This window comes from Paraburkholderia sp. RL17-337-BIB-A (genome assembly GCF_046025895.1).
Lineage (GTDB): Bacteria > Pseudomonadota > Gammaproteobacteria > Burkholderiales > Burkholderiaceae > Paraburkholderia > Paraburkholderia fungorum_C.
Window position 1 is genome coordinate 1,669,966 of the sequence record NZ_JARESY010000002.1, and the last position, 230,686, is coordinate 1,900,651.

The window sequence follows — 230,686 nt, forward strand, 5'->3', positions numbered from 1 at the left end:
AGAACCGGCCAGGCCAATGCGAGCGTTTTCTATGTCGCCTACACGGTCGCCACCAAGGCGCCCGCGACGCGCCCCGTCACGTTCCTCTTTAACGGCGGACCGGGGGCTGGCAGTGTGTTCCTGATGATCGGCTCGTTCGGGCCGAAGCGGGCGCGCACGGCGAGTCCCGCGATCACGCCGCCCGCGCCTTATGTGCTGGACGACAACCCCGACAGCCTGCTCGGTTCCACCGATCTGGTCTTTATCGATGCCGTCGGCACGGGCCTGTCGAAGGTCGTCGGGCATGGCACCGGCAAAGACTTCTGGGGCGTCGACAAGGATCTCGACGCGTTTTCGCAATTCATCGATCGCTATCTGACGGTGAACCAGCGCTGGAATTCGCCGAAGTATCTGCTCGGTGAATCGTACGGCACCGCGCGCGCCGCGATGCTCGCGTATCAGCTGGGGCAAAACAATATCGCGCTTAACGGCGTGATCCTGATGTCGTCCGTACTCGATTCCGCGGCGTTTTCATCGGGCTCCGATTTCAAAAGCGAAAGCTACTTGCCGAGCTTCGCGGCCATTGCCTGGTACCACGACAAGATCGTGCCGAAGCCCACCAGTCTGCCGGCCTTTCTCGACGAAGCCCGCGCGTTCGCACGAGGGCCCTATGCGCAAGCGCTCGCGCTGGGCGACGCATTACCTGACGCGCAGCGCGACGAGATCGCCGCGCGCATTGCGCGGTTCACCGGGCTCGACGTCGATTACGTGAAGCGAAGCCGGCTGCGTCTCTATCCATCGCGCTTTCGCAGTCAATTGCTGCGCGACCAGTCGCGCAGCATCGGCCGATACGATGCACGTTTTGAAGGGATCGACTATGACGGCGTGTCAGAGCGTCCGGATTTCGATGCGTCGGTGAGCAGCGTGTCGAGCGCTTTCGACGCCGCGCTCCATCAGCACTTCGCGCAAGACCTGCACTTCATCCCCACTGACCGCTATCGCGTCTTCAACGACGCAGCGTTGACGCAGTGGGACTGGAAGCATCGCGAGTGGTCGGGTGAACATCAGAGCGTGCCCTATGCGGCAGGCGACCTCGCCGAAGCGATGCGGCAGAATCCGCAACTGCGCGTGATGTCGTTGAACGGCTATTTCGACCTCGCCACGCCGTTCTATGCAACCGAGTACGCGCTCGCGCATCTGGGGCTTGACGCGCCGCTGCGCGCCAACGTGCGAATCGCGTACTACCCGACCGGTCACATGATCTATCTCGACGATGCCGCGTTGCATGCGCTCAGGCGGGATCTGGCGAGCTTTTATGCGGCGGGTGGGGGCTTATGAAGCCGACAGCGGGCGCCACGATTACATTCACATGCGAGATTGCTGGCGAACCGGTCGATGTAGCCACGGATTTTGATATCATCACTGTATAAACATACAGGTTTCGTGAAAGCTCCGTGGCGACAGACGCTTCGTCAGACATCCGCTCTGATGCCCCTTATTACCTGCTGAACTTCGAGCGTGCGCTGGCGTGGCTCGCCGAGCGTTACGACGATCTGCTGGACGCGCACGAACATGGCTTCCTGCGCGATTTCGCCGCTTTGCCGCAGCATTCGCGCGCGTTGCTGGTTCGCATGCTGATGCGCAAAGGCACGCTATTCCGCGCCAGCCGTCTTTCTTACGACGAGATCGGTTGCCCCTTGCAGGTGGCTGCGCCGCTGACTGCGCTCGGCTGGGTCGACGCCGAACCGGCTCTGACGCTCGACGAGCTGTTCGCACTCACCACGCGTCCCGAGCTGCTGCTGATCTTTGCGGACACCATCGCGTTGATCCCCGGTGCGAAGGGCTTGCGCAAGCCCGATCTGCTGGAAGCACTGCGACCGTTTTACGAAGACGAAAGCGAAGGTGAAAGCGAAAGCGAAGGCAAAAGCGTAGACAAAAGCGAAGACAAAAGCGTAGACGAAGGCAAAGAACGAGGCGCCGCCGCGTTTCCCCTGTCCACATGGCACAGCCAAACCACCGATCGCGTCTTCCACGTCGCGATCGCACCGCTTTGCGAGCGTCTGCGTCTGATGTTCTTCGGCAATCTGCAGCAAGACTGGTCGGAGTTCGTGCTTGCCGATCTCGGCGTGTTCCAGTACGAAAAGGTGGCTTTTGCTGCATCGTCGCGCGCATTCCAGCAACGGGCGGACGTCGACGTGTACCTTGCGTTGCATGCGTGCCGCGAAGCGCTCGAATGGCTGCCCACAGGCGAGCCGGAAGCCGAGGCGATCGACGAGCTCATCGCCGTGATCGCCGCGATCGAAATTTCGAACCCCTGGCTCGAAACGCGTCGCGCGAAACTGCTGTTTCGTATTGGCCAGCATTGCGAGCGTCGACAGAACTGGCCCGCCGCACTTGCCGTCTATGAGCGTTGTGCGTGGCCCGGCGCGCGCCATCGGCGTTTGCGGGTGCTGGAGCGCAGCGAGCGCTTCGACGAAGCCTTCGCCCTCGCTTCGCAAGCCGCCGCCACGCCGGAAAGCGAAGAGGAAGCGCAGCGCGTCGCCCGCATGCTGCCTCGTTTGCAGCGCAAGCGTGGAGTGCGGGTGGCGCGTGTGCCTGCCGCCCGGCCGGTCGAGCGCAGCACGCTGGTGCTGCCGAGGCCCCAGACGCCGCAATCGGTCGAATACGTCGCACGCGATCATTTGACGTGCGACTCGGCGCCGGTTCATTACGTCGAAAACGCGTTGATCAATTCGCTGTTCGGTTTGCTGTGCTGGGAGCCGGTGTTCGCGGCGCTGCCCGGCGCGTTTTTCCATCCGTTCCAGCGCGGGCCGGCCGATCTGCATGCAGCGGATTTTCATGCGCGTCGCGCCGGACAATTCGCGGCGTGTCTCGCGCAAATCGACAGCGGTGCCTATCGCGAGCCGATTCTGCGGCATCTGCAAAGCAAGGCGGGTCTGCAATCGCCGTTTGTATTCTGGGGCTTGCTGACGCCGGAACTGGTCGCATTGGCGCTCGATTGCCTGCCCGCCGCGCATCTGAAACTCTGGTTCGAGCGCTTGCTGCGCGATATCCGTGGCAACCGTTCAGGCCTGCCGGACCTGATTCGTTTCTGGCCGGCCGAGCGCCGTTATGAGTTGATCGAAGTAAAGGGCCCCGGCGACCGTTTGCAGGACAACCAGATCCGCTGGCTCGCTTACTGCGCGGAGCACGGTATGCCGGTGCGCGTGCTCGACGTGCGGTGGGCCGATGAGGACGTCGCGGTGTCCGACGTGATGGCGAAAGTCGAGATCGGCGAGGCGGCAGAGGTCGTGGAGGTGGGTGCGACAGCGGTTTCGAACGGCGCCGCTGCGGAAGCCGGGGCAGTGGCTCCGAACGGCGCCGCCGCCGAAGCCAGGGCAGCGGCTCCGAACGGCGCCGCCGCCGAACTCAGACCCATGGTTCCGAAAGAGGCCACCGCATGACCTACGTGGTCGCCGTGCGGGCGATGTGCGAATTCACCGCGAGGCGCGGCGATCTGGATCTGCGCTTCACGCCCGCGCCCACCTCGCTGGAAGGTATGGCCGGCCACGTCACAGTCGCCGGGCGGCGCGCGACTGGCTACGAAACCGAGATCACGCTGACCGGCACGCATCGTCGTTTGACCGTGCGTGGCCGCGCCGACGGTTACGACCCGGTGGCGAACCGGCTGGAAGAGGTCAAGACCCATCGTGGCGCGCTCGAACGAATGCCCGCCAATCACCGCGCGCTGCATTGGGCGCAGGCGCTGGTGTACGGTCATCTGCTGTGCCGTGCCCGTGGGCTCGCCGAATTGACGGTCGCGCTGGTGTACTTCGATGTCGGCAGTCAGAAGGAAACGCTGCTGAGCGAAACGCACACCGCCCGTGAACTGGAGATATTCTTCGTCGAGCAATGCGAACGCTTTCTCGATTGGGCCGTGCAGGAAGCGGCACATCGCGCCGCGCGTAACGCCGCGCTCGGCGCCTTGCAGTTTCCGCATGGCCAGTTCCGTAGCGGTCAGCGCGAACTGGCGGTGTCGGTGTATCGCGCGGCGCGTGACGGCAAGCCGTTGATGGCGCAGGCGCCGACCGGCATCGGCAAGACGCTGGCGACGATTTTTCCGCTGCTCAAGGCGTGCGCATCGGACCAGATCGACCGCGTGTTCTTCCTCACCGCCAAGACGCCGGGCCGCGCGCTCGCCCTCGACGCGATCGAAACGCTCCATCAAGGCGCCGACCAGTCCGCCGTGCGCTTGCCGTTGAGAACGCTGGAACTGGTCGCGCGAGATAAAGCCTGCGAGCATCCCGACAAGGCCTGCAACGGCGAGTCCTGTCCGCTCGCGCGCGGCTTCTATGACCGGCTCGACGCGGCCCGCAGCGCAGCGTTGGCGGGGCCGAGGCTCGACCGGGCGTCGGTGCGCGAAGCGGCCCTCGCGCACGACATCTGCCCGTACTATCTCGCGCAGGAACTGGCGCGCTGGTCCGACGTGGTGGTCGGCGATTACAACTACTACTACGACGGCAGCGCGATGCTGTACGCGCTGACGCAGATCAATCAGTGGCGCGTCGGCGTGCTGGTCGACGAGGCGCATAACCTGCTCGAGCGGGCACGGCGCATGTACAGCGCGTCGCTCGATCAGGCGGGGTTCCGGCTCGCACGCAAAAGCGCGCCCGCCACGTTGAAGAAGCCGCTTGAACGGCTTCAGCGCGAGTGGAACGCCGTCAAGCGCGCACAGGCCGGCACGTATCAGGTCTATGCCGACGTCCCGCACAAACTGCTTTCGGCTGCCCAGAATCTGATCGGCGAGGTGACCGAGCAACTCGCCGAAGCCCCGCTATCAATCGATGATGCGTCGCTGCGGTTTTTCTTCGACGCCATGCACTTCGTCGCGCTGGCGGAGCAATTCGGCGAGCATTCGATTTTCGACATCACCTTCACCGCGGACCGCTACACGCCGCGCGACAAAACCAGTGCCACGCTGTGCGTGCGAAATGTGATCCCGGCACCGTTTCTCGCGGGGCGCTACGCTGCCGCGCGCACCACGGTGATGTTTTCCGGCACGCTCAATCCGCATCATTTCTATCGCGACACGCTGGGTCTGCCCGAGCAGACCCGCTGGCTCGACGTCGAAGGGCCGTTTCGCGCCGAGCAGTTGCAGGTGCGTGTGGCCGGCCATGTCTCGACGCGCTGGCGTGACCGGGAACGTTCGCTCGTGCCGATCGTCGATCTGATCGCGAGGCAGTATGCAGCGCAGCCGGGCAATTATCTCGGCTTTCTGAGCAGCTTCGACTATCTGCAGCAGGTGGTGGAATTGATGCGCGAGCGTCATCCGGAATTGCCGGTGTGGGCGCAGGAGCCGGGCATGGACGAGGCGGCGCGCGACGCGTTCCTCGCGCGCTTTCGCATCATGAACCAGGGAGTGGGCTTCGCCGTGCTGGGCGGCGCGTTCTCGGAGGGCGTCGATCTGGTCGGCCAGCAGTTGATCGGCGCCTTTATCGCGACGCTCGGCCTGCCGCAAATGAACGACGTCAACGAGCAGATGCGACGCACCATGGAGGCGAAGTTCGGCAACGGCTACGACTACATGTATCTGTATCCGGGTTTGCAGAAAGTCGTGCAGGCCGCTGGCCGCGTTATCCGCACGGAGCAGGACCAGGGTGTGGTGCATCTGATTGACGACCGCTACCGGCGGCCGGAAGTGCGGCGGTTGTTGCCGCACTGGTGGCAGGTGCAGTAGACAGGTGCAATAGGCAGGTACAGCAGGCAGGCGCAACGGGCAAGTGCAATAGGCAGGTACAGCAGGCAGGTGCAACAGGCCGATGCGCCTCGCTAACCGTCTACGAAGGCGCCGCCCACGGCCTGTACTTCACTCATGCGGAGAGGTTGAGCCAGGATTTGTTGGCGTTCCAGGGCCACCGGCCGGCTTAGGGTCGACCGGCAGTTGATCTTCCACCGGCGCGTCGGCTTTGCCGACCGCCGCCTTCGCGGGGGCATCGGCGCTCGCCGTTGCGGGAGGTTCGTCTTTCGCCATCGCGGGAGGTTCGTCCTTCGCCGTTGCAGGCGGTGCGTCCTTCGCCAACGGCTTGCGGCTGTCATCCGGCGCGCCGTTCGAATCGACTTTGGCCGGTACGTTCTCTGGGTCCCACGTCAGCAATTGCCGCTGCGGGTTGGCGATTTCGATGCCGCGCGCGCTGAACTGGTCGACAACGCGCCGGTTGAATTCGCGCTGCACGCCCCAACGCGCGCTGTCGCGGCATTGGATCTGGCCGGCCAGCGTCACCGCGGAACCGTCCACTCCATCCACGCCCCAGAAGCTAAAGTCGGACAGAATGCCGTCCTTGTACTTCTCGTCCTCGCGCAGCGCGGCGCCAATTTCCTTCAGCGTGTCGATCGCCAGATCGACATCCGCGCCGAACACGATGTTCACCTTCACCGCCGCATTGCCGAGCCCGCGATTGGTGTTGTTGACCGTCGAGACCGAACTGAACGGCACGGTGTACAGCGAGCCGTCGCCGCCCCGCAGCCGCACCGTGCGGATCGACAGATATTCGACCGTGCCGGACACGCCCGCGAGTGTGACCCAGTCGCCGACCTGCATGGCGTTTTCCATCAACAGGAAAATGCCGGTGATGAAATCCTGCACCAGCTTTTGCGAGCCGAAGCCGAGCGCCACGCCGAAAATACTCGCGCCGGCCAGCAGCGGCCCGATGTTCACGCCGAGTTCGCTCAGGCCGGTGAGCACCACCACCAGAGCGATCACGCAGAAGAGCGCGCTACGCAACATCGGCAGCAGCGTGCGCAGGCGCGCGGCGCGCACCAGGTCGCCGCTGGTGGTCCAGCGGTCCAGCCGCTGTTCGACAGAGACGTTGACGCTTTCCCACACCACCAACGCGATCACGGCGGCGACGCCGATCGTGACGATCGCTGAAGCCAGCCGATGGCCGACCGAACCGCTCCGGAACAGGTCGACCACGTCGACACCCCATACCTGCAACAGCGCAAGCGCGGTGACGATGCCGATGATCCACGCGACGACGCGCCGCAGCAGTGGGTAATAGCGGTAGGCATGCTGATGCAGGAGCGACTTTGCCGCGTCGTCCTGGGCATGGAAGAGCCGCGCCATCGCACCCAATATCACGATCGAGGCGACCCGCGCGCCTACCAGGATCGCGAGCGTTATGCCGCCGAGATGCATGAGGGTGTGATAGCCGTTCTGCACGTCGAGCGCCCAGACGAACCACAGCGCCATCACGATGAACACCGCGAACCACGCCCACGCGTCGGCGAGCGCATTGCCGAGCATCTGCAGCGATTCGCGCGCGGCGAAACGCCTGCGGATCAATTCGCCGACCGGACTCGCGCATTGGAGGATCAGGATCGAGATCATGATGTGGCCGGCGAGTGCGACCACCTTCATCAGCGCGAGATGCGCGGCGTCGTTCAAACCGAGCGACTGCGCGATCTCCGCGATCGCGGAACCGACGCCGACCACGGTGACGATCCGCACCATCCAGCGCTGCACGAAAGTCGCCCATGCATCGCTCATGCGCAACAGACGCAGGCGCGGTGCGCTCGGCTGCAGGAAAAAGCCGCTGACGATCACGATCACGCGGCACAGCACATAGATGTCGATCAGCGAATCGAGTGCGCGGTCTTGCGGCGTGCCGTCGTCGGTGAAGATCGACATCAGCGCGCTCGCCGCGCCGACGAATACCGCTAGCGGCAACAGGCGCAGCACCAGCGTCAGCAGCGCGCGCGGCAGGCGCTGCAGGAGCGTCCAGTGATGCACGGCGCTTTGCTTGCCTTTGACTTCAGTGGCTTTGCCGGTGGTGGAAGTGGCTGCGGGCGAGGACGCGCCGGGCTTCGCCGTCTGGGCCGTTGCATCGGACGAAGCGGGTGAAGCCGACGAAGCAGGTGAAGTGGACGAAGCGGGCGAAGTGGCCGAAGCGGGTGAAGTGGCCGAAGCGGGTGAAGCGGACGAAGCGGGTGAAGTGGCCGAAGCGGGTGAAGCCGACGAAGCAGGTGAAGTGGACGAAGCGGGCGAAGTGGCCGAAGCGGGTGAAGTGGCCGAAGCGGGTGAAGCGGACGAAGCGGGTGAAGTGGCCGAAGCGGGTGAAGCCGACGAAGCAGGTGAAGCGGGTGAAGCAGGTGAAGCGGGCACGCCCGAAGAGACCGGCAGCGGCGGGGCGGCATTCGGCGCATCGGCCGGCTGCGGCAGGACGTCGACGGGCGGGTCGGCTTGCGCCGCGCTGTCTTCATCGCGCAGTTCGCGGCGCGCGGCAAGAGCCGCATAGGCGCGGCGCAACAAGCGACGCGCGAGCCATTCGAGCACGAGCGCGGGCAGCAGTGCCGCCAGCAGCGACAGCGCTACATGAGCGAGCACGCTACGCGCGTGTGGGTTGGTGAACTGCCAATTCCACCAGGCGCGCACCGAAGCGACGTCGAGCAACGCGGCGACCGAACCGCGCAACGACACACCCAGGTGTACGGCCCAACGCGCGCCCTGACGGGCCAGTTGCGAGGCGAGGCCATTGGACTGGAACGCGGCTGGAACGAGTGCGGCGGCGCTGCTGGCCGCGGCGGGTGCTGACGCAGCAGCCGCCGCCGAGGCGGGCGGCGCGCTGAGTGCGCCCGCGGCGGCGATCGCCTGGAGGGTGTCGCTGACTTGCGCGCGGCGTTTGGGGTCATTGAGGACGCTGAGGGCCTGGCGGGCCTGCTCGGGCGTCAGTGTGACCGCGGCGCGGGATGGCGCGGATGCGGCGGAGGGCTGCGCCGGGGCGGCAAAGACCGGCGAGGCGCCGAGAATAAGAAGAACGAGAAAGCAGGCGTGAAGTATTTTGCGCATAGGGTGTAAGGCGGGGTACCAGGTGCGGACAGCGGTGCCGGAACGCGCGGAGCGGTGCGCCGGTGTGACCCTTGACCGACACCGTTTTGGTCGTACAAGTTCCTTCCGCGATTTCCAGCGCTTACGCAAGCGGTTGATGAGCCGGTGCGAACTGTAACGTCAGGTAGCAGAAAGCTTGCCTGGCAGACCACGCGGACCGGCAACGCCAGCCGCTGCGCACGAGATTCCGCTCGCGCTGCTTACATCGCCCCCATTGCCGCCACCCCGAGCGTGCCGTCGACCACCTCGGTGAAGGTGCGCTCCTCGCGCAGAATGAAGCGCTTCGTCTGCGCGAACCTGAAATTCTCCCGCGCTTCGGGGTCGGCTCGCAGGGTCGCACGATAGGCTTCATAGGCAGCGAGGCTGTTGAATGCGATCAAGCCCCAGGCGATGTCGTTGGTCCCTTCATGGGGCATGAAAATAGCCGATCAGATGACCGCCGCAGCGCGGAATGTGCGTCCCCAGTTGCGCGCGTATTCGTCGAATGCATCGCGTTGAAATGGGTCGATCTGGTAGCGGATAAAGCAGGTAATCGTCATGTGCGGGCTCCCAGTTGGCTCGGAGACTCGAACCTCCGAGTACCAACCAGTATGGCGATCGTTCGCTCGGGACGTTTCATCCGTTTCTGAACTGTGGTTGTGCACGCGGCGCCGCATTCTCTGACCACGAAAACCGCGCACGGGGCGGTGGAGCAAGCGGCGTCGCGCCTTGAGGCACATCCTTTAGCGCGGCGGCACGGCTGTTTTACCGGTCGCTGCGCGGATCGTCAAGGCCGCCAGCGCCGCGCCGGCCAACGCGCATCCCGCCGATGCCAGCGCCACCGCTTGCAATGCCGCGCCGAGAGCCTCTGCTTGCGCGTGCGTCACTTCAGCCCGTGCCGCCGCGTCCGTTGCGCCTGGCGCGCCCGTTTTACCCGCCGCACCCGAAGCACCCGAAGCACCCGAAGAAACCGAAGAAACCGAAGCAACCGAAGCAACCGAAGCAACCGAAGCAACCGAAGCAACCGAAGCAACCGAAGCAACCGAAGCAACCGAAGCAACCGAAGCAACCGAAGCAACCGAAGCAACCGAAGCAACCGAAGCAACCGAAGCACCTGGCGCCGCCGGACTCGTATCCATCGAGTCTTGCGTCAGCTGTGCCGCCAGACGCGCCGCTTGCGGGACATGCAACGCATCGAGCCGCGCATCGAGCGCCGCGTCGTGCGACCACACGAACACGATGCCGAGCACCGCAATCGCCAGCAAACTCGCCACCCGGGCGACGGCATTATTGATCCCCGAAGCGACGCCCGTCCGCGCGGCGGATACGGAGGACATCACCGTCGTCGTCAACGGTGCGACGGTGATCGTCATCCCGAGTCCGAGCACGATAAGCGCCGGAAAAAAGCCGCGCCAATATTCGCCGCGTACCCAGGGCAGCGCGAGCATCGCGAAGCCGAGCGCCGCGATCACCGGGCCGATGCCTAGCAAGGCCCGCGCGCCGTAACGGCTCATCAGGCCGCCGGTAAAGCGCGACAACAGGCCGATTGTGACCGGCACCGGCAGCAATGCCGCGCCTGCCTCGGTCGCGCTATAGCCATACGCGCGGATCAGCGTGAACGGCAGGAAAAACAGCGCGCCGCCTAGCCCGAAGTAGAGCAATAGCGTAACGAGATTCGCGCCGACGAAGTCGCGCGAACGGAACACGTCGAGCGGCATCATCGGATTGCGGGTCTTTGCTTCGAGCGCCACGAAACCGGTCAGCACCAGCAGGCCGCCGAGGATCGACATCAGCACCCGGCGGTCGCCGAAGCCGCGCGCCGAGGCGATGGTCAGGCCGTAAGTCAACGCGGCCAGCCCCGCAGCCGCTGTGACGGCGCCCAACCAGTCGAGCTTCGGCTGCGGGCTCGCTTTGAGCGTGGGATCGAGGTTCGGCTGCGCGCTTGCCTTAATCGCGGGATCGAGCTTCGGCTGCGCGCTCCCCTTGAGCGTGGGATCGAGCTTCGGCTGCGCGCTCCCCTTGAGCGCGTGATCGAGCTTCGGCTGCGCGCTCCCCTTGAGCGCGTGATCGAGCTTCGGCCGCGCGCTCCCCTTGAGCACAGGATCGAGGTCCAGTGTGTCGTCTTCCTCCCGGCTATCCGGCACGGCGACGATCGCCAGCGCGATGGTCGCGCACGCAACCGGTACATTCAGAAAGAAAATCGCCCGCCACGAAAACGCATCGACGAGCCAGCCGCCCGCCACCGGCCCGAGCGCCGACGTGATCGCGCCGACGCCGGCCCAGGTGCCGATCGCCTGGCCACGCTCCTTGTCGTCGAACACCGCGCCGATGATGCTGAGACTGCTCGGCACCAGCAACGCCGCGCCGATGCCTTGCACGGCGCGCGCCGCGATCAGGGCGCCGGCGCCGGGCGCGAGGCCGCAGCCGATCGAGGCCAGCGTGAACAGGCCGATTCCCGCGATAAACACGGTGCGCCGGCCGAGCTTGTCGCCGAGCGAGCCGCCCACCAGCACCAGCGCGGCGAGAAACAGCAGATACGCGTTGACTACCCACTGGATCGCCGCGACGCTCGCGCCAAGCTCGGTCTGGATCGACGGCAGCGCGACGTTGACGACGGAACCGTCGATGAACGCCATGCTCGAGCCGAGAATGGTCGCGGCGAGCGCGAGCTTTTTGCGCCGGCACGGGTGAGCGAAGCTAAGGGGCTGAGCGCGGATGGCGAGCGCGTCGCATGGGCTCGCCTGGGCGGGGAGAACGGAGCCGGGGCGGCGCATAACCACCGGAGCGTGCTGATCGGCCAAGTCCACTCCCAGATGGATGAACGGCCTTCAGCATAGCAACGCCTGGGGCGATCCGATAGGCGCTCAGAACGTCCGGTGCGCCGGGCCGCGGCAAACGGCACGGAACCGTTGGATTTAAACGTTGTTCGGGAATGCGGCCATGCGAGACCCATCGCATCGGCACCGGATGCGCGGGATAAAAGCGCTACGGTTCGATGAGCAAAAAGGCTTGCCCCGCTTAGGCGGCCTACGAAGTCAGACCAGCGATGGCGCGTGCCGCTCCGCCTCGTCGTCGGAATCCGCGCCGCCGTTGGCGCTCGACGAGCGCCCGGCCGCCGGTTCCTGATGCAGCCGGTTCGCATGCATCAGGCGATACAGGGTTGCCCGCGAAATGCCGAGCTCAGCGGCGGCCTCGGACAATTTATAGCCATGTCGCTGCAACGCATGCTCGATAGCGTCCTTTTCGGCTTTGCTGCGAATTTCCGCCAGCGTCACGGCCGGGCCGTGGTCGGTTTCCGGCAAGCCGAGATCGCTTGCCGTGATAAAGCGCCCCTCGCTCATGACCACGGCACGGCGCACGCAGTTGATCAGCTCGCGCACGTTGCCCGGCCACGGATAGTTCGACATGGCGACGATTGCGTCGCTCGAGAGTCCGCGCAGTTTGCGCGCGCCGTCCTGCCGGTACATGCTGAGCGCATAGTTGGCGAGCAGCTTGATGTCGCCACCGCGCTCGCGCAACGGCGGCTCGACGAGCCGCAGCACGCACAGGCGGTGATACAGGTCGGAGCGGAAGCGGCCGTCTTCGACGGCTTTGTCCAGATCGACGTGTGTCGCCGAAATCACTCGTACATCGACGTTGATCGGCCCATTGCCGCCCAGCCGTTCAATGGTGCCTTCCTGCAGGAAGCGCAGCAGCACCGCCTGGCATTCATGCGGCATATCGCCGATTTCATCCAGAAACAGCGTGCCCTCGTTAGCGCTTTCGATCCGGCCGATCTTGCGTTGCAACGCACCGGTAAAGGCGCCGCGTTCGTGGCCAAACAATTCGGCTTGCAGCAGGCTCGGCGGAATGGCCGCGCAATTGATCGCGACGAACGCCCGGCCCGCGCGCGGCGAGCGCTCATGAATCGCACGGGCGGTCAGTTCCTTGCCGGTGCCCGATTCACCGGCGACGAACACTGGCGCATCGGTCACGCCGCATTTGTCGATACGCCGGTACAACTGCTGCATCGCCTCGCATTGTCCCACCATGCCGTGCCGGCCAAGCGACGGCTCCGGCACGACCGGCGCATGCCGCAGGCTCGATAGCCCGTGCGCGTGGCCGAGCGCGAACACGAGCCGATCGTTCAGCCACGGCCGGGTAACGAAATCGAAGCAGTAGTCGAGAATGAAGCGGCTGACGAGTTCGTTTTCCGCCTGGCCCGGCGCGATCTGTGCCACCCAATTGGTTTCGACGCGCCGCATGCACGAGGCCAGCGCGGACAAATGCTGCGACGTGCAGTCACCCGGCAATTCGACCAGGCCAACCTTGATGTTGCCGCGTTCGATCATGCGTTCGGCGACTGCCGTGCTTTTGGCGTGCACCGCTTGCCAGCCCGATGCGGCGAGGAAGCTGGCGAGATCCTGATCGGGCGAGTTCGACACATACAGAACGGTGCGTTCGACTTCGACAGGCGTGCAAGTCGTATTCATGTAACCCCCAGATCGTTGCTGCTCTCAGAACTGCGCTTGGACGTACTGGTCGGACCGGCAATGACAAATCACGGTAGCGGCAATGGCGGGGGTATGGATCGGCGGCACGGGCCGCGAGGCGCAGCGGCCAGATAATGGGAACAGCGATCGGCGCGGAACCCGTCTGACTATTTCATCCCCGAATCACAACAGCCGTTTTTTACCTCGGTGGACTGGCACAGGCGCTCTATGTGGCGCATGCCTTAACCATAAGCGAAAGTGCTTTCGAACGCCATACAAACAAATCGGGATTCAGAAACGTTTTTCCTGCTGCGAGGTGTTTGCTGGCTGTTTAAAAATGGTCAGTCAACCCCGGCTATGCGAGGTGTACCACAGAGCGTGGCAAATCGCATGACGATTATCGTGCAAACGGGTGCCGGGCCAGCGAGTCGCCGCGTCTCAAGCCTGCGACAGGTTGGGCAGCGGCCATAAATGCTGCTTCGTGCCCCGAAGTATCGGCACATTTGACCGGGTTGCGCCGCAAAGCGCGGCCTGACAGGGTGGGATGAGGGCCGTGCCCAATTATGCGGACAGGTAGATTGGCCCGCCCTGCGCTTGCGGCAATTCAAGCGCGTGTCGAATTCGAATCAACGCGCGACGGGAAGCCGCTCCGGACAGACTGCATTGCAGCAGAAATTGCCGTGCGGCAAGGGATTGAAGGTACTTGGCACAGCCATTGCAATAAGAGCTTCGCAAGCCAATGCATTGCCGCCGGGGTCCGGAAGCACGGGGAAATAGCAACTGGAGCCCGGCGGCAAACATAGACTTCGTAAGCGCGGCCGGGGATGCCAATGTGTCTTGCGAGGGTGCGGCGGGGCCACTGAAAAACGGATGTCAGAAAAACGGGGTGAATGATCGGAACGGAGTTTCGGTCATTCGTCACCCGACAACGTGAAGCGCTGACCTTGCCACTTTTTCCGTCAAGCTGGACGGATTCGAAGTGGATGACCGAAGTAGCCGGCCAATGTAGTTGGCCGAAATAAATAAGTGGAAAAAGCGACAGGTACCGTGTCAATGCAATTTACAGGCACGCGACGCACAGAACAGGGAAGGAGCAGCGCGGTCAGGACCGGCCGGCGCGACGAAGCGGGGAGGAACGGCCTGAGTCTCCATAGAGGGGCGCATGTTACGAGGTGAACCGGGCGCCGTGCCCGCGCATTAGCGCAGGCACGGCTTACCTGGATGCGGTCCGCAGAGGGTCCATCATTCGGGGGTGTCATGAAAACGAACAGCAAGCTGGCCGCATCGCGGTTGGACCACCACATCACGGCGCACGGCGCTGCTCTGTCCTATCGGCGTCTTTTGGCGCGGCAGCGCGCCTTGTTCGCCGCGCCGTCGGCCGATCTGCTCACCCTGGTCATCGCCGAGGCGGTGAAACGCAAGGCTCAGGCCGAGATTCAACGGGATGCGCTGCGCGACGCGATGTTCGAGATGCCGGTTGCGCCCGAACGAGGCCAGGATCGCGGCGTGGACATCTACCCAGCCGATCCCGACGACTACACCTGAACGTCGACTGTTATTGACGCGGCCTTGCCAACTGACAGGCCTCAGGCCGGCGGAGACCCTAGCATGATCGACATCTTCCTGATTTCGTCCAGCGCGGAGCGTGCGACGCATATCGTCGCGCGTCTCGACGAAAGCGGCGTGATGTATCGCTTGCGCATCGCGTACTGCACGCTGCGGCAGTTGCGCATGCACGCCCGCGCAATCAGGAGCGCCGATCTGCTGATCGTCGACGATGTCGATCTGAGCGCGCGCGATCTGGACGGGGTCGAGGAGACGCTGGCCTGCTCGCCCGCCTTGCATTGCATGCTCGTCACGCCGGCGCCATCCACTGCCTTGCGGACTGCCGCGATGCGCGTCGGCGTGCGAGACGTACTGTCATGGCCGCTGGATGCCTGCGAGATCGCCGCGGCGCTCACGCATAGCGCCGCGAAAAAGAACGCGGGCGGCCACCGCGCCGGGCGGATCGTCTCGCTTGTCTCGTGCAAGGGCGGCAGCGGTACGACGCTGATCGCCGTGAATCTCGCCTATTCCCTGGCCTCGCTGCGCAACAGCCGCGTGCTGCTGATCGACCTCAGCCAGCAATTCGGCGATGCCAGCCTGCTGATGGCCGACAAACCGCCGCCCGCGACGCTTGCCGATCTGTGCTCGCAGATCGACAGCCTGGATGCCGCCTTGCTGGACGCATGTGTCATGCGTGTACACGCGAATCTCGACGTGCTGGCGGGCGCCGGTGACCCGCTCAAGGCAGCCGAAGTGCAGCCCGCGCAACTGGAGCAAATTCTGATGCTGGTACGCGAGCGGTATGACGCAGTACTGATCGACATCGGTCAAAGCCTCAATCCGCTGACGATCCATGCACTCGATCATAGCGATGCCATCTGCATGGTGGTGCGGCAAAACCTGCTTTACCTGCACGGCGGGCGCCGCATGCTCGATATTTTCAGGGAACTGGGGTATCCGTCCAGCAAGGTGCGGGTGGTGGTGAATCAATACGACAAGAACGCAGCCATCAACCTGCCCACGCTCGAACAGACGCTCGGCGCGAAAGTCGCGCACCAGCTTCCGCGTGACGAAAAGCAGGTCAACGAGGCACTCAACCGCGGCGTGCCGCTCGTCACCTCTGCCGACGGCAGTGCATTGGCGCAAGGCATCTGTCTACTCGCCGACATGCTGTGGCCCGCTATCGCCGAACTCCGCAAAGGCATGCTCGGACGCCTGTTTGCGGCGCGGCCGAATGCGCCGCCGCAACTGAAGCCCGGGCACTGAACCCGGCCGCTTGCCGCGTCGCGCCGGAATGGCATGCGGCGCGCGTGGCATGACATGGACAGCCGGCTGCAGGTCGAGCGCATTGTGCGGGAGGAACACCTTCTGCCCGACGGCAGGCGGTATCGGGCGCAACGAGGTAAGGTGCGGTTCCGGGCGTGTTTTGGCGGTGTATGGTGTAGTTTCACCTACGACGTAAGCGCCACGTCCCCCAACCCACCTGATTACTCTTGAGAGAACCGCACGCGCGCTGCATCACCCATGCAAAACGATACAAGCCCACTCAACGCCATGGCGTCGATCCTGTCCAATCCGATCCTCAACACGGATTCGTACAAGGCGTCGCATTACCTGCAATATCCGCCTGAAGCGACGGCGATGTTTTCGTACATCGAGTCGCGCGGCGGACGCTATGACCGCACGCTGTTCTTCGGTCTGCAGATGCTGATCAAGGAGTATCTGTGCCGCCCCATTACCGCGGAGATGATCGGGCAGGCGAAGGCGTTTTTCACGGCGCACGGCGAGCCGTTCAACGAAGCCGGCTGGCGCTACATCGTCGAGCACCATGACGGCTATCTGCCCGTGCGAATCCGCGCGGTGCCGGAAGGCTCGGTGGTGCCCACGCACAATGTGCTGGTCACGGTGGAATGCGACGATCCCCAGGTTTTCTGGCTCGCCTCGTATCTGGAAACGATGCTGTTGCGCGTGTGGTATCCGATTACGGTGGCGACGCAAAGCTGGCATCTGCGCAAGACGATCCGCGCCTATCTGGAGAAGAGTAGCGACGATCTGACGCAACTGCCGTTCAAGTTGCACGATTTCGGCGCGCGCGGCGTGTCGAGCGCGGAGTCGGCGGCAATTGGCGGCTCGGCGCATCTCGTCAGTTTCATGGGCTCGGACACGGTGCTCGGTGTGGTCGCCGCGAACCACTACTACAACGAACCGATGGCGGCGTTTTCGGTGCCGGCCGCGGAGCACAGCACCATCACCTCATGGGGGCGCGAGCGCGAAACGGACGCGTTCCGCAACATGATCGCGAAGTTCGGCAAGCCGGGGGCGATCGTTTCGGTGGTGTCCGATTCCTACGACCTGTTCGCCGCACTCGAGGTATGGGGCACGGACCTCCAGCAGGCGGTGCTCGATTCCGGCGGCATGCTGGTGATCCGGCCTGATTCCGGCGATCCGCTAACGATCGTCCTGCAGACCATGCGGGCGCTCGAGGCATCGTTTGGTTCGACGGTGAATGGCAAGGGGCGGCGCGTGCTCAATAACGTCCGCGTGATTCAGGGCGACGGCGTGAATCCGGATTCGATCGAGGCGATCCTCGCGGCCATGGATGAGGCCGGCTTTGCAGCGGACAACATCGTGTTCGGCATGGGCGGCGCGTTGTTGCAGCAGATCAATCGCGATACGCAGCGCTTCGCCATGAAGTGCTCGGCCATCCGGCTCGGGGATGAATGGCACGACGTCCGCAAGGACCCGGTGACGGATGCCGGTAAGCGGTCGATGAAGGGCCGGCTTACGTTGCTGGTGAATCGCCGCACAGGCGAGTATCGGACGGCGACGCTGCCTTTGGCGTGGGACGCCCGTACCGTTGAAGCAGACTGGGACGAGGCGCTCGTCACCGTTTTCGATTCCGGGAAATTGCTCGTCGACGTTGCGTTTTCTGAAGTCAGGAAGCGAGCACACGCGGGCGAGGGTTAATCGGGCGTTTGGCGCTCGCAGCGCAGGGGCAGCAGCGGGGCAAAGGCGAGGCGGCCCAATCGCCATGCCGCTGCTAGCGCTGGAATAAACCCGTCAGCTCGCCTTCCAGACCGAAACGCCGGAGGCATCGACATCAATCCGGCAAGGGCTTCCTTCCCGCAGCCGGGCATCTTCGTTCGCGATATCGAAGCGCACCCCCGCGATATTCAACCGGACATATCGCTCGCCGCGCCGTAACTCGACAGCGTCGACCACGCCGGCATGCGCGCCGTCGGGTGAAATAGCCACGGCGTGCGAAGAGATGCGCCACATCACCCGTTGCCCGGCAGGCATGGCGGAACCGCTATCGCCCGTCGCGATCACCAGCCCGTTGCCGATCTCGATCTGCCGAGGCGCAGTCATCGATCCAATGCCCACGTTGTGCAAGCCGAGCAGTTCCGCAACGCGCATCGAAGCCGGCCGTTCGAACACCGCGTCGATGGAACCCGCCTGCAGCACGCGCCCCTGTTCGACGACCAGCACCTCGTCGGCAAGCAGCGCCGCTTCGTCGGGATCGTGCGTGACGATGATCGTCACCGCCGTAATCTCGCGCTGCAAGGCCCGCAGCGACTGCTGCAAACGCCGCCGCCGCGGCGTATCGAGGGCCGCGAACGGCTCGTCGAACAGCAACAATTCGCTATGACGCGTGAGGGCCCGCGCCAGCGCCACGCGTTGCCGCTGACCGAACGACAATTGATGCGGCAAGCGCGCAACCAGTTGCGTGAGGCCGAGATGATCGAGCCAGTAACGCGCGCTAGCGGCGTCGGCATCGATAGGAAACGCGAGTTGCTGCGCGACCGTCATGTGCGGGAACAAACCGTAGTCTTGCGGCATATAGCCGATCTGACGGCGCTCGGGCGGCAGTGTGCTCAAGTCGGTCGTGCCGAGCCGCACGTCGCTCGACGCGTTGGATTCGAGCCCCGCAATCAGACGCAACGCCAGCGATTTGCCCGAGCCCGATGGCCCGATGATCGCCAGCCGCCGCGTTGCAGGCGCCCACGCTATGTCGAGTCCGAACGCCCCGAGGCGGCGCTGCAAATGAAATGCGAGGCGCAGATCGGCGGTCTCGCCGCGGCTCGCCGTTAGATCCGTGCCGGGCTCCAGCGCGTCGTCGCCGTTTTCGGTTTGTTCGCGCGCGGCTTTTGCACGCAGGCTATAAATCGACAGCGCCGCGCAGACAATCGCAATCGCGAGCGTCGGCAGCAGCAAGGGCATCATCGCCGGCAAGCCCTGGCCGCCGAACACGACGTACGTGTACACCGGCAGCGAATACGGGTGATAGGCCACCATCACCGTCGCGCCGAATTCGCCGAACGCACGCAACCAGGCAAGCGCGAGTCCCGCGCGAATCGCCGGCCACGCAATCGGCAGGATCACACGGAAAAAGCGGCTGTTCGCATGATGGCCGAGCGTCGCGGCGACGTCGTCGAGCACGGGATCGACGGCGGCGAACGCCGATTTCGCGGCGATGATCAGGAAGGGCGCGGCCACGAAGGTTTCCGCGAGCACGATACCGGCGAACGAATCCGTCAGCGTGCCGCCCGTGAACCGGCCAACCCAGCTATACGGGCCCAGCAGAAACAGCAGCAGCACGCCGCTCGTGAGCGGCGGCAACGCAAGCGGCAACTGCACGACGAAGCCGAGCAGCGCCATCTTGCGCGAGTTCGAGCGCGCCAGAAAATAGCCGAGCGGCACGCCGCCCAGCAGAATCACGAGCGAGGCCACACTGGCGCTCGCCGCCGATATGCCAACCGCCGACCACACCGCGTGCCAGTCGACATTCGGCCAATCGGCCGCGCCGAGTTCCGGCACGCTGGCGATAAACGGCGCGCATAAATAGACGGCAAGCAGCGCCGCCAGCCACAATAGCGGTCGCGCGGCGGACCGTTTCACCGCCTGTTTCACCATCTGTTTCACCACACCTTACTGGGCGGCGTCGATCACGGCTTGCACCGAAGGCGGTACGCCTTGCACGTTGCCGGAAATGGTCGGTTTGACGACGTCCACGCCGTGTTGCTTGAGCAGCGCGCGGCCCTGTGCGCTCAGCAGGAAGTCGACGAAGCTGCTCGCGCCCGTGCGGTTCGGTGCATCGCTGAGAATCGTCAGCGTGTAGCTGGCCTTGGCCTGCAATTCGGGCGCCGGGCGGAGCGCCGGGATTTTCAGGTCGGAGGTTTCGGTCGAATAGAAGAAACCGGCATCGAGCTGACCGGATTGGAGGCGGCCCACCAGCGTTTCTTCAGGCAAAACCTGGGCGGGATTTTCCGCGTCGCCGAGTGTCTTCTCGACGAGGTCGGACTGTTGATAGAGCGCCGCGGCCTTCGTCATCATTTCGACGGTAAAGGCGCCCTTCGGATCGAGCTTCGGATCGGTACGGCCGATACGGATGCCCGGCTCCTGCAACACCTGATCCCAGCGCTTGGTCTTGAAGTCCGCCGCGAACTTGCTTTTCGGGTTGTAGCCGATCATCAACGGCGATTCGGCGAAGGTCACGTACCACGTGACGTGGTCGCCGTTCGCCTCGCCCATCAGGCTGCTGTTCACCGTCGGGCTTGCGCTGATGAACACGTCGCCGCGGCGCAGCTTGCCTTTGATCTCGTTGGCGATCTTGTTCGAACCCGCCGCATAGCCGCGGAATTGCTGACCGGTGGCCTTTTCGAAGGCGGGGCCGACACTGCGCTCCATCAGATTGACGAGCGAACCGGCATACAGCACGTTGACTGTGTTGTCCTGCGCGAAGGCGGGCACGGCCGCCATGATGCCAGTGACGACCACGAAAGAAGCAAGCAGCTTGCGAATCATGCGATTAACCCCGATGCGTTATTAAGACCGCTATATTACGACGTCATCGCGTGGTGTTGTAGGTCGCTGCGCGCTCAGTGGGGTCAAGTGAGGTTAGTTGAGCGGGAAAATCCGCACGTAGCTGGTGCCGCCCGTGCCGCCGGCGCGGTCGATCGCGTAGAGCAGATGGCGGGGGGCGTCCACGGCCATGCCGCGGGCGTCCTGAAAGTCGTTTGCAAGCAGGCTGATGGTGCCGTCCGGCGCGATCCGGCACAGGCCGGTGGTGTTGCACTTGGTGTAAAGGGTGCCGCTTGCGTCGACGGCCATGAGGTCGGGGCTGTTGATCTGCGCGAACTTCGCGCCCGGCGCCACCGCCTGCGATCCGCCGAGCAGCGCGCTCAGGCTCGATTTGACGATGTCGTTGTTCGCCTGATCCGAGACGTACACGGAGTCGCCCGATAGGGCAACGTCTACAGTGGCCGATATGCCTGGCGATATATTGCGTATCGACACGGTTTTGCACCGAGGCGCCCATCGCAGCGTAATATACACACGGACATAACGAATGAGCAAGCTGCTCAAGTATCGATGCTGGAGATAACCGTTTATGGATAGTGTGAATGTGATTGCCGCACCTGCCCTCGAAAGCGCGCTCGTCCTGAGCGGACGGTTTCAGCGCTCATTGTCTTTCGACCTGGAGCGGCTCAAGGCTTACGAGAGCGTGCAGGCCACGCCGTTCGATCTGCGCTGCTACACGACGAATCGTTTCATCCGCAGCGTCCAGCCGTATCGCGGCGTGCGTCTGACGACCCTGATTCTGGAAGCGGGCCTGCCGAACTCCGAGCCCGTTGAGTTCAAGCGCACGGTGTTCGTGGCGGTGGGGCACGACGGCTATGCTGTGACGTTCTCGTGGCATGAACTATTCAATACGCCGGTCGGCGAGAACGTCCTGATTGCGTACGAATGCGGTGGTCGCGCGCTCGATGTTGAAGACGGCGTGCCGATTCTGTTTTCCGGGTCGGACATTCTGCCCGCGCCACGCCACGTCAAACGTCTCGCGCGTATCGAGGCGCATGTTTTGAAGCCTTTGGCGTAGGGGATTCGAGCGACAGGCGTAACATGGTCCGCTCTTCATCATCGCGTTGCCGCCATGTCTGACGAACCGCTTTCGCCTGCCGCGGATGTTGCTCCGCCGGGCGCCGAACCCTTGCTTACGGCGCTCGATGCGCAGGTTGCCGAACGCACGGCGGAGTGGCTGGCAGCGGCCACGAACGCGGCGTCGCCCGATACGCAATTGTTCGCGAGGCTAATTGCCGCACGCGACGTGCGTCACGAACTTGCCTTGCTTGGCTTGCCGCCGCAAGCCTGGCGCGCATTACTGAAACGGCATTTCGCACACGCGCCCGCGTCCGTGCTTGCGCCTCGGTCGGCGTTACCGCCCGTCGACGCCCGCGAACACGTGCTATTCGTCGAAACGCTGCACGCGCTGCTGCTGACGCATTCCAGCACCGCCGTCGATGCGAACGACGCCCAGTGTCTCGCCTCGATCATCGCTCACGCGTGCCTGCGGCCGGACCACCTGTGGCGCGACCTCGGCCTCGCGAGCCGTGAAGAAGTCACATGGATGCTGACGCGTTATTTCCCGACGCTCGTCGTGCTGAACGTCGGCAATCTGCGCTGGAAGAAATTCCTTGCCCAGCAACGCGCGCTTTCTGTCGGCCTCGAGCCCGGCCCGGCGCCCGGTTGCCCGGGCTGCGAAGACTACGGGCATTGCTTCCCGAACGGCCACTAGAGCGCATGCCAGGATGGCAGCGCGAGGCGCTTCGTGTATGCTTTTGCGCATGGCTGATACCGCAAAAACCAAACCCAGACCGGCAACGAAATCCGCGAGGCCGCGCCCTGAAGTGCGCTTCAGAATGCGCATCCGCACCGGCGATTCGGTTGCGCTCGGACCCGGCAAAGTCGATCTGCTTGAAGCCGTGCGCGAATACGGCTCGATCTCGGCTGCGGCGCGCAGCCTCGACATGTCGTACCGGCGCGCATGGCTCCTGATCGACGAGCTGAACCGTTCGCTCAAGGCGCCCGCCACGCACTCGGAGCAGGGCGGTCAAAGCGGCGGTGGCTGTACGCTGACGCCGGTGGGCGAAAGCATCATCCGGCTCTACCGTGACGTGGAAGTCGAGGCGCAACGATGCTGCGCGAAACAGCTCGCCGAGCTGACAAGGCTGATTCGCTCCTGAGTGCTCAGCCGTGGCGCAGGCAAAACGCCGACGGCGGCGGATTGCCCAACTGGGCAAGATGCTCGGAGCGCAGGCGGCCCACCAACTCCACGAAGCTCGCCACGCTCGCCGTGCGCAATGGGTGATAGTCGATCTGATGGCGCTCGCACACCCGTTTGAGCGTACTCATCGAATCGTGATCGACGCAATCGACCGGAAACACGACGATATCCGCACCCGGCAACGCCGCGGCGAGCAGACCTTTGCGATCTTCCACGCCGCCGTCGTGCACCACGAAATCCCCTCCGGCCGCTTCCACCAGCCGCTTGAGCGCGGCGTTCGAGCCGGGCCGGCCGCCCACATACACAATCCGTTTGCCGCGTATGCCGTCGAGGCTGGCTTGGTGTACGCCCGCGCCATGGCCGGCCGCTGCATCCACGGTTGCGCGTTCCAGCGCATCGCATTCGCTTTGCACCCGCAAGAGCTGCGCCAATGCCTCATCGCGGCTCTTGCGTAATGCGAACGCCGCGCCTTGTTCCTGCTGCACGCGCTGTTCCGCCGCCTCGCGACGGCTCGTGTGCAGCGCCAGCCGCTGGTCGGTGTCGGCCAGCTTGTCGCGCAGCCTGGCTACCTCGGCTTCGAGATCGCCGGGATCCGTCGGCGTCTGGCGCGTGGCCAAGGCGGTGAGCTGCGCGATCTGCTCGTTGAGCGCGGCGATCGATGCGTCGCGCTGCGTGCTGATCTCCTGCAAGCGGTTTTGCTGCCGCTCGATTTTCTCTTTCAACCCGGCGTTTTCCGCTTCGAGCGCGACCAGCCTGCGGATGTCCGCGCGATTTGCCGCGCCGACCAGGTGCGACAGCATGTGCAATTCGCCGAACGCTTTCTGGCGCACCTGCAAGGTCGCGCACGGATGCGTCATCAAAGCCCAGTAGGCAGGCGGGATGTCGCCGCTTTTCAGCGCTTCGTCCCAGAGCTTGAGCAACTCGACCTCGTCGGCGGCTTTGTCGAAACGGCGGATCGCCGCGGCATAGTGCTCGTCGAGCAATTTGTGCAGCGCTTTGGCGCCTGCGTTGCCATTGATCGCGAGTTCCACGGCCGAGTGGTGAATCTCCAGGTCGCTCGCGTCGTGGCGATCGAGGCTGGTGAATTTAGGCACCAGCTTGCGCAGTTCGTGCGTGCTGAGACAGGTGCCGATGATCGAACAATGCAGTTGACCATCGAGTTCCGCGAGGCGCGCACGCCGTTTGGCGTTCGAAAACGACGCCTTGGCGGGGGTGCAGCACGGGTCGGCCGCCTGCAGGCCGGCGCGGGCAGGCTCGTCACCGGACAGTTTGAGGCGCGAGGGCTGGGCGAGACGAAACGGCGGCGTGTGCATGAGGACCTCGAATCCGGTTCTGGCGTCAGGCTGACTGAACGAGCGGGCTGGACGCGCTCGCCATCGGCATATTACTGGCGATATATTCGAAAGGATATAACGATGAGCGAAAGAAAACGTTCATGTGCGGCAATGACGCATTAATCGTTGGGGCGGACGAGCGTGGCCGCAACGCGCGACTGTGATTTGCGCCTGGTGGCAGGAGCGGTAGGAGCAGAAGCAGCGGTAGTGCGGCCTGCGGCGCGCCGGACGACGGCCGTCTGCGAGTCGGATGCTGCCCGCGCATGCTGCTCCAGAACATGCCCGACGCACAGGCCGATGAATGCCGCGTCGAGTCGTTCGAGTTCCGCCACCACCTTGCGTAACGCCGCCAGGTCGTTGCTGGACGCGTCCGAGAAAATCGCGTCGCGAAGCTGCTCGGCTGAACGCGCTTCTTCGATCGAGGTTTTCAGATCGCGCAAACGGACGAAAGCGGCCGCCTTGGCCTGTTCGGCGAGGATCGACAGCAACTGGTTCAATGAGTGCGAGCCTAAGGTGCCGACCGATGCGAAGTTCAGCTGGTCGTCCGTCAACATCAGCACGAAGCGCTGCACGCTGCCGTAAAGGCGCCGGTAAGCGTCGACCACATCGCGGATCAACTCGGCGCGGCCGCGTTCAGACGCCGACTTCACCGCGACGATGGTCGACGAAAGCCCATTCGGGAGGCGCCCCGCCGGGTCGGACAATGTGGATCGCGAGGTGGCTCGCGCTGTGGATCGCGAGGGGGATCGACTAGGCACTGCTGCTGGCTCCTGCTTGCTTGTTTTGCTTCGTCGTGCGCGATTGACGGGCGTGCCACCGAGCTCCACGAAGCATACCGTGATATTCGACAGGATATAACGAAAGACGCCGCGCGTGTAGCGCAGGCGGTTTTACCTGCTTCGCGCGAACTCGAGAAACGCCCGCACGGCGGGCGCCCGTTCGAACTTTCGATAGGCAAGGGCGATTTCCGAGGCGATGGATTTGCCGGCGATGTTTCGGTAGACGACGCCCGGCAAGGCGATGCAATCGGCCAGCGTATGGGGTACGACCGCCACATTGCCGCCTAGCGATACGCAGGCCAGCACCGCCGCGAGCGTGCCGGGACGAGATCCGAGCCGCGGCGAAAAGCGCCCGCGCCGTGCAACTTCGAAGGTGCCGGCTTCCTGTTCCGGCAGCACGAAACATTGATCGCGCAGTTGGGACGGCTTGATGTCCGGCGAGCCGGCCAGGGCGGAGCTTGCCGGCAGCGCGAGAACGAACGTATCGCGGTGCACGGTGATTGCCTGAATACCGTCGACGAGCGGCATTGGCGGGCGCACATAGGCGGCGTCGAGCAGGCCGTCACGCAGCATGTCGGCTGCGCTGTCCATTGGCACCTCGCGAATCGAAATGTCGACGCCCGGATACCTGGCGCGAAAGCCGCTGACCGCCGCTTGCAAGACGCCCGCATAGGCAGCCGAAGCAACGTAACCGACTTCGATCCTGCCCAACTCGCCGCGCTCGGCGAGAATCGCGCGTTCTTCGCCGCGCGCGAGGTGGTCGAGCGCGCTGAGCGCTTCAGCGAGGTAGGCGCTGCCTGCCGCGCTCAACACTACCGACCGCTTGGTGCGATGGAAGAGCCGTACGCCGAGCAGCCGTTCCGCTTCCTGAATCAGCTTGGTCAGCGTTGGGGCAGCGATGTCCAATTCATCCGCGGCGCGGGAGAAGTGCAGATGCTTTGCGACGCAAACGAACGCGTGGATATGGCGGAGTTCGAGTTTTCGCACGGTCATCAGTATTGCCACCAGAGCTAATTATTTTGTGATTCTATGCTAATGACAGGTAATAGACGCTTCGCTACCATCGAATCACTTCGATTCGACTCCACCTGCCCGTATGCCATCCCCGTCCGGCCGTCCGACACCGCCCGCGCAGCCCTCCGGCTCCAAAGACCCAAAGGGCTTAAAACCCGTCAACCCCGCATTCGTGCTGGCCACCGCATCGGCGACCTGTGCGCTGATCGTTCTCGATACCAACGTCGTGGCCGTCTCCCTGCCGTCGATTGCACGCTCGTTTCACGCGAGTTTCGCCGATGTCGAATGGGTGGTCAGCGCGTACATGGTCGCGTTCGCGTCGTGTCTGCTGCCCGCGGGCGGTCTCGCCGACCGCGTCGGCCGCAAGCGGATGCTGCTGCTCGGGCTCGCGGTGTTCTTCCTGGCGTCGCTGGGCTGCGGAGTGGCGCCATCGGCGGCCATGCTGAACGTGGCGCGCGCGGTCAAGGGCGTCGGCGCCGCGATGCTGCTCACCGCGGCGCTTGCCGTGATCGCCAATACGTTTCACGAAGGGCCCGCACGCGTACGCGCATGGGCCGTGTGGGGCACCTGCATGGGCCTTGCGACGACGGTGGCGCCGCTCGTCGGCGGTGTGATTACTCAATGGCTCGGCTGGCGCTGGATCTTCCTGCTCAATCTGCCCGTGTGCGCCGTGCTCGCGTGGTGCGCGTCACGCTCGATTCGCGAGTCGAGGAATCCTCACCCCGGCCCACTCGATGCCGCCGGCAGCATGCTGTTCGGCCTTGCGCTCGCGCTCGGCATCTGGGCGCTGATCGAGGTGCCGGCCGACGGGCTTGCGAGCTGGCCCACCGGTGCAAGACTCGCTGCATGCGTGCTGCTGCTTGCCGCCTTCGTTCAGGTGCAACGCTCGCGAGCCCATGCGATGGTCGACCTTGCGCTGTTCCGCCAGCCGCGCTTTGTCGCCGCCGTGCTCGCGATGTTCGGCTACGCCGCTTGCGCCCAGGTGATGATGACGTTTTTGCCGCTCTATCTGCAGAACGCGTTCGGCCTGTCGGCGGTGATGGCTGGCGTCGGCATGCTGCCGTTCGCGCTGGCGATGGTGCTCGGGCCGTACATCGGCGCGGCGCTGGCGAGGCGGATGTCAGGCATGGCGTTGCTGTCGAGCGGGCTGTTGCTGATCGCGGCCGGCAATCTGCTGACGGCGCTGGTCGCCGGCAACGCACGCTATGCGCTGGTGGCGCTCGGCATGGTCGTGACCGGACTGGGCGCGGGCATCATGAATGGCGATACGCAGAAGGCCATCATGGCGTGCGTGCCGCCTGATCGAACCGGCATGGCGTCCGGTATCAGCACGACGACGCGCTTCACGGCCATCGTTACCTCAGTGGGTGTGCTGGGCGCGGTGCTCGCGGCCCGCACCCACGCCGCGTTCGTCGCCGCCACGCAGATGACGCCTGATATCGGCAGCGCGCTCGACGCGGGTTTCATGTCGCGCGTGCTGGCTGGCGATACGGCGCAAGCCGCCGCGCAGCTGCCGCCGGCGCTGCGGGTTATATTGATGTCGGCCGCGCACGCGAGCTTTGCCAGTGGCTTTGCCGCGGCGCTTTATCTGGCTGGCGCAATGGCGGTGTCGATTGCGGCGGGCATCTGGCTGTTGGGTCGCAAGGGCGAAGCTGTACGGGTGAGTGGGGTTGCCTCGAACGGTTAGGGAGGCGATCGCGCCATGCAGCGCGCAATCCGGCTGCAGGCGAGAAAGGGCCTCGACCTCTATCGACGCCGCCAGCGTCGTGCGTAACCGGTCGGTTCGGCGCCCCAGGCCCAGCCTTGCCATGAGCCGGGCAGTTGAGGCAGTATTTCGTGACATGGAAAAGCGAGGAATGCTATGTCTGTAGTGGATGCTTCATGGGAAACATGGTTGAGCGGCAACGTAGCGCGCGGATGCAGCATCGACTCGATGATCGACGCGATGGTGCAAGCCGGGTTTGCAACCGATGCCGCGCGCGCGGCGGTGCACAAAGCGTTCGGCAGGGATCCGGCGGAAGCGGCGGCCCCCGCGCTCGCAGCGACCGAGGCCGCGCTGATAAAAGCCGCGCCGCAAACGTACCAGTACGACGAGTCGCCGGTTGCGCGCGGCAATGTGATCCGCGCGCACGATCGCGATGTCCACGTGTTGATGCGCTGCGAGCGGCCGCAAGTGATCGTGTTCGCGGATGTGTTGTCGCCGGACGAATGCAACGAGATGATCGAACGCTCGCGTCATCGGCTGAAACGCTCGACCACGGTCAACCCCGTCACCGGCAAGGAAGACGTGATCCGCAACCGCACCAGCGAGGGCATCTGGTACCAGCGCGGCGAAGACGCGTTCATCGAACAGATGGAGCGGCGCATATCGAGTCTGATGAACTGGCCGGTTGAAAACGGCGAGGGGCTGCAGATTCTGCACTACGGCACAAGCGGCGAATATCGCCCACACTTCGACTATTTCCCGCCCGATCAGGCCGGCAGCGCAGTGCATACCGCCCAAGGCGGCCAGCGGGTGGCGACCCTAGTGATCTATCTGAACGACGTGTCCGACGGTGGCGAAACGATTTTCCCGGAAGCGGGTCTGTCGGTCGCCGCGAAACAAGGGGGTGCCGTCTATTTCCGCTATATGAACGGCCAGCGTCAACTCGATCCGCTGACGTTGCACGGCGGCGAGCCGGTACTCGGCGGCGACAAATGGATCATGACGAAGTGGATGCGCGAGCGGGCCTACGGCTGACAGTCGCCTGGGCATGCCGCGGGCGGAAAGAACGCGTTCCTGCCCACCCGCGACACACGCTATTCTGCCGCGTGAGGCGCGGCGGTTTTTCCAGGCGCGCCGGCCGACAGTTGTTTGAATGCGCCGCGCGCGCTGACATACCCCATGCGCATGATCATCAGGCCGATCGCGGCATCTGCCACGTGATCGAGCATCGGCATACCGGCTATGCGGCCGGCCACCCCCAAGCCGTGGTGTTCTAATTCGGTATCAGCACATCGAACTGCCGCACGGCAGGAGCACCGCGGCCGGCGAACGGAGACATCTCGCCCGCTCAAGAACAGTTGAGCGAGAAGTTTCTCGGATGGTGATGCCTCAAATCTGACATTGAATCAGTTTTAGCGTCGGCCGGGCTAAAGCCGCGCTCCAGGTGATTGTTCAACCAGGTTTTCACGGCATCATTTACGACAGGCATACGTCTTCTTATCCCACATCCAGAGTTCGCTGGCTCAGCACATGCAGACCGGGCACGCGGTCAATCGAGCGAGGCAGACTAAAAGCAAAGGATGATAGGTGGCCATCCCGTCTCAATTCACATGCCAATTCGGAAACGGCTGTTTTGGTGGAAGCGATGGTGGGCGCCGGCTTCGAGCCGGAACTCGCGCGAGCCACGGTGAATGCTTCGTTCAATGCCGCCGAGGCAGTACACGCCGCCGTTGCTGACGCGCCATGCGGTATCGAGGCGGCAGCGAGCGAATACCGCTACGATCCGGTGCCGCTCGCCGCGGGCAATGTGATTCGTGCCTATGATCGCGACGTCAAGCTGTTGATGCGCTGCGAACGGCCGCAGATCGTCGCGTTTGCCGATGTGATGTCGGATGAGGAATGCGATGAGATGATCGAGCGGTCATGTCTCCACTTGTTCCGATCAAGCAATTGAAGGATGCGGCGCCGGTTGGGCGCCGCCGTTTCAACTCCGCTGCAAATTCTGTCATCCAGCTCGCTTCGCGTTCAGCTCTTCGCCGGGTCTTCGGTGCCGCGCGAACCGCCACCGACGCTTTGGCCGGCGTCGTGCGCGAGGCCCATGTAGCCGATCACCGAGATCAGCGTCAGCACGCCGGCAAACAGAAACGCCAGGCGGAAGTCGTCGAGTGTGAAAGCGCGGCCGGTCGTCTCGCCGTTGAAGAACGCAGCGGCGCGCAGCGACACGGCGCCGAAGGCGATCCCCAGGCCGAGCGTCATCTGTGCCGCCGCGCTCCACAGCGTGCTGGCCGCGCTCATCTGCGGCTGGGCAACGTCGGCGTAGGCGAGGGTGGCAAGCGTCGAGAATTGCATCGAACGCGCCACGCCGTAGACGAAGACGACCAACAGGACCAGCACGAGCGGTACGTGCGGCGTCAACAGCCCGCATGCAATGATGAAGATGCCGGCCAGCGTCACGTCGACAATCGACACCATCCGGAAACCGTAACGCTGCAAAATGCGCGTGGTCAACGCCTTCATGCCGAGGTTGCCCACCGCGCTCGCGAGCAGCAGCAAGCCCGATTTGAACGCGGACAAACCGAAGCCGATCTGGAACAGCAGCGGCATCAGATAGGGCACCGCGCCAATGCCGATACGCGTGAACGATCCTGTCACCACGGTCACGGAAAAGGTCGGAATCTTCAGCGTGGATACGTCGATCAGCGGGTGCGGATGCCGCTTTGCATGCTGGAACGCCACCACGCCGGCCAGCAAGCCGCCCACAATGAACGCCGCGGCAATCCACGGATTCTCGCCAGGCTGGCTCGCCAGTTCGGCGCCGTACAGGATCGCGGTCAACGTGACGCCGCTCAGCAGCAGGCCCACGAGGTCGAGCGGCTTGCGTTCACTCCCGCGCAGGTTCGGCACCATGACGAGTGCAATCGCCATTGCCGCCAGGCCGAACGGCACGTTCAGCAGAAAAATCCATCGCCATGACGCATAAGTCGTGATGAAACCGCCGATCGGCGGACCGACCACCGGCGCGGCGATCGCCGGCCAGGTAATGGTCGAGATGGCCTGCATCATGCGGCTCTTCTCGGTGCTGCGGACCACGACCAGACGGCCCACCGGCACCATCAATGCGCCGCCGATGCCTTGCAGGAGCCGTGCCGCGGTGAACTCGGTGACGTTCTGCGATAACCCGCACAACACCGAAGCCACCGTGAAAACGCCGATTGCGCTGAAGAACACGGTGCGTGAGCCGCAGCGGTCGGCGACCCAGCCGCTCGCCGGAATGAAAATCGCCAGCGCCAGCATGTAAGCCGTCATGCCGAGGCTCAGGCTGTTCGGGCCGACACCGAACGAATGCGCCATCTGCGGTAGTGCAGTGGCGATCACCGTGGTGTCGAGGTACTCCATGAAGAAGGTGGCCGCCACGATATACGGCAGCCAGCCGACGTGTGAATTGCGTGTGCCGCCAGCCGTCATTGCACTGCCCTCATTGCAGCGCGCGTGGATCCGTTGGGGCCTTTAACGTGCCGGGCTGTACCGCGATATTGTGTTGACTTCATATTCTTGCGACGACCTTTCGAAAACGTATTTCCGGCATCCGGATATACACGAGCGGGGAGATGGCGGCCCATACGGTAACGTACCGGTAGAACCGCTAGCCTTGAATCGTAACGCAACAAATTCGGTTGTACCCCCGGGAATCGCAGTGGAAAGCGCATACAGCAAGCCCGCGGCGAGGGCGCGGATGCGCGCCGGTCGCGCTGGTGCCCTATTCAGGTTGTTATGGATTTGCGCGCCGTCTCGTGCTGTCTATATGGCTCAATCCTTCGCCGCGTACTCGCGGTCGAGCTTGTCGTACAGCGGCTTGTTGACGAGCCGTTGCCGCTCGCTGAACGGCGCGACGAGCGTCGCGTCTTCATCGAGGCGGCCATTGCTCTTCAGCGTGCCGAGCGCGCGCTGCATGCCGAGCACCGCGCCTTGCAGCGCCGCGTTCGCGTACAGGACGATGCCGTAGCCGAGCTTGGCAAGCGCTTCACGCGATTGCACGGGCGTCTTGCCGCCGATCACGATGTTGATCAATTGCGGCGTATCGAACAGCGACGGCAAACGTTCGATATCGGCGAGCGATTCGGTCGCCTCGATAAACAGAATGTCGGCGCCGGCTTCGATGAAACGATGGCCGCGCTCGATCGCGTCTTCGATACCATGGACCGCGGCCGAATCGGTGCGCGCCATGATCTGCAGATTGCCGTCTTCGCGGGCATCCACAGCGGCGCGGATCTTGCCGACCATCTCGCTCGCGCTGACCACTTCCTTGCCGGAGAAGTGGCCGCATTTCTTCGGCATGATCTGATCTTCAAACTGGATCAAGTCGGCGCCGCTGCGCTCCAGCACGCGTACGGTCTGGCGTACATTCAGTGCGTTGCCAAAGCCGGTGTCAGCATCGACGATCAGCGGCAGCGCGACCGCGTCGCGAATCCGCGCGCAATGCTCGGCGACTTCGGCAAGACCGATGAAGCCGAGATCGGGCAGCCCGAGCGACATGTTAGTGACGCCCGCGCCCGTGATGTAGATCGCTTCGAAGCCGGCGTCTTCAATCACGCGCGCGCTCATTGCGTTGAAGGCGCCCGGCACGAGCAGGCCCTGGCGCTGGTTGACTTTGGCGCGGAAGGCGGCGCGGCGGTTGGCGGATGTGCTCATGAGGTTGTCTCCAGAGAGGAAAGTAGATATAGAACGCCGAGATGATTTGGCAGGAAGCATGCCATTTGCCGACTTCTTGGGTTTGTGTCGAGTAATCAACAGGTTCGGTTGAGACGGAGCGTTGCCGCGATTCATGGCAGAATGATGGCATGTTCCGTGAAACGTTTCATGGAACGTTTCAACTACGGACGGAGCGTCGCAGTGTCCACTTTCACGTCATCGCTTGCGAATTCTAATTCTGGCCGCCCCGGCGTCGCCCTGGTCAGTATCAGCCGATTGCAATCGCTTTGCGAGGCGGTCGCGCCGCGTTATACCGGACGGGCCAGGTTCTTTTCAGTCCGCGAGGGCTATGGCGCCGCTGTTACGGCCCTGCAGGCATATGTCGACGCCGGCTCGGTGGATGTCGTGCTGGCAGCCGGCTCGAACGGTGCCTACCTGCGCGACAATCTGAACGTGCCGGTGGTCATGGTCAAGGTGAACGGCTTCGACGTGCTGAGCGCGATCACCCGCACCACGACGGCCTGGCCTGGCGCGCAGATCGGCCTTGTCCTGCACGAAACCATCTCGCACGAACTCGCCGACCTGAGCGCATGGCTGAATGTCGGCCTGAAACAGCGCGCCTACCGCTCGATCGACGAAGTGCGGCTCGCCGTCGGCAACCTCGCGGCCGAAGGCTGCAGCGTGATCATCGGCCCCGGCATGGCCTGCGATTTCGCCCAGCAGGCCGGTCTGGAGAGTGTCTTTCTGTACTCGCTGGGCGCCGTCGAAGAAGCATTCGAGCGCTCGGTCGAGCTGGCGCGCGTGAGCCGCCAGAAGGAATCGAAGCGGGTTCGCCTGAATACGATCGTCGCCCATCTGCGCGATGGCGTGGCCGCCTTTGACGACGCCGGCCAGCTCGAGGCAGTCAATCCGGCGATGCTCGATCTGCTCGGCCTCGACCGCGAACAGGACGTCCCGGCGCAATTGACACGCGCCGTCGGCCCGTTGTTGCGCGAGACGCTCGAGCATGACATGCCGGTCGAAGAGCGTATCGAGCAGATTGGCGGCCGCGCGCTGATCGTCAACTGTGTGCCGATCGTCGAGCAGGGTCTGCGCTCGGGCTCGGTGGTCACGGTGCAGGACGCGCTGGTCGCGCAGCGGATCGACCGCTCGCTGCGTACCAGCCAGCGGCCGAAGCATCTGGTCGCGCGGCACCAGCTGGACGATCTGGTGGGCAATTCGGCGGCGCTCGAGCGGGTGCGGCGGCTCGCGCGTGCCGGCGCGGCGCACGATGCCACCGTGCTGTTGAGCGGCGAAAGCGGCACCGGCAAGGAACTGGTCGCGCAGGGCATCCACAATGCCAGCCGGCGCCGCGGTAATCCGTTTGTCGCCTTCAATTGCGCGGCGTTGCCCGAAGGCCTGATCGAAAGCGAATTGTTCGGCCATGAGGAAGGTGCGTTCACCGGCGCGCGCCGGGGCGGCAAGCCTGGCCTCTTCGAGATTGCCCACACCGGGACGATCTTTCTCGATGAAATCGGCGAGATGCCGGCGGCGCTGCAAAGCCGGCTGCTGCGGGTATTGCAGGAGCGCGAAGTCATGAAGCTCGGCTCCGGGCGGGCAACCCCCATCGACGTGCGGGTGATCGCCGCCACGCATCGCGATCTGCACGCGCTGGTCGAGCAGGGCGTGTTTCGCGCGGATCTGTATTTTCGTTTGAACCTGCTTCAGATAGAATTGCCGCCGCTACGCGAAAGACGTGACGATGTCGGGCCGCTTGCGCGGCACCTGTTGAACCGCAGCGCGCTCCAATACGGGCTGTCGGGTGCCACGCTAGAGCGGGTGCTGGCGTTCCTCGCGCCGTTGTTCGAGCAGTATGCGTGGCCGGGCAATGTGCGGGAGCTGGAAAATCTGCTGGCGCGTGCCGCGATTTATCTGGGCGATTCGGGCGGGGAAGACTGGCAGGATCTGCAGGCGGTCTTTCCGGAATTCGGCCGGATGCAGCAGGCACAGGCTTTGAAAGTGCCAGATGCAGTGGCCCATACCGCTGACCTGGCAGTTCGCACGCCACCCACCCGTGAGGACGCGCTACACGCGCTCGAACAGGCCGGCGGCAATCGCGCTGCAGCAAGCCGGGCGCTGGGAATCGGCCGCACGACCCTCTGGCGGCTCATGAAGGACTGACGCAGCGCAATAGTCACTGGTCAGACAATAAATAGCGCCAGACTATCAGCGTTATTGAAACACTCTGCTTTACCTATCAAGCGCTGTCTGACATACTGACTCCACTTTCCAACCACTTCGAAAGAGGACTCAGTAAATGCCGATCATCAATAGTCAAGTCAAACCGTTCAAGGCACAGGCTTATCACAATGGCGATTTCCAGACCGTCACTGAAGAAAGCCTGAAGGGCAAGTGGTCGGTTTTTGTTTTCTACCCGGCTGACTTCACGTTTGTTTGCCCGACCGAACTGGGTGACCTGGCCGATCGTTACGACGAATTCAAGAAGCTCGGCGTCGAAATCTACAGCGTGTCGACCGATACGCACTTCACGCACAAGGCATGGCACGACACGTCGGATACGATCCAGAAGATCAAGTACCCGATGATCGCTGACCCGACCCTGGCAATCTCGCGCAACTTTGACGTGCTGATCGAAGAAGAAGGTCTGGCACTGCGCGGCACGTTCGTGATCAATCCGGAAGGCGAGATCAAGCTGGCCGAAATTCACGACAACGGCATTGGCCGTGACGCTGGTGAATTGCTGCGCAAGGTGCAAGCTGCGCAATACATCGCGGCTCACCCGGGTGAAGTTTGCCCCGCCAAGTGGACGCCGGGCGCTGATACGCTGACCCCGTCGCTCGACCTGATCGGCAAGATCTAAGGTCCAAAAGCCTCTAGCAGTAAGCGCCTCACGGCGCACCGCCGTGCGGACCGCTTTTTACAGCGGTTCGCGCGTCCCCGGGCTGCGCGCCTCCTATCTGGTGCGTGCGGCGCCCGGGGCCCAATACCCTCGCCACGGAATCGAAAGCCATGCTGGACGCCAGTCTCAAGACTCAGTTGAAAACCTACCTCGAAAAGGTTAGCAGGCCTATCGAGATCGTCGCCTCGCTCGACGACAGCGCGAAATCCCGGGAACTGCTGGCATTGCTGAACGATATCGCAACGTTGTCGGAACGCGTCACCGTGATCGAACGCCGTGACGACGCGCAACGCAAACCGTCGTTCTCGATCGGCGAGCCGGGCAAGGAAACGGGCATCCGTTTCGCCGGCATTCCGATGGGGCATGAATTCACGTCGCTCGTCCTCGCGCTTTTGCAGGTCGGCGGCCATCCGGTCAAACTCGAAGATGCGGTGATCGAACAGATCCGCAGTCTCGACGGCGACTATCAGTTCGAAACGTATTTTTCGCTGTCATGCCAGAACTGCCCGGAAGTCGTCCAGGCACTGAACGTGATGGCGCTGATCAACCCGCGCATCCGCCACGTGGCGATCGACGGCGCGTTGTTCCAGAACGAAGTCGAAGCGCGCCAGATCATGGCGGTACCGACCATGTTCATGAACGGCGAAGTGTTCGGCCAGGGTCGCAGCGGCGTGAAGGAAATCCTCGCGAAGCTCGACACCAACGCCGGGGCCCGTGCGGCCAAGGAACTGGAAAAGAAGCCGGTGTTCGATACGCTGATCGTCGGCGGCGGACCTGCGGGCGCGGCTGCGGCGATTTACTCGGCGCGCAAGGGGATTGCCACGGGTGTCGTGGCGGAACGCTTCGGCGGCCAGGTCCTCGACACACTGGCGATCGAGAACTTTGTCTCCGTGACGGAAACCGAAGGACCGAAGTTCGCCATGGCGCTCGAACAGCACGTAAAGAGCTACGAAGTCGACATCATGGACGTGCAGCGCGCTGAAGCGCTGATCCCGGGCCGCATCAACGAAGTGCGTCTGGCAAACGGCGCTGTGCTCAAGGCCAAGACGATCATTCTGGCCACGGGCGCCCGCTGGCGCGAAATCAACGTGCCGGGCGAGCGCGAATACCGTAACCACGGCGTGGCGTACTGCCCGCATTGCGATGGTCCGCTGTTCAAGGGTAAGCGCGTTGCGGTGATCGGCGGCGGCAACTCGGGCGTGGAAGCGGCAATCGACCTCGCGGGTATCGTGCGTGAAGTGACGCTGTTCGAATTCGGCGCACAACTGCGTGCTGACGAAGTGCTGCAACGTAAGCTGCGCAGCCTCGCCAATGTGACGATCGTCACGCAGGCACAAACCACGGAAATCACCGGCGACGGCAAGAAGGTCAACGGTCTGGTCTACAAGGACCTGCGTTCGGGCGAAACGAAGAGCATCGAGCTTGAGGGCGTGTTCGTGCAGATCGGTCTCGTGCCGAACACCGAATGGTTGAAGGGCACGGTCGAGTTGTCGAAGCACGGCGAGATCGTTGTCGATGCACGCGGCGCAACCTCGGTGCCGGGCGTGTTCGCCGCCGGCGACGTGACCACCGTGCCGTTCAAGCAGATCGTGATTGCCGTGGGCGAGGGCGCGAAGGCATCGCTCTCCGCGTTTGATCACCTGATCCGCAATAGCGACGCGGACGAAGTGGTGAGCGAAGCAGAGGCTGAAGCGACAGTTTGATGATTTTGTTTGAGTAGTGGACGGCGGCCTTCGGGCCGCCTTTTTTTGTTCAGAGCGCTCCGTATTGATGCGGATCTTGCTGTTTCGGCCGGGCTCACGCTGGCGCCGGTCGCCTGCGGTCATTTCTTCGTCGAACACAATCGTGGACATCATGTGCGTGTGGCGACGCCGCCGGATCCGGCGAGTGCGCGCTACGGCGAATCGTTCTGGGGTTTTCTGCCACGCACGGTATTCGGCAGCATCGCCTCGGCGTGGCGCCTCGAAAAGCAGCGGCTCGAACGCCTCGGCAAATCGCCCTGGACATGGCGCAATGAAATCCTGCACGGGCGGGCCATGATCGTCGTGCTGTGGGGCGCGATGATCGCGCTGTTCGGCAAGACGGTGATTCCGTTTCTGCTGATTCAGGCGGCGTATGGCGCCTCGCTGCTCGAGGTGGTCGACTATCTGGAGCACTATGGGCTCGGTCGCAAGCAACTCGCGAGTGGCCGTTATGAGCGCTGCCAGCCGCAGCATTCGTGGAACAGCAATCGCATCGTGACCAATCTGTTTGTGTGTATCAGTTGCAACGTCACGCCGATCATCATGCGAATCCGACGCGCTCTTACCAGGCGCTGCGCCATTTCGACGGCGCGCCGCAATTGCCCTCTGGTTACGCGACGATGATCATCTCGCGTATGTGCCGCCACTCTGGTTTCGTGTGATGAACGCACGCGTGGTCGCGCACTATCAAGGCGATATGGCGCAGTCGAATATCCGGCCGGCAATTCGTGAACGCGTGTTGGCGCAGTTCGCCGGCTAGTACGGATTGCTTCATGCGCGGGCGACGAGAATGACTGCGTCTTTCTGGTTTTCAAATAGCGTATAGCGCACGATTTTTCTCTGTAGGTCAGCAAGGGTGCGGCTCGCCGCAAGACTTCGCGGCGAGCCGCACTTGAGCCGGCCAGATCGATCGACAGGATCAAGCCGCTTAAGCCCACAACTCCGACATTTCGATGTTACGCAAATCGAACACCAACACCTCCGCGTCGTGACCTTGCGTGAAGGTCAGAGCTTCCTCGCCGCGGACCCGTGCGCCGTCGCCTTCACCAAGTTCGACACCGTTCACCGTGACGCTGCCGCGCGCCACATGAATATAAGCATAGCGATTGCTGGCCAGCTCGAGGCGCGCAGTTTCGTCACCGTCGAAAAGACCGGCATAGACCCGCGCATCCTGTTGCAGCATCAGCGAGTCTTGCGCGCCGTCCGGTGACATCACGAGGCGCAATACGCCGCGCTTCTGATCCGCGCCAAAGTGGCGTTGCTGATAACGCGGCGCGGTGCCTTTCTGCGCCGGCGCAATCCAGATTTGCATGAAGTGCACCGGGTCGCTCTTCGAATGGTTGTATTCGCTGTGCGCGACGCCGGTTCCTGCGCTCATCAACTGGATGTCGCCAGGCACGATCACCGAGCCGGTGCCCATTGTGTCCTTATGCTCGAGCGCGCCTTCCAGCACGTACGAAAAAATCTCCATGTCACGGTGCGGGTGTTTGCCGAAACCTTGCGCCGGTGCGACACGGTCGTCGTTGATCACGAGCAGGTCGGAAAAGCCGTTCTGCTTCGGATCGTGATAGTTCGCGAAGGAAAACGTATGACGCGAACTGAGCCAGCCGTGCTCCGCGCGGCCGCGTTGATTGGCGTGTCTGATATCGAGCATCGTATTTCTCCTTGGGTTCCGTTGTGCGATCCGGCCAGAGGTTTGTCCGCGATCCATGAGTGACAGTTTAGGTCAATCTGAATGCGTATAATCTTTGGATAAATGGAAACACTGTCTCGTCGGAGTGGACAATACGATGCAAATCGATGATGTGCGGATCTTTGTCGCCACGGTCGACGCCCGTAACTTCACCGCCGCAGCGAAGCGGCTAGCGCTGTCGAAGCAATTCGTCAGCCGGCGCGTGATGGCGCTCGAAGAGGCGCTTGGCGTGCAACTGCTGATCCGCAATACGCGCAAGCTGGCCGTGACCGAACTCGGTCAGGAGTTTTACGAGCGTGCCAAACGAATCCTCAGCGAAGTGGAAGACGCCGAGCAGGCAATGTCGTTGCGTCGCGCCGGGCCGCGTGGGCTGTTGCGGGTCAGTGCGCCGATGTCGTTCGGGATGATGCATCTATCGCCGTTGGTGGCGAACTTTTTGCGTGAGCATGGCGATGTGCGCTTCGATATGGAGTTGAGCGATCGCACCGTCGACGTGGTGGGCGAGGGGTTCGATATGGCAATCCGGATCGGCACGTTGCCGGATTCCACGCTGATCGCGCAGAAACTTGTCGATGTCAGAATGGTGGCGTGTTGTAGTCCGGGGTATGTGCGGCGGCGTGGAGCGCCTCGTCATCCTGCTGAGCTGGCGCGGCATTCGTGTCTGTTGTATGGGCATGGTGGGGTGGTGAGTTGGGATTTTGTTGTTGATGGTGTTTCGAAAGGGTTTGAAGTGGAGGGGCCGCTGCGGGCTAATAATGGGGAGTTGATCCGCGATGCGGCAGTGGCGGGGTTGGGGATTGTTCGGCTTCCTGATTTTATTGTTTCTGATGCGCTGAGTGGCGGTCAGCTTGTGACTGTGTTGGAGGAGTTTTTGCCGATGCCGGTTACGGTTTATGCGGTTTATCCGCAGCATCGGCAGAGTTCTGTCGCGGTGCGGGTTTTTGTGGAGTTTTTGAGGGAGGGGTTGAGGGGGAGGTTGATGGTTTGATTTTTTTTTTGCCTGTGCGGCGCTTGTTGTCTGTTTGCCTATGGGGTTGGCCTTTCCTTGATTTGTTAGTGGTCTATTAGTGTTGCCCCTGTGCGGGGCGGCACTTACTTCTCTTTGCCGGCCGCAAAGAGAAGTAAGCAAGAGAAAGCGGCTCACACCGCCAGCTCAGAAGCGGGTCCCCCGCGCAGTCGCGGTAGTGGTGCATCTGGAATCTGTGCCCTCGCACATTCGGCGTGAGTGACAAGGCGCTCATACTTCCCGCTTCGCACTGCGTGCTCATCGGAACGGGACCTCGGGGAGATTCCTCGCTGCTGCTTAGCCGTTCCGGAAAATGAAGCTGTAGCCGTTCAGCGCCGGTACGCCGCCCAGGTGCGCGTATAACACGCGTGAGCCTTCCGGGAATTCGCCGTTTCTTACCATGTCGAGCATGCCGTGCATCGATTTGCCCTCGTATACCGGGTCGGTCAATATACCCTCCAACCGCGCGCATAGACGGATTGCCTCCAATGTCCCCGCGTTCGGCAAACCGTATTCCGGACCGCCATAGCGCTCGTCCAACACCACATCCTTGTCCGTGATGTCGCGGCCAAGGCCGACTTTTTCCGCTGTCTGTTTGGCGATTCGGGTGATCTGCTCGCGCGTTTGTCCCGGCTTCGCCGACGCGTCGATGCCAATCACGCGCTCGGCACGGCCGTCGGCGGCGAAGCCCACTATCATGCCGGCTTGCGTGCTGCCCGTGACAGAGCACACCACGATGTAGTCGAACTTGAAGCCCAAGTCGGCTTCCTGTTGACGCACCTCCTCGGCGAAACCCACGAAACCCAAGCCGCCCAGCGGATGGTCGGAACAGCCAGCCGGAATCGCATACGGCCTGCCGCCCGCAGCTCGCACGCTCTCCAATGCGTCCTCCCAACTCTTGCGAAAACCAATGTCAAAGCCGTCGGCGACCAGCCGGACATCAGCGCCCAGAATGCGCGACATCTGAATGTTGCCGACGCGGTCGTACACGGCATCCGAATAGTTCACCCAGTTCTCCTGAACCAGCACGCACTTCATCCCCAGATGCGCAGCAACAGCCGCCACCTGACGGGTCTGGTTCGACTGGATCCCGCCAATCGACACCAGCGTGTCACAACCCTGCGCCAACGCCTCGGGAATCAGATACTCAAGCTTGCGCGTCTTGTTGCCGCCGAACGCAAAGCCGCTGTTGCAGTCCTCGCGCTTCGCATACAGATGCACCTTACCGCCCAGATGGTCGCTCAGCCGCTTCAACGGCTGGATCGGCGTCGGCCCAAAAGTCAGCGGGTAGCGAGGGAATCGTTGCAGGTTCATGGCAGCTCCAAGTTGTAGATTCGACGCGAGCAGGAAGTCGTCGCTCTAAACAAATGGTAGGGAAAAGCGGTAGAAATGAGCTTGCAAAGAAAGTCCATTCGGCATAATTTTGAAACTTAATAATTACCCACGGCTTAATAAAAGGCCGAATGGACGCCAATGAACACAATAAAAGTTCGTGCTATCCCGGCGGCGCACGGAAAGACCGGAGGGACCGAGAGGACCGCAAGAGCCGCAAGAGCCGTAGCGACAGTAGCAACCGCAACTTCCGAAGCCGATCCGCTTCACGTGCTCGATCGCATCGACCGGGCGATCCTGCGTCAGCTGCAAACCGATGCGTCGATTTCGAATGTCGCGCTCGCGGCCAAAGTCAAACTGAGTGCGCCGGCTTGTTTGCGGCGCGTCGAGCGGCTGAAGGAGTCGGGGCTGATCCGCGGCGTCGTCGCGTTGATCGACCCGAAGGCGGCTGGGGCGGGCATGCTGGTCATCATCGGCGTGGTGCTGGATCGATCCACGCCGGAGTCGTTTGCCGAGTTCGAGAAAGCGGCGCAGAAAGTGGCGGGATGCATGGAGTGCCACGTCGTGACCGGCGAGTTCGACTATTTCATGACGATCCGCACACGCGATAGCGACAGCTTCAATCGTCTGCACGCAGAGCAGTTGCTGTATCTGCCGGGCGTCCGGCAAATCCGTTCATTCATGGTGCTCAAGGAAATCCTGTCGACCACGAAATTTCCGTTGTAATCGCCGCAGTCACATAAAAAGACGCGCATGCTGTCATAAGGCTCCCTGCTGGCCGACTAAATGGCGAGACCACCCGCGAGCGGCGCATCAGCGCCTGAACGGGTGAACGGTGCGGACTTTCCGGGACGATCATCATGACTTGCAGCAGACGGCTATTCTTCAGGTTAATCGGCGCGGCGTCGCTTGCCGGCAGTACCGCCGCCTGGCGCACGGCAAGCGCGGCGGATATGGGTGCGGCGGCGGCCTACGAGGTTGCGCACAGCGACGCCGAGTGGCACAAGCTGCTCACGGACGCGCAATACCGCGTGCTGCGCGAAGCCGGCACGGAGCGGCCGTTCAGCAGCCCGCTAAACGACGAGCACCGTGCCGGCACATTCGCGTGCGCGGGTTGTGCATTGCCGCTGTTTTCATCGAAGACAAAGTTCGATAGCCGCACCGGCTGGCCGAGTTTCTGGCAGCCGCTGGATCACGCGGTGATCACGCATACCGACAAGTCCTTCGGCATGACTCGCGACGAAGTGCTGTGCCGGCGTTGCGGCGGCCATCTGGGTCACGTATTCGACGACGGTCCCAAGCCGACCGGCCTGCGCTATTGCATGAACGGCCTCGCTTTAACTTTTACGCCCGCCGCGCCCGCCACGCCCGGCACGAGTTGATCGAATCAGGACGGACATCATGAACATCGAGAAACGCATCATCGGCAAACCGGCCCGCTCGCGTGTGGGCGCTGTCGCGCTTTCGGTGGGGCTCGGCGCGCTGGCGTTGCTGCTGGCGCAGCGCATCGCGTTTTCATCGGAGACCGGGGTTGTCATTGCGCCGCCCGCGCTCGATGAGCCGATCCCGGCCACGGCCGCGCACGAAGAAACCGCCGTGTTCGCGGGCGGCTGCTTCTGGGGCGTGCAGGGCGTGTTCCAGCACGTGCGGGGCGTCACGAAGGCGGTGTCGGGTTATTCGGGGGGCCAGCGCGGCACCGCGCAGTACGAGACCGTCAGTGGCGGCGACACCGGTCATGCTGAATCCGTGCAGGTCACGTTCGATCCGACCAAGGTCACTTACGGGCAGTTGTTGCAGATCTATTTCTCGGTGATTCAGGATCCAACCGAGTTGAACCGTCAAGGGCCGGATAGCGGCGCGCAATACCGTTCAGCGGTGTTCCCGCTGAATGACACGCAGCGCCACGTCGCGCAAAGCTATATCGCACAACTCGAAAAGGCACACGCTTTCCCCGCGCCGATCGTCACGAAGACGGAGCCGTTCAAAGGCTTCTACCCGGCTGAGTTCTACCATCAGAACTACCTGACGCTGCATCCAAACTCCGCGTATATCGCACTCTACGACATCCCGAAAGTCGCAAACCTGAAGCGGCTGTTTCCGAATCTCTATCGCGACAAGCCTGTGCTGGTCGAAGCAGCGCAGTAAGACGCGAGCGCCGCGTCAGCGGCAAACTGACGGGTCCGGCACCGCGCCTGCGCGGCAGCGGGCATCGCCCGACGATGTATCGCGGGACGCGTTCGCCCAGCGCGTCGAACAGGACCGGGCGGTTCTCGCCGTGCGACTGGATGATCGCTGCCGGCAATGCGTCGGCCGCCGCCCAATTTTTGTGCTTGTATTCTGCCAGTCATTGTCGCCACGGCGTGCTTGCGCTCGCCATCGATCCGTCCTTAGCTTTACTATCCAGGCCGATGCTCCAGCGACCAGGCCCGCATTTGGCACGGGACCCTGCGTCGGCAAATCTTTCGCACGTCGCTGTTCATACAAAAGCCCGATTTACGGGGTGGCATCAGCTTCGAACAGCGCGTTTTGCCGGGCAATGCGTGTCGTCTGCTGAAAAAATTACACGTCGTGCGTAGCAGTGTGGCGGTCGTACCGAAGTTTTTCAATCCATTTGGATTTTCGGGCGAGAACATAAACCCCTTCGCGATACGCGAGAACGGAGGCACTGTGTTGAACAGCCGTAGAAAGCGGATCGGCAAGGTTCGCAATAAACAAACAAGCATCGCGGCAACGTCTCTAGTCGCCGCGACCATCGGCGGTATTGCCGTTTTACCGGAATCGGCTCTGGCCCAGACACCGTCGCCCTTGGGCGAATGGCAGTACTCCGTCGGCATTCCGCTGCAGAAGATGTGGCAGCCGACTGTCCCGGACTGGCAGGTGCGCGTCGGCGCGGCGACGTCGTTCCAGCCGCGCTATGAGGGATCCGACCGGTATCACCTAATGGCCGGTCCGAGCATCGACGTGCGCTACAAGGACCTGTTCTTCTTTTCAAGCGGCGAGGGCCTCGGTGTCAACTTCGCGCAGGGGCAGAACTGGCGCGCGAGCCTCGCGGCGGTCTACGACCTCGGACGTCGCGCTCACGACGATGCGCAGGAACTGAACGGCCTCGGCAACATCAATCCGGCGCCGGGCCTCAAACTCTCCGGCGAATATGTCGTGTCGAAGGATTTCCCGCTTGTGTTGCGCGCCGACGTGCGCCGCTACTTCGGCGGATCGAACGGCTGGATCGGCGATCTGGGCGCTTATATGCCGATGCCGGGCAGCACAGAGAAATTCTTCTGGTTTGCCGGGCCAAATGTATCGCTCGCCGACTCCAACTACATGAATAGCTGGTACGGCGTGAATCAGAATCAGGCGGCGCACTCGCAATACTCGCAGTATCACGCGAGTGCCGGCTTCAAGTCGGTGGGCTTCGGCATTAGCGCAGTGTGGCTGTTCGACAAGCACTGGTTTGCCACTGCGGACGGCGCATTTGAACAACTGGTCGGCGGTGCGGGCAATAGTCCGCTTGCACACACACGCGCCACCGGTGTGGCCGATATCTCCATCAACTATCGCTTCTGACACAGCGTTTTCGCGTCTGAGCGTATGGGACAAAGGCGTGCCATTGCGGCACGCCTCGGTGAAGTGCGGTGGAGGATTCGCGGGGGACCCTACGCAAGTTAAGTCGCGGGTACATCGTTTGCTGCTTTCTTCTGATGCGTTAGACCGGATATTCCTCCCGGCGCGCCCGAATGCAAGGAGCAAATCCCCATGGCAGGTAAAGCGAATACGCAGAAGCCCGCAGCAAAGCCTGCGCAGGCCGACGATCCGAAATCGAAGGACCTCGAACAGTTTCGAGTCTCTCCGGAAGGCCAGGCGCTGAGAACCAACCAGGGCGTGAAAATCGCCGACAATCAGAACACCCTGCGCGCGGGTCCGCGCGGCCCCTCGCTGCTGGAAGATTTCATCATGCGTGAGAAGATCACGCATTTCGACCACGAGCGGATCCCTGAACGCATTGTGCATGCACGCGGCTCGGCGGCGCATGGCGTGTTTCAGGTGTACGAGTCGATGCGCGAGTACACCGAGGCCGCCTTCCTGCAGGACCCGAACGAGCAGACGCCGGTGTACGTACGTTTCTCGACGGTGCAGGGCCCGCGCGGCTCGGCCGATACCGTGCGCGACGTGCGCGGCTTTGCGGTGAAGTTCTACACGCAGGAAGGTAATTACGATCTGGTCGGCAACAACATGCCAGTGTTCTTCATTCAGGACGCCATCAAGTTTCCCGACTTCGTGCATGCGGTAAAACCGGAGGCGCCGAATGAAATGCCGACCGGCGGCTCCGCGCACGATACCTTCTGGGACTTCGTGTCGCTCGTGCCCGAGTCCACGCATATGGTGCTGTGGACCATGTCCGACCGCGCGATTCCACGCAGCCTGCGCACCATGGAAGGCTTCGGCATTCACACGTTCCGCTTCGTGAATGCAGAAGGCAAGGCGCGTTTCGTCAAATTTCACTGGCGCCCGGTGCTGGGCTCGTATTCGCTGCTGTGGGACGAGGCGCAGAAACTCGCCGGCAAAGACCCGGATTTCCATCGGCGTGACCTGTGGGAAGCGATCGAACGGGGCGACTTCCCCGAATTCGAGCTGGGCGTGCAGATCGTCGAGGAAGCCGACGAGCATAAGTTCGATTTCGACCTGCTCGATCCGACCAAACTGATTCCGGAAGAACGGGTGCCGGTGAAGATCATCGGCAAGATGACGCTCAATCGTAATCCGGACAACTTCTTCGCCGAGACCGAACAGGTTGCATTCCATCCGGGCCACATCGTACCGGGTCTGGATTTCTCGAACGATCCGCTATTGCAAGGGCGTTTGTTCTCGTACACCGACACGCAGATCAGCCGCCTTGGCGGACCGAACTTCCACGAGATTCCGATCAACCGCCCGGTATGCCCATTCAATAACAATCAGCGCGATGCGATGCATCGCCAGGCGATCAATGTTGGGCAAGCCTCGTATGAGCCGAATTCGGTGAGCGGCGGCTGGCCGAAGGAAACGGATCCGGCGCCTTCGGATGGGGGCTTCGAAAGCTATCAGGAACGCGTGGAGGGCACGAAGATTCGTGTGCGCAGCGAGTCGTTCGCCGATCATTTTTCGCAGGCCGCGCTGTTTTATAACAGCATGTCCCAGCCTGAGAAAGATCATATCGCGGCGGCGTATCAGTTCGAACTCGGCAAGGTCACCAAGCCGGAGATTCGCGCGCGCGTGGTGAACGAGATTCTCGCAAACTTCGATGCGGGGCTCGCAGCGAAGGTCGCCGAAGGACTCGGCTTGCCCGCCCCGAAGAAAGGAACGGCGAAGCTCACGGGGCCGAAGGAGTCGCCGGCGCTTAGTTTGCTCAATCGCGTGAAGCCCGGCATCAAGACCCGCAAGATCGCCTTGCTGGCCGCGCCTGGTTCCGACGGCGCGGCGATCAGGAAGCTGCAACAGGCGCTGAAAAGCGAGGGCGCGGCGCCGATGTTGATTGCACCGACGCTTGCCGCCATCGACGGCATGGCGCCGGACGCAACCATTGCCGGGTTGCCGTCGATCATGTTCGACGCGGTGGTCGTGGTAGGCGGCGAAGCGGGTGCGAAGACGCTGGCGCAATCGGGCGATGCACGGCACTTCGTGCTCGAAGCCTTCAAGCATCTGAAGGCGCTTGCGGCGATCGGCGCGGGGCGCGACGTGCTGGCTGCGGCCCACTTGCCGGACCATGCCGACGGCGTGATCAGCGGCGACGACAAGCAGGCGGCCGATGTGCTGAAGAACTTCATCAAGGTGGCTGAACAGCATCGCGTGTGGTCGCGAGCCGCGCAGGCGGAGACAGTGCCGGCGTAATGACGGTATGACTTGAACATCAGGTTTGTCTGAGCATTGCGGCGCTTCAAGCAGCCGCGTTGCTTAAGCGGACTGGCCGGTGTGAACCGGCCAGTTTTTTTGCGTGCTGAAATGATGAAACCGAAGGTTACGGATTGATTCGCATCTCATGCAGCCGATGCGTATTCTTCGGGGCCGCGGCAGCGGAAGCCGCGGCCGCCGACACTCCCGCGGGACCTTCAGGAATATCGCTGGGCCGCGAGGCCTGCACCGTTTGCGGGTAGAGCACGAGAAGGGCGCGCAACACCCCATTGGTCCAACCGAAGCCATCTTGCAGCGGATACTCGCCACCGCCAGCAGCGACACCTGGTGCGGCCGCATCGACGTCGTACTTCTCGACCAGTTTGCCGGTGTGCTGATAGTAGGAGACGTTGGTCCTGATCCAGCGCGTGGCGATGGTTTGCGCGAGGACCGGTTCGCTATAGCGGCGCAAGCCGATCACTGCCAGATACTGCAGGGGTGCCCAACCGTTTGGTGCATCCCATTGTTGACCGCTAATCACCTGCGTGGTGGCGAGCCCGCCGGGGCGCAGCAATTCGCGCTGCAGGGTGGCGGCGACGGTTTTCGCCTGCTGACGGCTCGCTACACCCGTGTACAACGGATAGACCGTGGCGGCGGTGAGACGGTGGGTGAGTGAGCGATGCACGAAGTCATAGTCCCCGAACGCTTGCAGTTGCGGGTCCCACAGCACGCGCCGGATCGCGTCCGCGCGCGTGGTGGCGCGCTGCTCCATATTTTCCGCATGCGTGACATCGCCGCGCAGACGGTACGCTTTCGCCAGTGTGCGTTCCAGATCGACCAGCAGGCAATTCAGGTCAACGGGCACGAGCGAGGTCACGTCGACGGTGGCGAGCGTCTTGCCGTCCGCAAACCATCGCGAGCTGAAATCCCAACCGGTTTCACCGCCTGCGCGCAGATTGCGCCACAGATCGGCGGAGTCGCGTTGAGGCGTTTGCTGCGCGGTGACAACGTCTTCGCGATACGACTCGTCACGGGGCGCTGCGCGCTCGTCCCAATAGCGGTTGAGCAGCGAGCCGTCGGCGAGGCGCACCACATGCCGGCTAGCCTGGCCTGCCGGAAGGCCATCGCTGCCATCCATCCAGTAGGCGTATTCGCGCTGCAATTCAGGCAGGTACTGCACATAGACGGCGTCGCCGTCCTTCTCGGCGACAAGGCGCACCATTTGCGCGAAGAACGGCGGCTGCGAACGGCTCAGATAGTAGGTGCGATTGCCGTTTGGAATATGCCCATACCGATCGATCAGGGTTGCGAAGTTTTTCAATTCGTCGACGACCAGCGCGTGTTGTCCGCTCTGTTCCAGACCGAGCATGATGAAGTACGAATCCCAGTAATAGATCTCATCGAAACGATCGCCCGGCACGATATACGCATAGGGCAGCGGCAACAGCGACGACCACGGGCTTGCCGTCGAATCCGGTTCCCGGCGCAGGACATTCCAGAGCGTATCGATATGACTGACCACATCCTGATTCGGATCGGAGACGTAGGCCTTTGTCGCACGAGTGGGGAGTACGAAATTGCGCTTCACAAAATCGCCGAGACTGAAATTAGCCTGCGACTTTGCCGCCTCATAAGCGGCCGTGATTCGCGCGGGCGACGAAAGCGGCACCATATCGGCGAAGGTTTTGCTGTCTGGAAAGAGATGAGCGAGTTCGACATCACGATACAACGCGGGGTACTGCTCGGACGGCGGCACGGCCACGACGGGCGACGCTTGCGTGGGAGGCGCCACGTGCATGGCGGCACTCGCGACGCTCCCGCCGACGGCTGGCGCAATCGGCTGAACAGCCCCGGCAAAAGACGCGTACCACAGGACCGCAGCGACAAGTGCGGAACGAAGACGAATGCGACAGAGAGTGGTGAGAATGGGATAGGTCATCGGCGACGGGCAAGAGTGGGGACGTAAACGATGAAGGACAGTTATTCTTCTCACGATTGACTCACGTTAGCAACGCAAAGTTGCACACAATTGCACGACACAGGAAAACCAAAGCAAATTAAGCGACCTGCATACCCAACACCGGCGCATCCCAGACAGCTTTACGAATCACCGCACCGACACGCGCAGCGCTACCGGAAGTATGAGGCTTTGCGAAGAGAGGCCGATGACTCACACGATTACCGAGCGAACCCGCCGATCTTCATGATGTTCCATTCCGACGAGCACGCAGTGCGAGGCGGGAAGTATGAGTCCTTTGTCACCAACGCGGAATGTGCGAGAACACAGATTCCAGATGCACCACAACCGTAGCTGTGCGGGGGCCCCGCTTATGAGCTGGCGGTGTGAGCCGCTTTCTTTGCTTATCTTTCTTTGCGGCGGCAAAGAAAGTAAGTGCCGCCCCGCACAGGGGCGACGCTAATAGACCAATACCAATGCAAGGAAAGGCCAAAAACCTAGACCAAGGAAAAGACCAAAAAACCCCAGATCCAGAGAAAACCCACCCCCTCATACAATGAGGAAAACAAACCAAAACCCCGCGCCCATCATGGCCGCCTCCCCAAAACCATCAAAAAAAACCAACCCCATCCTGTATGATTACGCCCGTCGCGCAGCGACCCAAGAACCACCATCGAGTACCCGAAAAAAATTCCGAACACCCAAGCCGAAGACAGAAAAAATGACCGCATCCCAAGCTGTCGATCAAAACCGTTTTCGCAGCATCATCCGCCGCAACATCGCATTGCCTTTAGGCGTCGGCCTCCTCACGATGGCTGTATTCGTCGGCCTGATCGCCTACCTCGTTTCAACCATGAACTGGGCGGAGCACTCCGAACGCGTCATCGGCCAGGCGAACGAAATGCTGCGTCTCGCGGTGGACCGCGAATCCTCGATGCGTGGCTTCCTGATCACGGGCAACGAAAGCTTCCTCGCGCCGTACGAATCCGGCGGCCCCAACTTCAAGGCGCAGATCGAAGCACTCCAGCAACTGGTCTCCGACAATCCCCCGCAAGTCGAAAAACTCAAGCAGATCGAAGCGATCCAGCAACGCTGGACCAATATCGCCGAGGGCCTGATCGATGCGCGCCGCCGGAATCAGGACTACGAAAGCGCCGTGGCGAGCAATCGCGGCAAGACTGAATTCGACGAAACGCGCCGCGAATTCGGTGAATTTCTCGATGTCGAATTGCGCCTGCGCCAGGAGCGTGCCGAGGCGACGCGCCGCGTCACCACCACCTTGGTCAGCGTGTTCCTGCTCTTCAGCCTGGGCGTGAGCGGCCTGCTCGCATGGGTGGGGCGCCGCGAACTGATGGGCCTGTCATCCACATACGACGGCGTGCTGCGCAAACAGGCCGAACAGACCGACATATTGCAGGAGCAAGTGTGGTTGCGCTCCGGCCAGCGCCTGCTTGCGGAAAAGGTCGTCGGCCAGGCGACTCCGCAACTGGTCGGCCGCGCGATGCTCGACTTCCTCGCGCAATATCTCGATGCCGCCGTCGGTGCGCTCTATGTGCGGGACAAACAGCACGGCACGTTGCAGCGCATCGCCACCTATGGCTTCAGCCGTGAAAGCGAGCAGGCTACCGCGCGCAACGTCGAGGAATCGGAAACATTGATCGGCCAGGCATCGGTCGCACGCCGCATGCTGGTGCTGCGCGATGTGCCGGATAACTACGTGCAAGTAGTTTCCGCCACGGGCAAAAGTGCGCCGAAGAATCTGCTGATCATGCCGATCGAAAACGACGGCCAGGTCAACGGTGTCGTCGAGCTCGGCTTTATCCGCCAGCTGACGGCGCGCGATCAGGAGTTCATGAATCTGATCAGCAATAGCATGGGCGATTTCGCCGAAGCGGCCCTGTATCGCGAACGTCTGCAAGATGCACTTGTCGAGACGCAACAGTTGAACGAAGAGCTTCAGGTTCAGCAGGAGGAACTGCGCGTCTCCAACGAGGGCCTGGAAGAACGCGGCCGCGCGCTGATGGAGTCGCAAACGCGGCTCGAGGCGCAGCAGGCCGAACTCGAGCAGACCAACGTACAGCTCGAAGAATATGCCCAGCGTCTCGAGCGGCAGAAGTCGGACCTGCTGCGCGCGCAAGACGATCTCGCCGCCAACGCAGCGCGCCTCGAACAGTCGAGCCGCTACAAGTCCGAGTTCCTCGCGAACATGTCGCATGAATTGCGTACTCCGCTGAACAGTTCGTTGATTCTCGCGAAGCTGTTGCAGCAGAACCGCACCGGCAATCTGAACGAAGAGCAGGTGCGCTACGCGGAAACCATTCACGCGTCGAACAGCGATTTGCTGGTGCTGATCAACGACATTCTCGATTTGTCGAAGGTCGAGGCGGGACAGGTGACGGTCGAACTCGAAACCGTATCGGTCGATGCAACCCTGCAGTCGTTACAGGAAATGTTCAGCCCGATGGCCGCCGCGAAGCACTTGAGCCTCGCCTTCGACCGTCTGCCCGGCACGCCCGACACGTTCATTACCGACGGTCAGCGGGTCTCGCAGATTCTGCGTAACCTGCTCTCGAACGCCGTGAAGTTCACTGAACACGGCGAAGTGGCTGTGTCGGCCGCGCCGGCTGAAGGCAATATGCTGCGTATCGACGTGCGCGATTCCGGCATTGGCATTCCGGCGGACAAGCTGGAAATGATCTTTGAAGCATTCCAGCAGGCCGACGGGTCCACTAGCCGCCAATACGGCGGCAGTGGTTTGGGGCTGTCCATTTCGCGCGAGTTTTCCCGTCTGCTCGGTGGCCGGATTACGGTGGCCAGCGAAGTGGGCAAGGGCAGTGTGTTCTCGCTCTGGTTGCCGCTCGACGCCGAGGCGGCGTTGGCGGGCAGCCGGAATGTGCCAATGCCGGCGCCGGCGTTTGCGCAGAATCACGCGCCCGCAGCCATGGCGAGCCCGGTCCAGGCGGCGCCGGAGCCGCTGCTGACGCGCACGCCCTCGAGCGGCGCCCAAGCGGCCGTCATCACGGCCGCCAACGGCTTGTCTGAGGGCAATGCACCCGAAGCCACCAGCGGCCCGATCGCCGACGACCGCGACAACCGCACGCGTGCCGGCCGTCTGATCGTTGCCATTGAAGACGATCTCGCCTTTGCCGAAATCCTGCGCGAGCTGACGCACGAGCTCGATTTCGATTTCGTCCACGCTAGCAGCGCCGCCACCGGCCTCGCGCTGGTACGCGACATGTGCCCGGCCGCGGTGCTGCTCGATGTCGGCTTGCCGGACCGCTCCGGCCTGACCGTGCTGGAGTGGCTGAAGAACGATCCGCTCACGCGCCACATCCCGATTCATATCGTTTCGGCCACCGACCACGCCGACAAGGCGCTGCACCTCGGCGCCATTGGCTATACGCTCAAGCCGACCGCGCGCAGCACGATGGAAGCCGCGATCCGCCGTCTCGAAGCCCGCCTGCAACAGCGCCTCAAGCGCGTGCTGGTGATCGAGGACGACGCGCCGATGCGCGAAAGCATCCGCGCGTTGCTGCAAAACGAAAACACCGAGATCGTTGCGGTTGCAACCTTGGCGGAGGCGCTCGAATATCTGGCGAAGTTCACATTCGATTGCGTGGTGACCGACCTCGCGCTGCCCGACGGCACCGGCTACGATCTGCTCGAACGGCTAGCTGCGAACACCGCGCACGCCGCGCTGCCGGTGATCGTCTACACGGGGCGCATGCTGTCCGACGAGGAAGAGCACCGCCTGCGCCGCTATTCGAAGTCGATCATCATCAAGGGGGCGAAGTCACCCGAGCGTCTGCTCGATGAAGTCACGCTGTTCCTGCACAGCGTGGAGTCGTCGCTGGCACCCGAGCAGCAGCGCATGCTGCGCACCGTGCGGCAGCGCGACAATGCCTTCGAGGGTCGCACCATCCTGCTGGCCGAAGACGACGTGCGCAATATTTTTGCGCTCTCACATGTATTGGAGCCGCTCGGTGCGAAACTGGAGATTGCGCGCAACGGACGCGAAGCGCTCGAGGCGCTGAAAAACGGTCCTGAGGTGCATCTGATCCTGATGGATATCATGATGCCGGAGATGGACGGTTTGACGGCAATGGGGGAGATCCGCCGCAATCCGCGCTTTGCGCATCTGCCGATCATTGCGCTGACCGCCAAGGCGATGGCGAACGACCGTACCCGCTGCCTCGAAGCCGGTGCCGACGACTACGTGTCCAAGCCGATCGACGTGGACAAGCTGGTTTCGCTGTGCCGCGTGTGGCTGCGGCAACGGTAGTTGGGAAACAGGAACACGATGAGCCAGTCCGAGTTTGACGTGCCGCAGCGCATCAGCGATTTCGACATCGAGTTGAAACTGCTGCTGGAGGCGATTTACCTCAAATACCAGCACGATTTCCGGCATTACGCGATGTCGTCGCTGCGCCGCCGGCTGTCACAGGCGCTCGAGGAGTTCGGGCTGAGGACGCTGTCGCAGTTGCAGGACCGCATCATGCGCAACGGCGACGAGTTTTCGCGGCTGTTCCAGTACCTGACGGTGCAGGTCAGCGACATGTTCCGCGATCCGTCGTATTTCCTCGCGCTGCGCGAACATGTGCTGCCGCGTCTGCGCACCTATCCGTCGATCAAAGTGTGGGTAGCGGGGTGCAGCACGGGCGAGGAATTATGGTCGCTGAAAATCCTCTTCGACGAAGAGGGGTTGACGGAACGCACGCTGTTTTACGCGACCGACATCAGCCCTGACGCATTGGGGCGCGCCGAGTCCGGCATCTATGCGCTCGATCGGGTTCAGGGCTTCACGCAGAATTACCTGGCGGCCGGCGGCAAGCGGTCGTTATCGGATTACTATCATGCGGCGTATGGCGGCGCGCGCTTCGCGGGTTCGCTGAAGGATCGCGTTGTGTTCGCCGACCATAGCCTGTCCACTGACGAAGTCTTTCTCGAGGCGCACCTGGTATCGTGCCGCAACGTGCTGATCTATTTCGATCGCGGCTTGCAGGATCGTGCGCTGGGTCTGTTTGAAAACGCGTTGGTGCGGCGCGGTTTTCTCGGCTTGGGCAGCAAGGAAAGTTTGCGTTTTTCGAACCATTCCGAAGCGTTCGACGAGTTCCGTCCGAGCGAACGCATTTATCAGAAGCGCTAGCACGGCCATCATGTCTCGCTCAAACGCCACACCAGCCGTCGAATCCCAGCCGGGTGCTGCCGAAGCACGCGGCTTCGAGCTCGTGGTGATCGGCGGCTCGGCCGGCGGCATTGAAGTGTTGAACGTGCTGCTTGGCGCGCTGCCCGCGAGCTTTGCGCCGGCGGTGATGATCGTCACCCACCTGCCGCCGGATTCGCCGAGCTACCTGGTGCACGCGTTCGCGCATCGCTGCGCGTTGCCCGTGCTCGAACCCGACGCGGGCGAGCGGATCATGCCGGGCCGCGTGCATGTCGCGCCGCCCGGCTATCACATGCTGGTGGAAGTGGACCGCACCGTCGCGCTTTCGACCGATGCCGCCGTACGTTTTTCGCGGCCGTCGATCGATGTGTTGTTCGATTCCGCTGCCTCGGTATATGGCGAGCGTTTACTGGCGATTCTGCTGTCTGGCGCCAACGACGACGGCGCGCGCGGCATGAAGCGCGTGCGGGCGTTAGGCGGCACGGCCTGGGTGCAGGCGCCCGACAGCGCCAGTTCGCCCGAAATGCCGCGCGCCGCGATTGAGCGCGGTGCGGTGGATCACATCTATTCTCCCGAAACCATGGCCCGGCTGCTTGCAGCATTGCCGGCCTCTCTCTGACCCGATGCCATGACGAACCCACCCGTGAACATCCTGATCGTCGACGACATCGTGCACAACATTACCGCGCTCGAAGCTTTGCTGGCGCGGCCGGACCTTGCCGTGCTGGTGGCGGACTCGGGCACCGCGGCGCTCGATCTGCTGCTCAAGCACGAGGTGGCGCTGGCGATTCTCGATGTCAACATGCCGGGCATGAACGGCTTCGAACTGGCTGCCTTGATGCGCGGCAGCCCGCGCACTTCGCATGTGCCGATCATCTTTCTGACCGCGACCGCGCAGGATTCATCGCGCACGTTTCGCGGCTACGAGGCCGGCGCGGTTGATTTCCTTTATAAGCCGTTCGATCCGCGGATTCTGCAATCGAAGGTCGATGTGTTCGTGCAACTGGAGCAGCAGAAGCGCCAGCTTGCGGCGCAGCTCGTCACGACGCGGCAGATGCTCGAAGCCAACGAGATGTTGATGGCGGTGCTGAGTCACGATTTGCGCACGCCGCTCGGCGCGGTGCTGGCGTCGGCGGAATATCTGATGCGCACCGCGGCCGACGATCAATCGATGACGGTGGCGACGCGCGTGAAGAACAGTTCGTTGCGCATGGCGCGGATGGTGGATCAGTTGCTCAATCTTGCGCGCCTGCAGGGTGGCCGCTTGCCGTTGCAGCCGCGCTCGATCGAATTAGCGACGTTGTGCAGATCGGTGATCGATGAGTTCGCTTCGCGGGAGAACGGCAAGCGGATCGTGTTTGCGAGCCGGGGGAACACTGCGGGTGCGTGGGATACGGATCTGGTTTGGCAGGCGGTGTCGAATCTGGTGAGTAATGCGTTGCATCATGGCACGCAGGGAGGGGATATCGGTGTCGAGGTGGACGGCGATTCCGTCGAGTCAGTGCGGTTGAAGGTTGCCAATCGCGGGACGATTCCGCCTGAAGTGTTTCCGCATCTTTTCAAGGCCTTCGGGCCGAATAGCAGTGGGGCGCGGTCGCGGGAGGGGTTGGGGCTTGGGTTGCATATCGTGCAGGAGATTGCCCGCATGCACGGCGGGAGTGTCAGTGTTAACTCTGATGAGGCTGCTGGTACTGTTTTTGTTATTGAATTGCCGAGGATGGTGACGTTGGTGAGGGGGTCTTTTACTGGGAGATAAGGGGTTGGTTTTGCCTGCGGCGTTGGGGGGCGTTGATTTGGTTGCCTGCGTGGCGCTTATTGTTTGTTTGACTGCGGTGTTGGTATTTCCCTGATTTGGTTGCCCGTGCGGGGCTTATTGTCTGTTTGCCTGTGGCGTTGGCCTTTTCTTGAATTTGTTGCCAGCGGCGCTTGGTTGTCTGTGCTTTTGTGGCGTTGGCCTTTCCTTGAATTGATATTGGTCTATTCGTGTTGCCCCTGTGCGGGGCGGCACTTACTTTCTTTGCCGCCGCAAAGAAAGATAAGCAAAGAAAGCGGCTCACACCGCTAATTCTTAAGCGGGTCCCTCGCGCAGTGGCGGTAGTGGTGCATCTGGAATCTGTGTTCTCGCACATTCCGCGTTGGTGACAAAGGGCTCATACTTCCCGCCTCGCACTGCGTGCTCGTCGGAACGGGACATCACGAAGATCGGCGGGGTCGCTTGGGAATCGTGTGAGTCATGCTCATCAACCGTAGCTGGACGCGGCCGCTAATTCCTTGCCGTAGGCTGGCGCCAGCGGATCGGGCTCGTAGTGCAGGCTTCTGCTTCTCTTCGCAAAGCCGTCCTCGCGCGCCGAGGGGCACTTCTTGAAGCCGTCCGCTGCGTTTTCACGCTCACGCTTCAGTGGGCGCGGTGACTGGGCGCGTATCGTGTGTATGCATTTTTGCCTCCGCCTCTCTCGATTGTTGCCATGGCATATCGTCGGACCTCGCGGCGGCCTGACTGCACCGACCGTTTGCGCCGAGGCGAAGCCGATGGCCCCCCACCGCGCCTAAGCGAAGCCCCTGGTTTCCCATGCAAGCCCGTCCTCGCCGAGGCGAAGCCGATGGCTCCCGCCACGCCGAAACGAGGCCCTTGATTTCCCATACATACCCATCCGCGACGCACGCAGTGCGGAGTGGGCGCTGATGAGCGCGTTGTCACTCACGCGAAATGTGCGATGGCACAGATTCCAGATGCGCCACTACCGCGACTGTGCGGGGGACCCGCTTATGAGCTGGCGGGTTGAGCCGCTTTCTTTGCTTATCTTTCTTTGCGGCGGCAAAGAAAGTAAGTGCCGCCCCGCACAGGGGCAACGCTAATAGACCACTAACAATTCAAGGAAAGGCCACCGCCATAAAAGCACAGACAAACAAGCGCCACTCAGGCAGACAGATCAAGGAAAGGCCACCGCCATAAAAGCACCAACGAACAAGCGCCGCACAGGCAACCACATCAAAAAAAAGCACTACCCCCGCAGCCCCCGGCAAAAAAAATCCATTGTGCTACGCTACCCAGACCCAAACCTCACACACCGGCGGCGACGCCGCCACCATCACACCATCATGCGTTCCTGGCGCATATCATCCACGCCGCCCCGCACGGGGCAAATCAACACTTCGCGTGTGACCGACCTCGTCATGTCGATCTCGCATGCCGACCCGGACGCGCTCGCTGCAAGCATTCTGAAAACCGTCGGCGACACACTCCCCATTTCGCAATGCACCATCTTCGCCTACGAATTCGACGCGAGACCGCGCACCGTCTCCGCCGCCGACCATCGCGGCGGCCGGTTTCTCCGTGATGTCGCCGAGCGCTACGCCACGCACTTCCATGCGCTCGACGGCAACCGCGCCATCATCGGTCGCCCGCAGGCGAAACAGCCGCACCAGCCATTGGTGTTGCACCAGCAGCACAGCGAAGAGATCGAGAACGAAGCCTACCGTGCCGCATGTTACGCACAGCCCAATGTGTCCGACCGGCTATCGTTGCTTCTGCAACCCGTGGAAAGCGTCTGGCTGTCGATCAATCTGTATCGTGATAGCGCCTATGGCATGTTTCAGCCAGGCGAACTCGAGCACGTGGAAAACCTGGCGCATCTGTTCGCGCACGCCGCGAAAAACCATTACGCCATCAACGGGCAGCATCAGCAAGGCACGGCAGCCGCGATGCTGGCACGCGTCAGACGCGCCTGTCCTGCGCTTACACCGCGCGAGATCGACGTGCTGCGCGGCACGCTCGAAGGCGCCAACGCCGCCGAGATCGCCGATCAGATGGGTATCAAGGCCACCAGCGTGATCACGTATCAGAAGCGCGCTTACGCCCGGTTAGGCATCTCCAGTCAGCGCCAGTTGTTTGCGCTATGTTTGCTGCCTGAGCGGTCTTGATCCGGCTCGCTTCGTCCGCCCGTCGGCTTGGGTCTCCCTATCCCAGCGCTTCAGCCACGGCATGATGAATTCCGCGAATCCGTCTGCGGGCGGCGACAGCGCACGTTCGGTGGAGCGATACACGCACACTTCGCGGATCGTTTCAGGGTCGACGATCCGCTTCATCACCAGCCCGAAGGTTCGCGCGAGCGGCGCGACATAGGCGGGCGCGAGCGTCACGGCAAGCCCCTGTGAAGCCACGCCGAACGCCGTGGTGACGTTGTCCACCACGTCCACCGGAATGATGCGCGCCTCCACCGGCAGATTAGCCAGCATCTGCTCCACGGCGCGCTCGTGATCGCGGCCAGTGGCAACAATCGGCACGTCGCGCACATGCTGCCACTGCACCCGGCGCCGCGCGCTCAACGGATGCGCCGGCGCGCACCACATCACCCACGGGCTCGCGAACGCCGGATCGCAGCGCACCCGCGTGCCGCTCTGACGATCCGGACCGATCGCGAGATCCACGTCGCCGCTTTCCACGCGCTCCACCAGCTGTTCGACCACGGTGTCGACTATGCGCACGACCACCTTCGGTTTGTCGCGCGCATATTCGGCAATAGCCGCCGGCAGCGCGGTCGCCGCGAGCACCAGCGGCGCGCCGACTCGCACGATGCCGGCTGCGCGATTGCGAATGTCGTCGGCGGATTGGGCGGCGGCGCGGACATAGCGCAGCACGGATTCGGCCGACGACAGAAAATCCTGTCCCGCACTCGACAGATTGACGCGCCGCGTCGTACGGTCGAAGAGGCGAAAGCCCAGTTCCGTTTCCAGTTCGGCCAGCAACTGGCTGACCGCCGACGAGCTCAGCCCGAGCCGTTCCGCCGCCGCGCCGATACTATGCAGATCGACGATGGCGAGAAAAGCCTCGAACTGACGAATGGTGACGCGAGTGAGTGGCATCCGGCGATTCTAAAGAAAAACTTACTAATCGTGAAAAATCGATTGATTGTAAGTGACGCGCCATTGGCCGACACTCGTCCTCATCGACGCGAAGGCGCTAACCCGCTTAGACTTCCGTCTCGCCCACACGGCTCATGCAAGCCGGAGAGTGCTGACCTGCAAGAGTCCGTATTCCGGGCGCACACCGGCCACTATCCAGCCCTATGCCGGGCTCCACGCAAGGAATCGCCATGTTCGACCACATTCCCGCCTACCCGGGCGACCCGATACTGAGCCTGAACGAGGATTTTCAACTCGATCCGCGGCCCAACAAGGTCAACTTGAGCATCGGCATCTATTTCGACGACGCCGGCACGTTGCCCGTGATGGACGCCGTACGGCGCGCCGAATCCGCGTTGCTCGATTCGATCGGCCCGCGCTCCTACCTGCCGATGGCGGGTCTGCCGCTCTATCGCGACGCGGCCCAGGCGCTGGTATTCGGCGCAGGCCATGAAGCGCGGGCGGCGGGCCGGATCGCGACGTTGCAGACCATCGGCGGCTCGGGCGCGCTGAAAGTCGGCGCGGATTTTCTGAAGCGCTATTTCCCGGGCTCGCAGATCTGGATCAGCGATCCGAGCTGGGAAAACCATCGCGTGGTGTTCGAAGGCGCGGGCCTCACGGTCAACACCTATCCGTATTACGACGAATACACCGGCGGCTTGCGTTTCGCCGATATGGTCGAAACGATCGACCGCTTGCCGGAACAAAGCATCGTGCTGTTGCACGCGTGCTGCCACAACCCCACCGGCGTCGATCTGAGCCCAGCGCAATGGGCAGAACTCGTGCCGGTATTGCAGCGCCGCAAACTGATCGCTTTTGTCGACATGGCCTATCAAGGTTTCGGCGCGGGTCTGGAAGAAGACGCCGCCTGCGTGCGCCTGCTCGCCGACGCGGGTGTGCCGTTGATCGCCGCCAATTCGTTTTCGAAGAATTTCTCGCTGTACGGCGAGCGCTGCGGTGCGTTGAGCGTGGTGTGCAAGAGCAAGGAAGAGGCGGCTCGCGTGCTCGGTCAATTGATGTCGACGGTGCGCTCCAATTACAGCAATCCGCCCACGCATGGCGCGCGCCTCGTGGCCAACGTGCTGTCGGACGCGTCGCTGCGTGCATCGTGGGAGGCGGAACTCGCCACCATGCGCGAACGGATTCTCGCCATGCGCGGCACGATTCACGCAGGCCTTGCCGGCCGCGTCGATGAAGTGATGCGCGCGCGTTACGTCGCGCAGCGCGGCATGTTCACGTACACAGGCTTGAGCGAAGCCCAGGTCGAGCGTTTGCGCAGCGAATACGCCGTGTATGTGCTGCGTTCGGGACGTATGTGCGTCGCCGGATTGAATGCACGCAACGCTGGTTATGTTGCATCGTCGATCGCGGCGGTGGTAGCGGGCGCATAAGGGCAGAGGTTCGCCAGCACCAGACGATAACGAATGTAGCCAACCTAACGAACGACAGCGAACTATAACGATGGAGACCCTGATGACGACACTTGAAAAGCAACCGGCAAGTCCGCCGAAATTCGCCGCGATGCATCCCGACGAATGGCAGGCGCGCGTGCAGCTCGCCGCGGCCTATCGCATCTTCGACATGCTGGGCTGGACCGAGATGATCTACAACCACATCACGTTGCGCGTGCCGGCGAGCGTGAGCGGCGGCGAGCGGCACTTCCTGATCAATCCATTCGGACTGCACTACAGTGAAGTGACGGCGAGCAATCTGGTGAAGATCGATGCACAAGGGCGCGTGCTCGACAACTCGCCGTATCCGGTGAATCCCGCGGGTTTCGTCGTGCATGCCGCGATTCACGAAGGCCTCGCCGACGCGCACTGCGTGATGCACACGCACACCACTGCCGGCGTCGCGGTAGCCTGCCTCGAAAACGGTCTGGAGCAAACCAACTTCTATAGCGCGCAGTTGCACGATCGCATCGCGTATCACGACTTCGAAGGCATCACGGTGCATGCGGAAGAAGGGCCGCGTCTGCTGGAACATATCGGCAACCGGCAGGCGGTGATCTTGCGCAACCACGGCCTGCTTGCATGGGGCCACACGTTGCCGCAGACTTTCGCTATCTTGTGGACGCTCAATCGCGCATGCGAAATCCAGATGGCCACGTTCTCAATGGGCCGCGCGCGCCCGGTGCCGGAAGAGGTGGCGATCCGTTGCTCGCGCGACTCGTTGCAGTTCGATCCGCGTCACGGTGCCGGACAGGATGTGTTCGATGCTTTAGTGCGGCGCGTGGATCGCATTGACGCGAGCTATAAGGATTAACGCGGCAAGGATTAACGCGAAAACTAACGCGAAGATTAATGCGAGGATCGACGCAAAGCTTGAGGCGAAGATTGCCCCGGGAACTAACGCAAGGATTGAAGTGATGAAAGTAGGAATCTACGGTGCAGGCGCGATCGGCGGCTGGATAGGCGTGAAGCTTGCGCAGGCCGGTCACGGCGTAAGCGTGGTGGCGCGCGGCGCCACGCTCGATGCGTTGCAGCAGCACGGCTTACGTTTGATCGAAGGCGGCGTGACGCACTCCGCAAAGGTGAACGCGAGCGAACAGCCGGCGGACCTCGGCGTGCAGGACCTCGTCGTGGTGGCGGTCAAGGGCCCGGCAATGGCGTCGGTGGCCGCGCATATCGCGCCGCTGCTGAACCCGCGGACGATCGTGCTGACCGCCATGAACGGCGTGCCATGGTGGTTCTGCGACGGCCTCGGCCGTGATTTCGCCGGCCAGCGCTTGAAGTCGATCGATCCTGACGGCGCGATCGCTAGCGCGATTCCGACCGCGCAGGCGGTGGGTTGCGTCGTGCATGCGAGCTGTCTGGTCGAAGCACCGGGTGTCATCAAGCATCATCAGGGCAATGGCTTGATCATCGGCGAGGCGTCAGGGCAGCCGAGCGAACGCGTCGAAGCGCTCACCGCCACGTTCGCCGCTGCGGGCTTCAATGCAACGGTGTCGGAGCAGATCCAGCGCGACGTCTGGTACAAGCTGTGGGGCAATATGACGATGAACCCGGTCAGCGCCATCACCGGCGCGACCACCGACCGGATTCTCAGCGACGAACTGGTGCGCAACTTCGTCACGAGCATCATGCTGGAGGCGAAGGAGATCGGCGCGCGCTTCGGTATTCCAATCGAACAGGCACCAGACGATCGCAATAAGGTCACGCTCAAACTCGGCGCGATGAAAACCTCGATGCTGCAGGACGTGCAAGCGGGCAAGCAGGTGGAACTCGACGCGCTGGTAGCCGCCGTACGTGAGTTGGGGCAGCTTACCGATGTGCCGACGCCCTATACGGACGCGTTGCTCGGCCTCGCACGTCTGCATGCGAGCACGTTGGGGTTATATCCGCGGCAGTGAAGGTTTCGCATTAAGCAGTCACAGCGGCAGAGGCCGGCAGCCTCGCCGCCTCGATCAGCGACAACGCCCGTTGCGGGTCGCCGATCTCCGTCATGGAAAGCAGCGCAAGGCGTGCCAGATACAAGGGCGCCTGCGCTTCGCCTTCAGCGGTCAGCGTCTTACAGAGCGTCGTGTAGACGAGGTCGAGTTCGCTATCGGTCATGGTTTGGGTTCCTCTTGCGTCAGTTCGTCAGACTGGCCGTCACGGCGCTTTGCACGTTCACCGCATTGCCGTTGCGCCAGCGGGCCAGCACATGCCCATCCGGCCTGATCAGATAGACGGTGCCCGGCTTCGCGTCGAGCATCTCGTGCAAGCGGCCCGCCGGATCGACCACATGCGCGCTAGCGGGGCGCGGCGCATCGCCGGTGATCAGCGTGACTGCTTTGAACGGAATGCTGTGTTCGCCAAGCGCGTGGTGCAATTGCTGCCATGCGTCGTCTTGTGCCGTGTCCGCACCGAAGCGTAGTGCGGTGAAGCACGGCCCAAGCAGATCGGTGAGATGGATATCGACTGCTGCTCCCTCGCAAAACCGTTGCAGGCGGCACTCCGGCAGTACCGTGCCGGGAGCCGGCCCTTTGGAGAACGTGCCCGACGCTACCGCCGCGATCCAGTTGAGCGGCGACTTCGCATACGCAATCGCATGCGTCTGCCGCGGATTGATCAGCGGCCGCACGGCGGGGTGACGCTCGGCAAGTCCCAACACTGCCCGGCGCATCAGCTCGAATGCGAACGAGGGCGGCGCCATGAATTCCGTGCTCTTCATCCCGTAGCTCAGGTTTTCACGCGCGGCGAACACGCGCTCGTCGCTGTAGCTGTCGAGCAGGCGCTCCGATGCAATGCCGTTGACCACGCAAGCGAGTTTCCAGCCGAGATTGTCGGCGTCGTCGATGCCGGAATTCGCGCCGCGCACGCCGAAAATCGGCACGAGATGCGCGGCATCGCCCGCGAATAGCACCGAGCCGTGACGATAGCGTTCGAGCGTCAAGGCATTGGCCTTGTAGACGGTAATCCAGATCGGCGACCATTCGCCTGTTTCACCCATCGAGTCGAGCACGCTCTGCACGCGCGGCATCACGTTTTCAGGCTGGATCGCGGCCTCCGGGTCTTCATCGTCGCGAAGCTGGTAGTCGATGCGCCAGACGTTGTCGGGCTGCTTGTGCACCAGCACCGTCGAGCCGGGATTGGAGGGCGGATCGAAATACGCGAGACGCTCGGTGGCGCGCCCGCTCTTCAGTTCGATATCGACGATAACGTAGCGGCCTTCGTACGTGGTACCGGTGAGTTTGAGGCCGAGCGCCTCACGAATCGTGCTGCGGCCGCCGTCGCATGCGACGACCCAGTCCGCGTGCATTTTCCAGGCGGTGTCGCCGGTGCGAAGGTCCAGCGTAGCGCCGGCGGCGCCATGGTCGGCATGTTGCTCGATGCCGGTCACGCGGGTTTGCCAACGGATGTCGATCAGATCGGTGTGCTGTTCCACTTCGTCGAGCAGCAACTGTTCGATCTGGTATTGCGCGATGTTGATCATCGGCGGCAGCGATTGCTCGTCGTCCTGATGCATCGTGAAGCGGAACACTTCGGCGTCGCGGTAGAAGCTGCGGCCGCCCGTCCACGGCAAGCCCTTTTGCAGGAAGCCGTGCACGGCGCCGAGGCGCTTGAAAATCTCCAGGCTGCGCCGGGAAATGCAGATCGCGCGGCTGCCGGTGCAGACGCCGTCGTCGGCCTCGATCAGTACCGAGCGCACGCCCTGGCGAGCCAGCGCGAGCGCCAGCGTCATGCCTACCGGCCCGCCGCCGACAATGACGACGGCGCGCTGTACTGGGTCGCGGCCGTCAATCAGCGGCGGCACCACGCCGGCGTACTGACGAGGCGTGAATGGATAGGGTTTGAAGCTGCGGCTCATGCGTGTCTCCCGGATCTTCGATGCCTATGGACTGCCCGCCGCGGCCTGAGTGCGCTCTGGAGGCGGTGCTAGTCGATAGGTGAAGTATGGAGGAGGGGCGGCGCGCGGCTGTCCTCATTTTGGGTACATGACCCAGCACGTTGGAGTTTGCGCCGCGGACTGTGGGCTCGGCTCTCGGATCTCGGATCTCGGCGCACGGCACACGGCACATGCCCACGCTACACCGCCTCGCGCGCTGCCGCAGACCAGCTCAGTCAGCCCCAGCCGCATGCGAAGGCTGCCGCGTGTGCTGCAGGCTGGCACCCGCCTGGCATTCCTCGATCATTGCGCGGAACGTCGGCGCCGTATGCGAAGCACCGGTCGCGCCCATCTCCGGCCCGCCTTCCGGTGCGCCGCCCACGCCCACCACCAGTGTCGCCCTGGGCCGCCATTCCCGCGTGCGCCGCAGCATATTGCGCAGATACGGCGGCGAGTCCGGGGCGTCGAGCGAGATGATGCAGATGATCGGCGCGTCCTTGAAGCTCGGTTCGTCGGCACGCGCGCTGCGATAACCCGAGTGCGTCGCCATCATCGGTGCGAGCCCCTGGCGCCCGAGCAATTGCACGGCGATCGCGGTGGTGACCTCGTCGAATGCGCCACGGCCGGGCACGCACAGCACCGAGGTCTTGTCGGCTTCATGGCGCGCGTGCTGGCGTGCCGAGGCGTCGCTGTCATGCCGCTCCGAAAGATCGGCTGAAGCCGAAGCCAGGAGCGCCTCGGCGGCGTCGGCCGAGTCGGTGCGCGACAGGCGGTCCGGGAGCCCGTCGGCGATTTCCAGGTTTTCGACGATATCGACCAGCGCGTCGTTGACCCTCGCCAACTGGTCGGGCATCAACACGCCGCGCATTGCGTCGTTGCGCGCGAGCTTGAGGCCTTCCAGCGCGACCTTGTCGTAGTAATCGATCAGCGACATCTCGCGCAGCAGGCGCTCGGCCTGCACGATGGCTTCATGCGGATCGTCCGCCAGAAGCCTTTGATAAAAGTTCTGCGCGGGCGTGAGCGCGGGCTGATCGCCCAGCAGCACCGTGAGAAAGTTAAGACGATCGGCATAGCGGCCCAGCGTGACGACGCACAGCGTGAGCGGCGTGGAGAGCACGAGCCCGATCGGCCCCCACAGCCAGCTCCAGAAAATCGCCGCCACCACTACCGCGAGCGGCGACAGACCCGAGCGATGGCCATACAGCAGCGGCTCGGCGATCTGCCCGGCCACCACATCGACGACGATAAACAGGATCAGCGTATAGACCGCCATGGTCCATTGAGGCTGGATGGCGGCGGCGAGAAACACCGCGAGAATCGCGGCGATCCAGATGCCGATGTATGGCACGAAGCGCAGCAACGCGGCGATCACGCCGAACAGCAGCGCCCCCGGCACGCCGATGATCGCCAGACCAATAGCGATGATGCCGCCCGCGCTGAGGTTCACGCCCAGTTGCGCGACGAAATAGCGGCTCAGCCGCACGGCGGCGTCGTTAATCGCGGTGGTAGTGCGGTGCAGATCGCGCGAACCGAAAAGGCTGATCAAACGGTCGCGCAGATCCTCGCGCTGCAGCAAGATGAAGATCGTCACGACCAGCACGATGAAGGTGGTCTCGATCGGCGCAATCGCCGGTGACAGCGCACGCTGCGCGAGTTGCATCGGCGTGGGCGAAGGCTCGTGGACTTCGACGGGCTGCGGCACGGCCGGGGCATTGCGCGCCGCGCGTCCGGTGGGACGCGGCGGGTTCGGCTTGCTCGGCGCGACCCGTTGCAGCGTGGCGGCGGCGCGGCTCATCAGCGAGTCGGCCCGGCCGACGGTTTTCTCCTGCACAGTCTCGATCTTTTGCTCGATCGCCACCTGATACTGCGGCAGATCGCCCGCCAGTTGCACAAGTTGCGCCCCGATCAACGCACCCACGGCCAGCAAGGTGGCGAGGGCGAACAGCACCGCGATAAAGATCGACGGCAATTGACCCATGTGCAAGCGCCGCAATGCCTGCACCAGCGGTGCGAGCAAAAAGCTGAGCATCACGGAGAGGGTGATCGGGATCAACACCGCGCGGCCGAAGTACAGCGCGCATACCACCACCACGCCGGTAATCACCGACGCCAAACCGTGCAGGTTGGGCGTGCCTGGCGGGTATACGCGGTTCGGCCGTCCATGCGGCGGTAACGATATTTTCATGAGCACACTTCTCGATCTTGACGCTGTCGCTTCCATGAGGGGCGCGCGGATGGAACGGCGGCAGTGAGACTAGCGCCTGAGCAATTCATATGCCTGAATTGTAGGCGCTTTGATGCGCGGCGAACCGGCCCCTTAGTCCATGTGCAAACGCAGCAGCTCGAACAGCTGCGAACTCGCATAGAGCAGCAAGCCGATAAAGCCGCCCACAATCGTGCCGTTGATGCGGATGTACTGCAAATCCTTGCCGATGTTCAACTCGATTTGCCGTGACATGTCGCGCGCGTCCCAGTTCTTCACTGTATCGCTGATGTGGCGCGTGAGGAACTGGGCGAAATCCGGCGCCATGGCGCGCGCCGCTTCTTCCAGGTGATCGTTCAGTGACTGACGCAGCGCGGGGTCGTGCGCCAGTTCGCGGCCCACCCATTGGCCCATCGCCATCACTCTGGCGTGCAGCGCCGATTCGCTGCTTTGCAGATCGCGCTTGAGCCATGCGCGCAATTCGCCCCACATGTCCTTCACATATGTGCTGAGCGCGTCGCCTTCCACCAGATAACGCTTCAGTTCCTCGCCTTTTTGCAGGAACGCCGGATCGCTTTTGAGTTTGTCGATCAGCTTCTGCGCCGCGTCGTCGAATTTCTGGCGCAGTTGATGAGTGGGATTCTCGCTGATCTGCTCGAGCATCCGGTTCACCGCATTGGCGATCGCCTCGGCGCCTTTTTCGCCGAGCCACGCCGACGGCAGGATTTTTTCCATCTTCGGATATTCGCTCTTCACCCACTCGACGATGCGCTCCGCGATAAACTCGCGCGCCTGCGGTTCGCGCAACAGCGCCACGACCTGTTCGATGCCGGCGTCGAGCAATTCCTGGTGACGGCCGTCTTTGGTGAGCGTATCGAGAATCGCGCCCATGGATTGCGACAGATCGACTTTGGCCAGTACGTCGCGCAGTGCGTCTTTAATGAAGACCTGGATGCGCACGTCATCGGTCAGTTCGAGAATGCCGCCCGTCAGTTTGACGACATAGTCGCCCAGACGCGCGGTGTTGGCCGGCGTGGTCAGCCACGCGGTGATGCTTTGGGCCGGATCGTGTTTCTGGATCAGGCCGACCAGCGACGGCACGTCGAGAAACTTGTCCTGCACGAAGACCGCGAGGTTGTCGGCGATCTTGTGCTTGTTCTTCGGAATGATCGCTGTGTGCGCGGAGACGATGGGGATCGGCACGCGGCGAAACAGTGCCACCACGGCGAACCAGTCGGCGAGCGCGCCGACCATGGCGGCCTCGGCCACCGCTTTGATGCCGTCCACCCAGATGCCGCGCGGCATGAAGGCAGTCACGACGAAAACGCAGGCGGCAGCCGCCAACAGCAGCAACGGGGTGCGCTTGGCTTGCTTCAGTTCGGTTTCTTTGTTCATCGGCAGCAGGGCGGCGGAGTTCAAGTCGATTGAAATGGTGCGGTGCGATGGGCATGCTCGTCCAGAAAACGCGAGTGTAGCGCCGCTGTTCCGGCAATGTGCCAGGCTTTGGACATTGCTTGATCCGCTGGCGCGGTAACATCTGCGGTTAGACTGCGTGGCGATGCCTGAACGAGCATTGCATGCCCGCTGAATGACGATGCAATTGAATGGAATGGAGGCACATTGATCAGGTTTCTGCACACTGCGGACTGGCAGATCGGCACGCAATTCGGCCAGTTCGAGCCGGACGAAGCCGCGCATCTCGCGGAAGCACGCTTCGAAACCGTGCGCCGGATCGCCGGGGAAGCGGCAGCGCGCCAGGTCGACGCCGTGCTGGTTGCCGGCGACGTATTCGACCTGCAGACCGTATCGGACACGGTGATCCGCCGTTTGTTCGGCGCGCTGCAAGCCTTCCCGGGCCCATGGATCATGCTGCCCGGCAACCACGACGCCGCGCTGGTCGAGAGCGTGTGGACTCGTGCGCAGCGATTGAACTGCATTGCGCCCAACGTGCGGGTAGTGCTCGAACCCGGCGTGGTGACGCTCGACGCGTGCAAGGCCGCATTGCTCTGCGCGCCCCTCACGCAACGTATCACCTACGACGACACAACCGGCTTCTTCGACACAACACCGACGCCGCCCGGCTATCACCGCATCGGGCTCGCGCACGGCAGCGTGAGCGGGATTCTGCAGGAGGGGATCGATTCGTCGAACCCGATCGCGCCGACGCGTGCCGCGAGCGCGCGTCTGGACTATCTCGCGCTTGGCGACTGGCACGGCCATTTGCGTGTCGATGAGCGCACCTGGTATGCCGGCACGCATGAGCAGGACCGGTTCCGCGCCAACGATCCCGGCTTCATGCTCGACGTCACGCTGACTGAGCCTGGCGCCGCGCCGGTGGTCGAAGCGGTGCGGGTCGGCAAATATCAATGGCATCGCTGGGAAGAGACGATCTCGGTGCCGACCGATGTGGATTCTCTCAAGCTGCGCCTCGGCGCGTTGGGCAGTCAGGACGTGCTGCGGGTCACTGTCAGCGGCACGACCGCATTGGCCGAGGCCGAAGCGATTCACGTCGCGGTGGAAGAAACCCGCGCGCGGGTGCGTGCGCTACGCGTCGACCTGAGCGGCCTGCAAGTGCTGCCCACCGCCGACGACCTCGCCGAACTCGGCGCGCAAAGCGGTTACCTGTCGAAGGTGGTCGCGCGCTTGCGCGGCCTGCAGGAGGACCCACAGTCCGACCCGCAACAAGTCAAACGCGCGGCGGAGGCGTTATTGCTGCTGGCGCGTTTTCAACGTGAACTTCCGCGCGAAGCGAGGTCCGCATGAAGCTGGAAAGTATCGCGATTCAGGAGTTCAAGCAGTTCACCGGCCGGCTCGTTATCGACGATCTGCAGCCCGGGCTCAATCTGTTCACCGGCCCGAACGAGGCCGGCAAGAGCACGATCGCCGAAGCCGTGCGGGCGGTGTTTCTCGAACGCTACAAGGCTTCGCATCTGAAAGACCTGTTGCCGTGGGGCAAGGCGAGCGGACAACCGTCGGTTGAAGTGACATTCGATATGGATGGCACGGCGTGCCGCCTGTCGAAGCAGTTCGTCACGCGCCAGCGCTGCGAGCTGAAGATCGGCCAGGCAGTGTTCGGCGAGGATGAAGCGGAAGACAAGCTCGCTGCGCTGCTCGGTTTCTCGCGTGCCGCGCGTGGGCCGTTGAAGGCGGAAAACGCGGGCGTTCCCGGTTTGTTGTGGGTGCAACAAGGTGGCACGCAGGAAGTGCGCGATTCCACCGGGCATGCGGCGCAGTATCTGCGCGATGCATTGTCGCAACTGTCGGGTGGCCATGAATCGGCGGGTGAGGATGCGCTGATCGCGGCGGTGCAGCGCGAGCTGCGGCAACTGCTCACGGCGCGTACGCAGAAGTCCACCGGACCGTTGGCTGAGGCCGAACAGACCTTGGCGGCGCTGATTGTCGAACGCGACGATCTGGAGCAGCAGCGTCAGCAGTTCGATGAGAATATCGCGCGCCTTGCCACGCAGCAGGAAGCTTTCGAGGACGCGCAACGCAAGCGCCCCTGGGAGCTTCACGAGCAGAAGGCCGTGCAGGCGCAACAACGCGCCGATGCCGCGGCGGAACTCGAGCGCAGTCTTCAGGGGCTGGCGCAGTCGCTGAAATTGAGCGATGCGGAACTGGCACTCTCGGTGCAGCAGGAACAGGCCGCAACGGAGCTGGAAGCGGCCGTCGCTCGCGAGCGGCAGCAACTCGATGCCGCGCGAGCCAATGTGTCGGCGGTTCAGAACGAACACGCGCAGGCGCAGGCGAGCGTGACGCAATTCGAACAGGTGTACGCCGATGCCAGCCGCGCGCAGGAACTGGCGAACGCTGCTGTTACCGCCGGCGATTTGCGGAGTCAGATTGCGCTTCATCGCACCGAGCGCGAGCGGCTGGAAGCGTCGATCGAGGCCGCCGGTAAGGCGAACGAGGCCGTGCTGGAAGCGACGCGCGCGGCGGCCGCTCTTGAAATCGACGGGGCGCAATTGAAGCGGCTCCAATCGCTCGATGCCGAGTTGACCGTGCTGCGCGCACGGACTGAAGCGGCGATGACGCGCATCGAGTACCGCTTGAATGGCGCGATTACTGTCGGCGATATCGAGGTGAGCGGCGAGGGCGTGCTGCGGCTCGACGACGAGAAACGGATTGGTCTTGGCGCGCTCGGTGAATTGCGGGTGATTCCGGGCGTGTCCGATCTGTCCGCGCAGCTGTCTGAACTGGCGTCGCTCGAAGCCCGGCATACGCAGTTGTTGCAGGCGCTGGGCGTTGCTTCACTGGGCGAGGCCGAGGCCAGGCAGGAGCAGTGGAAGGCGCTAGTCGCGCAGCAGAAAAGTCAGGCGAAGATACTTGAAGTGCATGCGCCCAAGGGTATCGACGCGCTGCGGGCGGCGTTGGCTTCGGCGGATGCACGATTGCAATCGGCTAATGGACGGCTTGCGGCCTTGCCCGATGTGTCCGCCGCAGCCCCGCTCGACGAGGCGCGCCGCAACGCCGACATCGCGCGTGATGCGCTGGACGCCGCCAGGGCAGTCCTGGCGCAAGCCGCCGAGAAGCGCTCGACCGCAACGGCCACGACGGAATCGCTCGCCGTCCAGTTGCAGCGCAAGGAAGTGTACTTAAGCGACGAAGCGTTCTGCCGCAACCGCGCACAGTGGCAGACGAAAATCGTCGAGCAGCGTGTGCAGGTCGAGGCTCTGAAAAAGCAGCTCGAGGGCCGCGAGCGTGAGTTGGAGGCCGCGCGTCTGGACGATCCGGCGGCGGAGGCGAAGCGCTATCGCGCGTCGGCGGAACTCGCGCGCAACGAGCAGCACGAACGGCAAGTGCGGATTGCGCAGTTGCGCAGTCAGCTCGAGACGGTGGGGGCGTCCGGCCTCGGCGAGCGTCTTGCGGCGGTCAAAGCGGCGGTCGAGCAGGCCACGCGCCGCAAGGACGAACTCAGCTTGCGCGCGAGTGCTTTGAGCTTACTGGACGAAGTGCTCGTCGACGAACGCGATGCAGCGGTGGCGCAACTCCGTGCGCCGCTGACCGAGCGGCTTGGGCACTACCTGAAGCGGATTTTCCCGCAGTCGACGATCGCGCTCGGCGACGATCTGAGCCCCGCGACGCTGGATCGTTATGGCCGTGCGGATACGCTCGATGCGTTGAGCTTTGGTACACGGGAACAGCTCGGTATTCTGACGCGGCTAGCCTATGCGGATCTTTTGAAAGCATCGGGTCGCCCCACCTTGCTAATGCTCGACGACGCCGCCGTGCACACCGATGCGGCGCGGCGCGATGCGATCAAGCGCGCGCTGATCGATGCGGCCACACGGCACCAGATCCTCGTGTTCACGTGCCATCCGGAGCTTTGGGACGATCTGGGAGTGAGGCAGCGGGCGATCGAGGATTTGAAGGTGGCGGCTTAGGAACCCCGGCTGGCGATTGACAACGGCATCAATAGTAGAAGCCGAAATCCGACGCGTAACCGTCGTCGTACACCGGGGCGCTAAAGTCCCAGTCGCCTGTTCCATCTCCGTAACCGTCATCCAGTGAGAAGTTGTACTGGCCGCCGCTTGACGATATTAACGAGCCGTCCCCGTTGTAATCTGACCAGCCGGTTTCGAACCCGGTCGGGCCGTAGGCGAGCGCGTCGTAGCCGCCGCCGACTGTGTAGGTGAAGTCGGTGAAGCCGGTCAACTGCCCCTGGCTATTGAATGCGTCGTACTGCGTCTCACGGCCCGATGCATCGTAGATGATGGCGTCCTGCGAGTTGTCGCTGTTGAACAGGTGTTCGACCATGCTGCCATCGCTGCCGTACGAGTCATACTGTGTTTCCCGACCGGTCGAACCGTTGAAAAAATAGTCATCGGTTTTGTGGCCGCTCGTGTCGAACCTGGCGAATTCGGTTTCCTGGCCTGCGCTGTTGTAGACGGTCGCCGTTTGCGTATTGTCCGCGTTGAACTGGTGGGTCGTGATTTGATTGGACGTGTACTCGTTGTATTGCGTGGCGCGGCCGTTGGCGTCGTAGAAGATATCGGTGGCGAGCTTGCCGTTCGTTCCGTACGTCGCGTACTCGGAGATGTGTCCCGATGGGTCGAAGACTGCGGCGTTTTGCGTGCCGTCTGGATTGAAGATGTGCGCGACTCCACTTCCGTTCGCGTTGTAGTCGGTCTCCTGGAGTTCAGCGCCCGTTTTCCCATCGAAGACGAGGTCTTTGCTTATCTTGCCGCTCGCGTCAAAGGTGGCTTGCTCGGTTTCATGACCGCCCGCATTGAATACCGTTGCGCTCTGCATACCGTTGGTGTTGTAGACGCGGTCGATCTGACTGCCATCGGCGTTGAAGTCGTCTTCTTGCGTGAGCTGTCCAGTTGTGGCGTTGTAGAACAGGTCTTGGGTTTTGGCGCCGTTGGCGTTGAAGGTGGCGTATTCGGTTTCGTGACCTGCGGCATCGAAGACGACCGAGTTTTGCGTGCCGTCGCTGTTGATGATGTGGTCGGTCTGGCTGCCGTCGGCGTTGAAGTCGTTTTCGCGCGTCAGGTTGCCGGTGGTGGCGTCGTAGAAGAGGTCCTGGGTTTTGGTGCCGTTGGTGTTGAAGGTGGCGTATTCGGTTTCGTGGCCGCTCGCGTTGTAGACGATGGCGTTCTGCGTGCCGTCGCTGTTGATGATGTGGTCGGTCTGGCTGCCATCGGCGTTGAAGTCGTTTTCCTGGGTCAGGTGGCCGGTGGTGGCGTCGTAGAAGAGGTCCTGGGTTTTGACGTCGTTGGTGCCGAAAGTGGCGTATTCAGTCTCGTGGCCGTTCGCGTCGAAGACCATGGCGGTCTGTGTGCCATCGGGATTGATCGCGTGATCGGTTTCACCACCTGCGCTCAGGATGTCGTTTTCCTGAATGAGATGACCGCTGGTGTCGTAGATGTCTTGGGTAGTGTTGCCGTTTGTAGCGTAAGTGTCGTGCTCGACCTGGCCGTTCGCCTGGTAGACGGTATTGTCTGTCAGACCGTTGCTGGCGTTGATATGCATCGTGTCTTGCAACACGCCGTTCTGGTCGTATTGGGACGCTGTGATGTTTCCCGAAGCATCGCGAGTGCTGATGAGCGTATGGGTGCCGTCAAACGAGACCTGTTTGCTTCCGTTGGTGATGGTCAACGTAGTCCCGTCATCCAATATGCTCAATGAACCCGGCTGAGTGCCGAAGTATTTGTCGATTGCATTTTCCAGGTTCGTTTGTTTTTGGGCCTGAGCGAGCGCTGCGGCCGTCGCATCCGGATCGTCGCCGGCCAGAGGCATCGATGGGTATGCATCCTGGGCAATGTCGTGCGCAGACTGATTCGAGTAGTTTTCGACGCCGTCAGTGCTGTTCAGCAGGAAGCCCTTCATTGAATTGAAGAACATGCCGGCCTCGCCTTCGATGACGTTGTCGGTCGTGATTTTGGAGAACCAGTTGCCGATTTGTGTTTTGACGGCGGGGTCGGTTGTGTGGAAGTAGGCGTCTTCCATATCACGGCCGAGTTCGAGGATCGAGCTTGTAGTGCCGATGAAGGTGCCGTTTTGGTCGTTCAGGAGGTCCTGCCATAATTTTTCGCGGGTGGACGGGTCGAGCACACTGAATGGCGTGTTCAGGGTCCAGACGTCGCGCGATAGATGATCTAGGTCAAACACGGCATTGTGCATATTCCATGCATTGCCCGAGTTAACGTCCGTACTAGCAAAGCCATTGTTATTGACCTGTGTTTGCAAGAAATCGATGTATTGCTTGGCAAGATCATTTTTATTTGTGCCAGTTGCGCGTCGGTTATCGTTACGCCGGACAGACTGGCCGAAGTTGTCAGAAACCCCAGCGCAGCAGCTCCGCTCACAGTATTGTCGAGTGCCACTCCCATTGCTAGCCCGGCATACTGGTAGCCGTTGGCCTGGAGATACTTGTAAGCACCGGCGATATCGCCGTTCGTAACCATATTCTCAACAGAGTTGAGTTGCGTTTGCGTTAATTTGTTCGGCATATTAATTTACCAATGAGAAATGGGTAATGCAATTTTTGGTTCAAAACTTTCAATTATTAAGTGTGTCTCGCGCTGAATTTACCTCCAATTTTTGATGTTATCGGGATGGTAAGTAACTTCAACTATAGAATTTAGTTCTGGCACGCCATATACTTGCGTGCAGGTTGATTCGGAGAATGGTTCCACCAACATTCGATCGCATTCAATTTTTGTACTCCACGCTGTCGCGTCGTAGTAGAGCTCTCGATGCAGATTTCTTTCGTAATAATTAGCGGGCGTCGTTGAGCCAACAAGAGTTTCGTGTCTCAGTCCATAAAAGTCTTCGTCGACGGTCTGGTAGCGCCAGTCGGATGAGACTCTGGTGGAGTTTCCATATTTAGCTTTTCCAATGTAACTCTCGAGCCAGCCCTTCTGGTTTATACGCTGATCGCCGCCGTTCCATCGGACACCGACGTTTATCCAGTCTCTATTGGTTCCATATTTGTTGTTCGGCTTAATCCAACTGAGCCGGTTTGCCTTGCTCAGAGGCATGAAATCTGGAAGATGTAGCAGCATCGAAAAAAAACGAATTTTCATGTCCGGCGTAGGAACACGTCCCAGATTCTTTCTCTGCCACTCAGCATTCCAGATATCATCTCCCTCATATTCCACCGGAAAAAACTGGTACTTCAAAGGAATCGCCATTTGCACGCCATTCAGATTCCCGAGCGTTGGCGTGTTTGGATCGATGCGCTTCCTGGTACTGGACGGCCGAATACAGGCCACAACCAGAACAGCGCAGATTGCAATAGAAAGAATCGTTTTTTTGTGTTTCATATAGCGTGCCATTTTCAATCCCGCATAGACCTCTGAATCCCATCCCAAACCGGCTCAAACAGATAGTCGAACGCGCTTCTCGACCGCGTCTTGATAAAAACCTCAGCCCGCAATCCCGGCCCGAGCACGATCGGCTCTTTCGCCAGCCGGTTCGCCTTCGCGATCGCCTCGGGTGAAACCTCGATATGCGCCAGATAAAACGGTTGCCGCGTGACCTTATCGTTCAGTGCGTCCGCGGACAGGTAAGTCACCGTGCCTTCGAGCACAGGAGAAGTCCGCGGGTTATAGGCAGTCAGCCGCACATCGGCCTTGCTGTTCGGCACGATCTCGCGCACGTTGTCCGGCTTGATCTTCGCTTCGACGATTAACGGCACCCCAGTGGGCACCAGATCGAGAATCGGCTCACGCGGCCCGATGCTCGCACCCATCGTATGCACCCTAAGGCCCACAACTTCACCCGCAACTGGCGCGACGATGCGCGTGCGCGTGCGCGTGTCGACGTCCCGTGCCGGTCGCAACTGTTCCGTGATCTGCAGAATCTTTGCTGTCGTGTCCTTTAACTGGCTATCAGCCGATTTCACATAGTCGTTACGCAGCGTGGCGATCTTCAGTTCGAGATCCGTTTGCTTCTGCCGCGAGCGGATCAGCTCCGCGGCATCCGATTGCTGACGCGACTGATAATCCGCAGCGGCACGCCTCAGCTCCATCATCTTTGTTTCGGTGACGTAGCCTTCGCTGCGAAGCTGCTCGTTGACCTGCAACTCCTGCTTCGAAATGCCGAGACTCTGTTCGCTCGTACTAACCAGCGCAGTCTCCATGGCGATTTCCTGGCGGGTCTGAGCCGCTTGCTCCTGCAGCAACGTCAACTGGTCGGTAAGCGTCTGGCGTTCAGAGTCGAAGAGCGTCTGTTCACGCTGCAACAACGCGGCAAGGTGTGGATCAGACGAGCGTTCGTTGAGATTGGCAGGGAATGCAATGGCGCGCTTCAAATCCCGCTCAGCCGCTAACCTTGCCCCCTTTGCGGTCTCATCATCGAGTTGCGACTGCAATGCCGTGACTTCCGCATCGGGCCGCACGTTATCGAGCGTAATCAGCACCTGGCCGGCGTTCACGTGATCACCGTCTTTCACATGAATGGCTTTGACTAAACCGCCTTCCTGGTTCTGCACAGTCTTGCGTTCGCCGTCGTCACGCACTACGCCTTCCGCGACGACCGCACCCGATAGCGGTGCCAGCGCGGCCCAGACGCCGAGCGCGCTTGCACCAAGCGCCAGCGCGGCGAAACCGGACGCGATGGTCCGGCGCGGCAAGCGCAAGCGCTCGCCATTGGTTTCACCCTCGGCCACAGCAGGCCACATGCGAATGACAGCACCGCGAAGGCGCCTCAAAACGTCGCGGAGTTTCATGGCGCCGCGGCCTCCTGACGTTGCTCTGCGCCCTGAGGTGCCGCAGCGGGCCTGGCGCGCGATTTCATCCACGCCTCAACCTGTTAAGGCGCCTCGCATGAGTGTCGATGCGGGCCGCCAGCGCGAGGCGGTCCAGGCGATCGGCTAACTGCCTGCCGAGATCGCTCAACAGACGGTGCCGGACGATATCGACGGCGAGCATCATCAGAAGCGCGATGCCCATGAAAATCATCAACATCGACAGCGTCTCGAGGCTGCGACTCGGCAGAACGCGGTCGTAGACCTGCAACAGGTAAAGGGTAGGGGCAAGCACGAGCACATTGCTGGCGATGCCGAAGAGTGCAATGAACCCTAGATGTCGTTTGATGGCGTCTAGCATGATTATTTTGAATTGTTGGCCTGCACGTCTTCTTGCTCGGGACGCGGTTCTGTGCCCGCGCTCAGCTGGTCAATCGCTGTCTCGTCGAGCTGAGCGACGCTGGCCTTCAGCCGCAGAAACTGCATCAAGGTGTCGTAGCACGCTTTGGCGAGATCGCGCTGTGTGCTGAACAATTTGTCTTCAGCGCTGAGCACATCCGCATTGATCCGTACGCCGACTTTGAATCCTTTGCGGTTGGAGTCGAGCGATGTCCGCGCGGAACGTTGCGCGGTGCGTGGCGCCGTGACCTGCGCCTGTCCGTCGCGCACACCGAGGAACGCCTGCTGGGCGTCGAGAGCGGCCGAGCGGCGTGCATCTTCCAGGTCGTCCTGGGCTTTGTCTTTGAGCGCGAGGGCCTCGCGTTTCCTGCTCATCGTCGATAGTCCGTCGAAGAGCGGAATGCTGATCTGGATGCCGATTTCGCCCGAGGTCGCACGGTTGGCGCCGGTGTAGAAGTTGGTTTGTCCGTTAATGAACGCGGCGTTGCCATGGCTCGCATTGCCGATGAGCGACACCGTCGGCATGTAGCCCGCATCGACCTTGCTGACATCGCGTCGCGCAATTTCGAGCGCGATCTGCTGCCGCCTGACGTCGAGACCCGATACTGCCGCGTCGCTTATCCACTGCTCGATCGAACCGGCGGCGATCCGGGTAATGTTCGCGTCGGCATCGAACGGGTCGATGGCATCCACGGGATGACCGACAATCTTTTGCAGCGCGGCGTAGCGCCTGTCGAGTGTGCTTTGCGCCTCAACGAGATCAGACAACGCTGAGTCCGCTCCCGCCCGCGCTTCATTCAGATCAACGACAGTCGCCGCGCCCAACGCGAAGCTTCGCTTTGCCAATGCAAGTTGCTCATTCACGGAGCGTTGATGCAGCTGGGCAAGCGAGAAATCGTCCTTCGCCGCGAGTGCGTCGAAATAGGCCTGCGCGACGCGCAGCAGCAAATCCTGTTTGGCACTTGAGAACGCGAGGCCGGCGTCTGCGACAGATAGCCTGCCTTGCTGCCAGGTCTGCCAGTCGTCCCACTTGAAGATCGACTGGTTTAGCGAGAGTGTCGCGCCGACAGTGGAATAGGGCGCGGCAGGTTGGCCCGGCACGTGAATCGCATTTTTAAAATCTGACTGATTGAGGCCGAGGTGCGGAAGGAACACGGCGCGTGCTTCGGGTTCCTTCTCCAAACCTGCGCGATAACTTGCTTCGGCGCTAGCGAGCCTGGCGTCGTGCGCGAAAGCGTCGGCGGCGAACTGGGACAGACTCTCTGCCTGAAGGGGCAGCACGCCGGATAGCAAAACGAAGATGCTCAGGACAATTGCCGCGGGACTCGTCAGTCGTCCATCGCGCAGAGCATGATTTTGGCCCATCGTTATGTTCGTCTCTCAGCGTAAGAAAACACGACGCGATCAGCGCCTTGTGAGAGAGGCGCCGAACGCTGCGTCGGAAGTAAGTAGTCGCTGAGTTTTGGTGAAGCAGAGCGGCGACGAAATCGGAGAAATCCGAAAACGGGTGAATGGCGAAATCTTTGGGATGCTTACTATTACAACTCAGAAAGCCAGGCTTTGAAAATTCTTACTTAGTCTAAAAAATGCGACGTCGAATTAAGATTTCAGCCCATTTTGAAGGGTTTTTATAATTTAACGAAGGCGATTTTAAAGGTTTCCGCCCTCGCAGGGACCGGTTGAGAAAAAAGGAGTCAAGCGAGCAGAGTGCTCACTCATACCGGCGCGGCGTATAAACCCACTCGCCACCGTCGATTCCATTAGCAAACCCCCGCGTCGTCGACGAGCCCACGATCACCATCGTCCGCATATCCACATCCGACGAACGCAGTTCGCCGAGCGTGGTCGTTCGCAGTGTGCTGCCCGGTCTGCCGATGTCGCGGCCGAGCACCACCTTCGTCGCTGCGGCGCGGTATTCCCGCACAATGTCCAGTGCCTTGTCCAGTTGCCACGGCCGTGCGCGAGAGATCGGGTTGTAGAAAGCCATCACCAGGTCTGCTTCGGCCGCATGCCTGAGACGCTTCTCGATGATGGTCCACGGTTTCAGATTGTCGGATAACGACAGCATGCAGAAGTCATGGCCCAACGGTGCACCGGCTTGGGCTGCGGTCGCCATGGCCGCGGATACCCCCGGCACGATGGCGAGTTGCACCGCGCGCCAGTCAGCGTGCGTCGAACTTCCTTCTTCGAGCGCCTCGAGCACCGCAGCCGCCATCGCAAACACGCCAGGATCGCCCGATGACACCATCACCACGGATCGTCCTGTGCTAGCGAGTTCGAACGCGTGACGCGCGCGCTGCATCTCCTCACGATTATCCGTGCCGTCTACGCGCTGATCCGCGCGAAACGGGCCGGCCATTTTCACGTAGGTTTCGTAGCCGAGGATATCGGTGGCTTCGTTCAGCGCTGTTCGAGCGGCGGGCACCATCAGATCGGCGCTGCCGGGACCGAGGCCGATCACCGTCAAGCGGCCGCGTGGTCGGCCGATCGTATCCGCGTCGATGGCCAAAGGCGCTAATGCCAGCGCAACGCCTGTATCTGTGCCGTTGTGCAGCGTTTCGTAGGGGATCCGCAGCGCGGCATGCAGCAGGTTGCCCGGCGGCTCGCCATCCTCCGGGCGTATTTGAGTAAAACGCAGCGGCACGTTCAGGCTCGCCGCCGCGTCAGCGAACGCTGGGTTTGCCATTTGCTCAGCAGATGCCAGTAATGCGGCGAGAGAAAGCGCGGCGAGACCGTGTGCGTCCAATGCCTGGCGCACGCGAGCTGCTATCTGTTCGCCTGAGTGCGATTGCGCTTCAGGACTGGAATTGGTTGCGTCGGCGGCAGTAGCCAAGATCGTCCCGCCCGCGGCCCTTGCATTAGCCCCAGCCCAAGCATCAGCACTAGCCCCGCGCACCGTCACCGCCGCCACCACACTTCGCGGATGAATCACCAACTCATCATCACGTCCACGCGAGGCGCGCGGCGTCACGCGAATCGCGAGACGTGCCGAATCAGAACGGGGCAGTTGCGCATCGTCGAGCCACGGCGCTTCGCCTTCAATCCGCGTGCTTTCTCCGGCGAGCAAATCCGACACGAAGCGCTTACCTTGCGCGATATCGGCGAGTGCATAGCCTTCAGGCGGATTGAGCACACACGTGCCGAAGCGCAGTTCTCCGCTCGTCGTAATCGCAGGCGACACGCCCAATGCGGCCGCAATCTCACGCGCCATCAAGTTGACGCCTGCAAGGCCGCCGAGCAACGGCACGACCGCGCTGCCATCTTCGGCAACCGCTAGAACGGGCGGCTCAACGCCCTTGTTCGACAGCAACGGCCCAACGCACCGAATCACAATCCCGGCGGCGCACAGCGCGACGATCGGCGTGCCGCGCGCATACAGTTCACGCAAATGCGCGCCAAGCTCCGTATACGCGATGTCGGCCTCGACTCGCCCCCGCAACGCATGCACCTCGCAACCTGCATACAGCGCCTGAATACGTCGCGCAGTCGCCAGCGCGCCCGCACCGAGAATCACGATCGCAGGTGGCATCATCCTTGCCATTTTTCCCCCGGCACGACGAGCAGCGAAAAATACGGCGAAGCCATCGGATCGACCTCGGCAAGCGGCACGATGCGTTGATTGCCCATCGTTGCGCGCTCAACGTAAAGCGCACGATGCGCGAGTCCCAGTTCACCGAGCACGCGCCTCACTTTATCGAAATTGCGGCCGAGTTTCATGATGACGGCAGCGTCGGCATCGGCAAGACGCCGGCGCAATTCGTCTTCGGGCAATACGCCGGAGAGCACCGACAAACTCTGATTGCGATACACCAGCGGCGCACCGAGTACCGCCGCGCCACCGAGCATCGAGCACACGCCGGGCACGACTTCGGCCTCGAAGCGGGGCGCGAGCCGGTCGTGCAAATACATATACGAGCCGTAGAAAAACGGATCGCCTTCGCAAATCACCGCGACGTCGCGGCCCGCATCCAGGTGACCCGCGACGATCTGCGCAGCGGTGTCGTAGAAGTCGGCGATGATCGCTTCATACGAAAGCGGCGGCTCGAGCGCTTCGGTCGTGACAGGATAAACGAGCGGCAAATGCTGCTGGGCGTCATGCAAATGCGCTTCGATGATGCTGAACGCGTTGCCCTTCTTACCCTTCGCAACGAAATACGCGACCACGGGTGCCGCTTTCAGCAAACGCAGCGCTTTCAGCGTGATGAGTTCGGGGTCGCCAGGGCCGACGCCCAGTCCGAATAAACGTCCTTGCACGGTCATTTACTCGACCTCCGTCGCCAGTGCATTCACAGCGGCGGCCGCCATCGCGCTGCCGCCGCGTCGACCGTGAACCACGACGTAGGGCACGCCGCGGCTGTCTTCGGCAAGCAGCGCTTTCGATTCGGCCGCGCCCACAAAGCCGACCGGAAAGCCAAGGATCAACGCAGGCTTCGGCGCGCCGGCATCGAGCATGTCGAGCAAATGAAAGAGCGCGGTTGGTGCGTTGCCGATCACGACCACGCTGCCGGCCAGATGCGGCTGCCACAATTCGAGCGCGGCGGCCGAGCGGGTATTGCCGAGTTCGCGCGCGAGCGCGGGCACGTTCTGATGCGTGAGTGTGCAGATCACCTCGTTGTTCGCGGGCAGTCGTGCGCGCGTGATGCCTTGCGCCACCATGCCGGCATCGCACAGAATCGGCGCACCTTGTGCGAGTGCCGTGCGGCCCGCCGCGCCTGCGCCTTCAGAAAACCGCAGGTCTTCAATAACGTCGACCATGCCGCAAGCGTGGATCACGCGCACCGCGAGTTTCTCGAGGTCGGCGGGGATGCGCGAGAGATCGGCCTCCGCACGTATCGTCGCGAAGGATTGGCGATAGATCTCCTGACCGTCGCGAATGTAATCAAGCATCTAAAGGGCTCCGGGTCGGGTGTGCCAATGGGCCGAGCAGGTCGGCGGCCTGTTCGATCGTGAGTTGGCGCGCGACGCACGAACCGAAACCTGGCTGGCCGTCGCGTCGATAAAGGTCGTAGATTCCGGGCGCGGCGGCCAGCAGCGTGTATGGCGCGCAGTGGGCGGCGGCGCACGAGCGCGGACAGCCGCTGAGATGTACGTCGACGCCGTTGGGCAAGCGATCCGCTAGAAGCAGCGCGTCGGCTTTGGTATCGGCGAGGCCTTTTACGCAGCCAGTGGAACCGGCGCAGGCGATCAAGCGCGCAAGAGGCTGCGTGAGATCGCAGGCAAGGCCTAGCGTGTTCATTTCAGCGAGCACGGCGGGCGCGGCATGGGCGGCGATATCGGGCAGCAACACGCTTTGCCAGGGCGTCATGTGTAGCGTGCCGTTGCCTTGCTGTTGCGAGAGCGCGGCGAGGCCGCGCAGGGTCGCTGCGTCGAGGCGTCCGAGCGGGGGGTGGCCGCCTACATGCAGCATTCCCACTACGCGCTGTGCGTGCGCGCCGAATCGCAGCGAGGCATCGGCAGGCGTGCCGCGTTGCCAGTTTGCAAGCGACGTGTCGCGTGACAGCGGGAAATCGACGTACGTTTGAGCGTGCCGCAATATTGCGTCGATGGAATGTGCGGTAAGCACATGACGCATGCGCGTGGCATCGGCGGCGGCCAGATCGAGGAACGTATGCAGCAGTGCGCGGACAAGGGCGGCGACTTGCGATGGCAGCACGGCGGCGAGGGCGCCGGTATTCGCGTTCGCCATCACAGGCGGACAACCCGCCAAACCAAACACAAATCGCACACCGTCTCCAGCTTGCGTTGCCGCCAGCCAGACATCATGCGGATGATCGAGCCTCGCAAGGCGCTCACCCCCGTCGAGCAACAACGCAAATTTCGGCGACAGCGCCGCGAAACGCGCATCGCTTTGCAGCAGCGCGAGAAGCTCGGCGCAAAGCGGTCTCGTGTCGAACAGCGCGAACGGATCACGCCCGGCTGCAGGGCTGATCATGACGTTGCGCACGTCGTCGGCGGCGGAGGCTAGTTGCAGACTGGAAGATGCATGCCGCAAGTCCGCCGACCTTGCCGTCGAAGCGGCCGCTTCGCCCACTGTCAATCCGAGAGCCGCATCCGCTGCGCCCGACGTCGGCAACGGTATCGGCATCGGCCCGAGCCCCGCATCGACCAGCGCCGCGATCAGCGCCGCCTCATGCCCGCCGCGCACGCCACGCACCTGCAGATTGGCGCGATTGGTCAGTTCGACCACACCAGCCGCATGGTGCTCGCTAACGTCTGCGATCACCGCCGCCTGCGCCGCGCTCAGCTCGCCGCCGGGCAATTTGATCCGGCAAATCCCGCCATCGCGGGCAGCGACGATGCGCAGCAGCCCCGGGCACGCCGAGGGCCGCAGCGCGAAGGCCGCGTCGGGCAAAACAGTGGAGGGCGAAACTTGCTTCAAGACGGACACCGGGTTTAGCGTCGCGCGATGGCCCGAGCGCCGCCCAGGTGGGCATTGCTGCGGCATCGGTACACCCCGCCCGATGGTGGCTGGCACGAACAGTCTGGCCGGCAGGTCTCCTGGCTGGCAGGTCGTGGTCCGCCGCTGCCTTCCCGGTCGAACCAGTGGCGCGGAGCGCAGGCGGACTCGCTGCATACAGTTGCGGGGGCAGCCACAGTGGCTCTGTGTTCCCTCTTCGGCCCCGAAGGGCACCGGCGGCTGTATTATGCCTTTTTTCGAACAGCACAACGAGGCTGGACGCTTTGATCGGCGTGGCACAGCGCACTATTTGAAGATACAGAACAAGGATGGATGCATGCCGGCGTGGCTGACCGTGGTGGGCATAGGCGATGACGGCTTCGCCGGCTTGGGGCGGGCCGCGCGGCGTGCTTTGCTGGAGGCGTCGGTGGTCTACGGCGGCGAACGGCATCTGGCGATGCTGCCCGCGCGTCTCGCCGCGCGCCGTGCGGCATGGCCGCGGCCGTTCGATCTGGCGCCTTTGCTGGCCGAGCATAGCGGCTCCGTGTGTGTGCTGGCGAGTGGTGACCCGATGCTATTCGGCGTCGGCGCGACCCTGGCGCGGCAGTTGCCGGCGGGCGAGTTGCGGGTGCTGCCCGCACCGTCGTCGCTGTCGCTGGCGGCCGCGCGGCTGGGTTGGCCGTTGCAGGATGTCGTCACGGTTTCGCTGGTGGGAAGACCGTTGCCGACCCTGAATGCTCATCTGCACGACGGCGCGCGTGTCTTCGTGCTGAGTGCCGACGGGCGCACGCCCGCGGCGCTGGCCGAACTGCTGAATGCGCGCGGCTTCGGCGCGACGCGGATGACCGTGCTGGAACATCTGGGCGGTGCGCTGGAACGGTGTATCGATGGCCGCGCGGATCAGTGGTCCGCGGGCGAAGCAGCGGCGCTGAACCTGATCGCACTCGAATGCCGGGCCACGGCAGGCGCGCCGCGTTTGCCGTTGACCTCCGGCTTGCCCGATGACGCCTTTCGCCATGATGGTCAATTGACCAAACGCGACGTGCGCGCGATCACGCTGGCGCGTCTCGCGCCGACGCCGGGCGAATTGCTGTGGGATGTGGGCGCGGGCAGCGGCTCGATCGGCATCGAATGGATGCGCGCGCACCGGACTTGCCGCGCGATCGCAATCGAAGGGCATGCGGAGCGGCAGCGGTTTATCGAACACAATCGCGATGCGTTGGGCGTGCCGGGCTTGCAACTGGTGGCCGGCCGCGCGCCGGATGCGCTGGAAGGATTGGCGGTGCCGGATGCCGTGTTCATCGGCGGCGGTGTGACGGCGCCGGGTGTGCTCGAGACGTGCTGGGCGCGTCTGCGTGACGGCGGGCGGCTGGTGGCGAATGCGGTCACTTTGCAGGGCGAGGCGGCGCTCGTGGCGTGGCGGGAACAGCATGGCGGCACGCTGACCCGCATCGCGCTTGCCGACGCACAGCCGCTCGGCGGCTTCGATACATGGCGCCAGGCGCTGCCGATCACGTTGCTGGATGTCATGAAGCCGGCCGACTCCCGGCCCCAACCGTAATGCGCGAAGAAACGCCCGAATCACCCGCGCCGCTGCGTAGCGGCTACACCACCGGCAGTTGCGCCACCGCGACGTCGCTCGCGGCCGCGCGCCTGTTGCTCGCGGGTATCGTCAGCGAGGTCGCGGAGATCGTGTTGCCGAAGGGCCAGCATGTGCCGATGCGGCTGGTGTTTTGCCGCCTCACTGCGGACGGCGCGGAAGCCGGCACAGTGAAAGACGCCGGCGATGACCCCGACGTGACCCACGGCGCGATCGTATTCGCCCGCGTGCGCCTGCGTGCCGAGCCGGGCGTGATATTCCGCGCGGGGCCGGGCGTCGGCACGGTCACGCGCGCCGGCCTCACGCTGCCGGTCGGCGAACCGGCGATCAATCCCGTACCGCGCAAGATGATGACCGAGCATCTGATCGCGCTCGCGGCCGACCATGGATACGAAGGCGGTTTCGAAGTGACGATCGGCGTCGAAGGCGGCGAGGCACTCGCCCTGAAGACGATGAACCCGCGCCTCGGCATCCTCGGCGGTCTGTCGATTCTGGGCACCACCGGGATCGTGCGGCCGTTCTCGTGCTCGGCCTATATCGCGTCCATTCATCAGGGCATCGACGTCGCGCGTGCCAACGGTTACATGCATCTCGCGGCCTGCACCGGCAACGCGAGCGAAGACGCGATGCGCGCGCATTATGGTCTGCCGGATATTGCGCTCATCGAAATGGGCGACTTCGTCGGCGCGGTGCTCAAGCATATGAAGCGCGCGCCGGTCGAGCGCTTGAGCGTGTGCGGCGGGTTCGGCAAACTCAGCAAGCTGGCAGCCGGGCACCTCGATCTGCATAGCCGCAATTCGAGCATCGATCTGGAGCGGCTCGCAGCATGGGCCGCCGGGCAGGGCGCTGACGCTGCATTGCAGGCGGCGATCCTCGCCGCCAACACGAGCCAGCAGGCCGTCGCGTTGGCGCACGCGCAACACGTGCTGCTCGGCGATATCGTCTGCCGGCATGCGCTTGCTGTCGCGCGCGATATCGTGCCGCCGCAGGTCGCGGTCGAAATGTTCGCGATCGACCGCCAGGGCAATCTGATCGGAGTCGCGCAGTGATGCGGATCCTGCTGCTCGGTGGCACCGGCGACGCGTTGCGTATCGCAAGACAGCTCGGCTCCGAACACGTGTACAGTCTCGCGGGCCTCGGCAACGTGCCGGACGATCTCTCATGTGGCGTGCGCGTGGGCGGCTTCGGCGGCGGCGAAGGCATGGCGCGCTATCTCGAAGACGAACGCATCGGCCTCGTGATCGACGCAACGCATCCATACGCCGCGCGGATTAGCGCCAATGCGGCGCACGCGAGCGGCGCCGCGCGCGTGCCATGCTGGGCACTGCGTCGCGCGGGATGGCTGCCGCAAGCGGGTGACGACTGGCGCATGGTCGACGCTTGGGCCGAACTCACGGGCGCGCTCGCTCCGTTCAAACGGCCGCTGTTCACGCTCGGCCGCGAACCGCTCGCGCATCTCGACGAAATCCCGCCGCAGCAGTTCTGGACGATACGCTGCCTTGAAGCACACGAGACCCATCCCCGTGCGCGGATTCTGGCGACACGCGGCCCATTCACGCTCGAAGGCGAGCGAGCGCTGTTCAGCGCCGAAGCGTTCGATGTCGTCGTCAGCAAAAACAGCGGCGGGAACGCCACAGAAGCGAAACTCGAGGTCGCGCGCGAACGCGGTTTGCCGATCGTCATGCGGCGGCGGCCTGAATTGCCCGCAGTCGATCGCGAGTTTGCAAACGTGGCCGACTTGCTGGAAGCATTGCAAGTGCAAGTGCAAGTGCAAGTGCAAGGCTTAGGTTAAATGGCGCATGAATGACATGCCGGCCGAACGAATCTGGAGTATTGAATGACGGTGTTTTTTATCGGCGCGGGTCCCGGCGACCCGGAACTGATCACAGTGAAAGGCCAACGCCTCGTGCGTGGCTGCCCGGTGATCCTGTACGCCGGCTCGCTGGTGCCGGCCGCTGTGTTGGAAGGGCATGGCGCGGAGCAGGTCGTGAATACCGCCGAGCTCGACCTCGATCAGATCGTCGCGTTACTCAAAGCGGCACACGACAAAGGCCAGGACGTGGCGCGCGTGCATTCCGGCGACCCGTCGTTGTATGGCGCGATCGGCGAACAGATCCGCCGACTTCGCGAACTCCGCATTCCCTACGAGATCGTGCCCGGCGTGACGGCGACCGCGGCATGCGCGGCGGCGCTCGGTTGCGAGCTCACGTTGCCCGATATTTCGCAGACGCTGATCCTCACGCGCTTCGCAAGCAAAACGACCATGCCCGCAGGCGAACAGCTCGCCGACCTCGCGAGACATCGCGCGACGATGGCCATTCACCTCGGCGTGCGCCATCTCGCGCGCATCGTCGATGAATTGCGGCCGCATTACGGCGGTGAGTGTCCGATCGCGGTGATCTATCGCGCGAGCTGGCCGGATGAGGAAAAGATCACGGGCACGCTCGACGATATCGTCGGCAAGGTGCGGTCGACCAACATCGAGCGGACCGCGCTGATTCTGGTGGGACAGGTGCTCGCCGCCGAAGGATTCGCGGAGTCGACGCTGTATGCGAAAGGCGGTTGAGTCGATTCGGCTGGGCCGCGAGCGGCCCGTAGCGAAACTCGAAGCTCAATCCTCAAGCGGCGCGAGCGCTTCAAGCGGCATCTGCTTCTCCGCCCCAATGCTGATCGCCGGCACGAGCCGCAGCAGCGCGACCAGAAAAATCGCAATCACAAAGATCGCGATGAAGGTCAGGTGCAGCGACTGGTGCAACACCATGCGGATCATGTCGCTATCGGCGAGACTCGTTACCTGATTCTGCAGCAGGGCTTTCAACTGGTCCGAGGTGACCACGGCGACACCCTTCGAGTGACCGAGCCCGAAGTTGAGCACCGCGCCGAACACCGTTGCGCCCAGCGTGCTGCCGAGATTGCGCGAAAACAGATTCGATGCGGTGGCGCTGCCGCGCTCGTCCATCTTGACGATCTCCTGGATCAGCATCAGCGAACTGACGCTCGACGTGCCCATGCCGAAGCCCATGATGAGCGAACCGAACGCCGCGACGAGCGGCGAGCCGCCGGGCTGCAGGAACAGCAGCAGCACCGCGCCGAGCGGCACGAAGGCGCTGCCGCCGATCAGGATGCGCCGCAAGCCGATGCGGTGAAATGTTTTCGCCGCGAGCGTCGCGCCCGTCGGCCAGCCCACCATCATCATCGTGAGTGCAAGACCGGCGACCACGGGCGAGCGGTGCAGCACGCCCTGAACATACATCGGCAGGAAGGTAGTGGAGCCCATCAGGATCATGCCGGACAGCACGGTCGAGGCATTGCACGCGGCAATCGGCCGGCGGCTCCACAGTGCGAACGAGATCATCGGCTCGGCCGCGCGGCGCTCCTGAAACACAAACGCCAGCAGGCACAGTATGAACGCGCCACCCGCGAGCGATGCCTTGGCGATGTCTTCGTCGCCAGCGTAAGTCAGCGCCATCATCAATGCGGCGATCGCCGCCATGAACAGCGCCGCGCCCGCGTAGTCGATCGACGGACGCGCGTGCCGCTCCGATTCGCGCAGGAACGCAATGAAGCCCGCCGCGGACGCAAGACCGATCGGCACGTTCATCCAGAAGATCCACGCCCACGAGAGGTTGTGAATGATGAAGCCGCCCACCATCGGTCCGATCACTGCCGAAATGGCCCACACGCTGGCAAGATAGCCTTGCACCTTGCCGCGTTCGCGCGCCGGATAGAGATCGGCGACGATGGTCAGCGTGACCGGCTGGATCGCACCCGCGCCGACCCCTTGAATCAGGCGGAACACGATCATGGCGGGCATCGACCAGGCGAAGCCGGCCAGCACCGAGCCGAGCAGAAAGATCGCGATGCCGGCCAGCATGACGGGCTTGCGCCCATACAGGTCGGCGAGTTTGCCGAACACCACGGTCATCGCGGTTTGCGTCAGCAGGAACGAGGAAAAGACCCAGCTATACAGATGTAGATCGCCGAGTTGCGTGACGATCTGTGGCATGGCGGTAGAAACGATGGTGGCTTCGATGGCGACCATTGCCATCGAAGCCATGACTGCGGCAATGACTAGAGGACGCGACGATTGCGGGCTGCGGGACATGGGGAGGTTAGTATTAGGATGTTGGAAGCGTCTGACGGCGTGACAGATGATATGCACGCCGCGACGCATAAGCGCGGCCGCCCGAAGGCGGCCGATCACGAGTATGCACCTTGTGGAGAATGTGCGCTGAACGACAAGCCGGTATGGCGAGGTGATGACGAAGCCGAAGCGGCTTGGCACAGCCTTTGCGCGCTCAGCGTTACTTCGACAAATGGAGGGTCATTATGAGGATCGAATTCACCGGACGCCGTGAAGTGGTGGCAGCGGCGCGCGTCGCCTTCGAAGCCAATGTCGATGGAGCAGACGTCTGGTGCAGCGTGTCGCTGGACGCGCTGAACGACCATTTCGGCAACGAGGGTCCATCGGCCCACAATCTGGTCGGTACCTTCGAGGCAAACCGCGCGCGGATTGAAAATGCTACCCGGCGGGTCCTCGAAAAAAACGGGGGGCAATCCGTGGAGCTCGAAAGCGGGGATTTCAACTGAGTTGCAAGCGGCCCAGCTCTTGACACAGGAGAACGGTCCGGCATCTGAGCGCCGGGCCCGTTCCAATAGCTTTTCCCTAGCAAACCACCTACGCTTCAAAGCGCTCGAACACTATCCAGGTGTCGTCCTGGTCGCGAACATCACGGCGGCAACGTCGCGCAATCGGGCACGCTCGCGTTCGACTGTGGGAACTCTTCATGCAGATGCATACGCTTGATCATCGTGGCTACGAGATCGTCGTGCAGCCCGAGCGGAACGAGTTGGGCGCGTGGCACGCGAAAGTGAGCGTGCGCCACACGGTGGACACGGTCGCGCAATTCCGTCCGGAGACGGTGCAGCCGGAATGGCTCACCGAGGCGGAGGCCGTGCGCGATGGCATCGAGTGGGCCACGCGGCTGATCGACCACAAGCTCGTGGCGTCGCCCAACGAGGGATGAGACCGCCGCACAGGCTGCGGTATAGTCGCGTCGGCCGATTGTAGACATGCCTTGGACTTTTGCCGTAGGCCCGGCTGGCTGAGGCTTTGATTATCCGGAGAACGTTGTGCAGGACATCATAGAAGGATTCATCCGCTTTCAACGCGAAGTCTTCCCGCAGCAAAGCGCCCTGTTCAAACGCTTGTCGACGGCGCAAAGTCCGAGCGCGTTGTTCGTGACCTGCTCGGACAGCCGTGTCGTCCCCGAATTGCTGACCCAGGTGGAACCCGGCTCGCTGTTCGTGATCCGCAACGCGGGCAACATCGTGCCGTCTTATGGCCCGGAACCGGGCGGCGTCTCGGCCACCGTCGAGTATGCGGTGGCCGTGCTGGGCGTGCGGGATATCGTGATTTGCGGTCACTCCAATTGCGGGGCGATGACGGCGATCTGCACGTGCATGAACCTCGACCATCTGCCGGCCGTGGCGGGTTGGCTCCGTCACGCAGACGCGGCGCGAGCGATCAATGCGTCGCGGACTTACCAGTCGGATGCGGAGCGTCTCGACGCTCTGGTCAAAGACAACGTGTTGGCGCAGCTCGCGAACATTCGCACGCATCCGTCGGTGGCCGTGGGCCTCGCGAAAAAAACGCTGCGGCTGCACGGCTGGATTTTCGATATCGAAAGCGGCGTGATGCTGGCACTTGACGGACGGACTGGGGAGTTTTTGCCGTTGGTGGAGAACACCGAGATTTATGCTGTTTGATGTGACGCGCGGGTGTGACGTTTGGATTTGCCGTTTGGATGTGACGCTCAGCCTGTGACCTTCGGATTTGCCGTTTGGATGTGACGCTCAGCCGGTAAAGCAGCGAAACGCCAGGCTGATACGCGGCTCGGTCATACCGGCCAGCTTGGGGATGCCGTGTTCATGCGTGAATTGCGAGGCATAGCTCATGACGATGCAACTGCCTGGCTCCAACTCCACATGCACGATCCGGCGGGAACCCGCCTTCGGCCGGATCGACATGCGGCGGCTCGCGCCGAGCGAGACGACGGCAATCGGCTGGGCCGGCAGCAGCTTTTCTGTCTTGTCGCTGTGAAGCGCGACGCTGTCGTTGCCGTCGCGATAGAGATTGAGGCCGACGCGATTGAACGGCGCGCCGAGCAGTGAGCGGATGGCTTCAAAAGCTTCGGCGAGCGGCGCAGGCAGGTCATCAGACTCGCGGGAGAAAGTGGCGAGCAGACGTGGAACGGCGACCTCGCGGTCGTACATCATGCGCTGCCGGCTCATCCAGCCGACATTTTCAAGCGCCTGGCTGAACCACTGTTGCGCCGTGAGCGCCGGAATCGACTCGGGCAAATAGCGAATCCCGCCTTGCTCGTCACTGACGAGGCGTACCGGCTCGGGGGCAAACAGGCCTTGCTGGGACATCATGATTCAAACCTGGAGGAGCGACAGCCCGGACACGAATCGCAGGGCCGTCCATATCGATCATGGTACTGTGTTTTTATACAGTATTTCGCGGCGTGCCTCAAGCTTCGACCGGACAAAACCCATGAACCGCAAACCCGTACGTGTTCTGTTAACGGCTGTCTGCATGACCACGGCGTTTTCGGCTTGTGTGCAAACAGGCAACGGGATCTCGAACGCCAATGCGCCGGCGGCAATGGCACGCGGCAAAGCCGCGCCGCAGTCGGACAGCAGTCTGGCAACGGCAGTCCGGCAAGCGCTCGATAAGGCCCCGGGCTTCAATGTGTCGGGCGTGTTCGTGCGCGCACAGGATGGCGCGGTGATCTTGAGCGGCACGGTGCACAGCGCCGACCAGATCCGGCAAGCGGAGCAGATCGCCCGAACCGTACCGGGTGTGCTTGTCGTGGTGAACAAGCTTACGCTTTGGCACGGCGGCAACGGCTGATCTCGCTTTGCGGTTAGGCGGGGAGGGTGGACGCCTGCGGGCGTCATGCTGAACTGTTGGCCGAGGCCTTTGCGTCCGACATTGCTTCGGAGTTCAAAAAATCGTCGTAGGAATGGTTGGTCGGCAAACTGGCTTTTTCGGACAACACGCCCTGCGCGAGCGGACGAATCGAACTTTCGAGTCTAAAAATAGCCAATAGCGGGCATCCGCCTTGCACTCTTATTCGTACGTGACTGTACCGGCCCGAACTCGCGGTCGTTGCGGCGGCATCGATTGATGGATTCGCTGTGAACCCTCTGATGAATTCGGGCACGTTTTGCGATTTCGCGAGGCGCGCAGGGTCACGAATTGCGAGGGAGACGTCATGGTTAGTGAATCCAGGAAGGTAGTTCTCATGGGCCTGTTTGTCGGCGCGGTTGCGATCGCGGCTTATATTTCGCAGGCGGACAAAAGCTGGTTGTCGTCGGACGAACTCGGCCTGGAACGCGACAGTGGGGCGGCTCATCAGACACGCAGCGACACCATGACCGGTTCGGTGAGTTCCGGACCGGTTGCTGGACGTAGCGGTTCGGCGGCGGCGATCGCCGGTGATCTCCGGGCGGCGCGCGATAGTTTGCAGCGCAATGATCTTGCCTCCGCCCAGGCGCAACTGGACGCGGTGCGTGCGGCACACCGGGACGACGATCAGGTTCTCGCGCTGCAACGGGAAGTGGAGGCGCGCGCGGAGTTGGTGCAGCACGCGCTAGCACCAGCGCAAGGGGAGAAGCTGACGCGGCAAGGATCGAAATTGACACGATCGTCGTTGGCGTCTTCCGGGAAAACCGGCCGCTCGCATGAAAGTTATGTCGCGAGGCACGAACACGCGAATCGTGGATCTGGTGAGGCGAAACTCCGACGTGGTACTGGAACGGCAGGAGCCGCTGTGGGCGCCGTCAGGTCTTCGCAGGGGAGAGCGGGTGGCGCCGGCGCATCTGTTGTCGCCAGCTCGTCATCTTCTGGGCTGGCGGAGGTGAAGGTCGTCTCGAAGGTCACCGGCATGGCTGCTGCGTCACAGGTGACACAGACACAGGTGACACAGACACAGGTGACACAGACACAGGTGACACAGACACAGGCGACGCAGGCAGAACAACCGGTGCAGCCAGCACGGCCGACATCAGCGCTGTCGCCAGGCTCACAAGCCGAGCTGACCGCACAAACCGAAGCGGCGCCATCATCATCGTCGCCTCAGATCGTGTCCTCCGCCGGTACGCAGCTGAAAACGGAGGGCGGCCCGAAAACACGCGCGCAGGTACGCGCGGAAATCGCCCGTGCTCGCGCCGATGGCAGCCTTCCCGCGTTTGGCAATCCGGACCCCGCTGGACCCGGCGGTGCACCGAGCCTGACTACAGCGCCGCGTCCGTGAAGCGGCGCAGACCGCCGCTCAGCGCAGCGACGTGGCAAGCCGCGCAGACCACCGGCTTAGCGCAGCCACGCGGCAAGCCGCGCAGACCACCGCCTTAGCGCAGCCACGCGGCAAGCCGCGCAGACCACCGCCTAGCGCAGCGACGCAGCAAACCGCGCAGACCGCCCGTTATCGCAACGACACAGCAAGCCGTGCAAAAGTGGGCTCATCCGTGCGATCGAACGCAAGGGGCGTAACCGACACACGTCCGGACGCCACCACGGCTGTTTCGCTATCGGGGTCATTCGCGCGCGTGCCGCGTTGAAACCGCAACCAGTGATAAGCGATACCGCGTGGATCGACTTGCGGCAGCACCTCGATATCTTCGACGAGTCCGACGCCCTGTTTGCTCGGCGTAAGCGGCCCCGCGGAGGCGGCGTCGACGTCGGGAAAATTGATGTTCAGGCAGGTAGGCGCATCGTGCCCGATCGCGAGCAACTGGCGAATCACGCCAGGCGCGAGTGCGCGCGCGGTGTCCCAGCGCACCTTGTCGCGGTCGCTGAAAGTCTGGCTCAACGCAAACGACGGCAACCCAAGCAACAGACCCGTCATCGCGGCGCCGACCGTGCCCGAGAACATCGTCTCGACCCCGAGATTGCCGCCGCGATTGATGCCGGACAGAATCAGCGTAGGCGGCGCGTCGCGCATCAGATGCCGCACACCCATCACGACGCAATCGCCCGGCGTACCCACCACGCCAAAACGCCGCTCGCCCTGGCGGCTCACGCGCAGCGGCGAATGCAGACTGATGGAATGCGATGTGCCGCTCTGATCGTGCTCAGGCGCGACCACCCAGACTTCGTGGGCAAGCTCGGCGGCAACCGCTTCGAGCACGGCGAGGCCGGGCGCGTCGATACCGTCGTCGTTGGTCAACAGTACCCGCGGCACTTTGGATTCATAGGCAGACATCGCAACACGCTCCTCTCGATAGGTAAGGGAAGTCTTATTATCCGGCTATTGAGCAGGGCGTGTAGCGAAACGGGCTGCGGCAGGGGGAACACATGGGACACGCCTTCACCAAGGCATTGAGATGCGAGTAGTGCCGCGCGCGCTGCATGCATGGAGGTCGCCGGAACACAAAACGGGACACGCGCTCATTGTGTACCATGCAAATTGCTTCGTGCGCTTCGTGCCCGCTCCGGGCGTGCTTCATGGCCGCGTCGGGACTTCCCTCCCGCTGGACTCCGTGACGAGTGTCATCGAATCCGAAGCGCCCGCTCTCTCACACCCTGTGCCGGATGAACTGACATGCAGATAGAGCCGTTTCAGATTGCTGTGCCCGACGCTGACATCGACGATCTTCGCCGGCGTATTCGTGCAACACGTTGGGCACCGGCAACGCCGTCGCCGGCCTGGCAGCAAGGCACCGATTCCGCCTGGCTGCGAGAATTCGCGCAGTACTGGGCCGATCGTTTCGATTGGCGCGAGGCTGAGCGCAGGTTGAATCTGCAACCGCAATTTGTCGCCGAAGTCGAGGGTCAGCGCGTGCACTTCGTGCATCGTCGTGGCGTGGGCCCCGCGTCTTATCCGCTGGTGATCACGCATGGCTGGCCGGGCTCGTTTTTCGAGTTCCAGGCGTTGCTCGACCGGCTATGCGACCCGGCTGCGTTCGGTTGCGATCCGGCCGATGCATTCGACGTCGTCGTTCCTTCGTTGCCCGGCTTCGCGTTCTCGCAGGCGCCCGTCGAGCCCGGTACGTCCGCGTTTCAGGTGGCGGATCTGTGGGCTTCGTTAATGCGCGGCCTTGGCTATGAGCATTTCGGCGCCCAGGGCGGCGATCTGGGCGCTGGCGTCTCCGTCGCGCTGGCGGCTCGACATCACGACGCCGTCGACGGCATTCATCTCAACTTCTTGCCGAGTTCATACGAGCCCGCAAACGGCGCCGCGCAGACCCCGCTCACGCCCGCAGAGGAAAACTATCTGCGCGAGAAGAACGAATGGGCGGCCCTCGAGGGCGGCTATGCCCACATGCACACCACAAAACCGCAGACCGTGGCGGCTTCGCTGAACGATTCGCCCGTGGGACTCGCCGCCTGGATCGGCGAGAAGTTTCGCGCGTGGAGCGACTGCGACGGCGACATCGAGCGGGTATTTTCGAAAGACGAATTGCTTACCAACATTTCGCTCTACTGGTACACGCAGAGTGCCGGCACGGCAATGCAGCTGTATTGGGAAAACCGCTTGCAGCCCATGCGCTTCACCGACGGGCAACGCATCGTGCCGCCGGTGGGGTTCGCCCGTTTTCCAAAGGAAATCCATCATCCGCCGCGCACGTGGCTCGAGCGGACCTTCAACGTCGTGCAATGGACCGACATGCCGAGCGGCGGTCATTTCGCCGCGATGGAAAAGCCTGACTTACTCGCCGCCGAGATTCGCAAGTTTTTCAGAAAGTTGCGGCGCTAGGCGACGCAACTACGCCGAGGCACACGGCGCCAATCCGATATCGGCGCCGCTGGGCTGCGCGAGTTAACGCGGAATAGGGCGCGTCGAAGCCGCTCACGGCGGCACGCTGTTTCTCGACGAAATCGGCGATCTGCCGTTCGAGAGTCAGGCGACCTGCTGCGTTTTCTGCAGGAACGCACCATCGACCGCCTGGATGGCACGGGTTCGATCGATGTCGACGTGCGCATCATCTCGGCCCCGGCGTCGACATGAGGGCCGAGATCGAAGACGGGCGTTTTCGTGCGGAGCTGTACCGCTAAAACACCCATTCTGTCGCGTACTTCCGACACGCCGAAAGCCGAATGACGGCAGCTGGGTTGCGTCACGCTGGCTTTTGGCCGAAAGGCAATGCAAGGACGTGAAGCGATAGCTCATACCTGATACCTGCGCCCCGGTTCATCCGACTCCATCGCCGCAGATCAGTACACCCGGCTCAAGCGTGACGCCATGAAGGCGCGAGCCGCATCGCGCGGATGCTGAGTGTGGGGCGCCTCGCGGCGCTGTCTGCTTGCGCTTCGCGCAGCGTGAAGAGTCAGGCGCTGATGGAGCGGCTCATGCCGAGTGCGAAGCCGCGCCGCGTGGCGGCGCAGGGTGAGCGCGCGTTCGACGTTGCACCACGAACGCGCGCGGCGCCGCTCACATTTTCACGTCGATACGCCCATAAACCCCGTTCGCTTCGTCATTAGGCCCCGCAGCAAAAAACAGCGTGTTGACCGGCTGATTATCGAGCCCGTTGCCGAACGCGATACCCCAAAGCCCCCGTTGTACGAACGTGGTTCCATTCGGCAGATTGACGGCGCCGAGGGATTGCCCGCTTGCCGGATCGAAGGCGTTGATCGTGCCGTCGCCAAAATTGCCGATCAGCACGTCGCCGCTGAAGCGGCCAAAGTTGCCCGGCGCCTGTGCGATGCCCCACGGTGCGTTCAGCGGACCGGCCGACGCGAAGTGCTGCATCAGATTGCCGGACGTATCGAATACGTCGACGAAGCCGAGCCCGGCACCGTCGAGATTGTCATGCGCGTCGGCGTCCTGTTTGGCGTAGGTCACGAAAAGTTTTGCGCCGATCGCCTGAATGCCGAACGGCGCAAAGCCGGCCGGCAGCGACGCGTCCTGAAACTTGCCGGGCATCGCGACCTTCGCGAAGTTCTTGTCGAACACGTCGATCTTGTTGTTGTGGAAGTCGGTGGCATAGAGAAAGTTCGCCGTGCCATTGCTGGCGAGTGCGAGCCCCTTATAGACCGCACCACCACTGCCGCCGTCGAACATGACGATCGCGGTCGTGGGAGCGACCGCCGGCGCCCACGCGGTGATCGTGCCACCTTCGCCGGAAAAGATAAAGGCACCCACGCCGGTCTTGCCACCCTGAGTGACCGTGAAATCCGTCGTGCCGTTGAACACGATGCCGGTCGGATTCGCCGGGCCGTTGATTCCATTCGGAATGCTGACGACCAGCGATTGCGGTACGCCGTTGCCGTCGTAGAGTGTCGCGACGGAGGTCCCGTTATCGGCAACCCAGACGAAGCCCTTTGGATTGAATGCGATGCCCCATGCGTTTTTCAGATTCACGTCGGTGTGTGGTGCGGAGACCGCGCCGTCCGAGACCAGCGTGGTCGTGGTGAACGACTGCGCAGTGATCGACCCGGACCCGCCCCCGCACGCGACGAGAGCCGTCAACGCCGCGCCACTCACGACGCCGCCCAATACTTTAAGCACAGACTTCATGACCGCACCTCTCTCTGACCGATGGTCGTTGCGGTTATTGAACGTGCGGGGTGGCGGGTTTATTCCGTTGGCGATCGAACAATTTGATTTGATCTGAGGCGACGCCCCTGGTGGCGTCGATCAGATGGTCCCGAACAATGCTCGAGGACGATCCTTCAGCGTGCCTGTCAGCAGTCTTAATGCACTCACGAGTTGATCGCGGCTCGTCGCGCACGCGAGGTTGATCCGCACGCCGTGCTCGATCTCCGAGCGGTCCACGGCAAATGCCGACGACGGCATCACCACCACGCCACGCGCCTTCGCATTGGCCGCAAAGTCGTCGGCACGCCACGGCGGCGGCAGCTTGAGCCAAACGAACATGCACGCCGGGTCGGTTTGCAGCAATTCCTGCGGCAACAACTCGCGCGCGAGATCCTGCCTTGCGCGAATTTCGGCGAGTTGCGCGTCCATGATGTGGCGCGCGGTCCCGTCCTCGATCCAGATGGACGCGATCAGCATCGACATCGGCGCGGGCATCCACGCCGTGGTGCGCACCGCCTCCGCACAAAGCGCGGAACTGTCCGGCGGACTCAGCAGATAGCCGAGCCGCAAGCCGGGGGCGAGGATCTTCGAGGTCGCCGCGAGGTGGAACGTCAATTCCGGACACAGACTGGCGATAGTCGGCAGCCGCTGCGAAACCAGCGGCCCATAGACGTCGTCTTCGATGATCGCCACACCATGCCGGCGTGCTATGTCGACGAGCGCCATGCGGCGCGCCAGACTCATCGTCGTCACGGTCGGGTTCTGCAGATTCGGTACCGTGAAAATCGCCTTCACCGGCATGCGCCGGCAGGCACGCTCGACCTCGTCGGTCAGCAGGCCGTCGCGGTCGCTCGGAATGCCGACGATCTCGAACTGGAAAACCGGTGCAAGGGCCTTCAGGCCGTAGTAGGTGAGCTGATCGGCGAGGATCACACCGTCCGTGCCGATCAGACTGTTCAGCACCGCATACAAGCCATGCTGCGCACCGCTCGTGACAATGACGTGATCGGGCGGCGGCGTAAAGCCAGGCGCTGCCATCCAGCGGGCGCCGGCGGCGCGCGCCCATAACGGCCCTTGCGGAGGCTGGTATTCCTGCAATTGCGGATAACGCGGGTCGCGCGGCAAATCCGCCAGCGTGCGTGCGAGGCAGTTCAGGAATTCACCTGTGGCCGGCCGATTGACGGTCAGGTCGATCGCGGCATTGCTCGTGGCTTGCGCAGGTTCGACGCTCGGCATCGCGCCGCCGGTTACGAGGGAACCGCGCCGCTTGCTGCCGATCACCAGCCCACGCAACTGCAATTCCTTGTATGCGCGGGACACGGTCGAGACATTGATGCCGAGTTCGGTGGCAAGTTGCCGCTGCGGCGGCAAGCGGCTGCCCGGTGGATAGACGCCGCTGCGAATCTCACTCTCGATCGAACTGGACACTTCGACATACGTCGAGCGCTTCGTCTGCGCCGGTGCCCCGTTGGCCTCACGCGCCGTGTCTTTGCCAGAAGCCATAAGAACCAATGTCTCCATACAAAATCGACTTTGTCCGCGATTGTGCGGATTTTTGCCGATTCTATACCAGACATGCGCCGGTGCAACGCTTAAACGAGACCATTCGGCTTGCTTGCGCTCTGCGGCTGCGGGGTTGGCAAGGATTGCGCCATGGGCCATCCAGGGAAAGTGCCAGGGCCACACAATGTGCGTTTTAATTGCACACAAAAAAATATTGTGTGATTCTGATTGCAAGTGTTTGTCTGGTGGTGTGTGTATTGAGGCGCCACTGGGCCATGTCCAGATTCTGTCAGGAGGAGTTTTCCGATGAGCTTTCCGCAACCCTGGATTCCGGTGGAAGGGCGCAAGTGATGCCGGAAATTGCCATCATCGGTGCGGGATTCATCGGCCTCGCGAGCGCCGCGGCATTGATGCGCGACGGCCATCGAGTCACGCTGTTCGATCCGGCCGGGGTGGGGCAAGGTGCGTCGTTCGGCAACGCCGGGACCTTCGCGCACTATGCCTGTATTCCGGTCAACAACCCGTCCGTGTTCCGCGATTTGCCGCGCTTTCTGCTCTCGAACCAGAGCCCGTTCAGATTGCGCTGGGGGTATCTACCCCATCTTGCACCATGGCTTGCGCGTTTCATGATGAGTTCGCTGCCACGCCGGTACGAAGCGAGCGCCGGCGCACTCGCCGCGTTGCTCGATCTCGCGCAGGAAGGTTATGCGCCGTTGCTTGCCAATACGGACCTGGCGCGTTTCGTCCGGCCGCGTGAGTGCCTGTATCTGTATTCGAACGCGGCTTCGTTCGATGCCGCGCGTCCTGCGCTCGATCTGCGTCAAAAGCTCGGCGTCGCCTTCGAGGTGCTCAACGGTGGCGATATCCGCGCGCTCGAACCGTCGCTGGCACCGATCTTCGAGCGAGGCGTGTTGTTCAGCAACAGTTGGCACTTCGCCGATCCACAAGGTTTTCTGCAGACGCTTTATCAGCAGCTTGCGGCGCAAGGTTTAAAGCTGGAACGTCTCGCTGTCGACGCGGTGCAGCCTTGCGCGAAAGGCGCGAGTGTGACGATTGAGGGCGTTACGCGCCATTTCAGTCATGTCGTGATCGCCACCGGCGCGCGTTCCGCCCAGTTCGCCGAACAATGCGGCGATCCCGTCCCGCTCGATACGGAGCGGGGCTATCACGTCCGCTTTCCGGGCGCGCAGCAGCTGGTGTCGCGACCGGTCGGGTGGGCCGAGCGCGGCTTCTACATGACGCCGATGAGCGATGGCTTGCGCGTCGCCGGCACGGTCGAACTGGCTGGCTTTGGTGATGCGCGCAACCGTTCGCTGATCGACCTGTTGACGTTTTCTTCGAAGCGCGCTTTACCCGCACTCGATACGCCGGATCGCAACTGGCTCGGCTTCCGTCCGACGCTGCCCGACGGCGTGCCGGTACTCGGGAGATCGCGCGCCAGCGAGCGGGTGATCTACGCATTCGGCCACCAGCATCTCGGGTTGACGCTAGCCGGGGTGAGCGGGCGCATCGTCGCCGATCTGATCGCGCAGCGTGCGCCGCCGCTCGATCTGGCGCCTTACGCGGCAACGCGTTTTTGAATTTCGTAGAGGTTTTGGCCGTACAGGTTGTCTCGCTTCACGACAAACATCGCAGGACGGTTTCGACGCGTCGCGCATCGGATCGGCCAATTTATACGTCGCGCGACGTTACATCTCGCAAGGAGCGCATCATGAATCGCCGCTATTGGCTGTTGAGTGTCACCGTTTGCGCACTCGTCACATATATACCGTCGTCGTGGGCGGTCGATCCTGAAGTCGTCAAGATCGGTTTCGTCGGGCCGCTGACCGGGCCGGTTGCACGAGTCGGCAAAGACCTGCAGTACGGCGCCCAACTAGCGCTCGATGAGGAGAACGCGAAGCATCCGGTTATCGGCGGAAAACCGGTCAAATTCGTGCTCGATGTACAGGACGATCAGGCGGACCCCCGCGTGGCGATTCAGGTCGCGCAGAAACTGGTCGACGACGGCGTAGTCGGTGTGATTGGGCATTACAACTCGGGGTGCAGTATTCCGGCGTCGACGGTCTATCACCAGGCGAACGTTGCGATGATTACGCCGGGCTCCACCAATCCCCAACTCACCAAACAAGGCTACAAAAACGTGTTTCGCACCATGGGGCACGACGGCATTGGCGGTGTCGTGGCCGGGCATTTCGTGGTGGAGCAGATGAAAGCGAAGCGCATCGGCATCATCGACGACCGTACCGCATTCGGGCAAGGGCTCGCGGATGCATTCGAAAAGGGGGCGAAAGAGGCGAACGGCAACGTGGTCGACCGCGAATTCACCAATGACAAAGCGGTCGATTTCCGCGCCATCCTGACGACGCTCAAGAGCAAGAACGTCGATCTGATTTTCTTCGGCGGTCTGGACGAACAGGGTGCGATGCTGGTTAAGCAGATGCGCTCGCTGGGCATGACTGCGCAACTGTTCGGCGCGGGTGCGCTGAAGAGCAATGCTTTCCTGCAGATCGCCGGCACGGCGGGTGATGGTACTCAGGATCTGGAGCCCGGTCCGGCGCTCGATAAGTTGCCCGCCGCGCAGGCATTCGGCAAGCGCTATAAAGCACGCTTCAATCAGGATGTCGAACTGTATGCGCCGTTTGCCTATGACGCCGCGCTTGCCATGATCAAGGCGATTCACGGCGCCGACTCGCTCGATCGCGCGAAGATCGTCGACAGCCTCTCGAAGGTCAAGGTGACCGGTGTGACCGGCGATATTACCTTCGATCCCTATGGCGATCTGATCAAGCCGCCGTACACGCTGTTTCAGGTCCAGCAAGGACAATGGAAGAGCATCAAGACAGTCGGCGGCAACGGCGTCTGATTTTCGGCGAAATGTGCGCTCAGGCGTACCCCTCGCCATTGAGGTCCGGATTGTTCTGCGCGAGTTCGTGAACCCACTCGCTGAACACGCGCACGCACATGCTCAGCCGACGCTGCGGATACAGCAAGGAAAGCGGCACAGGCGGGCACGGATAGGCGCGGAGAATTTCACGTAACGCGCCAGTGTGAATCGCCTTCGCGACCATGAAGCGCGGCGTCTGGATCATCCCCAGTCCTTCGGTTGCGGACATTGCGTACACGAGGCCGTCGTTGACCGCGAGTATGCCGTCCACCGGCTTTCGAATGAGCTCGCCGTCCACTTTGAACTCGAAGGGATAGACACGTCCCGTGCGCGCGGAAAAATAATTGACGGCACGATGGCGGTCAAGATCATCGGGCGTGGCGGGCTCGCCCATCTGCTCGAGATAGGCAGGCGCAGCGCAGATGCACATGCGCACGCTGCCGATCGGACGTGCGACAAGATTGGAATCGTCGAGCGTGCCGATCCGTATCACGCAATCGACGCCTTCCTGCACGAGATCGACGTTGCGGTCGGCCAGCCCCAACTTCACGGTGATGTCGGGGTAGCGCGCATTGAAATTACCCATCACGGGCAGCAGCACGTTGGCGGCAAATGTGGCGGACGTGTCCACCCGAATCGTGCCGCGCGGATTTTGCCGCTTGTTCGATAGCGCGGACTCGGCGTCGGAAACCTCGGCGAGAATGCGTGCGCAGTATTCGTAGTAGAGCGCACCGTCGTCGGTAACCCGCACACTGCGCGTCGTGCGATTCAGCAGGCGTACCCCCAGATAGCTCTCCAGATTCTGCACGAGGATCGATACCGACGCACGCGGCATCTCCAGCGAATCGGCCGCCTTCGAGAAGCTCGATGCTTCGACGACACGCTTGAACACCGCCATGCCTTGAAGAATGTCCATACAGGGTTGCTCTCTCGATTGTCACCGACCCGAAGTCTAGAACGGACTGGCAACAGGCCGCAAACAGGACGCCGGGCGACCCGTGCAGTTCATGAAAAATATTGACACCAACCACTTACCGCCTATAGTTCACCATATGGCAAAGTCTCCAGTCAGTCAGCTCGATCGCACGTTTGCCGCCCTTGTGGACCCGACGCGCCGGGCCATCCTCGTTCGCCTCGAACGGGAGCCCGGCCTGTCGATCACGGAAATCGCGCGTCCGCTGCCGCTCAAGCTCCCTGCGGTCATGAAGCACCTCGACGTGCTGAGCGACGCGGGTCTGGTAGCGCGCACGAAGAACGGGCGAACCGTGTCGGTCGATCTGGTCGCCGGTCCAATGGAGGAGGCGATGGCATGGTTGAGGCGCTACGAGCGCTTCTGGTCCGCAAGCCTCGACCGGCTTGCCGATTTTGTGGAGGGACAAGAGGAATGACCATGGAAAAGCCGATCTTGACGATCGTCCGGCGCATCAAGGCATCGCCGGCCCGGGTCTACGCAGCGTGGACCAAGCCCGAACTGATGGCGCGCTGGTGGGGGCCCGACGCCGGACCGGTACTGAGTGCCGAAGCCGATCCGCGCGTGGGCGGCCGTTTTCGCGTGGTGTTTCAGACGCTGGACGGTGAAACGCATGACTGCCGTGGCGAATACCGGGAAGTCGAAGCGGACCGCAAGCTCGTCTTTACGTGGGAGTGGGTCACGATGCCCGAACGCCGCTCACTCGTCACCCTCAGACTGCGCCCGATCGAAGGCGGAACCGAACTCCATTTCACGCACGCGCAGTTCTTCGACGAGATCGCGCGCGATGATCATCAAGCCGGCTGGAACAGCGCATTCGAAAAGCTCGACGCGCTCGTTACGGAACTGGAAGCGCAACAAACTGACCGGTGCATTGGATCGAATTCAACTCATAGCGAGCCATCGAGCGAGCCGTCGGCCCTTTAGACGGGCACGCCCGGCGCCATCACGCGCAGCGCCGAATTGCCGTATCGTGCAGAGTCACAATACTGCTTGCTTATCGAGGGCACGCTATGGCACTTCCGTCGAACCACGATGCACGGCGTCACGGCAGACGCCGCTTTCTGCGCACAGTGGGCAGCGCCGCAATTGGCTTGCCTGTCTCGCTTGCTTTGCCGCATATCACGCCGGCTCAAGGCCAGGCCCAGGCCCAATCCCAAACACAAACTGAATCCACCACGACGCCGCTGCCGCGCATGGCGCAACGCGTGATTCCCTCGGCAGGCGAACGCCTGCCCGTGGTCGGCTGCGGCACGTGGCGCACCTTCGATGTCGGCAATGACGCCGCCGCGCAGTCGCAACTTGCCGACGTGTTGCGGATTCTGTTCGAAGCCGGCGGTTCGACGATCGATTCGTCGCCGATGTATGGCTCGTCGGAAGCGGTGGCCGGGGCGTTGCTTACACGGCTCGACGCGCACAACAAAGCCTTCGTTGCCACAAAAGTCTGGACCGAAGGGCGCGAGGCGGGCATCGCGCAGATGGAAGAATCGCTGCGCCGCTTTCAGCAACCGCATATCGATCTGATGCAGGTTCACAACCTGCTCGACTGGCGCACCCAGCTCGCCACACTGCGCGACTGGAAAGCACGAGGCCGGATTCGCTATATCGGCATTACGCATTACACGTCCAGTGCGTTCGGCGAGGTCGCAGCCGTGATGCGCAGTGAAAAACCCGACTTCGTGCAGATCAACTACGCCGCGGACGATCGTGACGCGGAGCAGCGCATCCTGCCGCTTGCGGCGGAGTTGGGCATCGGTGTCGTGGTCAATCAACCTTTCGGTGGTGGCGGCCTGCTTGCGCGCGTCGGCAAGCAAGCACTACCTGGTTGGGCTGCTGAAATCGGCTGCACGAGCTGGGCGCAAGTCCTGCTCAAATTCGTACTCGCGCAACCAGCGGTGACGGTGGTGATCCCAGGAACCGGGCGTCCGCAATACATGGCTGACAACGTTCGAGCGGGGTCCGGTCCCCTGCCTGACAAAGCGATGTGCGCGCGAATCGTGTCGGCGGTGAATGGTTGAGCGTGGGCTCGCGTGTGAACGTCCGCTGGTGGGGGGAAATGATTCTGTTGAGCCGGCGCAGTCCGCGTGGCCGTTTGTACTTGAACAGTCTGTCCACATCGCGGTGTTGATATCAGTGTGGCTAACCGGCGAAGGATACTGGAGCCCGATTCCCGCGTATTTCGCCGAATTGGCGAACGCACAGAATCTGCTCATCCTTCCAGCCTATCTGCTTATGATGTGCCCGTCATCTGTGCTCATCAGTTCACTGCTTCGCCCCCGGTTGGCAACGGTCAACGTCATGCCGCACGCAGCCGGCGCTCGAGCCAATTGCGCAACAGACCTGCCAGAAGCGCGCCAACCAGCACAACAAGGTAAAGCGTGACGAGACCATGACGCCACGTATCGAGCGCAAGCTGGTGCGCCAGCAATGTCGAATCAGGCGCGGGGAGAACAGCATGCATGGCGACGACGGCTTGCTCCATCCGCAGAAAACCCGCAGCGGACAGCAATGGCAAAAGAATGAGAAAAGCAAGCAGAACGGGTCTCGCGCGTTGCGCCGCCGGATAGTGGCGCAATCGAAACCACAGGCCGAGGCAGCCGTGAATCCAGCCCGGCGCGAGCAGCGCAAGTTGCAAGCCTTGCGTGCCGCTCACGATCAGCGATATCACGATCCGTTCGTAGTTCGGCTCGAAGCCGTACAGCGACGCCGCGAGACGCGTTGCCACCGCATGCCGGATCAGCAGCAGAGGCAGGCTGAGTCCGGCCCACAGGCGAATCCATTCGGCCGGCGGAAGCGTCCAGTGGCGGCGCCCGTAAATCGTGCGCACGGCCAGCACGAAATGGAGAAGGGCCGAACCGTACAGCGCGATTGTTCCAGGCACGCTATGCCAGATCCACAGCGCGAACGTGAGTCCGCGCCCGGCAAGATCGAGCGACCAGATGCCGAGCGCATGATTGACCAGGTGCAAAAACAGATAAATCAGCAGCACCACGCCCGATCCGAGTTGCAGGCGGCGTAAAGCGGGTTGCACATCTTCCTCCGTTATTACCGTATGTTCAGAAAGTCTGTTTCAGACGCGGCGATTGAGCGAATTCAAGCAGCGCTGCGTCGCCGTTCTGGTCTCAACCGAGGCGCACAGCCGTTCTGGCGCGCTTCTGATTGTCACTTTGTTGCACCGTGCCTTGACGCACGGCTTCGGCAAATCGCTGCAATGCGGATAGCGAGCCGCACACGCTCTGGTACTCCTCGCGGCCGATCCTGCCGTCGAGGATGACTGTGATGCCCGAGGCACGGGCCATGTCGATGATGTCCATGGTGTTACTCCTTTCAGGTTCCTGGTCTGCATGACTGCGGCCGCAGCGTGGCTATTCCCACATTGATCCTGACACGACACGTATAAGCCTGAGGGGCGGCACTCACTGGCCGATGCTATTTTTCCGCGCCTGGAATAAAACCGATGGCGCGGCAGTCTTGCTCATGAACCGAGTCGCGATGCCCGCGGGATGACCCCGCGGTTGCTCGCGAATCCTTTTCGTGAGGTCAACATGTCGTCACATCATTCATCCGATCATGCCTTCGACCCTGCTTTCAACCAATCGCGCCGCGGGGCACTGAAATGTCTCGCCTTCGGCGGCGTAGGCACGGTGTTCGTACTTGCCGGCGGCATTCTCACGCCCGTGGAGTTGGCCCTCGCGGCCGATGCGAAATCATCCTCGACGACCACGGGTGTGCCGCTTTTCCTGCAGATCAGCGATTCGCATATCGGCTTCAATAAAGAAGCCAACCCCGACGTCGCGGGCACGCTCAAACAGACGATCGACTACGTCAACGCCATGCCGGTCAAGCCCGCGCTGACTATCCACACGGGCGACATCACGCATCTTTCCAAGCCCGCGGAGTTCGATCTCGCGGCTCAGTTGATGGCGGGTCTGAATATCACGGAACTGCACACCGTGCCCGGCGAGCACGACGTAACGGACGGCCCGGGAACCGAATACTTCAGCCGCTTCGGCAAGGCGTCGGACAACAAGGGGTATTACAGCTTCGACCATAACGGCGTGCACTTCGTCGCGCTGGTCAACGTGATGCATTTCAAGCCGAACGGTTTGGGCGGCCTCGGCGACGAGCAACTTGCCTGGCTCGAAAATGACCTGAAGGGCCGCTCGTCCAGCACGCCGATCGTCGTTTTTGCGCATATGCCGATGTGGACGATCTACGAGCCGTGGGGTTGGGGCACGGGCGATGCCGGTCAGGCAATGAGCTATCTGAAACGCTTCGGCTCGGTGACCGTCCTGAACGGTCATATTCACCAGATCGTGTCGAAGGTGGAAGGCAATATCACTTTCCATACCGCGCGCTCGACGGCCTATCCCCAGCCGACCGCCGGCAATGGCCCCGGCCCTGGGCCGCTCACGGTGGCGAGCGATCAGCTTCCCAGAATGCTCGGGGTGACCAGCATCAAGGTTGTGCGTCATCCGCTCCATGCGACGCTTGCCGATACGACACTCGTCTGATTCAAGTTTTTTATTTAATTAATTGGAGATCAGTTATGCAAACTAATGCAATTCGCCGCGCCTTCTTTGTGCTGCTTGGAAGTTCGATGCTAATCGCGGCGTCGGCCGGAATGTCCGTTGCACGGGCAGAGACGCCCAGCGCCGTGGTCATCAAGAACTTCATGTTTTCGCCGATGGCGATGACGGTCAAAACCGGCTCGACGGTGACGTGGAAAAATCTCGACGGTGAGCCCCACACCGTCGTGAACGACGCGGGTATATTTCGCTCCGCCGCGCTCGATCAGAACGACACGTTCCAGTTCAAGTTCGACAAGCCGGGTGTATATAAGGTGTTTTGCGGCATCCACCCGAATATGAAGGAAACCATTACCGTGCAGTAGGTTTTCTTTAAGCCGCTTACACCGTCACAACGACCTTCCAGAATTGTCCGTTGGTCTTCAGATAGCGATGTGCATCCACATGATGGTGCGTGACATGAAAACCCCAAGGTTGGGTAGCAGGGTTGGAGCGGGGCGACGGCGCATTGACTCACACGACCGCGGCGATTCCTACAGTAGACGAATAAACCGGGAAATCAGAGCAATGCTTTCTGCGCCGCCTCACAAGGCGGTGCGCACGTAAGGCACGAGTGGCGGCTTGTGCTTCAGCACGATACGGCAAGTCCGAATTCGACTAGAAGTGGCGGCTGAATGCGACGAGGTCGGCACCGTTTCCTTGGGCGTGTTTGTTGCGTGCTCGATGGCGATCAGCGCATGCTCACGTCATCACTCGCGGCCCGGCGTACAGACCCGACCTACAAGGACTTCCGGCACGACTCGTCGATGCACGCGACGTTGAATTTTTTACCAGATTTTATCGGTGCACACACGGCTCGCAAAGCGGCCGTTTAAAGCGCAGCATTACCGTATTGTCGCTACCCGGCGCGCGGGTTAAATCTTCCAATAACTCCAGAACGGCCACCGCTGAATCGTGTGATTAAAGTCTGCCGACATGTCAGACGTAAGGATTCCGGAGAGTAGTGCAATGTTCAACGATACCGAGTTCCCTAAATCTGCTGTAGAGCATCCGGATGCCGGCGATGACGCTGGCGCTGAGCCATCGGCCGCAGCACCGCCCTTACGATTCGGACGTCTCGCCCTATGCGTCGCGGCTGCAAGCGCGCTGACTTTTGGCGTCGTGGGTACGGTCGCTTACGGCGTCTGGTTCAACCACGATCAGCAGGCGTATGCCGACGCCATGGCAGGCGCGCGCCAGGCGCTCGGGACGGCTGCGCTAGCGACGGCAGGACCGCCGGCGTCCGCGAAATTGATTGCGCCTGCAAAGGTGGCGACTGCCGTGGCAGCGCCGCGCCCGGCGGCCACGGCGAGCACGCCGGCAGCACCGGACGAAGCAGGAAAACAGCAAGCCTCCTGGGCGGGTCCAGTCACGCAACGCGCTACGCCACCGGCTCGCCAAACCAGCGTGGCCGATGCAACGCCCGCCGTGGCCGCATCTTCCGCCCCTGCGGCTCGCCGCGCGGCGCCCCCCTCCAATGCCGTTACGCAACAGCAGCTGGCGTCCAGTCGAGCGGCCAGGGATGCGCGTCTCGCTCAACAGGATCGCCGATCTTCTTCGACGGCCGATGCCAGGCGCAAAGGCAGCCTGTTCGCCCGAATGGGTTCGTTCTTTCGCCGCGTAAGTTATCGCCAGCATGGCACCGGAAGCCGGCAAGACATCTATTCCCATCCCTGAGCGCACGCGTACCTCGCGCGCCGCTCGTGGGCGCGCCCTCGCGATCCGCTTCAGGCCAGGGCCGGCTGCGATCGCCGCCGCCGCGCTGGTTTGTCTGCTGATTGGCCTTCTATACCTTGCGCTGCAAATCAGGACGATCTTCTCCGAACAGTTGAAGCAGGAATATGCGGAGCTCGTTCTCGACGCGGTCGAGCGGGCGGAAAGCGCCCGGAGCATAGTTGGCATCTGGCAGCAATTGCCCGACGCCACGGCAACGCGAGCCGCCGGGTATCGGCAGGCGCGCACCGAACTCACCCATCGCCTCATGTCACTGGCGGCACTGGTGAACGTGAGTCCGTCGGCGGCGCCGCATGTGTCTTCGTCGGCGCTGACACCCGATGCCGATCTGCGCGACACAGATGCCTGGCTCACTACCGTGTCGAGCTGGTGGCGCGTGCAGCGCGACGCTGCCAGCGCCGATGTACGCGCACGGATTACCTACGTCGCGCACACACTGATCGCATCGGCGGCGTTGCTGTTCTGCATGCTGATTACCGCGCTGGGGATGTATGCCAAACGGAATCGCTTGCTCGCGGGCCAGTCGCGTGAATTCGAGCAGGCGGCGCTGCATGACGCGATGACCGGCTTGCCGAACCGGCGCAAGCTGTTTGCCACGCTCGAAGCGGCGGCGACCAAATCGCTCGCGGGCGGGGCGCCTCGAAAAATCGCCGTGCTGTACGTCGATCTGGATGGCTTCAAGCAGGTCAACGACTCGCTCGGTCACCGCGTTGGCGATGAATTTCTGATTGCGGTTTCGAAACGCTTTCGTGAGTCGGTGCGCAAAGTCGATGTCGTCGCGCGGATTGGCGGCGACGAATTCGCCGTACTGGTCCGGGAATTTTCGACGAATGCAGAGCTGGGCGAAATTGCCCGGCGACTGATCGACTGTGTGGTTCAGACGGACGAGGAGATGGGCAACGGGTTGGTTCGTGCCAGCATCGGCATTGCCAGTTTTCCCGATCCCGTTGGCGATTACCATAGCCTCGTGACCGCGGCCGATGAGGCGATGTATCGGGTCAAGCGCAGCGGCAAGAACAGTTACGCGTTCGCTGAGCCGGCAAGTTGATCCACGCGCTCAACGGTGCCGACTCTATAGAGTCCTTGTGTTGCTAGTTTCCAGATTCGCTTTACGGTGCGACAGTTCCTCTATCATCTGGAGGCGCAAATCATCGGTCATGTTTTTCCATCCGCGAATTTCGTCGCGTGTGCGTAGACAACCGATGCACATGCCCGTATTTCCATCGATTTTGCAGACGTCAATGCAAGGAGAGAGCACTGTCGCAATCGGCGCATTGGGGCCGCCGGATTGACTTTGCTTTTTATCGGAGGTGTCTAGCGAGGCGGGGTCGCGTTGTGCGCCAGACGCGGCGCTTTTTAAGTCACTCATATTCGAATCCGGTCTACTTGTCCGGTCTACTTGAATTGGCTGTGAGCGACTTCGATAAGCTGTTCGGTCGCGCGCGCCAGGATAGGCCGCTGGAGTATAGCAAGCGGCTGAACAAACGCACGGCTGGGGCGCAAACTCACGCGTCGATTGGTTTCGTGTTAAAAATTCCATGCGTCGCCGATGCGCAGGAAGCGTTGGAAGATGGCAATCGTTCGAAACTTATCCACTGCGGAAAGGGCAATGTCCAGATATTCCTTGATTGATGCCGTGCGACGTACGAGTCCATCTGGATGGCTGACCGCTTTTCTGACGGCAACCCTGGCGGCCTGTGCGCAGCTGCCGCCGGCAGCAAATCAAGTCGCGGATCAAATTGCCCATCAGGATTCGTATCAGGTTCCCGCAGCAAGCGCGGCACGCCCGGCCGACGGGCCGCTGCCGGTTCCGCCTAACCTCGTTGCCTTGACGCAGCCGGCGGGCCAGAAACGTCTGATTGCCACCCCCGATAACCAGTCGTACTGGCCGCTTTCGGAGTATTTCGAAACGCAGCGCAACGAAGCCTACTGTTCGGTCGCGACCTCGGTGATGGCGCTCAATGCATTGGGGATCCGCCGCCCGGAGTCGACGCAGTACCCGGATTTCCCATACTTCTCACAAGAGGATTTCTTTCGCAACGTCGATCCGCAGGTGGCCAACGCCGCGCGGGTATCGAAAGAGGGCATGACGCTCGATCAGCTCAGCGCGGCCCTGAGTGCGTTTCCTGTCGAGGTGAAGAAATTCCACGCTGCTGATCTGACGCTCGCCCAGTTTCGCGATCTGATTCGCGACACGACCGGCCACAGCGACCGCTTTGCGCTATTGAACTTCAGACGGGTGGAGATCGGTGAGGCAGGCGGTGGTCACTGGTCGCCGCTTGCCGCATACGACGCCGCAAGCGACAGCGCGCTGCTTCTCGATGTTGCGCGCTACAAGTATCCGGCAGTGTGGGTGCCGCTTACGCAACTGTATGCCGCAGCCCAGGCGGTCGATAACGTGAGCGGACTTTCACGCGGCATTGTGATCGTCGGCACGCGAACGAACTGACTGGCGGCTTTCATGGCGTGTTCGTCTCGCTTACCAGCCTCGGGGGCGAATTGGTTGAGCGCGCATCAATCGTCCTGGTTACGCCATTCGGTGAGCCCCTCGCGCGTGTTCAGTTCGATGAACGAGGGCATGGCGCGCAGTCCGCGAATGTAGCGCGCGAGATGCGGCCAGCCCAATGCGGGGCGCGGCATATTGCGTGTCCAACGCATCAGCACCACGGCGAGAAAATCGACAGTGCTGAGCGTGCCGCCGACCAGATAATCACGGCCGTCAGCGAGATCGGTGTCGAGCCGGTCACAGGCTTCTTCGATACGGTGCCGCGCGAGCGCCCGGACTGCTTCGGCACCGGCAGGATCGCCGTCGACGTCCGCGTAGAACCAGTCGCGCATGCAGGGCAGCAGCGTGTTGGCCAGATAGATCATGAGTTCCAGCCACGCCGCGCGGTCGGCCGAGCCTGGCGCAGGCGCGAGTGCGGCTTCGGGATGCCGCTCGGCCAGCAGCATCAGCAACGCGGCCGATTCGTGGCGCGGCATGCCGTCGACCATCAGCGTGGGAACGCGGCCTGACGGATTCAGCCGCAGATATTCCGGGTTTCGTTGCTTGCCGGCGTCGATGTCGACGAGATGGGCCTCGAACGGGATGCCCATTTCTATCATCATCCAATGAACCGCCATGCTTGCCGCGCCCGGCGAGTAGTAAAGAAGGTAGTCCATTCATTCACTCCGCATGCTTGTTGGATTTCATCGACTTGAATTCGGGTGTAGTCTAGCGCGATTCGTAACGGTCGCTTTTCACGGCGACACTTCGTTGGGCATTTCGATGCTGTATCAGGGCATGAAGCGCGACGAGGCCGCACACGTCTGGCAACCGTTCGGCGTCACAGGCCCTGCCGCAATCGTCTCCAACGTGGGGACGTATTTATCGGGGTGCAATTTCTTCGAGGGTGACTGGCAGCAAGCGAACTGGGGCAGCATCTACGCGCGGGTAGCGGCGGCGAAGCGTAAATACGATCCCGACGGCTTGTGCTTCGTTCATCGCGGCGTGAACTCGGCAATGTGGAGCACCGACGGCTTCACGAGAGTGAAAAGCGCAGACGATTGAATCACGCCGCACATCCTCAACGGCGGCCGGAAGTTTTTCACCCGCACGCAGCGTTCTGCAAAACGATCCGATGGCCGTCGGGACCTTAAAACGTTTTTCCCGGTCGAGCGACTCGGAGAACAAGTGACTGCATCGGCGATTCCATGGACGGCGTATGACCTGCATGAAGCGGGGCGTAGCGTGTCAACCACTGTTCCCGTGCGGTCGATCGCATTAGCGGATCGCTCCGGGAGATTATCCGGCAGCGACACTAGGCACTCCGCGCCATCTCCCCCACACCTGCGTTAAAGCCCTCGTCCGAGCGTGCACTGCGCGTCCCGTCGGACACTGCCGGGCGTGCCCGGGCCGGCGTCTTGCGAACGCGAGCATCGTGCAGGACTGGCCGCGCTTCGACCAGATCCGCGTAGAGCGCGAGATAGCTCGATGTCGACACTTCCCAGCCGAAGTCACGGCTCATCGCATTCCGTTGCAACGCATGCCATGACGACGGTTGCATGAACGCGTCCAATGCGCGTCCGATTGCATAGATGACGTCACCCGTGCTCTCGCCGTCGAACAGGAAGCCGGTCGCGAGATCGATGCCCCGGCGTTTGTGTGGCGCATAGTCGATGATCGTATCGGCAAGACCGCCCACGCGCGACGCTACCGGAATCGTGCCGTAGCGCATTGCATAGAGTTGCGTGAGTCCGCACGGCTCGAAGCGGCTGCCGTGCAACAGGATGTCCGCGCCCGCGTGCAGCATGTGCGCGCGCCGCTCGTCGTAGTCGATCTGCACGCCTACCCGTCCGGGCCATGCGGCTGCCAGTGCCCGTAGTGCCTGTTCGAGTCCGTGCTCGCCTTGACCGAGAATCGCAAACTGCAGACGCGGATGCCGTTCGAGCAGCTCCGGCAGCGCCCGCACCACGACATCCGCGAGTTTCTGCTCGGTCAGCCGGCTGCCGATGGCGACCAGCGGCGCGAACGGATCGCGCGTCAGGCTGAAGGCCTGCTGGAGTTCGCGCTTGCAGGCCTGCTTGCCGGCGGTGTCGTCGACGGAATAGGGGCGCGCGATGAGCGGGTCGGTTGCCGGATTCCAGCTTGTCGCGTCGATGCCGTTGACGATGCCCGAGAGCTTGCCGGCGTGCGCCTGCAGAACGCCTTCCATGCCGTGGCCGAAGCGTGGCGTCAGAATCTCGCGTGCATAACGCTGGCTGACGGTCGTGACGCGGTCGGCGTGCACGATGCCGGCTTTCATCATGCTGAGCGAGCCGTAAAACTCGATACTGCGTTCATCGGACAGTGCCGGCGCCAGCAATTCGGGCGGCACGCCGATCCAGCCACCCATCGCGAGCGGGTGGTTGCCCTGAAATGCCAGGTTGTGAATCGTGAAGACGCTTTTTGCGGCGACGCCGGCGAGGCGCATATACAGCGGCGTGAGTCCCGCATGCCAATCGTGCGCGTGCACGATGTCGGGGCGCTTCACGCAGCGCACGCCGCGCGCGACTCGGGTGGCCGCTGCCGCGAGCGATGCGAAGCGGGTGAGATTGTCGAGGTAGTCGCGTCCTTGCGGGTCGCGGTAGAGGCCTTCGCGCGCGAACAGGTGGTCCATCTGCAGCAGCAGCACGGGAATGTCGGTGTCGGGCATCTGGGCGCGCAGCAGTTTGGCGTCGCCGCCGGGCAGGCCGGTCATGCGAGCCACGGGCGTGACGCCGACGGCGCGCTCGAGGGCGGCGGGGTACGCGGGCATCAGGATCGATACGTCGACGCCGGCCTCGCGCAGGGCGGCGGCGTATGCGCTGACCATATCGCCGAGGCCGCCAGATTTGGCGAGGGGCAAAGCTTCGGAAGCGACAAGAAGAACATTGAGCGACAAAATGGCCCCCAAAGGATGGGTTTTTTTGCACTTGGACAGTGCGGTGGAGTTCGCTAGCGCGAAGCTTGAGCAAGGGGTGTGCCTAGGTTTTTTTTGCCGCTGGCGGGTTGTGATGTAGCACGGGTGGAGGGTTTTGCTTTGAGGTCCGTTGCCGGGAGGGAGCGTGTTTTTTCAATTGTGTGTAGATTTTGACTTTTGACTTTTGAGTTTTGTCCTCGCTGTTCGGATTGTCTTCGCGGAGCTAGCGGCTGGGTGCCTACGGCGTTGGGGTTTGCTTTAGCTGGGTGCCTGCGCAGCGCTTGTTTTCTGTTTGCCTATGGCGTTGGCCTTTCCTTGAATTGATATTGGTCTATTAGCGTCGCCCCTGTGCGGGGCAGCACTTACTTTCTTTGCCGCCGCAAAGAAAGATAAGCAAAGAAAGCGGCTCACACCGCCAGCGCATAAGCGGGTCCCCCGCACAGTCGCGGTAGTGGTGCATCTGGAATCCGTGCCCTCGCGCATTCGACGTGAGTGACAAGGCGCTCATACTTCCCGCCTCGCACTGCGTGCTCGCCGGAAGGGTTCATCAAAACCATTGAGCTTCGTTTCAACACGGTTGGGGAGCCATCGGCTTCGCCTCGGCGATACCCCCTGGGACAACAGACAGAGAGGCAGAGAGACAAAAGCAGAGGCAGAGGCAGAGGCAGAGTCAGAGAGGCAGAGGCAGAGAGACAGAGGCAGAGAGACAGAGAGGCAGAGAGGCAGAGGTGAAGATGCGATATACACGATACTCGCCGAGCCACTACGCCAAATGAAGCATGAGCGCGAAAATGCAGCGGACGGTTTCAAGAAGTGCCCTTCGGCGCGCGCAGCGCCGCCGGAAGTATGACTGCTGTGTCACCAATGCGGAATGTGCGAGAACACGGATTCCAGATGCGCCACTACCGCGACTGTGCGGGGGACCCGCTTATGAGCTGGCGGTTTGAGCCGCTTTCTTTGCTTATCTTTCTTTGCGGCGGCAAAGAAAGTAAGTGCCGCCCCGCACAGGGGCAACGCTAATAGACCAATATCAATTCAAGGAAAGGCCACCGCCATAAAAGCACAGACAAACAAGCGCCGCGCAGGCAAACAACTCAGGGAAAGGCCAACGCCGTAGGCAGACAGAAGATAAGCACGGCGCCGGGCACCCAGCCCAAGGAAACCCAACACCGTAGGCAAACAAACAATAAGCGCCGCGGAGGCAAAAAAAACCCCCAAAAAAACCACCGCCGCAGGCGCCCACCCTCAGTGCACTGAAGAAGCCTGCCCTCCCTCAACAGCCCGCGGCCGCGTAACAGCACTAACAACAGCAAAAACAACCACATTCACAGCAAGCGCCAAAAACCCAATATTGACATCCTTAAGAGCATCAGACAAAAACGGCATCAACTGCCCAATACTCAAATGCATCATGGTCGTCACCGCCACCACCGCAACCCCCGCAAGAATCCCGCAAAACGCGCCTTGCTTGGTCGCGCGATTCTTCGGCAGCAAACTGCAGATCACCGCCGGAAACAGCTGGGTCACGAAGTTGTACCCCATCAGCAGCAATGCCACGATCGTCTCTCCACCATGCAGCGTAAAACCCACAGCCACCAGCGCCACTGCCGGCACCAGGAAGCGCGCGAGTTTGGTCACCGTCGCATCCGATGCATTGCGGCTCACCATGCCGCGATACACGTCGTTGGCAAGCAGCGTGGACGCCGACGTCAAAATCATCGATCCCGGTACCAGCGCCGTCAGAATCCCCGCCGCGCCAATCACGCCGACTAACCACGGGTCGAACGTCTGCAACGACAGGCGGAACAACGACAGGTCAATGTCGCCACCCTTCAGGCCCGGCACCTTCAGCGTCGCCGCAAAACCGACAAAGAACACGAACAGCAGGATCAACTGGTACAGCGGCAGCACCATCGCGTTACGCCGGAAAATACGCTCGTCCCTCGCCGTGAAAATCGAACCGAATGTGTGCGGCCACATGAAGAAGCCCAGCGCGGTCAGGAGCACCGTCGACTGGAACCAGGTCACGCTCGACCCCTTGGCCGGGAAGGTCAGGAACCCCGGACGCGCGGCGTCGATGGCCCGGAACATGTCGCTGAAGCCGCCGTAGTAGTGCAACGGCAGATAAATGCCGAGGAACAGCACGATCGCCAGAATCAGCATGTCCTTCACCACCGAATTCCACGCGGAACCGCGCACGCCGGAAACGATCACATAGGACGTCACCACGCCGGCGCCGATCCATACAGCCGCCGTCGACGAAATCGCGCCATACGAGGCCGTTGCCACGATGATGCCGAGGCCCTTGAGTTGCAGCACGAGATACGGAATCAGCGCTGCCACGCCGACCAGCGCGACGAGCGTGCCAAGCGCCGGGCTGTCGTACTTGCGCGCGAAGAAGTGCGGCTGCGAAACGAGACGGTGTTGTTTCGCGTAACGCCAGATCGGCGGCAGCATCCAGTACGAGATGATGTACGCCAGCGTGCCGTAGGCAAGAATGTAGTAGACCGGCGCGCCTTTGCCGTAAGCAAAGCCGCTGCCGCCGAGGAAGGTGAAGGTCGTGTAGATTTCGCCCGCCATCAGCAGGAACACGAACGCGGTGCCGAAACTGCGGCCGCCCACGGTCCACTGTTCGAGATTCATGTCGTGGCCGCGCCGCGCGCGCACGCCCAGGTACAGCGCAAACAGCGTAATGGCCGCAATGATGACGAGTGCGCTCATGGCCGGGCCTCCTCGCCGTCCACGGCGAGCTGACGATTGGTGGGATCCAGACGGTAGACGATCGCCATGATGATCGAACTCAACACCACCCACATGACGATCCAGGCCAGCACGAATGGCATGCCGAGCACCAGCGGCTCGACACGATTCACAAACGGAACGCCGAGCAGCATGCCGACGAACGGCAGCGCGGCGAGTACGCGAAGCAACATAGGGACAACTCCTCGAAGGGGTAATTACGTCTCGTTGAAAGTGCAGCTTCGCTGGGGACTGTATGCCCGATGCTTCTATTGCGTAAAGCAAGTCAAAAAAGTGTAGGCTTTCTGAAAGTTGTGCGCGCATCTTCCGGCACCGCTCTGCTGCGGTGCAACGCCGCGCGCTGCTTGTGTGGCCACCCTTTTTTCGAATGCGCATGCCGCGCCACGATATGATCTGACCCACGCAACGCGAGCACCACTCTGGACAACCCGAAGGCGTCCAGCAATTCAACTCAGCGCGGCGCGCCGGGGGCAGTCAGTCAATCAGCCCGCCCGAGCCGTCGCCCGAAACGGATCGCATATGGTCGAAAGTCTGATCTCGGATATCCTGTTTGGCTTCACCGGGTTGATCAGCATCATCAACCCAATCGGCATGGCCTTCGTCTTTCTCGACCGGACCGCATCGCTCACCACGGAAGACCGTACCGCGCTCGCCAAGAAAATCGCCTTCAACGTCATGTGCGTGATGCTCGTCGCCTTCTTTGTCGGCACGCCGATTCTCCATTTCTTCGGCATTTCCATGCAGGCCTTGCGTATCGGTGGGGGCCTCGCGGTCGCCGTCGGCGGCTGGCAGATGCTCAATGCGCCGGACACGCAACCGGCCGAGCAGCCGGCCGTCAAGCGCGTGGATTCGGATAACGCCATGTCGAAGGCGTTTTTCCCCCTCACCATTCCGCTCACCACCGGGCCGGGTTCGATCGCCACCGCCATCGCGCTGACCGCGAACCGCACGCATAAGCTCTCGGCATTCGTGCTGTCGAGCATCGCTTCGGTGGTGATCTCGATCCTGGTAGCGGCAACCGTCTACCTGATCTATAGCCGCGCGGTGGTTTTCGCCAAGTATCTCGGCGTGGACGGCACCAAGGTCGCGATGCGCGTCTCGTCATTTCTGCTGCTGTGCATCGGCGTGCAGATTATCCTGACCGGTTTTTCGGAGTTCCTGATACCCATCGCCCAGATGCAACCCGTGGTCAAATAGCGAACGGCGGCGCGCGGCTGTTCGAGGTTGCGCGAGGTTCGTCACACATCGCGTCGCAACAGGAGGGAAGTTTATGTGCCGCTGGCTCGCTTATACCGGCAACCCGCTTCAACTCGAAACGGTGTTGTTCAACGCCAAACACTCCTTGATCGACCAGAGTCTGCATTCGCGGCTCGGCCACACCACCACGAACGGCGATGGGTTCGGCATCGGCTGGTACGGTCATCCGACCGATATTCCGTTCCGCTATCGCTGCATTCAGCCCGCATGGAGCGACCGCAATCTGCGCGAGGCCGCGCGGGCGATCCGCGCGCCGCTGTTCGTCGCGCACGTGCGCTCGGCGACCGACACGCCGTCGCAAGAAACCAACTGTCATCCGTTCCGCCATGGCCGGTGGCTCTTCGCGCATAACGGGCTGGTGCGCGACTATCCGAAGGTGCGGCGCGACCTGATGCTGGCGATCGATCCTGAACTGTTTCCGTCCATCGAAGGCTCGACGGATTCCGAGGTGCTGTTTTTTCTCGCGCTGACGTTCGGCCTGGAGCTGGCGCCCGTTACCGCGATAGAACGAATGGTGGGTTTCGTCGAGGACATCGGGCGCAAACACGGCGTCGATGAGCCGTTGAACATGACCGTTTGCGCAACCGACGGCGAGCAGATCGTCGCGGTGCGGTATTCGAGCGAAGGGCAGTCGCGCTCGCTTTTTCACAGTAGCTCGTTCCGGCAGCTGCATGAGCTGTATCCGGACGACCCACGCATCGTGGCGGCCGGCGAGGACGCGTTCCTGGTGTTGTCGGAGCCGCTCGCGGATTTGCCGGGCTGGTGGAAGGAGATCCCGGAGAGCACGGCGGTGGTCGCGCGGGGCGGCGAGATCGAGCAGTATCCGTTCGAACCTAAACTGGTGTAGCGCCGCATCAATGGCGTGCGCTAGCTGAAGATACGTTGAATGCATTTGATGCCGTCATGACGCAGGCGTCAGCGCGTCAGCAGCATGGAACTCAATACCGAGAACACCGTCGACGGTAATTCGGCAAGGCGGCTCACCACGACGTTGTGTGGATAGAAATCCTCGACCGCATCGGTCAGGACGCCGATGCCCACCAGTTCGATGCCGCGTTTCTGGATCGCCGCGACGCGTTCGCGCAGATCGCTGCGCAACACCTGCGGATCGCCGTCGCCGGTCGACGGATAGCCGTCCGAGAACACGATCAGGATGCGCCGCTCGGCCTGATGATCCGCGAGCCGCGTCGCGGCCCAGGCCAGCGCCTCGCCGTCCGGATTCTCGTGGCCGCAATCGATCGCGGCGATCCCGCTCAGATCGATCGCGCCAAAGCGTTTGTAGACTTTCAGATCGAGCCGTTCGACGAGGCGGTTATAGCGCCCCAAATCGGCGCCGGCCGCCCGTTGCCGCTCATAGAGCTGCTTCATCGGCGCGGATTCGAGCGAGCAATAGCCGAGCACTTCGCAGTCGAACGACAACTGCGTCAGCGCATCGCACAGCGCGGTCGCACACAGCCGCGCGAGCTCGATCTTGCGCCCGGCCATCGAACCGCTGCGATCGATCAGCAAGGTCACGGCGACGTCGCGCCCTTTGGCCGCGCGCTGCGTGCGAAACGGCGTGCGGTAGCCAGGCGACGTCGCGAGCTTCGCGAGCGAGGTGCGGTCGATCTCGCCGCGTTCCTGTTCGCGGCGCCAACGGGTGCGCTCGTCGGCGCTTAGCGCGCGTTCGAGTTTTTCCTTGAGCGGCGCGGTATCCGCGCGGGCCTGCGCGCGCAGTTCGCGCCATGTCGTGCTGTCGCCCTGGCCAGTCAAGTCGGTGATTTCGTCGAATTCGGTGGCGAACGGAATCGATAGCAGCCTGCGAGCTGAATCTGCCGCCGCGCCTGCTTCGCCTTCGGAGCGGGCCGACGCTTGCTGCGCATCGGCGAGCGATTGCCCCATGCCCACCGCATTGTCCGCTTGCGCGCCACCGCTTTGGTCGGACGGCGGCGAGGCTGCGCTGTCCTGGTCGGGCAGGGTGGTGTCGTCATCGCTGAGCGGCTCGGACGAAAAAGCGGCGGTTTCCGTATCGATGTCTTCCACCGCATCCGCGGTGAACACCATGCTGTTGACATTGCCCGCCGACAAAGCCCGCACGCGCGCCACCAAGGCTTGCGCCGCGGCGATGCTATGCGCTGTCGAACGGCTGCTGCGCGCCTCCTCCAGCAGATCCTGCGCGGCGTGCAGCGCGGCCAGCAGTGAATGGCTCGCTTCGGTCAAGCTCGGTTGCTCGTCCCATAGCGCGCGCTCCACCAGCCACACCAGCCGGTCGCGCCAGTGCAGCTTGGGCCAGCGCTGCCGCGCCTGCTCGGCGGCATGCACACGCAGTTTGCCGATGAACCAGCGCGCGCCCGGATATTCATCGAGCAATTGCGTGCACACGCGGCGGTCTTCGATCACTTGCGCGAGATTCGCCGCGACGCCGCGCGGCAGCGCGTCGATCTGCGCGAGCGACGAATGCTTGGCGCGCGCCACCAGCAGATCCAGATAACCGATCAGCACGTCGCGCTCGACGCCGCCGCTCAACTCATAGTCGGGAATCACGATGCGCCCGGGTTCCACACGCGGCCCATCCGGACTGAAGGCGACGGTCACGCCGTACTGCCCGGTCAGTACGCGTGCCACTTTGCTGAGCGTCGATTCGAACGCGAAGCCTCGCGTGTCGCGCGCTGCATGCGATGTGTGCCTGGCGTTCATTGTGCCTGTGGTGCTCGGTGTGCTCACTGGCCGCGTCAGCCGGCCGGCGCGATGTGATGGCGAACGATGCCGCGAATCAGCGCCGCGTCTTCCGGACTGACCTTCGCGTAAATCGCGGGACCGGCGGCGCGTTCGGGGTCGCCGGTGCGCAGCATCAGCTCGGCCCAGTCGAGCAGGCGCCGCGTCGAGAACGCACTCGACAGGTCTTCGCGGGCGAATGCCGCGCGGCAGTCGGCGGCAATCGCGGCGAGGGTGGTGGCGAGCGCGCGTGTCATATGCGGGGCGAGGGTACCCATCAGCACGTCGGCTTCTTCGGCGGGCGTCAGATAGTCCAGCATGTAGACGCGCCAGCGATCGAGAAACGCCTCGTTCATCAGATTCGAGCCCTGATACAGATGACGGAACTGGCTCATCGCACCGACCGCATTCGCCGTGGCGAACAGCCTGAACGCGGGATGCGGCGCGACGATCTCATTGCCTTTCTCTTTCAGCACGAGGCGGCCGTGCGGTTCGAGCACGGCGGTGAGCGCGGCGAGAATCGACGGTTCGGCGAAGTCGATTTCGTCGACGATCAGCCACAAGCCTTCACGCATGGCCGTGGGCAGCACGCCGTCCACCCAGATCGTCTCGCCGCCCTTGACCGTCCAGAAACCGACAAAATCGCCGACCGTGGTTTGCCCATTCATATTCGAGCGCAACACGCCGTGGTGCGAACGCGCGGCGACCTGTTCGATCAGGCTGGTCTTGCCGGCGCCAGTGTGACCGATCAGCATGACGCGCCGGTTCTCGACAATATCCTCGACGATGTCGTTAAAGCGCTCGGAGAACAGATAGGCGGGATTGATGCGCGGCACGAGCGGATTGTCGACGCCGCAAGGCACGTCGACATGACCGATGCGCACGGTTTCGGCCGTGTCTTCGCTCTGCAGACGGCTTTTCGCCGCCAAGGCCCGCGCCGCGACGCGCTGCAACTCAGGCATGAACGCCACCCGTCCGGCCGCGCCCGCTTCGCTCGCGGCGTCGGGCGTATCGATCGCGAAGCCTTCGCGGCGCCACTTCTTCAGCTTGGCGCGCAGGTTTTCCCCGTCGACCACCAGATCGATATCGACCGATCCGGCGCCGTTGCTGTCATCGACGCCATGCTCAAGCCGATAGTTTTCCGGCCGGTCCGCCACGCTGACGCGCCACCATTCCGCGCCGTTTTCGGTCGCGCGTTGGTAAAGGCCCAAGTGTTCGTCTTCGGTCAATTCTGGCGCGTTCATGGCAAATGGCAAATGATAAGTGGTCAAAAAACAAGGAATGCTGTTTCGATTTGGCTGAGGCCGAATGACCGTCTATTTTATCGTGCGTACCTTTCGATCTCCTGGCAGGGCATTTACGATGAACTGCGCGACGGCAATGGCCGCTTTAGCAACATCTTCCAGGCGTCGCGTGAATATTTCGTCGGCGCCTATGTGCATTTCGACGCGGTGAAGATCCAGCACCTTCGTACGGCACGGTGGGTTACGCGCGCAACGGCAGCAACTCGAATTTTTCGCTTGAAGCATCGCCGCGCGATGCCGCGAATAACACGAGTCCACTCGCGGGAGAATCGCAGACTGGCGCGTATGTGGGGGAGCTGCTTATCAGTTTTGACGTGGCGAATACCGTACAACGGCCTGCGATACATTCCGGACGTGGGTAGCAACGAAAAAGGCGCAGCGGCTTTAAACCGGTGCGCCTTTTTTACTGCCGGATCGGCGCGGGCACACTGTCGTGCTGTTCCCGCACTCAGGCGGCGGCTCCTTCGACCACCGCCGACTTGCGCAAACGCACCGGAATCGATTTCGACGCCGGCACCTGACTCGATTTCGCGTGATGCGAGAGCGGGATCAGGCGGTTGCATTCAGGGTAGTAGCCCATGATGCAACCTCTTGGAATATCAAATGCATGCACGCGCATGCCATCCACTTCGCGCGTCACGCCGTCGTTGAAGACGGTCGAGATGCACACAGCGTCGCCCTCTGCGAATCCGAGGCGCACCAAGTCGTCCTGATGCATCAGCAGCACGTCGCGCGTGCCGTACACGCCGCGAAAACGGTCGTCGAGTGTGTAGACGGTCGTATTGAACTGGCTGTCTCCACGCGTCGTCATCAGGCGCAGCACGTCGGGGCCGGTCGACGGCATATCGGCATCTTCATCGAGCGTATCAGGCACGATGAAATTGGCCTTGCCGTTTTCCGTTTTCCATTCGCGCTTGCAGGCTGGCAATGGCCGGTGAAAACCACCCGGCTGTCTGAAGCGCTGGTTGAAATCTTGAAACTGGTCGGGATAAGTGCGCTCGATGGCGTCGCGCACGAGCGCATAGTCGCCGACCCATGCATCCCAATCCACCTTCGGATTGCCGGGCAATAGCGCCTTGGCGATGCCCGCAACGATCGCCGGCTCCGACAACAGCATGTCGCTGGCAGGCTCAGCCATCCCGTGCGAACCATGTACGCACGCCGTACTGTCCTCCACACTGACCCACTGTTCGCCGCTCGCCTGCGCGTCGATTTCAATGCGCCCAAGGCACGGCAGCAAGTACGCAACCTCGCCGTGCAGCAGGTGGCTGCGGTTGAGCTTGGTGGCGATCTGCACGGTGAGCCTGAGCTGCCGCCACGCCGGGTCCATCACGTGATGATCGGGGATCGCCACCTGAAAATTCCCGCCGAGACCGATGAACGCTTTGACCTTGCCGTCGAGCACGCCCTGGCAAGCCTCGACGGTGGTCATGCCTTTCTCGCGCGGCGGCTCGAAGCCATAGAGTTCTTTCAGCTGGTCGAGCGGCGCGAGTTCGGGTTTTTCGGTAATACCGACCGTGCGCTGTCCTTGCACATTCGAATGACCGCGAATCGGGCAGATGCCGGCGCCGGGCCGGCCAATATTGCCGCGCAGTAGCAGGAGATTCGACAGCATCTGCACGTTGTGCACGCCGCTGCGATGCTGCGTGATCCCCATGCCGTACAGCACCATCGCGGCGTTCGCTTGCGCGTAGACACGTGCCGCCGCTTCAAGCGCCGCGCGCGTCAGTTGCGAGTGGCGTTCGATCTCTTCCCACGTTGTCGCGCGCATGGACTCGGCGAACGCCTCGAAGCCATGCGTATGTTCGGCGATGAAGCCCGCGTCGAGCACCCGCTGCGTGCCGTCGCGTTGCGCCTCGTCGTCCCATTGGATCAGCAGTTTGCACAGTCCGGCAATCGCTGCCGCATCGCCGCCGATCTTCACCTGATGGTATTGCGTGCTGATCTGCGTTTCTCTCGGCGTGAGCATTTCAAGCGGCGACTGCGGATTGGCGAAGCTGACGAGCCCGCGCTCCCTGAGCGGATTGAAGGTGATGATTTCCACGCCGCGCTTACGCGCATCCTGCAACTGATGCAACATGCGCGGCGCGTTCGTGCCGGTGTTGTGGCCGAAGAACAGCATGCAATCCGTATGTTCGAAGTCTTCGAGTTGCACGGTGCCGACCGGCGCGCCGATGCTCTTCGGCAAGCCGACCGAAGTGCTCTCGTGACACATGTTCGAGCTGTCGGGCAGATTGTTGGTGCCGTACATGCGGGCGAGCAGGGCATACATGTACGAGGTTTCCAGCGACGCACGCCCCGACGCGTAGAACACCGCTTCGTTCGGATCCAGCGCGCGCAGTTCGCTACCGATTTCAGCGAATGCGTGTTGCCACGTCGTGGGCACGTAACGATCGGTGGCGGCGTCCCAGCGCGTCGGCGCGGTCAAGCGGCCGCGCGATTCCAGTTCGAGGCCGCTCCACGATTGAAGCTCGCTCACGGTATGGTCGGCGAAGAAGCCGGTGTCGATGCGCTTGTTGGTGATTTCCCACGCGGTGGCCTTTGCGCCGTTTTCGCAGAACTCGAACAGGTGCGGGTCCGCCGGTTTGGCCCACGAACAGCTCACGCACGCAAAGCCATCCGCTTTGTTCTGATGCGAGAGTATGCGGCTGCCGTTCAATGCCACGTGTTCCTGCACGAGGATCGTCGCGACCGCCTTGAGCGACCCCCAACCGCCTGCGGGGTGGCGGTACGGCTTGATGGGCGCGGTGTCGGTGCCGGTGTCAGTCGCGTGTTCGGTGATGTCTTCGGTGCTCATGCTGGCTCCTGGCGGATCGACGCGGTTGGGTCAACCGGTTTGCATCAGGCGCGCGCAATTCCCGGACCAGCGTCTTAATTTGCGCTTACAACGCGTTGAGCCAGGACGCAGCGGGTGCCAGGCTCGCACTGTTTGCACCTGCTTATTCGTGCGTTGAGCGGTTTGGCCTGCGCGCCGGTCTGTGCGCGCTTCGCCAGTACCTGCATCGTGTGGAACAGGTATTGCTCGACGTCGGCACGCGCTCGCTGCCGCTACGGCATCCGACGGCGCAATACGACACCGGAATTGACGCACCCACGGTGCAGGGATAAGGGAAATAAACATGGCGCGACATAAGGCCGACGTTGCTGACGACGACTTCGAGATTTACGCCAGCTATCACGGAACAGGCGACGGCCGTTACGTAGGTGGACTGAAGGTCGTCAGAAAAGCTGACAGACGGATTCTGTTTCCATTCGACGGTGCGCCGCAGATCGGCCCCTACGCGACCGCCGACGAGGCACGCCGCGCCGCGATCGATTACGGTCGAGAGATCGTGGCCGCCGACCGCGCGGCCCCGGAAAAGTAACCGGGGCAGGAGCGCCGGGCCCTGTGCGGCGCTGTATTGAAAGCCCGGCGATGTATTTAAACCCATTAATGCAGTTGGTCCGCCGTCGGCGTGGAATCCCAACAACGGTGAAACGACGATCTTGCGCACGGCCTCAAGGCATCCCGCCGAGCGAAGGCGAAATCGTGCTGCCGCGGCTCGGATCGTCCGGATGCTCGTCCGGCACCCTGGGACGCACCGACACCGGCGGATGGTTCCGATAGCAGCTATCGATCGAGGTATCGGCCAGGCAGCGCTGGAAAGCATCGGCGTCGGTTTTCTGCGAGAAGGTGTACAGGGTCCGTTCAACTTGCACTTCGGTATCCGAAACGCGAATCGTCGTGATCGTCATGACGCTCTCCTTTTTTACAAAAAATGGTCCAGACCTTCAGCATGGGTGCCGCAACGCCCGTGCCCACGGGCGCCTGCCGAATTGGCGAGACGGTTGTTGCGGAGAGGGACCGGTTGTTGCTGCACCCCATGATGTAGCAGCCGACTTCAAGGAGCGCACCATGCAGGACAGCAAACCCGAAGGCCCCAACGCAGAACGCGAAGCAGCGGACCCGAAAGTACGCAGCAAACCCAGCGGCACCCATTACGTCGAGCCCAGTCCGCTTGGCATCGAGCCAGTAGAACAAACCGAGGTCGCCGCGCAGACCAATCCGCAGCGTTCGAGCGAGTGTCCAAAGCAAACCGCCGAGGTCCCGCTGGGCACCGGTACACATGCCGAGCCGCCGGGCGGCGGCGGTCGCGAGTCGCAGGGCAAGAAGTGACGCGGCGCGCAATCGACGCAGATGATCAACTAAGCGATCTGAGCGATCCGAGCAACTTGAGCGACCAAAGCGCCTTACGCACCGCGCGCATCACGAAGCAGAACATCGAACGGGGAAACACATGCCACAGGACAACGAGCCGCTGAATCCCGGCGACGAAGCATCGCCCGACGCACCCGGCGTCGGCGAAGACACCTGCCAGGCCTGCCACGGAACCGGCAAGGTGGAAGGCGCCCAGTGCGCGATTTGCGGCGGGACGGGGAAGGTGCTGCAAGGCATTGGCGGCGGATGATTGAACCGCACGCACTGAACTGCGCGTGGTGCTCGCTACGGGAATATCGTCATATGTTTGGAAAATTTATCCGCGACCGCAGCGCTGCACGCCGTGCGTTTCAGCAGCACGCGCGTAAAAAAGCGGGCGCGTTTTATGCAGCGCTGCACGGATTCCCGCATTCGGCGCGCGAGCGGCAGGAACCGCCCGCAACGACATCACGGGACGCTGGCGGGACGCAACCGCATCCGCCCGCGTCACGCGCGGCAGACACACCTTACGCGCGCCAGCAAGCAAAGGAGTTGACCATGTACAACGATTCGAAGCATGGATTCGACGCGGCTCAGACCGGGTACGAAGCATTCATGCTGGAGCCGCACGGCTGGGTGCCGAATAACCGCACGTTGCCAGTCATCCTCTACCACCGCGCGCTCGCGCCGGACAGCGGCGACCTCGCCGCGGCGTTCGAGATTCTGTTCGAAAACAATGACTGGCCGCCGCAATGGCGCGACGGGATCTTCGACTACCACCATTTTCATGCGACCGCGCATGAAGTACTCGGTGTGACCGACGGCTCCGCCGAAGTGATCGTCGGCGGCCCCGGCGGACGTGTGGTGAAAATATCCGCGGGCGACGCCTTGCTGCTGCCCGCGGGCACGGGTCATTGTCTGCAATCGTTCGCGCGCCACTTCCAGGTAGTGGCCGGCTATCCGGCAGGCCAGCAGTGGGATATCCGCCGCGAAGCCCTCACGCCGGAGGAGCAGGCGACGATGGACGCCTTGCCATTCCCCGCCATGGATCCGATCGACGGCAAGCGTGGCCCGCTGACCGAACACTGGCTGCATGCTGCGGCCTGATCGCAGCGGAAGGACTTGATTGCGGCAGCTTTTGAGCTCACGCAAAACCGCAAGCTGTCTGAAAGAACCGTCTCCGATCATCGGTGGAAGCCGATTCATTGCGCAATGCAATACGCGATGCAACGCGCTGCGGATGTAAAGCGCCGTGCAGATTTGCGCGCATCGGCGCATCATCGATAGGCCTTGCGGTCTTCATGTGTCGTTCCACGCTCGTCAAGCCGAACACCGGTCGCCGGCCACGCCCATCCTGCGCCCCGGCGATATCTCCAACCGCCGAACAAGGAGTGTCCCCATGCAAAACGATCCCGCCCTCGATCAGCTGTGCATCAACACGATTCGCACACTATCGATGGACGCTGTGCAAAAGGCCAATTCCGGTCACCCCGGCACGCCGATGGCACTAGCACCGGTTGCATATCATCTATGGCAAAACCACCTTCGCTATGACCCGGACGAGCCGCTGTGGCCCAACCGCGACCGCTTCGTGCTGTCGGTGGGGCACGCCTCGATGCTGTTGTACTCGCTGCTGCATCTGGCGAACGTGAAGGCCGTGGACGACGAGGGCAAGCCGACCGGCTCGCCCGCCGTGTCGCTGGATGACATCGAACATTTCCGCCAGATCGACAGCAAGACGCCGGGGCACCCCGAGTACCGCATGACCACCGGTGTGGAGACGACCACCGGGCCGCTCGGCCAGGGGCTGGGCAATAGCGTCGGCATGGCGATGGCGGCACGCTGGTACGAAAGCCATTTCAACAAGCCCGATGCGCCGCTGTTCGACTATCGCGTCTACGCGCTATGCGGCGACGGCGACATGATGGAAGGCATCTCGCACGAAGCGGCCTCGCTCGCAGGGCATCTGAAGCTATCGAATCTGATCTGGATCTACGACAGTAACCGCGTGACGATTGAAGGCCACACTGATCTCGCCTATAGCGACGATGTGGAGAGCCGCTTTCGCGGTTACAACTGGCACACGCTGCATGTGAACGACGCGAATGACGCTGCCGCGCTCGAAGCCGCCTTCGTCGAAGCAAAAAGCATCACCGACCGGCCGACGCTGATCGTGGTCCACAGCATCATCGGCTGGGGCGCGCCGCATAAGCAGGACACCTCCGCCGCGCATGGCGAGGCGCTCGGTGTCGAAGAAGTGGCGCTGACCAAGAAGTTCTATGGCTGGCCCGAAGACAAATTCTTCTATGTGCCGGATGGCGTGCATGAACGCTTCGCGCAAGGCATCGGCGCGCGCGGCAAGACGGCGCGCGAGGAATGGCAGGCAAAGTACGACGCCTACGTCAAGCAATACCCGGAACTGTCGCGTGAATTCGCGCAGATGGAAGCCCATGAATTGCCGGCGGGCTGGGACAAAGACATTCCAACCTTCGATGCCGACCCGAAGGGCGTCGCCACGCGTGAATCGTCGGGCAAGGTGCTCAACGCGATTGCCGCGCGCGTGCCATGGATGATCGGCGGTGCGGCCGATCTCTCGCCGTCCACCAAAACGAATCTGAAATTCGAAGGCGCGGGCAGCTTCGAGCACGACAATTATGGCGGGGTCAACCTGCACTTCGGCATTCGCGAGCACGGCATGGGCGCCGCCGTCAACGGCCTTGCGTTGTCGAATTTGCGGCCATTCGGTTCGACGTTCCTGATTTTCAGCGACTACATGAAGCCGCCGATCCGCCTCTCGGCAATCATGGAAGTGCCGGCCATCTACGTGTTCACGCACGATTCGATCGGCGTCGGCGAAGATGGTCCGACTCATCAGCCGATCGAGCAGCTGGCCTCGCTGCGCGGCGTGCCGGGCTTGACCGTGCTGCGCCCGGGCGACGCGAACGAAGTCGCGCAAGCATGGCGCGTGGCGATGTCGCATCCGCGGCGGCCGTCGTGCATTGTCGTGTCGCGTCAGGCGTTGCCGACCCTGGACCGCACGCGCTATGCGTCGGCCGAAGGGGTGCAGAAGGGCGGTTATGTGCTCGCCGATGCGCCCGACGGACAGAAACCCGAGGTGATCTTGCTCGCCACGGGCAGTGAACTGTCACTGGTCGTCGACGCGTATGAAAAGCTCAAGAGCGAAGGGATCGCGGCACGGGTGGTGTCGATGCCGTCGTGGGATCTGTTCGAGCGCCAGGACGAGGCGTATCAGGACTCCGTGCTGCCATCCGACGTGGATGCGCGCGTCGCGGTCGAACAGGCGGCATCGCTCGGTTGGGACCGTTATGTCGGGCGGCTCGGCGCGCAGGTGGTGATGCATACGTTCGGCGCGTCCGCGCCGCTCTCCGATCTGAAGAAGAAGTTCGGCTTCACCCCGGAACGTGTCTATGACGCGGCGAAGCAGCAGATTGCACGAGTAAAGGGCAAGCGCAGCCAGGAGTAGAAATAGGGCGTCTGCGCGATTGAGACGTTGTGGGTAGAGAAGAAGCCGGCGGCGTGATGACCGCCGGCTGTTTATTCGCCTCTTATAGCCGCGAGTTTGGCCGCTCAAGCGCGGCTAGTTCGCGGGAATCGTCACAACCGGCGCCTTGCTGCTCGTATCCGCCTCGGCCAAGGCCATCAGATTCTGCACGCGACCAGGCGCGTTTGCTGACGCGCGACTTCACAACGTCACAACGCTTGAGCAACAGTCGGCGCGGCTACGTCACCCACATTCGTTGAACGATGCGTGCCGTCGAGCGTGCTGCGATACCCACGCGATTGCATTTCAGCGAGCCGGCTGAGCGTTCGCGACAGATCGTGCGCCCCTTCGAGTCCGCTTAGCGCCGCCTCGATCGGCTGATTGGACGCGATGAACAGTGCGCATTTGCGATCGTAGAAAATATCCACGAGCCAGATGAGCCGCTGCAATGTGTGGGCTTTCTCCAGCCATTCGGTGTGCACCTGATCGAGAATCAGACCGCGCCATTGCTCGGCGAGATCCAGATAATCGAGGTGCGAACGGCTCGCCACGCACAGGTTCTCGAAGTTCGCCCATAGCAAGGCGGCACCCGCGGCGCGTGCCGCGAGCGGTCGGCCTGCCGCGCTGACGGTGGCAGGCTCCAGCGTCTCGCTGCCTTCATAGCGCACGAAAATTTGCAGCAGCGCGTCGCCGGTGGCCGCGTCGAGCGGCGCAAAAAAATGCGGCAGCGCCGCTTCTTCGCCACCGAACCGGTAATCACGTTCGCCGTCGAAGTGAATCACGGTGAAGCAACGCTTGATCTGTTCGATGGTCGGCAGGAAACGCTCGTGAAACTCGGGGTCGGACAGCAAGGTGTCCGGTGCGTAGTTCGAGGTCAGCACGATGCGCGTACCGAGGCTGATCGCGGTATCGAGAAAACGGCCCATCAGGAACGCGTCGGCGATATCGTGCACATGAAATTCGTCGAAGCACAACAGTTCCACACCATCGAGCCATTGTCGCGAGACCGACCCGAGCCGGTCGTCGCCGCGCGGCTCGCTCACCAGACGCCGGTTCATCTCGCGTAGAAACTCGTGAAAATGCAGGCGCCGCTTCCGGCAGCTTGCCAGCTCGAACACCGTATCGACCACCAGACTTTTGCCGCGGCCTGGCAGCCCGTGGCAATAGACGCCCTGATGCGCAGACGCGGATGCCGGTTTCGCGTGCCGTCCATGAGCGCCCAGTAACGCGACCAGCGCCGCGATGGCATCGCGCTGCGTTGCATCGGGAACGATATCGCACGCGGCGAGGGCGTTGAGTACCTGAGCTTCATCGAGCATGAATCGAATTTTCCGTCGGTTAGTCGGTTAGTCGGTTAGCGGCTCAACACGCGTTGCAATTCCCGCGGATCGACCGGCTTGGTGAAATGATGGTCGAAGCCGGCCTGTTCGGCGGCCTGTTTGTCCTGCTGCTGGCCCCAGCCGGTGACGGCGATCAGCAGCATGCCTGCGTCGCGATGATCGAGGCGAATACGCCGCGCCACTTCATAGCCGTTCAGGCGCGGCAAGCCGATGTCGAGGATCACCACGTGCGGCGCGAATTCACCGATCAGCTCCAGGCCGGCAATGCCATCGCCGGCTGTGCGCACCTCGTGGCCTTCGAGTTCGAGCACCATGGCGAGGCTGTCGGCGGCGTCCGCATTGTCGTCGACGATCGCCACGCGCAAGCCCGCCGAGCGCGGCACCTCGGCCGGTGCACTGTCGGCCTGCTCCGGCGTCGCTTTCGAGAGCGGCAGACGGATCACGAACTCGCTGCCGCTGCCCGGACCGCTGCTCAACGCGGCAACCGTGCCGCCGTGCAGTTCGGCGAGACCGCGCACCAGCGCGAGACCGATGCCGAGGCCGCCTTGCGAGCGCTCCAGCGCCGGGGCGAGTTGCGAGAACATTTCGAAGACGCTGTCCAGATGTTCGCGCGGAATACCGATGCCCGAATCGCGCACGACGATCACCGCTTCATCGCCTTCGCGCTCCGCGGCGAGCGAAATGCTGCCGCCGGGCGGCGTGTATTTGGCCGCGTTGTTCAGCAGGTTCAGGATCATTTGCGAGAGGCGGGTGGGATCGGCGTCGAGATAGAGCGCCTCGCGCGGCAAGGTCACGCTCAGGTGATGCGCCGATGCCTGCACGGTGGGCCGCGCCGCTTCCATGGCGGACTGCATCGCGCGCGCGAGTTCGAGCCGTTGTTTGCGCAATTCGAGCTTGCCCTGCGTGATGCGCGACACTTCCAGCAGGTCGTCGACCAGGTGCGTCATGTGTTGCAATTGCCGGTCGAACACGTCGCGAGACCAGCTCAGTTGCGGGTCGGCAAATTCCTTCAGCCGCAGGATTTCGAGTACATTGCGCATCGGCGCGAGCGGATTACGCAGCTCATGCGCGAGCGTGGCGAGAAATTCGTCCTTGCGGCGATCGGCCTTTGAGAGTTCCAGATTCAGACGCTGCAATTGCTGTTCGGCACGCCTGCGCCCGGTGATGTCGCGACTCACGCTGACCGCGCCGTAGATGTCGCCGCGTGCGTTCGCCAGCGGTTTGACCACCGTTTCACAGACCCCGCGGCTGCCGTCGCGCCGTACGAAAGTCAGTTCGCTGCGCCACGTGCCGTCGGCGGCGAGGGCGGCGAGCGCTTCCCGGCGGATGCGCAACGCGTCTTCCGGCGGATGGAAGATCGCGATCGGCTTACCGAGCATTTCGCGCATGCGATAACCCAGCATGCGCTCGGCGCCGGCGTTGACATCGGTGATGTTGCCGCGCAGGCCGGTGATGACGATTGCGTCGCTCAGGTGCTCGAAAATCGCCGCCTGGCGCAGCAGCACCGTCTGCGCATCCTTGCGTTCGGTGATGTCGGTGCCGAGGCCGTAGATCGTCATTGGCTCGCCGTGACGGTCGTAGGTGGCGCGGCCGCGGCCTTCCATCCAGCACCAGTCGCCGCTTGCATGCAGAAAGCGGAACTCGGCCACGTAATCGTCACTGCTGGCCACGGCATGGTCGACCGCCTCGTTGAGCGCGATCAGGTCGCCGGGATGAATCAGTTCGAAAAAGCCACGGGGCATGTTCGCAAAGCGTCCCTCGGCGTAGCCCGCGAGCGCTTCCAGTTCGCGGCTCCACCAGAACTTGCCCGACTTCGGCTCGAGCGACCATGCCCCCATGCGCGCGCCGCGCATGGCGAGGCTCAGCACGTCACGGCTTTCCTGCAACTCTTTCTGCGCGAGTTTGTGCGCGGCGACCGACGCTTCCGCGTTGCGGCGCGCAAACAGCAACTCCTGCTCGTACTTGTGACGATCCGCGACGATCAGCACCGCCACTTCGAGGTAGCTGCTGTCGCCATGACGGCGCAGCACTGCGTTGAGCAGCATCGGCACAATGTGGCCTTCCCGATGCATCATGTTCAGTTTGACCTCGGCCACCGAGCCCTGCATTTGCAGCAGCGGCGACCAATGCGTCTGATAGAACACCTTGCCGCCGGCGGTGAGCAGATCCTGAATATGTTTCACCTCGGCGAGCTCCGCCGCCTCATAGCCGAGCCAGCCGCAAAAGGTTGCGTTCACGCGCAGGATCCGGCCGTCGGAGGCGGCCAGCAGCAGGCCGCAGGCGGCGTGCTCGAACAAGGCATCGGCGGACGGCAATGGACGCTGCGTGCTTTGCATCGTCTTACAGGCTCAGCGGCACGAGAAAGGCGTGCATGGCCGCGGCGCTCGCGCCAGGCGAGCTCAGATGCGGGCAATGGCCGACGTTCTCGATGATGTGCAGCGTACTGGCGGGCATCATCCGTTGCATGTATTCGCCGACGGCGCGTGGCGCGATGATGTCGTCGCTGCATTGCAGGATCAGCGTGGGCGTGGTGGCGCGCGGTAGGATGGCACGGTGATCGGAGAGAAAGGTGACGCGCGCGAAATGCCGCGCGATCTCGGGGTCGGTGCGGCAGAAACTGTTGGTCAACTCGACGCCGAGCTCGGGCTGCGCCGGCGCGCCCATGATGGCCGGCGCCATCGTGCTCGACCAGCCGAGGTAATTGCTTTCGAGCGTGCGTAGCAGGTCTTCGATATCCTCGCGCGTGAAGCCGCCGATATAGTCGCCGTCATTCACGTAGCAGGGCGACGGCCCCACCATGATTTGCGCGGCAAAGAGCTCGGGCGCCTTCAGACTGGCGAGCAACCCGATCATCGCGCTCACCGAGTGGCCGACGAACACCACGGGCGCGTTGGCGACTTCCTTGACGATTTCGATCAGGTCGTCGGCATAACCCTGCAGCGAATCGTATTTGCCGATGTCGTAGGCGGACAGATCCGACGCGCCGCTGCCGACCAGATCGAATAGCACGGTGCGATACTCGTCGTGGAACGCGGGCACGAGATAGCGCCACATGGTCTGATCGCAGCCGAAGCCGTGCGCCAGCACCATGGTCCGCTCGCCGCTGCCGGAAATCTTTACGTTATTGCGCTTGCTGATGCTCATTGTCGAGTCCTGAGGCCTGCCGGCCTAAGCGGCGGATACGCGAGGTGCGGCATGGATGGGGCAATGTTACCGCAGTCTTGCCGCAAAGCCGGGCGTGAGAGGCGGCGGGACGAGCACGATGGGCCTCACGCCGTTTTGATTTCCTGCGGCTTCGCCTCAGCTGGCTCGATTCCAAATCGTTCGTATTGCGAAATCACCTGCGCGCCGAACAGGAGCAAGGTAGCGAGCCACTCCAGGCTGAACAGGATCACGATCGCCATGGTGAGCGAACCGTACACTACGCTCACCTGGGAGAGGGTGGCAAAATACCAGACCAGCACATGCCGCGTAATCTCCCACAACACGGCGGCAACAATGCCGCCGAACAGCGCATGTTTGAGCGACGGCCGCCCGACCGGCATGACCATATAGATCGACGTCAACACAAAGATCTCGCCCGCGAGACCAAGCAGATACAAGACCACACGCGACAATCCCTGTAACGAAACATGCAGGCCGAACAGATCGATACCTTCGGCGCCCACGGCCTCCAGCCCGCTCGATACGAATGTCACGATCAATAATCCGACGCCGAGAAAAAGGATGTAGCAATAGGGCAGCAGCGCGGAGAGCAAAAAGTGCCGCCGCCGCACTACCACGCGATGCACGAAAATCAACGACATCGCATTCTCGAGCACCGTGAAGGCGAGCGAGCTGAAAAAGATCATCGTCAGCAGCAGAACCCAGCCGATCACCGCGCGATGCGCCAGAAAGTTGGCCAATTCGTGTACCAGCGCCGTGGATTGCCCCGGCACGAGCCACTGCAGCAGATGAGCCAGCGCCGCCAGCAGAACGTGCTGGGGTACGAGCCGTGACAACACGATCACGATCAGGATCATCAGCGGCACAATCGACAATAGCGCGTAATACGCGACCGCCCCCGCGAGCAGCAATCCCTGGTTCGCGCGGAAAGCTTTCAGCGTCTGCAGGATGAACGTGCCGGGATGTTTCGCCACATACAGCGCGTGTTCGTCGATGATGGATTGCATGGTGCCTCACGTTGCGCGTCACCGCGTCTGCTGGGAAAGCCGCAGGTTTCGGCGCGTACCCTGTATTTGAAGCAAGAACGCAGCCACCCCCTGAGGGACATGGAATACATGGGCCGTGGGGCGTCGGGAATGTAGTTTGCTCTGCATCGACAGCAGAATGGCTCATCCAATCACAATGAACAACGCGACTGATCAAGCCGAACTCGCTGACCTCGTGGTCGCGCGCCCGGAGGGTTTGTATTGCCCGTCTGGCGACTTCTACATCGACCCATGGCAACCCGTTGAGCGGGCCGTGATCACGCACGCGCATTCCGATCATGCGCGCTTTGGGCATCGGCACTATCTCGCGTCGCGGGCAGGCGCGAACGTGCTGCTTTCGCGCCTCCCCGGCATCACGCTGCAAACCCTTGCGTACGGCGAGCGGCTCGAGATTGGCGGCACTAGCGTGTCACTCCATCCCGCGGGGCACGTGCTGGGTTCCTCGCAACTCAGGATCGAGTGCAAAGGCCGCGTGTGGGTCGCCTCGGGCGATTACAAGCTCGATCCGGATCCAACCTGCGACGCGTTCGAACCGGTGCGTTGCGATACCTTCATTACCGAATCGACCTTCGGTCTGCCGATCTATCGATGGGATGCGCCGCAAACGATCTTCGACGGCATCGATTCGTGGTGGCGTCATAACGCGGCAGAAGGGCGCGCGTCGGTGCTGTTCTGCTATTCGTTCGGCAAGGCGCAACGCGTGCTCGCCAGTGTCGATGCGGGAATCGGGCCGCTCTTCTGCCATGGCGCGGTCGAGCCGCTCAATCGGGCCTATCGCGACGCCGGCGTGCGCTTGCCGCCGGTGCGTCTCGTCAGCGAAATTCCGGCGAAAGATAAAGCGGCTTTCAGACACGCGCTGATCGTGGCGCCGCCGTCGGCGCAAGGCAGCGCCTGGCTCAAACGTTTCGGCGACTATAGCGATGCATTCGCTTCGGGATGGATGCGTCTGCGCGGCGCGCGGCGCAGACGTGGCGTCGATCGCGGCTTCGTGCTATCGGATCACGCGGATTGGCCCAGCCTGCAAAGCGCGATTCAGGCGACAGGGGCTGAACGTGTAATCGTTACGCATGGTTCGGTCGAACCGATGGTGCGCTGGCTGTGCGAGCAGGGCCTCGAGGCAGGCGCGTTCGCAACGCAATACGGGGACGACACGGTTGAAGCGGACGCCGCAGGTGCGGACGAACCCCTCGCGGAGCACGGCGCGCAAACCAGTACCCAGGATACCGGCGAGGACGACGCAGCACGTATCGAAATCAATCAAACGGCGAATGACGCGCACGACGCCGGCAACGCAGCAGGCGGTTCGTAAACACTCATGAAACGCTTCGCCGCTCTCTATACCGCGCTCGACGCGACGACCTCCACGCACGACAAACTCGAGGCGCTCACCAGCTATTTCGCCGCCGCGGCGCCCGAGGATGCCGCGTGGGCGTCGTACTTTCTCGCCGGCGGCAAGCCACGCCAATCTGTACCGACGCGGCTCCTGAGCGAGATCGCCCGTGAACGCGCCGGCCTGCCGGAGTGGTTATTCGAGGAGTCGTATCACGCAGTCGGCGATCTGGCTGAAACCATCGCGCATATCCTGCCGCCCGCGCAACGCAGCACCGAACTCGGCCTCACGCAATGGATCGAGCAACGCGTGCTAACGCTACGCGGCGTGGCGCCGGAAGAATTACGCGTGCGATTGCTCAGCTATTGGGACGAACTCGACTGGGGCGGCCGCTTTCTGCTGACCAAACTGATCGGCGGCGGCTTTCGGGTTGGCGTTGCGCGGCAACTGGTGGTGCGGGCACTGGCGTCAGTGGCGGGCGTCGATCATAAGCGGATCGCGCAGCGCATGGTCGGCTGGACCGACTCGCAACAGACACCGGATGCGGCACGGTATCTGCGTTTGATCGCGCCGGAGCCAGGCGGTGATGCGCCATCCAGCGAGCAAATACATGACAGCGATCTCGGCCTGCCTTATCCGTTCTTTCTTGCGCATCCCTTGCAGGCCGATCCGGCAACGCTCGGCGAGCCGTCGAACTGGCAGATCGAATGGAAGTGGGACGGCATTCGCGCGCAATTGGTGAATCGCGGCGGCCGCGTATGGCTATGGTCGCGCGGCGAGGACCTGATTACGGAGCGATTCCCCGAAGTGGCGGCACTCGGTGAAGCGTTGCCCGACGGCTTCGTGATCGACGGCGAAATACTCGCGTGGGAGCCGGGCGCGGCGTCGCCGTTGCCGTTCGCGCGACTGCAACCGCGGATCGCCCGCAAAACCTTGACCAAAAAAATTCTCGCCGATTCGCCCGCCACGCTGCTCGCCTACGATCTGCTCGAAGCGCACGGCAAAGATCTGCGCATGACGCCACTGGCAGAGCGGCGTGCGCAACTCGATGCGCTTGCAACTTCATTGGACGGCACGTTCGCACGCGATCTCTTACGCGTGTCACCGGTGATTTCCGCGTCGGACTGGGCGGCGCTTGCGAAGCTGCGCGACGAGAGCCGGGCACGCGGCGTAGAAGGTCTGATGTTGAAACAACGCGAATCGATGTACGGGGTGGGCCGCACCAAAGCGTCCGGCACATGGTGGAAGTGGAAGATCGATCCCTATGCGGTGGATGCGGTACTGGTCTACGCCCAACGCGGTCATGGGCGGCGTGCGAGCCTGTACACCGACTTCACCTTCGCGGTTTGGGACGAAGCGAACGGGGTCCGCACGCTCGTGCCGTTTGCCAAGGCCTATTCCGGACTGACCGATGAAGAAATGCGCCAGGTGGACGCGATCGTGCGCAAGACCACGATCGAAAAATTCGGCCCGGTGCGCAGCGTGACGCCGACGCTGGTCTTCGAAATCGGTTTCGAGGGGATTCAGGCGAGTCCGCGCCATAAGTCTGGGGTCGCGGTGCGGTTTCCGCGCATGCTGCGCTGGCGCACCGATAAACATATCGACGACGCCGATACGCTCGCCATGTTGAAGGGTTTTATCGACGACCGCGCGGGATAACCCGCAGGCCGGATTGCATCACGCGTTGCCGTGATTGCGGTCAATCTCACCGTCGTATTCAACCGATAACTGCGTGTTTTCCCCAACTCGTCGCCACTATATTCGCACGTATATAGCGGGCTAATGATGCAGGTGGAACGCGAAGTTATGCGCAATGCACGCGGCGAGGGCGGCATGCACGACGGAAGTGCGCTACTTCCATACTTCAACGCAACATCCCGTGCTTGCAACGATGTATCGGCAGGAGTCAAGAGAGCATAAATCAGGAAGCGGCGACGCAGTCCGTGAGTTATGGTGAGGAGGTAACGTCGGTGTGGTGGGCGCATCGGAGCGAAGCGGGGTTAAAACCGAAGCAAACGCCTGGCGCGCAATGAGCGCTCGCTTCCCCGCAGGAGCGAATCTTGCGAACCGGTTCCGCAGTGCCCAAAGACCCGAAGACGGCACTGAGAGAAGAAGCCAAGGAGAATATGGTGACGTTCGACGACAGAATGGACGAGAACGATGACGTCGTAGTCTGGCGGCCTATCCAGTATGCGATGGCGTCAAATCGCCGCGTGCTCGTGGTCGACGATTACCGTGAAGCAGCCGACGCTTTGCAGATACTGCTCGATGCCGATGGCTTCGAGTGCCGCGCGTTGGAAGATCCGCTCGCCGTCTGTGAGATGGCCTGTGAGTGGCAGCCGTTCGCCGTTGTGCTCGACATCAAGATGCCCGGCCTCGATGGCCTTGAGCTGGCTCGCCGCCTGCGGGCCGACCCGCTGACTTCGGACATGCTGCTGGTGGCCTGTACGGCGTTCGCTTCGCGCGAAGACCGCGTGCGCGCCAAGGCCGCCGGTTTCGATGCGCATTGCGCCAAACCCTTGACGCCGAAGCGGCTCTTGCGCGTGCTTGAATCCGCCGCCGCGCTGCATGCGATTGGGCCACCTTAAAGACGACCTGCAGTTGCAGCGGGTTGAAAAGCTTGAAACGTTTGAAAAAAATACTTAATGATGTTTTCCCTCGGGGTGTAGCAAGTCGAGTCGAGTCCGCATTATTCGTTTCTCCATTTACGTTCACCGTGAGCGCGTCGCTTCGCGCACTGTGCGTGCGCGCGGGTCCGCTGATTGCTGTGACATTCGCAACGCCGCGCGCCTGACGCGTGTCGCGTATGTTCATTCGCACTCTGGAGATTCGTCATGACCGACGCGCACTATCCCAGCCCGCCGTTTCCCAATCAACAGCAAATCCAACCCCCCGGCCGCACGGCGGAGATGAACCCTCAACCGGACCATGGCGAGAAATCGTACAAGGGCTCCGGACGTCTCGCCGGCAAAGCCGCTATTGTGACCGGCGGCGATAGCGGGATCGGCCGCGCCGTTGCCATTGCATTTGCACGCGAAGGGGCGGATGTGCTCATCGCTTATCTCGACGAGGACGACGACGCGCGCGAAACCGCGCGCTGGGTGGAAGAGGCGGGTCGTAAAGCCGTGCTGCTGCGTGGCGATATCACAAGCCCCGAGCATTGCAACGAGATCGTCAAGCGGGCGGTGGAAGCATTCGGCCGCCTCGACGTACTGGTCAACAACGCCGCCTATCAGATGAGCTACCCGTCGCTCGAAGCGATCAGCGACGAAGAATGGGATAAAACCTTCGATACCAACGTCGGCGCCATGTTCAGGATCACGCGTGCCGCAGTCAAACACATGAAGCCGGGCGCTTCGATTGTGAACACGTCGTCGATCAACGCGGATCATCCGAGTCCCGGCTTGATGCCTATGCGACGACCAAGGGCGCGATCCAGAACTTTACGGGCGGGCTTGCGCAATTACTGGCGCAGCAGGGCATTCGTGCGAACTGTGTGGCGCCGGGGCCGATCTGGACACCGCTGATCCCCTCGACGATGCCGCCCGAGAAAGTGGCAAAGTTCGGCGAGCAGGTGCCGATGAAACGGCCTGGCCAACCTGCCGAACTTGCGGCAGCGTATGTGATGCTGGCATCTGATGAAGCCAGTTATATCTCCGGCGCGACAATCGCGGTCACCGGCGGATCGCCGATTATTTAGGGTTCTTGAATGGTGTGTGCTGGCTTGCTGCTCTGCTCAAGCCAGGGCGCGATGCGCTCCGCACATCAAATTGAAGATGTAAGAAGTGTCGTAGCAGCGAGGGTGCTGCGGACGATAAACGACCCCTTCAAGCGGCGAGCTGGTGCTGCTCGATTTGCCTGATGGTCTCTTCGCCGATCTTTTCGCGTGCCATTACCGTATCGAAATGGGTTTGCAAATTCATCCAGCTCTGTGCGTCCGTGCCGAAGAATGCCCCGAGGCGTACAGCCGTGTCAGCCGTGATCGCGCGTTCGCCTTTTACGATCTCGTTGATACGGCGCGCCGGCACACCGATGGCCTTGGCGAGCGCGTACTGGGTAACGTGCATGGGCTCGAGCCATTCCTCGGCGAGAATTTCGCCGGGCGTTGCGAGTGGGACTTGGCGGGACATAAAACTCTCCTTCAATGGTAGTCGGACGATTCCAACGTCGCTTGCGTGGCCTGCCTCGAACTGGAAGCAGACTCGCCACTGATCGTTGATCCGGATGCTGTAGTGGCCAGCCCGATCGCCTTTTAGCAACTCAAGCCGGTTCGCCGGTGGAATGCGCACAAACTCAAGCGTTGCGGCAGCATGAATCTGCTGCAACTTGCGCATCGCCACCTTTTCGATATTAGCGAACCGGGCAATACGAGTGCCCTTGAAGAGGGTTTCTGTATCGCGACAGGCGAACGAAGTAATCATTCCAGAATAATAACGCGGTGCGTTATTAACGTCAAGCGTTATTACTTGATAATAGCTGATCCAGCCAGCCAGCCAGCCAGCTCCGCTCGGTTCGGTTCGTCCCCCTGCGCTCAAAAATTCTCATCATCGGGCTCCGGTCCACGCGTCAGTCCAGCGGGCGCGGCGATCTTCACCGCCCGGCCGATGCGCGCCGGTCCATGGCAACCGGTTAACAGAATGCTCGGTGCGCTGCGTGACAACGCTGCCGGTTGCATTGTTCTTTCACTCCGGCGCGTACTTGAATTCAGGTAGCGCTTCGAGCGACTTTTTTGTCGCCTCTGGCAGAACGACGCGCCGGTTGTTGATCTGCAAGTCGGTGAACGGCACGGCGACAAGATGTTTGCCCATGCCGAGAAAACCGCCGACCGACAGGATCGCGTACGTGCTGCGATCCGCGCTCGGCGAAACGATCAGATCGTCCAGTGTGCCGATGGTGTCCTTGTTCTTGTTGTAAACGTCCGCGCCGCTCAGCTTCGAGGCTCGATAGCCGCTCGCCAGCTGAACGACGTCCGTACGTTTCTCGGTGATGGCTTGCGGGGCACCCTGGGCATACGTGGCGTTGCTGCCCGCCAGCGTGCCGAGGAGCAGCGCTGCTGCAACGAGCGGTTTGGTTGACATGGTTCGCATGATGATTGTTCTCCCTGTGTCTGTTGTGTGTCCCTGATAGGCACGCGTAGTGCGGGCCATGGGTCGTCTCTCACCTTGCGGGCTGCAAAAATTGTGCCTTGGCACCCCGAAGCCATGCGCCCAATGTCCGGGTCTGGAATTTGCTGTGTCAGCAAGCTTGCACACTTCAAACACGCGCGTTAGCGCCTTTAGCTTCCACAGGAATCTCTATGTCATCCCAGGCCAACTACTCCACGCGCATCGCGGAAGGCACGCCTTTCCCGCTCGGTGCGACGTGGAACGGAAGCGGTGTCAACTTCGCGCTGTTCTCCGCGCATGCAACGAAGGTCGAACTGTGTCTGTTCGACGAAACCGGCGCAACGGAAATTGAACGCATCGAGCTGCCGGAGTACACCGACGAGGTCTGGCACGTGTTCGTGCCGAATCTCAAACCGGGTGCCGTGTACGGCTATCGGGTCCACGGTCCTTATGAACCTGAGAAAGGGCATCGCTTCAATCCGAACAAGCTTCTGCTCGATCCCTATGCCAAGGCCCATATCGGCGAGCTCAAATGGGCACCGGAAATCTTCGGCTATACGCTCGATTCGGAAGAGGGCGACCTGTCATTCGACGAGCGCGACAGCGCGCCCTTCGTGCCGAAATGCAAGGTGGTCGACGCCAACTTTTCCTGGAGTCATCCGGAACGCAATGCGCAGCCTTGGGAACGCGTGATTTTCTATGAAACCCATGTGCGCGGTTTTACCAAACGTCATCCGGAGGTACCGGAGAATCTGCGCGGCACTTTCGCCGGACTCGGCCAACCCGTGGTGCTCGATTACATCAAGAGCCTCGGCGTTACGTCGGTCGAGTTGATGCCGATTCAGACCTTCGTCAACGACAGCTATCTGCTCGACAAAGGCCTCACCAATTACTGGGGCTACAACACGATCGGCTTCTTCGCGGCCGATCCGCGCTTTTTCGCGTCATCGATCGACTCGGTGGGCGAATTCAAGGAAATGGTGGACCGTTTCCACAACGCCAACCTCGAAGTCATTCTCGACGTGGTCTACAACCACACAGCGGAAGGCAACGAGCGCGGCCCGACTATCTCCTTCAAAGGCATCGACAACGCCTCGTACTACCGGCTGATGCCCGACAAGCCGCGCTACTACATCAACGATACCGGCACCGGCAACACGCTCAATCTGTCCCATCCGCGCGTGCTGCAGATGGTCACCGACAGCCTGCGCTATTGGGTGACCGAGATGAAAGTCGACGGTTTCCGTTTCGATCTCGCCACGATTCTCGGCCGCGAGCTGCACGGCTTCGACGAAGGCGGCGGCTTCCTCGACAGTTGCCGGCAGGATCCGGTGCTCTCCTCCGTGCGGCTGGTCGCCGAGCCGTGGGACTGTGGTCCCGGCGGCTATCAGGTGGGCGGCTTTCCGCCCGGCTGGGCCGAATGGAACGATCGCTTTCGCGACACCGTGCGCGGCTACTGGAAGGGCGACGAAGGGGAGGCCCCCGATCTCGCCAGGCGCCTGACCGGCTCGGGCGACAGGTTCAATCGTCGCGGGCGCCGCCCATGGGCCAGCGTGAACTTCGTGGCCGCCCACGACGGCTTCACGCTCAACGATCTGGTCTCGTACAACGACAAGCACAACGAGGCCAACGGCGAAGACAACAACGACGGCCACTCGGACAACAAATCATGGAACATGGGTGTGGAAGGGCCGACTGACGATCCGGAAATCCGTCAGCAGCGCGAGCGCCAGAAGCGCAATCTGCTCGCCACGCTGTTGCTCTCGCAAGGCACGCCGATGATGCTCGCGGGCGACGAATTCGGCCGCACGCAGCAGGGCAACAACAATGCGTATTGCCAGGACAACGAGATCAGCTGGGTCGATTGGGAAGGCATCGACGACGACGGGCGCGCGCTGATCGAGTTCGTCAAGAATCTGACCACGCTGCGGCATCGTTTGCCGGTGCTGCGGCGTGGACGCTTTCTCAGCGGCGAATACAACGAGGCGCTCGAGGTGAACGACGCGCGTTGGCTCTCGCCGGACGGCACCGATCTTTCGCAGGAACAGTGGGACGATCCGTCGATGCGCTGCTTCGGCCTCGTGATCGACGGACGCGCTCAGGCGAGCGGCATTCGACGTCCCGCGTCGGATGCGACCTTGCTGCTGGTGCTGAACGCGCATCACGACGTGGTCAATTTCACGCTGCCCGATATCCCCGAGGGCGATCAGTGGACGTGTCTGCTGGACACCAATATGCCGGTGCGTTCCGAGTTGCCGCAATTCAGTGCGGGCGACGCGTATCAGGTGACCGGCCGTTCGTTGCTGCTGTTCGCACTCGAAGCACCGAGTCGCGCGACGCAACGCGTGTTCGACCGCCTGGAGGAGCAGCTTACGACTGACGAAAACGACCCTCCCGCCGGAGTGTGAGACGGAGCTTGAGGCTGGGCGTGAGCGCAAGCCGCGAGGTACTGCGCCGGGCATAGCGCTTGCTCGATTCCGCATAGCCACGCGTCTGCCGTATCCCGCGACAGATGTGCACTGCAACCGGTGTCGATTCCCGCCCGGTCCAACTGAGGGTGAACAAATGGAACAGGAACAAACGTCCAAGGAAGAACAGATTCGTACACGCGCCTACTACCTCTGGGAGCAGGCGGGGGATCCGAAGGGAACACCGGACGAGTATTGGGACCAGGCCCGCGACGAGGTCGAGAAGGAAGCGCCGCCGGTAGAAAGCGGCCCGGTAACTGGCAAGCAGAAGAAGTGAAAGAGGTCTGAACGGACACGCCGTGAAGGATTTCCCCGACCCGCGTGGCGCCCGGCCCGCCGCCCGCATTCACGCACCGCCTGCCGCATTCGGCATTGACGGCTTGATCGCGATTGCGGTCGGCGTCACCATCGTTGCCTGCCTGTACTTTGCGCGTGCCGTGCTGATTCCGATCACGCTCGCCATCCTCCTGAGTTTCCTTGTCGCGCCGCTGGCGAATGCGCTCGGACGTCTGAAGCTCGGACATGTCGCGTCCGTGTTCGCCGCGGTGGTGATTTCGGTCTCGGTGATCGGCATGCTTGGCGCGGTGATCGCTACCCAGCTGACCGACCTTGCCGCGGGCATGCCTCGTTATCAGGCGACCATCGAGCGCAAGATGGACGCCGCGCACAGCCTGACCATTGGCAAGCTGAACCGGCTCGCGGGCGCGGCCGGCCAGGCCTTGCAACGCGCGACCGTCGAACCGCCCCAGCCGCAAGCATCGCGCAATGCTTCATCGCCCGCGAATGTTCACGCGCCTGCGGCCGTGCCTGTCGAAGTGCGCGAACCGGTACCCACACCGTTCGAACTCGCGCGGCGCGTAGTGTCGCCCGCGATCAGTCCGCTGGAGACGGCGTTTATCGTATTCGTCGTGATGGTGGTGATCCTGCTGCAACGCGACGATCTGCGCGACCGTGCCATACGTCTGTTCGGTTCACGCGACCTGCATCGCACAACCACCGTGATGGACGAAGCCGCGCGGCGCCTGAGCCGGTACTTCGTTTCGCAACTCGGCCTGAATGCCGGCGTCGGGGTGGTGATCGGCGCGGGTTTGTTCCTCATCGGCGTGCCGAGTCCGATCTTGTGGGGGATTCTCGCCGCGTTGTTGCGGCTCGTGCCGTACGTCGGCATCTGGATTTCCGCGACACTTGCCACCGCGCTCGCCGCTGCCGTGAGTCCTGGCTGGACCATGGCGATCTGGTCGCTGGCGCTGTTCGTGACGATCGAATTGGTGGTGGGGCAAGTGGTCGAGCCGCTGCTATACGGACGAAGCACCGGGCTCTCGCCGTTTTCCGTCGTTGTCGCGGCGATTTTCTGGAGCTGGATCTGGGGGCCCATCGGGTTGATTCTGTCGACACCCTTGACCTTATGCCTGCTGGTGCTCGGACGGCACGTGAGGCGCCTGGAGTTTCTCGATGTCCTGCTGGGCGATCAGCCGGCGCTGACGCCGATAGAGAACTTTTACCAGCGAGCGCTTGCGGGCGATCCCGACGAAGCGATCGAGCAAGCGGAAGCACTCTTGCGCGAGCGCTCGCTCTCGGCTTACTACGACGAAGTGGCGATCAAGGGCTTGCAACTCGCGGCCAACGACGTGACGCGTGGCAGCGTGACGGCGGCCCAGCTTGCGCGGATCGAGGCGACCACGAACGACCTGGTGGACGGTCTGGACGGCTACGAGGACAGCAGACCGGCACCTCAAGCGACGGAAGACGACTGGAGCGCGGCGGGGCCAATGACGCCGGCAGTCGAGGCGCAAGGCACCCCGCGCGCGCTGCGGACCACCTCGACGGGCGCTACGGAAGACGGGCGCGGCAGCGATGCGAACGCGGCAGCGAATCGCGTGTTGTGCATTCCCGGTCGCGGTCCGCTCGATCCGCTCGCGACTACGATCTTGTTGCAGTTACTCGGCAAGCACGGATTCGCGGCGCGGGCATTGCCGCATGAAGCCGCGTCGCGGGCGTCGATCGATAGCCTCGAGGCGGACGATGTCGGGACCGTTTGCATTCTCTACCTGCAGATCGACGGGATTCCTTCGCATCTGCGCTATCTGGTCCGACGCATTCGCGCGAAGTTGCCGGAGGTGTCGATCGTGGTGGGGTTGTGGGCCGCGCAGGATACGGAGAAGTGGAGTGCGGATCTGCAAAGTGCGATGGGCGCGGACTGTTATGCCAGCTCCTTGCAGGAAGTGTTGGCCGCCTGCCGGCGGATCGAGGTGACCCAGGAGGATCCGGGACTGGCCATCGTCAATGGATGATCCTTATTGCCTCTTCGAGCGGTGAAACTCATCAACCGCCGTTCGGCGAATCTAATGCTCGGGAAACACCCGCTGCATCCAGCGCATCCTGCCATCCGCCTCCAAGTACCTTGTAAAGGCCGCCCGGCAGCCTGGCCGGACGGCCTGGGTCAAGTAGAGGCGCCTAGCGGCCTGCCGGCTTGCCGGTCGAAGGCTTGTTTTTCGAGGCGGCGTCCTTATCGGGGACGATCTTCGTCGTACCACCTGTGGAAGGTGGATCGCTAGCCGGGAAGCTGTCTTCGACTTCCTTGTCGATCTGCTTCTCAGTCTTGTCGGCGTGCGGATGTTTTTCCTTGTGCTCTGGCATGGCAACTTCTCCTTCATGTAAGCGCGGAAAACCGCGCGGGCAGACTCTTCAATCACCGCATGCCTCGCGTCAATCGCTCAGCACGATTTTCAAAGCATCAGCGCGAGACAAGCCGCTACCCATCGCATCGATCAGTTGCGCGGTTTGCGCTTCGCGTTCGCAGGCGAGCACGGCGACTACCTTCTCCTCCTTCACATACAGCGCGACGAATTTCTGCCGATCGAGCTCGCCGTCGATCACAATGTCGTCCCACTCGCTCGCATGACCGAGATATTCGAAGCGCTTGCCGAAGTGATAGGTCCAGAAATACGGCACGCCGACGTAACGGTGACGCGCGCCGCACATGTTTTCGGCGGCGATGCGCGCATGTTGCTGCGCGACGCGCCAATGTTCGATGCGCACCGGTTCCTGATCTTCATGCAGCGGAAAGACGGCGATATCGCCGGCTGCGTAAAGGTGAGGCGCGGCCTGCATGCCCGCGTTGACGATCACGCCGCCATCCTTTTGCAGCGGCAATCCTTCAACGAACCCGGTGGCCGGTGCAACGCCCGTACCCAGTAGCACGAGATCAGCGGCGACATGCTCGCCACTTTCGAGCATCACCTCATGCACATTGCCTTCCTCGCCTTCGAGCGAGGCGACCGTTGCTTCGAGATGGAACACCACGCCGTTGCGCTCGTGCAGTTCGCGAAACATGGTGCCCGCGCGCTCACCGAACTGCCTGGCGAAGGGGATTGTTTCCGGCGAAACGACGGTGACTTGCGTGCCGCGTTTGCGCAGCGACGAAGCCGTTTCCAGACCGATGAAGCTGCTGCCGAGAATCACGACCTGCGCGTTCTGGGCGTCCTCGCCGAGCGCATCGACGAGCGTGGCGGCGTCGTCGAGCGTGCGCAGCACGTATACGCCGCCGAGGTCATGCCCGGGAATGGATGGGATCTTCGGCACGCTGCCGCTGGCAAGTAGCGCGGTGTCGTACGCCAGTTCGCCGCCGGTTTCGAAATGGATCGTGCGCCCGGGCACATCGAGCCGCGCGACCTTCGCGACCAGACGTTCGACGTCGTGCCGCGCGAGCCAATCCGGCGCAAGCAGGGGCGGCACATCGCCGGGTGTCATCTCGCCGGACGGCACGAATTTGCTGAGCGCAGTGCGGTCGTAGGGCGCGTGCGGCTCTTCGCCGACTAGCGTGACGCGGCCAGTAAAACCGCATTCACGTAGCGCCGCGCACGCCGCGGCACCTGCCGCGCCCGCGCCGATCACCACGAAATGTGGGCTTTTCGCGGACGCATTGCGCATCGGCTGAGGCAGTTTCTCCGGTGTGACCATCACCTCGTCGCCCGTCACCGTCACCGGATATCGGTCGAGCGCGACCAGCGCGGGCGGTTCGAGCACGTCGCCGGTGCTCACATCGAAAATGGCCTTATGCCACGGACAGATGATCCGGCCGTTGCACAACGCGCCTTTCTCCAGTGGTCCGCCGGCATGCGGACAGTCCGCCGCATACGCGCGCACGGTGTCGCCATCGCGCACCAGCAGAATGTTTTCGCCGTCCACCACGACGCGTTCGGCGCGGTCCGCTCGCAGTTGCGATAGCTGCGCGACGCATCGGGCAGACGTTGACATGGTCGATTCCTCGTGGAAGATAAGCGGACACCCCGAACCTCCTTGGGACAGCAAACCGTGTGCCTGCTCACGCGCCGCTGTACGTGTGACGTTTTGCTCGCACGCCGGCCTAGGGAGAACGGCGGAAGTGCGGTAAATTCCGGGAAAAGGAAATAGCGCACGAACAGCGTGGCGCGTGGGGAGCAGTTTGTACGCTCACCCTGACCTGTATTTACCTTTCATGGAGATCGTGACCGTGCAACGTGCGGAGCGTGTCGCAGTCGATGTCCCCATGCCGTCGCGTAATTTCGCGGCGACGCGGCGCGTGCTGCTGATCGTGCTTGCCGTTTCGATTGTGTTCCCCCTTGCGTGTCTCGCGGGTTACGGCTATTTCGATTACCAGCGCCGCATCGCCGATTCGAACGACATGATCGACCGGCTCGCGCGCGTGACCGAAGAACAGGCCGTCAAGGTGCTGGACCTCAACCAGCAAATGGCCTCGCGTATCGTCGACCTGCTCGGCAATGACGACGACGCGCGGATTCGCGCGCAGCAAGCCGGCCTGCACGATCGTCTGCGGCAAATCGGTGGCGACTTTCCGCAGGTGGCGTCGATTTACCTGCTCGGCGCGAACGGCGATCTGCTGGTGTCGAACCTGAGTTACCCGGCGCCGGTCATGTCGACCAGCCGCCGCGAAGACTTCATCACCGCGAAGGCGATGCGGCCGCAGCCGTATTTTTCTCAGGCCATGTTCGGGCCGCTGTCGCAAACCAATGTGTTCAACACCGCAACCGGCCGGTCCGGCGAGAATGGGCAATTCCTCGGCGTGGTGTCCGTGGCGCTGCGCACCGAGTACTTTTCGCGCTTCTACCGCGAGTTGATCAACGGCGATACGTCGCTCGCGTTGGGACTGTATCGTCAGGACGGCAGTCTGCTGGTGCGCTATCCGGCTTGGGCCGAGGGCGCGCAGCCCACCCCGCAGAGCGCATTCACCGCGGCCTTGCGCGACAAACAGCTGTTCGGTCACATCCGCCTGAAGTCCACGGTCGACGGTATCGAACGGCTGCTGGCGTTTCGCCGCGTCGGCGACTATCCGCTCTATGTGATGAGCGCGTATGAAACTGCCTCGATCGGCAGCGCGTGGCGCCAGCACTTCATGATGATCGCGGCGCTCACGGCCGTGCCCTGCGTGGCGATCTGGCTGCTGGTGTTTTTCTCGCTGCGCCAGCTCGCCGGCGAGCGCCGCGCGTGGGAACGCTGGCAGGGCGAAGTGGCCATGCGTCTTTCCGCGGAGGCGTCGAGCCGGCAATTGCAGCGCATGGGCGCGCTTGGCAATCTCGTCGCCAATGTCGCGCACGACTTCAATAATCTGCTGATGGTGGTGTCGGCTAACACCGAACTCGCGCGGCTCAAGCGCTATAACAATCTGCAAAAAGAAGTGCAGGCCGTCGAGCCCGCCACGGCCACGGCGGAATCGCTGACGCGGCGGCTCCTGAGTGTGGCGAAGAAGCAGCCGCTCAAGCAGGAAGCGGTCGATCTCGCCACATGGCTGCCGAGCGCCGCACCGCTCATCGACGCAGCGCTCGGCGACAACATCGAAATGACCTTAAGTATGGTCGACAACCTCTGGCAGGTGCTGGCCGATCCGATCGACCTCGAATTCGCGATCATGAATCTGGCGGTCAACGCGCGCGATGCGATGCCGCGCGGCGGCCGCTTCGTGATTCGTTGCCAGAACAACCGTCTGGTGGGCAGCGACACCTTGCTGCCCGACGGCGAATATGTGCTGATCGCCTGTTCCGACGACGGCGAAGGGATGCCCGAAGCGGTCGCCCGTCGCGCCTTCGAGCCGCTCTTCACCACCAAGCTGCGCGGCTCGGGCACCGGCCTCGGCCTCGCCCAGGTCCTCGCCATGTGCGAACAGGCAGGCGGCATGGCCAAAATCGACAGCGTGCCGGGCAGCGGCACGACGGTCAGACTTTACTTGCCGCGTTATCGCGAGCGCGAGAAGGCGTCGGCGCCCGACGCCGAAACGGCGCACCTGCCGGCGCCGATGACAAAAGGCGTCGTGCTGCTGGTGGAAGACAACGAAGACGTCGCGGCGGGCGTAGCCGCCGTGCTGGAAACCTTCGGCTGCGAAGTGCGGCACGAACCGACCGCCGACCAGGCGCTCGACGTGCTGACCGGTGGCGCCCAGTTCGAACTCGTGCTGTCCGACATCCAGATGCCGGGCAAGCTCAACGGCATCGACCTCGCGGAGAAAGTGCGCAGCGCGTGGCCCGCGCAGAAGATCGCGCTGATGACCGGCTATGCCGACGAGCTCGAACGGGCGCGCCGCCTCGGCGTGGCGATACTCGCCAAACCCTTCAACATCGACGAACTGCACGCGCTGGTGGTCTGCCAACCTTAGGGCTCGCAGCTTCGTCGGCATGCCCGACGCGATCAAGGCGCTGATTACTTTCGATGACACACAGCGGTTCGTGACGGCCCCACATCTGCGCTTCCAGCCGTGTTCGAAGCGTTTCATGACTCGCGGCACAAGCCTTGCTGAGAGGCTGACGAGGATGCGTATCCGGCTGGACCAGCCGGCGCAACCCGCTTCTTTCCGGACAGGAGAATACCCATGAAGATCAGAAACGCATTGCTCGTCTCGACACTGCTCGCCGCGTCGTCGCTCGCAATGGCCCAGGGCAGCGGCGGCGGGGGCGGGGGCGGCCCGGCAGGCAACGACCCGAATGCGGGCACCAACGCCGGAGCGACGCGCGAGGGCGGCGACATGCAGGCTTCTGGCGCGATGGCGCATAAGTCGACGAAGCAACACCACATGAAGCAGACGAAGAAGCCGGCCACCGATACGACCAGTACGCCGGGCGCAGACGCCAGCAGCGCTACCAAGGGGCAGTAGGGAGGAAGTGGGCGGCATGCCGGTCTTTGCAATGCAACGCAACACACGCGACAATGCGAGCGGAACGCACGGGCCCATTGCCGCCAAAAGGCGAGGGCGCTGAGACGCAGGGTAGCGCACAAGGGATGAGTATGGCGGGTAGTGAAGCAGGGGCGTCTCCAACAAAAACGCAGTCGACCGCGCAGACGAGCACGCCGATAGGCACAGCAACGAACGCCGACAATCCGGATACCGCGGCGGGGGCCGCTCCCGCGCGTGCAGTCGGCCAGCTGGACTTTCCGGTGGTCGGCATCGGTGCGTCCGCGGGCGGCGTGCAGGCGCTTCTGCGCTTCTTCGAGAACGCGCCGTGCGACATCGGCATGGCTTTTGTGGTGGTGCTGCATCTCTCTCCCGACCATACCAGCAGCGCCGACCAGGTTCTGCAGCACGCCACCGGCATGCCGGTGCGCCAGGTGCAGCACGCCATGCCCGTCGAAAAGAATCACGTGTATGTGATTTCACCGTCGCACGATCTGTCGCTCGACGACGGCCATCTGAAACCCGTGGAAGTCGACCGGCCGCGCGGCCGGCCGATCGCCATCGACCTGTTTTTCCGCAGCCTCGCCGACGCCCACCGCGAGCGGGCAATTGCAATCGTGCTCTCGGGCACCGGCGCGGACGGCGCGACCGGCATTGGCCGCATCAAGGAGCAGGGCGGCGTGACCATCGCGCAAGAGCCGGCGGACGCCGAATACCCGGAAATGCCGCAGAACGCGATGGCGACAGGCATGATCGACCTGACGCTGGCGGCGGCCGAGATGCCGGGCAAACTTCGCGAACTCGCCGACAACGCCCGCGCGATCCGTCTGCCGCCGGCGGACGACGAACCCGAAACGCTCGCGGTCGCGCAGCCCGATCCGGTGTCGAGCGCCGAACGGGCTCTGCTGGGCGTGCTCGCCACCTTGCGCGCGCGCACCGGCCACGATTTCCGCCACTACAAGCGCGCCACGATCCTGCGGCGCATCGAGCGCCGTTTGCAGGTCAATGGCATTCCCGATCTGCAGGCGTATCAGGATTATGTCCTCACGCATCCCGACGAAGTCCCGGCGCTGCTCAAGGACATGCTGATCGGCGTGACCAATTTCTTCCGCGATCGCGAAACGTTCGAGGTGGTCGAGCACGAGATCGTGCCGAAGCTGTTCCAGAAGAAATCCGAGGACGATCCGGTGCGCGTGTGGGTCGCCGGTTGCGCGACCGGGGAAGAAGCCTATTCGCTGGCCATGCTGCTCGCCGATCATCCGGAGCGCAATGAAGGGATACCGGTCCAGTTGTTCGCGACCGACATCGACGAACGCGCGATTGCTTTCGCCCGGGCGGGCCTCTATCCCGAGTCGATCACTGCGGATGTCTCCGCGCAGCGACTGCGCCAGTTCTTCACCCCGGAACGCGCGCACTTTCGCGTCTCCAAAGGCATCCGCGAAAAGGTGCTGTTCGCCGTGCATAACGTGCTGCGCGATCCGCCGTTTTCGCGTGTCGACCTGGTGTCGTGCCGCAATCTGCTGATCTATCTCGATCGCAGCGTGCAGAGCCAGGTACTGCAAATGTTTCACTTCGCGTTGCAGCCCGGCGGCTATCTGCTGCTCGGCAGTTCGGAATCCGCGGAGGCGGCGGGCGAACTGTTCACACCGGTCGACAAGAAGAATCGTATTTACCGCGCCAACGTGGTCACCAGCACGGTGCGGCCGCCGATCAGCATGCCGGTCGTTCAGCACGGCGGGGTGAGCGCCGCCGCCAGCGCCGGGCCGACGCCGCCCCTGCCGCAGACCTTGCCGTTTTCCGCCTTGCATCACCGCATTCTCGAGTTGTACGCGCCGCCGAGCGTCGTGGTCGATACCGATGCGAACATCCTGCATATGTCCGAGCACGCCGGCCGCTTCCTGCGTTTCGTGCGCGGCGAGCCGTCGTATAACCTGATCATGCTGGTCAATCCGGCCTTGCGCCTGCAATTGCGCGGGGCGCTGTTTCAGGCCATGCGCAGCACTGGCGAGATTGTCACTGAGCCGATCGAATTCACCGCCGAGGCGCACGTGCGGATCATCGTGCGCCCTTACCGGCGCACTGAGGATGCACCGGAATTCGCGCTGGTGCTGTTCGACGAGAGCGCAGCCAGCGCGCCCGTGGTAACTGTTCAGCCGGCCAGCCCGGCCGCGCAGGATTCGCTGCTCGGGCACCTCGAGGACGAACTGCATCGCACCCGGCAGGAGTTGCGCTCCACGGTCGAGCAGTCGGAGGCCTCGACTGAAGAGCTGAAAGCATCGAACGAAGAATTACAGGCGATCAACGAGGAATTGCGCGCGGCCACCGAAGAACTCGAGACCAGCAAGGAAGAACTGCAATCGTTGAACGAGGAGTTGTTTACCGTCAACGCCGAGTTGCAGGCCAAGATCGAGGAAACCGGCAAGGCCAAGGACGATCTGCAGAACGTGATCGCCTCGACCGGCATTGCGACGGTGTTCGTCGATCGCCAGATGCGCATCAAGCGCTATACACCGGCCGCGACCGAATTGTTCAACGTGATTCCCTCCGACGTGGGCCGCCCGCTGCACGACATCACGCACCGGCTCGACTACCCGCGGATGGCTGAGGACACGATCACCGTTTTCGATTCGCTGCAGCTGATCGAACGTGAGATTCGTGGTGTCGACGGCCGCTATTTCCTGACGCGCCTCTCGCCGTATCGCACGACCGACGACCATATCGACGGCGCGGTGCTGACCATCGTCGATATCACGGCATTGCGGCGCGCCGAGCAGCTGGTGCGCATCAGCGAAGAGCGCTTGCATCTCGCCGCGCAAAGCACCAACGATTTCGCGATCATCGTGCAGGATATCGACGGCCGGGTGGTGACGTGGAACAAGGGCGCGGAGCGAATCTTCGGCTACAGCGAGAGCGAGATGGCGGAGCAATTGCTCGACCGGCTCTATCTGCCGGAAGAGCGCGAAGCCAATGCGCCTTCGGTGGAGCGGCAGCGCGCGCAGAACGATGGCCGCGTCGAAGACGAGCGCTGGTACTTGCATAAAAGCGGCACGCGGCTTTATTGCAGCGGCGTGATGACGCCGGTGTCGTCGGATAGCTTCAGCGGCTTCGCGAAGATCATGCGCGATCTGACGCAGCGCAAGGGCACCGAGGCGCTCGAACAGCGCAAGATTTCCCTTGAACGCTCGGTACGCCAGAAGGTGGAGGCGGCCAGCCGTCTGAAGGACGAATTCCTCGCAGTGCTGTCGCACGAACTGAAAAACCCGCTGAATCTGATTCACGTGAAAGCGGACATGCTCGAGCGCGCGCCGTCGACGCAGGGCCTGCCGGTGGTGCGCGATGCGGCCGATGCGATTCGCCGCTCCGTGATCAGCCTCGCCAAGATCATCGACGACCTGCTCGATCTGTCGCGCGTGCGCACGGGCAAGCTGGCACTGGAACGCTCGCGCGTGGACATCGCGGCGATTACGGCTTCGATGGGCAGCGCGATCGAGGCCGATGCGCTGGCGCATCAGTTGAGCGTCGCTATCCAGGGGGTAGCCGAGCCGTTCTTTATCGTCGCCGACGCCGTGCGCTTCGAGCAGATTCTGTGGAACCTTGTCAGTAACGCGATGAAGTTCACGCCGCCCGGAGGACGGGTGAACCTGAAGCTCTCGCGTGACAACGGCTATGCCTGTGTCGAGGTGCAGGATACCGGGCGCGGCATCGAGCCGGCCTTCCTGCCGCACGTGTTCGACATGTTCAGTCAGGCCGAGGGCTCGCATCGGCGCCATAGCGGCGGGCTGGGTATCGGGCTTGCGCTCGTCAAACAGCTCGCGGAAATGCATGGCGGCCATGTGAAGGCGGAATCGCCCGGCCCTGGCAAGGGCGCGCGTTTCCGCGTCTGGCTGCCGGCCGACAGTACCGTGCTGCAACCGGAAAGCCGCGACACGCCGGGCGACGTCAGTTTGCTCAAGGGCATGCGGATTCTGCTGGTTGACGACGCAGTCGAAAGTTTGCAGGCGTTCCAGAGCCTGCTCGAACTTGAAGGCGCGCAAGTCTGGCCGCAAACCAATGGCCCTGACGCGCTTGCGGTCGCCGCCCAGCAACCGTTCGATCTGATCCTGTCCGATATCGGCATGCCGGGCATGGACGGCTACGAACTGATCGCGGCGCTGCGCAAACTGCCCGCTACCGCCTCCGTGCCGGCGCTCGCGCTGTCGGGCTTCGGCCGGCCGCAGGACGCCACGCGTGCAATCCGCGCGGGCTACGACGGCCACCTCGGCAAGCCGGTCTCGCTGCAGGCGCTGCTCGACAAGATCGCGCGCGCCACCACTGCGAATCGTTGAGTCTGGCCTGAGCTTTCCTGTCTCGGCGGCTTCAGCCTACCGCCGCTCGACTGAGCTTTCCTGTCTCGACGGCTTCGGCCTTCCGCCGTTCGACGAGGGCCGTTCGACGGGCGCCTGCAGGTGCCGTTCAACAGGCGCCGTTCCACAGGTATAACGCTTGCTGAAAAGTGACGGCACACACGGCTGTCGAGCGCTGCTGGAAAAGCCTCCGATGGGTCCGTTGGCCCACTCACAGGAGCTTTGACATGACACTCGGCGACACTATCAAAGGCATGGTCGGCATGGATCCCACGGGGCATGCCGACCCCGACATGAAAGCGGTGCTCGACGCACTCAAGAGCCTCAATCCGAAACCGATCGAAGACTGTTCGGTCGCCGAGGCAAGAAAGCAGCCCACGCCCGCGGACGCCGTCAAGCAGCTGATGACCAATCCCGCCTACAGTTCGAGACCGTCGCCGGAACTCGAAGCGGTGCGCACGCAGGACATCATGATTCCCGGTGCGGCCGGCAGCAACCCGGCGCGGGTCTACACGCCGCAAGGGGCAGCGCCGTTTCCGGTGATCCTGTATTTCCACGGCGGCGGCTGGGTGATTGCCGATCTCGACACTTACGATGCCACGCCGCGCTCGATGGCCGCGCAGAGCAACGCGATCGTCGTGTCCGCGCATTACCGGCAGGCCCCCGAGCACCGGCTGCCGGCCGCGCACGAGGACGCCTTCGCCGCATGGCGCTGGCTGGTGGACAACGCCGCGAGTCTCGGTGGCGACCCGGGCAAGATTGCCGTGATGGGCGAGAGCGCGGGCGGCAATCTGGCGATCAACGTGTCGATCCACGCGCGCGATACGGGGTTGCAGATGCCGATTCATCAGGCGCTGGTCTATCCCGTGGCGAGCAACAACATCGTGTCGATTTCTTATGAAGAGAATCGCAACGCCAAACCGCTGAACAAGCCGATGATGCTCTGGTTCGTCCACAACGTGATCAATGACAAGAGCGATCTGACCAGCCCGCTGATCGACGTGGTCAGCGCCAACCTGTCAGGTTTGCCGCCCGCTGTGGTGGTGACGGCCGGCATCGATCCGTTACGGTCGGACGGGGAGAAACTCGCGGAGAAACTGAAAAACGCGGGCGTCGCCGTCGAGCATCGCAATTACCGCGGCGCGACGCACGAATTCTTCGGCATGGCCGCGGTGGTGGAGGCGGCGCGCGATGCACAGACCTTCGTGTCGTTGGCGCAACGTCAGGCGTTTGGCGCGGCGCCGCTTTGATGAGGCCGCGACGGAGCAGCCCGTTTGCAGGTTGACCCTGGGTTGAAGCGAGTGGCGCGTCTGGTTTTGAGGGGGCGCGGCAGCGACACGGCCGCGCGAGCCTGATCGAACTCAGGCAAGCGGTCCGCCGGGCGCCGACGTGGCGCGCGGACCGCTATGCGGTTGGCGGGTGAGGCTCAGAGCGAAGCGAAAGCCTCGGCGATCTCCGTGGCGTTAGCCGGACGGACGACGCGTGCGACTTCGGCGCCATCGCGCAGGAAAATCAGCGTGGGCCAGAGTTTCACCTTGAAGGAGCGGCCCAGCGGACGGCCAGGGCCGTCTTCCACTTTGAGATGCCTGATGCCGGCATGCGGTGCGAAGGCTTTGGCAATCGGCGCTTGCGCGCCCTGACAGATGCCACACCAGTTCGTGCCGAATTCCATCACCGTGACGCCGGGCAGGGCGTCGACCTCGGCTCGCGAGGGTGCTTGAGAAGAGTAGGGCGTCAGGGTTGCCATGAGTGCGGTGCTCCAATGCATTTACCGTGGCCGACACGGGTTTTCGCTTGCGCGGCGCCCGGCCGCGTGTGGATGGGGTAAAGAGTAGCAGCTATGGCCGGGATCGTCAGTGGGGCGGGCGCGTGCCTGGCCGCGCAAATTTCACACAAACGCATGTTGTTGTCAGCTCGACATGTTAAACATCAAGATTCGCTCTAGCGGCACCCTCGCGTTCAGGAAAATGGAATGGCAAACAAGATCTACCTTCGGCATCCGGCCAGCGACGACATCGTGGCGGTCGCTACCGGCTTCAGTTGGGGCGCGTTGCTGTTGGGCTTCGTCTGGGCCATGTCGAAGAGAATGTGGTTTGCCGCTTTCATCATGCTGGCAGTCAATACGCTGCTGTTTTTCTCCGGCTTGTGGGGCGATACGATCGGCACGATCGGACTGGTGCTGTCCGTGCTGTTCGGCATTGCCTGTGGTGTCTATGGCAACCAGTGGCACCGCTCGGCGCTCGAGCAGCGCGGATACGTCGTCGTGCCGCCGGCCGGCGAGGGCAGTCTGACGGGAGTGGATGTTGCTAAACAAGCCACTCACGCGCGTCCACCTAAGCAAGTCCCCTGAAGTACGCAGCCGAGTTTGAAGTACGCAGCCGAGTCTCTTCCCGCCGCCAAGGAGCCATCCGATGCCGATTGCCATTGCCTTAAGCACGTTCGCCCCGTCTATCACGCCTATCACGCCTATCGACATGCTGCGCCGCGGCGTGCGTTGCGTGGCAGTCATCGCCTCCCTCTGTGCCGCGCCGCTTGCGCATAGCGCCGATCCCGCCGCCGCGCCGGCGCCGGGCGTCCCGGTCACACCAGCCGCACCCGGCATGCAAGCCGCCCTGTCTGCCGCAGGGTCGGCCGGCGCGCCCGACGACACCTTCCTGCTCACCATCTTCCTGCGTCACGACGAGTCGAAGCCGCTGCCGAAAATCAACGACCAGTTGCGCGCGCAAGGATTCTTCAAGACCTTTCCGCCGCCAGGCATCGAGGTCGTGTCCTGGTACGTGATGATGGGCATAGGCCAGGTGGTCACGCTGCGCGTGCCGGCCAGCCGTCTGCGTGAAGTCAATCGGGCCATCGAGACGACGGCATGGGGAGGCTATCGCACCGAGTTTTATCCGACCTACGATTACAAGGCGCAAGCGCAGCAAATACGCGCAACGGACGGCAAGTAGCGGCGTCTGCGTCGCCAGCGCGTTGGCAATGGCGCGCAACGCGCTTTTGGGAGAGGGGAATGCGGGTTTACGTGCCCGCACACCAGGACGATAATGCCCCGGTCGTTCCGGCCACGAAGTCAGCGGCGCGCATCGCGCGTTGCCGACCCGCTTCCCCTGACCCTCCGCCCCTCGTGTTGAAAACCTCCCGTTTTTTCGACCTGCTGCACATCCCTGGCTTCAAGCCGCTGGCCGCCGCCACCCTCATGCTCGGGGTGGCGATGTCGTTCACCGCTCCGTATCTGTCGCTGTTCGGCGTCGAGCGCGCCGGCATGACGCCGCTCAAGCTCGGCATCTTCATGACGCTGATCGCCGCCAGCGGGGTGCTCGCCAGCACCTTCGCCGGCCGTTGGAGCGATGCGAGCGGGCGGCATCGGCCATTGTTGCTGGCGGCCCTGGTGGCCGCCGCACTCGGCTATCTCTGTCTATGCGTGGTGCGAGACTACCGTTTGTTGCTGGCGGTCGGCATTGTCTTTATCGGCGCGGGCGGCTCGGCCATTTCGATGGTGTTCTCGTTCAGCCGCGCGGCCCTGCCGGTACCGGACCCCGCGGAACGCGCGTTCGCCAGCGCCACCTTGCGGACCATTCTTTCGGCGGCGTGGGTGTTCGGGCCGTCGGTGGGCGCGCTGGTGCTCGCCGGCGCCGGCTTCTACGGGCTCTTCCTGTTCGCGGCGGCGAGTTTTGCGACCTGCGCCACCATCGTCTGGCGTATGCGTGAGCCGCAAGGCCATCTGGGCGATCACACGGTGGAAGACACGGCGTCGGAGCCGTCCGCCTCGATCAGTGTGCCGCCGCTGACCGCGCCCGGCGAAGATGCCCACGAGGACCTGCCGGGCGTCGCCTCGCCGAACGACATTCGCCGTGCCGTGGCCGCGCTTACTTTGCTCGGTCTCGCCGCCAACGCCACGATGATCGTGTTGCCGCTTTACATCGTGCACGGTCTGAACGGCACGCATCTGGACGTGTCGGTCATGCTCGGTCTCGGCGCCTTGATGGAGATTCCGATGATGCTCGCGCTCGGCGCGAAGTCGTCGACGCTGCACAAGCCCAACTGGCTGGCCGCCTGCGCCGCGGTTCACGCGGTGTATTTCGTCGGCATGTCGCTGGCGGGGACTGTCCACGTGCTGATTCCGATGCAAATGCTCAATGCGTTCGTGGTCGCGGTGACCTCCTGCCTCGGCATGGTCTACGTGCAGGATCTGATGCCGCTGGCGCCGGGCCGCGCGACCGCGCTGTTCTTCAACGCGGCGCGGGTCGGTTCGATTCTCTCCGGTGTATTGTCGGGGTTGCTGGTCCAGGCATTCAGCTATCGCGGCACGTTCCTGTTCTGCGGCTTGCTGGCGCTTTGCGCGCTGGTGCTGTTCGCCGTGCCGGGTTACCGCTATCCGCAGATGTGGCGCGCGGTGCGGCGTTTCGCGCGCACACAATATGGGAAGCTGCAGGCACGGCGGCGATAGGGCCTGCGGCGGGGGCGGTTGACACGCAGTTGGCTTGCGGTTGGCCTGCAGTTGACTTGCCTTTGCTCAGCAGTTGGCGTGCTGCGGCCCTGCGGTTGTTGATTTGCCGCCGGCCAGCAGTTGGGCTGCGATGAGCCAACCGGTGACTCGCAATCCACCAGCGGCACGCATTTTGCTGAGCGCCTTACTCATGCTCGATGCCACCGTGCGGAGGTTCGATGAAAGGACTTGCCGTTCTCGTTGCCATTGCGCTCATTGGCGCGGCGGCGCTGTCGCGCGCTGGGGAGCGGGCGATCGAACCAGCGCCGCCGCCCGCACCACAGAGCCTTGATACCGCGCAGATCACGCTCGGCTCGCGACTCGCGGCGGTGGGCGATTGCATCGTGTGCCATAGCGCGCCGGACAGTGCACCGTTCGCCGGCGGCCGCGCGCTGAACACACCGTTCGGCACGATTTACTCGACCAACATCACGCCGGACACCGAAACCGGCATCGGCAGCTGGACACTTGCTGCATTCACGCGGGCGATGCGCCACGGCGTCTCACGCGACGGCCATTTGCTGTATCCCGCCTTTCCCTACGTGCACTACACGCGGATGAGCGATGCCGACATCGCCGCCGTCTACGCGTATCTGATGAGCCGCGACCCGGTGCGCGCCACAGCGCCGTCGAACAAGCTGATCTTTCCGCTGAACTTCCGCCCACTGATCGCGGGATGGAATTTGCTGTATCTGCATCCGGGACCTGAAGCGCTCGATGCGCCTGATAGCCCGGCAGGTTCTATAGGTGTCGCAAATGCCGCAGCGCAAAACACGCTAAACGCGACGAACCTCCACGACCCGCAATGGCAGCGCGGACGCTATCTCGTCGACGGTCTCGGCCATTGCGCCGCATGCCACACGCCGTTGAACCTGCTCGGCGCGGAGAAGCGCAAAGCAGCACTGCAAGGCGGCACGATCGACGGCTGGGACGCACCGCCGCTGACCGCGCTGTTGCAGGCGCCCACGCCATGGACCAGGGAACAACTCGTCGACTATCTGCGCAGCGGGCTCGCCAGCGAGCACGGTGCTGCCGCCGGGCCGATGCGGCCGGTGACCGAAACGCTTGCGGGCGCAACCCATGAGGACGTCGAGGCGATCGCGGTTTATCTGTTGTCGCTGCAAACGCCCGCGCGCGTTCAGTTGAGCGCGCTGCCGGCGCAAGCCGCGTCGCAAACAGCGGAAAGACCGGTAGAACCACCCCCTCAGGCGCAAGCCGCCACGCTGCCCGGCGCGACGCTCTTTGCCACCGCCTGCGCGTCGTGCCATGGCGCATCCGCGCCGATGTCGACGAACGGCGAGCGTCCCTCGCTCGCGCAAGGCACGGCGGTGAATGCGGACAGCCCGCGCAACGCACTGCGAATGATTCTCGACGGCATCGGCTGGCAGGGCAGCACGTCTGCCCACTTCATGCCGCCGTACGCGCAACTCTTCACCGATGCGCAGATCGCCGATCTCGCCAACTACACCCGCGCCCGCTTCAGCACGCGCGAGCCGTGGCCGTCGCTCGACGCGGCCGCGGTCGCCCGGATTCGCAAGGAGAGCCGTCAGCCATGAGTGCCGTCACGCTTACCGTCAACAATGTGCGGCACACGCTCGAGATCGATCCGTCGACGCCGCTGCTCTACGTCCTGCGCAATCAGTTGCAACTGAACGGCGCGAAGTTCGGCTGCGGCTTGGGACAGTGCGGCGCCTGCACGGTGATGGTCGGCGGCGAGGCGGTGTTTTCGTGTCTGCTGCCAGTCGTGGCGGTGGGCGAACGTCCGGTGCGGACTGTCGAAGGACTGGGGACGGCCGCGCATCCGGGCCGCTTGCAGCAGGCCTTCATCGATCAGCAGGCGGCGCAGTGCGGCTACTGCATCGCGGGGATGCTGGTGCGCGCGCAGACATTGCTGGATCACACACCATCGCCGGGCGACGAGCAGATTCGCCGCCACATGCAGCCGAATCTGTGCCGCTGCGGCACGCATATGCGCATCGTCGCGGCGATCCGGCAGGCGGGTGGCGTGGGGCTTGACGCGCGTGCCGACAGTTCCGCTGCGGCCATTGCACATGCCGAAGCTCACGCCGGCACCGCTGCCGTAGGCGAGGCGCATGCCGGCACCGCTGCCGGAGCCGGAGCGCATGCCGGCACGGCTGCGGCAGCCGAGACGCATGCCAACACCGCTGCGGCAGCCGAGGCTCACGCCGGCACCGCTGCGGCAGGCGAGGCGCACTGCGGCACATTCTCCAGCGCCGCCGTGCCTTCGGCATTCGAAGGAACGCCGTCATGAGCCACGACGACGCCGTCGACGCCGGACGCCGGCGCTTCCTCGCGAGTGGCGGCGCGCTGCTGGTCAGCTTCACCCTGCTGCGGCCCGAACGCGCGTGGCCGCAATCCAGCACCACCGAAGCCGGCACCTTCGCCGCCGCCGCGCCGGCGCTGCCGGGCAGCCTGAAAACGACCCCGCCGCTCGACGCCTGGATCAAGCTCGACGCACAGGGCAAGGTCACCGTCTGCACCGGCAAGGCCGAGCTCGGCACGGGCATCCGCACGGCGTTTCTGCAACTCGCGGCCGAGCAACTCGACCTCGCGCCGCAGGCGATTTCGATCGTCACCGCCGACACCGGCGCGACGCCGAACGAAGGTTATACCGCCGGCAGTCATTCGATGGCCGACAGCGGCACCGCGATTTTCAACGCCGCCGCGCAGGTCCGCGCGCTGCTGCTGCAAGCCGCGGCGACGCAACTCGGCGTGGACGCCGCGCAACTGTCGACCGAGGCGGGCATGATCGTCGCCCCGGACGGCCGGCGTCTTTCGTATGGCGACGCCGTGGCCGGCGTGAATCTGCATCAGGACGCGCAACCCGGCGTGCCGCTCAAGGCACCGGCGCGTTTTCAGGTGGTGGGACGCACGCTGCCGCGTGTCGACATACCGGGCAAAGTCACCGGCGACCCGAGCTACGTGCAGGACATGCGGCTGCCCGGGATGCTGCACGCGCGTGTCGTGCGGCCGCCTGCTTATGGCGCGACGCTCGCTTCGGTCGACACGTCGGCGGTTGAAAAGATGCCGGGCGTCGTGAAGGTGATCCGTGACGGCAGCTACCTCGCCGTCGTCGCCGACGATGAGTGGCGCGCCGTGCTGGCAATGCGCGCGCTGACCGAAGCTGCGCGATGGCATGCCGGACCGCCATTGCCCGAGCTGGCGACGATTCATCAAACCTTGATGCACCTGCCCGTGCAGGAGATTGCGGTTGCGGACCAGCACGGCACGGCGGCCGCCGCCGCGCAAACGCTTCGGGCGCGTTACCGCAAACCGTATCTCACGCACGGCTCGATCGGCCCCGCCTGCGCGCTCGCGCAGCTGACGAATGGCGCGAACGGCGCGAACGGCACCAATGGCGCGACGGGGGCAAAGGACACGAATGGCGGAAAGGACACGACCGGCGCAAAAGACACGACCGGCGCAAAAAACACGACCGCCGCAAAAGACACGACCGGCGCAAAAGACACGACCGGCACAAAAGACACGACCAGCGCAAAAGACACGATGACAATCTGGACGCATACACAAGGCGTCTATCCGCTGCGCGCGGGCCTCGCGGAAATGCTGTCGATGCCGCCGGACACCGTGCGCTGCATCCACGTGGAAGGCTCAGGCTGCTATGGCCACAACGGCGCGGACGATGTCGCCGCCGACGCCGCCCTCATTGCCCGCGCGCTGCCGGGCCGGCCGGTTCGCGTGCAGTTGATGCGCGAGCAGGAACACACGTGGGAACCGTTCGCGCCGGCGATGACGGTGGAAGCGAGTGCATCGCTCGACGCATCGGGCAGCATCGTCGAATGGAATTACGAGCTGTGGAGCAATACACACAACAACCGTATCGACAACGCCGGCCGCCTGCTGCCCGCCACGCTGCTCGCGCGACCCTTCACGCCCGCGCCGCCCAAACCGATCCCCATGCCCGAAGGCGGCGGCGACCGTAACAGCATTCCGCTTTATCGCGTGCCGAACCTGCGCGTGCGGCATCACTTCATTCCGTCGATGCCGATCCGCGTCTCCGCGATGCGCTCGCTCGGCGCGCACATGAACGTGTTCGCGATCGAGAGTTTCATGGACGAACTGGCGCTCGCGGCGCAGGCCGATCCGGTCGCGTTTCGTCTGAAGCATCTGGACGATCCCCGGGCGCGCGATGTGATCCAGTTGGCGGCGCGCCGCTTCGGCTGGCAGCCGCGAACGCAACAGGGCGGCTTGGCGCATGCGCCGCAAGGCGGCAGCGGAGGCGCGCAAGGCGTCGTTGGCGCGAACGGCACGAATGGAACCCGTGGCACGGGCTTCGCCTTCGCGCAATACAAAAACCTGATGGCTTACTTCGCGATCGCGATGGAGGTGTCGGTCGAGCGCGATACCGGCGAGGTGCACATCGAGCGCGTGGTGGCGGCGATCGACTGCGGGCAGATCGTCAATCCGGATGGTGTGCGCAACCAGGCCGAGGGCGGCATCCTGCAAACGGCGAGCTGGACGCTCTACGAGCAAACCACCTTCGACACGCGCCGCATCACCAGTTTCGACTGGAGCACGTATCCGATCATGCGGTTTTCGTCGATGCCGAAGGTGCTCGAAGTCCATCTGATCGACCGGCCCGGCTTACCGTTTCTGGGTGTCGGTGAGGCGGCGCAGGGGCCGGGCGCGGCCGTGCTGGCGAATGCGATCGCCGATGCGACTGGCGCGCGCCTGCGCGAACTGCCGCTTGCCGGTACGCGTTTGAAGGCCGCGTTGGAAACATAAGCGCTTGCATGCAAAATGGGAAATGTAAGAATTAAGTCGGCAAAATAGAAATATTCGTCCCGATTACGGCTCGCATCAACGCACGATTGGAACTTCAGGCGGCGCAAAATCTCTGCAAAGAGGCGTATCGTCTCTGGTGCAGCCGGGCATGCCCGATTTGCTGCATCGGTGACGCGAGGCTGCTACCGTGTGTCCGTCGGATCACGCGAAGGCAACTACAGTTAGGAGAGCCACTTGCCGCGGATGAAGCACACGGCGTGGCGCAACATACGGACATACGGAAACACAGCGAAACAGATCGAGCAGCGCAACGAGCTACTTACCGGAGCGAGATATGCAGCTAGGCATGATTGGATTGGGGCGCATGGGCGCCGACATGGTGCGACGCCTGACGAAGGGCGGTCAGCAATGTATCGCTTACGACGTGCAACCGGCCGCGGTGGAAAAGCTGAAACAGGATGGTGTCGCGGGCGCAACATCGCTCGCAGACCTGATCGCGCAGCTGGAGAAACCGCGAGCGGTGTGGCTGATGGTGCCGGCGGCCGTCGTCGACAAGACGCTCGAGAACCTCGTGCCCTTGCTGGAACCGGGCGACATCGTCATTGACGGCGGCAACTCCTATTACCACGACGACATTCGCCGCGGCGCCGATCTGGCCAAGCGTCAGCTGCACTATGTGGACGTCGGCACGAGCGGCGGCGTCGCGGGACGTGAGCGCGGTTATTGTCTGATGATCGGCGGCGAGGCCGAGGTCGTGCAGCGGCTCGAACCGATTTTCTCGACGCTCGCGCCGGGCGCGGGCTCCGCACCGGCCACACCGGGCCGTAGCGCCGGCGAGAGTACGGCCGATCAGGGTTTCCTGCATTGCGGTCCACAGGGCGCGGGGCACTTTGTGAAGATGGTCCATAACGGCATCGAGTACGGCGTGATGGCCGCGTATGCCGAGGGCCTGAACATTTTGCGCCACGCCGACGCCGGCAAACAGGCGCGCGAAGCCGATGCCGAAACCTCGCCGCTGCGCCGTCCCGAGCTTTACCAATACAACCTGAATCTCGCCGAGGTTACCGAGGTATGGCGGCGCGGCAGCGTGATCGGTTCGTGGTTGCTGGACCTGATAGCAGGATCGCTCGTCAGCGACGCCGATCTGACGAACTACACAGGACGCGTATCGGATTCAGGCGAAGGGCGCTGGACGGTGGCCGCGGCGATCGACGAAGGTGTGCCGACGCCCGTGCTGAGCGCCGCGCTATTCGCGCGTTTCAGCTCGCGCGGCGAGGCGGATTTCGCGAACCGGGTGTTGTCGGCCATGCGCAATGACTTCGGCGGTCACGTCGAGAAACCGGCCACGCCGGTCGACGGAACGAAGCGCTGATTCACCGGAGACGCCATGGATACCGCTAACGCCCCCCCTCACGACGTCGTGTTTCTGTTCGATTGCGATAACACGTTGCTGGACAACGATCATGTGCTGGCGGACCTGCGCGCGCACATGATGCGGGAATTCGGCGAGCAGAACAGCGTACGGTATTGGGAAATTTTCGAAGACTTGCGCTCGGAGCTTGGCTACGCCGATTACCTGGGCGCGTTGCAACGGTATCGGCAGGAACACCCGCGCGACACGCGCCTGCTGTTGATGTCGTCGTTTCTGATTGATTATCCGTTTGCGAACCGTCTGTATCCGGGGGCGTTGGATACGATCCGGCATGTGTCGAAGCGCGGGCCCGCAGTGATCCTGTCCGACGGGGACGTCGTGTTCCAGCCGCGCAAGATTGCCCGCTCGGGCTTATGGGAGGAGGTCGAAGGGCGGGTTTTGATCTACATCCATAAAGAGCAGATGCTCGATCAGGTGATGGAGTGTTATCCGGCCAGGCACTACGTTATGGTGGATGACAAACTGCGGATTCTGAGCGCCATGAAGAAGGCCTGGGGCGAGAAGTTGACTACCGTCTTTCCTCGCCAGGGGCACTATGCATTCGATCCCAAGGAGATTGCGAGTAATCCGCCCGCGGATGTGACAGTCGAGCGGATTGGGGAGTTGGCCGAGTTGGATCTGGATGAGGTTTTGAGCGGGAAGGGTTAAGGCTTTTGGCCCAGTTCCTTCAAACGCGCTTGCGCATCCCCGGCTCCCATCCTGCCGGCGGCGTCCATAGCCGTGACGCCGTTGGCATCGCGAGCCTTGGGATCCGCGCCGTGGGCAATCAGCAAATCCATGATCTCGGTGCGATTGAACATCGCGGCAATCATCAGTGCGGTGCGGCCATCCGGCGAGGGGCCTTCAACGTCGGCGCCATGCGCGAGCAAGGTTTCAATGACGGCGGTGAAACCCTTGAACGCGGCGCCCGCAATCGGTGTCTGGCCATTATCGTTGCGCAGATCCGGATCGGCCCCGCGCTCGAGCAGGGTGCGCACCGCATCCGCATGGCCGTGATAGCTCGCCAGCATCACGAGACTGTCACCCTTGTCGTTGCGCAGATTCGGTGGCACGCCTTTTTCGATCACCGCGGCGAGCATCGCGGCATCGCCGCGCCGTGCGAGGTCGAAAACTTCTTGCGCCACTTCGAGCAGATCTGGATCTATCTCCGGTTTGGCGGGCGGGGAAGGTTCAGCGTGGTTCGTCATGGAATCTCCTTGCAATGATTCTGGCCGCCGAGACGGCACCGGGAAGATCCATCAGGATACACATTCCGCGCCGCGGACGCCCGCCCGGCAGCATGCTAGGCAAGGCTCACCAGTTTGACCAGCAGGCCGAACACGCCGACGAGCACGGCGACGCCGGCGCACAACAGCGCGAGCGTGAGAGCGAGAATCAGGGGGGCTTTGAGGCGGCTGGGTGTCGGCATGGAGGTGGTTCAGAATAATGAGTGAGCAGTACAGGAGCGCCGGATGCGTTCCGCCGTCGCGCACTTGGCGGCAGGAGCTTAATCGCATTTACTTAATGCTCGCTTAAAGTCTAGCGCAAGCGTGGCGGCCGCCAGCGCGCCGACTGTCCAACAGCGTACAGACACGTCCGCCAGATGAGCGCATGATCCTTGCTTGGCGCGCGGCATGAGCGGGTCGGTGCATCAGGTCCGTTCAACATCCGCCACGCGCGCAATCGGTTGCCCACCGTCACGTTGCAGGTAATCAAATGCTGTGCGGGCCGCGGGCTAAAGGAAAAATCATGACATCCGCAATCTGGGGCATCGTGGCCGGCACGGCGCTGCTGTTCGGCGCGTCGATGTACCTGCGTCAGCTTCGTCTTCTGCATCGCCCCGACCGCCGCTGGACGGGCAAGAAACATTGATTCGTCCCACCTCCTCAAAAAAGGGAAGCTCCATGTCACCACTACCCTCTCAGCGGCGCGCGCCGTCGCCGGCACGTCAAGCCGATTCGCCCAGCGCCGTGCGCGACCGGCGCGCCGAACTCGGTCGCGCTGATGAAGCGCGCGCCGAGCAACGCGAGCAAGACGACGCGCGCAACGATCCCAATGCCAGCAAATGGCGCTACCGGCCGCCGCAACGCGACGATAAGGAGCAGCAGGGTTAACGCCTGCAACTGAACACCAGCGTACGAACGTACGAAGAGTCGAGCGGGCACTAGCCATTGCTCGGGCCGGCAATCGGACCGGCCGCTACACTATCTGCGCCTGCCGCACACACGAAAGCGATGCACGCGCGTCGCAGGATCAAGCTGTGGACGATCGCGTCGAACCATGACGCGCGCTTCCTGTCACACCCCCTGACGATCCCCGGCCGATCTCCCAAGCCATGCGTCACGGGCCTTTGGCGCTACGCTTGCCTGATGTCATGCGCATGACAGGACGGCCGGCATGGCTGGTTTTTCTCCGCCGGCCGCGTCAGGAACAACCGCTGCAGCACCCGCTAACCTGCCTGACAGTCCTTTCCAAGGAGTGACGCCATGGCCGAAGCACCCTCCCGTCCGACCCCGCCGCAAACCCTTGAGCCCGATACGTTGCGCAAGATGGATCGCTACTGGCGCGCCTGCAATTACCTCTCGGCCGGCATGATCTACCTGCGCGACAACCCGCTGTTGCGCGAACCGCTCAAACCCGAACATATCAAGAACCGTTTGCTCGGCCATTGGGGCTCGGATCCTGGACAGAGCTTCCTGCTGGTGCATCTGAACCGGCTGATCAGGAAACTCGATCTGAACGTGATCTATATCGCAGGCCCGGGCCATGGCGCGCCTGCCACGCTGGCCCATTGCTACCTCGAAGGCCATTACTCGGAAATCTATCCCGACCGCAGCGAGGACGAAGCTGGCATGCAACGCTTCTTCCGGCAGTTTTCGTTTCCCGGCGGGATCGGCTCGCATTGCACACCCGAAACACCGGGCTCGATTCACGAAGGCGGCGAACTCGGCTATAGCCTGTCGCATGGCTATGGCGCCGCATTCGACAACCCCGATCTGATCGTCGCGGTAATGGTCGGCGACGGCGAGGCGGAAACCGGCCCGCTCGCCACCTCCTGGCACTCGAACAAGTTCCTCAACCCGATTCGCGACGGCGCGGTGTTGCCGATCCTGCATCTGAACGGCTACAAGATCGCCAATCCGACGATCCTCGCGCGGATTCCCCGCGAGGAACTCGAGGCCTTGCTGACCGGCTACGGCCACACGCCGTATTTCGTCGAGGGCGACGATCCGGACACCATGCATCAACAAATGGCCGCGACGCTCGAACAATGCGTCGGCGAAATCCGGGCGATCCAGCAGCATGCGCGCGAGGCCAATGACGCCACACGGCCGCGCTGGCCGATGATCGTGCTGCGCTCGCCGAAAGGCTGGACCGGGCCGAAGGAAGTCGACGGTCATAAGGTGGAAGGTTCATGGCGTGCGCATCAGGTGCCGGTGCTCGATCCGGTCACCAATAGCAAGAGTCTGAAGCTGGTCGAGAACTGGCTGCGCAGTTATGAACCGGAGTCGCTATTCGACGAAGCCGGGCGTCTGATCGAAGAACTGCGCGAACTGGCGCCCGAAGGCACGCGCCGCATCAGCGCCAATCCGCATGCGAATGGCGGCATGCTGTGCAAAACGCTCGACCTGCCGGCGTTTCGCGACTACGCGGTGACGGTGAAAAAGCCTGCCGGCTCGTACACGTCGCCCACTGAGGTGCTCGGCACGTTTCTACGCGACGTGATGCGCAGGAACATGACGAACTTCCGCGTCTTCGGCCCCGATGAAACCGCCAGCAACAAGCTGACGGCCATCTATGAGGCCTCGGAGAAAACCTGGCTGGCCGAAACCATGACAAGCGACGCCGACGGCGGCGAACTCTCGGTGGACGGCCGCGTGATGGAGATGCTGAGCGAGCACACGCTCGAAGGCTGGTTCGAAGGTTACGTGCTGACTGGACGCCACGGGCTTTTCGCGACCTATGAAGCGTTCGTCCACGTGATCGATTCCATGTTCAACCAGCACGCCAAGTGGCTGGAGAAAGCGAAACGCGATCTCGGCTGGCGGCAACCGGTGCCGTCGATCAACCTGTTGATTACGTCGCTGGTGTGGCGCCAGGATCACAACGGCTTCACGCACCAGGACCCCGGCTTTCTCGATGTCGTCACCAACAAGAGCCCCGACGTGGTGCGTATTTATCTGCCGCCGGACGCCAACTGCCTGCTCAGCGTCGCCGACCATTGCTTGAGATCGCGCGATTACGTCAATGTGATCGTCGCCGACAAGCAGCCGCATCTGCAGTATCTCGACATGGATTCGGCCGTCATCCATTGCACCAAGGGGATCGGCATCTGGGATTGGGCGTCCACGGATCAAGGCGTTGAGCCGGACGTGGTGATGGCCTGCGCGGGCGACATCGCGACGATGGAAGCGCTGGCGGCTGTGCAGATCTTGAAGGAGCGCTTTCCCGACCTGAAGATCCGCTTTGTCAACGTGGTCGATCTGTTCCGCCTGATGCCTGAAAATGCGCATCCGCACGGCCTCTCGGATCGTGATTTCGATTCGTTGTTCACCACCAGCAAGCCGGTGATTTTCAACTTTCATTCGTATGCGTCGCTGGTGCACAAGCTGACGTATAACCGCACCAATCACGACAACCTGCATGTGCACGGCTACCACGAGAAAGGCAACATCAATACCCCGCTCGAGCTGGCGATCATCAACCAGGTCGACCGGTTCTCGCTGGCTATCGACGTGATCGATCGCGTACCGGCGCTGCGCGGCGTCGGCGATCACGCCAAAGAGTGGCTGCGCGGGCAGGTTATCGAACATCTTGCGTATGCGCATGCCGAGGGCATCGACAAGGAAGAGATCCGCAACTGGACGTGGAAAGGCTGAGCGAGGCTCGATATGGAGACGCATAAGCAGACTGACGAACCCACGATTCTCGTGTTGAACAGCGGTTCGTCGTCGCTGAAGTTCGGGCTGTTCACGCATTCGGGCGATGACGAATCCTTGCTACTGGAAGGCAGCGCCGAAGGCATCGGACGAGGCGATGGCAGCTTGCGGATCAAGTCGCCCGACGGCCGCGTGCTGGTGCAGCAGGACCAGCTGCTGGAGTCGCAGACCGACGCGTTGCAGAAGCTCGCGCGGGTCCTCGAGGAGCAGAACCACGAGCGGCCCAGGGCGGTGGGACATCGCGTGGTGCATGGCGGGCCGCATCTGCGAACGCATCAGCGCTTGACGCCGGAAGTCCGGCAACGTTTGCAGGACGCCGTGCACTTCGCGCCGTTGCATATTCCGCCCGCGCTGGTGTTGATCGACGAGGCGTCGGCGATCTTTGCCGATGCAGAGCATTTCGCCTGCTTCGATACGGCGTTTCATGCGACGCTGCCACCGCGCGCGGCGCAGCTTGCATTGCCGCGCCGTTATGTGGAGGCCGGCGTGATTCGCTACGGTTTTCATGGGCTGTCGTATGAGTCGCTGGTGACGCGGCTTGGCGCCGCTTTGCCGCCGCGAGCGGTGTTCGCGCATCTGGGCAACGGATCGAGTTTGTGTGCCTTGCGGGATGGCAAATCCGTGGATACGTCGATGGGTTTGACGCCGACCGGCGGTGTGCCAATGGGCACGCGCAGCGGCGACCTCGATCCGGGCGTGCTGCTGTATCTGATGCGGGTGGAGAAGCTCGATGCGGATGCGCTGGAGACGCTGTTGAATCGTCAAAGCGGGCTGGCCGGTTTCGCCGATGGCGAGAGCGATATGCAGGCGCTGGAGAAACGCGCGGCGGCGGGTGATGCGAATGCTTCGCTGGCGCTGGATGCATTTGCGACTGCCGTGCGCAAGACGATTGGCGCTTATGCGGCTTTGCTGGGCGGGATCGATTTGCTGGTGTTCACGGGGGGAATCGGTGAGCACAGTGAGGAGATACGCAAGCGGGTGTGCGAGGGGCTGGCGTTTTTGGGGCTATCGGACGGGGACTCGGCGGGGAAGGTGAGGGCGATTCATACGGAGGAGGAGAAGCAGATTGCGAGGCATTGTCGAGTGATGTTGGGCGGGACTGGCTGAGATTATGGTTGTTTTATTGTGGTGTGGTCGAGGACGGCTGTTACGCCGAACAGGCGGGTGACGTCTTCGAGTGCCGCGGTTCTTTGCTGTTCATGGTTAAGTTCGCCTAGTAGCTTGATGCGGCCGTGGGAGACTTTGACTTTTATTGCGTTTTTGGGGATGGCGGCGTCCCAGGTTAGGCGGGTTTTTGCTTCGGCGGCGATTTGCGAGTCGGTTCGGCGTGCGGTTGCTGGATTGTGGGCGCGGGAGTGGTGGGTCGGCATTTTGGGTTCCAGTGCGAGGTGGTGTTGGGGAACAGTAGCAGATTTGGGGTGGGGGTTTTTTGTCCGTGCGGAGGGCTTGTTCGGATGTTTGCCTACGGCGTTGGGGTTTGCTTGCGATCTTTGCCTGCGCGGCGCTTGTTCGTCTGTTTTGCCTGCGGTGTTGGGGTTTGCTTTAGTTGGGGGCCTGCTCGGCGCTTAGTGTCTGTTTGCCTATGGTGTTGGCCTTCCCTTGAATTGATAGTGGTCTATTAGCGTTGCCCCTGTGCGGGGCGGCACTTACTTTCTTTGCCGCCGCAAAGAAAGATAAGCAAAGAAAGCGGCTCAACCCGCCAGCTCATAAGCGGGGCCCCCGCACAGTCCCGGTAGTGGTGCATCTGGAATCCGTGCCCTCGCACATTTTGCGTGAGTGACAAGGGCGTCATACCTCCGGCGGCGCTACGCGCGCCGAAGCGGTACTTCACTAAACCGCCCACCGTGTTCGTGCTCCCGCGTTTTGTTCGGAATCGTGGCGCGCCGTCGCAGAATCGGGGCAGGATTACGGCTGTTCCTAATGCCGTAGAACGGCCAGAGGCAGGGACAGAGGCAGAAGCAATTGCAGAGGCAATTGCAACACACAGACGTTTTGTTCGAAGTGGCGAATTGAGTATGAGTGCGGAGGCGTCACGCCGAGGCGAAGCTGACGGCTCTTGCTGCAGACGAACGAAGCTCTTGGTTTGCCAGATGAACCCTTCCGGCGAGCGCGCAGTGCGAGGCGGGAAATATGAGTGCTTTGTCACTTACGGCGAATGTGCGAGAACACAGATTCCAGATGTACCACTACCGCGACTGTGCGGGGGCCCCGCTTAAGAATTAGCGGGGTGAGCCGCTTTCTTTGCTTATCTTTCTTTGCGGCGGCAAAGAAAGTAAGTGCCGCCCCGCACAGGGGCGACGCTAATAGACCAATATCAATTCAAGGAAAGGCCAAAGAGCCAGATCAAGGAAAAGCCCACCGCCGCAGGCGTGCCCCAACCCCAGCTATTCGCCGTGCGACGCCCCCCCTCCAAACACCCATCCGTTCAGCAACGCACCACACACCATCAGCCCGCTTGTGATCAGAAACACCGACTGCATACCGAAGTGCGCGCCGACAAAGCCGCCCGCGAGCGGCCCGGCCACCTGTCCGGCGTAATTCGCCGAGGTCGCATAACCGAGGATATAGCCGGCGGAACGGTCCGGCACGTTATGCCGGATCACGCTGGTAATCGACGGCAACAAGCCGGCCAGCGCGAGCCCCATCAAAAAGCGCAACGCCACGAGTTGCACGCCGCTGGTAACGAACGCCTGCGGCACCAGCAAGGCCGCACACACCGCGAGGCATGCGACGATCACCTTCGGCGCCCCGATCCGGTCGGCGAGGCGGCCGATACGCGAGGCCGCCAGCACGCTGCCCAACGCCGACGCCGACATCACAAAGCCCGACACCAGCGTCACGTGCCTCGCGTCGTGCACGAGCTGGCCGACATAGACGGTGATGATCGGCTCGATCGACATGTTGGCGAACATCAGCAGCCCGGCGGTGAACAGCATCGCGAGCACCGGGCGCAGATCCGGCACGCTGGCCCAGCCAGTCGCCGCATCGGGTTCGTGCGATGTCGAGCGCGAGCGCGCGAGCGGTTGCTCCTTGACGAGCAGCGTCGTCGCAATGAAAGCGCAGAAAATCATCGCTCCGGCGATAAAAAACGTATTGCGAATGCCGATCAGCGGCGGTAGCGCGCCGCCGATCAGCGGGCCGACGAGATTGCCCGCCATCACGCCCGAGGCCAGCGTGCCGAGCGCCCAGCCAGTGCGTCCGCGTGGCGTTTGCGTGGCGATCATCACGGTGGCGCCCGACGCATAACCGCCGACGAGGCCCGCCAGAAAGCGCAGGCCGACCAGTTGCCAGACATTCTGCGCGAGCCCGAGCAAAGACATCACGACGGCCATGCCGAGGCTCGCTCGAATCAGGATCAGCTTGCGTCCATAGCGGTCGGCCATGCGCCCCCACAGCGGCGACACGAGGGCGGCGGCAAGGAACGTCGCACCGAACGCGATGCCCGACCATTGCACGGCGGCCGCCGCCGAATGCACGCCAAGCTGCTGCACATAGAGCGGCAGGAAGGGCAGCAGCAGGGTCATCGCGACGATCGTCGTGAAGGAGCCGAACAGGCAGACATAGAGATTGCGCTGCCAGTGCGGCGCGCCGTCAGGGGGTGTGGCTGGACTCATCGAGGCAAGATGTGAAACGGGTTGTAGACACATTGGGCCGGAAGCGGCGAAAGAACGATTGTGCCTGAGCGCACGGAATCGAGCCGGCGAAGTCGGCTGATGGAGCGGATTGATGAATAGGCCAATCGCATGGCCCAATGAGCGATGTCCATTCGTCAATCCCAGCAAACGAGGTTGATGAAGCATGCCGGCAATCGAGATCGGCTCACTATGGCAGTAGCCCTGGACGATAAAACCTGCGCCCGCACAACCAACGACCGGCGGACAACCCTGGTATGCTGAGAGCTCGTGAAGCGCCGCCGTGCGCGCTCCGCATTCTTCACTGATGACACAAAGGCCAGCACATGTCCGACTTTCCCATCGACAACCCGTTTCTCGAATCGCTCGGCGTGCGGTTAACGCAATGGCGTGACGGCTATGCCGAACTGTATATGCCGATCGATGCCAGCAAACTGAATCGCCAAGGCGTGCTGCAAGGCGGCGCGATCGCGACCTTGCTCGATGCGGCAGCGGGATATGCGGGGGTTTTTGCCGAAGCAGGGCAGCCGGTACGGCACGCCTTCACGCTCTCGCTGACCACCAACTATCTCGACAAGGGACTCGGCGAATCGGTGACCGCGAAGGGCTTCCTGGAGCGTCAGGGACGCTCGATTTTCTTCTCGCGTAGCGAAGCGTGGGTGGACGACAAGCTGCTGATCGCCAGCGCGCAAGGCACGTTCAAATACTCCGGGACGCGTTGAATAGATTGAAGAGTTTGAAAGGCGATCGGCCAGAAGCTCCGGCCTTTCGTCGCTTGTGTCGGTCACCCAGCCTGACACGCGCATCCCGGTCGTGCATCACGGTTCCTCGCTGCGCCTCGCCTTACTGAACCGTCCTCGTGCGTGTGTTGGCTGGGCTTCGCTCTACTGAAGTGTCACCGCTCGTGTGTTGGCTGCCTCGCTCTACCGAAGCGTCATCGCACGTGTGTTGGCTGCCTCGGTCTACCGAACCGTCATTGCTCGTGTGTTGGCTGCCTCGGTCTACCGAACCGTCATCGCACGTGTGTTGGCTGCCTCGCTCTACCGAACCGTCATCGCACGTGTATTGGCTGTGCTTCGCTCCGTTTGAACCGTCACCACGCGCATCCTGGCTGCGCAAAGCGCACCACCCAAGCGACATCTCGCTCAAAGCGCCTTATACATGATGGTGGTCGAGTCAAGCCGCTCCTCCCGAGTGTCGCGGCAAAACTGCGGGATCACGCCGACCGTCTGATAACCCAACGCGGCATAGAGTGGCTCGGCCTTGTCGCCGGTGCGCGTATCGAGCGTCAGCAGGCTGCGCTGCAACTGGCACGCACGGCTTTCCAGTTCCGTCATCAACGCTTTGGCGATGCCCTGGCGGCGCCGCGCGGGGTGAACCAGCAGCTTGCGCACCTCCGCGCGATGACGCTGGTTCGGCATCGTGTCGTAATCCAGTTGCACGGTGCCGGCAATCGAATCGCCATGGCGAGCGACGAACAGAACCAGCGTGCCCGCGCGCAGCGACGGCAGCACCTTGCCGCGCCAGAACGCCTCGCTCTCTTCAACACCATACGGCAGGACAAATCCGACGCTCGCGCCATCGTGGACGCAGGCACGCAGCAGCGCGCCGAGTTCGGATAAATGGCGAACGAGGTCGTCGGCGGAGAAGGTCGTGATGGTGGTCGCGCTCATGTCGGTTCGAACTCAGACGATGAAAAGAATGTAGCGGGCCGCGCAGTGCGCCGGCGTGACGAAAGCGCTGGGGCCGAACAACTGATAGCGCAGACAGTCGCCGGCTTGCAACTCGTGGCTTCGGCCGTCGACGATGATCTGCAATTGCCCTTCGAGCAGGATCAGATGATGCTCGAGACCGGCTCTCGGCGACGCGTCGTAATCGATCCGCACGCCGGCCTCGAGTTCGCACTCCAGCGCCTCGCCGCTCAACGCCTGGGCCGGCGGCGACACCGAACGGCGCCGGAAGCCGACGCTCGCGTCGGTCCAGACCGCCTGCGCGTCGCGCGGCACCAGCGGTGCGAAGTCTTCCTCGACCATGCGCATGAGGCGCGACATCGGTAAGCCGTAGGCGACGCACAGCTTGCCGAGCACGTTCGCCGTCGGGCTCACGGCGGCATTTTCGAGGCGCGACAGGGTGGCGCGGCTGACGTTGCTGAGCCTGGCGAGATCGTCGAGCGACCAGTTGCGCTCGGCGCGCAGTCCGCGCAGACGCTGGGCGATGCGGCGGTCAGTGACGTTGACGTTGTCGTCGTGGAGAGGGTTTTCCATATCTGGGAAATTATCTCGAATATGGAAAATAGTCAATGAACCAAAAATGCGTCTGGGAGGGACTGCGTTCTGTCACTGCCGGGGCCAGGGGCGAGTGACCGCGTTCTGTCACTGCGGGGGCCCGGGGCGGGTGACTGCATTCCGTCACTGCCAGGGCCAAGGGCGGGTGGCCGCATTCCGTCACTGCCACGGCCAGGCGCGGGTGGCCGCGTTCCGTCACTGCCGGGGCAAGTGGCAAGTGGCCGCGCCCTCGCCATTGCCGGGATTCATACACCGCGAGCCGCCCGGCGTTTATCATAGTGCCCACAAACTAAAACCCGCCGCCCGGCTGTGCAACGCGGCTGTGCAACGCCGCGGTACAACGGTAAAGCACACCATTCACGAGACCTGGCGGCGCATGCCGCGACATTTTCCATGAACTCCACTGCCGACGCTGTTTCCCGCCCGTCCATCCGCGCTTTGACTTTGCTTGAGGGGCGCGTGCTCGGCGTGCTCGTCGAAAAACAGCACACCGTGCCCGACAGTTATCCACTTTCGCTGAACGCGCTGACCTTGGGCTGCAATCAGAAGACCGGCCGCGCACCCGTGATGAACGCGACCGAAGCCGAGGTGCTGACCGCCGTCGACGGATTGAAGCGCCTGAGCCTGGTGATGGAGGGCAGCAGCAGCCGCGTGCCGCGCTTCGAGCACAACATGAACCGGGTGTTGGGGTTGCCGAGTCAGTCGGCTGCGTTGCTGACTACTTTGCTTCTGCGCGGGCCGCAGACTGCGGCTGAATTGCGCTTGAACAGCGCGCGCTTGCATGGATTTGCCGATATTTCATCAGTCGAAGCGTTTCTCGACGAACTGGCTGTCAACGATCCGACGCGGGTGGCGAAGCTGGCCCGTACGCCGGGCGAGCGCGAAAACCGCTGGACGCATCTGCTCTGCGGCGAAGTCAGCGCAAGTGACCTTGCACAGCCGGGCGGTGAAGATGAGGTCGTGCCGCTGTCGGCGTTCGAGGCGGTGAAAGCCGAGCAGAAGCGGCTCGCCGATGAGGTAAGCCGGCTCCAGGCGGTAGTGCGGCGCATGGCCGCGGAGTTGGGGATTGAAGTGGGGGAGCTTTGAGCGAACACCCCACTCAACCGTAAGCTCATCCGCAGCCGAACGCTCAACTGGCAGGGCGCGCAATCGGTATATTGCCGATCCGTTCGACCTCGCCGAGACCATTGATCACGCACGCCTGACCGATCAGCCCTTCGCAGGTCAGGCCGGTATCCTTGAGCTGTTGGGCCGTCAGGCTGCCGCTCGCCACGCCGATATAGACCCAGTACTGCAGCGACCTGCTGTCGATACCCAGCTCGCCGGTATCGGCGATCACCCCGAAATGCTTCTGTGCCCGATAGTGATCCGGACGGAAATTCTTGTCGTCGTCGGATTTCCATTCCTCGATGAAGCTGTCGTACCGGTTCGCGCGGAGCGTAACGAAATCGTACATCCACGCGTCATTGAACACCGATTCGAGGAACGCCTGGCGGGCGCCGTCAGCGCCCCTCGCCTTGCACATCACACCGAGCAACCCGCTATTCAAGTTCGACGCTGCATCGTTGAAATGAGCCGGCAGTCCCACGACGCTCCAAGACCCACCACCTTCGCCTTCGTTCGTTGCAGGCTGTTCCTGTTCCATGTGGATACCGCGTGCATCCCAGTCCAGAAATGCCCGCATCAGAGATTCAATATCATCGGCAAAAAGCCATTCATCCAGCGCCGCCCGCGCTGCGCCCGGGTCATTGCCCCCACAGCTGACTGCGAACAGCGGGCGCCCTATAGCGTTCACGTATTCCTCAAATTGCGCGCCGTTTGTAATGGCTGATCTGAAGACCGTTGTGCCGGGCAAGGGAGTTTTCGTCATTTATAACCTCCATGCATTACGGGGTTTTTTATTGGGAAACGCGCGAACCGACACAATACTAAAGTTTTATCACGGCGAGAAGGGTGAGCTAAATTTGGGCAAATACTTAATTGGTCGAGACTCTTGCATAAATGCTTAAATTATGTTTACCGAAAAACGATAATCAACCGCAACAGGCAGAAATAAGCCATGCCGGATAGATATTTTTTCGATTTTATGAAAATTACTCGCAGCCTCATCCAATAATGAGCTAATATTTCCATGCAGTTCGATGGTTCCCTGAGTGTCACTACGGCTTCCCCGAGCCGTGAATGGTGATTACGCCCGCCAGTGGCGGGCTTTTTTTTGAAGCATATCAGGCGCTGCTTCCCGATCGCCGTGAGGGTGGCGAGGTCGTTGTCGTTATTGGTAACGGCGGTATTGCCGCACCAAACCCCGTATCCATAACCGCGAGGAGGTAAGGCGTCCACCCTGCTTAATAGGAACGCATGACGGGGAAATTATAGATTTCCCACTATTTTTGCATATCCCTGTTCGGCTGCCATGTCACGTTTCATCATTAAACTATCTCAGGCACAATGCACGCGTATTCCTGAGGCGCCGTGGGATCGAATATGGCCTGTGCTTTCATACAGTCTTCCGACCAGGAGGAACAGATCGTTTAAACGGTTGGCAGGTCATGCTTATTAAGCGATTTTTCACCTACTGGATGCCGGCGCCGTCGATTTCAGATCATGCTGTCTGGCTCAAGCCAGTGGAAATGCATTTTTCGTCCGTGAGTCAGGCTCAGGAAATCAGTTTCTTTTTAGCAAGCCGGACCTGTTTGGGCGATTGAACCGTTTACCCCGCGAGGTAAAAACGATGAAGACAATAAAAACCCGTCTTTATAGATGCGGCCACGTTGCTTCGAGTCACGGATAATGCTATTTACAGATGACCCAGAACATTTACGACAACCCCGTATTCTTCGACAACTACAGCTGGCAGAAGAACGCGAGCGGCCGATGATGTTGCCGGCATCCGCTATGCAGTAGTTTTTTCATGCAAACGGCGGCCGCTCAGGCATCGCGGCTGCGTCGCGGTTCGTCGGACAGGGTTCGCTGGGTGCGATAGAAGACGCGCGGCGGCACGTTCGGCGAATCCTCGGCGAGCCGGTCGAGTTCGTCGCGGATCGCGGTGAGATAGTGGCCGTCACGCGCATCGGCGTCGCCTGCGAAGATCGCCTCCAGCCTGCGCCGCACCGCGCCGTAGCGCGCGCCCGCCGCGCGATGCTTTTCGCCGCGCTCCGCGTATCTGAGGAAAGTTTGCAGCGCGGCTGAGACCGCCGCCGCAACGCTCACGAGGCCCACGAAAATCCTGAGCGCGGGCGAGACGGCTGTCGAATTCAATGACGCAAACACCGCCGTGCCCACAAACGCCGTCAAGGCGGTGACCAGCCAACCCACGCTGCGGTCTCGCGCCGATAGCAGGTCGGCCATGTCGTAATGGCTCATCTGGGATTCGCGCGCGCGCCGGATCCATTTCAGCAGAAGCTGGTCTTCGTCAACCGGAGGCTCGTACGCAGTCAGGTTCTTCATGTCGCTCGTCAGGGCTGTTCAGGGTCGCAAGCGCAGCGCATGCGCCTGACGATACTGTGCCACATGAGGGCGACGGGCTGAACGCTGCGTCGCGTGCCCGGATCAGTTGAGCAGCCGGCGCACCCGTGGAATCACTTCCTCGGCAAAAACGCGCATGTCGGTCTCGAACGGCTGAAATTGCAGCATGAACAACTCGATCCCGGCACGATGAAACTCCGCGATCCGCTGCGCGACGGTGTCATAGCTGCCGACGAGGCCAGCCGCCGTGCCGCCGTTCGAGCCCACCCGCGGCGTTTGCGCGAAGGTCTGGAACATCACTGCCTTCGGGTCGATGTTCGATTTCTGTTGCGCACGCAACGGCGCGTCTTTCGCGGCCAATGCGAACAGATGGTCGAGGTGCTGATTGGCGGCTTCATCGGTTTCGTGGGCAATCACGAACGCCGACAAACCAAAACCCAACGGCTCATGCGATGCAGCGCGCTTGCGGTCCGAGACATTCGCGATCAACGCTTTGACGTCGTTCAGTGGCTGGCCGTTGACGAACCAGACGTCGCCTTTGTCGGCAACCAGTTGCCGCGCCGGTTCCGATTCACCGCCGACGTAAATACGCGGACGGCTGCGAAACGGATCCGCGGGACGCAATAGATAGTCATCCACATTAAAGTGCTCGCCGTGAAAACGCGTGCGTTCACCCCGCAGCAAAGAGTCGACCACCGTGATCCACTCGCGCCCGTATGCGTAACGCGCGTCGTGCTCCGCGAAGCCGATGCCGGCGCGCTCCAGTTCCGGGCGATTCCATGCGTTGACAAGATTGAGGGCGAAACGCCCGCCGCTGATGTGTTCGATCTGCTGCGCCATCTTTGCCAACACCACCGGGTGATACAGATAGGGCTTGATCGCAGCGATGATTTCGATGCGCTCGGTCAGCGCCGCGAGCGCGGCCGATGCGCTCCACGCTTCGAGCTGATCGAAGTCGGGATTGTGCGGATTGATCGTGTGTTGCGCGACCAGCACGGAGTCGTACCCGAGCCGCTCGGCTTCGAGAACGAGGGCTTTATTTCGCGCCCACGAGGCGTCGTACGGTTCATCGGGGTCTTGCAGCGCGGCGCGGCTGCCGTGAACCAGCGCCCAGATGCCGAAGCGGGGAGGTAGTGCTGACATGATGCGGAAATCTCCACGGGAAAGGCGTGTCGTTCAACTTGCGTCCAACCTCGAATGATGAGCGATACAGCCGTCGCGCGTTCCAATTTCTGCCCATATCGATCGATGAAATCGGTCTTTGGCCGCGCGTCGTACTTTTTATATATTCGGCGATTCCGCATATCACCAATGGATCTCGTCGATGCCCCGCGTTTTTCCCGTTCTCGAAGCCTACGACGCCTCTGTGTGTGCCTGACGTTGATCGGCGGCGTGCTGTCCGCCGACATGGCATGCGCCAACGAAACGGTGTCGATCAGCTACCAGAGGTCATCGACCCTGTTCATTCTGTTGAAACGAACCGGCGATCTGGAGAAGAAACTCAAACCGCTCGGCTACGACGTGAGCTGGCATGAGTTTTCGACGGGGCTACTGCAGTCGCTGAACGCCGGCAGCATCGATTTGCATTCGGATGTAGCGGATGCATTTGCGCTCTTCACGCAGGCCGCCAACGCGCCGTCGACGTACTACGCTGAAGAAACCTCGGCGCCCTCCGCTCAGGCGATCATCGTGCCGCCGGATTCGCCGATTCATTCGGTGGCTGACCTGAAGGGCAAACGCGTGGCCGTTTCCAAAGGCTCGGGCTGCAACTTCCTGTTGCCGAGCGCCCTGGCTAAAGCGCATTGACGCGTGGGCCATCTGGGACCCGACGGACATTCGTATCTGGACGCCGCCGGCGAAGTGATTCGGGGAAGCTGTTGTTTTCGTTGTCGAACCGATTATTCCCGCCGGACGACAAGGTTTGAGGCCGCGTAAGCGGCCTTCAGACGGCTGACCGACCCCACGTTTTTCGGAGCGTGGGGTTTTGTTTTTCAGGCGTGGCCAAGCGCGGCGACTTCCGGATTGCGCGCCACACCGAACCGTTCGTTATGCGCGTTGCCGTTCAGATAGAAGTCACCGATAGCGGCTTCGCGGATGATCGCCGGATTGTGCGACGCCAGCACCCGCGCATTGCGCCAATAGCGGTCGAAGCGGCGCGTTTCGCTGGTTGCCGAAGCGCCGCCCACTTCGAACAACAAGGTCGCTGCTTGCAGGGTTTGTTCGATGACGATTTGCTGCGCCTGGAAGGTCTGGATATCCAGATGGATGTAGGTCTGTTCGTCGGTACGGCCTTCCTGCCGCGCCACCGACACTTCATCGATTGCGCTGGCTAGCGAAGCGCTGATGCTCTGCGTCGAGTAAGCAAGGCTCGCGAGCCGGCCGACTACACGATGCACCAGCGGATTGTCGCGCGGGCTCGATTCACCCGGGATACCGAAGGTTCGAGTTTTGGCTTGCGTGAACGCCACTGCATCGCGCAGCGCCGCGCGGCTGATACCGGCCAGGTTGGCGATATGCAGCGCCTGGTAGTACGCGGTAAGCAGCGTGTTGCGGCGAGGTTTGGAGGCGCTATAGCGGCGGTACAGATTGTCGAGCGAGACCGGCACATGCTCGAAACGCGCCGTGCCGCTGCCGGTGAGACGCTGCCCGAAGCCATCCCAATCGTCGATGCGCTCGAGGCCTGGCGTGTCGCTCTTGACGAGCACGCGCACGTCGCTTTGTCCGTCGTGTGCGGTGACGTCGACCCAGTCGGCGTAGAGCGTGCCGGTGGTGTAGTACTTCTCGCCATCGAGATGCCACGCGCCGTTGGTTTGTGTGAGACGCACGCTGTTATTGGTGACGCCGGTGCGTTCGGATATGGCGCCGCCGATGATCTGGCCTTGAGCGATACGCGTGAGCCAACGGTCACGCAATGGCTCATCGCCATTTTCCAGCAGCGATTCGATAAAGCCGCCGTGCACGCGCAAGATTTGCGGAAGGTTCGAGTCTGCCTCGCCGAGACGCGTGACTAACGCCAGGAAGGCTTTCAGCGTGACGCCTTCGCCGCCGTAGCGCTTCGGCACACGCAGTTTGGTGTAGCCGGCTTCACGCAACCATTCCACGGGAGCGTAGGCCAGTTCCCGATTCTGTTCGCGTTCCACGGCGCCTTCGGCGATGCGGGCGAATAGGGGGGCGAAGCGGCGGGTTAGTTCGTCTTCACCGAACGGTTCTGCTGCGTCTGCGGTTGTCCGATTCAGGGTTGGGTGCGATTCAGATGCTGGCATGAGTTCTCCAAAGCGGGGCGCGCGCCGGGCGCAATCAGAGAACGGTACGGGACGGGCAGGGTGCTACCAACCAAGTATTTGGCTGATTCTTAGAACGCGTAGCGAAATGGCTATTTTGCCCGCCGACGCCTCAACCCCCGCACCGCGAGCAAACACAAAACCATCACAGCAAGCGACAAAACCGTCGTCATCGTCCCAAGCGCATAAATCACAGGCGTCGTCACCGACGTGGTAAGCCCCTGCAACTCGAGCGGCAAAGTATTCTGATCTCCAATCGCCTGCGAGGTGCGAGCAATCTCATCCCATGAAAGCGTGAACCCGAACATCGCGACGCCCACAACCGAAGGTCCGATGATAGGCAAAACAACGTGCCGGAAGCTCTGCCACGGCGTGGCGCCCAGATCCCGCGAAGCCTCTTCATAAGCAGGATTGAAGCGGTTGAACACAGCAAACATCACCAGCAGACCAAACGGCAGCGTCCATGTCAAATGCGCGCCCAGCGCCGACGTGAACAGGCCCATCGAGGTCGTATAGCTGTCGGCGAAGGACTGATATCCCCACGCGGAAGCGAGATACTTCACGCCGTTATCGAGCAACCGGAACGTCAACCCGATCCCAAGCGAGACGATAATGGACGGCATGATCAGACTGGCAACCGACACGTAGAAGACCGCCGTATCTCCACGAAAGCGCCGGCGAAAAGCCAATCCGGCCGCCACGGAGAACAGCACCGTCAATACTGTCACAGCCAGCGCAAGCCGCACCGACCGCCCGAATGCCGCCCAGATATCGACATCGCCGACGCCGTCACGCAGCACGGCAAACCAATGCAACGACACGCCACGCATCGGAAACGTCAGCCCACCCTCGGGTCCCTGAAACGAAAGAATGAAAATCGTAATGACCGGTCCATACAGGAACAGCACGAACAGGCCGAACAGCAGCGCGAGCCAGTAAAAGCTGGCCGGTCGATGCTCCCGATGTTTGAGGCGAATGGCTTGCATGCTCACAGCTCCTTGCGGATATCGACCACCCGCGTCAAACCCCACACGATCATCAACACGACAGCCAGCAGAATGATCGCGTTAGCTGCCGCCGCGGGAAATTGCAGGTAGCCGGTCTGTACCTGAATGATTTTGCCGACCGATGCAATCTGCTGGCCGCCCATCACGCCGACGGTCAGGAAATCGCCCATCACGATCGTGATCACGAAGATCGAGCCGATCACAATGCCGGTTTTCGACAGCGGCAACACCACGTCGCGAATCACTTGCCAGCCGCTCGCGCCGGCATCGCGTGCCGCTTCGAGCAACGAGCGGTCGATGCGCATCATCGCGTTGAAAATCGGCACGATCATGAAGAACGTGTAGAGGTGCACGAACGCGAGCACGACCGAGAAGTTCGAATACAGCAACCACTCGAGCGGTTGATCGATCAGATGCGCGCCCAGCAGCGCCTGATTGACGAGCCCGTTACGGCCGAGCAATGGCATCCACGAGATCATGCGGATCACATTCGACGTCCAGAACGGAATCGTGCAGATGAGGAACAGGATTGTCTGCATGCTCGTCGTGCGCACGTGGAACGCGAGGAAGTAAGCGATCGAAAAACCCAGCAGCAAGGTCACGGCCCATACGATCGCGCAGAACCTGAGCGTCGACCAGTATGTCTTCAAGGTGACGCAGACGTCCGTCATCGACGAACAGCCGTTGAAAATCGCCGCGTAGTTTTTCAGCGTGAAAGCCGGGATGATCTGGTATTCGTTGAAGTCCCAGAAACTGACGATTAACGTGATAACCAACGGCACGATGAAAAACAGCAGGAACGTCAGCGAAAGCGGCGTTGCCTGCAACCATGCCGGCGCACGCCGGTGTTTGACGGGCGCATCCTGCGCGTGAGAGGGAAGGTCGATCGTTGCCATGGGCGGATATCTAGGGAAGCACTGCGGAAGCATTGCGCTGCGGAATGACCACGTCAGCGAAAAACTGCCGGCATGTCATGCACCGGCAGTCCGGCATGCGGCTCGGTCGCTGAAGCCACGCTGAGGCCAGGTTCAAGCCGCGATGAACTCGTTCCACTTCTGAACCATGTAGATGTTCTCGTCCATCACCGCATTCCAGCAGGCAATCGCGCCCATGCGCTGGTTGTATGAGCCGCCGTCGCGCACGGTGCCCGCTTTTTCGAGCAACTGGCCATCGGGCGCCTTGATGTCCTGCGCGGCAGCTTTGCCTTCGATCCAGTAGTCCCATTCGTAAGGCTGCATGTGGGTCTTCGCTGTCTCGAGGACCCCCGAGTAATAGCCCTGGCGCATCAGGTAGGCGCCGGCCCAGCCGTCCTGGAACCAGTTCACGAACTCGTACGCAGCGTCCAGCTTCTTGCCTTGCAGCGAGCGCGGAAAGCCGAAACCTGACGCCCACGAGCGATAGCCTTCCTTGAGCGGCTGGAACTTACAGGCGACACCCATGGTGCGCACTTTGGTCACGGCCGGCGACCACATCGACTGGATCACTACCTCGCCCGAAGCCATCAGGTTCACGCTTTCGTTGAAGTCCTTCCAGAACGCGCGGAACTGGCCGGCGCGCTTGACTTCGATCAGGATCTTGATGGTCTGGTCGATTTCGGCCTTGGTCATGTTGCCTTTGTCGCCGTATTTCATGTGGCCCATCGCCTCGATCGCCATCGCCGAGTCCATGATGCCGATCGCCGGAATGTTCAACAGTGCCGCCTTGCCCTTGAATTGCGGATTGAGCAGTTCGGCCCAGCTGTCGATCGGGCGCTTGATGAGGTCGGGACGGATGCCGAGCGTGTCCGCGTTGTACGTGGTCGGAATCAGCGTCATCCATTCAGTCGGTGTCGCGGAGAATTCGGTGGAGCGCGGGCCGGTCAGAAACATCACCTTCTTCGGCGCGGTGCCCTGATCGCCGATCTTCTTGCCGTTCACTTCACCGCGTGTCAGCACCGGCGTGATCTTGTCGGCGAGCTTGATGCGTTTCGCGTCCATGCCCGCGAGCGTGCCGGCCGGAATCAGTTTCTTGAGCGCGAAATATTCGGTGTCGACAATGTCGAACGAGTTGGGCTGCGTGATGATGCGCTTGGCCACATCGTCAGTGGTCACCGGCACGTATTGAATGTCGATGCCCGTGTCTTCCTTGAATTTCTTCGCGATGTCGGCGCTCTGGTTCACCGCCGTGCCGAGGTAGCGCAAGGTGATCTTCTCCTGCGCATGCACGTACGGAAACCCGGCAATGCCGGCCGCCGCCACGGCGCCCTTGATGAACGTGCGGCGCGACAGGCCTTTTTCCTTCAGATCGGATGCGGCCGCTGCCGGGCTCTCGTTCGCTTCACTCATTGCTTTCTCCTCAGTTGACGGTCGTTTGGTGTTCGCTTGATCTTTGATCAACGCCTGTTTGTCGTTCCGTTGAAGCTCGGTTCACGCTTGCGGTTCAGACGTTCTTTTCGCTGCCATGTCACGCAATGCCGTACACAACGGCGCGCCCGTTCAGGCCGCCAACGGATGCGCGTCCTGCTCGTTCCACCAGACCACGACGCGCGCGTCGGGACCGAGCCGCGCCGGGTCGTAGTCACCGTCGCTCACCAGTGAAATCAGTTCAGGCGAGCCGTCGAGCGGATCGAGCGTCATGCGTAAATGGGTACCCTGGTACTCCGCTTCGCGTACCGTGCAGGGCACGCCACCGATCCGGGTCAGGCCGTTCTCGCCGGTTGCCGTCTGGACGGGCGTGACGCCGTGCGGCACCACGCGCAGATGATCGGCGCGCACGGTAAACGAACGGCCATTCGTGTTGAAGACGTTGTGACCGCCAAGAAAACGCGCGACGAATTCAGTACGCGGACGGTTGAAGACTTCGTGCGGTGTGCCGCTTTGCTCGATCCGCCCGTGGCTCATCACGACCACCAGATCGGCAAGCGCCATCGCTTCTTCCTGCGAATGTGTGACATGCACGAACGTGATGCCGAGTTCTTTCTGCCAGCGCTTGAGTTCAGCACGCATCTGCACACGCAGGAAGGGGTCGAGCGCGGACAGCGGTTCGTCGAGCAATAGACAGCCAGGCTGATTCAGCAACGCGCGCGCGAGCGCCACACGCTGCTGTTGACCGCCGGACAGTTGCGCCGGTTTGCGTTCGGCATACGCGGACATCGCCACCAGTTCCAGCAGCTCGCCGGCTCGCTTGCGGCGCACATCTTTCGCTATGCCGCGCATCTTCAGGCTGAACGCGACGTTATCGAGCGCGCTCAGATGCGGGAACAGCGCGTAGTTCTGAAACACCATCGCCGTGCCGCGGGCAGCGGGTTCCTCGCGCGTGACGTTGCGCCCGGCGATCAGAATGTCACCCTCGGTGACCGATTCATGCCCGGCGATCATGCGCAAGGTCGAGGTCTTGCCGCATCCCGACGGCCCGAGCAGGCAGCAGTACTGACCGCCGGCAATGCGCAGATCGATCGCGTCGACGGCAAGCGAGTCGCCGTATTGCTTCGACACCTGCACCAGTTCGATATCGGCGGCTGTGGTTGCGAGCAGCGTTGAAGCAGGCTGAATCATGAAGTGGATGTCCTCGTGAACGGCGAAGAGCGGGCGCACGCAAAACCACCCACGGCGCCTAAGCGAACCCATCCAAACGCAAGACATGTGCCATCCATCGCATCGCTACGCTTGCCGATTGCAAACGCGCCGGTGTGCTTAACGTCGACGAGTTGGCTCACATATTGCAAACGATCCGCAATGTCGATCGTCAGCGATCAAAGAGAATCTTTTGCGCAATCGCGGTGCGTCTTCGGTCCGTCCCGGGGCATGATCCGGCCAACTCGGATCATTCGGGGTGCCACGCGTCGCTTTTCGTCACTCACTGCTTCTTTACATGAACGACACACGGAACATGCCCGCAGCAGAGAATCGCGCCCGTCAACCAATCGCGACCCATGGCCGCTTTGCGTATCGCCCGATCACGGACAGCGACGCGTTCCGCTGGCCCGGCGATAGCGGGCTCGCGGTCTATCTCGGCTTCAACATCGAACACTTTGCGTTCGGCGAGGGACTCGGCGCCGCGCTCGGCCCGGTCTCGCCGCAACCGGATGTGCTGAACCATAGCTGGCGCGAGTACGGCAACCGCGTGGGTGCGTGGCGCTGCATCGAACTGTTCGACCAGCTGGATATGCCGGCGGGCACGCTGATCAATACGGCGCTCTACGACCATTGCCCGGCGCTGATCGCGGCCTGCGTGGCGCGTGGCGACGAACTGATCGGCCACGGGCACACCAATGCGCATCGGCAAAGCGACCTCGACGAAAACGGCGAACGTGAGCTGCTTCTGCATTGCCGCGAACGTATCGCCGAAGCCTCCGGCACGCCGCCGCAGGGCTGGCTCTCGCCATGGATATCCGAGTCGCACCTGACGCCCGATCTGCTGGCTGAGACCGGTTATCGCTACACGCTGAACTGGTGTCACGACGATCGTCCGGTACGCATGGCCACACGTGGCGGGCCGCTGTGGTCGATTCCGTACCCGCAGGAACTCAACGATCTGCCGATGATGGTGGGTCGCCACATGGACGGCCGCGCGTTTGCCGACATGATCGTCGATCAGTTCGACGAGATGCTCGAACAGGCCAATCGCGGCCCGCAGCCGCAGGCCCTCGTAATGGGTATCGCGCTGCATCCTTATCTGGTGGGCCAACCATACCGGCTGCGGCATCTGCGCCGCGCGCTCGAGCATATCGCCGCGGCGCGGGCGAAAGGCGATGTATGGGTGACGACGCCAGGCGCAATCGCGCGTCACATGGACGAACTGGAGCGTGACGGCGTGCTGCGCCCGGAGCTCGCATGAGCATGAATCCGAAAGCCGGCGCCGCCACTGCCAGAAAAACGCCGCAGGAAGAGGCGGACGTCGACGCGCGCATCTATCAGTCGATCTTCGACGGCGTGCTGAACCATCGTTTGACGCCCGGCACGAAGTTGCCGGAGCCCGAGTTGTGCCAGCTGTTCGGCGTGGGTCGAGCGGTCGCGCGGCGGGTGCTGGAAAAGCTCGCCTACGACGGCATCGTCGTGCTGCGGCCGAACAAAGGCGCGGTGATTGCCGAACCGACGCTGGAGGAAACGCGCGAGATCTTCGAAGCCCGGCGCTCCGTCGAACGCGTGCTGGTCGAGTTGGCCGTGCAGCGTGCCAGTGCGAAGGACATCGAGGCCTTGCGCCAGCAGTTGGCGAGCGAGCACGAGGCGATGCATCGCTTCGACCAGCCTTCGTGGGTCACGCTCGCCAGTGGTTTTCATATGCGCATCGCCGCGCTCGCGGGCAACTCCATTCTGCAAAACTATCTGAAGGAGCTGGTTTCGCGCTGCTCGCTCATTGTCGGGGTGTATGAACCGCCGGGGCATGCGCCGTGCGAGCACGCGGAGCATGCGGCGATTGTCGATTGCATCGAGGCACGCGATGCCGCGGGCGCAATAGCCCATATGGAAGCGCATCTTCGCGATCTCGAGGAGCGGATCGAAACGTCGCGCAAGCGCGGCGAGAAAAGCCTCGGCCAGTTGCTCGGCATCACCGGCTACGCCACTCAGACCTAGGCCTTCACCCATGGAAATCGACTTCGACGCAATCACCGAATACCAGCGCTACAAGCTGATGGCGAGCCTGATCGTGCCGCGCCCGATCGCGCTCGTCACCACGCTCGGTGCGGACGGCACGATCAATGCCGCGCCGTTTTCGATGTTCAACATGCTCGGAGAAGAACCGCCGATCGTCATGATCAGTATCAATCGCGTCGGCGATGGCACGCTCAAGGACACGGCGGTGAACATCGCGCGAACCGGTGAATTTGTCGTGCATCTCGCCGACGAGGCGATCGCGGAGAAAATGCATCGTTGCGGTGAGCGGCTTGCGCCGAATGTGAGCGAACTCGCCAAGGTCGGCTTGACGCCGGTGGCGAGTACGCATGTTGCGCCACCGCGTATCGCCGAAGCGCCGGTGGCGTTCGAGTGCACGCTATGGGAGACGCTGGAGACAACCAGCCGGCAGATTTTCATCGGCCGCGTGCATCGCCTGCATGCTCGCGATGAGTTGATCGACACCGAGACCTGGCGCGTACGGCTGCAGCATTACTTTCCGGTGGGACGCTTCGGCGCGAGCGACTATGTCACGACACGCGACCGGTTTACGCTCGGTTGACTCAAACCCCGAGCGCCCGGCCGTCGCTGCGCGGATCGTGAGCGCCTGAAGCCGCGCCGTTCCGCTCGAGGCGGATCACGCCCGGATGGCCCGCCAATGGACTCCGCGCCGGAATAACGCTCACCTCATGCCCGCGTGCAGCGAGTTCGGCGAACACCTCGGCGCCGGCGTCTTCTTCGAGCTTCAACGCATCACGCGTATCGGAGAAGGTCTTGCCAAGCAGAAAGCGCGGACGGGCGAGGGCGGTGAGCGGGTCCATCCCGTAGTCGATCAGGCGCGTGAGAATGGCGGCCAGCGTTTGCGGCTGACCGTCGGCGCCTTGCGTGCCGAACAGCAGGTGTGGCCGGCCGTCCTTCAGATACATGCCGGGGTTGAGCGTATGAAAAGGCCGCTTGCCCGGTTGCACGACGTTGTGATGCATGGCGTTCGTGCTGAACGACGCGCCGCGGTTGTGCCAGAGAATCCCCGTATCGCCCGCCACCACGCCGCTCCCCCAGTCGAAGTAAAGCGTTTGCAGCACGCTGACGCTGCGGCCTTCGCTATCCGTCGCGCCGATAAACACCGTGTCGCCCGGGCGAAACATGTGGGGCCATGCGCGCGCCGCACGCGGATTGATCGAGCGTGCGTGCGCATCGAGCGTGGCGGGCGACAGCATGTGGTCGACCGGCACGGCGTTGAACTCAGGATCGGACACGAAGCGGTCGCGGTCCACGAACGCGCATTTCACTGCTTCCACCAGCAGGTGGTAGTAATCGGCGCTGCCCTCGGCAATCTGCGCGACATCGAAACGATCGAGGATGCCCATGATCTGCAATGTCGTCACACCTTGAGTGGGCGGCCGCATGCTGACCAGTTCGCCGCCACGATAAGCGACACGTAGCGGCGCTTCATCGCGCGCCTGCGTTCGCGCCAGATCGCTCGACGTCAGCGGTGAGCCGGCCTCGCGCAAACCGCGTGCGATCCGCTCGGCTAACTCGCCCTCATGGAATTCGCGCGCGCCGAAGCGTGCAATCCGCTCGATGCTCTTCGCCAGCGCGGGCTGCACGAAACGTTCGGCGATGGCGGGAATGCGGCCCTGCGGTGCGAAAGTCGCCGCAAAACCGGGCAGAGCATGCAATTCGTCGGCCCGCATGCTTTGCCAGAAATGCTGCGAGGGCGTGATGGGAAACCCATCGGATGCATATTCGAGCGCACGGTCGAACAACGACGACCACGATTGCGCGCCGCCCCATGCGTCCTTGCTGATCTCATAGGCCTGATGCCATGTATCGACGGTCGCGGCCGTGGTGAGTGCCGAGGCAGCACCGCGCAACGGAATCGCATCGCTGAACGCGGGCAGCTGCTGCGCGGCCTGGCCGATGCCCGACACCGTGCGCAACATTCCTTGCCGGTCGCCGATCACCCAGAACGCGTCACCGCCCAGTCCGGTGAAATGCGGATACGTCACGCAGAGCGCCGCGCCGGTCGCGATCGCGGCTTCGATCGCATTGCCGCCGCCACGCAATACGTCGCGGCCCGCCTCGCTCGCCAACGCATGAGGGCTGGTGACCATGCCGGCGTTCGAACGGGCGAGTGGGGTGTCGTGCATCGATACTCCGCAATGAGGAATGAGCTGTGATTGAGAGGCGCGCGGGAACGCCCGAAGAAATAGCAGACGCCATCGTGTTCGTCGCATCTGACAAGGCGAGCTTTATCACGGGCGAAATCATCAGGATCAACGGCGGAAAAACGGCCTCGTAAGCCATCGTTCGCGAGCTGAGCTTACTCGTACGAAAACGACCCGCCGAACTTGTCCATCCGCTCCAGCGCCATTCCCGACCCGCGCACCACACAGGTCAGCGGCGCTTCGGCGACGAACACCGGCAGGCCGGTTTCTTCCGCCAGCAGACGGTCGAGATCGCGCAGCAAGGCGCCGCCACCCGCGAGCATGATGCCGCGCTCGGCGATGTCGGCGCCCAATTCCGGCGGCGTCTGTTCAAGCGCGATCTTCACCGCCGAGACGATCTGATTCAGCGGATCCGTGAGCGCTTCGAGAATCTCGTTGCTGGACACCGTGAAGCTGCGCGGAATGCCTTCGGACATATTGCGGCCCTTGACTTCCATCTCCTTGACCTCGGAGCCCGGAAACGCCGAACCGATTTCCTTCTTGATCGCCTCGGCGGTCTGCTCGCCGATCAGCATCCCGTAATTGCGGCGAATGTAGTTGACGATCGCATCGTCGAACTTGTCGCCACCCACGCGCACCGAGCCCTTATAGACGATGCCGCCGAGCGAGATTACCCCTACCTCGGTCGTGCCGCCGCCGATATCGACCACCATCGAGCCGGTCGCTTCCGACACCGGCAAGCCCGCACCGGTGGCCGCGGCCATCGGCTCTTCGATCAGGTAGACCTGCGAGGCGCCCGCGCTATGCGCGGCTTCCTTGATCGCGCGGCGCTCGACCTGAGTCGAGCCGCACGGCACGCAAATGATGATGCGCGGCGACGGCGCGAACATCCGCGACTCATGCGCCATCTGGATGAAACGCTTGATCATCTGCTGGGTGATGTTGAAGTCGGCGATCACGCCGTCTTTCATTGGGCGGATCGCCTCGATATTGCCCGGCACCTTGCCGAGCATCTGTTTCGCTTCCTTGCCGACGGCCAGAATGATCTTCTTGCCATTCGGGCCGCCTTCCTGACGAATCGAGACCACCGAGGGTTCGTCCAGCACAATGCCCTTGCCACGCATGTAGATGAGGGTGTTCGACGTGCCGAGGTCGATTGCCAGGTCGTTGGAAAAATAGCCGCGCAGAAAACCGAACATGCAAATTCCTGTCTCGCTGATGCCGGGCGCGTGAGCGCGCCGCTTGGGGATGCCGCTCAAAGGCGGCAGGCGACCAGGTGGCGGTCGGGAGAGAGGGAAGAATAACAGCTTCGGACGGACAGCTACCTGGGCGGGCGTACCCGCAGGGCGTTGGCGCCGTGCCGCACCGCAGCGTGCGCCGTCGCACACACTGTCAAAGCGCGTCGGTGCATGCTCCTGTCATCCGCAGCAGGCCGCGCCGGCGGACTCCCATGGTCGGCGTTTTCAGCGTCGACTGGAGCCAGGGCAAAGAAAGCGGCAGAGCTTAACGTGAGGCAACATGGACGAGACAACACAGACGACGCGACGCTACGACATCATCAGCGACGAAGCCGAATTTCGTGCTTTGCAGCCTGAATGGGACACGTTGTGGTCGAAGGCGAACGGCTACTACTATCAGTCGTTCAGCTTTTGCTGGCTCGCCTGGAAACACGTAGCGAAGCCGCAGGGGCGCAAGCTCAAATGCATCGTGTGCCGTGAAGACGGGCAACTGGTCATGATCTGGCCGCTCGAAACCAGCAGGCGCGCGCTCTGGACGTATCTCGTGCCGCTCGGGCCTCAAGGCGGCGACTACACGAGCGTGCTGGTGGAGAACGGCGCATCGGCTCCGGCCTTGATCGCGGGCGCGTGGGAGACCGCGCGCCGGCGCTGCGGCGCCGATTTCATTCATCTGCCGTATGTGCGGGATACGTTGCATCTGCACACGCTGGTGATGCAGGAACGCAGGGTGTTGTTTACCGAGGCCCACAACGCGTCTGCCGCGACGTTGCGCGGCCAGGGCAGCTGGGAGGAATATGGCCGCACGCTAGGCACGCTGTTCGGCAAACGGCCCGGTTCTTTCGTGAACCGCCTCGCCAAGGAGGGCAAGGTTGCCGTGCGCGTCGTCGATCCTTCCGAGGAAGCCGAGACCGCGTCCATCATCGCGTGGATGTTCAATTGCAAACGCCAGTGGAGTGATCGGGTCGGCAAACACAGCGTGTGGATCGATTTACCGGAGTTCGAGTGCTTTCTCGGCAAGCTGATCTATTCCCCCGATGTGCCCTCGATGGCGCGTCTCATCGTGGTCACCCTGGACGACGCGCCGGTTGCCGGGATCATCGTCAGTTTCGGCAACCCCTGGGCGAGCGCGATCTTCGCCGGTTACGACCCGCAATACGGCAGATGCTGTCCCGGTCTGATCGCGGTGGAGCATTGCGTCAAATGGGCCTTCGACAACGGCTTCGACCTTGACTTCGGAGTGGGAACCGAGCGCTTCAAGTCGTACTGGGCGCGGGGTGAAGCGTCCACCGCGTGGACCGTGCAGATCATCAATTCGGTGTGGGGCCTGGCGGCGATTCGCGCGCGGCGCCTTTCCCGCGAGCTTGTCTCCCGCGTGAAGCGGCTCGGCGAGGCAGGTGCCGCAGCGCCGGAGGCGGGCAACGAGAACTTGCCGCTGACGCCGGCGATGACCCTTCACAACCCGGAAGCGTTCGGCCAGCGTGCGGAGCACAACTGACCGCAATTGAACTGCAACTGAATCGCGGCTTAGCTGCAATGAGCCGCGACCGAACTGCAATTGTGCCGCGACTGACGCACAACTGAGTCGCATCCGAACCGGCAGCGGCCATTCCCCGTTGCCCGGCCTGACCACCTAGCCAACGAACGGCGCGCCCATCGGTCGGGTACGGATGCCGGGCGTGAGCCGTGTCCACGGCAAGTCGGCCGGATCGGCGGTCATCGGACCGGGCGCCTTGGCGACCAGCACGGCGTGCGCAATCGGTTCGAAGTCGGCGCGAAAATGCACTGAACTCTTGTTCACGAGTATTTTCATCTGCTCCGGCACGATGCCCGCGACGCGATACAGATTGCGGTCGAGCATCTGCGCCTTGGTCGAACTCACGGCAATCCGCACGCCGCCGATCTTCAGGCAGGCGACGGGGCCAAGGTCCACCTGCATGCCGTGCATCATCGGCCCGTCGTAGCGGCATTGGCCATCGGACAGCGCCACGACTTCGAAGCGACCCGCGAACGGCGTGTCGCCCGGCGCGCCGGAGCGGCCGCCAAGCGCCAACTCGAGCGTGGCGCCCACGCCCGCCGCGTGTGCCTGTGCGGCCGCCTCCGGATCCCAGAGCAGACCGAGCGCGGCGTCTTGTGCGTCTTCGGCCAGCAACGCGCGCAGCATGCCGGTGGTGTTCGAATCGGCGCCCGCGCCCGGATTGTCCTGCGTGTCCGCGATCACCACCGGTTTGTCCGCCGCGGCGCTCAGACGCAGTGCTTGCGCGACGGCGTCGGCGGGGGACAGAAACGGCACCGCCCATGATGACTCGTCGTGCAACATGATGTCGTAGAGCGCTTCGACGGCCGCGTGCACTGCCGCCGCGTCGTCGCCATAGCCCCAGATAACCGGGCCGCATTCGGGAAAGTCGGCAGCCGGAAAGCCCGGCGCGAACGACAGCGAGACGACCTGGTCTTTTTCCAGCGCGCCGAGTGCCGCATACATCGAGCGAGCCGGCTCGAGCAGGGTGCACATGCCGTTGATCGGAATCAGAAACGGCAAGCGGCGCGCCGCACGCACGAGTGGTTTGCGTTCGTCCAGCAGACGCGCGAGCAGGCGCTCCGCGCGCGCCCCCGCAGCGGCCATGTCGACGTGCGGATAAGTGCGGTAGGCGACCAGCGCATCCGCGCTCGCGAGCATGCGCTCGGTCACGTTCGCATGAAGGTCGAGCGAGGCGACGATCGGCACGGATGCACCGACCTTCGCCCGCAAGCGCGCCAGCAATTCACCTTCGCCGTCGTCCACATGCTGCGCGACCATCGCGCCGTGCAAGTCGAGATAGATGGCGTCGAAACCGCCTGCGCCGGCGGCCGCGACGATCTCGCCGGCAATCCGCTCGTAGGCGTCTTCCGTTACTTGCGCGGAGGGACTTGCAGCGGTCCAGATCACCGGCATCAGCGTATGTCCGTGCTGTTCGCTCGCAAGGATGAACCCGCCGATCGGCAGATTGACATCGCGCAACGCAAGCACGGCGTCGCCGCGCGTCATGGCCGGATGACCCTCACCGCGCACGAAGCTTTCGTAAGTCGCGGGCGACGGTGCAAAGGTATTGGTCTCGTGCTGGAAACCAGCAATCAGGATCTTGAATGTCAAGTTGATGCTCTCGGTTGAAGAAGCCGGCGCGAAACTCGCGCCGGCGTGTCCATTGATGACTGGGGTTGCGATCGGTTTGCCAATACGAGCCGATAGTCGGAAGCCAATAATTAGCCAGCAAGAGCAACTAAAGTGAAGTAATGTTGCTCATTGGGCAACGCTCAGCCACTCACCGAAACGCGCGGCGCCAAAAACCAGGGAATCAGACGATGCGGGAAATCAACCAGCGCCGCTTGCGCTATTTCCACGAAGTGCTCGCCCACGGCTCGATCCGCGGGGCGGCGGACCGGCTGAACACGGCTGCGTCGGTGATCACGCGGCAGATCAGGCTGCTGGAAGAGGAGATCGGCGCGCCGCTGTTCGAGCGCCGTGCGCGCGGGGTCGCGCCCACCGAGGCAGCGCTGCATCTGATCGAGTTCTGGCGCGGCTGCCAGGCGCAGCAGGAGCAGTTCGAACAACGCCTGCAAGCGCTCCATGGCCTGCAGCAAGGGCAAATCAGGCTGGCGATCAGCGAAGGCTATATCGACGGCTTGATGGACGAGGTGCTGACCGACTTCTGCGCCCGCTACCCGAAGCTCGACATCACGGTGGAGACGCTGCCGGTCAACGAGGTGGTGAGCGAAGTCGTGGAAAACCGCGCCCATATCGGGCTCGCGTACAACCCGCCGAGCGACCCGCATATCGAATACCGGGCAACCTCGCCGCAACCCGTGGTGCTGCTGGTGCACGCCGGCCATCCGCTGGCCGTGCGCGGCGGCCCGGTCAGCGTCGAGGAGATGCTCCAGTATCCGCTCGCGCTGATGCCGCCGGCGTTTGGACTCGGGCAGATCGCGCAGATGCTCGCCTTCACCGATAACCTGCAGATTCGCCCGACGCTCACCACCAACTCGCTGACGGTGCTGAAACGCTTCGTGAAAAAAGGCGCGGGCGTCACGTTGATGGGCAGCTTCGGCGCGATGCACGAAATCGCGGCGGGTGAACTGGTTGCGTTGCCAATCGAGCATCCGTTGTTCGTCTCGGCGAAGACTCGCCTGCTGGTGCGGGCCGGCCGCCCGTTAGGCAGCGCCGCGGCTGAATTGCTTCGCTGGATGCTGGAAAGAATGTCGATGTTCAACGGCGCGGCGGCCGCTTAAGCCGGACCTTCCGAAATGACAGACGCGAGATCCGGTTTTGAAAAGTCGCAGAGCCGCCTCGATAGATCGGCCACCATCGAGTAGAGCGGGGTAGGACGATCGTTACCCGGCCTTATGACCGGTCGCGGTTACGTGCCCGGGTGGCGCCTGTGATCACGGCGAGGCCGAGCATGATGACCGCCACGATCGCGATCGTATGTTGTGCGACATGCAGCGCCATCAAGCCCCATGCCACGCCGCCTATCAGAATGATCCAGCCTGCGAGATAAATGAGCAGAGTCATCGTTTTTCTCCTTTTCGATTCGACGGATGGGACCGGATTGCCTGTCATGAAAGGCGTTACCGGTCGCCCCGATTGAGCCGTTGAACCCGCCTGGCCGGCGTGCCGTTGTAGAACGGCGGCGCCGGCACACGCGATCAGTGGGTCTATCGAGCAGCAGTTTCCGCGCCCGGGCCGCTGCATCCTCCGTGCGCGGGCGCCGGGAGTCGAATGGACTGGAGCGATACGCACTCCGCGTTAGATCACCTTGATCACGACATCGATATTGCCGCGTGTAGCCTTGGAGTACGGGCAGGTTTGGTGCGCGGCATTCGCGAGCGCTTCGGCGACTTCACGGTCCAGACCCGGCAGGCTGACGTTCAGACGGGCTTGCAGGAAGTAGGCACCATCGGTCGTGCCCAGATCGACCTCGGCATCAACCGCGGTGTCAGCGGGCAGGGCAATCTTCAGCTTGGCGGCCGCCAGTCCCATTGCGCCAATGAAACAGGCGGACCAGCCCGCCGCGAGCATTTGTTCCGGGTTGGTGCCCGATCCCGGCGTGCCCGGGGTCGAGAGCTTGACGTCAAGGCGGCCGTCGGAACTGCGAGATGCGCCTTCCCGACCACCCGTCGTGTGAGTTTTGCCGGTGTACAGCACTTTTTCGAGCTGCGTCATGATTGACTCCTTCTTTGGTTGAGTTTTAGTGATGCACGTAGAAAGATCGAGCGGAAACCGCCGTGACAGGGCCACCCGATTGGGAGACCGTCTCCCGAACGCCGCCAAACGACTGCATTGCGGCGTTCGCGTTTGCATTGGCGTCCGCGTATTCCGCGCGGACCGTCAGGGCGCTTTGACCGCGTTGCGAAGCAGGTGCGCCGGCGATCGGGTTGTAGTGGGGTGCGGGACCATATCCACTGCTGGCAAAGACCGGCGCGGCGATGGCTGTGCCGACTGCGAAGATTGCTGCAACGATCAGATGCTTTTTCATGGTGAAACCTCGAATGAGTTTTGTTGCATCAGGCCACTCGTCTCTGCGAGTGAACCTGATATCAATAGGATGGCTTATTACGCTCGAAGGAAAATCACTCCTTCGGACAAGGGATGCCTAGCTACCCCGATACAGATTGCTGTTGAGATAGGCGAGCTGTCCGTCATGTTCGGCCCGCTCCAGTTCGTGTCGGACGTCTGCCCGGGTTTTCAACGCGGCGCCCTTGCCGTTGCCGGCAGCGCTCCATTGCTGCGATTGGACGACGCCAGGATCTGCTGCATTTGCGGCCGCCGTTTCAGAGGCGTGAGCGAGACCGGTGGTGACGCACGCGGCGAGTGCCAAAGCGAGGATGGAAGTTTTCATGTCATTCTCCGTAATCTAAAGATGGGAAAGGCGCATGGACCTCAGGGAGCTAGCATGGCCGCCTGATCTGCATCCGCGGTATCGGATGCCTGTCGTCTTGCGTTGGATGCATTAGAACGTTCCGACGTATCTGGCTTGTGTCGAAAAGGCGGGGGAAATGCAATGTTGTGTATCGCTGAGACGCTCAGATACATTGCGACACAAAGCGGCCGTTCGAAGAACCGGAGAAAGAGTGTGACCCCGATGGAACGCGCAAAAGTGAATGAGGGAGTGGAATCTGCCCATGCCGGAGGACGGCCGGCTCCAGCTACGCAAGCCGCCGTACAGCGAATTGACGGTGCGCAAACTGTGCGACCTGCGGCGTGGGCTTTATGCGTCGCCTGACTATCTCGAACGCAAGGGCGGGGTCAAGACGCTCGTCGAGCTCACCCACCATGACGCCATTGTGTTTCGTGAACCGAGCGGGCGTCTGCGACGCCTGGAGCGTGCGCGATGGTGCTTCGGTGCGCGAGGTGTCGCTCCCGCCGGTGCTGGTGCCGGCCGATGGTCAAGCCCTGGTGGACGCGGCGCTTGCCGGCTTCGGTATCACGCAGATACACGACGGGGTCGCGCTGCCGCATGCGCGCTCAGCAGGCTGGTCCATCTGCTGCCGCAAGCGGATGTGAACGGACCGCCGGTCCATGCCATCATTTCCCTGGGTCAGAAAATGGCGGCGAAGAGGCGCGCGGTGGTCAATCACCTCGCCGAAACGTTCCGGCAGACCGGGCAGTAACTGGACATCATCCGCGCAATCGAAACGTCAAGGCCTCGCCGTGCGAATGAATCAGGCATAGTCCGCGGGCACCGACTTCAGTGCCGAGGCGAGAATCATGGCGCCGCTGTTCAACGGTTCGATGCGCCCCCGGGTGCGCGGCTTGTAGACCGTGTCGCCTCTGCTGATGCGCGAGCCTGACAGCGCGCATTGCCCGGAGTGCCGGGCGAGCGCCGGCGACCACATCTGCTCTTCGTAATTGCACATGGTCGGGTCGTGCCAGGAGACCACGACAAGCCGGTTGGGTAAGTACTCGAGCACGCTCACGGTAAACGTGGGCGCTTTCTGGCGGGCAGGGGCTGGCCGCGAATGCAGTCTCGAGTACATGAGCTCATCAGGGAACTCGCGAGGCGCAGCATTGAACTGCTGGAGCGCGGCGAGTGTGCGACTCCAGGGGTCCGGGTCGACCGGCATCGCCTCATGGTGTGCCGACCTGCGCCGGCCGACTCTGCCCATCCCCGCGGAGACGGGGAGCGGGCGCGTGGACCCCATGGTCGCCGCGTTCTGGCGCGCAGGGGAGGAATACGAAATATCTGTCTCGGATGAAAGTTCGATGGGTGCATGGCGGGGCTTATCGTTCAACATCATCTTCCTCTTGTTAGTAAGAGTCGAAGCAGTGATTGAGCAACCGTGGGGCAATAGCACACGGGCCTACTGGATGCAAACCGCGGCGTAGTCGACCGTGCGCCGGTAGACGCTCCGGTTAAGCCACGAGACAAACGTGAATTCCACGTAGGCGTTGACACCGATGAAGAGCCAGGTCTGAAGAGCGTGCGACACGGTCAATTCCTTTGGAGCGATGCGGCAGTTAAAGGAAACACGGTCAGGCCGACGGATTGCGGGCGTAGAAAGGCCGGCTGCCGGGTCGCGGTCCGCACAGGGGATGAGGACTGGGTTATCGGGAGAGGCTTCCCGCAGTCATCGGAGATGCGCCGATCGCGATGACTCAAGCGTACGCAGCGCAGGAGAGGGAATCTATTCTACGGTGGGGTATGGGAGTGCCGCGATAGCGTAATCCGGCTATACGGCCGTATAACGCAAGGAGGCCGACATGAGAAGGTTGTCGCCTCCACGAGCGCCCCGTTATACATTCGTATCATCGCGGTCGTCGGTTTTGTAAGCTAGGCTTGGTTTGCAGGATAAACGCGCGGAATGCCACGCCGTTATTCAGGGAGCGAGTCGAGGACCACCATTTTGCCAAAGACGCCCGTTGTATCAATTGTCGACGATGACCAGTCGGTTCGTCGTGCGCTGGGCAGCCTCGTGCGATCGATGGGCTGGGAAGCGCGCATGTTCGAGTCCGCGGAAGCGTTTCTCGCATCGGGGGACGTGTCGGACACCGCGTGTCTCGTGTCGGACATCCGCATGTCGGGGATGTCGGGCGTAGAGATGCATGCGCGTCTCGTGGCGCAAGAGCAAGCGCCGGCGACTATCTTTATCAGTGCCTACCCTACGCCATCGTTACAGGCGAAGGTGACGGGCAACGGCGCCCTTGTGCTGCTGCAAAAACCCTATCAGGCGTCCGTCATGACGCATTGGCTCTCGGTGGCGCTCGGCGCCCCGTAGCCGTGCTTAAGGGACGTCTGTTCTCCAGCACCTTATTCCGTTGGTGCGATACCTCGAGCAGCAAACAAAAAAAGCCCCGCGTAGCGGGGCGAAAATGCGCACAGGGGTATGCGCAGAGGAGTTCAGAAGGACGATGACTCAGTATGCATGCAGTCAGAAAAACACGTCCGCGCCGTGTACAGCTCACCTGCCCACGCTCACCGCCGGTGACTTTTCCTCACACTACCCCAGCCTTAATATCCATTGAGTCGCGCACATCCGACTCAGATAATTTGTCCACCAGATTTGCCAACCGCGATCGACCCGCATTGCCGCGCGCTCAGACGTGCCGGCGCCATCCGGGGGGCCGATCGCCACATATAAAGGAGACGGGGTGGAACAACAGAGCGAAAGCGGGCGGGGCAGGGTTGCGGTCGTGACCGGGGGTGTGGGCAATCCCGAATCCATCGCCGAAGGCCTTGCCGCCATCGCGCGCGACGCCGGCCGTTGCGACGTGCTGGTCAATTGCGCGGGCATCGCAACGATGCTTCCTTTCATCGATTACAGGGTTCGGGAGATGGCACGCGCTCGCGCCGTAGCACTTGGCCCGGCCGTGCTCCGCTGGGCCCGCCGTCACGCCACACAACGACGCCGTTGACAAGCACCATATGAATGCCTTTGGCCGGCGCAATCGGTTTGGCAAATGACGCTGCATCGGCAACCGTTTCAGGATTAAAAATAGTCAGGTCAGCGAAGGCGCCCTCCTGCACCACACCACGGCCTGCGAGCCCAAAATTCCTGGCCGTCAGTCCGGTCATTTTATGGATGGCGGTCTCAAGGGAAAACAGGCCCAATGACCGTCCGTAGTGTCCGAGAACACGCGGAAAACTCCCCCAAAGACGCGGGTGCGGAGCCTCGTCGTGCGGCAAACCATCCGAGCCGATCATGGTCTGGTCGAACGCCAAAATGCGCTGCACATCCTGCTCGTCCATTATGTGGTAAATCGCGCCGGCTGGCAGCAGACGGTCGATCACTTCCTCCTGCGTACCACCGAGTTCCGCAACGATGTCCGTCAGATCCATGCCGGCGTATTGGGGTAGACCTTTTGACCATGTGACGGTCACTCGGGTTGCGTTGCGTGCGCGCTGTACAGACAAAATGGTCGAAGACGCCGGATAAGGATAGCAATCCAGACAAATTTCCTGCTTTTCCATGTTCTCGGCGATTAGCTTCAGTGTTTCGGCGGAGCGGCCATAATTTTTGACACCGACCACCTTATGATGCGAGATAACGACTGGTATCCCAACTTCGCGGCCGACGCGGAAACTTTCAAGCAGTGACTCAATGACCTGATCCCCCTCGTTGCGCATGTGCGTGCAATACACCCCGCCGTACTCGCGCAGCGGCTGGCATATTTCAATCACCTCTTCCGTGGGTGACGCTATCGAAGGCTCGTAGAACAATCCTGTTGACACGCCAATCGCGCCGGCGCGCATGGCTTCATCGACCAGCGCGCGCATGGAAGCAATTTCATCTGGATTTGCCGGTACGGTGAGATCATCCATGGTAGCGACACGCAAGGTCGAATGACCGACCAGCATGGCGCAATTCGTCGCAGCGGGCTGAGCACGCAACGCATCCAGATATTCAGCAAAGCTGGCGAACCGAAACCACGATCCGCTTTCATCAAGCAGGTTAAGCGGCGGCGTGACCGGATCGGGAATCGGCCGCGGCATCGGTGCCAGCGAAACGCCGCAATTGCCGCCCACCACGGTAGTGATGCCCTGGCTGACTTTCGGCGCCATGTCGCCCCCGGATAGCATCAGGCGGTCATCGTGCGTATGCGCATCGATAAAGCCGGGTGCAACCGCAAGGCCCGACGCGTCGATCTCTGTTGTTGCGCTGGTCCCTTGCAAATTGCCGATGCACACAATACGATCGCCTTTGATACCCACATCACCGTCATAGCGGGCGGCACCCGCTCCGTCGACAATGATTCCATTGCGGATCACTACATCGAAACAATCACTCATCGGGATTCCTTTGTATTGAATTTATCAGTCGGTCTATACAGCGGGGCGTGCTGCGATGCCCGTCTTCATGAGTGCGTGACGCGCGATCGGTCAAGCCGCCGCCGCAGGGCAGAAGTTCTGGAAATCCCACTCGCGTCCCGGCGCGGCGTCGATGAGCGCGCGAGTGTATTCAAACAACGCCTCCAGGCCTTTCCGTTTGCTCATCACCGACCACCGGATTGTTGGGCTGAATACTTTAACCGGATGGCCTCTCGAAGAACGGATGACTTCGTTACTTTTGCGGATCAACAGAACTGTCCCCAGGCTCTGCAACGGCATCGATTTCCACAAGTACGCCGTTGAGCGCGCATCCGATGGTGGTTCGTACGGGAGCGGCGGTACCCATCATTTCGGCATAGACAGCGTTGAACCGCTGGAAATCGCTCATATCCGACAGATACGCCTGGACGCGAACTAGTCGACTGAAATCGGTACCGGCGTCTTCCAGCACCAGGCGCAAGTTATTGAGCACGGCGGTGGTTTGCTCTTCGATAGTTTCGCCGAGAATGTTCCGCTCGGGATCTCGCGGGACTTGGCCGGCCACGAAAATCAGGCCGCCGGCGCGACGCCACAGACTGTAATGACCACCCCGGGACGGTTGCTTGTTTGATTCGATCATTTCTAGTTTGACACTTTAAGAATATCTCGACGAGGGTTCGCGCTTGCTCGCCTCGTGACGGTCATTGGGTCAACGGTACGACTGAGCGTTCGTTACCGAGCTGATCCCGGTACTCCCACCGCCCGTCGAGGGAACGAACGAGCGCGTTGCTATACAGGTAGGCCGTCGTGCACGTGTGCTCCGGGACCAGCAACAACCGGTCGCCGACATTGAGCGTGTTGTTGCGGATGACAGTGTGCTCTTCGTTCATCATCACAATTTCGCCGACGCCTTGAAAGCGTTGTGCTTGTGGCTTGTCCGGGGAGATCGCCTTGCTGCCGGCATCCAGCGTGCAAGTGCCGTTGCGCGTAGACACGACCGTTGTTAATACAAACCCGGCAGCAATCCAGTCGTGGTGCGCGAGTTCTCGCAGGTGCTGAGCGTTCGAGTAAACCCAGGTGCCCGGCGATACGTAATGCATCGCAGAGCGTGGCCACAGGTCGAACGTGTAGCTACAGCCTCCGACTACATCCACATCGATACCGTCCCGGCGCAGGGTTGACTGCAGCGCATCGAGTGTTTCGGCAAGCCCGTGCACCTTCGCTTCCCGCTCTTCAAAAGCGCCCCGGATGTGGCCATCGTAGAGATGCCAGCCTGCAAGCCGGCCGAGCCCGGCAACCGCGCGTGCGAGTTCCAGTGCGCTCTCGTCCATCGGGATTCCCGTGCGCCCCATCCCAGGGTCAAGGTCGACACGCAGGTTGACCGAGGGCGGGGCGCCGGCCAGCAGCCCGGTCCACACGCTCAGTCCTTGGGGAGAATCGACAAGACCCGTGAGGTTGGCGTCCGGAAAAGCTTGGGCCAGTTCGATGAAACGGCCAATGTTCTGCGGATTGACGGTCGGAAATGCCCAGGTGACACGCGTGGCGCCAGCCGCCAATACCATTTCGACTTCAGCGAGCGTACTGGCCTTGAACGCGCCGACGCCATGCGCCAGCAACAAGCGAACGAGCCACGCGGCGCGATGAGTCTTCACGTGCGGCATCAGGCGCTCGACGCCGCCACACGCTTGCGCGGTGACCGCCAGATTGTGCAGGACGCGGTCTTCCGCCACCACGAAGCAAGGGGTTGCAACCGCCGGCACCAGGTGCGGGGCAATTGGGCTGGTCATGTTGGGTGTTGTCATAGGGTGATGGATCATGACGCTTCCGTGCCGGGCGACTGCTGTACAGCCCAGCGCGGCTTCGTAGGGGAAAGGTTGATTAGTGACGCAGGTCGGACAGGAATGCCTGCGCGCGCGGATGCACGGGCGAGCGGAAGAAGGTTTGCGGGTCGGCTACCTCAAGAATCTCGCCGCGATCCATAAACCAGACGCTGTCGCTCACCTCACGCGCAAAGCCCATCTCGTGGGTCACGCACATCATGGTCATGCCGTCTCTCGCCAGTGACTTCATGACGTTGAGCACTTCGCCGACCATCTCGGGATCGAGCGCGCTGGTCGGTTCGTCGAAGAGCATGACTGGCGGCTCCATGGCCAACGCGCGCGCAATGGCGACGCGCTGCTGCTGTCCGCCCGACAACTGCTGCGGATATGCGTTCGCCTTGCTCGCCAGTCCAACACGGTCGAGCAACGACAAGGCCAGTCGCTTCGCATCCACGCGGCTTTTTCCGGCCGCTTTCAGCGGCGCCAGGCAGATGTTGTCGAGTGCCGACAGATGAGGAAACAGGTTGAACTGCTGAAACACAAAGCCGACACCGCTGCGAAACCGGTTAAGGTTCAACGAAGCCTGATGGACGCTCGTACCGTCGACCGTGATCTCGCCGCCCTGAATCTCCTCCAGACGGTTGACGGTACGGATCAGCGTCGACTTGCCCGACCCTGAAGGCCCACACACGACCACGACCTCGCCTCGCTTCACTTCTGCAGTTACGTCGACGAGCGCTCGGTACTCGCCATACCACTTGTTAACTTTGGAAAACTGAATCATCGATGACGCTCCTGACATCTGGCATTTTTGCTGAAGCACGCCGGCGCGCGATGCGCCGTTCGACGACATGCGCGCATCGGGTGAGTGCGTAGCACACCGCAAAGTAGATCAGCGCGAGAATCGCGAAAACCTGAAACGGTTGTGTAAGAAGACTGGCATTGATCTGTTGGGCGGAAAACGTCAATTCCTGGACGCTGATCACATAGCCAATCGATGTGTCCTTCACCGTCGATACACATTGACTGAGAATGCTAGGCAGCATGTTGTAGAGCGCCTGCGGCAGGATCACGTGGCGCATCGTTGCGCCGTAGCCTAGTCCGAGCGAGCGTGCGGATTCGGACTGTCCTTTGGGTGTCGACTCGATGCCCGCGCGCACAATCTCGCATAAATAGGCCGCCTGATAGATCACCAGCGTGACCACGAGCGTCGTGAACGCGCTGACGAGATGGCCGATCAATCCAGGCACCAGGAAATAACTCCAGAACACGAGCATCACGAGCGGTACGCCGCGGACGATATAGACGAGTGCGGCCGAAGGCACGCTGAACACCTTGTAGGGTGAAACCCGGCACAACGCGAGCAGTACGCCAAGCGGGAGGGCAAAAGCAAGACCGGTCAGCGAGAGGATCAACGTGAGTGCAAGTCCGCCGATCGGGCCATCGGGGTATTGTCCGAGCAGGAGGAAATGCGAGTTGTGGATCAGTATGTCGAGCATGGTTCATTTCGCCGCGATACGGGTGCGCCGTGTAATGGCGGCGCCTGCGCCCATCAAGCTCAAAGAGACGGCCAGATAGATGGCCGTTCCAATGAGGTAGATTTCGAAAGTTCTGAAGGTCTGGTTCTCGATGTCGCGCACCGTGTACGTCAGCTCGGCAACCCCGATTGCCATTGCCAGGCTTGTGTTCTTGAAGAGCACCACGGTGTGGTTGATGAAAGGCGGCATGGCAATGCGAAAGCTTTGCGGCAGGATCACGTATCGCATTGACTTCGCATAGCTCAGACCCAGCGAGCGGGCTGCCTCATGTTGACCATGCGGCACCGCGCGCAAGCCGCTTCGAATATCCTCGGAGTAGTACGCGGCCATGCACAGGCCAAGCGCAAGCGACGCGAAGATGAATTCACCACCATGCGCGTTGATCCATGCCTGCGCGCTGTCCGGCAGCAGCGTCGGGAATCCGAAGTACCACAGGAACAACTGCGCGAGCATGGGCACGTTTTGATGGTACGCAACGTAGCCGGCAACTAGCTTCTCGACGAACGGATGACCCATCGTGCGCAGCGTCGCCAGCACCGTGCCAAGTGCGGCCGCGAGTACCCAGCTCGTCAGCGTGAGCAGGGCAGTGTATTGCAATCCCCACACAAGATGCTGCAGGTTCGGGGCCGCGAAGATGCTCGAGAAGTTCAGATGCGCTAGCATGAGTAATCCTTATTGCACGGGCCGCTTCGAGGTCAGCCCTGGACCGGCCCGGTCTTGAAATCGCGGTGCATCTGGTAGATCGTCCTGGCTCCCAGCCACTTGTCGAAGATCTGCTGCGATTCGCCCGATTTCTCCATTCCGTCCAGCGCGTTGTTTACCGCGTCGAGCAATGCGGGTTCGCCCTTCTTGATGCCGAGCCCCCAATGCTCAAGACCTACCGGCGGCGAGAGCGCCTCGACTTTGATGTTGGTACCGAGTTTGGCGGCGAAGCGGTGCATGATCGGCTCGGAGACCACAAAGCCATTGGCCTTGCCCTGCACCATGGCCAGGAACGCGGACGGCGCGTCGTCATAGCTCACGAGCTGCACGCTCGGCATGACCTGACCCATGATCGCGATGTTGCTCGAGCCTTTGATCGTACTGACGCGCTTGCCATTGAGATCGTCCCGTACTTTGAACGGGCCGCCGCTTTTGACCGCGAGGATCTGCCTGGCGACGTAATACTGGTGAGTGAAGTCGAGCTGCCCGGCGCGCGCCGGCGAGTAGCCGAGCACCGCGGCGAGTACGTCGATACGGCCTTGCAGCAGTTCGGGAATGCGCGCTTCCATCGACACCACCTGCAACACGGGCTTGACGCCCAGCGCCTTCGCGACGCCCTTGCAGTAATCCACGTCGTATCCGACGATGTCGCGCGACGCCGGATCCTGATATCCGAAGGGCTCGAAATTAGCCAACACGCCGCACACCAGCGTTCCGCGCGCCTTGATGTCCGAGAGCTGGTCGGCCCGTGCGGTACCCGCCAGCAGGACTAATGTAAGCCCAAGCAATGCTGTGGCTAGTTTGTTAGGCGATGTCATGCAATCTCCGTAGACAGGATGCTTCGAAACGCAACCGCGAGCGCTCTTGAGCTGCTCGGTCAGCATTGCGGGGGACTTGGAGAATGTATTCTTGGTGGAAACAAATCCAGAATAAAGAGATATTTGTGCATAATTCTTCATTCCGAAATTAGATGGATTCGAGGTGACAGCGTGGCGTATCAAATCACTTTTCCGCAGCTCGAAGCATTGGTCGCGATTGCGGACATGGGTTCGTTTGAGGCCGCCGGGCGCAAGCTCGGTAGCGTCCAGTCTGGCGTGTCGCGCCACGTTCGCGAACTGGAGGGTCAATTCCCGCGGCCGCTGTTCGAGCGCGTTTCGCGATCGGCGCGGCTGACCGTCGATGGCCTCGAGGTGCTCTCGCAAGCGCGCACGATTCTTCAGCAACGCGACGTCTTGCTAAGCCAGTATGCGAGCGAGAAAGTACTGCGGCGCACGTTGAGGCTGGGAATGACCGAGCTTGCGGCGCTAACCTGGCTGCCTGGTTTCATCGATGCCCTGCGATCGGCCTACCCGCTGGTGGATGTCGAGCTGGAAGTGGGCGGCGTCGCTGCGGAGCTTTACGAAAAGCTCAGGCTGGCGCAGCTGGATCTGGCAATCGTGCCCGACACGCCTCGCTGGACGGACATGTCGAGATTTCCACTCGCTACCGTGCGTAACGGCTGGTACTGCAGTCCCGGGTTCAAGCTGAAGCGGCGCAGACTAGCCGTGTCGGAGCTTGGCCAGTTGACGCTGCTGTGCCAGTCTGCGGACTCGGCCGCCGGACATGTCATGAGCCAATGGCTTGAGCGCAACGGCGTGCAACCGCGCAACATCATGACCTGCAACAGCTTCTCTGCGCTTGGCGGGATGGCGAGTGCCGGACTGGGTATCGCCTGTCTGCCGAATGCGATTACCGGCGAGCTTGTGACGCTCGGCAGGTTGCGGGAGGTCCACGTGACGCCGGTGATGCCGCCGGTGCGATATGTTGCCGTCGCGCGGCACGATGCATTGACGCCGTTTCACCGCAAGGTCATTGCGCTCGCGCGCGCGACGTGCGACTACAGCACGCGCTATCAGGATGCCGACGCGCGCGAACCGCTGGGCACAGAGGATCAATAGTGCGATGCTGAGCGTAAAACAGATCGAAACGTTTTACTGGGTAGCGAAGCTCGGCACGGTACAGCGGGCAGCCGACAAGCTCCATATCACCCAGTCGGCCGCGACCAAGCGCCTGCGGGATGTCGAGGCGAAGTCCGCGGCACCTTTGTTCGAAGGGGGAGGAAAGAAAGCAAGGCTGTCCGCAAAAGGACATGAGCTGTTGGCACTGTGCGAGAGCCTGCTGGATAGCATCGGGCGACTCCAGGCCTATCAGGACGCGGATCGACGCATGGCCCGCGTGCTGCATATCGGACTGACGGAACTCGTCGCGCTGACGTGGTTTCCGGCGTTCTTGAGAGAGATGCACGAACTTTTTCCGAATCTCATTCCAAGACCGTACGTCGATATGTCCGGACCGCTGCAAGAGCAGGTGATCGACGGACGCCTCGACCTGGCGATTCTGCCCGAGCCCGAGTTACCCGCGTCCGTCGCTCGGATTGCGCTAGGCAGCGCCTGTTTCGCCTGGTTCTGCCGACCCGGCCAGTTCGACAGCCGGCGTGCGGTGTCCCTGCGCGAACTGGGCGCCGTCCCGGTGATCGAGCAGACCCCCCTGTCCATTGTGACTATCCTGAGTTCGAGAGCGTTCGAGAGCGCCGGTGTCGATCCCGAGCGTATTTGCGGCGGCAACAATGCCGTCGCGGTGGGCGGCCTGGTGGCGGCCGGCGTGGGCGTGAGCTTGCTCCCAGTCGATCTCTTCAGGCAGCAAATCCAGAACGGGCTGATGCAGATCGTGGTGACCGAACCGGCCGTACCGGCGGTTCGCTACGATGCAGTTTTCCTTGAACAGTCACATTCCGCGCTGGGATACATGGTCGCGGATGTTGCGCGGCGCTGCTGCAACTTCAGTGCGGGCGATTAACGACGGCCAAAGCGCTAAGCGCAATCAACGGCAGTGTCGCAATGAGGCCCTGCGGTAAAAGCCGCGGTCCGATATCGATGACGAACGCGATGGCCAAGAAGAAGAAAACACTGCGCAAGACATTGCCCGCAGGCATTGGCAAGGTGTTGAAACGCCTGCACTATCCGCTGGATGTGATCCTGCTGTGTGTGCGGTGGTATGTGGCGTACTCGCTGAGCCTCGCAACCATCGAGGAAATGATGGCCGAACGCGGTGTCGGGGTGGACCATTCGACGGTGTACCGCTGGGTGATCCGGTTCGTGCCGCTGTTTGAAAAGGTGTTTCGCCGGCCACCGTCGGCCCAAAATCGGCGTAGCGCTCCAGCAATAACGGATTGCCGGCCAGATAGCCCGCCTGCACCAGCCACGCGAACATGACGTTGAGGATCACCATCGCCTGGCGTTGGCTCGTGGAAGAGAGCGGTCCGTAGAAGGGGCGCCAGCGCGGATCGTTCCGCGGATGCTTGCGTCCGCCACTGGCAGTCCATCGTGCGCTGGGCTGCGGATCGGTCAGGAAGTGCTGATAGACCAGCAGGTCCTCATGGGTCAGCGACGAAAGTGGTTTGTCCGGACCACAACAGCAAACGTTCGGCTATGTCGAGGTTGAGAGCGTCGTCGCGTGTTTACGATCGGGGAGATGCGCAGAATGTCGACATTATTTCCATAATGTCAAAATATTAGCGCTTATGAATTAGATATACGACGGTTTACGTTATATTATTTAATAAAATTTGCCGAAACCGCTGCCAGGTCCGACGTCCGGCCCGACGAGCCCTCTTGCCGCTGAAACCGGCCGGCTGAAGGTCGAATTCCCCAAAACCCGCGAGCCCTTCGCCGAACTGCTGTTCGCACAGAACGTGTCGATGTTCAGCTCGTACATCGCCCGGCCGAAATGCGTCACGCTGCTGCCGGTTTCATGGGCTTTGCCACTGCGAAACACGCTGGCCTTGTCGCTATAGAACGCCGCGGGTTTGCCGTGGCATTCGATGTACGCCCGCGTCGCCTCGAAATAGCTGAAGGTCGATTCGCTCGCCGTGAAATGCAGCGCCATCAGCCGGCTGGTCGTATCGTCAACATACACCAGCAGTGTGCAGGCCGGCGCCCGTTCCTCGAACCAGCGGTGATCGCTGCCATCGATCTGGATCAGCTCGCCCAGACACGCGCGGCGGTTTCTCGGCTGGTGCAGCTTCGGCGGCCGCTGTTTGCGTGGAATCCATAGCCCGGCCTCACGCGTCCAGCGCCGCACGGTTTCCTTCGCCAGCACCACGCCATGACATTCAGCGAGCTTCTCGCACGCCAGCGTCGGGCCGAAATCGGCATAGCGCTCACGCACCAGTGCCATGGCCCGTGCCCGCAGATCACTGGGCAGTTCGCGCTTGCCAGGCTGCCCACGGCGCGCTGACACGAGCCCGGCCGGTCCACTGGCCTCATAGCGATGCACCAGGCGGTTGAGCTGGCGCTCGCACAGCTGCAGACGCCCGGCCGCCTGAAAAACCTTCAGCCGGTGTTCGACAACCGCCTCAATGATCTTGACCCGCTCAAGCTCGTGCATGCTGATCGTGATGAATCCACGTGCGTTCATGTCCGGCTCCCTGGGCAACCACCATGGCGCAGCATGCGCGCAGTGCGTGGCTCAGGGAGTGAAACCGGACATTTCTAATGAGCCAGAATCGGACATTATCAAAAAGCTCTGACACTAAATGTCGAGGCCATTTCAAGATGTCGTTGCTGGAGCTAAATAGAAATGTCGTATCTGGCACCGGTGCTGAGTCTCTTTTTATGGGTTAAAGCTCAATGCAGTGTTGCAGGACAGCACGTGAACGGGCAGGGCGTGTCAGTCCGTTCAGTGGGTGCCTGCAGACCGCGGCCCGGGTTTGCGAGCCTTGACCGCGATCGTGACCGGCTTTGCCGATAACTGCGTCAGCGTTGCATTGACATCTTCCCGTGTGAACTCGCGCTGCTTCTTCGTGCCCGGTTCGCGCTGATTGCGTCCGGCGGCCAGCCCACGATGCGTGCGTGACGGTGAACCCGAAGCGCGCCGGTCATCACGCTGTGCCTGCAGCGCCTGCGCCACCTGCAGTGCGTGCCCCAGCCGCTTGTGCTCGATCACCGCGCCCTGATCGATCTCCGACAGCCGGTCATAGGGGACGCAGGGCAGGGCAACGCCATCCGCCCGCACCTCGATGCGCCCGTCCGGATACTCCCACACGTCGATATACCGGTGGATCAGTTTCCGGTTCGCCGGCGTGTCCGCCAGCAGGTACATCACGCGGTCGTACTGCACCGTCAGCGACTTCGTCACGCGCCGCAGTTCGCGCCACGTCAGCAGCGCGTCCAGATCCTCATCGTCGCGCAGCGGCCGGTGTGCGTCGAACGTGCTCTTCGGCGGTTTCGCAAAGTGCGCGTTGTACGACGCGATGAAGGCAGGCGCATACGCATTGGCCGCCGCGATGGTACTGATGCCGCGCAGCCGCAGTTCCTTCACCAGCCGGTCCTGCAAGGTCAGGTGCGCCCGCTCGACGCGGCCCTTGGCGGAACTGCTGTTCGCGCACCACGTGTCGATGTTCAGTTCGTACATCGCGCGGCCAAAGTGCGTGACACCCCGGTCGCCGGTCTGCGTGTGCGTCGGCCGGAACACGCTGGCCTTGTCGCTATAGAACGCGACCGGCTTGCCGTAGCGCTCCAGATACCCACGCGTCGCCTCAAAGTAGCTGAAGGTCGACTCGGTGGCTGTGAAATGCAGCGTCATCAGCTGGCTCGTCGCATCGTCGACGTACACCAGCAGCGAGCAGGCCGGCGCCCGTTCCTCGAACCACCGGTGATCGCAGCCATCGATCTGGATCAGCTCGCCCAGACACGCGCGCCGCGCACGCGGCTGGTAGAGCTTCGGTGGCCGCTGCCGGCGGGGCACCCAGAGACCTGCATCCGTCATCAGACGCCTGACCGTCTCCTTTGCAAGCCGGATGCCGTGACATTCGTACAGCTTCTCGCACGCGAGTGTCGGCCCGAAATCGACATAGCGATCACGAATGATCGAGAGTGCCCGAGCGGCCATCACCGCGTCCAGCTGGTTGTTGCTGGGCCTCGAGCGCCGACGCGACACGAGGCCTTCCGGTCCATGTTCGCGCAGTCGCGCAACCAGGCGCCGGATCTGCCGCGTCGTCAGCCTGAGCCGTTCTGCCGCGCGCCACGGCTTGAGCTTGCCGTCGGCGACGTCCTGAATGACCTTGAACCTGTCCAGTTCGCGCATCGTCATGGTTATCCGTTCGGTCGCAGCCATTAAAGCCTCCCGCGCCGGAACGCCGGCGGCTGGTCAGCTTACGCTGCGAAAAAGCGGACATTTGAACTTGGCTAAAAGCGGACATTACTACTTAGCCTCTACAACTAATGTCGAGGCCATTCTGAAATGTCCGCTTTCCGGCCAAGTTGAAATGTCCGGGTTTAAGGGGTTTGTTTCTAACGCCTTTTGTCTCACACCTTGTTGAAGGACGACGCCTGAACTGGCAGGGCGCTTACGTCTGCGTCGATCACCTTTGCAGACCGACAGCCAGGTTTGCGTGGTTGTTGCATTTGCCGCTGCTGCGACTGTTCCAGAATCACACCATTGATATCGGCCTGCGTGAACTCGCGTTGCTTCTTCTTGCCTGGCGAGCGGCTTTGGACCCTGGTTGCAACGCCGAGGTGGGTTCGCGAAGGCGCTTTTCCGATCCGACTGTTATCGCGTTGAGCCTGGATCACCTGCGAGACCTGAAGCACGTGACCCAGCCGCTTATGCTCAACGACCGCGCCCTGGTCAACTTCGGTCAGCCGGTCGTACTGTCTGCATGACAGTGCATGACCATCGGCGCGGAGTTCGATACGCCCATCCGGGTACTCCCAGACCTCGATATACCGGCCGATCAGTTTGCGGTGCTCGGGCGTGTCGTTCAGCAGATACGTGACGCGGTCATACCGCACAGTCAATGACTTGCTCACCTTGCGCGGCTCGCGCCACGTGAGCACCAGATCAAGATTCTCGTCAGCCCTGAGTGGACGGTGAGCATCGAATCCGCTCTTTGGTGGCTTCGCGAAGCGCGCGTTGTAATTTGCCATGAAGGCAGGCGCATACGCATTGGCTCCGGCCGCCGTGCTGATGCCACGCAACCGCAATTCTTTTACGAGCCGGTCCTGCAACGTCAGGTGGGCCCGTTCGACGCGCCCCTTGGCGGGGCTACTGTTCGCGCAGAACGTGTCGATGTTCAGCTCGTACATCGCCCGGCCGAAATGGGTCACGCTGTTGCCATCCTTGTTCGCACCCGTCTTGCGAAACACGCTGTACTTGTCGCTGTAGAACGCGACAGGCTTGCCGTGGCGTTCAATGTACGCACGCGTCGCTTCGAAGTAGCTGAAGGTCGACTCGGTGGCTGTGAAATGCAGCGTCATCAGCTGGCTCGTCGCATCGTCGACGTACACCAGCAGCGAGCAGGCCGGCGCCCGTTCCTCGAACCACCGGTGATCGCAGCCATCGATCTGGATCAGCTCGCCCAGACACGCGCGCCGCGCACGCGGCTGGTAGATCTTCGGTGGCCGCTGCCGGCGGGGCACCCAGAGACCTGCATCCGTCATCAGACGCCTGACCGTCTCCTTTGCAAGCCGGATGCCGTGACATTCGTACAGCTTCTCGCACGCGAGTGTCGGCCCGAAATCGACATAGCGATCACGAATGATCGAGAGTGCCCGAGCGGCCATCACCGCGTCCAGCTGGTTGTTGCTGGGCCTCGAGCGCCGACGCGACACGAGGCCTTCCGGTCCATGTTCGCGCAGTCGCGCAACCAGGCGCCGGATCTGCCGCGTCGTCAGCCTGAGCCGTTCTGCCGCGCGCCACGGCTTGAGCTTGCCGTCGGCGACGTCCTGAATGACCTTGAACCTGTCCAGTTCGCGCATCGTCATGGTTATCCGTTCGGTCGCAGCCATTAAAGCCTCCCGCGCCGGAACGCCGGCGGCTGGTCAGCTTACGCTGCGAAAAAGCGGACATTTGAACTTGGCTAAAAGCGGACATTACTACTTAGCCTCTACAACTAAAATTGTTGATAATTTATCTTATGTCAAATTAAAAAACCACAGGACTCTTGTCCGCCCTCGGCAAAATACGAGAGCGGTTCCTTACGATTGACGCCGGTTCTCCACGCGTTTTGCGTCCTATTGAGCGTTTCCAAGCGAAATCCAGCCTGCGGCTCGAATCTCTTGGACAAAAAAGCTATATTCGTTCGCGCTCAGGTCGCCGGGTCGGACGATTTCCACAAGTCAAGAGCCGGTAGGAAAGTCTGAGACTTCACAATTCCGCATCTTTGGATCCGAATGAGACGTCCGCAGTTGACATAATTCGTAGGCGTCCCGGCGTGTGGTTGCGTTGATTCTACGACGGCTCTATACGGCAAATGGAAGATGCACGCACGTATCGGGCTTACTAGTGAGGATGCCGTTACACGAATTTGACGCTGGTGATTGCCAAATGGCCCCCGGCGACGGCCTCCTGCGACGATTTACGAAGCTGACGGCTCAATTCCACCGCATAATTTCTTTGCTTACCATGCAACGTGGCTCGCAGCACTTCCTATGCCCCCATGCACACCGTGACGCGACACTTGCAATCGATGGTCGACCGCAAGTCATGTCGCGAACAGTCGGATAGTCGCCATGGCGTGAAATATGCACCGGGGTTGCGGCGAACGGGTGCTTTCGGCGGATGAAATGCCATCGAACCCGCCAGGTTTCGTGACCGCTGTTGGAGTGATACTCAGTGACGTTCGAATGTCCGATTGTGCATTCAGTGATCGTCCCCTCCCCGCCACTCGGCCTGATGGCGACAACTCAGAACGACCCGTTGCTCCCAGTCGAGTATGCACAAAGCAGACACTCAACGGCACCAGCCCGCCATCTTTCTCTTAACATTGCCGCGTATGTCCTCAGTGCGCAGCTTTGATGGAGACCTCCAGCGCCCAAGCTGCAATGACGATTGATACTAGCGTGAGTCCGATAACCGCCTGCTGGATGCGCAGGTTGCTGATTGTTTGCGAGATATTACTGGTCGTTGACAGAACAGACTGAAGCAAATTCGCGTCGCGTAAGGTCCGTCGCGCGTCTGCTATCTGGGACCTACGTAACGCATCAGCTAAGTAGCGAGGTTTATCGTTACCGTCCTTTACGTACATCTCCAAGGTGTCGTAACGATACGAAAAAGGATCGCCCGCGAACTCCTCTATTTCCTGCGCTGTTATTGCTGCGTCAAATAGGCGATGGCGAACCAAACTGCGCAGCGTTTTCAAGTCCCTGAGCGCGTGGTGTTTGCTATTGCCTGCCGCCTTGTCGCGTAAGGCTGACAACTCCGCGCTGTAACCATCCAGGACTCGACTTAGTGCCCAACGGGTGAGAACCCCTCGGACAGTCTCGTGTGCGCGATGAGCTATCGTCCAATTCGAGGTGGGGTCGCTGTATCCGGGACTGGCAGGGAACGCATCAGACCGACGGCAAATGAATGTCAGGCGTGCCTTGCTGTAATCTGAATCCTCTGAGATATTGAGGGCCGCCCCCGGCCATTGGGGTGAAATCCAGCGGTCATTCAGCCATCGAATCGAAAGTCCGTCGAATGCCCGTACCGGGTAAAAATCATCTGTCGCTGGTGCAATTTTTTCCGTGAGTAGAAGCACGGCAGTGGGTAAATCCCCACCACCGATGCCCGATGCGAACACTCCCGGCAAATTGCCCGTAATCCAGTTTGCGCACGTATGCTCCAATCGCGCCAGTTCGTTCTGTACTGAATCTCGACGTTGATTATCAGGTTGATGGAGCGTCCTTGTAAATCTAGCCCGCCTTCCGAAGAAGATGTACGCCCAAATATCACGGACCCGTAGTAGCGGACTTGTCGACGTGTAAGTACTATAGATTTTCCGCAGCGGGCCATCTAGCGTTTTGGCTTCTTCCTCGGTAAAGAAAAAACCCATGACTAGCGCAGTAATGCTTGGCGAGAGAGAGATGAGCACGGGATGCGCGGCATCGACACCAGGTGGCAAACTCGTAGTACGTTCACTCATTAGGTGCGGCTTCCGCACGTCTGATACCAAGCCGAGGCTGGCCCAACTTTGGCTGCGTCCTTGCCGCGTTTTCTCGGTCCATTGGAGTAAGCTGTCTTCACGGCTGCGCCCTCGTTCCCAGCCCAGTTTTCGCAGGCCTTCCGTTAGTCGCGCTACCTGCGAGGGGGTATATAACTCGACCGCCCAGACAGCAGGAATTTGAACGCCTTCGTCATCTGGAAGTCGTCCACGGTCGTTTTCTGCAGCATCGCTGTCCCGATAGCTGTCGTCTCTTCCGGCGCGTACAAATTCTCGGTAGTGTCCCAGCCGCCGCAAGATGCCCCATTTGCTGTTGGTCAATTTGTACATTCTTAATTTCGCCCCCCCCGACCATTGCTTTGATGTTCGATGTGGTCAACAGCCGGTCACGATACCACGCCTCTCGTAGCGCTTGCCCCGATACGCAGCCCCGCAAATCCGCATTGAGATCGCAAGTACTCATTCACTCGCCACGACAACCAGCATTTTCGGGCTAACGTTAACGCGAACGGCAGCAATTTTTCCATGAGCCGCCTCACTGTGGCCGGCACCTCAACGGCCGCTCAAGCCGGACGTGAAGCACATCATCGGTGGTCGAAGGGCCGCTGACGGAGCAGAACTGCCCCCTCGCACGTCCGTGCGCGGTGATCGACCGATGACCGCTCATGGCCCAGAGCGTGTCAAAACGCTGAGTCAGCGGGAATTAACGAAACCTGTCTTGCCGCAGGTCTCGACTTTTCGATTGCGGCGATCCGAGCGTCAAAATCACAGCGGAAGTATTGCGAAGGCGCAGCACCTCCCAACAGGGCTCACGCCCGCATTGCTGCTATCAACGCTTCTGAACCGAGTAGCTTGATCACTCGCTTCATGTTGTACGCAAGCACGTGCAAGCTCATTTCTGTGCTCACGCGCTCAATGGTCCGTGTCAGGAAATGAGTGGCGCCCATCCATGCCTTGATCGTCCCGAACGGATGCTCGACAGTCTGTCGCCGGATGCGCATCATCTCAGGGGCATGATCAAGTCGAGCCTGCATCCCGTCAAGAACAGCTTCGTGTTCCCAGCGAGCCACGCGACGTTGAGGGCCTGGAGTGCAGTCCGCTTTTAGCGAACATTGCTGGCAGTTAGAACTCCAGTACTTACTGATCTTCAGACCGCGCTCGACAGTTGAGAATCGCCAGATTAGCCGCTGGCCCGCCGGGCACCGATATTCGTTCGTCTGTGTGTTGTAAATGAAGTCATCCTTGCCGAAGCGTCCATTAGCCGTTGCGCTCGATGTCACCGACTTCGGAACGAACACGCTTATTCCGGCCTCATGGCATGCGAGTATTTCTTCGCTCTTGTAGTAGCCGCGATCCGCAACTGCAGTGAGCTTGTCGACGGCCATCTCTGTACGGGCAAGCTTCGCCATCGACGTCAACTGATCACGATCGATGCCATCATTAGTAACGACGTGCGCGACGATCAGGTGGTGCTTTGTGTCAACCGCAGTCTGCACGTTGTACCCGACAACCCCCGTTCCTCGAGTCTTCATCGAACGGGCATCTGGATCCGTGAGCGATACCTGTTTGTCGGGTGCTGCGTTGAGTTGGACCTCGATCTCCTTGAGGCCTCGCATCTGCTCCTTCAAGGCCACAATCTTGTCTTGCAGTCGCTCCGTCCTGACCTTTGCGATTGCAGGCTCCTGACGATCCGCTGTGTCCATCGCCTCGAGATAGCGAGCGATACTTGACTCGATGTCGCGCATGCGTCGTTCAAGCTTCGCGCTCGTGAAGTTGCGGTCGCGGTGGTTCACTGCCTTGAACTTGCTGCCGTCAATCGCAACGATCGCTTCGGCAAAGAGGTCCAAACGCTGGCACAGCACGACGAACTGACGGCAGACGCTACGGATCGCTTTGCCGTTGTCTTTACGGAACCGCGCAATGGTCTTGAAGTCCGGTGCCAGGCGGCCCGTAAGCCACATCAGTTCGACGTTGCGCTGGGCCTCGCGTTCAAGGCGGCGGCTCGACTGAATACGGTTGAGGTAACCGTAGATATAGATCTTGAGCATCACCTCGGGGTGATACGACGGCCGACCAGTCAACGCTGGTTCGACGCCTTCAAACCCAAGCTTATGAAGATCAAGCTCATCGACAAAAACATCAACTACGCGCACGGGATTTGTGTCCGTCACGTAGTCATCGAGCGCTTCAGGGAGGAGAAAGCTTTGCGTACGATTGTCGCCTTGAACGAACCGCTTCATCTTGCTCATCCTTCGCTATCGGATGGCAAATTTTAGCGCTCCAAAATGCGTTTTGACACAATCTGGGCCGAACCCTGCCCGACGTCCCGCACCCGTTAACTCGCAGGTCGCGCATCGCGCGTAGGACCGTAGCCGACCCGGAGCGGAATTTCAAGCTGTGAGACTCGAGCACCGAAAGCAGACGTTCAACCGTCGATGTGGCGCGCATCAGCGAAGACAAGCCCGCACGAAGATGATCGTGCGGTAAGGCGGCTAAACGGCTGGTTGCCGGAAGGTTGCAGGAGATGACAACGCGACCTCGCCGGCCCGAACCTACTGGGAATAGAAGCCCGAGCCCACCAAGCCTGGAACGCCGTCAATTTTGACTGCCTTCACGTAGGTCCACTTATGCGATGGCTCAGTCTGCCCCGGTCTCAGGAACATGTAGTCGACCCAGCCCGATCCCGTTGTTTCGGCCGTCCGGATCATGGCGTCATGAAACGGCTTGCCGTTGGCATCTTTCTGGCCGTGGACGTTAGTCCCTTCCCGCGCAGGGAAGGCCGGATTCAAAAGGACATTTGCGTTCAGATCGTAAGCAAACAGATAGGTGTCGCCATGGAACCACTCACTGCCTTTGATCCTGAACTCGGAAAACGCGGCTTTGCCTTTGCTGTCTATCAACGCGGCGGCCTTCTCGACCAGCGCTTTGGTTTGTGCTGCTGTGTCGGACGTCGGAGGAGATGACTGAGAAAATGCAGATGACACGGGACAGAAGAATCCAGCCAGTAACAAGATGCCGGTGAAGAGGGCTTTGCCGTTCATTGCACGATCTCCAACCATTTACTTCAGCGCTGCACCGAAGGACAGCGTGTGGAAGGGAAGCGCCTACCCGCATGCAAAAGACTAGTCCATGAAGCGTAGCTCGCCCAAAATAGTTTTGCCGCATGGTATAGGCGACTCGACAACGGACGTTCGCGAATGTCAGTAACTGGCCGAACCCGGTCCGCCGCTGGGTCGAGAAGCTTATCTGCCCTGGACGGGCTTCGTCCGTCAGAAGTCGACCCGTTCCCGCCCTTCAGTTAGCTTCTTCGAACGTCGGCACCGCGCTAAAAAGCGGCCACATGAGGAGGCCGCCGGCGTAGATCAGGCGTTGTGTCTAGTTGGCGGCGCCCAGCCCCGTGGAAGACAAAAACTCCGAGAAGCTCAGCGGTTTCGTGATGGATTCCAGCGATTTCGTTAAATACGTGCGGTCACGAAAATTTAATCTTGCAATAGACTTAATATTACCTATCTTTCTCTGTACAGTTTTGCTTTTCAGCTTCGATCATTTCTTTAAGCAATCCGGATCAAATTGACCCGGATCGTTGCAGTTTGACCTTGAAAATACTCCACGACAGGTAATCAAACCACTTGGGGATAGCCTTTCCTATTGACATAGACAATATATGTAACCGAGAAAAACTAGAGGCTGCAGAAGAGACGATATTGTTAGCCGTCCGTCGCCCGGCGGCCGGATATTTTAAGTGAAAGGTTACTTTGTTATTGTTTGTGGAAGCGTACATTGTTCACTGTATAGATGTAACTGTGATTCGCGACGGCATCTATTCTTCAGATGCGCTTTCATGCGTATTTAAAACGTTAAGGTCTGCCAACCTCGAAGGGAGATTATTCATGGGCCAACTACAACATGGCTGGCGCTCTTGCCCCAAATGCCAAGGCATGTACTACGCCGGTTTCGTACCCTTTGAGGGTGTGTGCCCGGCAGGTGGTCAGCATAGTCACGCGAAAAGCTTCGCCTATTCCATGACGTTCGACGCACAACAAGATGACAAGACGCAAGGGGGATTTGCTTCCTGTAAAAAGTGTCAAGGCCTGTTTTTCGCCGGATTCGGTCAAAATCAGGGGGTCTGTCCTGCCGGGGGAGCACACGACTCAACTGGCTCCTTTTCCTACGCGATGCTTCACGATGTAGGAACCCCCGAGGGAACTCAATCGGAGTTTCGTTCCTGCAGCAAGTGTCGGGGACTCTACTTCGGTCCGTTTCCAGGCGTTTGCCCCGCAGGCGGCGCGCACGATCCGGACGGCAGCTTTAATTACGCGATGCACGTGCAATCGAACGACCCAAACAGTTTGAGCTTTGATTCCGGGTTGCTGACAGTTCCTGGTGCCCTACCACTGGATGCCTTCGTGCAGCTTCTGGTCCGAAGCGACGGAAGTTACCACGTTTTTCGCCACGTCCACATCAGCGGTCTGGACGAAATCGAGTACACCCTCACTGGCCTGCTGCTAATGCCCACCGGGGAGCCATCGTTTCGCTTCGAGCATCAAGGTTCAATAAACCCAATTAACGATCCTGACGAAGTCGGCGTTGATGGACGCGATCCCAGAATCGCTGCCCACTTCGACAGCATGCCTGGAGCCAAGTGGATTGGAGGTCTCGGAGGAAAAAGTGTGCCGGAGGAATTCATAAGTGACCTGATTAAAAAGGCGTTAGCCGCTGCCGAAGACGCGGCGATAAAAGCGGCGGAGCAGGCGCTCGTAACACTAGCTTTCTAAATCCGCACTTGCTGAAGCGATCGTTCACCTTTGCCACGGCGCGCTGAAGCATTTCAACCAGACGGCATAAATGGTCCTCTCAGGCCCCGAAGGAACCAAGGAGGACCACCAGCCCCAGTGACACTTCTTGCTGCTTCGGGTGGTGAGCTGCATCTGGAGTTTCTGTTCGCCGGTGCGCGGATGCTGGTTCGCCTGCTCAAACGTGAAAATATCCAGGTCGGGCGCAAACATGTCGGCGCCCTGATGAAGCGCATGGGCATCGAGACGCTGTTATGCAAAACGAACACGAGCCGCCGTCATGCGAAGCACAAGATCTGGCCGTATCTGTTGCGGGGCATGACGATCAATCGGGCAAACCAGGTCTGGGCACTGGATACGAGTTACATCCCGATGGCGCGCGGCTTCGTGTATCTAACCGCCGTGGTGGACTGGGCCAGCCGAAAGGTACTGGCCCACCGCATGGCGATCACGATGGAGGCGATGCACGCTGTCGAGGCGTTGGAAGAAGCGTTCGCGAAATACGGGCAACCTGAGATCGTCAACACCGACCAGGGCGGCCAGTTAACAGGACGTCGCGCGCGCGAATTCCTCAGGACTGGAGATGATAGCTGCTCGTGAAAAAATTCTGGGGCCTGTGTACGGTATCGTTGGTTGACAAATTCTCGAGCGGACGGTGTCGTGGACCACAATGGCCGTCGAAGTCTGATCCGATTCAAGTAGCGCTCGGAAATGAAATGAGTTGGCCCAGCAATCGACGTTCGCTCCTTCATCAAATGGCGGGTCGCGGCTCATCAACAGACGTTCGTCTAGCGGCTGCGAACGACCGTATATGGCCGAACTCTGCCCTTCCCCTCCCGGGCAAACGCTACGCTGTTACATCGCAATGCAGCGGCCAATACGATATTTGAATTCAGGTTTAGCAATTCAACAGACGGGTGGCGGCTATCAGGTTCGCGTGTTCCGCCCAACGCCAAGGGCTAGGCGACCGCCCGCACCGACATGATTCAAAGGGCCTTTCGGCGCATTGACATCGCCGCTACTCGTAGCTGACAACAGATCGCGCCGACTTTCGGGCAAGACGGGCTTCGTATTCAGCATCGGATACCGGCGTCAAAAGGTCCGCGACTGATACCTTCAAAATAGCGCCAATAGCCTCCAGATTTGCCACTGCCGGCACGCTCACGAGCAACTCAATCTCCGTTACGTAAGTTCTGAAAAAACCGGCGGCTTCTGACAGGCGTTCCTGGCTCAGCTTCAGATCCGTTCGGAGTCGAAAAATATGGCACGCGGCCCGGACGGCGGCGTCCTGTTTTGAAACCGTCGACAGGCTTTCCCCAGTAGCGCGAACAAGATCGACAACATCGAGCTCAAGCACGCGGGCCAGCCGGTCGAGGCTTGAGAGCCTGAGGTTCCCAGATGTACGCTCAATCGTTGCAATGTGCCCGCGCGAGAATCCGGTGCGGTCAGCGAGGGCCTGCTGTGTCAGGCCAAGGTGCAGGCGCCTCGCCCGGACGGCGTCACCTAAACGAAGTGTGCTTTTAGCAATCTTTTTCGACATATCGCCGAGAGGATCGCTGAGGGTGAATCTTTTTTCTAGATAGATAAAAGATTCACCGTTGTTGGATTCACTGGAAATAGTTTACAATTCCCCCAGTGCTACAGCTTTCAATCTGTGGACCTATCTGAGGCGCGGCCCGAGCATACCTTTTCGCTCGGGTAATTCACGCATTGCATACACCAGCAGGACCAGGCGATTTGTCATGGATTCGCAGAAACTCCCAAGAGGCGCCTTGACCGGCCTCAAGCATTCATCTGGATGGGCGAGCGCCGTGAAGAAGGCCTATGAACTTCCCGTGCGCACACTTTTTTTAATCGATCTATTTCTCGACCCGGCGACTTGTGCTGAAGAGGCAGGATCCATACGGGTCGTTATGTCGACCGGCTTGGGCGTCGCAAAGATGCTGACGGCGCGCGGTGTGATAGCAGCCCAAGTCCATGTGCTACATAAACACGAACGAATCACTGACAAGCCATCTGTTTCGAGGGTCACCGATCTGCGCGTGTCGGACGATGGAAAACTTGTCTACGTGGTTGACTCGGAAGAACAATTTTTCGTGGACTGCGATGCCGAACCGGTCGTGCTGTCGCCACTGCTGTATAGCTTTGACGAAGCGCTCGACCGCGCGCCGCCGGTCGGCGAGGCAGCGAACTCGTAGTCTTAGGGCGCCCTCCTTTGCCCTTGAAAATAGTCAATAAGTCTCATATAAAGCTATTGTGCTCATATTTGAGATGGTGACGACGGTTTAAGTGTCGACGCTTCTGCGGGCCGAAGGGCCCAAGTGGTCCGGCATCGACCTGCGGGTCTCGCTATCCGGCGGGAGGAGGCAATGCATGCAGATGAGAAAATGGTTTTCGAGTGCGAACATTGCGGTCGAATGTTTGCAGGCGCCCTCTTCGACATATCGCGGGCAATGGAAAAAGTGGATTTCGGCGCTTGCATCCCGTCCGTGACAATCGAGGAGGCGGAATGCGTTGCAAATTTCTGCTCGACAACGTGCCGCTACCTTAGGCGTGCTGCCGTGATGGCGCATCAGGGGGTGCCGGTTCGCCCCTGTGGAATTGGTCCAATCGAATTGTGCGCGAAGTGCAGGCGGCCAGTGGATACATCAGCGTTTCACCTGACGTACACGGAAACCGATATCGCCATCACACGGGACCTCGAATTTCAGCCGCTGCGGGTCAAATACATCGCAATCCTGTGTCGGGATTGCTGCGGCTCCGCCAGTCGGTCGGCGGGGGCTGTTGAACACCCTTCGTCACTGTCCACTGCGCGTGCGGAGAGCTAAGGCCTCGCTGCAAGGCGGGTAGCGTTGAACGTCTAACCTCAGTTCTCTATGGCGCCCCAATCCAGTCGATGTCGGCTCACCGTTTGACTGTGGCGCTCATCATCCTCCGCGTGCAGATAGATGCTGGTGGTGTTCAATGAGACATGGCCAAAATTGTCGCGAATCAGTCTGAGGTCGACGCCACCGTCCGCCATGCGGGAACCCGCCGTATGCCGAAGCCAGTGTGCCGATGCACGCTCGAGTTCTGCGGCACTGGCGAAATGTGTTTCACCTCGCGTCCTCAGCCACTCGGCTGTCCCGTTGAAAATCCCCTTAATGGCATCGTGTATTGCCGAGCGGCTCAGGTTCCGGATGGGGCCGCCAAGCGGCACTACGAGTGGCGTTTCCTCGCCGAGCCGGGGAAGTGAAGACATGGCCATCGCGGTGCGATAGCGCGACAGCTCGGTCATCAGCTCCGGTGACACCGGCACGATTCGCTCCTTACCGCCCTTCCCGAACGTTTCCAGCCACCACTGCTCCTCGGCGCGGTCGGAAAGCCGACGAAAAAACTGCCCCATGCGCCCCGAAGCCACCTCCGAAATCCGTAGCCCCTGCAGATAGAACAAGGTTACGAGCCAGCGACTGCGCGCATAAACAGCCCTTTGCTGCGGGGTGTCCTGCGGCAGCTGAGCGACGAAATTTTTCACCTCGTTCCACAGTGGCGCGGGCAAATACCGCGTAACGCGAGGTTTGGCCTGTTTGTTCTGCTTCCTGACCAGTGCGACCGGATTGCCTCGCAGATAGCCGGCGCTAACGAGCCACGTGAACATCGTATTGATGATCACCATGGTCTGCCGCTGACTCGCGGCAGACAACGGTCCGTTAAACGGTCGCCAGCGCGGATCGGCGCGCCCGAATGCGCCACCAGTTGCCGAAACCCAGCTGGCAGCCGGCTGTGGGTCAAGCACGAAGGCTCGATACCGCAGCAAATCTTCGTGCGTGAGCGATGACAGGGGCTTGCGCGCCTCAATAAGTGCCCACAGCAGCAGTCGTTCTCCCTCTTTCCGATAACTGTCGAACGTCGATTTTCTGTCAATGAAGTTGGAAAGCCACGCGCGCACGGCTTCCAAGTCGTTCTGCGCCGCCAGCTGCGCATGAGCCGGGTTCGCGCGATTGGAGCCGCGATGACCGCTGAGATGATCCGGAACCACCAGCATTTCCACCGGTGCCACGCTGATGATGAGGGCGTCTGCCACGTTGAGCCTCGTTTTATACGTCTCACGCGATTCTAAGTGCGTTCGGGAGTATCGGCACGACATTATGCGAATAATGTCGTGCCGAACTGCCTCATGTGTTGTGAATTTAATTTAATACATTGTATTATCAACATCTGACAAGATAAACGGGGCGCACGACCACCATGACCATGGAAACTGACGTCGCAGACGTGCGCGAGCGCCTGCAGGACACGCAGGCGATTTATCGCGAAGTGTGTGCCCTGCTGTTCTTCCGGCATGGCGAAACCCCGACTGCAAACCGGCTTTACCAGCTGGTTCGCAAAGGCAGCATGAGCGCGCCCGCCAAAGCGCTGCGTGACTTCTGGGCCGAGATGAGGGAAAAAAGTCGCGTCGACGTCGGCCAGCCGGATCTTCCAGGCGAAGTCGCCGCAGCAGCCGGAGAGCTGGCCGCCCGCTTCTGGCGCATGTCCCTGGATGAGGCGAACGATTCGCTGGCAGCCTTCCGCGTCGACGCTGAGGCGGCCATTGAGGCTGCACAGCAACAGGCCCGTGAAGCCCTGGCTCGTAGCGAAGCAGCCGGGGCGGCGCTCGAAGAAGCGAATGCAAAATCGAATGATGATCGGCAACGGATTGCCGCCCTGGAAGTGCAACTGGCCGAGCAACAGGCGGCCAACGCTGCGCTGCGCGAAGAGCTCGCCGGTGCCCGCAGCGAGGCCAGGACAGCCAATGCCGCACTGGCTGATGCCCGTCGGGACTTTTCCGTCGAGCTTGAGAAGCTCCGGGAATCGGCGACGCAGAATGAGCAGCGCCTCATTGCCGCCGAGCGCCGGGCGCTGCTTGAAATCGAGGCTGAGCGGGCGGCTGCGTCGCGCGCCCGGAAAGAACTTCAGCAGGCAAATGAACGTGTCGCCGCGTTGGAAGTGACACACCGGCAGGAGCGCGATACGCTTCGCGACGACCTTGCCGGCACGAAAGCACGGCTTGCCGCCTCGGGCAGCCGATGCGGTGAGCTTGAGCGGCGACTGGAGCAGAAAGATGAAGAACTGGGTCGCGCGGCCGAGACGACCGTCGATCTGCGTCGACGGATTGAGTCACTTTCCGTCAAGCTCGAGGCAGGTCGGGAGGCGCTCCCTCCTGCAGTTACACTGCCCAAGCGACGAACGAAGACGGCTCGACCTGTCGCGCGGCCTATCAGGTTTCACGTCATGCCATTGCAGAGGAAGGACTGATACTTCGCGCGCCGCCGGTTGTGATACGTGCGCAGGCATCGAATTAACAGCCGGCCGGTTTGCCGCCAGGTCGCCGGAAAAGCATGCATAGGCTGCGTGGGTTCGAGGCTCAGGTTCTCGAGCACCATCTTTTTGCCAGAAATCCGTCACGTCGTGAACTGCTCGCCATGAATGACCGTCAAGTGTTGCAACTGTATCCGCCCAGGGACCGAGCCTCTGCCGCATCTCTGTTCGGCTTCGCGTCCTTTGGCTCGGCGCGCAACATTGTGCTGCTTGGCGACCCAGGTGCTGGCAAAACCCATCTTTTCAAATCGGCGGCGGCCGCTGCTGGTGGCCGTTATCTGACGGTACGTGCATTCCTGAACGCGCCGCCTGTCTGTAGCTGCAACACGATCTTTATCGACGCGCTCGATGAAAAACGCTCGATCCGGGGCGACGATGACGTGGTCGACGCGATTGTGCAGAAGCTGTTCTCGAACCCACCAGCGAAGGTGCGCATCTCGTGCCGCGCGCAGGACTGGCTTGGCGATTCCGATCTCGAGGCCTTCCGGCAATATTTCGACAGCTATGGCGGAGTGACTGTGGTCAGCCTGTCAGCCCTGTCATCGCAAGAGCAATACGAGGTGCTCCTCGAGCACGGAATGAGCCCGTCGGAGATCGAAGGGTTTCTCGGGAATGTCGATGAACACGGTCTCGGCGATTTCAGGAACAATCCGCAGGATCTCAAGATGCTCGCCACATCTGTGGCAAGCGGTAAGTGGCCTGCAACGCGCGCGGATTTGTTCGAGGAGTCCACCACCCTGTGGCTAGAGGAACAGAATCGAGAGCACTCCCGCCGCGACGAGCTTTCCGCCGAAGTGATTCGCGAGGTAGCGGGCGCGCTTTGCGCTCTGCGGCTGATTAGCGATATTGAGGGTTTTGCGCTAGACCGAAGCAGTCGAGACGCTGCGCACCCTGACGCATCTGATATCCCTTTTCTTGACACGCCGGTTGTCCGCGCGACGCTTCAGAGACGCGTCTTTACTTCGATTCCAGGTATCGCAGCGGCTGACTACACGCATCGTACAACAGCTGAATATCTCGCCGCAGGGTGGCTTGCATCCCAGCTCGAAAAAGGCTTGTCCTTCCGGCGGCTTAGCGCCCTGCTTGGGCACAATGGCCATCCGGCATCCGAGCTGCGCGGCCTTCATGCCTGGCTTGCGGTATTTGCGCCTAAGTTCGCCGGGCAACTTGTCAATGCGGACCCGTATGGCGTGCTGTCCTACGGCGACCCAGCTTCGCTTGCGCCTGCCCTGCGCCTTTGTCTGCTGCGCGCACTTTCGGGCCTTGCTACAAAGGATCCCTGGTTCCGGTTTGGGGACGGCGGGCAACGGACCGAACGTCTTGCCGGCATGTCCGGCCCGGAGATGACGGATGAATATCGTTCGATCATGCGCTCACAACCGGCCAACGCACTACGACCGCTTGTGCTTGAGGCACTCGCCGTCGGCGCCCCGAATCTAGCGTTGAGGGATGACATTGCAGTTGTCATGACAGACAGCAAGGCGCTTCAGGTGGAGCGGGAGAATGCGCTGGCGGCACTCCTGAAGTCAGGTCGCGATGGCGAAGCCGCCGTTCTGCATGCCTACAGGCACGGCCTGGGATTTACTGCACCTGACCTCCAGCTTCGGGCCGAAGCGATTGCACAA

190 protein-coding genes, 13 pseudogenes and 1 riboswitch (2 of these 204 running past the window's edge) are annotated in these 230,686 nt (G+C 62.1%); of the genes and pseudogenes, 107 read left to right on the plus strand and 96 right to left on the minus strand.

Annotation, left to right across the window (positions count from 1 at the left end; all coding sequences use genetic code 11):
* The 3 genes from P0D84_RS28385 to P0D84_RS28395 form a co-directional block, all read left to right on the plus strand.
* Window positions 1-1,317: the 3' portion of a S10 family serine carboxypeptidase-like protein gene (locus P0D84_RS28385; protein ID WP_408342084.1), read on the plus strand. Its footprint begins 528 nt before the window's first position; the window shows 1,317 of its 1,845 coding nt (coding positions 529-1,845); its start codon lies off the left edge, out of view; the stop codon is at window positions 1,315-1,317.
* A gap of 116 nt (window positions 1,318-1,433) precedes the next feature.
* Window positions 1,434-3,422 carry a VRR-NUC domain-containing protein gene (locus tag P0D84_RS28390; RefSeq protein ID WP_408342086.1) on the plus strand — a complete coding sequence of 663 codons (1,989 nt, stop codon included), beginning with the start codon at window positions 1,434-1,436 and terminating at the stop codon, window positions 3,420-3,422.
* Window positions 3,419-5,695 (plus strand): ATP-dependent DNA helicase, encoded by a 2,277-nt coding sequence (locus tag P0D84_RS28395; protein WP_408342088.1) that lies wholly within the window; start codon window positions 3,419-3,421, stop codon window positions 5,693-5,695. Before P0D84_RS28390 ends, P0D84_RS28395 begins: the two co-directional genes overlap by 4 nt.
* Before the next feature lie 129 nt (window positions 5,696-5,824).
* Here P0D84_RS28395 and P0D84_RS28400 read toward each other — a convergent pair whose 3' ends face one another.
* The 4 genes and pseudogenes from P0D84_RS28400 to P0D84_RS28415 all read right to left on the minus strand — a co-directional run bounded on the left by P0D84_RS28400 (window position 5,825) and on the right by P0D84_RS28415 (window position 13,293).
* Entirely contained in the window at window positions 5,825-8,803 is a 2,979-nt protein-coding gene (locus tag P0D84_RS28400; protein ID WP_408342090.1) for a mechanosensitive ion channel family protein, read from the minus strand.
* A gap of 239 nt (window positions 8,804-9,042) precedes the next feature.
* Window positions 9,043-9,381, minus strand: a pseudogene (locus P0D84_RS28405) (NIPSNAP family protein).
* A 183-nt stretch (window positions 9,382-9,564) separates the two neighbouring features.
* Window positions 9,565-11,595 carry an MFS transporter gene (locus tag P0D84_RS28410; RefSeq protein WP_408346074.1) on the minus strand — a complete coding sequence of 677 codons (2,031 nt, stop codon included), beginning with the start codon at window positions 11,593-11,595 and terminating at the stop codon, window positions 9,565-9,567.
* Window positions 11,596-11,856: 261 nt separating this feature from the next.
* Entirely contained in the window at window positions 11,857-13,293 is a 1,437-nt protein-coding gene (locus P0D84_RS28415) for a sigma 54-interacting transcriptional regulator (RefSeq protein ID WP_408342092.1), read from the minus strand.
* A 1,257-nt stretch (window positions 13,294-14,550) separates the two neighbouring features.
* Here P0D84_RS28415 and P0D84_RS28420 point away from each other — a divergent pair.
* The 3 genes from P0D84_RS28420 (at window position 14,551) to P0D84_RS28430 (ending at window position 17,805) form a co-directional block, all read left to right on the plus strand.
* Entirely contained in the window at window positions 14,551-14,838 is a 288-nt protein-coding gene (locus tag P0D84_RS28420; RefSeq protein WP_408342094.1) for a hypothetical protein, read from the plus strand.
* A 63-nt stretch (window positions 14,839-14,901) separates the two neighbouring features.
* On the plus strand, window positions 14,902-16,104 hold the full coding sequence (locus P0D84_RS28425) for a CpaE/TadZ family protein (RefSeq protein WP_408342096.1): 1,203 nt from the start codon (window positions 14,902-14,904) through the stop codon (window positions 16,102-16,104).
* A gap of 258 nt (window positions 16,105-16,362) precedes the next feature.
* A complete protein-coding gene (locus P0D84_RS28430) occupies window positions 16,363-17,805 on the plus strand; it encodes a nicotinate phosphoribosyltransferase (RefSeq protein ID WP_408342098.1) in 1,443 nt (480 codons plus the stop codon).
* Between the two features lie 93 nt (window positions 17,806-17,898).
* Here the strand turns inward: P0D84_RS28430 and P0D84_RS28435 are convergent, their stop codons facing one another.
* The 3 genes from P0D84_RS28435 to P0D84_RS28445 all read right to left on the minus strand — a co-directional run bounded on the left by P0D84_RS28435 (window position 17,899) and on the right by P0D84_RS28445 (window position 21,069).
* Window positions 17,899-19,737, minus strand: a complete 1,839-nt coding sequence (locus tag P0D84_RS28435) for an ABC transporter ATP-binding protein/permease (RefSeq protein ID WP_408346077.1) — start codon at window positions 19,735-19,737, stop codon at window positions 17,899-17,901.
* Between the two features lie 30 nt (window positions 19,738-19,767).
* Complete coding sequence (locus P0D84_RS28440) at window positions 19,768-20,643, minus strand: extracellular solute-binding protein (RefSeq protein ID WP_408342100.1); 876 nt, start codon at window positions 20,641-20,643, stop codon at window positions 19,768-19,770.
* 93 nt (window positions 20,644-20,736) lie between these two features.
* Window positions 20,737-21,069 (minus strand): SMP-30/gluconolactonase/LRE family protein, encoded by a 333-nt coding sequence (locus P0D84_RS28445; RefSeq protein WP_408342102.1) that lies wholly within the window; start codon window positions 21,067-21,069, stop codon window positions 20,737-20,739.
* Between the two features lie 160 nt (window positions 21,070-21,229).
* Between P0D84_RS28445 and P0D84_RS28450 the strand changes: the two genes are divergently transcribed.
* Genes P0D84_RS28450 through P0D84_RS28460 form a run of 3 tightly spaced genes read left to right on the plus strand, consistent with a single transcriptional unit; the run spans window position 21,230 to window position 22,862 of the window.
* Window positions 21,230-21,718 (plus strand): molybdopterin-dependent oxidoreductase, encoded by a 489-nt coding sequence (locus P0D84_RS28450; protein WP_408342104.1) that lies wholly within the window; start codon window positions 21,230-21,232, stop codon window positions 21,716-21,718.
* A gap of 54 nt (window positions 21,719-21,772) precedes the next feature.
* Window positions 21,773-22,414 (plus strand): nitrogen fixation protein NifQ, encoded by a 642-nt coding sequence (locus P0D84_RS28455; RefSeq protein ID WP_408342106.1) that lies wholly within the window; start codon window positions 21,773-21,775, stop codon window positions 22,412-22,414.
* A gap of 37 nt (window positions 22,415-22,451) precedes the next feature.
* Window positions 22,452-22,862, plus strand: coding sequence for a winged helix-turn-helix domain-containing protein (locus P0D84_RS28460; protein ID WP_408342108.1), 411 nt, complete (start codon window positions 22,452-22,454; stop codon window positions 22,860-22,862).
* Window positions 22,863-22,866: 4 nt separating this feature from the next.
* On the opposite strand, the gene P0D84_RS28465 is transcribed toward P0D84_RS28460, so the two are convergent.
* From P0D84_RS28465 to P0D84_RS28475, 3 genes are all read right to left on the minus strand, one after another.
* Window positions 22,867-24,216 carry a DUF2325 domain-containing protein gene (locus P0D84_RS28465; RefSeq protein ID WP_408342110.1) on the minus strand — a complete coding sequence of 450 codons (1,350 nt, stop codon included), beginning with the start codon at window positions 24,214-24,216 and terminating at the stop codon, window positions 22,867-22,869.
* 140 nt (window positions 24,217-24,356) lie between these two features.
* The gene (locus P0D84_RS28470) at window positions 24,357-24,941 is read right to left on the minus strand and encodes a hypothetical protein (RefSeq protein WP_408342112.1); all 585 of its coding nucleotides are present in this window, start codon (window positions 24,939-24,941) and stop codon (window positions 24,357-24,359) included.
* 186 nt (window positions 24,942-25,127) lie between these two features.
* Complete coding sequence (locus tag P0D84_RS28475; RefSeq protein WP_408346080.1) at window positions 25,128-26,003, minus strand: LysR family transcriptional regulator; 876 nt, start codon at window positions 26,001-26,003, stop codon at window positions 25,128-25,130.
* A 109-nt stretch (window positions 26,004-26,112) separates the two neighbouring features.
* Between P0D84_RS28475 and P0D84_RS28480 the strand changes: the two genes are divergently transcribed.
* Together P0D84_RS28480 and P0D84_RS28485 are read left to right on the plus strand one after the other, a co-directional pair.
* Window positions 26,113-27,717: an MFS transporter gene (locus P0D84_RS28480; RefSeq protein WP_408342114.1), complete on the plus strand. Its 1,605-nt coding sequence runs from the start codon at window positions 26,113-26,115 to the stop codon at window positions 27,715-27,717.
* A 174-nt stretch (window positions 27,718-27,891) separates the two neighbouring features.
* Window positions 27,892-28,770: a 2OG-Fe(II) oxygenase gene (locus P0D84_RS28485; RefSeq protein ID WP_408342116.1), complete on the plus strand. Its 879-nt coding sequence runs from the start codon at window positions 27,892-27,894 to the stop codon at window positions 28,768-28,770.
* Between the two features lie 59 nt (window positions 28,771-28,829).
* Here the strand turns inward: P0D84_RS28485 and P0D84_RS28490 are convergent, their stop codons facing one another.
* The gene (locus P0D84_RS28490) at window positions 28,830-28,970 is read right to left on the minus strand and encodes a hypothetical protein (protein WP_408342118.1); all 141 of its coding nucleotides are present in this window, start codon (window positions 28,968-28,970) and stop codon (window positions 28,830-28,832) included.
* A 401-nt stretch (window positions 28,971-29,371) separates the two neighbouring features.
* Here P0D84_RS28490 and P0D84_RS28495 point away from each other — a divergent pair, with 401 nt between their 5' ends.
* Window positions 29,372-29,689: a hypothetical protein gene (locus P0D84_RS28495; protein WP_408342120.1), complete on the plus strand. Its 318-nt coding sequence runs from the start codon at window positions 29,372-29,374 to the stop codon at window positions 29,687-29,689.
* A gap of 71 nt (window positions 29,690-29,760) precedes the next feature.
* On the opposite strand, the gene P0D84_RS28500 is transcribed toward P0D84_RS28495, so the two are convergent.
* Window positions 29,761-31,200 (minus strand): MFS transporter, encoded by a 1,440-nt coding sequence (locus P0D84_RS28500; RefSeq protein WP_408342122.1) that lies wholly within the window; start codon window positions 31,198-31,200, stop codon window positions 29,761-29,763.
* A gap of 342 nt (window positions 31,201-31,542) precedes the next feature.
* The gene (locus P0D84_RS28505) at window positions 31,543-32,424 is read right to left on the minus strand and encodes an isocitrate lyase/PEP mutase family protein (protein WP_408342124.1); all 882 of its coding nucleotides are present in this window, start codon (window positions 32,422-32,424) and stop codon (window positions 31,543-31,545) included.
* Between the two features lie 201 nt (window positions 32,425-32,625).
* Here P0D84_RS28505 and prpR point away from each other — a divergent pair, with 201 nt between their 5' ends.
* The 4 genes and pseudogenes from prpR to P0D84_RS28525 form a co-directional block, all read left to right on the plus strand.
* Window positions 32,626-34,584, plus strand: a complete 1,959-nt coding sequence (prpR, locus tag P0D84_RS28510; RefSeq protein ID WP_408342126.1) for a propionate catabolism operon regulatory protein PrpR — start codon at window positions 32,626-32,628, stop codon at window positions 34,582-34,584.
* 136 nt (window positions 34,585-34,720) lie between these two features.
* On the plus strand, window positions 34,721-35,284 hold the full coding sequence (ahpC, locus tag P0D84_RS28515) for an alkyl hydroperoxide reductase subunit C (RefSeq protein WP_408342128.1): 564 nt from the start codon (window positions 34,721-34,723) through the stop codon (window positions 35,282-35,284).
* 149 nt (window positions 35,285-35,433) lie between these two features.
* On the plus strand, window positions 35,434-37,026 hold the full coding sequence (gene ahpF / locus P0D84_RS28520) for an alkyl hydroperoxide reductase subunit F (protein ID WP_408342130.1): 1,593 nt from the start codon (window positions 35,434-35,436) through the stop codon (window positions 37,024-37,026).
* A gap of 87 nt (window positions 37,027-37,113) precedes the next feature.
* A pseudogene (locus tag P0D84_RS28525) lies at window positions 37,114-37,825 on the plus strand (alkane 1-monooxygenase); the annotation flags it as partial.
* 168 nt (window positions 37,826-37,993) lie between these two features.
* On the opposite strand, the gene P0D84_RS28530 reads toward P0D84_RS28525, so the two are convergent.
* Complete coding sequence (locus P0D84_RS28530; RefSeq protein ID WP_408342132.1) at window positions 37,994-38,719, minus strand: pirin family protein; 726 nt, start codon at window positions 38,717-38,719, stop codon at window positions 37,994-37,996.
* A 136-nt stretch (window positions 38,720-38,855) separates the two neighbouring features.
* Here P0D84_RS28530 and P0D84_RS28535 point away from each other — a divergent pair, with 136 nt between their 5' ends.
* Window positions 38,856-39,746, plus strand: a complete 891-nt coding sequence (locus P0D84_RS28535) for a LysR family transcriptional regulator (RefSeq protein WP_408342134.1) — start codon at window positions 38,856-38,858, stop codon at window positions 39,744-39,746.
* Window positions 39,747-40,061: 315 nt separating this feature from the next.
* Here the strand turns inward: P0D84_RS28535 and P0D84_RS28540 are convergent, their stop codons facing one another.
* Window positions 40,062-41,078 (minus strand): 1-aminocyclopropane-1-carboxylate deaminase, encoded by a 1,017-nt coding sequence (locus P0D84_RS28540; protein ID WP_408342136.1) that lies wholly within the window; start codon window positions 41,076-41,078, stop codon window positions 40,062-40,064.
* A gap of 159 nt (window positions 41,079-41,237) precedes the next feature.
* Between P0D84_RS28540 and P0D84_RS28545 the strand changes: the two genes are divergently transcribed.
* From P0D84_RS28545 to katE, 5 genes are all read left to right on the plus strand, one after another.
* Window positions 41,238-41,822 (plus strand): Lrp/AsnC family transcriptional regulator, encoded by a 585-nt coding sequence (locus tag P0D84_RS28545; RefSeq protein ID WP_408342138.1) that lies wholly within the window; start codon window positions 41,238-41,240, stop codon window positions 41,820-41,822.
* 134 nt (window positions 41,823-41,956) lie between these two features.
* Window positions 41,957-42,478, plus strand: coding sequence for a peptide-methionine (R)-S-oxide reductase MsrB (gene msrB, locus P0D84_RS28550; RefSeq protein ID WP_408342140.1), 522 nt, complete (start codon window positions 41,957-41,959; stop codon window positions 42,476-42,478).
* A 19-nt stretch (window positions 42,479-42,497) separates the two neighbouring features.
* Complete coding sequence (msrA, locus tag P0D84_RS28555) at window positions 42,498-43,241, plus strand: peptide-methionine (S)-S-oxide reductase MsrA (RefSeq protein ID WP_408342142.1); 744 nt, start codon at window positions 42,498-42,500, stop codon at window positions 43,239-43,241.
* A 522-nt stretch (window positions 43,242-43,763) separates the two neighbouring features.
* Window positions 43,764-44,660 carry a MipA/OmpV family protein gene (locus P0D84_RS28560; protein WP_408342144.1) on the plus strand — a complete coding sequence of 299 codons (897 nt, stop codon included), beginning with the start codon at window positions 43,764-43,766 and terminating at the stop codon, window positions 44,658-44,660.
* Window positions 44,661-44,849: 189 nt separating this feature from the next.
* Window positions 44,850-46,961, plus strand: a complete 2,112-nt coding sequence (katE, locus tag P0D84_RS28565) for a catalase HPII (protein WP_408342146.1) — start codon at window positions 44,850-44,852, stop codon at window positions 46,959-46,961.
* Window positions 46,962-47,088: 127 nt separating this feature from the next.
* On the opposite strand, the gene treF is transcribed toward katE, so the two are convergent.
* Window positions 47,089-48,759, minus strand: coding sequence for an alpha,alpha-trehalase TreF (treF, locus tag P0D84_RS28570; protein WP_408342148.1), 1,671 nt, complete (start codon window positions 48,757-48,759; stop codon window positions 47,089-47,091).
* Window positions 48,760-49,639: 880 nt separating this feature from the next.
* Here treF and P0D84_RS28575 point away from each other — a divergent pair.
* The 4 genes from P0D84_RS28575 to P0D84_RS28590 are packed head-to-tail and all read left to right on the plus strand — an operon-like array spanning window position 49,640 to window position 55,838.
* The gene (locus P0D84_RS28575; RefSeq protein ID WP_408342150.1) at window positions 49,640-53,200 is read left to right on the plus strand and encodes a response regulator; all 3,561 of its coding nucleotides are present in this window, start codon (window positions 49,640-49,642) and stop codon (window positions 53,198-53,200) included.
* Window positions 53,201-53,218: 18 nt separating this feature from the next.
* A complete protein-coding gene (locus tag P0D84_RS28580; RefSeq protein ID WP_408342152.1) occupies window positions 53,219-54,064 on the plus strand; it encodes a CheR family methyltransferase in 846 nt (281 codons plus the stop codon).
* A 10-nt stretch (window positions 54,065-54,074) separates the two neighbouring features.
* A complete protein-coding gene (locus tag P0D84_RS28585; RefSeq protein WP_408342154.1) occupies window positions 54,075-54,701 on the plus strand; it encodes a chemotaxis protein CheB in 627 nt (208 codons plus the stop codon).
* A 9-nt stretch (window positions 54,702-54,710) separates the two neighbouring features.
* Window positions 54,711-55,838 (plus strand): hybrid sensor histidine kinase/response regulator, encoded by a 1,128-nt coding sequence (locus tag P0D84_RS28590; RefSeq protein WP_408342156.1) that lies wholly within the window; start codon window positions 54,711-54,713, stop codon window positions 55,836-55,838.
* Here P0D84_RS28590 and P0D84_RS28595 read toward each other — a convergent pair.
* Window positions 55,825-56,139, minus strand: coding sequence for a hypothetical protein (locus P0D84_RS28595; protein ID WP_408342158.1), 315 nt, complete (start codon window positions 56,137-56,139; stop codon window positions 55,825-55,827). The two genes, P0D84_RS28590 and P0D84_RS28595, sit on opposite strands and share 14 nt — an antisense overlap.
* Before the next feature lie 1,042 nt (window positions 56,140-57,181).
* Between P0D84_RS28595 and P0D84_RS28600 the strand changes: the two genes are divergently transcribed.
* Window positions 57,182-58,003, plus strand: coding sequence for a helix-turn-helix transcriptional regulator (locus P0D84_RS28600; protein WP_408342160.1), 822 nt, complete (start codon window positions 57,182-57,184; stop codon window positions 58,001-58,003).
* Here P0D84_RS28600 and P0D84_RS28605 read toward each other — a convergent pair.
* A complete protein-coding gene (locus tag P0D84_RS28605; RefSeq protein ID WP_408342162.1) occupies window positions 57,977-58,945 on the minus strand; it encodes a LysR family transcriptional regulator in 969 nt (322 codons plus the stop codon). The genes P0D84_RS28600 and P0D84_RS28605 overlap by 27 nt on opposite strands.
* A 230-nt stretch (window positions 58,946-59,175) precedes the next feature.
* Between P0D84_RS28605 and P0D84_RS28610 the strand changes: the two genes are divergently transcribed.
* The 3 genes from P0D84_RS28610 (at window position 59,176) to P0D84_RS28620 (ending at window position 62,336) form a co-directional block, all read left to right on the plus strand.
* Complete coding sequence (locus P0D84_RS28610) at window positions 59,176-60,375, plus strand: amino acid aminotransferase (protein ID WP_408342164.1); 1,200 nt, start codon at window positions 59,176-59,178, stop codon at window positions 60,373-60,375.
* 82 nt (window positions 60,376-60,457) lie between these two features.
* A complete protein-coding gene (locus tag P0D84_RS28615; protein WP_408342166.1) occupies window positions 60,458-61,249 on the plus strand; it encodes a class II aldolase/adducin family protein in 792 nt (263 codons plus the stop codon).
* A 103-nt stretch (window positions 61,250-61,352) separates the two neighbouring features.
* On the plus strand, window positions 61,353-62,336 hold the full coding sequence (locus tag P0D84_RS28620) for a 2-dehydropantoate 2-reductase (protein ID WP_408342168.1): 984 nt from the start codon (window positions 61,353-61,355) through the stop codon (window positions 62,334-62,336).
* Between the two features lie 10 nt (window positions 62,337-62,346).
* Here P0D84_RS28620 and P0D84_RS28625 read toward each other — a convergent pair whose 3' ends face one another.
* The 4 genes from P0D84_RS28625 to P0D84_RS28640 form a co-directional block, all read right to left on the minus strand.
* The gene (locus P0D84_RS28625; protein WP_408342170.1) at window positions 62,347-62,538 is read right to left on the minus strand and encodes a hypothetical protein; all 192 of its coding nucleotides are present in this window, start codon (window positions 62,536-62,538) and stop codon (window positions 62,347-62,349) included.
* A 19-nt stretch (window positions 62,539-62,557) separates the two neighbouring features.
* Window positions 62,558-64,276 (minus strand): FAD-dependent oxidoreductase, encoded by a 1,719-nt coding sequence (locus P0D84_RS28630; RefSeq protein WP_408342172.1) that lies wholly within the window; start codon window positions 64,274-64,276, stop codon window positions 62,558-62,560.
* A 250-nt stretch (window positions 64,277-64,526) separates the two neighbouring features.
* On the minus strand, window positions 64,527-66,479 hold the full coding sequence (locus tag P0D84_RS28635) for an AI-2E family transporter (protein WP_408342174.1): 1,953 nt from the start codon (window positions 66,477-66,479) through the stop codon (window positions 64,527-64,529).
* Between the two features lie 132 nt (window positions 66,480-66,611).
* Entirely contained in the window at window positions 66,612-67,892 is a 1,281-nt protein-coding gene (locus P0D84_RS28640; RefSeq protein ID WP_408342176.1) for a DUF445 domain-containing protein, read from the minus strand.
* A 225-nt stretch (window positions 67,893-68,117) separates the two neighbouring features.
* Between P0D84_RS28640 and P0D84_RS28645 the strand changes: the two genes are divergently transcribed.
* Together P0D84_RS28645 and P0D84_RS28650 are read left to right on the plus strand one after the other, a co-directional pair.
* Entirely contained in the window at window positions 68,118-69,260 is a 1,143-nt protein-coding gene (locus P0D84_RS28645) for a metallophosphoesterase family protein (RefSeq protein WP_408342178.1), read from the plus strand.
* Window positions 69,257-71,881 (plus strand): AAA family ATPase, encoded by a 2,625-nt coding sequence (locus P0D84_RS28650; RefSeq protein ID WP_408342180.1) that lies wholly within the window; start codon window positions 69,257-69,259, stop codon window positions 71,879-71,881. Before P0D84_RS28645 ends, P0D84_RS28650 begins: the two co-directional genes overlap by 4 nt.
* 28 nt (window positions 71,882-71,909) lie before the next feature.
* Here P0D84_RS28650 and P0D84_RS28655 read toward each other — a convergent pair whose 3' ends face one another.
* The 9 genes from P0D84_RS28655 to cobG all read right to left on the minus strand — a co-directional run bounded on the left by P0D84_RS28655 (window position 71,910) and on the right by cobG (window position 83,479).
* Entirely contained in the window at window positions 71,910-74,111 is a 2,202-nt protein-coding gene (locus P0D84_RS28655) for a hypothetical protein (protein WP_408342182.1), read from the minus strand.
* 419 nt (window positions 74,112-74,530) lie between these two features.
* Window positions 74,531-75,280, minus strand: coding sequence for a hypothetical protein (locus tag P0D84_RS28660; RefSeq protein WP_408342183.1), 750 nt, complete (start codon window positions 75,278-75,280; stop codon window positions 74,531-74,533).
* A 2-nt stretch (window positions 75,281-75,282) separates the two neighbouring features.
* Window positions 75,283-76,674 (minus strand): HlyD family type I secretion periplasmic adaptor subunit, encoded by a 1,392-nt coding sequence (locus tag P0D84_RS28665; protein WP_408342185.1) that lies wholly within the window; start codon window positions 76,672-76,674, stop codon window positions 75,283-75,285.
* 64 nt (window positions 76,675-76,738) lie between these two features.
* A complete protein-coding gene (locus tag P0D84_RS28670; RefSeq protein ID WP_408342187.1) occupies window positions 76,739-77,053 on the minus strand; it encodes a hypothetical protein in 315 nt (104 codons plus the stop codon).
* Window positions 77,054-77,055: 2 nt separating this feature from the next.
* On the minus strand, window positions 77,056-78,456 hold the full coding sequence (locus P0D84_RS28675) for a TolC family outer membrane protein (RefSeq protein ID WP_408342188.1): 1,401 nt from the start codon (window positions 78,454-78,456) through the stop codon (window positions 77,056-77,058).
* 346 nt (window positions 78,457-78,802) lie between these two features.
* Window positions 78,803-80,623, minus strand: coding sequence for a precorrin-3B C(17)-methyltransferase (gene cobJ, locus P0D84_RS28680; protein WP_408342190.1), 1,821 nt, complete (start codon window positions 80,621-80,623; stop codon window positions 78,803-78,805).
* The gene (locus P0D84_RS28685; protein ID WP_179741186.1) at window positions 80,620-81,351 is read right to left on the minus strand and encodes a precorrin-2 C(20)-methyltransferase; all 732 of its coding nucleotides are present in this window, start codon (window positions 81,349-81,351) and stop codon (window positions 80,620-80,622) included. The genes cobJ and P0D84_RS28685 overlap by 4 nt, the downstream gene beginning before the upstream one ends.
* Window positions 81,352-81,978: a precorrin-8X methylmutase gene (locus P0D84_RS28690; RefSeq protein ID WP_408342193.1), complete on the minus strand. Its 627-nt coding sequence runs from the start codon at window positions 81,976-81,978 to the stop codon at window positions 81,352-81,354.
* A complete protein-coding gene (gene cobG, locus P0D84_RS28695) occupies window positions 81,971-83,479 on the minus strand; it encodes a precorrin-3B synthase (RefSeq protein WP_408342195.1) in 1,509 nt (502 codons plus the stop codon). Before cobG ends, P0D84_RS28690 begins: the two co-directional genes overlap by 8 nt.
* A gap of 83 nt (window positions 83,480-83,562) precedes the next feature.
* Window positions 83,563-83,741: riboswitch (cobalamin riboswitch) on the minus strand.
* A gap of 84 nt (window positions 83,742-83,825) precedes the next feature.
* Between cobG and cbiE the strand changes: the two genes are divergently transcribed.
* The 4 genes from cbiE to cobM are packed head-to-tail and all read left to right on the plus strand — an operon-like array spanning window position 83,826 to window position 87,654.
* Complete coding sequence (gene cbiE, locus P0D84_RS28700; protein ID WP_408342197.1) at window positions 83,826-85,049, plus strand: precorrin-6y C5,15-methyltransferase (decarboxylating) subunit CbiE; 1,224 nt, start codon at window positions 83,826-83,828, stop codon at window positions 85,047-85,049.
* Window positions 85,049-86,137, plus strand: coding sequence for a cobalt-precorrin-5B (C(1))-methyltransferase (locus P0D84_RS28705; RefSeq protein WP_408342199.1), 1,089 nt, complete (start codon window positions 85,049-85,051; stop codon window positions 86,135-86,137). The genes cbiE and P0D84_RS28705 overlap by 1 nt, the downstream gene beginning before the upstream one ends.
* Entirely contained in the window at window positions 86,134-86,880 is a 747-nt protein-coding gene (locus P0D84_RS28710; protein WP_408342201.1) for a cobalt-precorrin-6A reductase, read from the plus strand. Before P0D84_RS28705 ends, P0D84_RS28710 begins: the two co-directional genes overlap by 4 nt.
* Before the next feature lie 45 nt (window positions 86,881-86,925).
* Window positions 86,926-87,654, plus strand: coding sequence for a precorrin-4 C(11)-methyltransferase (cobM, locus tag P0D84_RS28715; RefSeq protein ID WP_408342203.1), 729 nt, complete (start codon window positions 86,926-86,928; stop codon window positions 87,652-87,654).
* A 45-nt stretch (window positions 87,655-87,699) separates the two neighbouring features.
* Here cobM and P0D84_RS28720 read toward each other — a convergent pair whose 3' ends face one another.
* Window positions 87,700-89,193 (minus strand): MDR family MFS transporter, encoded by a 1,494-nt coding sequence (locus tag P0D84_RS28720; RefSeq protein ID WP_408342205.1) that lies wholly within the window; start codon window positions 89,191-89,193, stop codon window positions 87,700-87,702.
* Window positions 89,194-89,417: 224 nt separating this feature from the next.
* On the opposite strand from P0D84_RS28720, the gene P0D84_RS28725 reads away from it, so the two are divergent.
* The 3 genes from P0D84_RS28725 (at window position 89,418) to P0D84_RS28735 (ending at window position 90,857) form a co-directional block, all read left to right on the plus strand.
* Window positions 89,418-89,678 (plus strand): DUF1488 family protein, encoded by a 261-nt coding sequence (locus tag P0D84_RS28725; protein WP_179741194.1) that lies wholly within the window; start codon window positions 89,418-89,420, stop codon window positions 89,676-89,678.
* 197 nt (window positions 89,679-89,875) lie between these two features.
* On the plus strand, window positions 89,876-90,115 hold the full coding sequence (locus P0D84_RS28730) for a DUF6566 family protein (RefSeq protein WP_408342207.1): 240 nt from the start codon (window positions 89,876-89,878) through the stop codon (window positions 90,113-90,115).
* Between the two features lie 106 nt (window positions 90,116-90,221).
* Entirely contained in the window at window positions 90,222-90,857 is a 636-nt protein-coding gene (locus tag P0D84_RS28735) for a carbonic anhydrase (RefSeq protein ID WP_408342209.1), read from the plus strand.
* 87 nt (window positions 90,858-90,944) lie between these two features.
* Here the strand turns inward: P0D84_RS28735 and P0D84_RS28740 are convergent, their stop codons facing one another.
* Window positions 90,945-91,526, minus strand: coding sequence for an alpha-ketoglutarate-dependent dioxygenase AlkB family protein (locus tag P0D84_RS28740; RefSeq protein WP_408342211.1), 582 nt, complete (start codon window positions 91,524-91,526; stop codon window positions 90,945-90,947).
* Window positions 91,527-91,647: 121 nt separating this feature from the next.
* Between P0D84_RS28740 and P0D84_RS28745 the strand changes: the two genes are divergently transcribed.
* Both P0D84_RS28745 and P0D84_RS28750 read left to right on the plus strand, forming a co-directional pair.
* Window positions 91,648-92,007: a BON domain-containing protein gene (locus P0D84_RS28745; RefSeq protein WP_408342213.1), complete on the plus strand. Its 360-nt coding sequence runs from the start codon at window positions 91,648-91,650 to the stop codon at window positions 92,005-92,007.
* 364 nt (window positions 92,008-92,371) lie between these two features.
* A complete protein-coding gene (locus tag P0D84_RS28750; protein ID WP_408342215.1) occupies window positions 92,372-93,412 on the plus strand; it encodes a DUF4148 domain-containing protein in 1,041 nt (346 codons plus the stop codon).
* A gap of 168 nt (window positions 93,413-93,580) precedes the next feature.
* Here the strand turns inward: P0D84_RS28750 and surE are convergent, their stop codons facing one another.
* Entirely contained in the window at window positions 93,581-94,360 is a 780-nt protein-coding gene (gene surE, locus P0D84_RS28755; RefSeq protein WP_408342217.1) for a 5'/3'-nucleotidase SurE, read from the minus strand.
* Between the two features lie 339 nt (window positions 94,361-94,699).
* Between surE and P0D84_RS28760 the strand changes: the two genes are divergently transcribed.
* On the plus strand, window positions 94,700-95,854 hold the full coding sequence (locus tag P0D84_RS28760; RefSeq protein ID WP_408342219.1) for an epoxide hydrolase family protein: 1,155 nt from the start codon (window positions 94,700-94,702) through the stop codon (window positions 95,852-95,854).
* A 67-nt stretch (window positions 95,855-95,921) separates the two neighbouring features.
* Window positions 95,922-96,147: pseudogene (locus P0D84_RS28765) on the plus strand (sigma 54-interacting transcriptional regulator); the annotation flags it as partial.
* Window positions 96,148-96,529: 382 nt separating this feature from the next.
* Here the strand turns inward: P0D84_RS28765 and P0D84_RS28770 are convergent.
* Complete coding sequence (locus tag P0D84_RS28770) at window positions 96,530-97,615, minus strand: TIGR03118 family protein (protein ID WP_408342221.1); 1,086 nt, start codon at window positions 97,613-97,615, stop codon at window positions 96,530-96,532.
* A gap of 120 nt (window positions 97,616-97,735) precedes the next feature.
* Window positions 97,736-99,139, minus strand: a complete 1,404-nt coding sequence (locus tag P0D84_RS28775; protein WP_408342223.1) for an aminotransferase-like domain-containing protein — start codon at window positions 99,137-99,139, stop codon at window positions 97,736-97,738.
* Window positions 99,140-99,489: 350 nt separating this feature from the next.
* Between P0D84_RS28775 and P0D84_RS28780 the strand changes: the two genes are divergently transcribed.
* Together P0D84_RS28780 and P0D84_RS28785 are read left to right on the plus strand one after the other, a co-directional pair.
* Window positions 99,490-100,719, plus strand: coding sequence for an NAD(P)/FAD-dependent oxidoreductase (locus P0D84_RS28780; protein ID WP_408346083.1), 1,230 nt, complete (start codon window positions 99,490-99,492; stop codon window positions 100,717-100,719).
* A 131-nt stretch (window positions 100,720-100,850) separates the two neighbouring features.
* Window positions 100,851-102,002: a branched-chain amino acid ABC transporter substrate-binding protein gene (locus P0D84_RS28785; protein WP_408342225.1), complete on the plus strand. Its 1,152-nt coding sequence runs from the start codon at window positions 100,851-100,853 to the stop codon at window positions 102,000-102,002.
* Between the two features lie 19 nt (window positions 102,003-102,021).
* Here the strand turns inward: P0D84_RS28785 and P0D84_RS28790 are convergent, their stop codons facing one another.
* Window positions 102,022-102,939: a LysR family transcriptional regulator gene (locus P0D84_RS28790; protein ID WP_408342227.1), complete on the minus strand. Its 918-nt coding sequence runs from the start codon at window positions 102,937-102,939 to the stop codon at window positions 102,022-102,024.
* A 136-nt stretch (window positions 102,940-103,075) separates the two neighbouring features.
* Between P0D84_RS28790 and P0D84_RS28795 the strand changes: the two genes are divergently transcribed.
* The 3 genes from P0D84_RS28795 to P0D84_RS28805 all read left to right on the plus strand — a co-directional run bounded on the left by P0D84_RS28795 (window position 103,076) and on the right by P0D84_RS28805 (window position 105,011).
* Window positions 103,076-103,411, plus strand: a complete 336-nt coding sequence (locus tag P0D84_RS28795) for an ArsR/SmtB family transcription factor (RefSeq protein WP_408342229.1) — start codon at window positions 103,076-103,078, stop codon at window positions 103,409-103,411.
* 2 nt (window positions 103,412-103,413) lie between these two features.
* Complete coding sequence (locus tag P0D84_RS28800; RefSeq protein ID WP_408342231.1) at window positions 103,414-103,920, plus strand: SRPBCC family protein; 507 nt, start codon at window positions 103,414-103,416, stop codon at window positions 103,918-103,920.
* An 86-nt stretch (window positions 103,921-104,006) separates the two neighbouring features.
* Window positions 104,007-105,011: an aldo/keto reductase gene (locus P0D84_RS28805; protein WP_408342233.1), complete on the plus strand. Its 1,005-nt coding sequence runs from the start codon at window positions 104,007-104,009 to the stop codon at window positions 105,009-105,011.
* Between the two features lie 278 nt (window positions 105,012-105,289).
* Here P0D84_RS28805 and P0D84_RS28810 read toward each other — a convergent pair whose 3' ends face one another.
* On the minus strand, window positions 105,290-106,024 hold the full coding sequence (locus tag P0D84_RS28810) for a hypothetical protein (RefSeq protein ID WP_408342235.1): 735 nt from the start codon (window positions 106,022-106,024) through the stop codon (window positions 105,290-105,292).
* 91 nt (window positions 106,025-106,115) lie between these two features.
* A complete protein-coding gene (locus tag P0D84_RS28815; protein WP_408342237.1) occupies window positions 106,116-106,307 on the minus strand; it encodes a hypothetical protein in 192 nt (63 codons plus the stop codon).
* Between the two features lie 231 nt (window positions 106,308-106,538).
* On the opposite strand from P0D84_RS28815, the gene P0D84_RS28820 reads away from it, so the two are divergent.
* From P0D84_RS28820 to P0D84_RS28835, 4 genes are all read left to right on the plus strand, one after another.
* Window positions 106,539-107,507, plus strand: coding sequence for a metallophosphoesterase family protein (locus tag P0D84_RS28820; RefSeq protein WP_408342239.1), 969 nt, complete (start codon window positions 106,539-106,541; stop codon window positions 107,505-107,507).
* Window positions 107,508-107,542: 35 nt separating this feature from the next.
* A complete protein-coding gene (locus P0D84_RS28825; RefSeq protein ID WP_408342241.1) occupies window positions 107,543-107,887 on the plus strand; it encodes a cupredoxin domain-containing protein in 345 nt (114 codons plus the stop codon).
* Window positions 107,888-108,530: 643 nt separating this feature from the next.
* The gene (locus tag P0D84_RS28830; RefSeq protein WP_408342243.1) at window positions 108,531-109,238 is read left to right on the plus strand and encodes a hypothetical protein; all 708 of its coding nucleotides are present in this window, start codon (window positions 108,531-108,533) and stop codon (window positions 109,236-109,238) included.
* Entirely contained in the window at window positions 109,198-110,343 is a 1,146-nt protein-coding gene (locus P0D84_RS28835) for a diguanylate cyclase domain-containing protein (RefSeq protein ID WP_408342245.1), read from the plus strand. The genes P0D84_RS28830 and P0D84_RS28835 overlap by 41 nt, the downstream gene beginning before the upstream one ends.
* Window positions 110,344-110,367: 24 nt before the next feature.
* On the opposite strand, the gene P0D84_RS28840 is transcribed toward P0D84_RS28835, so the two are convergent.
* The gene (locus P0D84_RS28840) at window positions 110,368-110,664 is read right to left on the minus strand and encodes a DUF1289 domain-containing protein (RefSeq protein ID WP_408342247.1); all 297 of its coding nucleotides are present in this window, start codon (window positions 110,662-110,664) and stop codon (window positions 110,368-110,370) included.
* A gap of 41 nt (window positions 110,665-110,705) precedes the next feature.
* Between P0D84_RS28840 and P0D84_RS28845 the strand changes: the two genes are divergently transcribed.
* Window positions 110,706-110,927, plus strand: a complete 222-nt coding sequence (locus P0D84_RS28845) for a hypothetical protein (RefSeq protein ID WP_408342249.1) — start codon at window positions 110,706-110,708, stop codon at window positions 110,925-110,927.
* On the plus strand, window positions 110,905-111,744 hold the full coding sequence (locus P0D84_RS28850; RefSeq protein WP_408342251.1) for a phytochelatin synthase family protein: 840 nt from the start codon (window positions 110,905-110,907) through the stop codon (window positions 111,742-111,744). The genes P0D84_RS28845 and P0D84_RS28850 overlap by 23 nt, the downstream gene beginning before the upstream one ends.
* 65 nt (window positions 111,745-111,809) lie before the next feature.
* On the opposite strand, the gene P0D84_RS28855 is transcribed toward P0D84_RS28850, so the two are convergent.
* Window positions 111,810-112,457 (minus strand): glutathione S-transferase family protein, encoded by a 648-nt coding sequence (locus P0D84_RS28855; protein WP_408342253.1) that lies wholly within the window; start codon window positions 112,455-112,457, stop codon window positions 111,810-111,812.
* A gap of 94 nt (window positions 112,458-112,551) precedes the next feature.
* Between P0D84_RS28855 and P0D84_RS28860 the strand changes: the two genes are divergently transcribed.
* Entirely contained in the window at window positions 112,552-112,845 is a 294-nt protein-coding gene (locus P0D84_RS28860; protein WP_408342255.1) for a BBE domain-containing protein, read from the plus strand.
* A 250-nt stretch (window positions 112,846-113,095) separates the two neighbouring features.
* On the opposite strand, the gene glgA is transcribed toward P0D84_RS28860, so the two are convergent.
* The 3 genes from glgA to P0D84_RS28875 all read right to left on the minus strand — a co-directional run bounded on the left by glgA (window position 113,096) and on the right by P0D84_RS28875 (window position 117,648).
* Complete coding sequence (gene glgA / locus P0D84_RS28865) at window positions 113,096-114,697, minus strand: glycogen synthase GlgA (protein WP_408342257.1); 1,602 nt, start codon at window positions 114,695-114,697, stop codon at window positions 113,096-113,098.
* Between the two features lie 1,263 nt (window positions 114,698-115,960).
* The gene (locus P0D84_RS28870; RefSeq protein WP_408342259.1) at window positions 115,961-117,436 is read right to left on the minus strand and encodes a sodium:solute symporter family protein; all 1,476 of its coding nucleotides are present in this window, start codon (window positions 117,434-117,436) and stop codon (window positions 115,961-115,963) included.
* On the minus strand, window positions 117,433-117,648 hold the full coding sequence (locus P0D84_RS28875) for a DUF3311 domain-containing protein (protein WP_408342261.1): 216 nt from the start codon (window positions 117,646-117,648) through the stop codon (window positions 117,433-117,435). Before P0D84_RS28875 ends, P0D84_RS28870 begins: the two co-directional genes overlap by 4 nt.
* A gap of 346 nt (window positions 117,649-117,994) precedes the next feature.
* Between P0D84_RS28875 and P0D84_RS28880 the strand changes: the two genes are divergently transcribed.
* Together P0D84_RS28880 and P0D84_RS28885 are read left to right on the plus strand one after the other, a co-directional pair.
* Complete coding sequence (locus P0D84_RS28880) at window positions 117,995-118,672, plus strand: MarC family protein (RefSeq protein ID WP_408342263.1); 678 nt, start codon at window positions 117,995-117,997, stop codon at window positions 118,670-118,672.
* Window positions 118,673-118,745: 73 nt separating this feature from the next.
* Window positions 118,746-119,579: a class II glutamine amidotransferase gene (locus P0D84_RS28885; protein WP_408342265.1), complete on the plus strand. Its 834-nt coding sequence runs from the start codon at window positions 118,746-118,748 to the stop codon at window positions 119,577-119,579.
* Window positions 119,580-119,647: 68 nt separating this feature from the next.
* On the opposite strand, the gene P0D84_RS28890 is transcribed toward P0D84_RS28885, so the two are convergent.
* Both P0D84_RS28890 and P0D84_RS28895 read right to left on the minus strand, forming a co-directional pair.
* Window positions 119,648-121,408, minus strand: a complete 1,761-nt coding sequence (locus P0D84_RS28890) for a cobaltochelatase CobT-related protein (protein WP_408342267.1) — start codon at window positions 121,406-121,408, stop codon at window positions 119,648-119,650.
* 35 nt (window positions 121,409-121,443) lie between these two features.
* Window positions 121,444-122,670 carry an AAA family ATPase gene (locus P0D84_RS28895; protein ID WP_408342269.1) on the minus strand — a complete coding sequence of 409 codons (1,227 nt, stop codon included), beginning with the start codon at window positions 122,668-122,670 and terminating at the stop codon, window positions 121,444-121,446.
* A 105-nt stretch (window positions 122,671-122,775) separates the two neighbouring features.
* Here P0D84_RS28895 and P0D84_RS28900 point away from each other — a divergent pair.
* Window positions 122,776-123,092, plus strand: a pseudogene (locus P0D84_RS28900) (hypothetical protein); the annotation flags it as partial.
* 86 nt (window positions 123,093-123,178) lie between these two features.
* On the opposite strand, the gene P0D84_RS28905 reads toward P0D84_RS28900, so the two are convergent.
* Window positions 123,179-125,527, minus strand: a complete 2,349-nt coding sequence (locus P0D84_RS28905; protein ID WP_408342271.1) for an FdhF/YdeP family oxidoreductase — start codon at window positions 125,525-125,527, stop codon at window positions 123,179-123,181.
* 95 nt (window positions 125,528-125,622) lie between these two features.
* Here P0D84_RS28905 and P0D84_RS28910 point away from each other — a divergent pair, with 95 nt between their 5' ends.
* Together P0D84_RS28910 and P0D84_RS28915 are read left to right on the plus strand one after the other, a co-directional pair.
* Complete coding sequence (locus P0D84_RS28910; protein WP_408342273.1) at window positions 125,623-125,838, plus strand: hypothetical protein; 216 nt, start codon at window positions 125,623-125,625, stop codon at window positions 125,836-125,838.
* An 11-nt stretch (window positions 125,839-125,849) separates the two neighbouring features.
* Window positions 125,850-126,095, plus strand: a complete 246-nt coding sequence (locus P0D84_RS28915; protein WP_408342275.1) for a DUF6723 family protein — start codon at window positions 125,850-125,852, stop codon at window positions 126,093-126,095.
* A gap of 133 nt (window positions 126,096-126,228) precedes the next feature.
* Here P0D84_RS28915 and P0D84_RS28920 read toward each other — a convergent pair whose 3' ends face one another.
* Complete coding sequence (locus tag P0D84_RS28920) at window positions 126,229-126,465, minus strand: hypothetical protein (protein WP_408342277.1); 237 nt, start codon at window positions 126,463-126,465, stop codon at window positions 126,229-126,231.
* A 160-nt stretch (window positions 126,466-126,625) separates the two neighbouring features.
* Here P0D84_RS28920 and P0D84_RS28925 point away from each other — a divergent pair, with 160 nt between their 5' ends.
* The 4 genes from P0D84_RS28925 (at window position 126,626) to tkt (ending at window position 130,391) form a co-directional block, all read left to right on the plus strand.
* A complete protein-coding gene (locus P0D84_RS28925) occupies window positions 126,626-126,886 on the plus strand; it encodes a hypothetical protein (protein WP_408342279.1) in 261 nt (86 codons plus the stop codon).
* A gap of 121 nt (window positions 126,887-127,007) precedes the next feature.
* Window positions 127,008-127,178 carry a hypothetical protein gene (locus tag P0D84_RS28930; RefSeq protein ID WP_408342280.1) on the plus strand — a complete coding sequence of 57 codons (171 nt, stop codon included), beginning with the start codon at window positions 127,008-127,010 and terminating at the stop codon, window positions 127,176-127,178.
* Window positions 127,179-127,465: 287 nt separating this feature from the next.
* On the plus strand, window positions 127,466-128,014 hold the full coding sequence (locus P0D84_RS28935; protein ID WP_408342282.1) for a cupin domain-containing protein: 549 nt from the start codon (window positions 127,466-127,468) through the stop codon (window positions 128,012-128,014).
* Between the two features lie 292 nt (window positions 128,015-128,306).
* Window positions 128,307-130,391: a transketolase gene (gene tkt, locus P0D84_RS28940; RefSeq protein ID WP_408342284.1), complete on the plus strand. Its 2,085-nt coding sequence runs from the start codon at window positions 128,307-128,309 to the stop codon at window positions 130,389-130,391.
* A 227-nt stretch (window positions 130,392-130,618) separates the two neighbouring features.
* Here the strand turns inward: tkt and zapE are convergent, their stop codons facing one another.
* The 4 genes from zapE to P0D84_RS28960 form a co-directional block, all read right to left on the minus strand.
* Window positions 130,619-131,728 carry a cell division protein ZapE gene (gene zapE, locus P0D84_RS28945; protein WP_408342287.1) on the minus strand — a complete coding sequence of 370 codons (1,110 nt, stop codon included), beginning with the start codon at window positions 131,726-131,728 and terminating at the stop codon, window positions 130,619-130,621.
* Between the two features lie 35 nt (window positions 131,729-131,763).
* A complete protein-coding gene (locus P0D84_RS28950; protein ID WP_408342289.1) occupies window positions 131,764-134,085 on the minus strand; it encodes a PAS domain S-box protein in 2,322 nt (773 codons plus the stop codon).
* 4 nt (window positions 134,086-134,089) lie between these two features.
* Complete coding sequence (locus tag P0D84_RS28955; protein ID WP_408342291.1) at window positions 134,090-134,893, minus strand: alpha/beta fold hydrolase; 804 nt, start codon at window positions 134,891-134,893, stop codon at window positions 134,090-134,092.
* Between the two features lie 125 nt (window positions 134,894-135,018).
* Window positions 135,019-135,921: a YihY/virulence factor BrkB family protein gene (locus P0D84_RS28960; protein WP_408342293.1), complete on the minus strand. Its 903-nt coding sequence runs from the start codon at window positions 135,919-135,921 to the stop codon at window positions 135,019-135,021.
* Window positions 135,922-136,096: 175 nt separating this feature from the next.
* Here P0D84_RS28960 and P0D84_RS28965 point away from each other — a divergent pair, with 175 nt between their 5' ends.
* The 4 genes and pseudogenes from P0D84_RS28965 (at window position 136,097) to P0D84_RS28980 (ending at window position 140,990) form a co-directional block, all read left to right on the plus strand.
* Complete coding sequence (locus tag P0D84_RS28965) at window positions 136,097-137,269, plus strand: ligase-associated DNA damage response exonuclease (RefSeq protein WP_408346086.1); 1,173 nt, start codon at window positions 136,097-136,099, stop codon at window positions 137,267-137,269.
* 6 nt (window positions 137,270-137,275) lie between these two features.
* On the plus strand, window positions 137,276-138,949 hold the full coding sequence (locus tag P0D84_RS28970; protein ID WP_408342295.1) for an ATP-dependent DNA ligase: 1,674 nt from the start codon (window positions 137,276-137,278) through the stop codon (window positions 138,947-138,949).
* A 467-nt stretch (window positions 138,950-139,416) separates the two neighbouring features.
* Window positions 139,417-139,878: a response regulator gene (locus P0D84_RS28975; protein ID WP_408346089.1), complete on the plus strand. Its 462-nt coding sequence runs from the start codon at window positions 139,417-139,419 to the stop codon at window positions 139,876-139,878.
* Between the two features lie 246 nt (window positions 139,879-140,124).
* A pseudogene (locus P0D84_RS28980) lies at window positions 140,125-140,990 on the plus strand (SDR family oxidoreductase).
* A 127-nt stretch (window positions 140,991-141,117) separates the two neighbouring features.
* On the opposite strand, the gene P0D84_RS49230 reads toward P0D84_RS28980, so the two are convergent.
* Window positions 141,118-141,825: a HigA family addiction module antitoxin gene (locus P0D84_RS49230; protein WP_507028558.1), complete on the minus strand. Its 708-nt coding sequence runs from the start codon at window positions 141,823-141,825 to the stop codon at window positions 141,118-141,120.
* A 147-nt stretch (window positions 141,826-141,972) separates the two neighbouring features.
* Entirely contained in the window at window positions 141,973-142,377 is a 405-nt protein-coding gene (locus P0D84_RS28995; RefSeq protein WP_408342299.1) for a PRC-barrel domain-containing protein, read from the minus strand.
* A 209-nt stretch (window positions 142,378-142,586) separates the two neighbouring features.
* Between P0D84_RS28995 and glgX the strand changes: the two genes are divergently transcribed.
* From glgX to P0D84_RS29010, 3 genes are all read left to right on the plus strand, one after another.
* On the plus strand, window positions 142,587-144,803 hold the full coding sequence (glgX, locus tag P0D84_RS29000; protein WP_408342301.1) for a glycogen debranching protein GlgX: 2,217 nt from the start codon (window positions 142,587-142,589) through the stop codon (window positions 144,801-144,803).
* A 157-nt stretch (window positions 144,804-144,960) separates the two neighbouring features.
* Window positions 144,961-145,140 (plus strand): DUF2934 domain-containing protein, encoded by a 180-nt coding sequence (locus tag P0D84_RS29005; RefSeq protein ID WP_408342303.1) that lies wholly within the window; start codon window positions 144,961-144,963, stop codon window positions 145,138-145,140.
* Window positions 145,141-145,162: 22 nt separating this feature from the next.
* The gene (locus P0D84_RS29010; protein WP_408342305.1) at window positions 145,163-147,154 is read left to right on the plus strand and encodes an AI-2E family transporter; all 1,992 of its coding nucleotides are present in this window, start codon (window positions 145,163-145,165) and stop codon (window positions 147,152-147,154) included.
* Window positions 147,155-147,317: 163 nt separating this feature from the next.
* On the opposite strand, the gene P0D84_RS29015 is transcribed toward P0D84_RS29010, so the two are convergent.
* Both P0D84_RS29015 and P0D84_RS29020 read right to left on the minus strand, forming a co-directional pair.
* On the minus strand, window positions 147,318-147,500 hold the full coding sequence (locus P0D84_RS29015; protein WP_408342307.1) for a hypothetical protein: 183 nt from the start codon (window positions 147,498-147,500) through the stop codon (window positions 147,318-147,320).
* A 69-nt stretch (window positions 147,501-147,569) separates the two neighbouring features.
* Window positions 147,570-149,120 carry an FAD-dependent oxidoreductase gene (locus P0D84_RS29020; protein ID WP_408342309.1) on the minus strand — a complete coding sequence of 517 codons (1,551 nt, stop codon included), beginning with the start codon at window positions 149,118-149,120 and terminating at the stop codon, window positions 147,570-147,572.
* 235 nt (window positions 149,121-149,355) lie between these two features.
* Here P0D84_RS29020 and P0D84_RS29025 point away from each other — a divergent pair, with 235 nt between their 5' ends.
* The 4 genes from P0D84_RS29025 to P0D84_RS29040 all read left to right on the plus strand — a co-directional run bounded on the left by P0D84_RS29025 (window position 149,356) and on the right by P0D84_RS29040 (window position 157,615).
* Complete coding sequence (locus tag P0D84_RS29025) at window positions 149,356-151,509, plus strand: hybrid sensor histidine kinase/response regulator family protein (RefSeq protein WP_408346092.1); 2,154 nt, start codon at window positions 149,356-149,358, stop codon at window positions 151,507-151,509.
* Between the two features lie 213 nt (window positions 151,510-151,722).
* A complete protein-coding gene (locus P0D84_RS29030; protein WP_408342311.1) occupies window positions 151,723-152,004 on the plus strand; it encodes a hypothetical protein in 282 nt (93 codons plus the stop codon).
* Window positions 152,005-152,129: 125 nt separating this feature from the next.
* On the plus strand, window positions 152,130-156,347 hold the full coding sequence (locus tag P0D84_RS29035; protein WP_408342313.1) for a CheR family methyltransferase: 4,218 nt from the start codon (window positions 152,130-152,132) through the stop codon (window positions 156,345-156,347).
* A 245-nt stretch (window positions 156,348-156,592) separates the two neighbouring features.
* Window positions 156,593-157,615, plus strand: a complete 1,023-nt coding sequence (locus P0D84_RS29040) for an alpha/beta hydrolase (protein ID WP_408342315.1) — start codon at window positions 156,593-156,595, stop codon at window positions 157,613-157,615.
* 176 nt (window positions 157,616-157,791) lie between these two features.
* Here the strand turns inward: P0D84_RS29040 and P0D84_RS29045 are convergent, their stop codons facing one another.
* The gene (locus P0D84_RS29045) at window positions 157,792-158,112 is read right to left on the minus strand and encodes a thioredoxin family protein (RefSeq protein WP_408342317.1); all 321 of its coding nucleotides are present in this window, start codon (window positions 158,110-158,112) and stop codon (window positions 157,792-157,794) included.
* 225 nt (window positions 158,113-158,337) lie between these two features.
* Here P0D84_RS29045 and P0D84_RS29050 point away from each other — a divergent pair, with 225 nt between their 5' ends.
* The 8 genes and pseudogenes from P0D84_RS29050 to P0D84_RS29085 all read left to right on the plus strand — a co-directional run bounded on the left by P0D84_RS29050 (window position 158,338) and on the right by P0D84_RS29085 (window position 167,695).
* Window positions 158,338-158,715: a DUF2628 domain-containing protein gene (locus tag P0D84_RS29050; protein WP_408342319.1), complete on the plus strand. Its 378-nt coding sequence runs from the start codon at window positions 158,338-158,340 to the stop codon at window positions 158,713-158,715.
* Window positions 158,716-158,839: 124 nt separating this feature from the next.
* Window positions 158,840-159,313: a hypothetical protein gene (locus tag P0D84_RS29055; protein WP_408346095.1), complete on the plus strand. Its 474-nt coding sequence runs from the start codon at window positions 158,840-158,842 to the stop codon at window positions 159,311-159,313.
* A gap of 173 nt (window positions 159,314-159,486) precedes the next feature.
* Complete coding sequence (locus tag P0D84_RS29060; protein ID WP_408342321.1) at window positions 159,487-160,809, plus strand: sugar efflux transporter; 1,323 nt, start codon at window positions 159,487-159,489, stop codon at window positions 160,807-160,809.
* 218 nt (window positions 160,810-161,027) lie between these two features.
* Window positions 161,028-162,404, plus strand: coding sequence for a c-type cytochrome (locus P0D84_RS29065; protein WP_408342323.1), 1,377 nt, complete (start codon window positions 161,028-161,030; stop codon window positions 162,402-162,404).
* A pseudogene (locus P0D84_RS29070) lies at window positions 162,401-162,856 on the plus strand ((2Fe-2S)-binding protein); the annotation flags it as partial. The gene P0D84_RS29065 and the pseudogene P0D84_RS29070, both read left to right, overlap by 4 nt.
* 260 nt (window positions 162,857-163,116) lie before the next feature.
* The gene (locus tag P0D84_RS29075) at window positions 163,117-165,615 is read left to right on the plus strand and encodes a xanthine dehydrogenase family protein molybdopterin-binding subunit (RefSeq protein WP_408342325.1); all 2,499 of its coding nucleotides are present in this window, start codon (window positions 163,117-163,119) and stop codon (window positions 165,613-165,615) included.
* Between the two features lie 268 nt (window positions 165,616-165,883).
* A pseudogene (gene gnd / locus P0D84_RS29080) lies at window positions 165,884-166,987 on the plus strand (phosphogluconate dehydrogenase (NAD(+)-dependent, decarboxylating)); the annotation flags it as partial.
* Between the two features lie 15 nt (window positions 166,988-167,002).
* Window positions 167,003-167,695, plus strand: a complete 693-nt coding sequence (locus tag P0D84_RS29085) for an HAD family hydrolase (RefSeq protein WP_408342327.1) — start codon at window positions 167,003-167,005, stop codon at window positions 167,693-167,695.
* On the opposite strand, the gene P0D84_RS29090 is transcribed toward P0D84_RS29085, so the two are convergent.
* On the minus strand, window positions 167,692-168,234 hold the full coding sequence (locus P0D84_RS29090) for an ankyrin repeat domain-containing protein (RefSeq protein WP_408342329.1): 543 nt from the start codon (window positions 168,232-168,234) through the stop codon (window positions 167,692-167,694). The genes P0D84_RS29085 and P0D84_RS29090 overlap by 4 nt on opposite strands.
* 95 nt (window positions 168,235-168,329) lie before the next feature.
* On the minus strand, window positions 168,330-168,455 hold the full coding sequence (locus P0D84_RS29095; RefSeq protein ID WP_408342331.1) for a hypothetical protein: 126 nt from the start codon (window positions 168,453-168,455) through the stop codon (window positions 168,330-168,332).
* A 320-nt stretch (window positions 168,456-168,775) separates the two neighbouring features.
* Between P0D84_RS29095 and P0D84_RS29100 the strand changes: the two genes are divergently transcribed.
* The 4 genes from P0D84_RS29100 to P0D84_RS29115 all read left to right on the plus strand — a co-directional run bounded on the left by P0D84_RS29100 (window position 168,776) and on the right by P0D84_RS29115 (window position 173,073).
* Window positions 168,776-168,898, plus strand: a complete 123-nt coding sequence (locus P0D84_RS29100) for a hypothetical protein (protein ID WP_408342333.1) — start codon at window positions 168,776-168,778, stop codon at window positions 168,896-168,898.
* Between the two features lie 32 nt (window positions 168,899-168,930).
* Window positions 168,931-169,140 carry a hypothetical protein gene (locus tag P0D84_RS29105; protein ID WP_408342335.1) on the plus strand — a complete coding sequence of 70 codons (210 nt, stop codon included), beginning with the start codon at window positions 168,931-168,933 and terminating at the stop codon, window positions 169,138-169,140.
* 372 nt (window positions 169,141-169,512) lie between these two features.
* Window positions 169,513-171,906, plus strand: coding sequence for a phosphoketolase family protein (locus P0D84_RS29110; RefSeq protein WP_408342337.1), 2,394 nt, complete (start codon window positions 169,513-169,515; stop codon window positions 171,904-171,906).
* A gap of 12 nt (window positions 171,907-171,918) precedes the next feature.
* On the plus strand, window positions 171,919-173,073 hold the full coding sequence (locus P0D84_RS29115) for an acetate/propionate family kinase (protein WP_408342339.1): 1,155 nt from the start codon (window positions 171,919-171,921) through the stop codon (window positions 173,071-173,073).
* A 2-nt stretch (window positions 173,074-173,075) separates the two neighbouring features.
* On the opposite strand, the gene P0D84_RS29120 is transcribed toward P0D84_RS29115, so the two are convergent.
* Window positions 173,076-173,336, minus strand: coding sequence for a BON domain-containing protein (locus tag P0D84_RS29120; protein WP_408342341.1), 261 nt, complete (start codon window positions 173,334-173,336; stop codon window positions 173,076-173,078).
* A 1,014-nt stretch (window positions 173,337-174,350) separates the two neighbouring features.
* Window positions 174,351-175,580 (minus strand): MFS transporter, encoded by a 1,230-nt coding sequence (locus tag P0D84_RS29125; RefSeq protein ID WP_408342343.1) that lies wholly within the window; start codon window positions 175,578-175,580, stop codon window positions 174,351-174,353.
* A 344-nt stretch (window positions 175,581-175,924) separates the two neighbouring features.
* On the opposite strand from P0D84_RS29125, the gene P0D84_RS29130 reads away from it, so the two are divergent.
* The gene (locus tag P0D84_RS29130) at window positions 175,925-176,320 is read left to right on the plus strand and encodes a PaaI family thioesterase (protein ID WP_408342345.1); all 396 of its coding nucleotides are present in this window, start codon (window positions 175,925-175,927) and stop codon (window positions 176,318-176,320) included.
* 423 nt (window positions 176,321-176,743) lie between these two features.
* Here the strand turns inward: P0D84_RS29130 and P0D84_RS29135 are convergent, their stop codons facing one another.
* On the minus strand, window positions 176,744-177,271 hold the full coding sequence (locus P0D84_RS29135; RefSeq protein WP_408342347.1) for a GNAT family N-acetyltransferase: 528 nt from the start codon (window positions 177,269-177,271) through the stop codon (window positions 176,744-176,746).
* Window positions 177,272-177,283: 12 nt separating this feature from the next.
* Window positions 177,284-177,862 (minus strand): helix-turn-helix domain-containing protein, encoded by a 579-nt coding sequence (locus tag P0D84_RS29140; RefSeq protein WP_408342349.1) that lies wholly within the window; start codon window positions 177,860-177,862, stop codon window positions 177,284-177,286.
* Window positions 177,863-178,276: 414 nt separating this feature from the next.
* On the opposite strand from P0D84_RS29140, the gene P0D84_RS29145 reads away from it, so the two are divergent.
* Entirely contained in the window at window positions 178,277-178,969 is a 693-nt protein-coding gene (locus P0D84_RS29145) for a YceH family protein (protein WP_408342351.1), read from the plus strand.
* A 43-nt stretch (window positions 178,970-179,012) separates the two neighbouring features.
* On the opposite strand, the gene P0D84_RS29150 is transcribed toward P0D84_RS29145, so the two are convergent.
* The 3 genes from P0D84_RS29150 to P0D84_RS29160 form a co-directional block, all read right to left on the minus strand.
* A complete protein-coding gene (locus P0D84_RS29150) occupies window positions 179,013-179,753 on the minus strand; it encodes a hypothetical protein (RefSeq protein WP_408342353.1) in 741 nt (246 codons plus the stop codon).
* 1,058 nt (window positions 179,754-180,811) lie between these two features.
* Window positions 180,812-181,330, minus strand: coding sequence for an SLATT domain-containing protein (locus P0D84_RS29155; protein WP_408342355.1), 519 nt, complete (start codon window positions 181,328-181,330; stop codon window positions 180,812-180,814).
* A gap of 102 nt (window positions 181,331-181,432) precedes the next feature.
* Window positions 181,433-182,491, minus strand: a complete 1,059-nt coding sequence (locus P0D84_RS29160; protein WP_408342357.1) for an LLM class flavin-dependent oxidoreductase — start codon at window positions 182,489-182,491, stop codon at window positions 181,433-181,435.
* A gap of 225 nt (window positions 182,492-182,716) precedes the next feature.
* Between P0D84_RS29160 and P0D84_RS29165 the strand changes: the two genes are divergently transcribed.
* Window positions 182,717-183,154, plus strand: a complete 438-nt coding sequence (locus tag P0D84_RS29165; protein ID WP_408342359.1) for a PhnD/SsuA/transferrin family substrate-binding protein — start codon at window positions 182,717-182,719, stop codon at window positions 183,152-183,154.
* A gap of 185 nt (window positions 183,155-183,339) precedes the next feature.
* Here the strand turns inward: P0D84_RS29165 and P0D84_RS29170 are convergent, their stop codons facing one another.
* From P0D84_RS29170 to P0D84_RS29190, 5 genes are all read right to left on the minus strand, one after another.
* The gene (locus P0D84_RS29170; protein WP_408342361.1) at window positions 183,340-184,611 is read right to left on the minus strand and encodes an acyl-CoA dehydrogenase family protein; all 1,272 of its coding nucleotides are present in this window, start codon (window positions 184,609-184,611) and stop codon (window positions 183,340-183,342) included.
* A gap of 110 nt (window positions 184,612-184,721) precedes the next feature.
* Window positions 184,722-185,615, minus strand: coding sequence for an ABC transporter permease (locus P0D84_RS29175; RefSeq protein ID WP_408342363.1), 894 nt, complete (start codon window positions 185,613-185,615; stop codon window positions 184,722-184,724).
* A 2-nt stretch (window positions 185,616-185,617) separates the two neighbouring features.
* Window positions 185,618-186,532 carry an ABC transporter permease gene (locus P0D84_RS29180; protein ID WP_408342365.1) on the minus strand — a complete coding sequence of 305 codons (915 nt, stop codon included), beginning with the start codon at window positions 186,530-186,532 and terminating at the stop codon, window positions 185,618-185,620.
* A gap of 132 nt (window positions 186,533-186,664) precedes the next feature.
* The gene (locus P0D84_RS29185; protein ID WP_408342367.1) at window positions 186,665-187,960 is read right to left on the minus strand and encodes an ABC transporter substrate-binding protein; all 1,296 of its coding nucleotides are present in this window, start codon (window positions 187,958-187,960) and stop codon (window positions 186,665-186,667) included.
* A 150-nt stretch (window positions 187,961-188,110) separates the two neighbouring features.
* Entirely contained in the window at window positions 188,111-189,169 is a 1,059-nt protein-coding gene (locus P0D84_RS29190) for an ABC transporter ATP-binding protein (RefSeq protein ID WP_408342369.1), read from the minus strand.
* A 316-nt stretch (window positions 189,170-189,485) separates the two neighbouring features.
* On the opposite strand from P0D84_RS29190, the gene P0D84_RS29195 reads away from it, so the two are divergent.
* From P0D84_RS29195 to P0D84_RS29205, 3 genes are read left to right on the plus strand one after another with little or no spacing between them, the layout of a single operon-like run.
* On the plus strand, window positions 189,486-190,451 hold the full coding sequence (locus tag P0D84_RS29195; RefSeq protein WP_408342371.1) for a polysaccharide deacetylase family protein: 966 nt from the start codon (window positions 189,486-189,488) through the stop codon (window positions 190,449-190,451).
* A 2-nt stretch (window positions 190,452-190,453) separates the two neighbouring features.
* Window positions 190,454-191,188, plus strand: a complete 735-nt coding sequence (locus P0D84_RS29200; protein WP_408346098.1) for a GntR family transcriptional regulator — start codon at window positions 190,454-190,456, stop codon at window positions 191,186-191,188.
* A 10-nt stretch (window positions 191,189-191,198) separates the two neighbouring features.
* Window positions 191,199-191,789, plus strand: coding sequence for a flavin reductase family protein (locus P0D84_RS29205; protein WP_408342373.1), 591 nt, complete (start codon window positions 191,199-191,201; stop codon window positions 191,787-191,789).
* Between the two features lies 1 nt (window position 191,790).
* Here P0D84_RS29205 and P0D84_RS29210 read toward each other — a convergent pair whose 3' ends face one another.
* The gene (locus tag P0D84_RS29210) at window positions 191,791-193,377 is read right to left on the minus strand and encodes a gamma-glutamyltransferase family protein (protein ID WP_408342375.1); all 1,587 of its coding nucleotides are present in this window, start codon (window positions 193,375-193,377) and stop codon (window positions 191,791-191,793) included.
* Window positions 193,378-193,412: 35 nt separating this feature from the next.
* Here P0D84_RS29210 and P0D84_RS29215 point away from each other — a divergent pair.
* Window positions 193,413-193,529, plus strand: a pseudogene (locus P0D84_RS29215) (SDR family oxidoreductase); the annotation flags it as partial.
* Between the two features lie 21 nt (window positions 193,530-193,550).
* Here P0D84_RS29215 and P0D84_RS29220 read toward each other — a convergent pair.
* Window positions 193,551-194,594 (minus strand): rod shape-determining protein, encoded by a 1,044-nt coding sequence (locus P0D84_RS29220; RefSeq protein WP_408342377.1) that lies wholly within the window; start codon window positions 194,592-194,594, stop codon window positions 193,551-193,553.
* Window positions 194,595-194,913: 319 nt separating this feature from the next.
* On the opposite strand from P0D84_RS29220, the gene P0D84_RS29225 reads away from it, so the two are divergent.
* On the plus strand, window positions 194,914-196,128 hold the full coding sequence (locus P0D84_RS29225) for a GNAT family N-acetyltransferase (RefSeq protein ID WP_408342379.1): 1,215 nt from the start codon (window positions 194,914-194,916) through the stop codon (window positions 196,126-196,128).
* A gap of 135 nt (window positions 196,129-196,263) precedes the next feature.
* On the opposite strand, the gene P0D84_RS29230 is transcribed toward P0D84_RS29225, so the two are convergent.
* Window positions 196,264-197,760, minus strand: coding sequence for a M81 family metallopeptidase (locus tag P0D84_RS29230; protein WP_408342381.1), 1,497 nt, complete (start codon window positions 197,758-197,760; stop codon window positions 196,264-196,266).
* A gap of 209 nt (window positions 197,761-197,969) precedes the next feature.
* Between P0D84_RS29230 and P0D84_RS29235 the strand changes: the two genes are divergently transcribed.
* The gene (locus P0D84_RS29235) at window positions 197,970-198,893 is read left to right on the plus strand and encodes a LysR family transcriptional regulator (RefSeq protein WP_408342383.1); all 924 of its coding nucleotides are present in this window, start codon (window positions 197,970-197,972) and stop codon (window positions 198,891-198,893) included.
* 112 nt (window positions 198,894-199,005) lie between these two features.
* Here the strand turns inward: P0D84_RS29235 and P0D84_RS29240 are convergent, their stop codons facing one another.
* The 4 genes from P0D84_RS29240 to P0D84_RS29255 form a co-directional block, all read right to left on the minus strand.
* Window positions 199,006-199,176, minus strand: coding sequence for a hypothetical protein (locus P0D84_RS29240; protein ID WP_166618380.1), 171 nt, complete (start codon window positions 199,174-199,176; stop codon window positions 199,006-199,008).
* 234 nt (window positions 199,177-199,410) lie between these two features.
* Complete coding sequence (locus tag P0D84_RS29245) at window positions 199,411-199,827, minus strand: organic hydroperoxide resistance protein (protein ID WP_408342385.1); 417 nt, start codon at window positions 199,825-199,827, stop codon at window positions 199,411-199,413.
* A gap of 25 nt (window positions 199,828-199,852) precedes the next feature.
* Window positions 199,853-200,140 carry a hypothetical protein gene (locus P0D84_RS29250; RefSeq protein ID WP_408342387.1) on the minus strand — a complete coding sequence of 96 codons (288 nt, stop codon included), beginning with the start codon at window positions 200,138-200,140 and terminating at the stop codon, window positions 199,853-199,855.
* Window positions 200,141-200,257: 117 nt separating this feature from the next.
* Window positions 200,258-200,503, minus strand: coding sequence for a DUF4148 domain-containing protein (locus tag P0D84_RS29255; protein ID WP_408342389.1), 246 nt, complete (start codon window positions 200,501-200,503; stop codon window positions 200,258-200,260).
* 283 nt (window positions 200,504-200,786) lie between these two features.
* Here P0D84_RS29255 and P0D84_RS29260 point away from each other — a divergent pair.
* A pseudogene (locus tag P0D84_RS29260) lies at window positions 200,787-200,942 on the plus strand (LysR family transcriptional regulator); the annotation flags it as partial.
* Window positions 200,938-201,168 carry a type 2 periplasmic-binding domain-containing protein gene (locus tag P0D84_RS29265; protein WP_408346368.1) on the plus strand — a complete coding sequence of 77 codons (231 nt, stop codon included), beginning with the start codon at window positions 200,938-200,940 and terminating at the stop codon, window positions 201,166-201,168. The pseudogene P0D84_RS29260 and the gene P0D84_RS29265, both read left to right, overlap by 5 nt.
* Window positions 201,169-201,326: 158 nt before the next feature.
* Here the strand turns inward: P0D84_RS29265 and P0D84_RS29270 are convergent, their stop codons facing one another.
* Together P0D84_RS29270 and P0D84_RS29275 are read right to left on the minus strand one after the other, a co-directional pair.
* Complete coding sequence (locus P0D84_RS29270; protein WP_408342391.1) at window positions 201,327-201,641, minus strand: DUF3331 domain-containing protein; 315 nt, start codon at window positions 201,639-201,641, stop codon at window positions 201,327-201,329.
* A gap of 324 nt (window positions 201,642-201,965) precedes the next feature.
* Window positions 201,966-202,094 carry a hypothetical protein gene (locus tag P0D84_RS29275; RefSeq protein WP_408342393.1) on the minus strand — a complete coding sequence of 43 codons (129 nt, stop codon included), beginning with the start codon at window positions 202,092-202,094 and terminating at the stop codon, window positions 201,966-201,968.
* 372 nt (window positions 202,095-202,466) lie between these two features.
* Here P0D84_RS29275 and P0D84_RS29280 point away from each other — a divergent pair, with 372 nt between their 5' ends.
* The gene (locus P0D84_RS29280) at window positions 202,467-202,880 is read left to right on the plus strand and encodes a response regulator (RefSeq protein WP_408342395.1); all 414 of its coding nucleotides are present in this window, start codon (window positions 202,467-202,469) and stop codon (window positions 202,878-202,880) included.
* 533 nt (window positions 202,881-203,413) lie between these two features.
* Here P0D84_RS29280 and P0D84_RS29285 read toward each other — a convergent pair.
* The 7 genes from P0D84_RS29285 to P0D84_RS29315 form a co-directional block, all read right to left on the minus strand.
* Window positions 203,414-204,892: an N-acyl-D-amino-acid deacylase family protein gene (locus P0D84_RS29285; RefSeq protein ID WP_408342397.1), complete on the minus strand. Its 1,479-nt coding sequence runs from the start codon at window positions 204,890-204,892 to the stop codon at window positions 203,414-203,416.
* Between the two features lie 271 nt (window positions 204,893-205,163).
* Window positions 205,164-205,550: a RidA family protein gene (locus P0D84_RS29290; RefSeq protein WP_408342399.1), complete on the minus strand. Its 387-nt coding sequence runs from the start codon at window positions 205,548-205,550 to the stop codon at window positions 205,164-205,166.
* 61 nt (window positions 205,551-205,611) lie between these two features.
* Window positions 205,612-206,727: an alanine racemase gene (locus tag P0D84_RS29295; RefSeq protein ID WP_408342401.1), complete on the minus strand. Its 1,116-nt coding sequence runs from the start codon at window positions 206,725-206,727 to the stop codon at window positions 205,612-205,614.
* A 61-nt stretch (window positions 206,728-206,788) separates the two neighbouring features.
* A complete protein-coding gene (locus P0D84_RS29300) occupies window positions 206,789-207,514 on the minus strand; it encodes an amino acid ABC transporter ATP-binding protein (RefSeq protein ID WP_408342403.1) in 726 nt (241 codons plus the stop codon).
* The gene (locus P0D84_RS29305; RefSeq protein ID WP_408342405.1) at window positions 207,492-208,229 is read right to left on the minus strand and encodes an amino acid ABC transporter permease; all 738 of its coding nucleotides are present in this window, start codon (window positions 208,227-208,229) and stop codon (window positions 207,492-207,494) included. The genes P0D84_RS29300 and P0D84_RS29305 overlap by 23 nt, the downstream gene beginning before the upstream one ends.
* A 3-nt stretch (window positions 208,230-208,232) precedes the next feature.
* A complete protein-coding gene (locus P0D84_RS29310) occupies window positions 208,233-208,931 on the minus strand; it encodes an amino acid ABC transporter permease (protein ID WP_408342407.1) in 699 nt (232 codons plus the stop codon).
* A gap of 32 nt (window positions 208,932-208,963) precedes the next feature.
* Complete coding sequence (locus P0D84_RS29315) at window positions 208,964-209,788, minus strand: ABC transporter substrate-binding protein (protein ID WP_408342409.1); 825 nt, start codon at window positions 209,786-209,788, stop codon at window positions 208,964-208,966.
* A 171-nt stretch (window positions 209,789-209,959) separates the two neighbouring features.
* On the opposite strand from P0D84_RS29315, the gene P0D84_RS29320 reads away from it, so the two are divergent.
* The 3 genes and pseudogenes from P0D84_RS29320 to P0D84_RS29330 form a co-directional block, all read left to right on the plus strand.
* A complete protein-coding gene (locus P0D84_RS29320; protein ID WP_408342411.1) occupies window positions 209,960-210,907 on the plus strand; it encodes a LysR family transcriptional regulator in 948 nt (315 codons plus the stop codon).
* Complete coding sequence (locus P0D84_RS29325; RefSeq protein WP_408342413.1) at window positions 210,867-211,805, plus strand: LysR family transcriptional regulator; 939 nt, start codon at window positions 210,867-210,869, stop codon at window positions 211,803-211,805. Before P0D84_RS29320 ends, P0D84_RS29325 begins: the two co-directional genes overlap by 41 nt.
* A gap of 89 nt (window positions 211,806-211,894) precedes the next feature.
* A pseudogene (locus tag P0D84_RS29330) lies at window positions 211,895-212,134 on the plus strand (IS6 family transposase); the annotation flags it as partial.
* A 25-nt stretch (window positions 212,135-212,159) separates the two neighbouring features.
* Here P0D84_RS29330 and P0D84_RS29335 read toward each other — a convergent pair.
* The 7 genes and pseudogenes from P0D84_RS29335 to P0D84_RS29365 all read right to left on the minus strand — a co-directional run.
* A pseudogene (locus P0D84_RS29335) lies at window positions 212,160-212,436 on the minus strand (tyrosine-type recombinase/integrase); the annotation flags it as partial.
* Between the two features lie 233 nt (window positions 212,437-212,669).
* A pseudogene (locus P0D84_RS29340) lies at window positions 212,670-213,425 on the minus strand (ISNCY family transposase); the annotation flags it as partial.
* A gap of 261 nt (window positions 213,426-213,686) precedes the next feature.
* Window positions 213,687-215,123: an ISNCY family transposase gene (locus P0D84_RS29345; protein WP_408342415.1), complete on the minus strand. Its 1,437-nt coding sequence runs from the start codon at window positions 215,121-215,123 to the stop codon at window positions 213,687-213,689.
* Window positions 215,124-215,314: 191 nt separating this feature from the next.
* Window positions 215,315-216,796, minus strand: coding sequence for an ISNCY family transposase (locus P0D84_RS29350; protein ID WP_408342417.1), 1,482 nt, complete (start codon window positions 216,794-216,796; stop codon window positions 215,315-215,317).
* A gap of 992 nt (window positions 216,797-217,788) precedes the next feature.
* Window positions 217,789-219,261, minus strand: coding sequence for a hypothetical protein (locus tag P0D84_RS29355; RefSeq protein ID WP_408342419.1), 1,473 nt, complete (start codon window positions 219,259-219,261; stop codon window positions 217,789-217,791).
* A 479-nt stretch (window positions 219,262-219,740) separates the two neighbouring features.
* Window positions 219,741-221,171, minus strand: coding sequence for an IS1182 family transposase (locus tag P0D84_RS29360; RefSeq protein ID WP_408346101.1), 1,431 nt, complete (start codon window positions 221,169-221,171; stop codon window positions 219,741-219,743).
* A 312-nt stretch (window positions 221,172-221,483) separates the two neighbouring features.
* On the minus strand, window positions 221,484-221,972 hold the full coding sequence (locus tag P0D84_RS29365) for a cache domain-containing protein (protein WP_408342421.1): 489 nt from the start codon (window positions 221,970-221,972) through the stop codon (window positions 221,484-221,486).
* A gap of 849 nt (window positions 221,973-222,821) precedes the next feature.
* Here P0D84_RS29365 and P0D84_RS29370 point away from each other — a divergent pair.
* Both P0D84_RS29370 and P0D84_RS29375 read left to right on the plus strand, forming a co-directional pair.
* A complete protein-coding gene (locus P0D84_RS29370; protein WP_408342423.1) occupies window positions 222,822-223,706 on the plus strand; it encodes a hypothetical protein in 885 nt (294 codons plus the stop codon).
* Window positions 223,707-223,850: 144 nt separating this feature from the next.
* A pseudogene (locus tag P0D84_RS29375) lies at window positions 223,851-224,324 on the plus strand (transposase); the annotation flags it as partial.
* A 418-nt stretch (window positions 224,325-224,742) separates the two neighbouring features.
* Here P0D84_RS29375 and P0D84_RS29380 read toward each other — a convergent pair.
* On the minus strand, window positions 224,743-225,264 hold the full coding sequence (locus P0D84_RS29380) for a helix-turn-helix domain-containing protein (protein WP_408342425.1): 522 nt from the start codon (window positions 225,262-225,264) through the stop codon (window positions 224,743-224,745).
* Between the two features lie 202 nt (window positions 225,265-225,466).
* Here P0D84_RS29380 and P0D84_RS29385 point away from each other — a divergent pair, with 202 nt between their 5' ends.
* Window positions 225,467-225,922 carry a hypothetical protein gene (locus P0D84_RS29385; protein WP_408342427.1) on the plus strand — a complete coding sequence of 152 codons (456 nt, stop codon included), beginning with the start codon at window positions 225,467-225,469 and terminating at the stop codon, window positions 225,920-225,922.
* Between the two features lie 668 nt (window positions 225,923-226,590).
* On the opposite strand, the gene P0D84_RS29390 is transcribed toward P0D84_RS29385, so the two are convergent.
* On the minus strand, window positions 226,591-227,748 hold the full coding sequence (locus P0D84_RS29390) for a tyrosine-type recombinase/integrase (RefSeq protein WP_408346104.1): 1,158 nt from the start codon (window positions 227,746-227,748) through the stop codon (window positions 226,591-226,593).
* Between the two features lie 203 nt (window positions 227,749-227,951).
* Here P0D84_RS29390 and P0D84_RS29395 point away from each other — a divergent pair, with 203 nt between their 5' ends.
* Both P0D84_RS29395 and P0D84_RS29400 read left to right on the plus strand, forming a co-directional pair.
* Entirely contained in the window at window positions 227,952-228,998 is a 1,047-nt protein-coding gene (locus P0D84_RS29395; RefSeq protein WP_408342429.1) for a DNA-binding protein, read from the plus strand.
* A gap of 83 nt (window positions 228,999-229,081) precedes the next feature.
* Window positions 229,082-230,686: the 5' portion of an NACHT domain-containing protein gene (locus P0D84_RS29400; RefSeq protein ID WP_408342431.1), read on the plus strand. 1,197 nt of this gene lie beyond the right edge of the window; only the first 1,605 of its 2,802 coding nucleotides appear in the window; its start codon is at window positions 229,082-229,084; its stop codon lies off the right edge, out of view.

Excerpts from the sequence above, each read along its gene's own strand:
- P0D84_RS28395 (WP_408342088.1), top strand. The coding sequence starts at position 3,419 with ATGACCTACGTGGTCGCCGTGCGGGCGATGTGCGAATTCACCGCGAGG.
- P0D84_RS28400 (WP_408342090.1), bottom strand. The coding sequence starts at position 8,803 with ATGCGCAAAATACTTCACGCCTGCTTTCTCGTTCTTCTTATTCTCGGC.
- P0D84_RS28410 (WP_408346074.1), bottom strand. The coding sequence starts at position 11,595 with ATGCGCCGCCCCGGCTCCGTTCTCCCCGCCCAGGCGAGCCCATGCGAC.
- P0D84_RS28415 (WP_408342092.1), bottom strand. The coding sequence starts at position 13,293 with ATGAATACGACTTGCACGCCTGTCGAAGTCGAACGCACCGTTCTGTAT.
- P0D84_RS28420 (WP_408342094.1), top strand. The coding sequence starts at position 14,551 with ATGAAAACGAACAGCAAGCTGGCCGCATCGCGGTTGGACCACCACATC.
- P0D84_RS28425 (WP_408342096.1), top strand. The coding sequence starts at position 14,902 with ATGATCGACATCTTCCTGATTTCGTCCAGCGCGGAGCGTGCGACGCAT.
- P0D84_RS28430 (WP_408342098.1), top strand. The coding sequence starts at position 16,363 with ATGCAAAACGATACAAGCCCACTCAACGCCATGGCGTCGATCCTGTCC.
- P0D84_RS28440 (WP_408342100.1), bottom strand. The coding sequence starts at position 20,643 with ATGATTCGCAAGCTGCTTGCTTCTTTCGTGGTCGTCACTGGCATCATG.
- P0D84_RS28450 (WP_408342104.1), top strand. The coding sequence starts at position 21,230 with ATGGATAGTGTGAATGTGATTGCCGCACCTGCCCTCGAAAGCGCGCTC.
- P0D84_RS28455 (WP_408342106.1), top strand. The coding sequence starts at position 21,773 with ATGTCTGACGAACCGCTTTCGCCTGCCGCGGATGTTGCTCCGCCGGGC.
- P0D84_RS28460 (WP_408342108.1), top strand. The coding sequence starts at position 22,452 with ATGCTTTTGCGCATGGCTGATACCGCAAAAACCAAACCCAGACCGGCA.
- P0D84_RS28465 (WP_408342110.1), bottom strand. The coding sequence starts at position 24,216 with ATGCACACGCCGCCGTTTCGTCTCGCCCAGCCCTCGCGCCTCAAACTG.
- P0D84_RS28480 (WP_408342114.1), top strand. The coding sequence starts at position 26,113 with ATGCCATCCCCGTCCGGCCGTCCGACACCGCCCGCGCAGCCCTCCGGC.
- P0D84_RS28485 (WP_408342116.1), top strand. The coding sequence starts at position 27,892 with ATGTCTGTAGTGGATGCTTCATGGGAAACATGGTTGAGCGGCAACGTA.
- P0D84_RS28490 (WP_408342118.1), bottom strand. The coding sequence starts at position 28,970 with ATGCCGATGCTCGATCACGTGGCAGATGCCGCGATCGGCCTGATGATC.
- P0D84_RS28500 (WP_408342122.1), bottom strand. The coding sequence starts at position 31,200 with ATGACGGCTGGCGGCACACGCAATTCACACGTCGGCTGGCTGCCGTAT.
- P0D84_RS28505 (WP_408342124.1), bottom strand. The coding sequence starts at position 32,424 with ATGAGCACATCCGCCAACCGCCGCGCCGCCTTCCGCGCCAAAGTCAAC.
- ahpC (WP_408342128.1), top strand. The coding sequence starts at position 34,721 with ATGCCGATCATCAATAGTCAAGTCAAACCGTTCAAGGCACAGGCTTAT.
- ahpF (WP_408342130.1), top strand. The coding sequence starts at position 35,434 with ATGCTGGACGCCAGTCTCAAGACTCAGTTGAAAACCTACCTCGAAAAG.
- P0D84_RS28530 (WP_408342132.1), bottom strand. The coding sequence starts at position 38,719 with ATGCTCGATATCAGACACGCCAATCAACGCGGCCGCGCGGAGCACGGC.
- P0D84_RS28535 (WP_408342134.1), top strand. The coding sequence starts at position 38,856 with ATGCAAATCGATGATGTGCGGATCTTTGTCGCCACGGTCGACGCCCGT.
- P0D84_RS28540 (WP_408342136.1), bottom strand. The coding sequence starts at position 41,078 with ATGAACCTGCAACGATTCCCTCGCTACCCGCTGACTTTTGGGCCGACG.
- P0D84_RS28545 (WP_408342138.1), top strand. The coding sequence starts at position 41,238 with ATGAACACAATAAAAGTTCGTGCTATCCCGGCGGCGCACGGAAAGACC.
- msrB (WP_408342140.1), top strand. The coding sequence starts at position 41,957 with ATGACTTGCAGCAGACGGCTATTCTTCAGGTTAATCGGCGCGGCGTCG.
- msrA (WP_408342142.1), top strand. The coding sequence starts at position 42,498 with ATGAACATCGAGAAACGCATCATCGGCAAACCGGCCCGCTCGCGTGTG.
- katE (WP_408342146.1), top strand. The coding sequence starts at position 44,850 with ATGGCAGGTAAAGCGAATACGCAGAAGCCCGCAGCAAAGCCTGCGCAG.
- treF (WP_408342148.1), bottom strand. The coding sequence starts at position 48,759 with ATGCACGTGGCGCCTCCCACGCAAGCGTCGCCCGTCGTGGCCGTGCCG.
- P0D84_RS28575 (WP_408342150.1), top strand. The coding sequence starts at position 49,640 with ATGACCGCATCCCAAGCTGTCGATCAAAACCGTTTTCGCAGCATCATC.
- P0D84_RS28580 (WP_408342152.1), top strand. The coding sequence starts at position 53,219 with ATGAGCCAGTCCGAGTTTGACGTGCCGCAGCGCATCAGCGATTTCGAC.
- P0D84_RS28585 (WP_408342154.1), top strand. The coding sequence starts at position 54,075 with ATGTCTCGCTCAAACGCCACACCAGCCGTCGAATCCCAGCCGGGTGCT.
- P0D84_RS28590 (WP_408342156.1), top strand. The coding sequence starts at position 54,711 with ATGACGAACCCACCCGTGAACATCCTGATCGTCGACGACATCGTGCAC.
- P0D84_RS28600 (WP_408342160.1), top strand. The coding sequence starts at position 57,182 with ATGCGTTCCTGGCGCATATCATCCACGCCGCCCCGCACGGGGCAAATC.
- P0D84_RS28605 (WP_408342162.1), bottom strand. The coding sequence starts at position 58,945 with ATGCCACTCACTCGCGTCACCATTCGTCAGTTCGAGGCTTTTCTCGCC.
- P0D84_RS28610 (WP_408342164.1), top strand. The coding sequence starts at position 59,176 with ATGTTCGACCACATTCCCGCCTACCCGGGCGACCCGATACTGAGCCTG.
- P0D84_RS28615 (WP_408342166.1), top strand. The coding sequence starts at position 60,458 with ATGACGACACTTGAAAAGCAACCGGCAAGTCCGCCGAAATTCGCCGCG.
- P0D84_RS28620 (WP_408342168.1), top strand. The coding sequence starts at position 61,353 with ATGAAAGTAGGAATCTACGGTGCAGGCGCGATCGGCGGCTGGATAGGC.
- P0D84_RS28625 (WP_408342170.1), bottom strand. The coding sequence starts at position 62,538 with ATGACCGATAGCGAACTCGACCTCGTCTACACGACGCTCTGTAAGACG.
- P0D84_RS28630 (WP_408342172.1), bottom strand. The coding sequence starts at position 64,276 with ATGAGCCGCAGCTTCAAACCCTATCCATTCACGCCTCGTCAGTACGCC.
- P0D84_RS28635 (WP_408342174.1), bottom strand. The coding sequence starts at position 66,479 with ATGAAAATATCGTTACCGCCGCATGGACGGCCGAACCGCGTATACCCG.
- P0D84_RS28640 (WP_408342176.1), bottom strand. The coding sequence starts at position 67,892 with ATGAACAAAGAAACCGAACTGAAGCAAGCCAAGCGCACCCCGTTGCTG.
- P0D84_RS28650 (WP_408342180.1), top strand. The coding sequence starts at position 69,257 with ATGAAGCTGGAAAGTATCGCGATTCAGGAGTTCAAGCAGTTCACCGGC.
- P0D84_RS28660 (WP_408342183.1), bottom strand. The coding sequence starts at position 75,280 with ATGGCACGCTATATGAAACACAAAAAAACGATTCTTTCTATTGCAATC.
- P0D84_RS28665 (WP_408342185.1), bottom strand. The coding sequence starts at position 76,674 with ATGAAACTCCGCGACGTTTTGAGGCGCCTTCGCGGTGCTGTCATTCGC.
- P0D84_RS28670 (WP_408342187.1), bottom strand. The coding sequence starts at position 77,053 with ATGCTAGACGCCATCAAACGACATCTAGGGTTCATTGCACTCTTCGGC.
- P0D84_RS28675 (WP_408342188.1), bottom strand. The coding sequence starts at position 78,456 with ATGGGCCAAAATCATGCTCTGCGCGATGGACGACTGACGAGTCCCGCG.
- cobJ (WP_408342190.1), bottom strand. The coding sequence starts at position 80,623 with ATGATGCCACCTGCGATCGTGATTCTCGGTGCGGGCGCGCTGGCGACT.
- P0D84_RS28685 (WP_179741186.1), bottom strand. The coding sequence starts at position 81,351 with ATGACCGTGCAAGGACGTTTATTCGGACTGGGCGTCGGCCCTGGCGAC.
- P0D84_RS28690 (WP_408342193.1), bottom strand. The coding sequence starts at position 81,978 with ATGCTTGATTACATTCGCGACGGTCAGGAGATCTATCGCCAATCCTTC.
- cbiE (WP_408342197.1), top strand. The coding sequence starts at position 83,826 with ATGCCGGCGTGGCTGACCGTGGTGGGCATAGGCGATGACGGCTTCGCC.
- P0D84_RS28705 (WP_408342199.1), top strand. The coding sequence starts at position 85,049 with ATGCGCGAAGAAACGCCCGAATCACCCGCGCCGCTGCGTAGCGGCTAC.
- cobM (WP_408342203.1), top strand. The coding sequence starts at position 86,926 with ATGACGGTGTTTTTTATCGGCGCGGGTCCCGGCGACCCGGAACTGATC.
- P0D84_RS28720 (WP_408342205.1), bottom strand. The coding sequence starts at position 89,193 with ATGTCCCGCAGCCCGCAATCGTCGCGTCCTCTAGTCATTGCCGCAGTC.
- P0D84_RS28725 (WP_179741194.1), top strand. The coding sequence starts at position 89,418 with ATGAGGATCGAATTCACCGGACGCCGTGAAGTGGTGGCAGCGGCGCGC.
- P0D84_RS28730 (WP_408342207.1), top strand. The coding sequence starts at position 89,876 with ATGCAGATGCATACGCTTGATCATCGTGGCTACGAGATCGTCGTGCAG.
- P0D84_RS28740 (WP_408342211.1), bottom strand. The coding sequence starts at position 91,526 with ATGATGTCCCAGCAAGGCCTGTTTGCCCCCGAGCCGGTACGCCTCGTC.
- P0D84_RS28745 (WP_408342213.1), top strand. The coding sequence starts at position 91,648 with ATGAACCGCAAACCCGTACGTGTTCTGTTAACGGCTGTCTGCATGACC.
- P0D84_RS28750 (WP_408342215.1), top strand. The coding sequence starts at position 92,372 with ATGGTTAGTGAATCCAGGAAGGTAGTTCTCATGGGCCTGTTTGTCGGC.
- surE (WP_408342217.1), bottom strand. The coding sequence starts at position 94,360 with ATGTCTGCCTATGAATCCAAAGTGCCGCGGGTACTGTTGACCAACGAC.
- P0D84_RS28760 (WP_408342219.1), top strand. The coding sequence starts at position 94,700 with ATGCAGATAGAGCCGTTTCAGATTGCTGTGCCCGACGCTGACATCGAC.
- P0D84_RS28770 (WP_408342221.1), bottom strand. The coding sequence starts at position 97,615 with ATGAAGTCTGTGCTTAAAGTATTGGGCGGCGTCGTGAGTGGCGCGGCG.
- P0D84_RS28775 (WP_408342223.1), bottom strand. The coding sequence starts at position 99,139 with ATGGCTTCTGGCAAAGACACGGCGCGTGAGGCCAACGGGGCACCGGCG.
- P0D84_RS28780 (WP_408346083.1), top strand. The coding sequence starts at position 99,490 with ATGCCGGAAATTGCCATCATCGGTGCGGGATTCATCGGCCTCGCGAGC.
- P0D84_RS28785 (WP_408342225.1), top strand. The coding sequence starts at position 100,851 with ATGAATCGCCGCTATTGGCTGTTGAGTGTCACCGTTTGCGCACTCGTC.
- P0D84_RS28790 (WP_408342227.1), bottom strand. The coding sequence starts at position 102,939 with ATGGACATTCTTCAAGGCATGGCGGTGTTCAAGCGTGTCGTCGAAGCA.
- P0D84_RS28795 (WP_408342229.1), top strand. The coding sequence starts at position 103,076 with ATGGCAAAGTCTCCAGTCAGTCAGCTCGATCGCACGTTTGCCGCCCTT.
- P0D84_RS28800 (WP_408342231.1), top strand. The coding sequence starts at position 103,414 with ATGGAAAAGCCGATCTTGACGATCGTCCGGCGCATCAAGGCATCGCCG.
- P0D84_RS28805 (WP_408342233.1), top strand. The coding sequence starts at position 104,007 with ATGGCACTTCCGTCGAACCACGATGCACGGCGTCACGGCAGACGCCGC.
- P0D84_RS28815 (WP_408342237.1), bottom strand. The coding sequence starts at position 106,307 with ATGGACATCATCGACATGGCCCGTGCCTCGGGCATCACAGTCATCCTC.
- P0D84_RS28820 (WP_408342239.1), top strand. The coding sequence starts at position 106,539 with ATGTCGTCACATCATTCATCCGATCATGCCTTCGACCCTGCTTTCAAC.
- P0D84_RS28825 (WP_408342241.1), top strand. The coding sequence starts at position 107,543 with ATGCAAACTAATGCAATTCGCCGCGCCTTCTTTGTGCTGCTTGGAAGT.
- P0D84_RS28830 (WP_408342243.1), top strand. The coding sequence starts at position 108,531 with ATGTTCAACGATACCGAGTTCCCTAAATCTGCTGTAGAGCATCCGGAT.
- P0D84_RS28835 (WP_408342245.1), top strand. The coding sequence starts at position 109,198 with ATGGCACCGGAAGCCGGCAAGACATCTATTCCCATCCCTGAGCGCACG.
- P0D84_RS28840 (WP_408342247.1), bottom strand. The coding sequence starts at position 110,664 with ATGAGTGACTTAAAAAGCGCCGCGTCTGGCGCACAACGCGACCCCGCC.
- P0D84_RS28850 (WP_408342251.1), top strand. The coding sequence starts at position 110,905 with ATGTCCAGATATTCCTTGATTGATGCCGTGCGACGTACGAGTCCATCT.
- P0D84_RS28855 (WP_408342253.1), bottom strand. The coding sequence starts at position 112,457 with ATGGACTACCTTCTTTACTACTCGCCGGGCGCGGCAAGCATGGCGGTT.
- P0D84_RS28870 (WP_408342259.1), bottom strand. The coding sequence starts at position 117,436 with ATGAGCGCACTCGTCATCATTGCGGCCATTACGCTGTTTGCGCTGTAC.
- P0D84_RS28875 (WP_408342261.1), bottom strand. The coding sequence starts at position 117,648 with ATGTTGCTTCGCGTACTCGCCGCGCTGCCGTTCGTCGGCATGCTGCTC.
- P0D84_RS28880 (WP_408342263.1), top strand. The coding sequence starts at position 117,995 with ATGGTCGAAAGTCTGATCTCGGATATCCTGTTTGGCTTCACCGGGTTG.
- P0D84_RS28885 (WP_408342265.1), top strand. The coding sequence starts at position 118,746 with ATGTGCCGCTGGCTCGCTTATACCGGCAACCCGCTTCAACTCGAAACG.
- P0D84_RS28890 (WP_408342267.1), bottom strand. The coding sequence starts at position 121,408 with ATGAACGCCAGGCACACATCGCATGCAGCGCGCGACACGCGAGGCTTC.
- P0D84_RS28895 (WP_408342269.1), bottom strand. The coding sequence starts at position 122,670 with ATGAACGCGCCAGAATTGACCGAAGACGAACACTTGGGCCTTTACCAA.
- P0D84_RS28905 (WP_408342271.1), bottom strand. The coding sequence starts at position 125,527 with ATGAGCACCGAAGACATCACCGAACACGCGACTGACACCGGCACCGAC.
- P0D84_RS28915 (WP_408342275.1), top strand. The coding sequence starts at position 125,850 with ATGGCGCGACATAAGGCCGACGTTGCTGACGACGACTTCGAGATTTAC.
- P0D84_RS28920 (WP_408342277.1), bottom strand. The coding sequence starts at position 126,465 with ATGACGATCACGACGATTCGCGTTTCGGATACCGAAGTGCAAGTTGAA.
- P0D84_RS28925 (WP_408342279.1), top strand. The coding sequence starts at position 126,626 with ATGCAGGACAGCAAACCCGAAGGCCCCAACGCAGAACGCGAAGCAGCG.
- P0D84_RS28930 (WP_408342280.1), top strand. The coding sequence starts at position 127,008 with ATGCCACAGGACAACGAGCCGCTGAATCCCGGCGACGAAGCATCGCCC.
- P0D84_RS28935 (WP_408342282.1), top strand. The coding sequence starts at position 127,466 with ATGTACAACGATTCGAAGCATGGATTCGACGCGGCTCAGACCGGGTAC.
- tkt (WP_408342284.1), top strand. The coding sequence starts at position 128,307 with ATGCAAAACGATCCCGCCCTCGATCAGCTGTGCATCAACACGATTCGC.
- zapE (WP_408342287.1), bottom strand. The coding sequence starts at position 131,728 with ATGCTCGATGAAGCTCAGGTACTCAACGCCCTCGCCGCGTGCGATATC.
- P0D84_RS28950 (WP_408342289.1), bottom strand. The coding sequence starts at position 134,085 with ATGCAAAGCACGCAGCGTCCATTGCCGTCCGCCGATGCCTTGTTCGAG.
- P0D84_RS28955 (WP_408342291.1), bottom strand. The coding sequence starts at position 134,893 with ATGAGCATCAGCAAGCGCAATAACGTAAAGATTTCCGGCAGCGGCGAG.
- P0D84_RS28960 (WP_408342293.1), bottom strand. The coding sequence starts at position 135,921 with ATGCAATCCATCATCGACGAACACGCGCTGTATGTGGCGAAACATCCC.
- P0D84_RS28965 (WP_408346086.1), top strand. The coding sequence starts at position 136,097 with ATGAACAACGCGACTGATCAAGCCGAACTCGCTGACCTCGTGGTCGCG.
- P0D84_RS28970 (WP_408342295.1), top strand. The coding sequence starts at position 137,276 with ATGAAACGCTTCGCCGCTCTCTATACCGCGCTCGACGCGACGACCTCC.
- P0D84_RS28975 (WP_408346089.1), top strand. The coding sequence starts at position 139,417 with ATGGTGACGTTCGACGACAGAATGGACGAGAACGATGACGTCGTAGTC.
- P0D84_RS28995 (WP_408342299.1), bottom strand. The coding sequence starts at position 142,377 with ATGCGAACCATGTCAACCAAACCGCTCGTTGCAGCAGCGCTGCTCCTC.
- glgX (WP_408342301.1), top strand. The coding sequence starts at position 142,587 with ATGTCATCCCAGGCCAACTACTCCACGCGCATCGCGGAAGGCACGCCT.
- P0D84_RS29005 (WP_408342303.1), top strand. The coding sequence starts at position 144,961 with ATGGAACAGGAACAAACGTCCAAGGAAGAACAGATTCGTACACGCGCC.
- P0D84_RS29015 (WP_408342307.1), bottom strand. The coding sequence starts at position 147,500 with ATGCCAGAGCACAAGGAAAAACATCCGCACGCCGACAAGACTGAGAAG.
- P0D84_RS29020 (WP_408342309.1), bottom strand. The coding sequence starts at position 149,120 with ATGTCAACGTCTGCCCGATGCGTCGCGCAGCTATCGCAACTGCGAGCG.
- P0D84_RS29030 (WP_408342311.1), top strand. The coding sequence starts at position 151,723 with ATGAAGATCAGAAACGCATTGCTCGTCTCGACACTGCTCGCCGCGTCG.
- P0D84_RS29035 (WP_408342313.1), top strand. The coding sequence starts at position 152,130 with ATGAGTATGGCGGGTAGTGAAGCAGGGGCGTCTCCAACAAAAACGCAG.
- P0D84_RS29040 (WP_408342315.1), top strand. The coding sequence starts at position 156,593 with ATGACACTCGGCGACACTATCAAAGGCATGGTCGGCATGGATCCCACG.
- P0D84_RS29045 (WP_408342317.1), bottom strand. The coding sequence starts at position 158,112 with ATGGCAACCCTGACGCCCTACTCTTCTCAAGCACCCTCGCGAGCCGAG.
- P0D84_RS29050 (WP_408342319.1), top strand. The coding sequence starts at position 158,338 with ATGGCAAACAAGATCTACCTTCGGCATCCGGCCAGCGACGACATCGTG.
- P0D84_RS29055 (WP_408346095.1), top strand. The coding sequence starts at position 158,840 with ATGCTGCGCCGCGGCGTGCGTTGCGTGGCAGTCATCGCCTCCCTCTGT.
- P0D84_RS29065 (WP_408342323.1), top strand. The coding sequence starts at position 161,028 with ATGAAAGGACTTGCCGTTCTCGTTGCCATTGCGCTCATTGGCGCGGCG.
- P0D84_RS29075 (WP_408342325.1), top strand. The coding sequence starts at position 163,117 with ATGAGCCACGACGACGCCGTCGACGCCGGACGCCGGCGCTTCCTCGCG.
- P0D84_RS29085 (WP_408342327.1), top strand. The coding sequence starts at position 167,003 with ATGGATACCGCTAACGCCCCCCCTCACGACGTCGTGTTTCTGTTCGAT.
- P0D84_RS29090 (WP_408342329.1), bottom strand. The coding sequence starts at position 168,234 with ATGACGAACCACGCTGAACCTTCCCCGCCCGCCAAACCGGAGATAGAT.
- P0D84_RS29095 (WP_408342331.1), bottom strand. The coding sequence starts at position 168,455 with ATGCCGACACCCAGCCGCCTCAAAGCCCCCCTGATTCTCGCTCTCACG.
- P0D84_RS29100 (WP_408342333.1), top strand. The coding sequence starts at position 168,776 with ATGACATCCGCAATCTGGGGCATCGTGGCCGGCACGGCGCTGCTGTTC.
- P0D84_RS29105 (WP_408342335.1), top strand. The coding sequence starts at position 168,931 with ATGTCACCACTACCCTCTCAGCGGCGCGCGCCGTCGCCGGCACGTCAA.
- P0D84_RS29110 (WP_408342337.1), top strand. The coding sequence starts at position 169,513 with ATGGCCGAAGCACCCTCCCGTCCGACCCCGCCGCAAACCCTTGAGCCC.
- P0D84_RS29115 (WP_408342339.1), top strand. The coding sequence starts at position 171,919 with ATGGAGACGCATAAGCAGACTGACGAACCCACGATTCTCGTGTTGAAC.
- P0D84_RS29120 (WP_408342341.1), bottom strand. The coding sequence starts at position 173,336 with ATGCCGACCCACCACTCCCGCGCCCACAATCCAGCAACCGCACGCCGA.
- P0D84_RS29125 (WP_408342343.1), bottom strand. The coding sequence starts at position 175,580 with ATGAGTCCAGCCACACCCCCTGACGGCGCGCCGCACTGGCAGCGCAAT.
- P0D84_RS29130 (WP_408342345.1), top strand. The coding sequence starts at position 175,925 with ATGTCCGACTTTCCCATCGACAACCCGTTTCTCGAATCGCTCGGCGTG.
- P0D84_RS29135 (WP_408342347.1), bottom strand. The coding sequence starts at position 177,271 with ATGAGCGCGACCACCATCACGACCTTCTCCGCCGACGACCTCGTTCGC.
- P0D84_RS29140 (WP_408342349.1), bottom strand. The coding sequence starts at position 177,862 with ATGGAAAACCCTCTCCACGACGACAACGTCAACGTCACTGACCGCCGC.
- P0D84_RS29145 (WP_408342351.1), top strand. The coding sequence starts at position 178,277 with ATGAACTCCACTGCCGACGCTGTTTCCCGCCCGTCCATCCGCGCTTTG.
- P0D84_RS29150 (WP_408342353.1), bottom strand. The coding sequence starts at position 179,753 with ATGACGAAAACTCCCTTGCCCGGCACAACGGTCTTCAGATCAGCCATT.
- P0D84_RS29155 (WP_408342355.1), bottom strand. The coding sequence starts at position 181,330 with ATGAAGAACCTGACTGCGTACGAGCCTCCGGTTGACGAAGACCAGCTT.
- P0D84_RS29160 (WP_408342357.1), bottom strand. The coding sequence starts at position 182,491 with ATGTCAGCACTACCTCCCCGCTTCGGCATCTGGGCGCTGGTTCACGGC.
- P0D84_RS29170 (WP_408342361.1), bottom strand. The coding sequence starts at position 184,611 with ATGCCAGCATCTGAATCGCACCCAACCCTGAATCGGACAACCGCAGAC.
- P0D84_RS29175 (WP_408342363.1), bottom strand. The coding sequence starts at position 185,615 with ATGCAAGCCATTCGCCTCAAACATCGGGAGCATCGACCGGCCAGCTTT.
- P0D84_RS29180 (WP_408342365.1), bottom strand. The coding sequence starts at position 186,532 with ATGGCAACGATCGACCTTCCCTCTCACGCGCAGGATGCGCCCGTCAAA.
- P0D84_RS29185 (WP_408342367.1), bottom strand. The coding sequence starts at position 187,960 with ATGAGTGAAGCGAACGAGAGCCCGGCAGCGGCCGCATCCGATCTGAAG.
- P0D84_RS29190 (WP_408342369.1), bottom strand. The coding sequence starts at position 189,169 with ATGATTCAGCCTGCTTCAACGCTGCTCGCAACCACAGCCGCCGATATC.
- P0D84_RS29195 (WP_408342371.1), top strand. The coding sequence starts at position 189,486 with ATGAACGACACACGGAACATGCCCGCAGCAGAGAATCGCGCCCGTCAA.
- P0D84_RS29200 (WP_408346098.1), top strand. The coding sequence starts at position 190,454 with ATGAATCCGAAAGCCGGCGCCGCCACTGCCAGAAAAACGCCGCAGGAA.
- P0D84_RS29205 (WP_408342373.1), top strand. The coding sequence starts at position 191,199 with ATGGAAATCGACTTCGACGCAATCACCGAATACCAGCGCTACAAGCTG.
- P0D84_RS29210 (WP_408342375.1), bottom strand. The coding sequence starts at position 193,377 with ATGCACGACACCCCACTCGCCCGTTCGAACGCCGGCATGGTCACCAGC.
- P0D84_RS29220 (WP_408342377.1), bottom strand. The coding sequence starts at position 194,594 with ATGTTCGGTTTTCTGCGCGGCTATTTTTCCAACGACCTGGCAATCGAC.
- P0D84_RS29225 (WP_408342379.1), top strand. The coding sequence starts at position 194,914 with ATGGACGAGACAACACAGACGACGCGACGCTACGACATCATCAGCGAC.
- P0D84_RS29235 (WP_408342383.1), top strand. The coding sequence starts at position 197,970 with ATGCGGGAAATCAACCAGCGCCGCTTGCGCTATTTCCACGAAGTGCTC.
- P0D84_RS29240 (WP_166618380.1), bottom strand. The coding sequence starts at position 199,176 with ATGACTCTGCTCATTTATCTCGCAGGCTGGATCATTCTGATAGGCGGC.
- P0D84_RS29245 (WP_408342385.1), bottom strand. The coding sequence starts at position 199,827 with ATGACGCAGCTCGAAAAAGTGCTGTACACCGGCAAAACTCACACGACG.
- P0D84_RS29250 (WP_408342387.1), bottom strand. The coding sequence starts at position 200,140 with ATGAAAAAGCATCTGATCGTTGCAGCAATCTTCGCAGTCGGCACAGCC.
- P0D84_RS29255 (WP_408342389.1), bottom strand. The coding sequence starts at position 200,503 with ATGAAAACTTCCATCCTCGCTTTGGCACTCGCCGCGTGCGTCACCACC.
- P0D84_RS29265 (WP_408346368.1), top strand. The coding sequence starts at position 200,938 with ATGACGCCATTGTGTTTCGTGAACCGAGCGGGCGTCTGCGACGCCTGG.
- P0D84_RS29270 (WP_408342391.1), bottom strand. The coding sequence starts at position 201,641 with ATGTACTCGAGACTGCATTCGCGGCCAGCCCCTGCCCGCCAGAAAGCG.
- P0D84_RS29280 (WP_408342395.1), top strand. The coding sequence starts at position 202,467 with ATGCCACGCCGTTATTCAGGGAGCGAGTCGAGGACCACCATTTTGCCA.
- P0D84_RS29285 (WP_408342397.1), bottom strand. The coding sequence starts at position 204,892 with ATGAGTGATTGTTTCGATGTAGTGATCCGCAATGGAATCATTGTCGAC.
- P0D84_RS29290 (WP_408342399.1), bottom strand. The coding sequence starts at position 205,550 with ATGATCGAATCAAACAAGCAACCGTCCCGGGGTGGTCATTACAGTCTG.
- P0D84_RS29295 (WP_408342401.1), bottom strand. The coding sequence starts at position 206,727 with ATGATCCATCACCCTATGACAACACCCAACATGACCAGCCCAATTGCC.
- P0D84_RS29300 (WP_408342403.1), bottom strand. The coding sequence starts at position 207,514 with ATGATTCAGTTTTCCAAAGTTAACAAGTGGTATGGCGAGTACCGAGCG.
- P0D84_RS29305 (WP_408342405.1), bottom strand. The coding sequence starts at position 208,229 with ATGCTCGACATACTGATCCACAACTCGCATTTCCTCCTGCTCGGACAA.
- P0D84_RS29310 (WP_408342407.1), bottom strand. The coding sequence starts at position 208,931 with ATGCTAGCGCATCTGAACTTCTCGAGCATCTTCGCGGCCCCGAACCTG.
- P0D84_RS29315 (WP_408342409.1), bottom strand. The coding sequence starts at position 209,788 with ATGACATCGCCTAACAAACTAGCCACAGCATTGCTTGGGCTTACATTA.
- P0D84_RS29325 (WP_408342413.1), top strand. The coding sequence starts at position 210,867 with ATGCCGACGCGCGCGAACCGCTGGGCACAGAGGATCAATAGTGCGATG.
- P0D84_RS29345 (WP_408342415.1), bottom strand. The coding sequence starts at position 215,123 with ATGGCTGCGACCGAACGGATAACCATGACGATGCGCGAACTGGACAGG.
- P0D84_RS29350 (WP_408342417.1), bottom strand. The coding sequence starts at position 216,796 with ATGGCTGCGACCGAACGGATAACCATGACGATGCGCGAACTGGACAGG.
- P0D84_RS29355 (WP_408342419.1), bottom strand. The coding sequence starts at position 219,261 with ATGTACAAATTGACCAACAGCAAATGGGGCATCTTGCGGCGGCTGGGA.
- P0D84_RS29360 (WP_408346101.1), bottom strand. The coding sequence starts at position 221,171 with ATGAAGCGGTTCGTTCAAGGCGACAATCGTACGCAAAGCTTTCTCCTC.
- P0D84_RS29365 (WP_408342421.1), bottom strand. The coding sequence starts at position 221,972 with ATGAACGGCAAAGCCCTCTTCACCGGCATCTTGTTACTGGCTGGATTC.
- P0D84_RS29370 (WP_408342423.1), top strand. The coding sequence starts at position 222,822 with ATGGGCCAACTACAACATGGCTGGCGCTCTTGCCCCAAATGCCAAGGC.
- P0D84_RS29380 (WP_408342425.1), bottom strand. The coding sequence starts at position 225,264 with ATGTCGAAAAAGATTGCTAAAAGCACACTTCGTTTAGGTGACGCCGTC.
- P0D84_RS29385 (WP_408342427.1), top strand. The coding sequence starts at position 225,467 with ATGGATTCGCAGAAACTCCCAAGAGGCGCCTTGACCGGCCTCAAGCAT.
- P0D84_RS29390 (WP_408346104.1), bottom strand. The coding sequence starts at position 227,748 with ATGCTGGTGGTTCCGGATCATCTCAGCGGTCATCGCGGCTCCAATCGC.
- P0D84_RS29395 (WP_408342429.1), top strand. The coding sequence starts at position 227,952 with ATGACCATGGAAACTGACGTCGCAGACGTGCGCGAGCGCCTGCAGGAC.